The sequence below is a fragment of the Orbus sasakiae genome (assembly GCF_039542345.1).
Lineage (GTDB): Bacteria > Pseudomonadota > Gammaproteobacteria > Enterobacterales > Orbaceae > Orbus > Orbus sasakiae.
Genome location: NZ_BAABHY010000001.1, coordinates 1211104 through 1441789, shown reverse-complemented (window position 1 = coordinate 1441789; position 230686 = coordinate 1211104). Strand labels below are relative to the sequence as shown.

Below are 230686 nucleotides of genomic sequence, written 5' to 3'. Positions count from 1 at the left end.
ATGATATCAAGAATGATACTTATCTAGAAACCGAGTTTGGCGCCAGATATGGTATTTTAGATCTGTATGGATATGTTGATATTTTTGACATTTTTGATCGCAAACAGGATGATAGACATGATGGTGATAATTTCTTTGCGAAAATTTCACCAAGAATTTCACTTGATGGTTTATTTCAATCTGATTTTTCATTTGGACCAGTCAAAGAACTCTATATAGCTAATGTAAATAATATTGGAGATCGAGAGCTGTTTGAACAATATTTAGGGATTGGTGCTGATATAGATATGCCCTGGTTTGGTTTAGTGGGTATGAATCTATATGCACGTTATGTCCGTGAAAATTATAATGAGCCCAATGAGGGTAAATGGGATGGCTATATGTTTTCAACGAGTTGGTCAACACCTGTTTACCAGTTTACAAATACTAGCACACTTAACTACCAAGGCTATTTTGATTACCAATTTGGTGCGAACAAACTAACCAATAATCCACTTTATAGTAACAATGCGATTGAATGGTATAACGGATTCTATTGGCATACTGATCATATGGCGATTGGTTATGGTTTAAAATATTTCCGTAATATGGCGTTGGTTAAAAATAATTCAGGTGCAGGAAAAACCAGCGGTTTTGGGCATTATTTTAGTGTTAGCTATAAGTTTTAATTGAAATAGTGGTATGATGATCATATTCGTTTTTTTAAACGATTAAACGCTAAAATGTACGGTGGTGGCTAGAAATATATGCAATTGAAGTCTTTAAATAAAGGTCGTTTCAGTACATACTGGCAAAGTCATGATAATCTTATTGAATCAATTATTGAGCAATGCATTGTTGAAAAAAAAATTGTTGATGAAAAAACAATACTATTTCGACAAGGCTGTAAAGTTCATGATTTAATTCTCGTTTATAATGGGACAATTTCAATTCGTTACGAAGCTGCTAATGGTCGTCGTTTTCATCTTGGTACTGTTGATTGTGATGAACATGTCTTTGGTGAAATGGAGTTTTTTACTAGTTATCAATGCCAATTTGATATTATAGCTGAAGAGGCGTTAACGATCTCAGTTGTTAGCGCCGATAAATTATATCATGCGTTAATTGAACATCCTAAATTAGCGCTATTTTTTGCCAGTGCTATCGCGATTGATTATCAAGATACATTGGATATTTTTTTAAAAAGAACACTATATTCGATTTGTTATAATATTGCTTTTGATCTTTATCAGCACCATCTAAATATTCAGCCAGTAAATAATTTTCAAAAAAACTACTTAGAGGCCGAACGTTTTGGTACCACGGATCGTGTTTATCGTCGAGCAGTAAATGAATTAATTAAATTGGATATTGTGCTAAAAAATGAAGGAAAACTAGAAATTAAAAACATTGATAAGCTCAAAGAATTTATTCAATGTAAGGGTGAAATTTCTGATTTGATAATATAGAATCTTGCGCTAGTAGTGAGATTGATAAAGCCATTTATATTTAAGGTAGGTTATGAAAAGAATTTTTGTTATGTTGTTAGACTCTTTTGGGATTGGTGCAAGCCATGATGCCCACAAGTACGGAGATGAAGGTAGTGATACTTTTGGTCATATCGCAAAATGGTGTGCGCAAGGTAAAGCCGAACAAGGTGGACGTCATGGTCCATTGCATATACCGAACTTAAATAAATTAGGTTTAGGTTTAGCTGCCGAATTATCGACAGGGCTGTATCCACAAGGTATAAGTAAACCTGAACATGTTATCGGTGCTTATGGTTATGCTCAAGAAATATCAACCGGTAAAGATACGCCTTCTGGGCATTGGGAAATTGCCGGTGTACCTGTGTTATTTGATTGGGGCTACTTTACTGAACATACGAATAGTTTTCCAACTGAACTACTTGAAAAAATCTACCAAAAATCAGATATTAAGGGATGTTTAGGAAATTGTCATTCTTCAGGAACCACTATTATTGAAGCTTTGGGTGAAGAGCATGTTAAAACAGGCTTACCAATTTTTTATACGTCAGCTGATTCTGTATTTCAAATTGCAGCCCATGAAGAGGCTTTTGGCTTAGAAAAACTCTATCAATTGTGTGAATTAGTACGTGAAATATTAACTGAAGAGGGATATAACATAGGTCGAGTGATAGCAAGACCATTTGTTGGTAATGATAAAACTGATTTTATGCGAACGGGTAATCGTCATGACTATGCTGTTGAGCCACCATCAAAAACGGTATTACAAAAACTGGTTGATGAAAAACAGGGGCATGTTGTGTCCGTCGGTAAAATTGCAGATATTTATGCTAATACCGGTATTACCAAAAAAGTTAAAGCAACTGGAATTAATGCATTATTTGATGCAAGCCTTGAAGAAATAAAACTTGCACAAGATAATACTATTGTATTTACCAATTTTGTGGATTTTGACTCTTCTTATGGTCACCGTCGTGATGTTGCTGGTTATGCAAGTGCACTTGAATTATTTGACCGACGTTTACCTGAAATGTTGTCATTATTACAAGAGGAAGATGTATTAATCCTAACTGCTGATCATGGTTGTGATCCAACATGGGTTGGCAGTGAACATACTCGAGAACATATCCCTGTATTGATTTACGGTCATAAAATTAAACCAATTGCATTAACTAAAAGTGAAACATTTGCTGATATTGGACAAACAATTGCTGATTATTTTTCGCTATCACCAATGCAATATGGGCAAAGTCTATTACCTTTAATACGTAAATAGATTTTAGTCTATTAGTCAATTACAGCAAGATTTTAACTTGAATTTTAGTGAAGTCTTGCTGATTTTTATCATGTTTTTATCTTGATCAAAAATGATACAATAACGCTGCTTAAAAAACCACCAAAATAATCTCAAAGTCATGCTTTATATGATCATTATTGAATAATTTCGATTGAAGTCGTTAACTTTATTTGTACAACGCTAAATGATTAAGTATATTAAACTTATCATAGTATTCAAAAAGGCGTACTTATGTATTTGACTCAGGTTGATATTCATGGATTTAAAGGGATAAAGCAATTAACACTCGATCTTAATAAAGATAGCAATGTATTAATTGGTGAAAATCGCTGGGGTCGTTCAAGTCTAATCAGTGCATTGATGTTATTGTCATTGGATAACCCGTTTTATCAATTTATTGATAGTGATTTTTTTTACGATGACAAATATCAAGCAGATGTGGCGAGTATTCAATTCAAATTCACTGAGAGTAGTGAAAATGAGCTAAAACAAATACATTATTCATCTTTAGCAAAACTTGCATACCATGATACTCAATTACTAAAAAAAGTAATACGCTATCAAATTAAGGCTGATAAACGAGCAGATAAAATTGTAACTCATCACTATTTCATTGATATTTATGGCAATAAGATTAATCTCACAGATCAGGATACATTGATTAAACAATTAGTTTTACTTAATCCCGTCATGCGTCTCAAAAATCCTGTTAATGAAGAGCATTTACCTATCACTAATCAACCATTATCACATTATTATATCGATCAACTATCAGCACAATTAACAGAACATTCGAAGCAATTTTCTCAACATGATTTAGCACGCGGGTTAGTCGCCGCCAAAGCATTGCTTGAATATTATTTAGTCGATAGAAAACGTCGTTACCATTATAAAAATATAGCAAAACAGCCAACTCCAACTACAGAAGAGTGGAATTCGTTAGAACGTATCAATGACTTACTCGATGATTTAGACGATAACTATGTCCGAGCAATGTTAATGGGCGTATTTAGTGCAATAATTATGGCTAAAGGCAATAATCAATTACTGCCCGAGTCAGTGCCAATTTTAATATTAGAAGAGCCAGAAAGTCAGCTACATCCTATTATTTTATCTGTTGGTTTTCGTTTACTCAAAAACTTCCCAACTCAAAAATTTATTACCACAAATTCAAGTGATTTAGTGTCATTATTTTCATTAGAACATATTTATCATCTTATCCGTAAACCTTCAGGCATCGTTGCAATGCATACAGGCGAAAATGGCTTAAGTGTTGGCGATAGTCGCCGAATACTATTTCATATTTTGTATCGACGTGCTTCTTCAATTTTTGCACGTTGCTGGTTATTAGTTGAAGGAGAAACTGAAGTTTGGTTATTACGAGAATTAGCTGAACAAAGCGGATACCATTTAGGATCTGAAGGCGTTCAACTTATTGAGTTTGCACAATGTGGCTTACGTCCATTAATTAAATATGCTAATAAAATGGGAATTAGCTGGCATGTACTTACCGATGGTGATACAGCGGGTAAAAAATATGCGGATACTGTTACATCATTATGTCCACAAGAAGGCGATATTAATCATTATTTGACCATTTTACCCGCTAGAGATATCGAGAATTTTCTTTTTAAACATGGGTTTAGTCATGTTTATAAAATGGCAGGTTATGCAACCACAGATCATATTGATTTACCGATTAACCGAATCATTCAAAAAGCGATCCATAAAAGTTCCAAACCAGACCTTGCGATTGCCGTGTGTGATGATGCTAAAAAACGCGGCGTTGAATCGATTCCTACTTTATTGCGCCATACTTTTAATAAAGTGGTCAAATTAGCGAAAAGCTTAAATTAATCGATAAAGCGATTTATTAACGATAAATATTTTAATAGTAATATTAAGTAAATATTTTATACTTAAATAGATTATCTCTAAAGATTATCTTTATGCTTAATTATATGATTTTTAACATTCTTTTAAATTAATCAATGGTAAAAATATCATTGATATATTATTTAAATATGATAAATTTGAGACGCTTAGCATTATGAATTTGGCTTTTCGTGCTCTATCGATAAGTATGGTTTCATGTAAAGATTTATAATCGTTAATGGGTTTAGTTGATCAAGGAAACACTATCAATGGAAGTGCGGCTTTGTCAGCAACAACCGTAAACACGATTATTGGTCATGGACCTCAATATACAGGTACTGCTGATACGCTTGGTTTTTCAGTTAGTGATACTCAATATAGCGAAGCGACGGGTAATATTAGTTCTGACACAACAAAAACATTTCAAGCGGGGCTAACATTTAACGATTTTGTCGTTAATACTAGTTTGATCTTCACTGCTACAACTGATTATACCTATAGTGATGGAGACTCAGCTGATCCGGATAATCCTGTTAGTTTAGATGGCATTACTTATTCATGGGTTGATGCTGCTGGAACTGCGGTTGCCACCTCTAGTTATAGTACAATGATTGGTTGTGATGGTAGCTACACTTATCCATTAACGCTTCAAATTACAGCAACAAATATTAAAACATTTTCACAGTACGGTGATCCTCGAGAAAGCTCAAGTGTCACTTTAACTAAATCTTATAAGATTTCGCCAGTTGGCATTTGTTATGCTAAACCTTATGCGATTGAAACGTTGTCATCAACCCAGTGGTATGGTTTTGATTCAAGTGGTTCATACAAAGGTATTAACGTAACTAACTACACAACACCTAATGTGACAGTAGGTGGTGGATACACTTCTGACAATATACCTGATAAAGGTTTTAAAGCTAATCCGACAGTTTCTTCAAATAATTTCCCAACTACAGGTTTTCCTGGTGCAAAATTTCAGTTGGTGATGGCCGGCAACCAAAATGATTATAATTTTTCAGTTAATTCGGGAAATGGTGTGACGACTGCAGATGGTTCTGGGTATGTTCGTTTTACTAGCAAACCAAGCGGTAGTGTGACTATTCGGGCAACTTTAAATTCAGATTCATCTATTTATTATGACTACACATTTAATCCAACTGGCAATTGGGTTGTTTCTCAGTCTAAAACGGTAACGTCAAAAAGTTATACGGATGCGAGTAAAATATGTACAAATTTAGGTACATCCTTACCGACAAGAGAAAATTTGACTAACTCGCCACAGATATCAGTTTCTACAATGACGACTTATATAACAAATAGTTGGACTCGTGCGATTGGAGGCGGAATTACAGGAGAGTGGGGACCTTTAAATACAACAAGTTACCCTAATTCAGATTGGCCAAGTACGACCGATTTTGTCTATTATTGGACAAGTGAATCGTCTAGTTCTGTTGCACAGTTTGTAGTAAGTAATACGTGGGGCGATGTTAACTATTCAGGTCTTTCCGGTTCAGGTAATTATCGATATGTTGCATGTAAAGGCTAATTAATTTTTTTTCCTAAAAACGTGGGTCATATTGACCCATTTTTTGATCTTATGCGTGTCAGCTAAGTCGGTTAATCACAAATTATTTCGTTGTGGCATAAAGCAGATTCTGCTAAACTACTATCCCGTCTGATTAACTGTAATATTGTGTTTATTTTAGTCAGTTTTGTCTAATTTGAAGATGATATTCATCAATGAAAATGGTTGTAATTTAATGGTCACAAATTATATTTTTGTTACAGGCGGCGTTGTTTCTTCTCTTGGTAAAGGGATTGCAGCAGCCTCATTAGCCGCTATTCTTGAAGCTCGTGGTTTAAAAGTGACCATGTTGAAACTTGATCCTTATATCAATGTCGATCCTGGAACAATGAGTCCAATTCAACATGGTGAAGTATTTGTTACTGAAGATGGAGCAGAGACCGATCTTGACTTAGGTCATTATGAGCGATTTATTCGTACTAAAATGACTCGTCGTAATAACTTCACAACAGGTCGTATTTATTCTGATGTTTTACGTAAAGAGCGTCGTGGCGATTATTTAGGGGCGACAGTTCAAGTTATCCCTCATATTACTAATGCTATTAAAGATCGCGTGATCGAAGGTGCTAAAGGCTTTGATGTTGCTATCGTTGAAGTCGGAGGTACGGTTGGTGATATCGAATCATTACCTTTCTTAGAAGCAATTAGACAGCTTGCCGTCAATGTTGGCCGTGAACACACATTATTCATGCATTTAACGTTAGTACCTTATTTACCGTCAGCTGGTGAGGTAAAAACGAAACCAACTCAGCATTCTGTTAAAGAATTACTTTCAATCGGTATTCAACCCGATATTTTAATTTGTCGTTCGGATCGTATGGTACCGGCTAACGAGCGTGCTAAAATCGCACTATTTTGTAATGTGCCAGAAAAAGCCGTTATTTCATTAAAAGATGTCGATTCAATTTATAAAATCCCTGCCTTATTAAAGTCACAAGGATTAGATAGTTACGTGTGCAATCGCTTCCACTTAGATTGCCCTGAGGCTAATTTATCTGAATGGGAACAAGTGATTTATGAAGAAGCCAATCCTGTTGGCGAAGTGACAATTGGTATGGTTGGTAAGTATATTGAATTACCAGACGCTTATAAATCAGTTAATGAAGCTTTAAAACATGGTGGTTTAAAAAATCGTTTAACAGTGCATATTCGCTATATTGATTCTGAAGATTTAGAATCAAAAGGTACCGAGATGCTTAAAGATTTAGATGGTATCTTGATTCCAGGTGGTTTTGGATACCGTGGTGTTGAGGGTAAAATTTTAGCTGCACGTTACGCACGTGAAAATAAAATTCCTTATTTAGGAATTTGTCTTGGTTTACAAGTGGCTTTAATTGAGTTTGCACGTAATGTTGCAGGTATCAAAGATGCTAACTCAACTGAATTTGTTAAAGATTGTGCAAGTCCGGTTGTCGCTTTAATCACGGAGTGGAGCGATGAGTCAGGTGAAATCGTTCAACGTAGCGAAAATAGTGATTTAGGCGGTACAATGAGACTCGGTGCTCAAGTTTGTCATCTTGAACCTAACTCATTAGTTCATGATATGTATAAGAAAGATTCGATTGTCGAACGTCATCGCCACCGTTATGAAGTTAATAATAATTTACTTCCTTCAATTGTTAAATCAGGCTTAAAAATAACAGGATTATCAACAGATCGTAAGTTAGTTGAAATTATTGAAAACCCAGATCATCCATGGTTTGTTGCATGTCAATTCCACCCGGAATTTACATCAACCCCAAGAGATGGTCATCCATTATTTAGTAGTTTTATTCGTGCGGCTAATGAATATCAGCGGCGCTAATATTGCATTTTAATTTTTATTTTGTTTTTTAATATGTCATATAGAGGAAAAGAAAATGGCAAAGATCGTCAAAGTTCATGGTCGTGAAGTAATCGATTCACGTGGTAACCCAACTGTTGAAGCAGAAGTTCATTTAGAAGGTGGTTTTGTTGGTTTAGCAATCGTTCCATCTGGAGCATCAACTGGTTCTCGTGAAGCATTAGAACTTCGCGATGGTGACAAATCACGTTTCTTAGGTAAAGGTGTGTTAAAAGCTGTTGCAAACGTAAACGGTCCAATTGCCAATGCACTAATTGGTAAAGATGCGTTAGATCAAGCTGCTATTGACCAAGTCATGTTAGATTTAGATGGTACTGATTTTAAATCAAATTTAGGTGCAAACGCACTTTTATCAGTATCTCTTGCAAATGCTAAAGCAGCCGCTGCTGCGAAAGGTGTTCCACTATTCGCTCATATTGCAGATTTAAATGGTACGCCAGGTAAATACTCTATGCCACTTCCAATGATGAACATCATCAATGGTGGTGAACATGCTGATAACAACATCGACTTACAAGAATTTATGATTCAACCAGTTGGTGCTAAAAATATCCGTGAAGCAATCCGTATGGGGTCTGAAGTGTTCCATAACTTAGCTAAAGTTCTTCATGCTAAAGGCATGAACACGGCAGTTGGCGATGAAGGTGGTTTTGCACCTAACCTAGCTTCAAATGCTGATGCATTAGCATGTATCAAAGAAGCTGTTGAAAAAGCTGGTTATGTTTTAGGTAAAGATATTACATTAGCAATGGACTGTGCTGCTTCTGAGTTCTATAACAAAGAAACAGGTAAATATGTATTAAAAGGTGAAGGCGGTAAAGAGTTCACTGCTCAAGAATTTACTCACTATTTAGAAGGATTAACTAACGACTACCCAATCGTCTCTATTGAAGATGGTTTAGATGAAAGTGATTGGGAAGGTTGGGCATACCAAACTAAAGCTTTAGGTAATAAAATCCAGCTAGTCGGCGACGATTTATTTGTTACTAATACTAAAATCTTTAAAGAAGGTATTGATAAAGGTATCGCTAACTCAATCCTTGTTAAAGTAAATCAAATTGGTACATTAACTGAATCAATCGCTGCGGTGAAAATGGCAAAAGATGCAGGCTATACTGCGGTAATTTCACACCGTAGTGGTGAGTCAGAAGATTCTACAATTGCTGATTTAGCGGTTGGTTTAGCAGCGGGTCAAATCAAAACTGGTTCAATGAGCCGTTCAGACCGTATTGCTAAATATAACCAATTAATCCGTATCGAAGAAGCTTTAGGTGATAAAGCACCATTCCACGGCTTAAAAGAAGTTAAAGGTCAATAATCTTTCATCACAATTGGTGATCATTGATTAAGCAAATTAACCCCACTGTTCACAGTGGGGTTTTTTATTATCTAAAAAAATAGACTAAAATTGAGATCTAAAAATTATACTAAACTTAATTATGTTTTTGATTTTTAATCGTTTATCATGGGTTCATCTTGACCTAAACGACAATAGTTAGCAAATAAACTAAAAGAATTTGTATTTTTTTCACAAATTTGATTCTCAATTTGGTAAAATGTACTCACTTAGTATAATTATTTATCTATCAATTTGGAGTTATCATGGCAGTTGCTGTTAATAAACGTTCTGTAATGACTTTGTTTTGTGACACAACAGATATATATGGTCATCAGATTCGCTTTGTTTTAGCGGAAAAAGGTGTAACGGCCGAGATTGAATTCGTTGAAGCAAATAATTTGCCTCAAGAATTACTAGATCTTAATCCTTATGGTTCAATCCCAACACTTATCGATCGTGATCTAACCTTATATGAACCACATATCGCGTTAGAATATCTTGATGAGCGTTTTCCTCACCCACCTTTAATGCCAGTTTATCCAATTGTTAGGGCTAATTCTCGTTTAACGATGTACCGCATGCGTAAAGAGTGGTATAGCGCTTATCACACAATTATGGATGCCCCTAAATCGGAAGCAGCAAAAGAAGCGAGAAAATCATTACAAGATGATTTAACGGCAATTTCAATTATGTTTAAAGAAAAACCGTTTTTTATGAGTGATGATTTTACATTGAGTGATTGTTATTTTGCACCATTGTTGTGGCGTTTACCTTTACTCGATATTACCTTACCTAAAACGGCAGAAAAGCATTATCTTAGTTATATGACACGTGTATTTGAACGTCCAGCATTTATTGAGTCTTTAACTGAAGATGAAAAGAAAATAAGAGCCTAATTTATGGTTGATATTGCGAATATGTCACCTCGTCGTCCTTATCTATTTAGGGCGATGTATGATTGGATTCTAGATAATGAACTTACACCCTATATTGTTGTTAATACAACAGTATATGGTGTGTTGGTGCCTGATGAATTTATCCAAAATAATCAAATTGTTTTAAATATTGCACCACAATCTGTTGGTCAGTATTCAATCAATAACCAACAGTTAGAGTTTAATGCTAGATTTGGCGGTAACCCACATCATATTGTTGTTCCAATGGCTGCAATTGAAGCGATTTATGCTCGTGAAAACGGAGCTGGGCTTGCTTTTGAAGTTGAGCCACAGTATCAAAAACGTCAAGAAGAGCCTAAAAAAACAACCAGTCCATTTAAAGTTGTAAAATAATAAAATGTTACGACTATCATATCAATATCTTATGTTTTGCTAATACCCTTTTATATTAAAGGGTATTAGCACTGTATTTATCAATATCTATTCCATCATATTAGGCATTTTTAACAATAATTGTTGAAGTATCCGTTTTGATTTCATTTAATATCACAGTAACCTTATCAAGCAGTCGGTAAGTAACTTGTTCTTTAATTTTAATTAATCCTTCTTCAGGGAGCATTCCAACTTCATTACGAATCGGATGAATCAAAGAAGAAGGCATAAAAGCAACTGCACCGATAGCAGTCAGGCGCACTTTTGCTCCACCGCGATTAAGGTCAATGATTTGTGCATCAAATGGTTGCCCAATTTTATCAGCTAAAAATTGTTGATATAATTTTTCATTGACTTCACGCTCTGCAAATCTAACCGTTTTACGGCGTTCGTTCATTAATGGCAAGATCTGTTGATTCGGTTTATCATGAATATGTTTTTCTAGTATAGATTTTAATAATCGATGGTTGAGTAAATCACCATATTTTCTAATTGGCGATGTCCAAGTCGCATAACTATCAAAACCAAGTCCAAAATGGGCATTCGGTTCAATTGAAAAGTCAGCGGATGCTTGATATCGTCTTAATCGATATTCCAGTAATTCATTTTGTTGGATTAATCGACGTAAATCTCGATAGCCATCGAAAGTCGCGATGCGTTCTTTATTAAATTCTTCAATTTGATTTTCAGACAACAGTTTTACCACAGAATCCAAATATTTGGGTTCAAATCCTTGGTGGGTATTAAAAATCCCAAAGCCTAATTCTGCTTTAAGTGTATGAGTGAATACCTGATTGGCTATAACCATCGCTTCTTCAACCATTTTATGAGCAGTCAGTTTCGATTCTTTAACAATATCGATTAGTTGTCTTTGTTGATCAAAAATAAAACGGTATTCATGATTATCTTTAAAGAGTAATGCGTTTTTTTGTCGCCACAGATTCCTGATTTGTGCCAATTCTTGTAAAGAAATTAACTGATCAGAAAGTGTTGGTATGTCAGTGTCGATATCTATTTGATGATCAATAAATTCAGAGACGTTTTTATAATTTAATTTCGCTTTAGATGTTACCCATGCCAAGTTAAATTCAGATGATTGGTAATCAATATCACCATCAGGTGTTATGATTGTTTTACAAACCAATGCGGGGCGTTTTTGATGCTCTTTAAGTGAACATAGTTCGTTTGACAATGATTTTGGGAGCATCGGAACGGTAAAGCCAGGTAAATACGTTGAAAAACAGCGTTGATAAGCTGTGTTATCCGTTTCGCTATTTTCTGCAATATAGGCACTGGGATCAGCAATTGCTATCTGAAGGCAATAATTACCTTGCTTATCTCTAGTAATTGACAAGGCATCATCCATATCTTGTGTCTCTTTACTATCAATAGTGAAGAAATCTAGATCGGTTAGATCAATGCGTTCAATCTTTTCATGATCAATAAGTTGCCAATTATAATCTATCGGTAATGATGCGTCTAAATTTTGCCTAGCTAGGGCAATTAACCAAAGTTGATCAGGTGTATTATCTTGAGTAATAAACTGAGTAATTTCAGCCGAAAAACCATTCTTATCCTGTAATGGGTGAGAGATAAGTTTTGCTTTTACCCAGTCACCGGCTTTAAGTTGATGTGTCACATTTGTGCTGACTTTAGCTCGTATGCTAAATTTAGCATGCTTTTCAGGAATAATATCTAGCACTTTATTATCAAAACTGACTTGACCCAAAAAGATATTTAAGGCAGGTTCTAAAAGTGTTTCTGGTTCAAACGCAGTTTTATCACCATTTTGTACTAAAATACCAGATACTTTATCGCCATTGAGTACATTTTTCATGTTTTGGCTTGAAACAAAATAGCTTTTTTTATTATCTGTTTCTAAAAAACCATACCCTTTTTCATGAGCCTTAATGGTACCTTCGGCGCGAGGAGTTTGTGAATGAAGCTGTTGTTTAAGTTGAGCTAATAATGGATTATCTTGTAACATAATATTCTAGTAGGTAGATAAAAATTTTAACAATTTTATCAGAATTTCATCCAGTCAGCCCCTCATTTTTACATGTTAATGAATAATATATTATTATTAAGAGTAAATTCGTTGATATGAGCCTGACTTAGCGTAATGAATTAGCTAAAAGCTTAAACTATACATTGTGAGGTAAGCGTATATAATTACAGTTACCTAACAAATTAAGTTCACTTAATATGAAACTGAATTACAAAATACAAGGTAAAGGGCAACCTATTATTCTACTCCATGGTTTATTCGGTAATCTTGATAATTTAAGTATTTTAGCCAGAGCATTTATGGATGATTATCAAATTATTCAAGTCGATCTCCGTAATCATGGTTTATCACCATGGTCTGATGAGATGAATTACTCACTTATGGCTGATGATATTTTGCAGTTAGTTGACGCTTTAGCGCTTAACGATATTATCTTAGTGGGGCACTCAATGGGTGGGAAAGTTGCAATGCGGCTAACCGAATGTATTTCTTCATCAATTGCTAACCTTATTGTACTCGATATTGCCCCAGTAAGTTATGCCTCTGATTCCCATACTAATGTATTTAAGGCTCTTAATACATGTATAGCAAGTGGAATAACTGATCGTAATGCCATACAAAATATGATGAATCAATACTTGTCAGTACCCACTACACAGTTTTTATTAAAATCTTATAAAAATGAAGGGTGGTTATTTAATTTTAAAGCTATCGAACAACATTATGAAGAAATTCGTGGTTGGCAAGAAATCCCCCCTTATCGTCAACCTGTGTTATTTATTCGCGGCAGCAAGTCAAACTATATGAGAGATGAATATCAAACAGATATTTTAGCACAATTTCCGTATGCAACCGTTGAAACGGTTGAGGGAGCAAATCATAATGTCCATTATGAAAAGCCGCAACACGTGATTAACTTAATTCGTGATTGGATTACATCTTAATAAGATGCCTAATTATAGACATCTTATTTTCTCGAGTGGTCGTTGAATTTATGACTATTGATTTAATTTTGTAAACTCAGCTTTTGCTTTATTTAATTGTTCAATAAAAGTCGGTTCACTATGTAAGCGGGCAACAATTGCTGAACCAACGATTCTGCCGGCATGGATATCACTTTGCCAATGGTAACCACAAATTACGCGACTTTGTCCCATTTCATAACCGCGTTTTAAGATTTCATTTTGTCTATCAGGATTAATCTCAGCAAGAACAAGCGCTGTCGCCCAGCCAATCGTGGTATGCCCAGAAGGATAGGAGCCATTTGTTGAAAGTTTCGTTTCGTCTTGTTGTGCACAAGTAGCTTCATGATAGAAAGCAAAAGGTCTAATTCGCATATAATGTTGTTTTGCACTGCGAGTGGCCAAATCACCTGCATCTTCGCGCATGTTCAATAATAGCTTAAATATTTCTGGCGTATCTTTCAAATTAATTGGCATACCAAATGATGCTGAAAATGAAATCGCCACTCCATCTCCTTCTACATGGGCATCTGCCGCTGCTTGTTTTCCTCTAGGTGTATTTCTTAACATTTTTCCTGCATCATACATCGTTTTATCAAGCAGAAACTCTACACTATCTGGTGCTGGAGGGGGCGGTAACAGTGCAAGACTATCTATTGATTGTGATGCTTGTAAAAAATAAAATTCTGGCATATTTGTGACATCAGCATCTTTCCCAATTTTAGCTGCCATTGCCGATGTTGAACATAGTACACTAATCATCATGACGCATAAAAATCTTTTCATACTTAGATACCTCATATTTAGATACAACTTGAAATGGATGAATAAGATTAGGTTGGTGATTATTGTAAGTAACAATCGTTACGAATCGGAGTCATATTGTTACCAAATATTGTGCTATTGATTGGGCTTTATTGTGAGATAGTCAGCATTTTGCTGATATAAAAACAGAGAATGGTAAATAAGGCGCCATTTTTAATAATCATGACTAAATATGCCAACCAAATTTTTTTAAGTCAATTTTATCTTTTGAATTAAATTGTATACCTTCTTCAATCAGTTTTAACTTATAACGTGTATAAGTTTCATTTTTAACTGATAAACGACCTTGCCCATTAATAATACGATGGCATGGTAGTTTGCTTCCTTTGGGAAGATGGCGAAGAATAAAACAAACTTGGCGTACATAACTTGGCATACCCGCCATTTTCGCTATTTGTCCATAAGTGACCACTTTACCCACTGGAATGGTAGCAATAATAGCATAAACTTGATGAGAAAACGTTTGATGGTCATTTGAATCAATCATATCAATAGCCTTGTGTATTGCTAATCGATAGCTTTTACGCACATCATGTGATGTGCGTAAAAGGGCATATATTAAGGTTGGCGTTTAATCGCTGATAACGCACGACGGATAAAGGTGATACAGATGATAACAAAAACAGCCAATCCTAATAATTGTTGTGCTACGCCTAAATCACTTCCAAATACCTGGCCAAGCCATGGTGTTAAAGACAGTGGTGCATCACTGCCACCGCTTGAAACGCTGATAACGATAATGACAGCCATAATCACACCGACAAGACTTTCACCAACAATAAGACCGGATGCAATTAAGGCTGCTTTTCGATCAACGTTACGGTAGTTTTCCTGATCATTCGGGTGCACTTTTGATCGTTGTACTCGACGGCGAATAAACCATGAAATTAATGCTCCAATAAAGATCGGTGTGGTAATAACAGGTGGTAAATAGATTCCCATACCAACAGCAAGTGCTGGTAAACGAAATTTGCTGTTATTTTTAGCAAGTAATAAATCAATAATGATGATTATAGCGCCCAACGCTAAACCAATCAAAATCATAGTCCATTCTAACTGATGTGAGAAAATACCTTTTGCAATGGTTGTCATTAACGTTGCTTGTGGGGCGGCTAAAACCTGCGACGGATCCATATCAACCCGTGGCATAGCACCGGTAAAGCCATAGGCGTTATATAAAATATCAAGCACTGGTGCTATAACGATTGCACCTACTACGCAGCCTACTAATAGGGCGACTTGTTGGCGCCAGGGTGTTGCTTTAACTAAATAGCCTGTTTTTAGATCTTGTAAATTATCATTTGAAATTGTTGCAATAGCCAATACTGCACTTGTTGTGAAAAGTGCTAAGGCAGTTGCAAAATTAGACCCCTCAATGGTATCTAACATTCCATTTGCTTCACCCAATCCGAGTAAAAGCAATGAGATCACTGTAACTGCAACAATTCCAATCCCGGAAATCGGACTGGCTGATGAACCAACTAAACCTGCCATATAACCACATGCCGCAGCGACTAAAAAGCCCATAATAAAAGCAAATAACACTGCACAAAACACTAAGGACCAAGCAATACCTGCAGATAAACCACTATCAGCAACAAACACATAAAAAGTGGCGAACAATATTAATAACATTGCAGCCATAATGATTAAAATCGTTTTCGGTGATAGATCCTGTTCTGTTTGTTCAACTTTTTGACGGCCATTTTCATTTTTCAATGAACTAAATGAACTTTTTAAACCTTCAATGACAGGTTTAATTAATGTTAGTAATGTCCACATCGCTGCAATTGCAAGCGTACCGGCTCCAATGAAACGCACATCGCTTGCCCATAATCCCATTGCAATTTGGGGTAAAGACGCATTAGGATCATAATCTGCGATAGTACTTAAAATTGGGATTGCAAATCCCCATGCAATAATGTTACCAATTAAAATTGAGATACCCGAAATAATACCAACTAAATAACCTGCACTGAGGAGTGCTAATGAAAAACCTAACGGTATTTGAAAAATTGATTTTCCTTGAGTAAACCAATACGCTGTACCATCTGCTAATACACGAAAACCGTTTGTAAACAAGCTTACACATGATGCAATGACTCCACCAAAAATAATATCTTTTAGACCATCATGATTATTTTTAGTTTCTTCTGCATTATCTGTATCACAGCCTGCTTTTAGTATCTCAGCAGCGGCAACGCCTTCTGGATAAGGGAGTGAGCTTTTTACAACCATAACTTGACGAAGCGGAATCGAAAAAAGTACGCCTAGCATACCACCCGAGGCACAAACAGTTAATGTTAACCAGAAAGGAAAACTCTGCCAGTAGCCTATCATTAATAAACCGGGTAAAACAAAGATTATGGACGAAAGTGTACCCGCTGCGGATGCTTGTGTTTGCACCATGTTATTTTCAAGAATGGTTGAACCTGAAAAAAAGCGCAAAATAGCCATTGAAATAACGGCAGCTGGAATTGCTGATGAAAAAGTTAATCCAACTTTTAAACCTAAATAGACATTCGATGCGGTGAAAATAACCGTAATAAATGCACCTAAAATCATACCTCTTAGGGTGAGTTCGCGTAAGTTTTGCATAAGTATTATCAATATCAATAAGTTAGATAATTAGTATACTATAAAAATTTCAAGCATAAAAATATTGTACACAGATCTTTTTATCAAGTGCCCAAAATCGCTATTAATGAGTATAATAACAGGGCGTATAAATTAATAGAGAGCCAATTTTGCAATCGTTAGAACAACTACTGACAATCATGAAACAATTGCGCGATCCCGTTAACGGCTGTGAATGGGATCGGGTGCAAACATTTGATTCGATAAAAAACCACACACTTGAAGAAACTTATGAAGTATTGCACGCAATTGATCAAAAAGATTTTAATGAACTAAAAAATGAATTGGGTGATTTATTATTTCAGATTGTTTTTTATTCGGAAATGGCTAATGAGCAACAACATTTTAATTTTGATGATGTCTGCCAGACATTAGCAAACAAACTAACTCGTCGTCATCCCCATATATTTGGCAATGGTGAATCTAAAGTTGATTGGGAAATCCTCAAACAACAAGAACGCAATCAAAAACATCAATATTCAATTTTAGATGATATACCATCGTCACAGCCCGCGTTGATGCGTGCTGAGAAAATTCAAAAACGTTGCGCTTCTGTTGGATTTGATTGGGATGAACTTTCTCCTGTGATTGAAAAAGTCAAAGAGGAAATTAATGAAGTATTCGTTGAAATTAACCAACCCATACCTATCCAAGATAAAATAGAAGAAGAAATGGGTGATCTTTTATTCGCTGTAGTAAATTTAGTTCGTCATTTAGGTTTAAAATCTGAACAAACCTTAAATAAGGCAAATCAGAAATTTGAGCGACGCTTTCGTCAAGTAGAAAGCCATTTTAAACATAAAGGGCAACAACTTTATGACATTACACTTGATGAGATGGAACAAGCCTGGCAAGAAATTAAACTATCAGAACAACGGAACCGTAAATCTTAGGAATATCAGCATGACAACAAATAAAAATGAACTCTACCAAGAAATAGAAGCATGGTCACAAAATGCCATTTTTAATAGTCCATCCTGGAGCATTAATCAACTTGATTACAGTGAAAAAAGTGTCAGTGTGATTGAAATTATTCTGAGTGAAATGGCAGAAAAAAGTTTAATGTTATCAGAAGAGCAAACTGCCATGATATCACAAGAGTATGGTTGCTATTTATTATTAACCGCATATAAATTGTACGGTGGGGAATTTTATTGGAATAGTGATTACGAACAACCGATGTTAATTGTGGGTGAACCGCATGCGACAATTGCATTATTAACATGGAATAAAATAAAAGGGCGTTTGCTAGGCGATAAAACTGATCATGTTGCTTATTTTTTTGAACAATTTGCTCATGATGCTGTAAGTCCAGAGACAGGTAAAAACGTGCTTTATATCTAACCATGAATATTTGGGCAATAACTGCTAGCGTAAGATTATTTGATTAAATATGACGGTTATTGCCTATGGTATTTTATGTCAATTTGAAATGAGTTTTTTTTGCAAAAAAAACTAATCTGATTATAATAAAAGCCCTTAATCTTTGAGTACTATTTATTGACTTTTTAGTTATATTTTTGGTGCTTTACTGATTATTTTGCATAAATGTATTGGGTATCAGTTATTATGCTGAATTGATGAAAAAAGAGAAATAAAACAACAAAATAATTTTAAAAAGGAGAGGTAAATGTGTTATAATAGTATTAGGAGCACAGCACAGCACAGCACAGCACAGCACAGCACAGCACAGCACAGCACAGCACAGCACAGCACAGCACAGCACAGCACAGCACAGCACAGCACAGCATTATTTAATCATTGTCATTATAAGTCTTAGTGTATTTGGATTATTCAATATCTCTCATGTTATTGCATCTTTAAGCGCGACAACGGCAAACGCAATTTATGGTAATCAACCAAAAATAATCAAATCAGAATTAATCGCTTCCAACTTAAGTTTTACCTACAGCAATAAAGTATATAAATCTAGCGATGATAGTTACACCAACACATTATTATTTCCAATAACCAGTAAATTAAGTGATTTTAGTGTTAATGCTTTATCTGATGATGATTTTTCGGTGGTGAATAATTTTTATGATGATGATGGTGATTATATTTTAGATACCAGTAAATTTAGTCATGATACCCCCACTTATCGATGGTTAGATCGTAATGGTACGGTTATTCCTGCTAGTTCATATAGTCAAACAATTGGGGGGTGTTCAACATCACTCAATGCCCCATTAACATTAGAAATATCAAGTACGGTTTCTGTTAGTTCACAATATGGTCTTCCAAATACAAGCGAACCGGTGTCTATTTTAAAACGCTATCAGATCTATGCTCCTGCACAAATTTGTTATTTAAGACCAAATAGCTTGGAATGGGTTGGGAGTGATACGGGGTGGGAGAGTGGTAGTAGCGTTCCTGATCTGACAAGTCGTGGCGGAGGTTTTAATAGTAAAACATTCAGTAAAAGTAATGGTTTTTATTTAAGCTCTCAATTTCCAACGACAGGCTTTGTTGGTGCACAGTTTAAGTTGACGATGGATCGAAATGTACAAACGGATTATACTTATAGTATTATAAGTGGTTCAGGGATTAGCATTGACAGCAATGGATTAGTGTCCTTCACCAGTAAACCGACAAGTGCTGTAACATTAATGGCAACGGATAAAAATGTTAGTACACGAACAATATCATATACTTTTACGATCAAAAATTGGGTTGTTCCAAAAGCCAGTCGTGGTACCTATGCGCAGCAATTAAAACTGTGTGGTAATAATAGTGCAAATATACCTGCTGTTACCCTATTAACGAATTCTCCGCAAAATAAATTACCGGCCAGTATTGTCACGAATTATTATTACCGTGATGTTGGAACAGTATTTTCAGAGTGGGGACAAACAATCAAACAAAAATACAGTAAATCTGATTGGCAAGCCGAATGGTCAAATGTACCCTATTATTTACCCAAAACGACAAGTAAATATCGGTATGCTGTGTCATCTTTAAGTGGTGCAGTGATGTTTACTGATCTTAATAATACGACCGGTTATATTGTGTGCAAAGGATAATTTTATAGTAATGAAAATCGAAGAGCGATTACAATTTACTGCGCATTACAGTGCTCAGCAAGTTTGTTTATTTAATGAAGGTATTTTTGTTCGTGCATATAATCAGTCCGCTTATATTTTGACTGTTTTAATGGGAATGCCCTTCAAAGTGAGTTATCGCTCTGTACAAAAGTTACAAGGAAAGCCGGTTGTTTACTGCCGTTTTCCAATTTCAAAATTAACAGACTATTTTGATGACCATATAAAAACACATTGGGGATATATTGTTAAGATACCCTCGGTATTAAATGGATATGATCATTGGTTCAATTTGATCACTCAGGAGACAACGAGCGATCAAATGCAGCTAAATATTTGTACAACACAATTGCCATCCGTTGCAACAACGAACGTTGCGGCAACGAATGGCCGCTCAAAAGTCGAATTAACCTTGGCGCAAGAGTATTTTTTGAAAAATTGGCAACCGAATGTTTGGCCATTAAAATATGAACAAAATTTCATTGCCAGTTTAAAAAAACAATTAAAATAATTTAGTCAACGGATAAAATTTTTAGTTTTTGCATAAGCTGCTTGAGTGCTTGTCCACGATGTGATATATCACTTTTTTGTTGGCGCGTTAATTCAGCTGCCGTACAACCTAATTCAGGAATATAAAAAAGAGGATCATAGCCAAACCCACCATCACCTTGTGCTTGAGTTTGTATCACTCCATCCCACTTCCCTAAGCAGATAATTGGCGTTGGGTCATTCGCATGGCGCATAAAAACCAAAGCACAATAAAAATAAGCTGTTCGTTTATGTTGTTCTACGTCTTTTAGCGCAAGTAATAACTTTTGATTATTATGCTGATCTGTTGCATTATCACCAGCATAACGTGCTGAATAAATACCAGGTGCGCCATTGAGTGCATCAACGGCCAGACCTGAATCATCAGCAATAGCGGGTAATCCTGTTAGTTGCGCAGTATGACGCGCTTTGATGATTGCATTTTCAACAAATGTTAAACCTGTCTCATCGGCATCAGGAACTTGGTATTCGCTTTGTGCGACAACATTAAATCCTGCATCAGCTAACAAACTATGTAATTCTTTGACTTTACCTTGGTTATTTGTCGCTAGAACAATCTTTTTCATGATGAAATTCCTGATTTACTGTTTATCAAAATTAGGTTAAAACTCTGGCTCGCATGTAAATGTCATGCATTCCCCTGTTTTAGGATGATTTATCATTAACATTTGAGCATGTAGTAAAAGTCTTTTTGACATGGCAAATGCTTCGGGATTTGCATAAAACTTATCGCCTAATATCGGATGTCCAATCGCTTGCATATGAACTCTTAACTGATGTGAACGACCTGTATATGGAAGGAGTTCGACACGAGTTGTATTGTCTTCGTTACGAGAAAGCACATTGTAATGGGTCAAAGCTTGCTTACCGTTTTCATAATCAACCATTTGACGAGGACGATTAGGCCAATCACAGATTAAAGGAATATCAACATCCCCATGGTCATGTTCAATATGTCCCCATACAGTTGCGATATAACGTTTTTTAGGAATACGTTCACGAAACTGTTTTTTTATTTCACGGTCGGCTAATTTAGATAAGGCGGCAACCATAATACCACTGGTTGCCATATCAAGACGATGTACTGATTCAACATAACTATACTTTTGTTGTAAACGATGAATGATACTATCTTGAAATTCAGGTTTACTGCCTGATACAGATAAAATACCGGGTTGTTTATTGACAACCACGATATGATCATCCTGATATAAAACTGTGAGCCATGGGTCTAGCGGCGGATGGTATTCCAAAAGCATTTGTGATTAATATCTCAGGTAAAAATTTTGACGAATTTTAACAAAAAAATAATCAAAAAGCGTGATTATTTGTCCCAAATTGAACGCTTTATTGGTGAAAAAAACTGTGATAACAACACGAGAACACCCATGACAAAGTAACAACAAAAGATAATAATCATCCACTGTGACATTTCGATGGTCAAAAAAGACCATAATTTATCTGCGCAATAACCATAAGCACCAAATAGGTTAGGTAACCATTGGTCTAATGGCAACCAGCTTGGAAACTCAGGATTAATTGCACACGTATCGGTTAAGTTTGGTGCAAATTGCAAACGGGCTTGAAAATACGCTAAGTTGAAACCTTCAAAAGCACTATAAAGCCAAACGAAAATAGCAATAATTCTGAAAATAAAATGTTTAGGTGAACATAATGCGATCAGACTGGCGAGTAAAATGCCTAATATTGCGATACGCTGATAAATACACAATGTGCAGGGAGCAAGTCCTAGTCCGTGTTGGAAAAAAAGCGCAGTTGCTTCAAATACGAGAGTTGAAAGTAGTAGCAAAAACCAAGCGATACGACCCCGTGAATACTGACTAAGTAAATTAAGCATACTGTATTATTCCTTCATTTTCCTATATAATCCCAGAGTATTATCACAAAGATTAGGCACTTCTTTGTAAGGTAGTGTAGTAGATTTTTTGGCAAAGTAAATTCTTTTATAATGGATTAGCAAAAATATATGACATCTCAAGAGCCCCAGACGCAGCTTAAAGTTCAGTTAATCACAATTACTATCGATAACGAGGGGCAGCGTATCGATAACTTTTTAATTACTCAACTAAAAGGCGTACCTAAGAGCATGATTTATCGTATTTTGCGCAAGGGTGAAGTAAGGGTAAATAAAAAACGCATTAAGCCAGAATATAAACTCAATATCGATGATGAAGTGCGGGTTCCTCCAATTCGAGTGACAGAAAAAGCAGAACAGCATTTATCGCCTAAGCTTGAGAAAATTGCAGTATTAGAAAAAATGATTGTCTATGAAGACGATGTTATTTTAGCAATTAATAAACCATCTGGTATTGCAGTCCATGGTGGAAGTGGACTCAGTTTTGGTGTCATAGAAGGATTACGAGCACTGCGGCCGGATGCAAGATTTTTAGAGCTTGTACACCGAATTGATCGTGAGACGTCAGGCATTTTGTTAGTTGCTAAAAAACGTTCGGCACTGGTTGCGCTACATGAACAATTACGTTTAAAAACAATGACCAAAAATTATCTTGCATTAGTTAAAGGTGATTGGCCATCGAGTTGTAAAGTAGTGCAAGCACCATTATTAAAAAATATGCTAAAGAGTGGTGAACGTATTGTGCGTGTTAATCAAGAAGGTAAACCTTCTGAAACTCGCTTCAAAGTTGAAGAGCGTTTTGGTTTTGCAACCTTAGTTAAGGCAAGTCCTGTTACGGGGCGAACCCACCAAATCCGCGTTCATACTCAATATACCGGTCACCCGATTGCATTTGACGATCGATATGGTGATAAAAATTTTGATGATGAGCTAGCAAATACTAAACTCAATCGCTTATTTTTGCATGCTGCAAATGTACAATTTATACACCCTAAAACTGAACAAATCATGCAATTGCAAGCACCATTAGATAAGACCTTACAACAATGTTTGACGGTTTTACGACAAAACAACCCAAAGCGTTATATTTAAAGGATAAGTAATGAAAGATCTTAATTTATATTTAATTAGACATGGGCAAACTGAGTGGAATTTAAAAGATCAAATGCAAGGATCAAAAAATTCAGCTTTAACAGAAGATGGCGTTTTAGGTGCAAAGATCACGGGTCAATATCTGAAAGATACCCCTTTTATTGCTGCCTATTCAAGTCCCCAACAACGCGCAGTTGAAACGCGTGATTATATTTTAGCTCAGCGTCAAGATTCGTTACCAACACATACACTTGATGGTTTACGTGAAATGGATTTTGGTATATGGGAAGGTCAGCACGTTCCAGAATTACGTAAATTACCTGAGTTTAATTTATACATGAATGAACCCGCAAAATTTGATGCATCGACAAACCAAGGTGAAAACTATCTTGAAGTGTTAGCACGAATGAAAAATAGCCTTGAGCATATTGTACAAAATGCCCCACAAGATAATGGCAACATTCTCATTGTTTCACATGGTACTGCAATTCGTTTATTACTTTGTGTATTAAATGGTGGAGATTGGCATTTGCACCGTGATGAAAGCTATTTTCCTCGTATTTTAAATACCAGCATTAGCCAAATTCATTATCAGGGTGATGCTAAACAAGGTCATTTTCGTGTTAAGAATTTTAACAACGTGGATCACCTGAATAAAGCTTAGTTTTACACTATAATTATAGCTTATGATAATATTTTAACGAAAATAATGCGCTATTAGCGACGTTTTCGTTAAAATAGTCTTACGTTAAACGACATCACATCGTTTCCCTATCCTAAATTTTTCAGACTACCAGATTCTATAGTGTTTAATTAGATCAAATGTAACCATAGTGCAGAAATTGGCATAACTAATATTAAGCCAAATAGCATATTTGCAACAGGAAAGGATTTGATATGGCATATTCGCAATCCAGTCGCTAACATGATCATCCCGCCGCAAGCAGAAAAATCAGCAATCATTGCGGGAGTAATCAGCGGTTGAATAAATGAAGCCATCAATAATAACCCACCTTGAATCACGAGTTGTGGAATAGCGATGAGAGCGACTGAATAACGCAGGGTAATGGCAAATATTGTTGCCGCAAAAAGGTCTAAAAAAGCTTTGGTAATCAATAATGAAGCATCGCCCGTAATCCCTTCGTTGAGCGCACCAAAAATCCCCATGCCACCCGTACACATCATCACAACAAGCGCAACATAGCGTTCAATAAATTGATCATGAGAATCATATAAAACAGTATTGTGATTAGGTTTATCAACAAAATTGCGTAATTTGCTCGATAGCTTTTCAATGTAGTATTCTAATTTAACCAGTTCACCAATTAGCGAGCCGAGCAAAAGGGCTAATACTACAGTCGGTATAGTATTAACTTTCATTATTAAAGCGATACCAATACCCATGGAAGCGAGTCCAAACGTGAGGGGTAAAGCTTCACTGACACGTGAAGGGATTTTTTTGCCAAAGGCCGCGCCAATAATTCCACCAACTGCAACAGCACCGGCATTAATAAGGGGTCCAATCATAATGATTTACTCGATAAAATGGTAATAAAAAGTATTAAAACTATTACAGTAGTGCAATAGTCAGGGTAATTATCATAAATAAGTTACGATGTTAAAGACAGCTCAGCCTGTGCTAAACATAATACAATGATCTTGTTACCGCTAAAAAAAATTCAACCAAGCTGCTGAGATTGGCATGACGAGCACTAAACCAAATAACATATTCGCGACAGGGAATGATTTTATACCACAAATTCTAAAGCCAGTGGCGAGCATAATCATACCGCCACATGCTGAAAAATCGGCAAACATGCTTGCAGAAATCAACGGTTGAATAAAACTGGCCAGTAATAACAATGCTAATTGAATAATACATTGAGGAATAGCAATCAAGGATACCGCATAACCAAGGGTTATAGCAAAAATAGTGGCAGTGAATAAATCTAAAAATGCTTTAGCAATTAACAAAGAAGGATCGCCAGAAATTCCTTCTGTTAGCGCACCAAAAATGCCCATACCACTGGCGCAAAAAAGTACCACCAATGCAACATATTTTTCAATAAAGTCTTCATGTGATGTGATTAGAGCCGCATTAGGTTTAGGCCGATCAACAAATCTGCGTAATTTCAAAGACAGTTTTTCAATACCACGCTCTAACTGTAATATTTCACCCATCAATGAACCAAGCAGTAAAGCAAGTACTGCTGCTGGAATAGAGTTCACTTTCATAATCAGTGCAACGCCAATTCCCATTGATGCACAGCCAAATGTCATCGGTAATGCTTCTCGTACTCGTGCTGGAATCTTATTGCCTAATCCTGCGCCAACTACACCGCCGATAATAATTGCGGCACCATTAATAATCGGTCCTACTATCATGTCATCCTCTATATTTTTTTAGCGCCGAAAAGCTGCATAGCGTGTTTGTAATTGTTCTAACTCAGCAATACGAGCATCAATCCTTGCTAACATTAAGGCATTACCTTTTGCTTGTGTTTTAGCATTTTGTAATAATGTGATGGCTTGTGGAAATTGACCTTGTAATGCTAGCAACTCTGCACGGGCTGTCATTTCTTGTGCTCGTTGCCTTAAACCTTGATAAGCCTGAATTAATAAATCCCAACCGTTACTATCATCACTGTATTGATGAGTATAACGATGTAGTAAGCCTGTCGCCTTTTGATAATCTTTATTTTCAATATAACAATTTGCTAAATTTAGTTGTAGTGCAAGACTATTAGGATTGGCTTTAATCGCCACTAATAATCGATTAATGGCTTCGGTCTTTTTGTTTAAACCTAAATCAATGTCAGTCATTAAATCAACAAACCATACATTATTTGGATCGTTATCCAATATCGGTTGTAGTTTTGCTTTTGCTGCAGCGTAATCTTGGCCGCGATAATCAACTAAGGCTGCGGCATAAACGATAGCGACTTTTGTTTGTGCATTATTAATTTTTTGATAATCTTGCAGTAACAGTTGGACTGTATTTTTATTGTTACCCAGTAAAATGACTAATCTGGCTTTTGCTAAATAATAGCTGAGTGAAGATGGAATTTGTTTTTTTTGATATTGCCCAGCACGGTTACGTACATCCGCTAATCGACTATCTGGTAATGGGTGAGTCAGTAATATTTCTGGCGGTTTAGACATAAATCGCATTTCATCAGATAATTTTTGTAAAAAATCAGCTGAGGCATGTGGATCAAATCCTGCCTTAGCAAGCGTCCTTAATCCGACACGATCTGCTTCTTGCTCATTACTTTGTGTAAAGCTAATTTGACTTTGTGCTGAACCAGCTAGCGTCCCCGAAATCGCTGCAATTCCGGCTTCTGGATTCGCAAGGGCTAATAATAATGATCCTAATGTTGCTCCCCAAAAATAAGGGCTGTTTTTATTACGTGATTCCATTGCTCGGGCAAGATGGCGCTGAGTGACATGACCAATCTCGTGAGCCATCACCGATGCTAGTTCACTTTCCGTATCGGTATTGATAATTAAACGGGAATGAATCACAACATTTCCACCAAAATAGGCAAATGCATTAAGTACATTGCTTTGCATAATATAAAAATGAAAAGGTGTCTGTACGGAATCGGCATTTCCAACTAATTTATTACCAAGTGAATTAATATAATCATTTAGCATTGGATCATTAATGATAGGAGCACTGCCACGTAACATACGTGTATAATAATCACCCATTTCAATTTCTTGACCAATGCTTAACGTTGTTACTGCCGCCGTACCAATATCAGGTAAATTGATATTATTTGCATTTGCAGGTATTAATGTAGGATGTATTAATATTAAAATTGACAAAAGATATGTTGTAAATTTTTTCATGGCACCATTATCTCTTTAACAAATTACCCATAATTCTATCTCAAAACTGACTAAATAGCGACGAGCTCTGAGTTTTAACTATTCAAGATCGCACCTTTGAACAAAGTTGGTAATTTGAACCGTAATAATAGAATTAAGCAAGATAGAGACGATTGCTAATGTTTTCTATATCTTTGAAAAATAAATAGTTAATTATGGATAATGATGGTGGGATTTTTATCTTGATATTTTCAGGTATGTAGAATGTTTTTGCGGTTTATTTACATAAAAACAATTTTTTTATTTTAATTCCGTGATATAGTTAATAAATCGACTTAATTAGATCAAATTTTATACATGGCAAGTCTGGGACGGTCAAGTCTTTAAAGTACAAAAGAAAATATTAAATATATCAATAACTGACACGTTCTCATTAGTAATAAAGAAAATTGATTAACCATACTTTACTATTCATTTTATAGTTGAAAATTATAACGATTTACCAAAACTCGAATAACAACAAGGCAACATGATGAAAAGGTATAAAAAAGTAGAACAAATCAATGACTTTTTGTGATGAATTGATTGTGTAGTTAAAAAATAACTTTATATATACCAGCCACTTACTCACATTATTTTAGTAATAAAATAATGTGAGTTTTTTATTTTAGTCTGCAGATTGTATCGGCGCCTGATATTCCAATATATCACCTGGTTGACAATCTAAGTATGCACAGATTGCTTCAAGTGTTGCCAGCCTAAAGCCTTTTATTTTACCTTGTTTTAATAATGAAAGGTTTTGTTCTGTAATGCCAATACTGGCAGCTAAATCTTTTGATTTAACTTTCCGTTTTGCCAGCATAACATCTAAGTTAATAATGATTGGCATACTATATTCCTCATACAAATTGGTTATTTTCTTCGGCTAGTTCAGCGGCTTTTTTTAATATTTGGCCGATGATCATAATACAAAGTGCTGGGAATAGGGTAATGATATCTTCACTGCTTAAAGAGACTGAAATATATCTACCTTGAGGTTGTATGTAGGTCAATATCAAAGATAATAAGGGTTCAAAAAGCAAACCTAATATTACCCACATCACAAGGCCAATACCAAAATAGTAGCAATGTTTAGCTGATTTTACCGCAAAATAATGTGATTGACTGTAACTGATAAATAACAATCGTAACTGATAAAATGCAAAGACTAGCATCAAAATAGGTAGTGTATCTAATATTGTTGCCAATATTGATTGTAAGATATTTAAATTTGTTGGATCAACATCAACAATCGTGGTAACAAACAATGAATAATTCCCTGACTCAAGTCCAATATTATGCGTATTAAAAAAATAGAATAATACTGGTGAAAAGCAAGCAACAATAGCGCATAAAAGTGGGATCCATGTCAACCATGCCATAAATAAACAATATCGATTTAACCGTGAATAATTTTTCATGTAAGCTCCTGTGTAATAAATAGCGATATTTTCATATAGAATACATTTAAATTAGTATTTATCAATAAAAAATTAAAATAAAACGATGATATTTTAATGTTTAATATGTTAAAATCGTGTCAAAAGCTTTTAATTACTAAGAAAATAGCATAATCAACACATCATTTGAAAGATAAGTCGGAAGGTAAAAATAAAGCGGAACTATGTTCCGCTTAAGATTTTAGGATAAAGACGCTTTAAAAAAACAATCGAAATTACTTAACTTCTTTGCCTTGAGCTTGTAAATCTGCATGATAGGAAGAGCGAACGAAAGGACCACAAGCTGCATGTGTAAAGCCCATATCTAACGCAATATGTTTTAATTCATCAAACTCTTTTGGTGAAACATAACGTTCAACTGGTAAATGGTATTTACTTGGCTGTAAATATTGACCTAACGTTAACATTGTGACGCCGTGTGCTCGTAAATCTTTTAATACTTGAATCAATTCTTGGTTGGTTTCACCTAATCCAACCATTAATCCCGATTTAGTTGGAATATCAGGATGTATCTGTTTAAATTTAGCTAACAAATCCAACGAACCTTGGTAGCTGGCTCCAGGTCGAATTTTCTTATATAAACGTGGAATATTTTCGAGATTGTGATTAAACACATCAGGGGGATTATCTTTTAGAATGTCCACTGCATAATCGATACAACCACGAAAATCGGGCGTCAGTGTTTCAACCTTAATATTTGGGCTTAATGCACGAATTTCACGGGTACAGTTGGCAAAGTGACTCGCTCCACCATCTTTTAAATCATCCCGATCAACTGATGTGATAACGACATAACGTAAACGCATTTCTTGAATTGTTTTTGCTAATTTAATTGGTTCTTGATGATCGGGGGGTAAGGGTCTGCCATGGGCAACATCACAAAATGGGCAACGCCGCGTACAAATATCACCTAAAATCATAAATGTTGCGGTGCCGTGGTTAAAACACTCAGATAAATTAGGGCATGATGCCTCCTCACAAACTGAATGTAAACCATGCTTACGCATTGTATTTTTAATATGTTGGATATTGGCAGATTGTGTCGGAAGTTTTATTTTCATCCAATCAGGTTTTTTTAAAAGTTCTATTTCCTCAATCGTTACAGAGGGGATTAACCGTGTCTTATCAGCATCACGATACTTTGAACTTCTAACCGTATTGGTATCAATAGTCATGTTTGTCATAGTTATATGTACAGTCTCTATTTAAGAATTCAGAGGAAGTTGCCCAACGAAGGACTCGGTCAAAATTTGACGCACTTCATCTCGATTTATGGTTGTGACATAATTTTTTAATTGCGTCATCTGCAATCCTGCATATCCACAAGGGTTAATATCATTAAATGGCGTTAAGTCCATATCGACATTTAAGGCTAGTCCATGTAACGTACAACCACGGTGAATATGTAAACCTAAGGAGCAAATTTTTTGATTGTTAACATACACACCTGGTGCATCAGCTTTAGTTTTTGCGGCGATACCATAGTGCTCTAGAGTCGTTATGACGCTATATTCTAAAAAACTGACAGTATCTCGAATACCAATTTTTAGACGTTTTAAGTCTAATAAAATATACATAATTTGTTGACCTGGCGCATGATAGGTAATCTGTCCACCTCGGTCAGTTTGCACAACAGGAATCGGTGTTTGATGTAACAAATGTTCAGGTTTACCGACTTTGCCTTGGGTAAATACAGCAGGGTGCTCAACAAGCCATATTTCATCAAGCGTATCCGCATTACGTGTAAGCGTAAAGTGGTGCATATTATCATATATGGGTAAATAAGGCTGTAAACCAAGATTTTTGATTATGGGTTTATCCATCAATATGTGACCTGTTATCCTATTTTAGTCGTGTATTATAGGCTCAAAATTAAAAAAATTATTGTGTAAAATCATCAAAAAAGAGACATATTTTTGGATAAATACACAATTTTTTGATCTACAAAAAATTAGGATATTTTTTTCTATTTGTTTTATATAGATAAGTAAAAGTTATGCCGAATATAACAAAAACGAATAGTAGTTGACAATACACACCTATTAGCGATATAAAATATATAGCTTAAAACTCATATTTAAATTCTTAAAAAATCCAATAGTATCATAACAATAAAAACACTGAATTCACATATATTGGAATAGTTGATTAATTTGATAGGAATTAACATTCCTTTCAATCGCCTGTCTGCCTTTACCTTTACTAAGGTAAGTGGCAGACTTGTATCCAAAATTTATGTTTATAGCAAACGTAATGCAGAATAATAATAAAAATCTGCATTTTTTATAACAAAAAAAGAGGTTTAAATATGTCGGACATGCAAATGAATGATATCGATCCCATCGAAACTCAGGATTGGCTGAAAAGTATTGAATCAGTCATTCGTGAAGAAGGAACTGAACGAGCTCAATATATTATTGAACAAATTGTGAAGCAAGCTCGTCAAGGTGGGGTTCCGTTATTGTTTGGTTCATCAACAAGTAATTATGTGAATACAATTCCTGTTGAGGATGAGCCTGAATATCCTGGCGATTGGGAGCTTGAAAGACGTATTCGTTCTATTGTTCGTTGGAATGCGATGATGATTGTGTTACGTGCATCTAAAAAAGATTTAGATTTAGGTGGTCACATGGCATCATTCCAGTCTGCCGCGACATTCTATGAAGTCTGTTTTAACCACTTTTTCCGTGCTCGTAACGAAAAAGATGGTGGGGATCTTGTTTATTTCCAAGGCCATATTTCGCCGGGTGTGTATGCTCGAGCATTTATCGAAGGTCGTTTAACTGAAGACCAACTTGATAATTTCCGTCAAGAAGTTCATGGTAATGGTTTGCCATCTTATCCGCATCCTAAATTAATGCCTGAATTTTGGCAGTTCCCAACTGTATCAATGGGGCTAGGTCCAATCAGTGCAATTTACCAAGCAAGATTCCTAAAATATTTACACAACCGTGGCTTAAAAGATACGTCAGAACAGACTGTATATGCGTTCTTAGGTGATGGTGAGATGGATGAGCCTGAATCTAAAGGGGCGATTACGGTAGCAACACGTGAAAAACTTGATAACTTAACTTTTGTTATTAACTGTAATTTACAACGTCTTGATGGACCGGTTACAGGTAATGGTAAAATCGTTAACGAATTAGAAGGTGTATTTGCTGGAGCGGGTTGGCAGGTAATTAAAGTCCTTTGGGGTGACCGCTGGGATAAATTATTACAAAAAGATAAATCAGGTAAATTAATTCGTTTAATGAATGAAACGCTTGATGGAGACTATCAAACGTTTAAATCGAAAGATGGTGCCTACGTTCGCGAACATTTCTTTGGCAAATATCCTGAAACAGCTGAACTTGTTAAAGACATGTCTGATGATGAGATTTTCCGTTTAAATCGTGGTGGTCAAGATCCGGCTAAAATGTTTGCTGCATTCCAAAAAGCAAAAGATACCAAAGGGCAACCAACTGTTATTTTAGCGCATACTATTAAAGGTTATGGTATGGGTGATGCAGCAGAAGGTAAAAATATTGCTCACCAAGTTAAGAAAATGAATATGGATGGTGTACGTCATGTTCGTGATTTCTTTAATATTCCTGTGACTGATGACGCAATTGATAAACTGCCGTACATTAAATTTGAAGAACATACACCAGAATATAAATATATTCATGAACGTCGCCAGGCGCTTAAAGGTTATGTGCCTTCTCGTTTACCTAACTTTACAGGTAGTGTTTCTATTCCACCACTTAGTGAATTTAGTTCTTTACTTGAAGCTCAAAATAAAGAGATCTCAACAACGATCGCGTTTGTTCGTGTACTCAATATTATGCTAAAAGATAAAGATTTAGCACCACGATTAGTGCCAATCTTAGCTGATGAAGCCCGTACATTTGGTATGGAAGGTTTGTTCCGTCAAATCGGAATTTACAACCCTCACGGTCAACAATATACACCACAAGATAGAGAACAAGTGGCGTATTACCGTGAAGATGAAAAAGGTCAAATTCTTCAAGAAGGGATTAATGAAATGGGTGCGGGAGCATCATGGCTTGCTGCTGCAACATCATACAGCACAAATGATTGTCCAATGATTCCATTTTATATTTACTATTCAATGTTTGGTTTCCAACGTATTGGCGATTTATTATGGGCAGCAGGTGACCAACAAGCTCGTGGTTTCTTAATTGGTGGTACCTCTGGACGCACAACATTAAATGGTGAAGGTTTACAACATGAAGATGGTCACAGTCATATCCAGTCATTAACAATTCCTAACTGTATCTCATATGATCCAGCTTATGTTTATGAAGTGGCTGTTATCATGCAAGACGGACTACGTCGCATGTATGGTGATCAAGAAAATGTTTACTATTACATTACAACACTTAACGAAAACTACGAACAACCAGCTATGCCACAAGGTGCTGAAGAAGGTATTCGTCGTGGTATTTATAAACTAGATACCATCAATGCTGAAAATGGGAAACCTACTGTACAGCTATTAGGATCTGGCGCAATTTTACGCCATGTTCGTGACGCTGCAGATATTTTAGCAAAAGAATATGGTATTGGTAGTGATGTATACAGCGTAACTTCATTCACTGAAGTCGCTCGTGAAGGTCAAGATTGTGAACGTTGGAATATGTTACATCCAACATCAGAAGCTAAAGTACCATACATTACACAAATTATGAATGAAAACCCAGCTATTGTATCGACAGATTACATGAAACTATTTGCTGAACAAGTTCGTGCATTTGTTCCAGCTACTTCATACAAAGTATTAGGTACTGATGGGTTTGGTCGTAGTGATAGCCGTGCTAACTTACGTCATCACTTTGAAGTGGATGCCAACTATGTTGTTGTTGCTGCTTTAAGTGAACTCGCAAAACGAGGGGATATCGATAACTCAGTTGTTGAACAAGCAATTAAGAAATTTGATATTGATGCAGAAAAAGTTAACCCACGTATTGCTTAAGAGGTGATGAGAATGAGTATTGAAATTAAATTACCTGATATTGGTAGCGATGAAGTCGAAGTGACAGAAATTCTGGTCAATGTTGGTGACAAAGTTGAAGCTGACCAATCGATTATGACGGTTGAAGGTGATAAAGCTTCGATGGAAATTCCTGCGCCACAAGCAGGTATTGTTAAATCAATTAGTGTCAAAGTTGGTGATAAAGTATCAACAGGCGTTGATATTATGGTATTTGATGCGCAAGGCAGTGTTGCTGCTGCTCCAGCATCACAAGATGCACCAAAAACAGAATCTGCACCCGTGGCGGCAGCTGCAAGTCAAGTTGCAGATGTCAATGTCCCTGATATTGGTGGCGACGAAGTTGAAGTCACTGAAATCTTAGTTAAAGTTGGCGACACAATTGCTGTTGATGATTCATTGATCACTGTTGAAGGTGATAAAGCCTCAATGGAAGTACCTTCTTCAATTGCTGGTAATGTTAAGGCAATTTTAGTTAATGTTGGCGATAAAGTAAAAACAGGCTCTAAAATTATGGAGTTTACAACCGCTGCCACTACGGCATCAAAAGTAGCAGCACCTGCCGCTGCGCCTGCTGAAAAAGTGGCTCCAGCTCCAGCTCCAGCTCCAACAACAACCCCATCAAAACCAGCAGCTAAAGCGGGTAATGAGTTTGTTGAAAATGATGCTTATGCTCATGCCACGCCATCAGTTCGCCGTCTTGCCCGCGAATTTGGTGTAAACTTAGCTAAAGTTAGTGCTACTGGCCCTAAAAAACGTATTTTGCGTGAAGATATTCAATCTTACGTTAAAAATGCCGTTAAACAAGTTGAAACAGGTAGTACTGGCGGAGCATTACCCGGTTTATTACCATGGCCAAAAGTAGACTTCAGTAAATTTGGTGAAGTTGAAGAGCTGCCATTAACTAAAATTCAAAAAGTATCTGGTGCTAACCTGCATCGTAACTGGGTTATGATTCCTCATGTTACTGAATTTGATGAAACAGATATAACCGATCTTGAAGCATTCCGCAAACAACAAAATGCAGAAGCAGAGAAGAAAAAAAGCGATCTTAAAATTACGCCACTTGTCTTTATTATGAAAGCGGTCGCAAGTGCACTTGAAGCGTATCCTCGTTTCAACAGTTCACTTTCTGAAGATGCACAAACACTTATCGTTAAAAAATACATCAACATTGGTGTGGCTGTTGATACACCTAATGGGCTTGTTGTACCCGTGTTTAAAGATGTTAACAAAAAAGGTATTGTTGAATTATCAAAAGAGTTAGCGGCTATTTCTAAAAAAGCACGTGATGGTAAACTTACGGGTAGTGATATGCAGGGTGGTTGTTTTACCATTTCAAGTCTTGGTGGTATTGGCACAACCTCATTTACACCAATTGTTAATGCGCCAGAAGTAGGTATTTTAGGTGTGTCTCGCTCAAGCATGAAACCGGTTTGGAATGATAAAGAGTTTACCCCACGCTTAATGTTACCTTTATCACTATCATTTGATCACCGAGTGATTGATGGTGCTGATGGTGCAAGATTCTTAAGTCATATTGTCACTGTACTAGCTGACTTACGTCGCTTAGTGATGTAATAGGGGGATGACAAAATGAGTAAAGAGATAAAAACACAAGTTGTTGTTTTAGGTGCAGGGCCTGCTGGTTATTCAGCAGCCTTTCGTGCTGCGGATTTAGGTTTAGATGTTACTTTAGTTGAACGCTATTCAACACTCGGTGGTGTCTGTTTAAATGTTGGCTGTATTCCTTCAAAAGCATTGTTACATGTTGCTAAAGTTATGGATGAAGCTAAATCATTGACTGCGCATGGTATCGAATTTGGAACACCTAAACTTGACTTAGATAAAGTTCGTGGTTGGAAAGAGAAGGTGATTAATCAATTAACTGGCGGACTGGCTGGTATGGCAAAAATGCGTAAAGTAAATGTCGTACAAGGCCAAGCTAAATTTACTGGTAGTCATAGCATGGCTGTAGAAACAGCTGACGGTACGACAACCATTAATTTTGATAACGCAATTATTGCTGCAGGCTCACGCCCGATTCAGTTGCCTTTTATTCCGCATGAAGATTCTCGTATTTGGGATTCTACAGATGCATTAGCATTAACAACGATTCCTAAACGTCTACTATTGATGGGTGGTGGTATAATCGGTCTTGAAATGGGGACAGTTTATCATGCTCTGGGTTCTAAAGTAGATGTCGTTGAAATGCTTGATCAAGTTATTCCTGCTGCAGATAAAGATATTGTTAAAGTCTTTACGAAACAGATTGAGAAAAAATTCACGTTGATGCTTGAAACCAAAGTGACTAAAGTTGAAGCGAAAGATGATGCCATCTATGTCTCGATGGAGAAAAAAGATGGTTCAGTTGAAACGCATTCATATGATGCGGTTTTAGTTGCGATCGGACGTACACCGAATGGTAAATTGATTGATGCAGAAAAAGCAGGCATTACTGTGACAGATCGCGGTTTTATTGAAGTTGATAAACAAATGCGTACAAATGTTCCGCACATTTATGCAATTGGTGACATTGTTGGTCAACCAATGTTAGCACATAAAGGGGTTCATGAAGGGCACGTTGCGGCTGAAGTGATTGCAGGTAAAAACCACTTCTTTGATCCAAAAACAATTCCATCAATTGCTTATACTGAGCCAGAAGTAGCTTGGGTTGGTTTAACCGAAAAAGAAGCCAAAGCAAAAGGGATTAATTATGAAGTTGCTATTTTCCCTTGGGCAGCTTCGGGTCGCGCGATTGCATCTGATTGTTCTGAAGGAATGACTAAACTTATTTTTGATAAAACGGATAATCGTTTATTAGGTGGTGCAGTTGTTGGTGTTAACGGTGGTGAATTACTTGGTGAAATCGGTCTTGCAGTGGAAATGAACTGTGACGCAGAAGACATTGGACTTACTATTCACGCTCACCCAACTTTATACGAATCAATAGGTTTAGCGGCTGAAGTGTTTGAGGGATCAATTACAGATTTACCGAACGCAAAAGCTAAAAAGAAATAATCGATAGGATTGTTGATAAGCCGACACATGTGTCGGCTTTTTTATTTACAAATGATGACTAATACTAAATTAGAATCGTGGTTTTAAGCTATGACAGAGTCCGCATTTTTAATCAATATGAGTTTGTTAATCTAAAAATATGATAAAACGACAGAATATGATGCGACATATACATTATTTGAATATTTTCATTGGCTATATCATGATCTAGACTCATATTATTTATGAATAAAGCCATCATAACCCTTGGTTATGAGTAAAATGGATTTTTAGCTATACCAATAATAAATACGGTTTATTCAAAATTATAATGTAGATAATCTTCTACTCCCTATCATTGCTTAGGCAAACAAACATATTCATCAATGGTGATAAATTGATCTTTAGGTGATGAAATTATGCAGGGTCATTCACACACATAAAACGGGACTATATTGCGTAGCTATACTATCGTTAATGTCATCATTGATGGTATTTTTTGCCTGTTTCCCGATATCAAACTGACTATTGTGCTTTATGAATAATGTCATATGCATAATAGCTAATCATATCATTCCTCCGCGATATTTTACTATACTAATGGAGCATTAGAATATAAAACCTACTTTGATGTCGCTTTTTTTCATAGTATGATATCAAATTCGAATTTAATTGGAGAAGCAAGATGTTTGGTCTATTTAAAAAGAAGAAAAAGCAAGTTGAATTATTTTCAGTATGTAATGGTACTTTCAAACCTATTGAGAAAGTCAATGATACCGTATTTGCTGATAAAATCATGGGTGATGGATTCGCAGTGACGCCCGTTGATGGTAAAGTTCAGGTTAATTCACCTATCAAAGGTAAAGTCATGAGTATTTTCCCAACAAAACATGCGATTACTTTTGTAACTGATGAAGGTATTGAAGGCTTAGTACATATGGGGATTGATACTGTAGCATTAAAAGGCGATGGTTTCACTATTCATGTTGAAGAAGGTCAACGTGTTGATGAGCATACGTTACTTGCTGATATGGATGTCGATTTTATTACGGAAAATGGTAAAGATCGCGATATTATTATTGTTTTCACTAATCTTGCTGATAATCAAAAAATTGCTGCGACTCAATCTGGTGATGTCAAAAAAGCGCAATTAATTGGTAATATTGATCTGTAACTCACCATTTCTGTATATTGATAGTTTGGCGACATTTTGATCGCCGCTATCAAATTGTCCTATCAATGATAAAAATCATTTTCAAATAAATTTTTTTAATCAATTTTTATTGCATTATCCAATTGACAATATTATTAGTAAAGATAATCTATAGTTGTATTTATCGGTATAAATGGTAATATCTTATATTGCATATTTAAACAATAATTATGCATAAATATACATATCGTTTTATCATACAGGCAGTAAACAAATTAACACAAATAATAAATATCATCATGAAATAGCATAAAACATAATGAGCAATGAGGATTTATCATGATTTTTGATCTTGAATTAATTAAACATGTTTATACACATTATCAAGAAAAAGTTAACCATATTCGGCAAGTGATTGGTCGACCTTTAACGTTAACCGAAAAAATCCTTTATGCGCATTTAGCCCAAGGCGAAGAGCTTAAAGATTATCAACGTGGTGTCGATTATGTTAATTTCGCACCCGATCGTGTTGCTATGCAAGATGCTACTGCACAAATGGCATTGCTACAATTAATGAATTCCGGTCGTGACCGTGTTGCGGTGCCTTCTACAGTACATTGTGATCATCTTATTCAAGCGTATAAAAATGCTTATGACGACCTGATTATTGCTGAGAATAATAACCAAGAGGTTTACCAATTCTTACGCGATGTTTCAAATAAATATGGTATCGGTTTTTGGAAACCCGATGCAGGAATTATTCACCAAGTTGTTCTCGAAAATTATGCATTCCCTGGTGGAATGATGATTGGCACTGATTCGCATACCCCTAACGCTGGTGGTTTATCTATGATTGCTATTGGTGTTGGAGGTGCTGATGCAGTTGATGTGATGGCTGGCATGTCTTGGGAACTTAAGATGCCGCGTCTTATCGGTGTAAAATTGACGGGGAAATTATCCGGATGGTCAGCGCCAAAAGATGTCATTTTGAAATTAGCAGGTATTTTAACTGTAAAAGGTGGCACCAATTCAATTATTGAATACTTTGGTGAAGGGACACAGTCATTATCGGCTACAGGGAAAGCAACCATTTGTAATATGGGAGCAGAAGTCGGTGCAACCACATCTATTTTCCCATATGATAAAAAATCAGCAGATTATCTAGCTATCACTGGTCGACAAGAAATTGTTGATTTAGCTCATATGATTACCGACTGTTTTAATCCCGATTCGCAAATACTTGATGATCCTGCTAAATATTATGATCAAATCATTGAAATTAATCTTTCTGAGTTAGAACCTTATGTAAATGGACCATTTACGCCTGATTTAGCTTATCCTATTTCTAAATTAGCTGAAGCGGTTAAAGAGCATCATTATCCTAATAATATGGAGGTGGGTTTAATTGGATCTTGTACAAATTCATCTTATGAAGATATGAGTCGAGCAGCATCAGTTATTGATAACGCTAATAAATTGGGATTATCAGTAAAAGCGAAGTTGATTATTAATCCTGGTTCAGAACAAGTTAAATTTACCGCTGAACGCGATGGTATTTTAGATAAATTTGAACAAGCGGGTGCGGTGATTATGGCTAACGCTTGTGGCCCCTGTATTGGTCAGTGGCGCCGTGATGAAGTTGCAGATGAACATAAAAACTCAATTGTGACATCTTTTAACCGAAATTTTGCAAAGCGCAATGACGGTAATCCTAATACCAATGCATTTGTATGCTCGCCCGAAATTGTCGCTGCATTATCGATAGCGGGTTCATTAACGTTTAATCCATTGACAGATACCTTAACCAATGCAAAAGGTCAACCTGTGAAACTCCCTGAGCCTATTGGAGATGAATTGCCCAAAGATGGTTTTGATGTTGATGATGCTGGTTATGTTGAACCAATAAAAGATGGTAGTAAGGTTATAGTTAATATTGCAGCTCATTCTGATCGGTTACAGCAATTAGCACCTTTTGCACCTTGGGATGGAAAAGATATTGTTGAACAACCATTATTAATTAAAGTTGCGGGTAAGTGTACTACAGACCATATTTCAATGGCGGGTAAATGGTTAAAATACCGCGGTCATCTTGATAATATTTCAAACAATATGCTTATCGGTGCCGTTAATGCTTTTAACGAAAAAACCAATTCCGTTATTGATCCTGAAAGTAAACATTATTTAGAAGTTCCTGCATTAGCGAGGAAATTTAAAGCGCAGGGATTAGGTTCAGTTGTAGTCGCAGAAGAAAACTATGGCGAAGGGTCTTCACGTGAGCATGCTGCAATGGAACCTCGTTTTTTAAATGTGAAAGCGATTGTTGTTAAATCATTTGCACGAATTCATGAAACTAACTTGAAAAAACAAGGGATGTTAGCTTTAACATTTATCAATAAAGAAGATTACGATAAGGTTCAAGAAGACGACAAAATCAGTATCCTTGGTTTAACAGAGTTTACACCAGGTAAAAATTTAACCATGGTTTTACATCATCGTGATGGCAATATTGAAGCATTTCCTGTTGCTCATACTTATAACGATGCTCAAATTTCATGGTTCAAAGCAGGTAGTGCACTAAATAAATTAAAATCAGAGTTTAAAAAGAGCTAAAAGGATTTGATATGAGTAATAAAGTGACAATTACCAATGGTAAACTTACTGTTCCGAATAATCCGATTATTCCGTTTATTGAAGGTGATGGGGTTGGTGCAGAAATTTGGCAGTCAGCAAAAGCCATTTTTGATAGTGCTGTGGCCAAAGCTTATCAAGGGCAGCGTAATGTGGTTTGGCAAGAAGTATTAGCTGGTGAAAAATCATTTAATCATAATGGTTCTTGGTTACCTGATGAGACAATGAATGCATTTAAAGAGTACTTGATCGGTATTAAAGGCCCACTTACCACACCCGTTGGTGGTGGGATTCGTTCTTTAAATGTTGCGCTTAGACAAGAGTTAGATCTTTATGTTTGTTTACGCCCAGTCAGATGGTTTAAAGGTGTTGAATCACCGATTAAAGCACCAGATAAAGTCAATATGACAATTTTTCGTGAAAATACAGAAGATATTTATGCTGGGATTGAGTGGCAGCAGGGTTCAGCTGAAGCTGAAAAATTTTATCAGTTTATTTCAGAACAGATGGGCGTCAAAAAAGTGCGTTTTCCAAAAACCTCCGCATTTGGTGTTAAGCCAGTTTCTACTGAGGGATCTGAACGTTTAATTCGGGCTGCGATTCGATATGCACTAGATCATAAATTACCATCAGTGACCTTAGTACATAAGGGTAACATTATGAAATTCACTGAAGGTGGTTTTAAGCAGTGGGGCTATGAACTGGCTGAGCGTGAATTTACCTCACAAGTCTTTACGATGCAAGCATTTGAACGACTGAAAAAACAGCAAGGTCTTGATGCAGCAAAAGAGGCCCTTAAAGCGGCTAAATTGTCAGGAAAACTAATCGTTAAAGATGTTATTTGTGATGCTTTTTTACAGAATACATTGCTAAAGCCAGAAGACTACTCGGTTATCGCGACTTTAAATCTTAATGGTGATTATGTTTCAGATCAGTTAGCCGCAATGGTTGGCGGTATTGGTATAGCACCTGGAGCCAATATTAACTACCTCAGTGGTCATGCTATTTTTGAAGCAACTCATGGCACTGCACCAGATATTGCTGGCGAAGACATGGCAAATCCATCATCGTTGATTTTGTCGGGTGTCATGATGTTTGATTATCTTGGTTGGTTTGAAGTCGGACAATTGATCACTGCCGCCATGGAAAAACTTTTCCAACAGGGGCAAGCGACAGTTGATCTTGCAAGATTTATGCCTAATGGGAACATTCTAACTACCAGTCAATTTACTCAGGCTGTTATTAGCCATTTATAATTCTTATTTCAAATGATGAGGATAAAGCAAATTCGCTTTATCCTCTTTTTATCTCGTTGGTAATATGATGAGATACAGCTTATTAAGAGAGGTATTAATGAAAGATCAATTTATGATTTATAAATTATCGGAAACAATTAAATCAACGAGCAAGATTGATACCGAATTATTTGAAAAATTCAATGTTAAGCGTGGACTACGGAATTCAGATCATACAGGTGTGTTAGTTGGATTAACGAATATTGGTGATGTTGTTGGCTATGAGCGGTTAGATGATGGTACATTAAAACCGATACCAGGAAAATTACTTTATCGTGGTATTGATATTGATGATCTTGTTCATAGTGCTCAAAATGAAAAACGAACTGGTTTTGAAGAGGTTATCTATCTACTGTTATCAGGTAATTTGCCCGACCAAGACGAACTATCTCATTTCTCTCGTATGTTATGTGAATCAATGGCACTTGAAAAACAGACAAAAATAGCCATTATTGAGCTCGAAGGACAAGATATTATGAATATTTTGGCCCGAACCGTATTAGAAATGTATACTTATGATCCTGCTCCAGATGATACATCTCGAGATAATCTAATGCGACAATCCATTGATTTAGTAGCAAAATTTCCGGCTATTATCGCCTATGCTTATAATATTTTACGTCATAGTGCTAAAGAGCAATCATTGCATATTCGCCATCCAAATGCGGATGTCTCAATTGCCGAAAACTTCTTATATATGATTAAAGGCTCAAAAGGTTATACGGATCTTGATGTAAGAGTACTTGATCTCGCGATGATTATTCACGCTGAACATGGTGGCGGGAACAATTCAACGTTTACAGTTCGTGTAACCAGTTCAACAGGGACTGATACGTATTCCTCAATAGCCGCTGGAATTGGTTCATTAAAGGGGCCATTACATGGTGGGGCAAATTTACAAGTCGGTAAAATGATTCATCATCTTAAAGAAGTGATTAGTGATTGGACCGATGTAAAAGAGATTGATGCCTATTTAGCGAGAATTCTTAATAAAGAAGTATATGATGAGAAAGGCTTAATATACGGTATCGGCCATGCGGTTTATACCATATCAGATCCTCGAGCTGTATTGCTTAAGGAAATGGCTAAAGAACTCGCTAAAGAGAAAGGGCGTGAACAAGAGTTTACATTCATGACATTACTTGAAGAGCGGGCAATTCATGCCATTACACATCGTAAAAATGCTAAAACTAAAAAGCAAGTATGTGCCAATGTCGACTTTTATTCTGGCTTTGTATATGACATGATTGGGTTGCCTAAAGAAGTGTATACGCCACTATTTGCCATGTCACGTATTGTTGGTTGGTGTGCTCACCGTATTGAAGAATTAAACTTTGATGATCGACGAATTATACGGCCTGCGTATAAAAACATTAGTGAGCCCGTTCCTTTCATATCATTAAATGAGCGTTAATCTGTTTTTTTAAAACAAAAAGGAGCATTAGCTCCTTTTTGTTTATTTAAATAATTTTAATAAATTAAACTAAAAAATTAAGTTTTTTTTACATAACTAAATTTCTTCTTAAACGTTAAACGCCATATATCGCATTTCAATTAATTTATTGTTTTTATTAAATTAATAATTATTTTTTAACTGGTACAGGTAACATACTGCGTTAAATGTAAACAGTTATCTTGTTAGATAATCGGCCATAATGATCAATTGGTTATTAATTGATCGTAAATATCTATTGGATAACTTATACAAAACCATGTATATTTAAAGGGCAATATTTAGTATAAATAATTGTAAATGTTTAAATTTTCAATTAGCGCTTATTATATATTGTCTTTATTAGTTATAGTTAAGATTCCAAGCCCGGTGAATAACCGGGCTTTTTATTGGGATAAAGGCATCAATTGTAAAAAAAAAGTCAGGTTTTAGTATAAAAAACGTTTAGATATTTTATCCGTCGATTACCAGCTAACCACTTATAAAATGTAAAAGCGGTAACTATTTTAATTAATATGACATTAAGCTATTTTCATGTATAATTAGCACGTTTTACAAAAAGATCATTGTTTCATGTTTCGTACGGCTAATGAGAGCTTTATTTATAGTGACTGCCTTTTTTGTTGTTTCTCGCCGCTATTCAAGTGTACAAATAGGATGTGAGTTAATAAATCTGTCATTAGTCGTAACAATGAAGATGATCTCTCCATTTATTTCTATTTAAAAAGGAAATCACATTGTTTAATCCAACAATTCAAAAATTTCAATATGGTCGTCATACAGTTACATTAGAAACTGGCGTGATGGCTCGTCAAGCAACAGCTGCAGTAATGGCTAATATGGATGATACAGCCGTATTTGTTACTGTTGTTGCTAATCCAAAAGTAAAAGAAGGGCAAGACTTTTTCCCTTTAACCGTGAATTACCAAGAAAGAACTTATGCTGCAGGCCGTATCCCTGGTGGTTTTTTTAAACGTGAAGGACGTCCTAGTGAAGGCGAAACATTAATTGCACGTTTAATTGACCGTCCATTACGTCCATTATTTCCAGAAGGGTTTGTTAATGAGATTCAAATTATCGCAACGGTTGTATCTGTTAACCCTAAAGTAAGCCCAGATCTTGTCGCTATGATTGGTGCTTCTGCCGCATTGTCTTTATCCGGTGTTCCATTCCATGGTCCAATTGGTGCTGCGCGTGTTGGTTTTATTGATGGTGAGTTTGTGTTAAACCCATTAGTTGATGAATTACCACAAAGCCGTTTAGACTTAGTCGTAGCGGGAACTAACAGTGCGGTATTAATGGTTGAATCTGAAGCCGACATTTTAACTGAAGAGCAAATGCTTGCTGCCGTTGTATTTGGTCATGACGCGCAACAAGTTGTGATTAATAATATTAACGAATTTGTCGCTAAAGCCGGTCGTGCTAAATGGGATTGGGTTGCGCCTACCAAAAATATTGAACTCTATGATGCTATTGCAGCAATTGCTAAAGACCGCATTGGTGAAGCGTACCGTATTACTGAAAAACAAGCCCGCTATGCTCAAATTGATCTTATCAAAGAAGATGTATTAGCGGCATTGAAAGAACAAAATGATGAAGTCAATGTGACGGAAATCATGAATATCTTTACCGATATTGAAAGCCAAACAGTTCGTCAGCGTGTTATTGCTGGTGAACCACGTATTGATGGTCGTGAAAAAGACATGATTCGAGCTTTAGATATCCGTACTAATGTTTTACCAAGAGCGCACGGTAGTGCTTTATTTACACGTGGTGAGACACAAGCATTAGTTGTTACTACGTTAGGTACTGAACGTGATGCACAAATCATTGATGAAATAACGGGTGAAAAAACGGATAAATTCTTATTCCATTACAACTTCCCTCCGTATTCAGTTGGTGAAACCGGAATGGTTGGTTCACCTAAACGTCGTGAAATTGGTCATGGTAGACTTGCAAAACGTGGTGTTGCAGCTGTTATGCCAAAAGGCGGTGAGTTCCCTTATACTGTTCGTGTGGTATCAGAAATCACCGAGTCAAATGGTTCGTCTTCGATGGCTTCTGTTTGTGGTGCATCACTTGCATTAATGGATGCTGGGGTGCCGATTAAATCATCTGTTGCAGGTATTGCAATGGGACTTGTAAAAGAAGGCGACGATTTTGTTGTTTTATCTGATATTTTAGGTGACGAAGATCATCTTGGTGATATGGACTTTAAAGTGGCAGGAACTCGTGAAGGTGTAAGTGCTCTGCAGATGGATATCAAAATTGAAGGTATCACTAAAGAAATCATGCAAGTTGCTTTAAATCAAGCTAAAGGTGCTCGTTTACATATTTTAGGTGTTATGGAGCAAGCCATTAATCGCCCACGTAATGAGATTTCTGAATTTGCGCCACGTATCTATACCATGAAAATTAATCCGGAAAAAATTCGTGATATCATTGGTAAAGGTGGTGCGACAATTCGTGCTCTTACAGAAGAAACGGGTACAACGATCGAAATTGAAGACGATGGGACAGTGAAAATTGCAGCATCAGATGGTGATAAAGCACAAGCAGCAATTAAACGTATTAATGATTTAACTGCTGAAGTTGAAGTTGGTCAAATCTATACTGGTAAAGTCGTGCGTATTGTTGATTTTGGTGCATTTGTTTCAATTATCGGTGGTAAAGAAGGTCTTGTTCATGTTTCGCAAATTGCTAATCATCGTGTAGAAAAAGTCACTGATGTATTAACGATGGGTCAAGAAGTCCAAGTAAAAGTACTTGAAATCGATCGTCAAGGGCGTATTCGTCTAAGTATGAAAGATGCAACAACTACCGATGCTTTGTCTGAACAAAGTACTGATACTGCAGCTGAGTAAAGTAGGTAATGTGTTAACTTATAAAGTTAACACATTCTGATAAAAGCATTAGGAGCTTTTTAATGAAACATTTTGGCTTGAAAACATTATGGTTATTATTTTTTACCATGTTTTTATCAAGTTATATTTCAGGATGTACCATTAAAGAGCCTTTACTTGCTGTACCTGAGCAAGTATCGTATGAAGATGAAGTCAAACTCGCACAAATAAGTCAGCAGTTATACAGTAAAGATATTGATGATGAAGCTAGAATGCAACTGTTTTATCAACGTGGTGTGCTGTATGATGCTTTGGGATTCAAAGCCTTTGCGCAAAGTGACTTTACACAATTATTAAATTTTAATATTGCAATTCCGGATGTCTATAACTACCTCGGTATTTATGCTATGCAAGAAGGCGATTATAACGCTGCATTTATGGCATTTAATACCACATTAGAGTTAGAGCCAGATTACGAATTTACTTATATAAACCGAGCGATAGCGCTCTATCGTAACGAAAGATATGAGGCCGCACAAGCGGATGCAATACAGTTTTATAATTATGCGCCTAATGAGCCGATTAGGTTATTGTGGGTTTATTTGATAGAAGAGAAACTGGACAAACATAAAGCACACACTGCTTTACACGAACGGTATAATCAACTTGAAGATAAAACTGTATGGGGAAGTGATATAATCGCATTTTACCTTGGTAAAATAAGTGAAGATCGCTTGATGATTAATTTACAACAGGGTGTTGAAACTAATAAAGAATTAGCTCAACGTCTTTGTGAAACCTACTTTTACTTAGGTAAATATTATCAAAGTAAAAGTAACAACAAACGTGCCGATATGTTATTTAAATATGCATTAGCCAATAATGTCTATAACTATTTAGAACATCAGCAGGCACTTTTTGAAATAAATCAACTTAATAAAAAATAAGTTGTATTGGGTCATGCCAGTTTAGATGTGAATATAAGTAGTTATAGCAGCGTTCTTTATTTAACCATCTGATCGACATACTTGAATGTAGTTATCAATAGTTTGCTTGATTAAGCCTTAACTATTCATTTATCGGTTTACCGATAAGACTATTAACTAAGTAAGATCAATTAGATGTTTTGTTATTTTTGGGTGGGTTATAATATTCATTACGTGAGCTGGCATTATAGATGTTTTTAACAACTGTCTTAAAACAGTTATAAGCGAGTTTACATGACAAAAGAAATTTCTTTTATTGACCTTGGTTTATCCGAGGAAATCCTTAGTGCTTTAAATGATCTTGGTTTTACTAAACCATCTCCAATCCAATCAGAATGCATTCCTTTATTATTAGAAGGTAGTGATGTGTTGGGTATGGCGCAAACCGGTAGCGGTAAAACAGCTGCATTTTCAATTCCATTTTTAATGAAAATTGATGCCGATTTAAAAGCACCACAACTATTAGTTTTAGCTCCAACCCGTGAGTTGGCGATTCAAGTCGCTGAAGCATGTAGCGAATATGCTAAATATATTAAAGGTGTTAAAGTATTAGCACTTTATGGCGGTCAACGTTATGACGTACAATTACGCGCCTTAAAACAAGGCCCACAAATTGTTGTTGGCACACCAGGTCGTTTACTTGATCACTTAAATCGTAAAACATTAGATTTATCGAATCTAAAAGGTTTAGTTTTAGATGAAGCTGATGAGATGCTTCGTATGGGCTTCATTGATGATGTTGAAAGCATTATGGATGCTATTCCAGAGCAACATCAAACAGCATTATTCTCAGCAACGATGCCAGCACCAATTCGTCGTATTACTAAACGATTCATGAAGAATCCACAAGAAGTACAAATTAAGTCAACCAATCAAACTGCACCGGACATTGATCAAAGTTATTGGCTAGTTCGTGGACTACGTAAAAATGAAGCGTTAGTTCGTTTCTTAGAAGCAGAAGATTTTGATGCGGCCATTATTTTTGTTCGTACTAAATCGGCCACGCTTGATGTTGCGGATGTGCTTGAACAACATGGTTACAATGCTGCAGCATTAAATGGTGACATGACACAGCAATTGCGTGAGCAAACACTTGATCGCTTACGTAACGGTCGTTTAGATATTTTGATTGCAACGGACGTTGCTGCTCGTGGTTTAGACGTTGAACGCATCAGTTTAGTTATTAACTATGATATTACTTTAGACTCAGAGTCTTACGTACACCGTATAGGGCGTACTGGACGAGCAGGACGCGCCGGACGTGCTATTTTATTTGTTGATAGTCGTGAACGTCGTTTATTGAAAAATATCGAACAAGTGATCAAAAAGCCGGTTCCTGAAGTGCAATTGCCAAATAAAGATTTGCTTGAAGAGCGTCGTTTAACTAAGTTCTCACAGAAAGTGGCAGAACAAATTGAAGCAAAAGATTTGGATAATTATCGTCAATTGTTACCAAAATTATTGCAAAATGACGAAACAGATATGGAAACACTTGCGGCAGCATTACTTAAACTTGCACAAGGTGAACGTCCATTAATTCTACCACCGGATCCAGTGTTTAAACCTGCTCGCACCGAACGTGAAAGACCTGAACGTGGTGAACGTCGTTTAAAAGGTGATAGTCGTGAAGCACCAAAACGCCGCGAACGTCGTGATGTTGGTGATATGGATTTATATCGTATTGAAGTGGGTAAAGAAAATGGCGTTGATGTACGCAATATCGTTGGTGCAATTGCTAACGAAGGCGATATCAGTAGTCGCTATATTGGTAATATTAAAATGTACGAGAAATACTCGACCGTTGAATTACCAAAAGATATGCCAACAGACTTATTGAAGCACTTTGAAAAAGTACGAGTTATGAATGTGCCTATGAACATGCGTTTAGTCGTTGATGGCGACAAATCAAGTTCGAGTCCACGACGCGGTTCACGTAAACAAGATGATTCATTTGCGGATAAACCAAAACGTCGTAGTAGCTCAAGTTCTTCATCGCGTGGAGATAATAAAGATGGAGCACCTAAACGTCGATCATCACGCAAACCCGCAGCATTTTAAATCTCACTTTATTGAGGTCTAACGCAAAAAACCGAATCAATTGATTCGGTTTTTTTATACTTTGATGATCGGTTATACTAATTTTTTAATGAACAATAACCTCAGTTTAGTTAATCTGCGATATGTAATTTAAAGGCTTGATTTGATAATAGGATTCTTGATTCAGTATCTAGGCGTGTATCAGTAATGATGTCAGTAAATTTACTGAGAGAAATTGAAGTAAAAAGTGAATATGAATCATATTTACTACTATCGGCAACTAAAACAACTTTATTCGCTTTTTCAGCAAAACTTGCTTTAATTAAGGCTTTTTCTTCAGTTGGTGTCGTCACGCCTTTATTAAAACTCCAAGAATTGCAGCTAATAAAAGAGATATCTGGATTAATTTGCCTTAAGAGTGAACGGCCATGTTCACCAATACACGATTGACTGCTGTCATCAACTTTACCGCCAATAATGGTGACTTCAATTTGTTTAAATTCACATAAAAACAAAGCAATATGTAAATCTGATGTGATGACCCTTACCGGAATTTGTGTAATACGTTTCGCTATTTCTAAGGTTGTTGTTCCTGCATCAAGTGCGATAGAATCACCTGCTTTAATCATTTGCGCTGCATAATCTGCAATAAGCTGTTTTTCGGTCAAATTTTTATAAATTTTCTCATTTGTGGTTGGCTGAGTGGGAATGAAGCGGTTCAGTGTCACTCCGCCATGTGACCGACTAATTACACCTTGCTCATCTAGCTTGATCAAATCTCGTCTAACCGTTGCAGGTGAAGATTCTGTTACATTGACCAGTTCTTCAACAGTCACCAAATTATGACCTTTTAAATAATCCATAATTTGATCTAATCGACTTAGTTTCCCCACATTACACCTTCTTTTCTTATTTAAAGCTAATCAATGCAGATTTTATTATGAACGAAAAGGGCGGTTATAACACGCCCGATCAGTACTTATTTCGTCAGCTCTGCCGCTAATCGAATTGATTCTATCATACTATCTGGTTTTGCAATACCTTTCCACGCGATATCAAAGGCTGTTCCGTGGTCAGCAGAAGTCCGAATAAACGGTAGACCTGCTGCAATGTTAACGCCATCATAAAAGCCTAATAATTTTAAGGGAATATGTCCTTGATCATGATACATCGCAACAACCATATCAAATTTACCTTGGTGAGCTTGTAAAAAAACCGTATCAGGTGCATGTGGACCCGTAACATTCATTCCTTTTGCTTGCATATGATTAATCGCTGGTGTGACAAATTTAATTTCTTCGTCACCGAACAAGCCGTGTTCGCCAGCATGAGGATTAACACCTGCTACAGCAATTCGAGGATTACGATAGCCAACTTTTAACAAAAAATCATGTGCAATTTGAATTACCGTTTCAATACGTTTACTGTTTAGATTATCCAAAAAATGACGTAGTGACACATGCGTTGTGACATGAATGACTTTTAATTTATCCGTATAAAGTACCATTGCAACATCTTTGCTATTGGTCAATTTTGCGAGTAATTCAGTATGACCGGGATACATGTGTCCTGCAGAATGTAAAGCCTCTTTATTTAATGGTGCTGTCGCTATACTGCCAACTTCATTATTGAGTGCTAGTTCTGTCGCTTTTTTTACGCAGCGATAAGCTAAATCACCCGCTTGAGCTTGGACTTGACCAGGTATTAAGCTATCTATATCGGTTAACGGAATATCGATGATATTAATTATACTCGGTGAAAAATTTGCTTCTTTCACATTCTCAATAATATTGATTTTCACATTATCAAATAATTTCATGCTTAATTGTTTATTTAATAGTTCAGCTGAACCAATAACGATAGCATGTACATCTTTAATTATATCAGATTGTAATGCGTGGACGATAATTTCAGGGCCAATTCCTGCTGGATCTCCCATAGTGATAGCAACAATTTTTGACACAATCTGTCTCCTTTATATCAATTCTAATGATCTAGTGAAAATATCAATTTCACCAAAGCCACCCGCTTTGGTGAATATTCGGTAATTTTTTTGTGTTTTTCCTAATAAACAACCATAAGGTATGCCTGACATGACTTCACCTTCGATATGAAATCCTATTGCACCAAGTGATTTTGCAATGGCAATGGCCACATCACCGCCCGTTAAAAATAAATTTTTTGCATTAATATTTTGTACAATTCGACCTAAACATTGACAAATATACTCACCAAGTTCTTTTCGGGTTAGTTGATATTTCTGACAGTAATAGGTAATGTGATGTCGTTCCTCGGTATTCTTTGACGTTCGAATAATGGCGTTCTTGTGTTTTGAAAAAATATCTGTAATACGTTGGCAATATTGACTAATTTTATCGTTATTGAAATGAGGGAAAATATCTTCAAGCAGTAAATCAATGACTTGCCATTGTTCATTGTGTTCAATGGCATGAGCAATCTGCTGTTGCGTAACGTGACTCATAGAGCCTGCAATAACAAGCATGTGTTGATCCTTATCGGGTAAACAATACGGCACATGATTTTTAAGATAATGAGCGGGTAAATAATTAATTAAGCCTGCTGAACCAACCAATAATGAACGAAAGTTGAGGTGTCTGATTTGTTGCATAATAAGACTTAAATCCTCATTGGTTTGTGCATCAATAATAAAAAACTTAACGCCGTTGTTGGCTGCTTGAGTAATTTGATTGACAAGTGTATGTGCTCTAATCGATTGCAAGCCAATCTCAAGTACAGTACAAGTCGTTTGTGTAATGAGGCATTCTTTAACGCTTGAAGAACAGATTGGTGTTTTGGGATCTGTGGCAAATTCAGTCTGTAATAATTCTGTGTTGTTAACATAACAGATTCCATTTATTACTGTTCGATTCATATCAGGGAAAGCGGGTATAATTAATGCTATTTGATATTCAGTTAACATTAACAATGTTTCTATTTCACTACCAATATTACCTCGTAGAGTGGAATCAATTTTTTTATATATAGGACGCGGCTGACTATTAGCTTTAATTAATTGTGTAATACGAATTTTTGCGTCTTCAGGTGTTAGCGCCCGAGTATCTGTATTGACGACAATTACGTCTGAACAACTGGTACTATAATCAGTTTGCCAATCAAAATATACATCAACATACGCCCCTTTTTTGGTGAGTTGTACACCACTGTCATTTGCTCCTGTAAAGTCATCCGCAATGATTAATAGCTTACTGTAGTCATTATTCAACACAATCCTATCGCTCCTATGATTGAAAATAATCAATATAAATCGATCACATCAGTTATTATAAATGGTTTAATAAAAAAATCTATAATTAATGATTAATATCAATCAATTTATTCTTTTTGTGATCTTAATCATGTTTTTTTAACTTGGTTATAGTGATTATTTAAAAAATGAAATACCATTATTGAGTAATTTAAATCAAATTGATTTTTTTTATTCAAAATAATCATAACATTTAATAAGGCAAAATATTATGCATATCAATAGTACGATCTTGAGTGGTAAAGGAATATTAAATGAAATCAACTTCTTATTTTCAGATAAATCCCATGTTCTTATTCTGACTGATAAAAATATTATCAATTTGCCTGAAGTGAAGTTTTTGATTAAAAAAGTCCAAACATCAGTGCCTGTTTGTACTTTGATTGATGATATTCCACCTGAACCAAGTCATCTTGATGTCACTTCACTTTTAAATCGTATGAAAGTATCTAATGCTGATTTGGTGATAGGGATTGGTGGTGGAAGCGTATTAGACGTTGCAAAGTTAGTGTCAGTTTTGTGTACCAAAGATGCTAATTTGACATTAGCGCAATTACTTGATGGAGATAAACCAACTAAAAGATGTGCATCAATACTAATTCCAACTACAGCTGGTACCGGTTCAGAAGCAACACCAAATGCAATACTGGCAATTCCTGAAAAGGAGACTAAGCAGGGCATCATTTTAGCCATCATGCTTCCTGATTATGTATGCTTAGCACCCGAACTTATTACATCAATGCCTAAACACATTGCTGCATCAACAGGTATTGACGCCCTATGTCATTTAATTGAATGCTTTACAGCAACGATCTCAAATCCAGTCGGTGATAACTATGCATTAATTGGTATGCAAAAACTGTTTAATTCACTGGAAAAATCGACAAAAAATAAAAATGATACACAAGCCAAACTGAATATGCTTTGGGCATCTTATTATGGTGGTGCAGCTATTGCTCATGCTGGCACTCACTTAGTTCATGCAATGTCTTATCCCTTAGGCGGTAAATACCATATACCCCATGGCGTTGCCAATGCCATTTTATTAGTGCCTTGTATGGCTTTTGTTCGTGATGCTGTTGTTGACAAATTTGCACAAGCTTATGATTTATTACCCGATGCAATTTTGACCTTAACGGCTGAAGAAAAATCATACGCACTCGTCGATTATTTTGATGCTTTGGTTAAACGTCTCGAATTACCAACCAAACTACAACAACTCAATATCCAACCAGATGATTTACCCTTTTTAGTTAAAGGGGCTCTTGATGTTAAACGTTTAATGAACAATGTCCCTAAAAAAGTTAGCGAAGCAGATGTGTTAGCGATTTATCAAGCACTTATATAATTGCGAATTTTAAAATAATAGAGGATTTCAATGATGACAAAGAGAATAGAAGGGGTTTTAACTGCAATTGTTACAACATTCGATGATTATGGTGATTTTTGTCCCAAAAGAATGCGTAAACAAGTTCAACGTCAGCTAAATAACGGCAACAGTATTTTTTGTAATGGCACTAATGGTGAATTTTTTGTTTTAACAAGTAAAGAAAAAATGGCTGTGACTGAAACATGTGTCGATGAGGTTGCGGGGAAAGCCCCGATTATGGCCCATATTGGTGAAATTTCAACGCGTGAAACCATTAAGCTGGGAAAAGAGATTCAAAAACTTGGTGTTGATGCAGTTTCTGTGATTGCTCCTTATTTTATTCCATTAAAACAGGATGAACTTATCTATCACTACACAAAAATTGCTGATAGCTTAACTGTCCCCGTGTTTCTATACAATATCCCAGCCCGTACTGGTAATACGATTATGCCAGAAACCGCAGCTAAGTTAGGTGAGCACCCCAATATTTTAGGTATCAAAGATAGTGCAGGAAGCTATGAAAGCCTGAAAGGTTTTTTAGACGTGGCGAACAATATGGATGGATTTGATGTATTAACAGGTCCAGATTCATTAATTTATCAAGGTTTTGTAGATGGCTGTGTTGGATCAATTTCGGGACTTGCTAATGTTGCTCCAGATAAAATTAATGCAATTTGGAAACACTATAAAGCCGGTAACCTTGAACAATCTAAAGCGGCGCAAGATGCCGTTGGTGAATTAAGGAAAAATCTGTATGCCACTGTTTTTTCACCAGCGGCAGTCAAAAAAGCATTAAGCATTATGGGGCAAGAGGTCGGAGTAAGCCGCTATCCAATCGAATTTTCAACTAAAGATCTTGCTGATATCAAAAATATTGTTAGCAAGCTGTGATCCAATATGGCGAAGAGCAGTGAATTACTGCTCTTTCTATTCGATAAAAATAAACATGACAAAAGGTTATCAAATATGAAAGTTATTTGTACGTCACCTTCATTCGCAAAATATGACAAAACGCCTATTGAAGATTTGCAAAAACATGGTTTTGAGTATCTTTCATTTCCAGCTGATGTTTCATTAGATGAGTTAAAACCACACCTATCAGATACAGTTGCTATCATTGTGGCTTTTACCCAAATTAATGAATTATTTTTATCATTAGCACCTAATTTAAATATTGTGTGTAAACATGGGGTCGGTGTAGACAACATTGACCTAGCTGCTACTCAAAAACATCAAATTTGGGTAACAAATGTCCCTAATGCGAATAAACATGCTGTTGCAGACTTTGCTTTAACGCTGTTATTAGGTGCAGCTCGACAATTACCACAAGCATGTGCCAAAACCAAAAAAGGTGAATGGCCACGTATTTTTGCCACCGATGCTTATGGTAAGACGATTGGTATTTTAGGCTTAGGCAATATTGGCAAGCAAGTGGCACTAAGGGCAAAAGGATTTAATATGCAAATTTTAGCTTATGATCCTTATCCTGATCTGGATTTTGCTAAGCAACATGCTATTCAGTTTGTATCACTAGATCAACTCACAGAACAAAGTGACTTTATTTCTATTCATATGCCTTTAATTGAATCCACTCACCATTTATTTGATTTAGCACGAATCAAAACCATGAAAAAAAGTGCATTTCTACTCAATTTATCACGTGGCGGAATTGTTGATGAACGAGATCTTTATCATGCATTATCGCAAAACATGATTGCTGGTGCGGCATCAGATGTTTTTGTGGAAGAACCATTAACATCACATCCCCTTTTTACTTTAGACAATTTTATTGGTACGCCACATATTGCCGGCTATACCGATGGCGCTGTTAGTGCCATCGGGACAATGTGTGTTCAAAATATCATTAACACGATCCTAAATGGTAAGCGACCAGAGAACGTGGTTAATGGTCTGTAGTGTATTGATTAAATTAAAATAAATGACTGAGGTTAATATGAGTTCAATTCCACAAAAGAAATCGAATGTACGTTGGATTATCGCTGGATTGATGTGGGCAGCGATAGCCGTCAATTATTTAGATCGGGCCATTATTGCTGCAGCAAGCCCACACCTAATAAGTGAATTTAGTTTAACACCAAGCGAAATGGGCTGGATTATGTCTGCATTTTTTTGGACATATGCATTATTACAAATACCAGCAGGTTGGCTGGCTGACAAAATAGGACAAAAGAAAACACTCGGTTGGGCTGTTGGTTGGTGGTCTATTGCGACCGCTTGTATGGGCGTTGCAACTGGATTTAAATCGTTATTATTGATGCGTTTTATACTGGGTGCCGGTGAAGCTGCTGCTTATCCAAGCAATGCAGGTATTGCATCACGATGGTTCCCTGATAAAGAACGCTCTTTTGTTTCAGCATTATTTGATAGTGCATCAAAATTTGGTGGTGCTGTGGCTATGCCATTGATTGTATGGTTGATGTATCTCTTTGATTGGCGTATCACATTTATCATTTTTGGTTCTATCGGCATTGTATGGGTTGTATTTTGGATTGCTTTTTATGCTGACTCACCAGAAAAACATCGGATGACCAATCAGGCGGAAGTGAATTATATTCGAGAGGGACAAGTCCAAAAACATGGTATGGAACATGGTGCAGCCATGAAATGGTATCAGTTATTGCGCTATAAACCTATTTGGGCAATGTGCTTAGGTTTTTTTACGATTAATTATACCTCTTACTTTTTTATTACTTGGTTACCCACTTATTTAGTTCAAGAGAAAGGGATGGGACTCATTAAAATGGGATTTGTCGCAACATTACCTTTATTGTGTGGCATGGTGGCTGAGATGCTTGCTGGTTGGCTATCTGATCGGATGCATAGTAGCCAACGTTTTTCATTAACATTTACCCGTAAATTAATCTTATTAGTGGGGATGAGCATGGCATTATGCGTTGGTTTTGCTCCTTTAACGGATTCAGTAGTACTGACGGTCTTCTTACTGTGTGTCGCCCGTTCAGGTACAGCCGTTGCGGCCTCTCAAGTGTGGTCTTTACCAGGTGATGTATCTCCTAAAAATATGGTATCGACGGTTGCCGGATTACAAAATACAGTTTCAAATTTTGGTGGCGCATTTGGTCCCATTATTACAGGTGCACTCGTTGCCGCAACTGGCTCGTTTACTTGGGCATTAATTTTTTCTGCAGGTTTATTGGTGTTAGGAATGCTCAATTACGTGTTCTTATTAGGAAAAGTGCAACCAATAGATCGCTAGTGCAGGATATTTGCATGGTCAAACTACAACTTTCATTTAAAGCGAGAATCTCATATGCATTATTTTGGAACAGTTGATACGATAATTATTATTAGCATTGTAGTGATATATATTCTTTTAACATCATGGATGACCTATTTTTTAAGAAGCAAAAATAATAGTGATTTTATGGAAGGTTCAAGAACTGTTCCTGCTATTGTGGTGGGTATTTTGTTAATGACAGAATATATTGGTGCAAAGTCTACTATTGGTACAGCTCAATCGGCTTTCGATAATGGTATTGCGGCATCGTGGTCTGTTATTGGTGCTGCAATTGGTTTTCCATTGTTTGGGTTATTGTTGGTTAAAAAAATTTATAATACGGGAGAAATTACTATTTCCGCAGCAATTGCTCAAAAATATGGTAATTCGACTAAAAATTTAATTTCACTGATTATGATTTACGCATTAGTACTCGTTAATGTTGGTAACTATATTAGTGGGGCCGCTGCTATTTCAACGGTGTTACAGATTTCTTTACCCGTTGCCGCTTTTGTTACAGCGGTCGTTAGTACTTTCTATTTTGCTTTTGGTGGTTTAAAAGGCGTGGCCTACGTTACAATCATTCATAGTGCGGTTAAATATTTTGGTGTGTTATTTATTTTAGGCACAGCATTATATTTAACGGGGGGGGGCTCGCCGATGATTGAGCAAATGCCTCCTCACTATTGGACATGGGATGGTTCTATTGGTGCGAGTACTATTTTTGCTTGGTTAATTGGGACCATTGGTTCAATTTTTTGTACTCAATTTGTGATTCAGGCAATCTCTTCAACGAAAGATGCAAAGTCTGCAAAACGCGCATGTTGGTATGCTTTCTTATTCTGTCTGCCAATTGCTTTAGCAATCGCTGTTATTGGGGTCTGTGCTAAGTTTTTACATCCTGATATTCCTAGTCTGTATGCGTTACCTGTCTTTATTCAAGATATGAATCCATTTATGGCCGGTATTATTACAACGTCTTTAGTTGCCTCGATTTTTATTAGTGTTAGTACCGTAGCATTAGCGATTGCTTCATTAATAGTGAAAGATTTTTATGTCCCTTACTGTAAACCTTCACAAGAGAAAGAGTTTAAAGCCACAAAGATTATTTCAGTTATTGTCGGTTTTGCACCATTATTGTTAGTACTGGCATTCCCAGAAGTGCTGAAATTATCCTTTTTTACTCGAGCAATTCGGTTATCCATTACGATTGTTGCAATGATTGCATTTTATTTACCATTTTTAAATAGTACACGAGCCGCCAACATGGCATTGGTTGGTGCCGCGATAATGACATCTGTGTGGTTTTACTTCGGTGATCCACTTGGTATTAATAATATGTATGTTGCATTGATCTCACCAGCATTAATTATGCTACTTGATAAATTGTTTATTGGTCCTTTTATCAAAACTAAGCCGCAAGTTAGATCTTAATAAGGAGCGAATAATGGTAGTTAAATTAGATTGTAGTGGTCAATTATTGCGTAATCAAACAGACTCATCCCGTATTGATGCGTATTTACCTACAAATTGCGTACAAAATCATGCCGCAAATCTACTGGTATTGCCAAATGGTGATGTGTTATGTACTTGGTTTGGTGGTACACAAGAGGGGATTGCTGATATTTCCGCTTATTATTCTAGATTAGAAAAAGGCAGCAATTGTTGGTCACCTGCAATAAAATTATCTGATGATGCCACGCGTTCGGAACAAAATCCCGTCTTTTTTTTAGATCCTGACAATGTATTATGGCTTTTATATACCGCGCAAATTGCAGGAAATCAAGACACAGCAATAGTACGTTACCGTCAATCTTTTGATTTAGGAAAAAGTTGGGGCCCCATAGAAACGTTGTTATCTGATCCTCAAAAAGGGATATTTATTCGTCAGCCTATTACGGTTATGCCCAATGGTGACTGGCTATTACCTGTATTTTATTGTGTGGCAAAATCAGGTGAAAAATGGATCGGGAGTTATGATACAAGTGGCGTAATGATTTCAAAAGATAAAGGTAAAAACTGGCAAATTATTGATGTGCCTAATTCATTAGGGTGTGTTCACATGAATATTTTACTGCTTAAAAATGGTCATTTATTAGCGTTATTTCGTAGTCGTTGGGCTGATTATATTTACCAAAGTCAATCAATTGATGGCGGATATAGCTGGTCTGCACCACAGCAAACATCTTTACCTAATAACAATTCATCAATTCAGGCAACGATACTCAATAATGGTCACATTGCTTTGGTATTCAATAATGTGAGCGCTAAAGATGCTAAAGAACGCCGCGTTTCACTATACGACGAGATTGAAGATGATAGCAGCCTTGGGAAAAAAGAGGCTCAAATTATTTCTGGGCAAAAAAATGCTTTTTGGGGAGCTCCTCGAGCACCAATGTCATTAGTCATTTCAACAGACAATGGACAATCCTGGTCTGATATTCGTAATTTAGACGAGGGGGATGGTTATTGCATGTCGAATAATTCAAAAGACCAGCTAAATCGGGAATTTTCTTATCCAACGATTAAGCAAGGATTAGACGGAAAATTACATATTGCATACACTTATTTTAGGATGGCCATTAAATATGTTTGTATTGATGAGAATTGGGTAAGCAAGGCTTAAAGATTTTATGCCATCATTATGGTGGCTTTTAAGCGAATTAATTGACAAATTTGAGGGTATAAACATGATTGCAGGTAATATCAATATGTTGAAATCGGCAACCTTACCACCATCGCTTTACCATATTTTATCTCGCCCTGAGATGAGTTTAAATCATTTGCAACAGTTAGCTGATGGCCATTACCAACCTGATGGGGAAAAGTGGTTTTATCATATTAGTCATTCAAACACATCGCCTGCAGAGGAAAGGCATACTGAATTTCATCGGCAATTTTTAGATATTCAACTGGTGTTACAAGGGCAAGAAATTATTCATTATAGTTTGTTGAATGTTAGTGAACAGTCCGCTTTTGAAAAAAAAACAGATCTATTTATTCTATCGCATGTGACTTTAACTAATCATATATATTTATCTATGGGGGATTTTGTTACTTTTTACCCTGGTGAACCCCATCAAGCATTATGTATGGTTGATAGACCCGATATTGTTCGTAAAGCAGTTTTCAAAGTACCGATTTCATTACTTTAAATAATAATAACTGAGATTTTTTTGGTTTAAATGTCAATTAAATCCAGTGTAATGATTAAAAACATGCTTTGTATTTTAATGAAGTAGCGTCATTGATTCTTTATTTTAGCATTTTGTGCTGTTTTAGCGATGGGTTTCCGAATAATACAGCTAACCAATATTGGTTGTTATTTTTTTAAAATAGGTGTCTCAACAGTAATGATTACAAGATTGTCATAATTATTACTGCTGTTTTTTTAGACTTTAATCTCATTTTTTCACTTAAACTCATTTTATTCTGCATTTAATTGTATATATTCATTTTTTTATTGAATTTTTTATATTTTTTCATAATTTCATTTAAAATTGACATATGTCAAAAAGTAAATATAATTGCCCTCGCGTTTTTAAATGATATTCGGTTTTATATACTTTTTTTTATGCAGCTTTCGATCATAAATATAAATAATTTATCTTATAAAAATATAAAAACGCAATCCGCTTTAGTCATTAAAGCAATGGTTGATTATTAAAATTGAGATTTTATAAATGAGAAATAAATTTTTATCTTTAGTTGTTCTTGCTTCTATTTCATCTACCGCGCTAGCAGCAAGTGATAACGTCATTACCTTCCAAGGTGAAGTTACTGATGAAACGTGTGCATTAACGGTGAATGGCGAAAATGCATCACCAATCGTTTTATTACCTACTGTAACTGCTTCAGACTTAGACGCTAGTGGTAAAGTTGCTGGTGAAACATCATTTGAAATTGGTGTAAGTGGCTGTACAGGTAACGCAGCAGGTGTAACTATTTCAACCGTATTTGTTGGTAATCAAGTTACAACGGAAGGTAATCTTGGTAATACTGGCACTGCAGGTAACGTTGATATTCAAGTGTTAGATAAAGATAGTACTGTTATTAATTTTGCAAATGGTTTCAAAGGTACGGGTGACCTTAAATTAGGTGCAAATGAAACGTCTGCAACAGCAACTTATAAAGCGCAATACTATGCAACAGGTAAAGCGACTGTTGGTACAGTTCAAGCAACACTACAATATGCTGTGTCTTACCAATAATAATTTGTAAGCATTTAATAATAAAAGCTGAAGTAGGTATTCTACTTCGGCTTTTTAATTGTTAGCAAAAGAGGTTTCAATGGTAGCCTTTAACTTAAAAAATTTTTTCTGGGTATTGATGGGGTGTTTTATGTTATCGATACTTGCATCAGATGTTCACGCCAGTGTGATTATGAACGGCACTCGAATCATTTACCATGCTAAAGATAAATCAGTCGATGTTAATCTAAAAAATAAATCTGAACACCCATATGTGGTTCAACTTTGGTTTGATGAAGGTGATATGTCTGTAACACCAAGTACGCAAACCAATATTCCTTTTTTTGCCACACCTACAATCTTTAAGATACAACCTAATGCAACGCAAATTGTTAGAATCGCATATACCAAAGCGCAACAACTTCCACAAGATAGAGAGTCTGTATTTTATTTCAATTTTCTTGAGATTCCACCATCAAACATTGCTGATAATACAAATTCTAAGCAAAATAAAATGTTAGTTATGTTTAGAAATCGGCTCAAAATGTTTTACCGTCCAGATAATTTACGTGGATCACCTAACGATTTGTTACAAAATTTAGAAATCAAACGACAATCTACGGATAAAAAACTATCCATTGAAGTTCATAACCCATCCCCTTTTTTTGCATCATTAAGCCAAGTAGTGTTTGCCAGTAAAAATAAAACTTATCAGGCGCAAGCAGAGATGATTCCTCCATTTAGTAGCAAGGTATTTACGTTTGATGGGGCGGCAGTTAATGAACAAGGCGGTATCACTTTGACCGTCATTAATGATCAAGGAGCTCGAATAAGTGAAAGCTATCTACTTGAAATGTAGTAGATATGGCGCCAAATTATTGAATTATAAATTATTAAATTTATATTTTATAACTGGATTTGCATTATGTCCTACAGTGGCTATCGCCGATGATTACTTTTTTGATCCGACTTTGTTTCAAGGCAGTGCCTTTGGACAAGATTTAGATCGCTTCAATACCCAAAATGATCAGCTGCTTGCCGGCGATCACTTATTAGATATTTTTGTTAATGATCGCGTTATTGTAAATCAAGAAAATGTGCATTTTGAAACATTGAGCGAAGATCAATTAATGCCTTGTCTTACTTTAGATGTGATTAAATCTGCACAAATACGATTCAAAATAGAAGATGAAAAAAGACAATGCATTTTGCTTGATGAATTGAGCAAAAATGCATATTGGGATGTAAACAGTTCTCAATTAAAATTGAATCTTTATATTCCCCAAAAAGATTTGTACTCAATTCCACGCGGATATATTCCTGTTTCTGAATGGGATGAAGGTAATACTGCATTATTTTTAAGACACAATACCAACTATAATCATACCAAAAGTTGGAGTAAAGATTATGACTATCTTTGGAGCAATGTCTACACTGGCATTAACTTAGGTTTATGGCAACTGCGCCATCAAGGGAATTTACGTTATTCTAACAGTAATAGTCAGGCAAACGCCTTTGATTATAATTCTGTAAGAACATGGGTGCAAAGACCAATTCCTGCTCTAGAGAGTACTTTAATTTTGGGCGATAGTTATACTAATAGTAATCTACTTGGCGGCCTCTCATTTAGAGGACTTAAGCTGAGTACTGACCAAAAAATGTGGCCACAAGGACGAAGAGGTTATGCTCCAGAAGTGAGGGGGATTGCGGGTAGCGCTGCTCGGGTGGTGATAAAACAAGGTGGTAAAACGATTTATGAAACATCAGTCCCTCCCGGTGAGTTTGTTATTAATGATCTTTATAATACACCAATGCAAGGTGATCTTAATGTTGAAGTCATTGAATCAAATGGCCAGATTTCAACATTTACCGTGCCATATTCTTCAACCCCTGACTCTGTGCGTACTGGTAATTGGAATTATGAATTAGTTATGGGGGCAGTGAGTCAATTTAATGATGTTAATAATCGTTTTATTGAAGGTACCCTACAATATGGGTTAAATAATCATATTACGACCAATTTTGGCACTCGATTCACTCAAGATTATCAAGCAGCCTTAATTGGTGGGGTATTTTCATCATCAGCAGGTGCATTTGGCCTGAATACGACATGGTCACGTGCTGATCTTGGCCATAAAGGTGTAGAAACGGGTTGGCGAGTAGAGGGGAGTTACAGTAATTCATTTTCAACAGGCACCAACATAGTATTTAGTGCTTATCGCTATTCAACAATTGGATTTCGTGATTTACAAGATGTACTTGGTGTTCTTCGACAACAAAAAAGCGGTATTGTTTATGATTCAGACACGCTTAAACAGCGTAATCGCTTATCAATGACAATTAGTCAACCTATGGCAGATTGGGGATCATTTTATCTTACAGGTAGTACTGCTGACTACTATGGTGATAAGTCACGTATTAATCAGCTACAATTAGGGTATAGCAATACTTATAATAACGTAAGTTATAATTTTAGTGTGGCTCGACAGCAAGTCGTGATGAGTAATAAAACCATCAGTACTCAACAAAAACGGACAGAAAACACAATTTCATTAAGTGTTTCAATTCCTCTCGATTTTGGTTCTAATCGCTCTTCAGTCTCTTTTGATGCAAATAAGACCACTGATTCTAAAAATGGCAGTGTCAAACTTGTTGGTTCAGCGGGTAAAAAAGGTGACTTTACTTATGCATTATATTCAGGGATTGAAAATAGTGCTGGTCAGGGATACTCATCGACATGGGGGGCTAATGTCCAACAAAATACCGCTATTGGATCATTTAGAGGTGCCTTTTCTAGCGGAAAACATTATCAACAATTAAGCGTTGGTTCATCAGGATCATTAGTATTACATGATGATGGTCTAACTTTTGGTCCTTACATTAGTGATACTTTCGCTTTAGTTTATGCGCCTGGAGCAAAAGGGGCGTTAATTAAAAATGGTCAAGGTGCAAGTATTGATCGTTTTGGTTACGCCATTATGCCATCACTGACTGCATATCGTTATAATAATATTACACTTGATACAAGTGAAATGGTTGGTAATGCTGAGTTAAAAGGTGGGGGTGAACGAATTGTACCTTACTTTGGTTCAATGACAAAAGTCAGTTTTGAAACAATAACAGGCCGTGCTGTATTAATTAACTTAACGTCACTAACTCATCATATTAGTATCCCGATGGGAGCAGATGTTTTAGACCAAAATAATGAGTCGATTGGAATGGTGGGTCAAGGTGGGCAAATTTATGCCAGACTCAATGATGTCTCCGGTATTTTAAATGTTAACTGGGGTACAGAATTATCACAACGGTGCCAAATTCATTATCAACTACCAGAAAAATCAGAGGACTTCCTCACTATGCTAAACCTTCCTTGTGTTCAGGAGTCAATGTAATGAAATTAATGAGTGTAATAGTGTTTATTTTTACTCTTTTGGCTTCTCGTGAATCCATTGCCGCTTGTATTCGGGTTGATAGCACAGGATATTTGTCTCAACAAGCAATTGCAGCAGGTTACACTGCAAGCTATTGGACTGGTGCACATGATACAGCAAATAGTAAGAATTTAGGTTTACCTGCTGTAATTTCATTAAGTAATGGGACATTTCAACCTTCAGGTACATTACTGGCAAGTACTGCACTAAGTTTTTTAAGTCAAGGTGACCAAGTCCCTTATTCGGCAAAACAAGTTTTGTTTCGATGTGATGTGGCAGACAAAAGTAATATTTTCGAAATGTACGCAACAAATGGTGACAATGCTTATACCGGTATGTTTGCGGCTAGTGAAATAGAAGGCGCTTATTACAGTTTTGTAAAAAATGTTGCGGTTAGACTGACGAATACAAAAACGGGGGAATACTATTCGCGATATTGGAAATCAAGACAGTTTGATGATAGTGACTTATATTCAGACGGTACCTATATCTATATTCCTGCCGGAGCATTTAGCGATGTCTTAATGGAGCTTTATCGTATCGATAGTACATCTTATTATGCTGATGCAAGTAATGTTTATTCATATGCATACTCACAGCCACATGGTTATATTGCATTTAAAGGTCCGGGAATGAGTAATAATGTCACGCCTGGTGCCGACTCTGCAACGAATTATGATGGGTTTTATGGATATTGGCCAGCGTCTTGGAGCTTATACAATACGGGGACCAAATTTGTGCGTGGTGCGACATGTAAAGTAAATGATTATACTAATTTGGTCTTTTTACCCATGATAACAGTATCCGAATTAAATAGTGGTGGGGCAAGTCAGGCTGATTTCTCTGTGAGTATTGAGTGTGAATCAGGAGCGATATCGGGTACGGCAAGTTCAACAACAACCTCTGCTAATGTCTCAATGGGGTTTGTTGTTAACCAATCAACAGCTGTAAATGCTGCAACATCTTTAGGTTTAACGACTGCTAGTGGAGGATTGACTTGGTTATTAGATAATAATTATGGGACAAAAAGTAATATTGCTTCTGGTGTAGGAATTCGTATCTATGATCGTACTGGTCGAGCCATTAATTTATTACCAAATTTATCATCATTTGGAACCGGGAATACACGTGGTTGGTATGCATTTAAAGAACTAACCACATTGGTATCAAGTGGTACAACTGATATTTATAATGGTAACTTTACTGCTTCATTAGAGGCCATTAGTGGGCAAACGGTAACCGTGGGGACAGTCAATGCGCAATTGCAAGTTGTGGTCGGTTTTCAATAAATTACACGTATTAGCCATCTTGATAGTATTTTGTTCGTTACAGGCTAATGCGGTCGTGAATACAGAAAAAACTCGGCTCATTTTTAATGCGGACGATAATATTGTTGATCTATATTTATCAAATTCTGAAAAACAGCCAACTCTTGTCCAAGCATGGATTGATGATGGTGATATGCTTGCTTCACCAGAGTCGATCCAAACGCCAATTATTATTACCCCACCAGTATTTACAATGAAGCCAAATGAGATTCGTAGTATTCGTTTAATTTTAGCGTCTCGCACCGCTTTAGCTAAGGATCGAGAAACCATATATTGGTTAAATATTTATCAGATTCCGCCCTCGAACGAGACGGTAAATCGAGTGACACAAAAAATGGTTTTACCCTTAAGAATCCGTATGAAAGTTTTTGTCAGACCGAGTGGTATTGGTGAGTTGCAAGAGCAATCAGTAAAACAAGTGGATTTTAAATTACAAAACGTTGCTGGTAAAACAACACTCTTGATCACTAATCCGACTCCATGGCATATAAACCTTAACCAAATAGTCATTTCTGGGGAGAAGATTGATAATATGATGTTAATACCAAAATCATCACAAACAATTACGTTGCAAGATAGTACTAAATCTTACGATCGATTAGATTATAGTGTAATTAATGATTTGGGAACAAATTGGCAGTATCACATTAAACTGTAGATAAATGATATGCAGTAACCCTGAACAACAGGTTACTGCGAAGTTAGATATAACTAATTATTTAACTAATAATTTATTCATTCTTTGAATAAATTGGCTAGGATCATTTAAAGAGCCTTTCTCAGCAAGTAAGGCTTGATCAAGAAGTAACTCAGCCCATTCTTTAAACTCGCTATCATCTTGCGTATTTGCTGCTTTTTGAGTTAATGGGTGATCAGGATTAATTTCAAATGTATATTTAACATCTGGAACTTTTTGACCTGCCGCAGCAAAAAGCTTCGCCATCTGTGTTGTCATTTCATCGGCAGATGTTGTCACAATAGCTGGTGTATCAGTTAAGCGGTGAGTTAGCTTAACTTCTTTAACCTTGTCACCTAAGACGGTTTTAACTCGTTCAATAAATGGTTCTAGTTCTTTCTCTGCCTGTTTTTGTTCTTCAGATTCTTGGTCTGCAAGTTTCTCAATCGATTCGTCAGATTTGCTTACAGATTGGAAAGATTTACCTTCAAACTCAGTTAAGTTACTCATCATCCACTCATCGATGCGGTCGGATAAGAGCAATACTTCAATCCCTTTTTTACGGAATAATTCAAGGTGAGGGCTATGATTTGCTGCATTATAACTGTCAGCAGTAATGTAATAGATCTTTTCTTGACCTTCTTGCATACGATTGATGTAGCTTTCTAAAGAGACTGTTTGTGTATCGCTATCGTTGTGAGTTGATGCAAAACGTAACAATTTAGCGATCGTTTCACGGTTAGTAGAATCCTCACCCGTCCCTTCTTTAAGAACTAAACCGAACTCCTGCCAGAATTGTTGATATTGCTCATTGTCATCTTTCGCAAGCTTTTCAAGTAGCTGTAAAACACGTTTTGTACAAGCATTACGTAAGTTTTGTGTAACTTTACTATCTTGTAAAATTTCACGAGAAACGTTTAATGGCAGATCGTTCGAATCAATTAAGCCTTTTACAAAACGTAAATAGTTTGGCATAAATTGTTCAGCATCATCCATAATAAAAACACGTTGAACATAAAGTTTTAAGCCATGCTTATGATCGCGATTCCACATATCCCATGGTGCTTTGGATGGAATATAAAGCAGGCTTGTGTATTCTTGTTTGCCTTCTACGCGGTTGTGACCCCAAATGAGTGGATCAGCAAAGTCATGTGATAGGTGTTTGTAAAATTCTTTATACTCATCATCACTGATTTCACTACGGCTACGCGTCCATAATGCTTGCGCTTTGTTAACTTTTTCCCATTTAACATCTTTACTTTCATCATCGATGGTTTGTACTTCAACTGGCAGTGAGATATGGTCTGAGTATTTACTAATAATTGAGCGTAAACGCCAGTCATCTAAAAACTCTTTTTCATCATCTTTTAGATGCAAGGTAATTTCGGTACCGCGTGTGGCTTTATCACAGTCAGATAGCGTATATTCACCTTCACCTGCAGATTCCCACATGACGGCTTCATTTTCTTTTGCTGTTGCAGCTCGTGTTTTTACTGTGACGTTGTCTGCAACAATAAAAGAGGAATAAAAACCAACACCAAACTGACCAATTAACTGACTATCTTTTGCTTGATCACTACCAATGGATTCTAAAAAGGCTTTAGTTCCAGATTTAGCAATAGTACCTAAGTTTTCGATGACTTCATCTCGCGTCATCCCAATACCGTTATCAGCGATAGTTAATGTTCCTGCATCTTTGTCAACCCAAATACGGACGCCAAGTTCACCATCACCCGCATAAAGATCGGGGTTTTCAAGTGCTTTGAAGCGTAATTTATCGGCAGCATCCGATGCGTTAGAAATTAATTCTCGTAAAAATATTTCTTTATTTGAATAAAGTGAGTGAATCATTAAATGGAGAAGTTGTTTGACTTCTGATTGAAATCCACGAGTTTCAGTTCCTTGTTTACTCATTGATTAGTACCTCAAAATTAACTATTAATTAGATTAAAGACCTTACATATATAGGTGTCAAAATTGATTTTTCAAGCAAAAAAGTGAATAAAATATTAAAAGAGGAAAAATAGTCGGTAAGATAATGCCATAATTTAATCTGAAATCATAATGAGGATAAATTGCATTCTGTGAGGTTATTGATAATAAAATAGCTAAAAAAAACGGCCCATAGGGCCGTTTTTTTAAAATAATAATGAATTATTTTTTAGATACACAAGCGATTAAATCAAGAACTTTGTTTGAATAACCAACTTCGTTATCATACCAAGCTACTAATTTAACGAAAGTATCGCTTAATTGGATACCAGCTTTAGCATCAAATACTGAGGTGCAAATTTCACCTAAGAAATCAGTTGATACAACGTCATCTTCAGTATAACCAAGAACACCTTTCATTGGGCCTTCAGCAGCAGCTTTGATAACTTTACAGATTTCTTCATATTTAGCCGGTTTTGCTAAACGAGCAGTTAAGTCAACAACAGAAACGTCTGGAGTAGGAACACGGAAAGACATCCCCGTTAGTTTACCATTTAATTCAGGAATAACTTTACCTACAGCTTTAGCAGCACCAGTTGAAGATGGGATGATGTTTTGAGCAGCACCACGACCACCACGCCAATCTTTGTGAGATGGACCATCAACTGTTTTTTGCGTTGCTGTTGTGGCGTGAACTGTCGTCATTAGACCTTCAACAATACCAAAGTTATCATTGATGACTTTAGCTAAAGGCGCTAAACAGTTAGTTGTACATGATGCGTTAGAAACGATATCTTGACCAGCATAAGATTTATCATTAACACCCATAACAAACATTGGCGTGTTGTCTTTTGAAGGACCAGTTAATACAACTTTTTTAGCGCCAGCTTGGATATGTTTACGAGCTGTTGCATCATCAAGGAATAAGCCAGTTGCTTCAGCAACAACTTCAACACCAACTTCGTCCCATTTTAAGTTAGCAGGATCTCTTTCAGCAGTAACGCGGATTGTTTTACCGTTAACGATTAATTTTCCATCTTTAACTTCAACTGTACCATCAAAACGACCATGAGTTGAATCATATTTAAGCATATAAGCCATATAATCAACGTCTAATAAGTCATTAATTGCAACGATTTCGATGTCAGAACGTTTTTGAGCAGCACGGAAAACAATACGACCAATACGACCAAAACCATTAATACCTACTTTGATTGTCATAACAATTACCTTCTTTTTTTGTGTTAAATGTGAAAAATTACTGGCAATAAGCTACCAAATTTCAGTGATTTATTCAAGATCATTATCAGTGTTAGGCACGAAATGTCTTAGGATAGTTATGGAGATAACAACTTGCCTTTTCAAGGTTTTTTAACAAAAAGCCTTATTATTTATTAAATAAATTTAATATCACGCGTCAACTTATTGGTTTTACTAATCAAAAGCTTAATGAGTTTTATTTTCATTAAATTTAATAATGATAACGTTATGATAATTCTCAGCAAACATAATATGTTAGCGAATAAAATGATGGGTAAAAATTAGGTAAATTAAAATCTTCGTAAACAAGATTTTAGCCATGTGTGCTTGATTATCAGACAATTGAACAATAGGTTTTTAAAGCTGAGTTTAGTATACTAGGCGCAATTATTGTTTAGATGGTTATTTGATGTGCGTTTAAATTCAAGTCAACAGCAAGCTGTCGAGTATGTCTCTGGTCCGTGTCTAGTTTTAGCGGGGGCAGGATCAGGAAAAACTCGAGTCATTATTAATAAAATTGCTTACCTTATTCAAGTTAAAGAATATCTTGCAAAACATATTTTTGCGGTAACATTTACTAATAAAGCAGCAAGAGAGATGAAAGAGCGTATTGCGCAAACGCTAGGACGACAAGAAACGCGAGGCTTAAAAATTTCTACCTTTCATACGTTAGGTCTGGATATTATTCGTAAAGAATATAAACAAATTGGTATTAAGAGTAACTTTTCGCTTTTTGATGATCAAGATCAGTTTTCATTATTAAAAGAGTTAACACAACAATGGTTTGATGGCGATAAAGATCTCATTAATCAGCTTCGCAGTACGATTTCAAACTGGAAAAATGATTTGGTTGATGCGACCATAGCAATGGCTCGCGCTCAAACTAAGAAAGAAAAATTATTTGCACATTGTTACCAACTTTATGAGCAGCAACAAAAATCTTGTGGCATTTTAGATTTTGATGATCTGATTTTATTGCCAACATTACTTTTGCAAAAAAATGAAGACGTTCGTGAAAAGTGGCAAAATCGAGTTCGCTATTTATTGGTTGATGAGTATCAAGATACCAATACAAGCCAATATGAATTAATTAAATTATTAGTCGGCTGTAAGGCAAAGTTTACTGTGGTGGGGGATGATGACCAATCGATTTATTCATGGCGAGGAGCAAGACCACAAAATTTGGTGTTATTAAGTCAAGATTTTCCAAATTTGAAGGTGATAAAATTGGAGCAAAATTATCGATCTTCAGGCCGAATTTTAAAAGCAGCCAATATTCTGATTGAAAATAACCCTCATATGTTTACTAAAACACTCCATTCTGAATTAGGTTATGGCGAACATATCAATGTTATAACAGCGAATAACGAAGACGATGAAGCAGAAAAAGTTGTTAATGATTTAATTGGTCACCGATTTGCCAACAATACCCGATATGGGGATTATGCAATATTATATCGTGGTAATCATCAATCTAGATTAATTGAAAAAATGTTAATGCAACATCGCGTACCTTATAAAATCTCGGGTGGGACTTCATTTTTTTCACGGGTTGAAGTCAAAGATATGATGGCTTATTTGCGTCTGCTGGTTAATCTTGATGATGATAATGCATTTATTCGTATTATCAATACCCCAAAACGTGAAATTGGTCCCGCGACATTACAGAAGTTGGGGGACCTTGCTGGTAAAAAATCATTAAGCCTATTCAAAGCTGCGTTCGATATCGAATTGACAGAAATTTTACCGCCTAAACGTTTTGAGTCGTTAAGTCATTTTGTTAACTGGTTTAAGCAGTTATCGGATAATGCACAACAAGATCCGATGTCTGCTGTTTACGAACTCTTACATGGTATTGATTATGAGAGTTGGTTATATGAAACTTCGCCATCTCCAACAGCCGCACAGATGAGATTGCGTAACGTTGAACAGCTTATTAGCTGGTTAGATGAGATGATGAAAGGGGATGATATTGATGAGCCTGTTACACTGGAGCAAGCTGTTATCCGTTTTACCTTACGTGATATGTTAGAACGTAATGAAAGTGAAGATGAACAAGATGAAGTACAATTGATGACTTTACATGCATCTAAAGGCCTCGAATTTCCTTTTGTTTACCTAATTGGTATGGCAGAAGGTTTATTACCACATCAAGTCAGTATTGATGAAGATAATATTGAAGAGGAAAGGCGGCTTGCTTATGTCGGCATTACTCGTGCGCAACAAGTATTAACGTTTTCTTATAGTACTCAGCGCAAGCAATACGGCGATATTAGCTACTTAGAACCCAGTCGTTTTTTATTTGAGTTACCGCAAGATGATCTTAACTGGAGCAGTAAAAAGCAAACGACATCTGAACAACGCATGGAACAAGGTAAAAGCCGGCTTGCTATGCTCAAAGCACAACTAGCGAAAGCCAAGTCACAATCATAGCAATAACATGGTAACGATTTATTAAATCTGAATCTTTTGAATATAAAAAAAGCGCCATTTGGCGCTTTTTAGTTATTAATCAAGTTTACTGTTTCGTTTTTGCTGAGCAAGGTAACACGGTTTTATTTTTGTGTTTAGTAAACCCTTTGGTGACGAACACAAAGAATAACGGTACATAGAAAATAGCCAAGAACGTTGCTGTTAACATCCCACCAATAACCCCTGTACCTACTGCATTTTGGCTTGCAGAACCAGCACCACTACTAATTGCGAGTGGTAATACCCCTAGAATAAAGGCAAATGAAGTCATTAAAATCGGTCTTAAACGTAAACGACACGCTTCTAACGTTGCATCAATTAATGATTTACCTTCTTTTTCAAGTGCATCTTTTGCAAATTCTACGATCAATATTGCATTCTTCGCCGCAAGTCCCATTGTCGTTAAGAGACCCACGATAAAGTAAATGTCGTTATCTAAACTGCGGAACATTGTTGCAAAAACAGTACCAACAATACCTAACGGGATAACAAACAAGACTGAGATTGGAACAGTCCAACTTTCATATAATGCCGCAAGTGATAAGAACACGACGATCAATGAAATTAAATATAATGTCGTTGTCTGTGATCCTGTTTGGCGTTCTTGATAAGAAATATCGGTCCAATCATAGGTAAAGCCAGTCGGTAATCGTTGTGATAGTTCTTCCATAATCGCCATCGCTTGACCCGAACTTTGACCAGGTATCGCCGTACCACTAATACCAATTGCTGACACACCGTTATAACGAACTAATGAAGGTGAACCAAATGTTTTGGTTGTTTGGGCAAACGACTCATAAGGTACCATTTCACCACTACCATTTTTGACATGCCAGAAATTAAAATCTTGTGGCAACATACGGTAAGGTGCATCACTTTGCACGTAAACTTTTTTAACGCGGTTTTGGTAAACAAAGTCATCAATATACGATGAACCTAATGCCGTTGATAGAACGCTATTAACAGAACTCACCGATAAACCTAAAGCTTGAGCTGTTTCAAAATCAACATTAATTTTATATTGTGGAACATCAAGCATACCGGCTGGACGGACTTGAGTCAGATTTTGGTTTTGCATTGCCATACCTAACAATTGGTAGAATGCTTGCATTAACGCATCATGACCTAAACCGCCACTATCTTTTAGCATGTAAGAGAAACCATTTGCCATACCTAATGATGGAACAGCAGGAAGGTTTAACGCATAACTACGCGCTTCAGTTAATGTAAATAAGAAACGGTTCGCGCGACCAACAATTGCATCTACTTTCTGATCTGCATCTTGACGTACGCTCCAGTCTTTAAGTTTAATGAAACCTAAGCCCATATTCTGACCACGACCGGCTAAGCTAAATCCTGCGACGGTAAATACCGCATCAACAGATTTTTCTTCTGTACGGAAGTAATTAGAGGCCTTACTTAATACTTCATTCGTCTGAGTCAGTGTAGAACCAGGTGGTAATTCCACCATCATAATTACCACACCCTGATCTTCATTAGGTAAAAAGCCGGTTGGTAATTTATTAAAGCCAAACATCAGCGCCACAACAATCAGAATGTAACTAACAAAACTAATTAATGGGTATTTAATGACTTTAATAACACCGCGTTCATAAAGATGAAGACTTTTTGAAAACGTTGCGTTGAAACCTTTAAAGAATTTTTTCAATAACCAGCTAATCCAGGTAAATGGAGGTACTTTTGCCAATCTTTCAGAAATAGATAGCTTTTTATTTTTATATTTTGAAGGTGGTTTTAAAATTTGCGCACATAATGCTGGCGTTAATACGACAGCCATCAATACAGATAATGCCATTGACGTTACGATCGTAATAGAGAATTGCCGATAAATACCACCAGCCGCGCCACCATAAAATGCCATCGGTACAAATACTGCTGATAATACAACGGCAATACCAACTAATGCAGAGGTAATTTGTTCCATCGATTTGACTGTTGCATCATAAGGCGATAAACCTTCTTCCTCCATGATACGTTCAACGTTCTCGATGACGACAATGGCATCATCAACTAATAAACCAATCGCAAGCACCATTGCAAACATGGATAACGTATTGATGGTAAAACCAAAGATATAAAGTACAGCAAATGTACCTAACAATACGACCGGTACTGTAATAGTTGGAATTAATGTTGCTCTTACATTTTGTAAGAATACAAACATAACGATAACCACTAAAACAATTGCTTCGATTAACGTATCTACCACGTTATTAATGGATAATTTGACGAATGGTGTTGTGTCATAAGGGAAGGTATAACGAATATCTTCTGGGAAGATTTTTGATAACTCTTCCATTTTAGCATCTACTGCATTCGATGTATCAAGCTGATTAGCGCCAGTTGCTAAGTAAATTGCAAGACCTGCAGCTAATTTACCATTGTAAGTTGAAATAAAATTATAATCAGCCGCACCCAGTTCAACACGCGCAACATCTTTTAATAATACTTTCGACCCATCAGTATTCACACGGACCAAAATATTTTCAAATTGTTCAGGGGTATTAAGCCTTGATTGTGCAGTAATTGTTGCATTTAATTCTTGACCATCTGTTGTTGGTCTAGAACCCAATTGACCCGCCGTTACCTGCGCATTTTGTGCTTGAATCGCAGTAGTTACTTCGGTTGTTGATAACTTAAAGTAAGTCATTTTATTTGGATCTAGCCAAATACGCATTGCATATTCTGAACCAAATAATGTGGTGTCCCCAACGCCTTGTACACGTTTAATAGGATCTTGAACGGTTGAATACACAAAGTCTGCAATATCAGCTTGCGTTTTTAATGGGTTTTCAGAATAGAAACCAATAACTTTTAAGAAGTTAGTATTGTTTTTTGCAACAGAAACCCCATTTTTTTGTACACTTTCAGGTAAACGAGATTTAACACTTTCTACTTTATTTAATACCTGAACCTGTGCAAAATCGGGATCTGTACCCGGTGAAAATGTTAATGTTGTTTGTACAATACCTTGCGCACTACTGGTTGATTTCATATAAATTAAGTTATCAATACCAGTCAAGTTCTGTTCAATTAATTGCGTTACGGTGTTTTCAATTGTCTGCGCATCGGCACCTGGGTAGGCCGCAGTTACGGTGACGGCTGGAGGTGCGATATCAGGATATTGTTCAACTGCAAGTAATTTGATGGCAAGCAATCCGCCTAACATCATCATTATTGCAATTACCCAAGCAAAGACTGGGCGATCTATAAAAAACTTAGCCATTATTTAAGAACTCCGATTCTTACTTAACGTTATTTTCAATCATTTTATCTAGGTCTGCTTGTGACAGAGAAGTCGGCTCTGCAACAATATTAGCAAATAATTTTCGGTCAGTGGCTTGTGTTGTCACACTGGTTAAATTAAGTAAGCCTGTTACAACCACTTTTTCACCTAAGTTAATTCCATTGGTGACAACCCAATAACCAGAAATCCCTGCGTAGACTTGGATGTTATTGCGTTTTTCAAAGTAATAAAAGTTCTTATCAGCTTGCTGACTTTTTTGTTGTTCAGCAATAAGACTTTCTGCTTGAGCTTTTGCTTTTTGTTCAGCATTTGCCACCGATTCTTGATTATCTTTGTCAAATGGAATTAAACCATTAGCAAGAATCGCTTTGCTGATCACTTCGACTTCTTTATCTTTTGGCACAGGTACTGCAATAATGGCTGTATAGCTTCCGCTTTCATCACTGGTAATGCCTTTTTGTGGCACTAAGACCGCCTTATTAATATGACCAAGTGTCAAAATCGGTTTTAAGAACATACCCGGTAAGAGTTCAGAATTTGGATTAGAAAATTCAGCACGTAATACGACAGTACCCGTTGTTTCACTCACATTTTTATCAGAGAAAATAATTTTACCGTCATTTTGGTATTTACTTCCGTCATTAAAAAATACTTCTACTTTTTGATCTGGTGTATAGATTTTATTTCGATCTTTTTCATTACGTTCAAAGGTCGAAGCAGCCTGTGTCATGTCAATATAAATTGGGTCAATTTTTTGCACTATAGCCATCGCAGTGGTTTGACTTGCTGCAACTAACGCACCTTCAGTCACGTTTGATTTACCAATATAACCATCAATGGGTGAGTAAACTTTAGTATAATCTAAACTCACTTTAGCTGAGTTTAAGTTGGCTTTTGCAACTAATACTGCAGCATCAGCTTGCTGTGCATCCGCGACCGCTTTGTCATAATCTTGTTGGCTGATTGATTTTGTTTTAAGCAATCCTTCATAACGTTTTAACGTTAAATGTGCAATGTTGGCACTTGCTTCAGCACTTGCAACGCTAGCTAGTGCACTGTCATAATTGGCTTGGTAAAGTGAGGGATCAATTTGATACAATGATTGACCTTCTGTCACATTACTGCTTTCATCAAACTCTCTTTTTAAGATAATGCCACTGACCTGTGGGCGAATTTCAGCAATTTGTGAAGCAATAACGCGTGCTGGTAGTGCAACTTTCACAGTATAATCTAAAGGTTCTGTTTCAAAAACGGTGACATTTACCGATGGGAGTTTAAATTCTTGGGCATTAGATGTGTGATTATCGCAACCAGTCAAAAATAAGCTGCCACCTAAAGCTAACGCGAGAGTAACGGGGAATAGAGCTCTTTTAAATTTCATATAAAAATAACCTCGGTAAAATCAATCATGCGTATGCATATTTATTTGCTTATTAATTATAAAATAAATACTTAAATAGGACTGAATTTTACAGAAATTAACCTTTTAATGTAAGTGCCAATTGCAACGATAGCACAGAGTACTAAAAATAAAACGTCATGTGACTTCAATATAAAATCTAACAAAATAGCGGGTTTTATGATTTATCTCATGTGTTTGACTAACTTTTAAGTGAATAACATTATTGATTTGTATAAAATAGTCAGTACAACTTTAAGTTACTTGAGTATTGATATTTAAATACAGTAATATAGTGACATTAAATTAATACAGAGATAGGTATTATGGATAATTTACGCATTGTGCTGATTATTATTGCTTCTTTAGTAATCATCGCCTTATTGATTCACGGATTTTGGATTAATAAAAAAGAGCGCTCTTCTATTTTTGAAACACCAAAAAGTAAAAAAAGTAACAAGGATAGTTTATCTTGGCAAAACAATGAGAAAAATGATGGTTTTCAAGATGGTGTAGGGGAAGTGAGAGTCGTGTCAACCAAACGCGATGTGCCGAGCCAACCACATATAGCACAAGAGCACACTCAAGATGATTTATTTACGGTGCAACCCGTTGAAATTAAACCTATGCAGCGCGATTTATTTGTTGAAGATGAGCCTGATGTAAAAATTGAAGATACTGTCAGTCAGTCGCTTGATACCGTAAGTCACACCGAAAAATCTCAATCTGATGATAATCTGAAAATTGATGAGCATTCTCCTGCGGTAAAACCTAATCCAACTACGCAGCCTGCAACTAAAGTTGCACCTAAAACTGATGTACTGGTGTTACATGTGACGGGACTCAATGAAGAGCTTATTCGAGGTGATTTACTCCTCAGTAGTATTATTCAATCTGGATTCCAATTTGGTGAAATGCAAATTTTCCATCGTCATTTAGATCCAGCAGGCAATGGTCCTGTGTTATTTAGTTTAGCAAACATGGTAAAACCTGGTACGCTCGATCCTGAAACCATGCATGAATTTACGACAGCAGGTGTATCAATTTTTATGATGATTCCTTCTTATGGTCATACTGCTCAAAACTTTAAACTCATGCTGCAATCTGCACAACGCATTGCTGATGATGTTAATGGTGTTGTGCTTGATGATGAACACCATATGTTAACCCCTCAAAAAATAGATAGTTATAAAAATCGCATCAAAGCTGTTACCCAAGAATAATCTGGCCATATAAGCCAGATTTTCACACAATCAATTAATGATTAAACGAGCTATTAATGAATACTAAGCAAGCACCTATGAATATCGAAAATCAAATAGAAAAATTACGTACCATAATAAGGCAACATGAATATCAATATTATGTGTTAGATGATCCTTCTATTCCAGATGCTGAATATGATAAGTTAATGGCAGAATTAAGGCGCTTAGAACAACAAAATCCCGCATTAATCACACCACAATCGCCAACACAACGGGTTGGGGGAATCGCGTTAAGCCAGTTTAATTCGGTGAAGCATGAAATTCCCATGTTATCGTTAGATAATGTTTTTGATAAAGAGAGCTTTATCGCTTTTGATAAACGTGTTCGAGAACGCGCCAATATCGATGGTCATGACATCGAATATTGTTGTGAATTAAAACTTGATGGATTAGCTGTCAGTTTACTTTATGAAAATGGCCAGTTTGTAAGAGCCGCAACACGAGGTGATGGTTCCGTTGGTGAGGATATTACTGAAAATGTAAAAACCATCCGAGCCATTCCATTAACGTTAACAGGTAGTAATATTCCCACTCGTTTAGAAGTACGAGGGGAAGTATTCATGACACATCAAGGATTTGAAAAGTTAAACCAAGATGCAGAAAAGCGCCATGAAAAAATGTTTGCCAATCCGCGTAATGCAGCAGCAGGTTCATTGCGTCAACTCGATCCCAAAATTACTGCCAAACGACCCTTAACATTTTATTGTTATGGTATGGGAGTTTTTGAGGGTGAACAATTAGCCGATACTCATTACGGGCGCTTAATGCAATTTAAAGCATGGGGACTTCCTGTCAGTGATAAAGTCAAAATTAAAATGGGATGTGAACAGGCAATTGCTTATTTTAATGATATAGAACAACAGCGTATGTCATTAGATTTCGACATCGATGGTGTTGTTATCAAAGTTAATCAAATTAATCTACAAGAACAATTAGGTTTTGTTGCAAGGGCACCACGCTGGGCGACGGCATTCAAGTTTCCAGCACAAGAGCAAGTGACACAATTGAAAAAGGTTGATTTCCAAGTTGGACGAACAGGAGCAATTACGCCGGTTGCTCGACTTGAACCTGTACAAGTGGCAGGTGTGATTGTTAGTAATGCGACGCTACATAATAGTGATGAAATCGAACGATTAGGTATTCGTGAAGGTGATTTTGTTACCATCAGACGAGCTGGCGATGTGATTCCTAAAGTGGTCGCGGTCATTTTAGAAAAACGACCAGAAGAAACACAAGCTATTCATTTTCCAACACATTGCCCAGTTTGTGGATCGGTGATTGTGCGTGATGAAGGTGAAGCTATTTCTCGTTGTTCAGGTGGATTATTTTGCGCCGCTCAGCGTAAGGAAGCGTTAAAGCATTTTGTTTCAAGGCGAGCACTGGATGTAACGGGGTTAGGTGATCGTATTATTGAACAGCTAGTTGATAAAGATTATGTTAAAAACCCTGTCGATTTGTACTATTTGACTTTGCCAAAACTTTGTTCACTTGATAAAGTGGGCGAAAAATTAGCCACAAATTTACTTAATTCATTACAAGCGACCAAACAAACGACTCTTGGCCGTTTTATTTATGCCCTCGGCATTCCGCATGTAGGTGAAGTGACGGCTGAAAATTTAGCTAATGAATTAGGTTCGCTTGATGCCATTCGTAATAGTAATGTTGAACAGCTACAAAATGTCAGTGATATTGGTGAAGTGATTGCGTTAAGTATTGTTAACTTTTTTAAAGAAGAACATAACCAACATATTATTGACGAATTGATTAGCGACAAAATTGGTATTCATTGGCCACAAAATGTTCAACCCGTGGTAATTGAAGGAAGTATTTTTAAGGATAAAGTGATCGTTTTAACGGGCACATTATCCTCTATGAGCCGAGATGATGCTAAAGCAAAGCTGAAACAACTTGGTGCGAAAATTACGGGCAGTGTGTCTAAAAATACGGATATTGTTATCGCCGGTGAAGCAGCGGGTTCTAAACTGACTAAAGCGCAAGAATTAAATATCCAAATTATGGACGAGCAAACTATGCTAGCGCATTTTGCTTAGTTAAACACTTAATAAGGAAGATATTATGCCATTACTTGATAGTTTTAAAGTTGATCATACGAAAATGCATGCGCCTTTTGTACGCGTTGCTAAAATTATGCAAACGCCAAAAGGTGACACGATTACTGTATTTGATTTACGTTTTACTGTACCAAATAAAGCCCAACTACCAGAAAAAGGTATTCACACGTTAGAACACTTATTTGCTGGGTTTATGCGCGATCATTTAAACGCTAACGATGTTGAAATTATCGATATTTCGCCAATGGGGTGTCGAACCGGATTTTATATGAGCTTAATTGGTGAACCAGCAGAAACTCGAGTTGCGGATAGCTGGTTAGCGGCGATGCATGATATTTTACATGTTCAATCACAACGAGATATTCCTGAACTTAATGAATATCAATGTGGTTCATATCAGATGCATTCATTGGATGAAGCGAAAGCGATTGCTAAAGCTGTGATTGACGCTAAAATTGGTGTCTGTCACAACAGTGATATTGTATTATCTGATGACGATATTGCTAAAATTAACCGTTGATTGGAGAATAAAATGCCAAACGTTGTAATCGATTTTTTAGAAGGTAGAAGTGTAGAACAAAAAAGAGAAATGGCAAAACGCGTGACTCAAGCGATTGTTGAAACCTTAAATTGTAAGCCAGAAGCGGTGCAAATTATTATGCATGAAATCGCAAAAGATCAGCTTGCTAATGGTGGTGTACTTCGGTGCGATAAAGATTGATGGTTTAAAAATATGAGAAACATTCTTTGGAATGTTTCTCTATTGATTCATGCTAATTAGAAGTCTAATTCATCCCACCAGATATCGATAAGCTGACCAACTTTAACATTGTTAAGTCCATGGCTTGATAACCAATCTGTCACAATTTTACGATGTTCTTCAGTACAATTACCTAACTGTTGTGTACAAACAATACCTTGCCAATTTAAGTAACCACTTCCTTCGTAAGCTAAACCATTTGGTACAATTGCTTCACGAATAAATTGATCAACCACCTCATCTAATTTTACTTCATCAGTGCCTTCAGCAAATGACCAGCTTACGGTAAAACCTAACTCTTTAAATTCTTCAATATGTAATTTTTTTCTTAAACGACGACTACGATTAGCCATAATAGTATCCTTTTCAATTTATATCGTTAATACGGGGTTATTTTAGCACTTTTTTCTTCGGACGTTGTGCTATTTTTTTAGCAGGGGTTGCTTTTATACTTGGATTGACGGTAAAACCGGCTGTTGTCATTTCAGGAATCGGTGCTTTTAGTAATTTTTCGATTGCTTTAAGTTGTGGTAATTCATCAACACATACCAATGAGATTGCTTGACCTTTATTTTGGGCTCGTCCTGTACGACCAATACGGTGGACATAATCTTCAGCCACATGCGGTAAATCATAATTCACCACATAGGGGAGTTGTTCAATATCTAATCCACGCGCTGCAATATCCGTCGCAACTAATGCCGTTATTTGACCTGATTTAAAATCGGCAAGGGCTTTTGTCCGTGCTCCCTGACTTTTATTACCATGAATTGCTGAGGCTTTTATGCCATCTTTAGTCAGTTGCTCAGCTAAATGGTTGGCACCATATTTTGTTCGCGTAAAAATCAAGACTTGTTGCCAACGATCTTTACCGATCAAATAAGATAACAGTTCACGTTTACGACTTTTATCGACGCGATGCACATATTGTGTAATTTGCTCTGAGGCACTATTCACTTTTGCAACTGCTATTGATTGTGGTGAATGCAGAATAGATTTTGCTAATTGCGTAATTTCATCAGAGAATGTTGCAGAAAACATTAAGTTCTGGCGCTTTTTAGGGAGCTTTGCAATAACACGACGAATATCATGAATAAAGCCCATATCCAACATACGGTCAGCTTCATCAAGAACAAGCACTTTTACGGTGGTTAAGTCCAAGGCATTTTTTTGCACTAAATCCAGCAAACGACCAGGCGTGGCAACCAGAATATCAACGCCTCCTCGTAATTTCATCATTTGCGGGTTAATACTAACGCCGCCAAACACGACCAATGATCGTATAGGTAAATAGCGACTATAGTCACGAATATTGTCACCAATTTGTGCCGCAAGTTCACGAGTCGGGGCTAAAATTAACGCGTATAACGGTCGTTTACCTTTATGCGCTGATGAATAACTAGCTGTTTTGGTTTGTAATTCTGTTAACTGCTGTAAAATAGGCAAGACAAAGCCAGCGGTTTTTCCCGTACCGGTTTGCGCACTGGCCATTAAATCTTTACCAGATAGAACCACCGGAATAGCTTGCTGTTGAATAGGCGTTGGTTCAGTAAAGTTTTGTTCTTGAACTGCTTTTAAGATCTCGGCGTTTAGACCAAGAAGATCGAATGACATGAAATTATCCCTGATATAACAAAAAAATAAATATTTCACAGGCATTATAGAGCAATTACGTATTATTTACTTAAGTATTTAAACACAATTCGCATTATTGTTCTGTTTATCGCTAAAATACTTGGTTCCTACGCCACGTTATTGGTCGGTTTTATTATAAAAAAGCCTCTTAAACGAAGAGGCTTTTATTCTATGGTAGTTGCTTAATGTAGTTTTTGACAATATGAATGGAATGAGTAAATAATTGCTGTTCTTTATCATTAAAATCAAGCTCAATAATTTTTTTTATACCGTGCTGATCAAGTATCGCTGGTACACCAATTGCCACATTTTGATAGCCATACTCACCATCTAATATACAAGATAATGCTAATGCTCGATGACTATTGGTTAAAATTTGTTGGCAAATTTCAGCGATAGTGCTACTAATTCCATATTCTGTACAGTGTTTACGGCTAGCAATTTCAAAGCCCATTTTCCGAGCTTTATCACCCAATTGGTCAAAATCAATTTGACGTTTTTCGAGATGATTAAGATTAATACCATATACTGAAGAGTGTGACCAAACAGGAAATTGAGAATCACCATGCTCACCGACAATAAATGCATCAATACTTTGAGGACCGATATCCATCGTTTCGCCTAATATTCGACGTAAACGCATGGTATCTAGCCAAACGCCAGTACCAATCACGCGATGTCGAGGCAATCCGGAGAGTTTCCAGACTTGGTAGGTGATGGCATCACAGGGATTAGTTGCTATTAAGAAAATCCCCTTAAAGCCATTTTTCATCATACCTGGAATAATCGAAGAAACAATTTTTGATGTACCTGCAAGCTCTTCTTCTCTGGATTTTTGTGCGATACCTGCGGTAACACAAATAATTGCGATATCAATATCAGCACAGTCTGTTGCTTCACGCAAACTAACTTTGATCATATTTTGTCGATAGGCCGCAGCATCAAGTAAATCCTGTTGATGGCCGTAGACGAGCTCTTTATTTAAATCAACCAATGCAATTTCTTCACAAAACCCACGATTAATTAAGGTATAAGCAGTTGTAGAACCAACATTTCCTACACCAATAATCATAATTTTACGTAGTTTCATCTGGACACCTCAAGCTAATTGGATTGCTATGTGCTATAGCATAAACGCATTAAATTAACTTTGTTACCTAATTTGTGCTGCATTTTCAACATTCAAACGGAGTGAGTATTTAACTATTTTTACACTATAATCATAGGTTATGATAAAAAAATAACGAAAAATGCACTGTCTGATACATCGCATTTCGCTAAATTATTGGGTATGATATTGTCCCCGAAACGTTATCGAATTGAATTATGTTATGAGTTTGACTTTTAAAAATGGTGTCATTGATTGTGTGCCAACATTACTTGGTTACATTGGCATCGGGATAGCCGCAGGAGTTATTGGGCGAGCATCTAATCTAAGTATTTTAGAAGTGACATTATTAGCAATCATCGTTTATGCTGGCGCAGCGCAGTTTATCATTGCTGGATTGATGTTAATTGCAACGCCGGTGTCAGCAATTATTTTTACAGTATTCTTAGTGAATTCACGTCATTTTTTGATGGGCATGGCCACTGCCCCTTATTTTAAAAAATTTTCAATGCTAAACAATCTTGGCATTGGTAGCTTACTGACTGATGAAACCTTTGCTGTTACCATGACAGCTGTTGCAAAGAAAGTGCCGGTGAATGCACAATGGATGCATGGCTTGAATTTAACAGCCTATCTTGCATGGATTTTATCGTGTTTACTTGGCGCGGTGATGGGTAATTGGTTTCCAGACCCACGGCAATTTGGTTTAGATTATGCATTAGTCGCCATGTTTATTGGTTTACTCTACTTACAGTTAATCGGCGATACAAGTAAAACAAAACGTCACATGTTGCTGGTTATGTTAACTGTATCAGTATTATTAATCTTTTTAATGAAGTTTGTATCAGCAGAACTGGCATTGTTAATTGCAACGCTATTAGGATGTTTATTGGGTGTGGTGATTGAAAAATGGAAATAACAGTATACAGTTTGCTAATTATCTTAGGGTGCGGATTGGTCACTTGGTTGCCGCGAGTTATTCCTTTTGTCTTAGTGCGTAAAATTCGCATTCCTGATATTGTACTACGGTTTTTAACCTATGTACCCTTATGTATTTTGACAGCACTGTTTGTGCAAAGTTTATTGATTGCACGAGAAGGGCAATTACCACAAATTAATTATGAGTACCTGTATGCTTCAATACCAACTATTTTAGTTGCTGTTATCACTAAAAATTTGATGTGGATTGTGATTGCAGGAATCATTTCAATGTCAGCCATTCGTTATTTTTTATACTAAATTGCAACATCGTGTATAGCGCTGCTTGATTGGCTATACACGGCGATTATTGAGTAGCAATATTCATCATGATAATTTTTATGATGACCTTATTCTTTGTGAATACAATTAGTGCTATATTTGTATAAATTCACTTCAAATCATATCACAATGCGATTAAGGATAAATTATGCGTCAATATTCATCTGTTGATCAATTCGTTACGATCTTAAAAAAGCGTGATCCACAGCAACCCGAGTTTTTACAAGCTGTCCATGAAGTTTTAACATCACTCTGGCCATTCTTAGAAAAAAATCCAAAGTATACTCAGGACGGTCTGCTAGAACGCTTGACTGAACCGGAAAGAGTGATTCAATTTCGCGTTACCTGGGTTGATGATAAAGGTCAAGTCCAAGTAAATCGCGCGTGGCGAGTACAATTTAATTCAGCGATTGGTCCATTTAAAGGGGGGATGCGTTTCCACCCTTCGGTCAATCTTTCAATACTCAAGTTCCTAGGATTTGAGCAGACCTTTAAAAATGCGTTAACCACTTTACCGATGGGTGGCGGAAAAGGTGGGAGTGATTTTGATCCGAAAGGTAAAAGCCATAGTGAAGTGATGCGTTTTTGTCAGGCATTAGTCACAGAATTGTATCGCCATATTGGCGCTGATACTGATGTACCAGCAGGCGATATTGGTGTTGGAGGGCGTGAAGTCGGTTTTATGGCGGGAATGATGAAAAAACTGACCAACACGTCGTCGTGTGTTTTTACGGGGAAAGGTTTGGCCTTTGGTGGTAGTTTAATTCGTCCGGAAGCAACGGGATATGGGCTTGTTTATTTTGTTGAAGCAATGCTAAAACAACACGGTAAATCGATAGAAGGGCTTATTGTTGGTGTGTCGGGTTCAGGAAACGTTGCACAATATACTATTGAAAAATGTCTACAACTAGGTGCAAAAGTGGTAACTGTATCTGATTCACAAGGTACGGTGTATGATAAAGATGGTTTTACTACTGAAAAGTTGGATCGTTTAAAACAGATCAAAAATATTGAGTACGGCCGCATTGAATCGTATGCAAAAGCCTTTAACTTACCTTTTGAGCCGGCAAAAAAACCATGGCATATCAAAATGGATGTTGCCTTACCGTGCGCAACTCAAAATGAATTAACACTTGATGACGCTAAAAATCTTATCAAAAATGGTGTTATTGCCGTGGGGGAAGGTGCAAATATGCCAACAACACTTGAAGCAACCGCCGCGTTTATCGCAGCGAACGTTTTATTTGCCCCAGGCAAGGCAGCCAATGCTGGTGGTGTCGCAACATCTGGTTTAGAAATGGCTCAAAATGCGATGCGTTTGGCTTGGACTGCTGATGAAGTTGATAGTAAACTAAATCATATCATGCTTGCCATCCATGCTGCATGCGTACAATACGGTCAGCAGAAACAAAACAAAAATATTAATTATATTAATGGTGCAAATATTGCAGGTTTTGTTAAAGTTGCTGATGCCATGTTAGGGCAAGGAATTTTGTAGCTGTAACACACATTGAAAAGAAAAAACCACCTTATAGGTGGTTTTTTTAATACTTATGTCTATTTTGATAATAAATTATCATGATAAACTTCAACTGTACCCTGATATATCGGATTTTTACGGATGACTTTTGGTTGTTCTTTCCACCATGCTATCATTTTATCAATGCCTTGGTGGTCAGCCAGTTGTTTGATTCTACCAACATATGCAACATCTTTAAATCGATCCAATTGAGCTTCATCAAATGCTTGTGATTTATACATCGCAGGTAGAATATCAATGATGGCTTGAAAATCTTTTGTTTCATAATACAGCTGATCGGCTAAACGTAACACTTCAGGATTGCGAGGTTTTTCTTCTAATAACTTTTCAACATTACTTCTTGCAAGATCATACTGTTGGCTTTTAATTTGTAAACGCAATTGAACCAATTTAAATGCAAAAATCTCTTTGTCTTTACACAGTTTAGCAGCTTCATCGAGATGTTCTCTCGCGGCATCAAATTGGTTATGGTTGATTTCAGCTTGAGCCGCTTGTAAAAAAGTGAGTGCACTATTATTGGCATTTTTAGCACTTTTCGATAGTAACTTGCTTGCTTTTTTATAATCACCTTCAAGTAAAAACCATTGTGCTTGTTCAATACGTTTTGCTGACTTTATTGGTGATAATGAACGTAACCAACTTCCAAAAGCTGTTTTAGAATAAAAAATATGTTTAACAATCCAATAGATCAGACACAATAAGAGGATTAGTACAAACTCAACTAAGATAAAAGTAGTTAAACTCATGGTGATTCGATAACCAGATACTTGAAAAAGTACGATGCCCTGATGATTAGCAAGTATTGGCCCGATAATCATACCACCAACTAGCACTAAGAAAATAATCAAAATTCGTAACATGATTGCTCCTAATTAGCTAGCATTGCGCGAACGCGGGTTTGCATTAGTTTATCAAGTTCATCACGGCTACTAAGCTGTTGTGGTACATTTTGATTACTAATTGATTGTTGTTGCAAATTATTCAATTCATCTAAAAAAGCTTTAACGCTTGATGCATGACTATCAAAATAAGCATTTGCCCAAACCGATACATCATTAAGTGCACGTTGGTAAATGAGTTCTTGGTGTCTTGGTACAGCTTGCGCAGCAATAAGCAGTCTTAGTTTAATGTTTTCTCTTAAATAGAGGGCTTGCTCTGGCATAATGACCGCAGTATGAGCCTGACATTTTTCTAACAACGCTGCATCTTGTCCAGCATTGGCAATACATTCACCAAAGCTGTCATATTTTTCCACTTGGATAAATTTTGCAAAAAACGAAGCAGATGATTTGGTTAAATTTTCGTACCAATCTGAAATTGATGAAGATGGCGCTTGTGTATCAACGGGTTGTGATGATTTAGCACTATCCGTGACGAGGTTATTGTCATCACCTTCAGTCGGATGCTCGGTTATGCTATCATCGTGTTCAATGAGGGCAAGGTCAATTTCTTTATAGTGATCAACGAGCGGTAATTCTGTGACTGAATCAACTAAATTCATTAATGTCATGATAATGCCATCAAAATCGGTAAAGCTGATTGCAGCAAGTGCAGATATGTCTTTATTGATGGCATGTCTTGCTGGTAAGAGACTTGGATCATTGGCTTGTGCCAAGCTCGTATCTGCATTTTTTAATAATAATCTTGCTGTCGTATAATCTTGGTCATTCCAGATTTTACGCCCAGCTAAGTTGACTAAATAATTTGCCTGTGAAATTAGCCAAATATTATTATCTGTTGTCGACATAGCCGATAATCGCTCATTAAAATTCACAATATTTTGTTCTGATACTTTGATGCTGTCGTCAACTTTATTGATAAATTGCTCTTGCGCTTTAGCTTGATTGGTTAACTGGCTACTGACTTGTTGTTGAAGACTATTTAACTGTTTATTTTGTGTATCAACTGCTTGAGCTACATGCACCTTGATATCATCGGTGATAGTTTGTTGTAACGTGTCTTTTAATGTATTAATTTCAGATTGTAACTGTTCAATGGTTGCTTTTTGCGTAATTGCTTGTTGATGGCCATGGAAATAAGTAAAACCACCTAAACAAAGCGTTAAGCCAATTGCGACAATCGACAATTTCGAAATAGGTGTTTTCGTGAGTGGTGTAGTTGGCCTTTTAGCATTATCATTTTTATCTTTTTGTGTTGCTTTAGGCTGCACTGGGGTTTCTTTATTTTCTTTCATATCCTGTTTCACTTTTTCAGATTGTGGGTAATGACCAATAGGTGAAGAATTAGATGGTATACTTTTTTGTTCAGTTAAGTGTTGATGGGAATCCGATTCAGTAAATACAGTAACGCAAATATTTGATAACGTCGCATTGGCGCTAAGATATCGAAGCGATGATGGCACTGTATTTTTGGTCGACATGATTAATCGGTTACCTAACTCGTTGTTATATTATTGTTGCATTATGACATAGAGTCGCAATTGTTTTAAACAAATTTTGATTATTTGCGTTAGTTACTAAGTGAATACGTTGCCAGTTGAGTGATTTAGCCTGATCGTAGATGCGTGAGCTACTAACAATCATGTCACAACCGCGCTTTTGCTTATCGGTACAGTATTTATCTAATTGTAATAGATGTTCTACACTTGTGATAACAAATAGATAATGAGTGTGTTCTTCAAAAACTGACACAGGATAATCAATGAGCTGACGTTGATAACAATGAATGTTTTTAACCAAAGCCCCTTGTGCGGTTAATGTATCAGTGAGCTTTGTTCGCCCAATATCGCCACATAAAATTAACACTTGGCGCTGAGCAAACTGCATATTAAAATGAGCAAAGTGCTCGAGCAAACCTTCGCTATTTTCACTTTGAGGTGGATAACCAACCGGTTGCTGGCAAATTTGCGCAAACTGCTGTGCTGTTTTTTGGCCCACTGCAAAATAGTCTACATTATCAGGGAAAATCATCTGTTGAGCGTGTGACTGAATCATAAGACCCACTTGCGGAGATACCACAATGACAACATCACCGTGATTTAGCCGTTGAAGATGATGTTGTAGCTGATTCAAATCAGCCCCTTTTAGGATATTAAAAAAGGGCAGGTGGCGGGCGGGTAGGTTTGCTTGTTGACATAATTGTGTGAGTTGTTCTCCGTAGGGGGAAGGACGTGTCACAATAATCATAATGTTAACCTATCTAATTTGATTGAGTATTTTTTCTGCACCTTGTTCAAGCAGCTGCTGGGCAAGCTTAATCCCTAATTCAGATGCTTGTTGTTGATCGCCTGTGACATTGGCAGTAATTATTGTTTTGCCATCTAAACTCCCCACTAAGCCCTGCAAGTTAAGTCTAGTGTTTTCCAACTTCGAATAACAAGCAATAGGAACTTGACAACCGCCTTGTAAATGATGATTCATTGCACGTTCAGCAGTAATACAGTAACGCGTGTGTTGATCATCTAACGGTTTTAATAATTGATTAATTATATGATCATTTTCACGGCTTTCTATACCAACTGCGCCCTGACCAACAGCAGGTAACATGATTTCAATGGGGATAGCTTGTTTAATACGTTCTTGTAGCTCAAGGCGTTTTAAACCTACTGCGGCTAAAATAATCGCATCATACTCACCATTATCTAATTTAGCCAAACGTGAACCTACGTTACCACGTAAATCTTTAACCACTAGATGTGGGTAGTGAGCTTTGAGTTGGCACTGACGGCGTAAGCTCGATGTACCGACCACCGCATTAGCAGGTAGTTGTGCTAAGTCAGTGTATCGATTTGATACAAATGCATCGCGCACATCGTCTCGTTTACAAATTGTGGTTAATGCTAATCCCTGTGGAAATTCTGCAGGGATATCTTTAATCGAATGGACAGCAATATCGGCCTCATGATTCAGTAATGCAAGTTCCAATTGTTTAACAAACAATCCTTTGCCACCTATTTTCGATAAAGGACTATCGAGTAAAACATCACCTTGTGTCACCATCGGAACGAGTTCAACGGCGAGTTGCGGGTGATGTAACATTAATTGCGCTTTAACATAGTTTGCCTGCCAAAGGGCTAAAGGGCTTTTACGGGTAGCAATTTTTAAAGTCTGAACTTGCACAACTTATCCTTATTATATTTTTTTAACAAATTCGACAGCATAACCAATATAATTTGCTGGCGTTAGTTGTTTTAAACGGGTTTTTTCATGTTCAGGTAATGCTAAACTATCAATAAATTGCTGCATGCCTTTACCATCAACACGTTTACCACGAGTTAATTCTTTTAATTTTTCATAAGGTTTTTCAATGCCATAACGACGCATTACCGTTTGAATTGGCTCGGCTAGTACTTCCCAATTGTGATCCAATTCATCACGCAAATGTTGTTCATTGACCTCTAACTTACTGATACCTTTTAATGTCGCTTGATAAGCAATAAGGGCGTAGCCAATACCCACACCTAAGTTACGTAAAACGGTAGAATCGGTTAGATCGCGTTGCCATCTTGAAACCGGTAATTTGCTGGCTAAATGTTGCATCACTGCATTTGCTAAGCCCAAATTTCCTTCTGAGTTTTCAAAGTCAATTGGGTTGACTTTGTGTGGCATTGTTGATGAACCAATTTCACCTGCAATGGTTTTCTGTTTAAAATGATTCAACGCAATATAACCCCAGATATCACGATCTAAATCGATAATAATCGTGTTAAATCGTGCAACGCAATCAAAAAATTCTGCAATGTAGTCATGCGGTTCAATTTGAGTTGTATAAGGATTCCAGATTAAACCTAATGAAGTGACAAACTCTTGGCTAAATTGATACCAATCAACATCCGGATAAGCAACAATGTGTGCATTATAGTTGCCTGTTGCGCCATTAATTTTACCTAAAATCTCAATCGATTGGAGTTGTTTTAATTGACGTTCCAATCGATAAACCACATTCGCAAACTCTTTACCAATCGTTGACGGTGTTGCTGGTTGACCATGGGTACGCGATAAGAGAGGGATATCTTGGTATTGTTTGGCTTTTGCCTTTAATTCATTAATTAATTTTGTCCAGTAAGGCAAAATAATGGTTTCACGCGCATCTTTTAGCATTAATGAATATGACAAATTATTAATATCTTCTGATGTACAAGCAAAATGAATAAATTCTGATACGGATTCTAAAACGCTATTACCTGCAATTTTTTCTTTAAGAAAATATTCGACTGCTTTTACATCATGATTAGTTGTTTTTTCAATGGTTTTAATACGCAGTGCATCTTCTTCACTAAAGTGACGCATAATATTATCAAGAAGTTGGTGAGTTTGTTCATCAAACTGAGGCACTTCTGCAATATGGTGACAATTTGATAATTTTTGCAACCATTTTATCTCAACTTGAACGCGATATTTCAATAATCCAAATTCACTAAAGATAGGTCTTAGTTCTTTTGTTTTATCACCATAACGACCATCAATAGGGGATAGGGCGGTAAGTGCAGATAATTCCATCATTTTGCTCCGTGTGTTTAGTGAAACGTCTATAAGATAGTTAAATAATTAATCATGATTTATTTGTTGCAAAATCTCGTTTGCCGCATTAATAATGCTTTTACGCGAAAATAAGAACTGCATACGGCTTCCCCCAACTTGATACCAAAGGGTTGCTGCTCTTACGCTCCCAAAAAGTGCTGAGCGAACTTTTGCTTGAACTAATGTATTTTGCAAGTATTCAATTTTACCCGTGACTTTAATTTTTGTTGTCAATGGGCTAATAATATCCGAATAGATACCGGCTAACGAATAGGAGAGTTCATCGCGGTGATTTTCAAATGTTTGAGCATTAATATCGGTATACAGTGATTGTATGCGATCGAGACGGTGTGATATTTTACCTAATGCATCATTATTTTTAATAAGCTTATGTGTCACGCCGAGTGATCCAAACACATAACGCATAATTTCAACTTTTTCAGGTTGATTATTGCTAAAGAGTTGCGTTAAAAATTGTAATCCAATTTTAATATTTTCTGCACCATCAAATACATCAGCTGTCGAGTTGGGAGCAGTATTAAAAATACTTTTTAATGATGTATCATATAAAGCGGTACTACATTGTCCAGAATTAGCCAGTTGTGGAACTAACATGGCACTTTGACAAACACCACCTAAGGCTATCGCGATATGATAATATTTATTACTCATACTAACTCTCTTTGTTTGTTGACAACATCGGTTCACATTGACGCAAAATTCGTTCTTCAATAATGCCGCCACCAAGACACACTTCACCTTGATAAAAGACAGCCGATTGTCCAGGGGTTACTGCGGCTACGGGCTCATCAAAAATCACACTGATTTGATCAGCATTGATTGGCTCAATAATACAATGGATGTCATGTTGGCGGTATCGTGTTTTGACCGTACATTTTAATGGTTCAGTCAGCGTGTGACGTGAGACCCAATGTAATTGGCCTGCAATTAGCCCACCAGAAAAGAGCGCAGGATGGTCATGACCTTGAGCGACAATTAATTCATTTTTTTCAGTATCTTTGTCAACAACATACCAAGGCGTTTCGTCAGCATTTTTTAACCCACCAATTCCTAATCCTTTTCGTTGACCCAGTGTGTGGTACATTAGCCCTTGGTGTTCACCAATTATTTCACCATCGACAGTACGAATTAAACCTGCTTGAGCGGGTAAATAACGAGCTAAAAAATCTCGAAATTTACGTTCACCAATAAAGCAGATTCCTGTTGAGTCTTTTTTTGCTGCCGTAATTAAGTATAATTTTTGTGCGATTTCCCGTACTTGCGGTTTTTCAAGTTCACCAACAGGGAATAAGCTTTTACTGATTTGCTGTTCACTTAATGTATAAAGGAAATAACTTTGATCTTTATTGTTGTCAACACCACGAAGCAATTCAAATTTACCCTGGTTTTCTCGTCGACGAACGTAATGACCTGTTGCAATATAATCGGCACCAAGATCTTCAGCGGCATACTCTAAAAATGCTTTAAACTTGATCTCTTTATTACATAAAATATCTGGGTTTGGTGTTCTTCCTGCTTTATATTCGGCAAGAAAGTGTTCAAATACATTGTCCCAATATTCGGCTGCAAAATTGATGGTTAGGAGTTTTATACCCAGTTTATCACATACTGCTTTTGCATCAGCCAGATCGGTCGCTGCTGAACAATATTCTTCGTCATCGTCTTCTTCCCAGTTTTTCATAAATAAACCAACAACATCATAACCTTGTTGTTGTAATAAATAGGCTGAGACTGAAGAGTCCACTCCACCAGACATGCCAACAATGACTTTAATGGTTGAATTTTTTGAATGCGTATTTTTATTTAGTGACATAATTATATCGAACTGTAAAACGTATATTTGGGGGCGATTTTATCACAAATGAGGAGAGAGCAATAATCTTTTACGGCAAAAAATATGATAACCATTTACAAATCAGCTCTGTAAATGGTTATTGCAGGGAAACTAGGAAAGATCTTTCAATATACAAATAACGCGCCCAATAATTTTAAAGTCATTTTCAGAACAGGCTTTATCAATTTGAATAGAAGGGTATTTTTCATTATCAGACAATAATAAGAAATATTTACCATGATTTTGTATTCGTTTGACGCTAAGTGAGTCACCATATTGAATAATATAAATGTAACCATCAAATGGTGTCACATTTGCAGTGTTTAATACTAACGTGTCATTATCTGAAATAGTTGGCGACATTGAATCACCTTTTGCCCAATACACATAAAGATCTTCTATCTTAAATTCGTGATACTTTAAGCAACTTAAATCAAATGGCAATGAATCGATAACCGAGTTTTTTACCCCTTTATTATCATCGATTTGTGATTTGGCAGAATGACGTTGATAGGCTGGAATATAAATAATTTTTTGCAGATCATTGTTCGAGGAGAGTCTACATTCTCCTTTTCCAGTTGCTAACCATTCTATCGGCACATCACATTTTTTAGCTATTAGTGCTAAACGATTTAATGAAGGGTACGTTTTCCCTGATAGATAGTCTCTAATGACAGCTTCGGACATACCTACTTTCTTCGCAAAAGCGTTCCCAGACATTCCTTCTTGTGCGAGTGCTAGCCTGTCCTTAAATTCAATAATTCCAGTGTCTGTCAGCAGTTTTTGATTTTCAATATCCTTCATTGTCACCTTCTTATTTTCACTTATTTTAAACTTATATAAGTATATTTATATATTTTTTTCAAAAAAATATGTACTTTTTTGTTTAAATTCGTTTTTTTATGTGTTATTCTTTCAACCTAAATTAATGCATAAGTGCATTATACAGGTTTTACACCGATAATCTTAACTATATCTATAAGAGGATCTCATAATGAGAGTACAAGATCAAGACTGGTTACCTTCAAGAGTTGTGGGGGAAATCAAAATTCGTGGCGGAAGTTTACGTGAGTTATCACGTTCTAATGGCTTACAAGCTGATACTTTAAGGAATGCGTTATATCGTCATTGCCCGAAATATGAAAAAATTATTTCAGAGTATTTGAATGTACCAGTAGAAAAAATTTGGCCTACTCGCTATAAAAAATAGTCGTTCGACTATTTCTTAAAACACACTTTTCCCCAATTAAAATAGATTACTCAACTGACTTTAGTCTTTGAAATAATCTATTTTTTTAAATGACTTACTTTGTTATTCAACACTAAAGTAAGTCATTTTATTTTATACTCACTTATTTTTTAGCTTTCGCTGCTGCTTTAACAATAACGGCAAATGCATCCGCTTTTAATGACGCACCACCAACTAATGCTCCATCAATATCCGGTTGAGTAAATAACTCTGCTGCATTTTTATCGTTAACTGAACCACCATATTGAATGATGACTTGTTTAGCAACATCGGCATCAAGTTTTGCAAGATGATCACGAATAAATTTATGAACGGCTTGTGCTTGAGCTGGCGTCGCAGATTTCCCTGTACCAATTGCCCATACTGGTTCATAAGCAATCACGGTATTATTGAATGCTTTAATTCCTAATAGCTCAATGACAGCATCAATTTGTTTTGCGCATACGGCTTGCGTTTGACCTGCTTCATTTTCTGCTTCAGTTTCACCAATACATAATACCGGTGTTAGGCCACGTTCTTTTAGGATCGCGAATTTTTGGGCAATAAATTTATCACACTCTTTATGATAAGTACGACGCTCTGAGTGGCCGATAATAATATGGGTAGCACCCACTTCTTTTAACATATCTGCTGAAATATCACCCGTATAAGCACCAGATAAATGTGTATCGACATTTTGTGCGCCTAAAATAATATTAGAGTCAGCTAATAACTTTTGTACATAATCAAGATAAACAACAGGAGGGGCAATTGCAACATCACAGCCTTCAACACCAGCAAGTTCTTTGTTTAAGCCAGTTACTAAATCTAAAGCCATTGCTTTACTACCATTAAGTTTCCAGTTTCCCATAACGAGAGGTTTACGCATAATTTTCTCCAATAATTACGTTTAATTGAGTGTAGATTTAAAATGAATTCGCTATAATATAGAACATTATACACAAATAATTGTTATTGAGGATCAATATGTCTTTAGAAATACTAAATCAATTAGAAACAAAAATTCAACAAACTGTTAATACTATTCAACTATTACAGCAAGAAATCGCGTCATTACAACAGAAAAACCAAGAGTTAGAACTTTTAATCAGTGAAGAATCTGATGAAGTTGAACTTGTTCGTAAAGAAAATGAAGCCTTAAAACAAGAGCAAGCTGTTTGGCAAGACCGTATTTCAATGTTATTGAATAAAATTGGTGAAATATCTCAATAAACAATAATTTATTGATGTGATGATAAAAAAGGGCATATTAGCCCTTTTTTTAGTTTATCTGATGAAAAAATAAGATTATGATTATCCTTATTTTAATCGTTCAAATAGGCGATTTTATTGCGTTATTAAGAAAAGAGAATAAATGAATCAATACTTAAAATCATTATGGCTAACCGAAACCGTTCGGCTAATTGAAAAAGAGAGTGGCCGTTTTAGTGATGAAGATGCTAATCGCCAAGCAAGTTCAATTGATGGCGATTTATCTGACCGTATCATTCAACGCGCTATGGTAATCAGTGATCGTAATGGTTTGAAAGAGGCACAATCGGACTGGTTAAACTCAGTAAAAGTGTCGATGATTATTTTATGTATCATCTCATTATTTACTGGTGCAGGGCTGGCTTTCAGTGCGCTTGCTCAAAATCCCGTTAATTTGTACTGGGCATTGTTATGCCTACTAGGTGTCCATTTTGTGACATTATGTTTATGGGGTATTTCTTGTCTTTTTTTACCCAATGAAAGTGGAAGCATTTTCATTCATGCATGGCTTTGGCTTGCTAAAAAATTATCACGCAAAACAACAATAAGCCAATTATTACCCGCTTTTATTACGTTATTTGGTAAACAAATTCGTTGGTTAATCGGATTAATTGTTAATCTATTTTGGTCCGTGATATTGTTTTCTGCATTAGTGGTCTTAGTGATACTATTATCGTCTAAACATTATAGTTTTGAGTGGCAAACAACATTATTAAGTGCTGATGCGATTATTTCAATTACGCGTTTATTAGGTGAAATACCGTCTTTACTTGGTTTTTCATTACCCAATGCTGATATGATTCGTTCGAGTGAACAGGCTTTGTCCAATGGCGAGATTCGTTCAGCTTGGGCGGTTTGGTTATTAGGCATCTTTATTGTCTATGGTATTGCTGTCCGTGTGATGCTTCTGATTTTTTGTTGGTTAAAGTGGGTCGTGGCTTGTCAACGCATTTCACTAAATACACAACACCCTGAATATCAGCGGTTAATTCATGATCTCGAACCAATACCGTTAAAATCAATCACGGATAAAGAACGCGATGATCGACATTTCGGTACTGCTTTTGAACCGTTTTCACATGTTATCGGCCATAAAAAATGGTTAGTTGCAATCGATGTTGAAAATAGTTGGTTAGCACCTGCACAAATCGCGTTTTTAGGTTTATTAAATAATAGTGAACAACGCAGCAATACACTTGATTTTTTACAGCAAAATCCTGCGGAAAAGTTATTAATCGCAATAGATACAAATCGTTCGCCTGATCGGGGGATGATTAACTTAATCAATGGCTTAATGAAAAAATCAACGCAAACTAAAGTGTGGTTTATTAATCAAGGTCGTCAGTATAATAATTGGCTAGAGAGTTTACAAAAACTGAATATTGAACAAGCCGATAGCACATGGTTATTGGAATAGGTGATAAGTATGCTTAATCAACTTAATTTAGCGATTGTAGGACATGCCAATGTGGGCAAAACATCACTATTACGAACCTTAACACACGATAGTCAGTTTGGCGCAATATCGAATAAACCTGGTACCACAAGGCACGTAGAAGCCATTACTTTTGCATTAGAGCAACATCATAAAATTGTGTTTTATGATACACCGGGATTGGAAGATAGCATTACATTATATGATTATATCGAACGCTTAAACCGTGAATACCCTAAACGTGACGGCATTGATAAGCTTAATGCTTTTTTAGCTAGCCCGGAAGCTGAACATCAATTTGAGCAAGAGGCAAAAGTCATTCGACAGTTACTCAAAAGTGATGCAGCAATCTATGTTGTTGATGTAAGAGAACCTATTTTAGATAAATATCATGATGAACTGGCCGTATTAGCGCAAGCCGATAAACCGATTTTAGCGATATTTAATTATACTTCGTCGTCTTCACCTTATGAGGATGATTGGAAAAAACTATTATCACGCGTTGGCATTCACAGCATTATTCGTTTTGATGCGGTATTCCCATCTATTGAAGGTGAGGTTCGTCTTTATCAAAGTTTATCATTACTGATTGAACCCGCTAAAGCGATCTTAAATCAATGGCAAACGAAAATTGAACAGCAGCGCATAAATCGAAACTATTCCGCGAAGTTGTTAATTGCAGAAGCCTTAGTTGATGTGACTGCCTATAATGAAATTGTTAAAGATAATCTAGATGATAGTGTGCTTTTGATGCAAGATCAGGTTAGAAAACGAGAACAAAAAGCCATTAATGATCTCATTTCACTTTATCAATTTAGCGTTTCACAAGAAACGAGTGAAAATATGCCGATTTTGCAAGGTCGATTTGACAGCGATCTGTTTAATAAAGAAGCATTAAAATTAATGGGCATCCATTTAGGTACAGGCGTTGTATCAGGCGCAGCAATTGGTGCAGGAATTGATTTAGCGGTGGGGGGAATCACACTCGGGTCAGCAGCATTGATTGGTGCAACCATTGGTGGGTTAGCTCAAACCGCTAAACATTATGGTAAAAGAATCAAAAATAAATTGTCTGGTCACACAAAAATGACCATTGATGATGCGGTAATCTGCTTTTTATCACTCCGCTTAATTCAATTAAAAGAGAGTTTAAATTTAAGGGGACATGCGAATAATACCCCGATAATTTTGTCAAAATTAGATGAAAGTGCTTGGAAAAAAGGTAAACTACCTAAATCATTACAAATTGCCAGAGCACACCCTAACTGGTCTACACTCAATCATCATAAAATAAAAAAACATGATGAACAACGTCAAGAGGTATTGGTAAATGTGGCAAATGAATTGGAATAGAGTGCTAAATATTTTTAGCATTATGCTATGTTCATTATTATTGTTAACGGGCTGTAGTTCTGAAGCATCATTACAGTATGCGGATAACCGTTCAGATCATCTCATGATCAAAAAAATTGAACAACAATATCAAATTTGGCAAAAAACGCCGTACCGATATGGTGGTAATACACTTAAGGGAATTGATTGCTCAGGCCTTGCTAGAAATTTTTATAATGAAAAAGTAAATATCGTCATTCCACGCGTTACAACCGAACAATCAAAGTTGGGTGAACCTGTCACCAAGCTTAAAGCGGGTGATTTAGTATTCTTCAAAACGGGGCGTGGTGATACAGGATTACATGTCGGAATATATTACAAAGATGGGCGTTTTTTACATGTATCAACGTCGAAAGGCGTCCAGTTTGCGAGTTTAGATAGCAGTTACTGGAAGAAACGTTATTGGCTGGCAAAACGAGTTGTGAGTTAACTTATATTCGTGTGATTGCTAATAAAGCCCCAATTATGGGGCTTTATGATGTTTAGTGGTGTAACATTTCGTCAACAATACCATCTTTATTTAATGATAGAGGGTAATAAGTCGGCCAGTTATCCATCTCTTCTAATAGTTTTTCATGAGAGTCGTTGCCCATATAAATATGGAAGTGAATCGACTTGGTTGGTTCAATAATGTGATCACTAAATTGTACATATTTAGGTGCTGTGGCGTTTTTATCTTGGCAAGTAAATAGGTAACGAACCCCTTTTTTGCCTGACACATAGGTCAGAATTTTATAACCCGCATAGCTATATTCACAAGATGCAGCTGAATCTTTTTTATGGAAGTCCATACGATTGTTTTCAATAGCAATCCATTGAATATCTGTTTTATAGCCATTTGAATAATAAGTTTGATAATCAGCAAAAGTTTTACCCGGATTTTTAGCCACTTTCGCCTCAATAACCGGGTCTAAATCACCCGCAAGAAGATAACCATAAACGGATTGCCATGTGCCTTCCCAATCTGCTAATGTTCGGTCTTTTACATCACTGTTATCAAATACACCTTGGCTTGCTTGCAGTGCTTTTTCAGACATTTGGTGACCATGGTCATGATTATGTGCATAAACAGCGCCCGCTAATAATAGCGCTAAACTCCCTGCTGTTAATTTAAAATAAGCTTTTTTTAACAATTTTATTCTCCTTATGAGTGTTATGTTATAATATAACATTCTATGTAGAGTTCATCAATAAAGCAACAAGATTTATTCATAAAATTCTGGCAACATCAAATTTGGATTGATACTAATCAAATCGTATTGTGATAGACGGCCATGATCACTTTTTTATAACACGGCTGTTTTGAAATACATATTGATTCAGTTATGAGATTAAATAAATGGGTAGCTCAAATCTTTCATTGCTAACATTTTTTATAATCAATTGATTAATTAGCGTTTAAAAAGGATGATTTCCCCATCAATACCTGCCTAAATTTATGTTATAATGCTCGGCAATTCAATCTCTCTAAAGTATGGTGATAGATAAATTATGAGTTATCAAGTTTTAGCAAGAAAGTGGCGTCCTAAAGCCTTTACTGATGTTGTCGGTCAAGAGCACGTTTTAACGGTACTCGCTAATGCACTATCATTAGGTCGTGTTCACCATGCTTATCTTTTTTCGGGAACACGAGGGGTTGGTAAAACATCTATTGCGCGGCTTTTAGCTAAAGGTTTAAATTGTGAAAAAGGTATCACCGCAACCCCTTGTGGTGAATGTGATAACTGTCAGGATATTGAACAAGGTCGATTTATCGATTTGCTCGAAATTGATGCCGCATCAAGGACCAAAGTTGAAGATACGCGGGAGATTCTTGATAATATTCAGTATTTACCAACAAAAGGTCGCTTTAAAGTTTACCTTATCGATGAAGTACATATGTTATCACGTAGCAGTTTTAATGCGTTACTGAAAACATTAGAAGAACCGCCAGAACATGTCAAATTCCTGTTAGCGACAACTGATCCTCAAAAATTACCTATAACAATTTTATCGCGTTGTCTGCATCTACACTTGAGTGTACTCGAAAGTGATTTGATCAAGCAGCAATTAGTTAAAATCTTAAATACAGAACAGATTAAAACGGAAGAAAAAGCCATCCAGCTATTGGCTAAGGCGGCTAATGGTAGTATGCGTGATGCCTTAAGTTTAACCGATCAAGCGATTGCGTTAGGTAATGGGCAGGTTGATGTCAAATCGGTATCAACGATGTTAGGAACCTTGGATAGAGCAATCCCATTTGAACTAGTTGAATCATTATATCAAAATGATGGTAATCGTTTGATGCAACACATCGACTTTGCCGCAAAGCAAGGCGTTGATTGGGATCATGTATTGACTGAAACATTAACGCTTTTACATCAAATTTCATTATTACAAATTGTCCCTAGTGCGCTAGGGGATTACAGTGATTATGAAGAGCGTATTCGTTACCTTGCTCAGCATATTTCCCCTAATGATATTCAACTCTTTTATCAAATTTTATTAGCAGGGCGAAAAGAGCTACCTTTTGCTCCCGATAAAAAAATGGGTGTTGAGATGAGTTTTTTACGAGCACTCGCATTTATTCCAAAAGTGCTCACTGACTCACCAATAAGTGTTAATGAAACAGCTAGTCCGAACAATAAACGTGTAAGTGATTCAGGTGAAAAAAAGCGCCAAGAACATGCTAATCCTAACAGCGTGGTTGAGCCGCCGAAAATCCAAAAATCTGAGCCTGCAAAAAAGCCTAGCGAAGCGGTACCTCAGATTGATAGCCAAGTCTCCGATGTAACGAAAAGTATTCTTGCGGCAAGGCAACAAGTTATCGATAGCGAAAAAACAATAAAAAAGTCTGAACAGGTTGAACGGAATCAACCTGAAATTGTTGAGAAAGTTCTAGGGCAAAAATTAGCCAAAACTGCTGTTCAATTGACGTCATCAACACAAGATAATGACATGGTCAAAGAGGTCGCTGATGACAGTTTATGCGCAGATGAGCACACTGCAGAAACCTATCAATGGCAATTTAGCGATCATTTTACGCCCAATACGGACTCAATGTTAAATGCTAAAGCAGCGAAGTTAGCATTTGAACATGAAAAAACCCCCGAGTTGAATCGTAAATTAATTGAAGAGGCAACCAAAGTTGATCCATGGAGCGCTGAAATTGAAGCGATTGCGATGCCGCCATTGATTAAACAAATTGCGATCAATGCGTTTATTGAGTCAGTTGATGAGACAAAACAGGTGCTCCATTTGCGTTCATCTTTGGCTCATTTAGTCCGTAGTGACAATAATATCAAGCGATTAGCTGAATTGTTGGCTTCACATCGAAATAAAGTCTGCGATTTGTCGGTTATCATCGATGATGATACAAGTTATTTTACACCACTTGAAGTGCGTGAAAAAATCTATCAAACAAAATTAGCCGAAGCAAGGCAGCTTATTTTACAAGACAATAAAGTTGGTATGATCTGTCAATTTTTTGAAGCTCGAATTGATGAAGAGAGTATTCGTCCTGTATAATACAACACATTAAAAAATGTATTGAGAATTGAGGCATCGTAACGGTTAACGCTATCGTTTATTGCCATGATACGTTATCGCCTCAATATTCATCTGCATACATGATGATCACAACGCTGCGATCATTAATGATTTAACTGATAACAGTCACTAAATACAATTTAAGAGGAATAAGTTATGTTTTCTGGTGGGAAAGGTGGTTTAGGTAATTTAATGAAACAAGCACAGCAAATGCAATCGCGTATGCAAAAAGTGCAAGAAGAAATCGCCCAAATGGAAGTGGTAGGGGAATCAGGTGCTGGCATGGTAAAAGTTACGGTTAATGGTGCTCACAGTTGCCGCCGTGTTGAAATCGATCCTTCATTGATGACGGATGAGGATAAAGAGATGTTAGAAGATCTTATTGCTGCGGCATTTAACGATGCGAGTCGTCGTTTAGATGAGGCTCAAAAAGAAAAAATGGCACAAGTCACTGGCGGTATGCAATTGCCACCCGGTTTTAAAATGCCATTCTAAGGATCGTTATGTTGTATCGTTTGCCGCTTTTATTCTCAGTCAGTTTTTATCTTACTGTACTTTTGATAAGTGCCGTGATGGTGCTTGTCGGAGTATCAACCATTGGGGATAGTGCGAGTCTATTGAACTTTGTTAGTCGATTAGCTATTGATAAACTAACGGTATTTTTCTTTATTTATTTATTAAGTTGCGTCTATTTTTTTCAAAATAAACTTTATTTTTATACCCCTCAAAATAAACAGCGTATTCTTTTATTCGGGGGGATTTTTGCAATAATTTATTTGATTATCGAGTACACACTAATTCAATTGACGTTCAGTTTATTTTTTAAAAATATGCTCAACGCATTTTCCCAATCGAGTCATCAATTTGATGTGATCACGATGACTTACCAAATGGTGATAATTAGTGCAAATATATGGGTATTTATTGCCATAGCGATTGTGTTTTATTTTATGGCTAAATCAACTAAACGGTTCTTTCAAATTCCTTTAATTGATCATATGACAAGTTCTCATCAAAGCCCATTGATTGATACGGATAACCAACTGAATAGTCGCACCACGGCTAACGAATATCGCAGTTTTTATGCAGTCATTTTTGCATCTTTATTTTGCTGTGTCGCCAATCTCTTTGTCTGGAATATTTATTTTTCTATTTTAAGTCTTGCTGATGAAATCAGCATGATGGTAGAGGAATACTATCGTTTTATTTTTTGTTTTGCTTTTGTTTCGTCGATGATTAACTATACTTTTTTGGTTAAAGTCAGTCGTAAAATGATTACAAGAACTTATCACTGGTTACCTTTATCAAGTTTGTTAACCGCAAGTGCAATAACGCTTATCTTGTTTGCAATTTGTGTGATTGTAATGAGTATATTTGTGTTACCATTTGTTTTTGCATTTAAATCTTTCATTCTATTTGTGATCTGGTTTGTCACTTGTTATGTGTTTCTTTATTTTCTGGCACGCTTTTCATTAAGACGCCATTTTGCATAATCTTTTGTACAACTGTTTAAAAAAGCAGTATCATAGTTAGGCGGCGTAACCGTCTTAAATTAAGATGTTGTTACGCTGTTTTCTTTATAACATTTATTAATACTGACACATTGGTAGTGAGATGCAAATTAGTCCTTTATTACAATCTTTAATGGATACCCTACGATGTTTACCGGGTGTTGGTCCAAAAGCTGCTCAGCGTATGGCTTATCATTTGTTACAGCGCAATCGCAAAGGCGGTATTGAGCTTGCCCATATTTTACATGAAGCGATGATCAATATTGGTCACTGTGAAGATTGTCGTACATTCACTGAACAAGCGAAATGCGCGATTTGTGCCAACGTGCGTCGCCAACAAAGCGGTCAGTTATGTATCGTTGAAACGCCTTCAGATATTGTCGCAATTGAACAAACAGGGCAGTACAGTGGCCGATATTTTGTATTATTGGGGCATTTGTCTCCTCTTGATGGAATTGGTCCAAATGATATCGGCTTAGATAAGCTTAAAGTACGGTTACAAAATGAAACAATTAATGAAGTGATTCTTGCGACTAATCCAACAATAGAAGGTGAAGCGACTGCAAATTATATTGCTCAAATGTGCAGTGAATTTGATATTGTAGCCACACGTATTGCGCACGGTGTACCGGTTGGTGGTGAACTAGAAACTGTTGATGGTACGACGTTATCACATTCATTTTTAGGCCGACAAAAAATTGATATTTACCCTTAATGAGCATTAACCCTGACAGTTTTTATAATTAACGAAAAGAGGATATTATGACTTATAAAGCCGTTGCTTTTGATATGGATGGAACATTATTAAACAACCAACGAGAAATTTTACCTGAAACCGTTGCTGTAATTGAAAAAGTGAAACAAAAAGGGATTAAAGTAATTTTAGTAACCGGTCGTCATCACTCAGTAATTTATCCGTATTACCATCAGCTACAACTAGATACTCCTGCAATTTGTTGCAATGGGACTTATCTTTATGATTTTACCAAACAGGTATATTTTGATGCCCGCCCGCTCTCTAAAACACAAGCCAAAGTGTTACTTGGATTAGTCAATCAATATAAGATTCATACGCTTCTTTATACCGATCAATTTATGACCTATGAACTCCTCGATGATCATCTTGAAGGATTATTTAAATGGGTTGACTCATTACCTAAATCACTACAACCTGAGATCAAAAAAGTCGACAGTTTCATCGATGTGATTGATCAAAGTAAAGAAGTCTTTAAATTTGCAACCAGTTCACATGATATTCCCGCACTAAAAGCATTTTCACAGGCTGTTGAAGCGCAAGGCGAATTTGAATGTGAATGGTCATGGATTAACCGTGCCGATGTTGCTTTAAAAGGAAATAGTAAAGGGAATGGATTGGCGAATTGGGCTAAACATGAAGGTATTCCTTTAGCGCAAATTGTTGCATTCGGCGATAGTTATAATGATTTAAGCATGTTGAAAGAAGCGGGTCTAGGTGTTGCGATGGGCAATGCTGATGACGCGATTAAAGCACAAGCAGATCGTGTCATTGGTGATAATAACCGACCGAGTATTGCTGAAGAACTTACGCGTTTATTCTTATAACAAACATGTTTGATATTTTATACCAAGATCAATATCTGGTTGCGATGAATAAACCATCGGGTTGGCTTGTTCATCGCAGCTGGCTTGATCGGCATGAAAAAGTGGTCGTGATGCAAACGCTGCGTGATCAAATTGGTCAACATGTCTTTCCAGTACATCGTTTAGATAGGCCGACATCTGGCGTTTTATTATTTGCGTTATCAAGTGAAGTGGCAAACTTAGTTGCCAATCAGTTTGCTACGCGTCAACCACAAAAAATTTATCATGCTGTGGTTCGTGGCTTAGTGAATCAGCCTGGTAAAATTGATTATCCACTGCTTGAGGAGTTCGATAAAATTGCGGATAAGTTTGCAAATAAAGATAAACCAGCACAAGATGCGGTTACCGATTATTTGCCGATAAGCACGATTGAAATTCCTGTTGCAGTAGGTAAGCATCCAACCGCTCGTTATAGTTTTATTGAGCTTCATCCGCATACAGGTCGAAAGCATCAATTACGGCGTCATATGAAACATATCTTTCATCCGATTCTTGGTGATAGTAAACATGGTGATTTGCATCAAAATCGCGCTTTTGCGGGGTATTTTAATATCAAACGATTAATGTTACATGCCAGTCGATTGACATTTATTCATCCGATAACCCAGCAAGATATCGTCATTGAGGCCAAGCTAGATAATCAATGGTTAACACTATTATCACAATTTTCTCGTTTAAGTTAAAACACAATTTTTTAGACTATTTATCCGTGGTGACAACAATATTTTAACGAAATAAGGGTTTAACTTGTCGATTTCCATTTGTTGGATTAAAATCGGTGGATTATTCATCACTTCATGTTATCGATATGATTCCGCAACTGAATGTTTCACCTAAAATTGATGAAGTCACTTTACAGTATCTCGAATCTTTAAAGCACAGTGGCTATATTGGCGACATTGCAACTGACTATGCCTCACGATTAAGCTTAGCAACGGATAATAGTATTTATCAGCTGCTACCACAAGCAATCCTCTTTCCTCGTCATATTCATGATATTGTTCTGCTGACGACCTTATCTCAGCAAGATAAATATCGACAAATCTATTTTACACCACGAGGTGGTGGAACGGGGACTAATGGTCAATCACTTAATAACGGCATTATTGTTGATTTATCACGTTATATGAATCATATTCTCGAATTGAACCTTGAACAGGGCTGGGTTCGGGTTGAAGCGGGAGTGGTTAAAGATCAGCTTAATCAGTATTTAGCGCCACATGGTTACTTTTTTTCACCAGAACTCTCCACGAGTAATCGCGCGACGATTGGTGGCATGATTAATACTGATGCCTCTGGTCAAGGCTCAATGGTTTATGGTAAAACATCCGATCATATATTGGCAGTCAAAGCGGTATTATTAAATGGTGACGTTCTGGAAACAGGTAAAAAATCCATTGCAGAGGTTGAGCAGATAGTGCAACAAAAAAGTACTATTGCAAATATTTATCGAACCGTGTACCACTATTGTAAAGAGCAACGCCCATTAATTATTAATCGTTTTCCTAAATTAAATCGTTTTTTAACTGGCTATGATCTCAAGCATGTGTTTAATGATGAGTTAACTGAATTTGATTTAACTCGGATTATAACCGGCTCAGAGGGCACATTAGCCTTTACTGCTGAGGCAAAACTTAATATCATTCCTTTGCCCAAAGTTCGCTATTTGATTAATATTAAATATGATTCTTTTCAATCAGCGCTTAAGCATGCTCCTTTTTTAGTTAATGCACAAGCGCTGTCGGTTGAAACAATTGACTCTAAAGTCCTTGATTTAGCGCGTGAAGATATTATTTGGCAATCAGTGAAGGATTTGATTACTGATGTTGAAGGGAAAGAATTAAATGGTATCAATATTGTTGAATTTGCCGGACAAGATGCACTGGATATTCAACAAAAATTCATCTTACTTTGTCAAAAAATGGATCAATTATTAATTGATCATCAATCAGGTGTTATTGGCTATCAAACCTGTGATCAACTTAGTGAAATCAATAAAATTTATGCGATGCGTAAAAAAGCAGTGGGTCTATTAGGTAATGCAAAGGGGGCACAAAAACCGATCCCGTTTGTTGAAGATACCTGTGTACCACCTGAACATTTGGCGGATTACATTGCCGAATTTAGGGCATTGCTTGATAGCTATCATTTAACTTATGGTATGTTCGGTCATGTTGATTCGGGAGTCTTGCATGTTCGTCCAGCTTTAGATATTTGCGATGCTTCCCAGCTTAAATTAGTCTCGATTATTTCAGATCAGGTTGTTGCGTTAACCGCGAAATATGGTGGATTGCTTTGGGGAGAACATGGTAAAGGATTACGTAGTGCTTATAGTCCCGCTTTTTTTGGTGAGGCACTCTATAATGGTTTGCGCCGTATTAAATCTGCTTTTGATCCTGATAATCGTCTTAACCCAGGCAAAATTTGTGTGCCATTAGCAATTGAAAATATGCTATATCCGATTGACTCAACCAGTCGTGGTCAATATGACAAACACATTCCAATCAGTATTAAGCACACCTTTCATGGCGTGACCGAGTGTAATGGTAATGGGTTATGCTTTAATTTTGATGTCAATAGTCCTATGTGCCCCTCCATGAAAATATCGGCCAATCGCGTGTATTCACCAAAGGGGCGGGCGACTTTAGTGCGTGAATGGCTTCGCTTATTAGTTGAACAGGGTGTGAACGAGCAAGATATTAATCACATTTTCCCAAATAAGAAAGGTTCATTAGTACAACTCGCAAAACGCATGTCAAACAGTCTTCGAGCCAAACGCGGTGAATATGATTTTTCTCATGAGGTCAAACAGTCAATGAATCACTGTTTATCGTGTAAAGCGTGTTCGACTCAGTGTCCTATTAAAATCGATGTCCCCCATTTTAAAGCACGGTTTTTGCAACTTTATCATAGCCGATATTTACGGCCTTTACGGGATCATGCGGTAGGTCATATTGAATCTTATTTACCTTTAATGGCTAAAGCGCCTCGATTTTTTAATTTTTTTATGAAATTGTCTGTGACAGATTATGTATCAAAAAAAATGGTGGGTATGACGAGTCTGCCACTATTATCTTACCCTACATTAAAAAAACAGTTAGTTGGTCATCAATCGGCTAACATAAAACTTGACGCGCTTGAAGGTTTAACCTTAATGCAACGTCAGCAATATGTCTTGATTGTCCAAGATCCATTTACTAGCTTTTATGATGCCAAAGTGGTGTATGATTTCGTATTACTGATTGAAAAATTAGGCTTTAAACCTGTCGTATTACCATTTATACCAAATGGTAAAGCCCAGCATGTAAAAGGATTTTTAACCCAATTTGCAAAAACAGCAAAAAATGCAGCAGAGGTCTTATCACGGATCGCTAAACTGAATATTCCAATGGTGGGCGTCGATCCGGCATTAGTCCTTTGTTATCGTGATGAGTATCAACAAATCTTGCAAAATCAATGTCGCCCATTTAAGGTATTGTTGTCTCATGAATGGTTAATGCAAGTCTTTCAAACTCGGCCTGCGATAAAGTCCAATCAGTTATCTGAATGGTACTTATTGGGACATTGTAGCGAAACAACACAATTACCAGCAAGTAGTGCTGAGTGGCAGAAAATTTTTGCACATTTTGGTACCCATTTAAACACGATTAATGTGGGCTGTTGTGGCATGGCAGGTACGTATGGCCATGAATTAGCTAATCTAGAAAACTCTAAGCATTTGTATCATTTATCATGGCAAAAAGCGTTAGCTAGCCATCCAAAAGATCGTTGTTTAACGACAGGGTATTCTTGTCGCAGTCAGGTTAAACGTTTTGACAAACTGACTTTAAATCATCCGGTGCAAGCATTGTTAATATTAATAAAATAATAAGATAGTTAAAATCTTATTATTTTGTATTTATACACCTTTATTAAGTGTGAGTAAGTTGTCAGTTGCTATACACTTTACAAAATAATTGATACTATTATGTAATATTTACTTGAATTAGATTAACTATGCTACTTGCAATTGACGTTTATTATATTGATAGTTCAGCAAAAATTGTCGGTTTCTTGTTTTCAAATTGGGAGGATGATAAGCCTGCGCATATTTTTATAGCCTATAAAAATGAAATTATGCCTTACAAATCAGGGGTATTTTATCAACGTGAGCTACCGTGTATTTTAGCCTTGCTTGAGCAAATTGATATCACTACTCTTGATGCTATCATTGTTGATGGTTATGTGCATTTAGATAAGGGTAAGATGGGGCTAGGTGGCTACTTGTATCAATCATTACCGCAACGAATTCCCATTATTGGCGTGGCAAAAAAGCCTTTCTTTAATAATACGACTTATGTTGCAGAAGTATTACGTGGAAAAAGTAAACATCCACTCTACGTTACCGCTATTGATATACCACTTTGCAACGCTGCATGCCATATTCAATCAATGCATGGTAAAAACAGAATGCCTACGCTATTAAGTCTACTTGACCAAGAAACAAAAAAATTCTCAATTAAGGGTATTATATGAATAACCCAACGGTATATTTTCTTCAGCTTTTAGCCAAGTATCCTGATTATAGAATATTACGGTATAATACATTTAATATAGGTTATAAAGATTCAGACAGTATAAGATATAACACAATATGTAACGATTTTCCAACTCCTGATACGAAAGCATTTCGCTTTTGTGATATGGGAGAGGTTGAATATGTGATTTTTTGTGCCTTTCTTAACTCTTTATTTGCTCAGACGATAGAAACTCTCTCTATTGGTTGGACTAGTAATTTTCATGATTGCAAAAAACCAACAGCAACAGAGGAGTGGTGTTTTGATATTACACGAGCTGTTGAAAGATTAGGACAAACAAAGTTACCAAATTTAAAATCGCTCGCATTGGGTGAATATTACTTACTTTGCAATGCTCATGAAGTTTACGGCAGACTTGGTGATGTCACTCAAGTTTTACAACAAAATAGCCATATTGAAGTGTTAGAATTAAGTGGTGTTTTTGAGCTGCAACACCCGATATCATTCAAACAGCTTAAAAATTTTACTTTATGTTTTGAAGATCCCATTATACAAATGAGCTTTGGTGGGATTAGCAATCAGACATGGCAAAATATAATGAACAGCGACATGCCGTCGTTAATTGAAGCTGATATTAGTTTAGTTTTTGAAAATGCCCCCGATTTTACATTCAACGAGCGATTTTTAAATAAAGAAACATTTCCTAAATTAGAAAGATTATATTTTTCTTCTTCTTTAACTGATGATGAATGGAAAAAAATAGAACAAAGTAAACTGGCTCAAACAACAGAATTATTTATTGAAAAAATTAGGTAATTAATATAATAGCAACAACAATATAGGTGAGTATTATATTGTTAATATTTTCAATAGATTAAGTCGGAACTAATACATCTAATGCCTGTTGATTGCACTTATCTAATTAATTTACCGTAATTAGACCTGAAGCTAAAATGGTTTCAATAATGGTCATTTATCCTGAACAAATTAGAATTTTCCACGAGCTCCGCCACCGCCAGATCCGCCACCACCACGAAACTCATTTGATGAAAAACTGCTACTAGTACCATAACTGTTATAGTTGTTATCTGTATCAGATGATAATTTATCATATACCTCTGTTCTTCTTGGGAAGTTGGCATTAATAGTAAAAGGCACTTGCATAGTTTTATTGCATTTAATACATTTGTAGATTTTAATTCCATTACCACTTGTAAATTGTGTTGCTGCTCTGACAATAGTCGTTCTTTGCAGCCGCATCGCGATTAGTTTACAACTAGAGCAATGCTCCCAATAACTTTTTTTAATACCTTGATATCGGATATATTGACATTTGCGATTTTTACATTTATACCAAGAATAAGTGACTGACTTGATATCATATTGATAGCGTTCTTTACTATTTAACATATCAGGAAAATTTGTATCCGATTCAATTTCAGTGAGTTTCAAGCATTTTTCACAAATATTGGGGCGATTAGGGCTATTTAGTATTTTTAATACAATAAAGGCCAATATACAAACAATGAAAAAAAGTAATATGCTTGTATTAACCACGGTTACACCTGTTGAATAGTCAACAAAGAATACACAAAGCAATGAAAGAGGTAATATGGCTAAACTTACATAGCACACTTTTAATAGCCGTTCCAAAGGGGATTCATAAGGTTTTTTAGAGCTATTTTTCTTTTTAAATATTCTATCACCAATAAAACAATATGTAGCAATGGAGAATAAAACAAAAATAATAACCCCAGTTTTTATCCAAAAAGGTTGAATATTATATCCTATACCATAAAGTGTACCATCTGCGTATTGTTGTTCTAAATATTGAGCAATGCCATCAGCACCGGCACGTAGTCCATCACTAAATTGATTTAACCTAAATTTAGGTAACATATATTGTTGCATCAATCGATAGCTTTTGGCATCGGTAAGATTACCTTCAAGACCATAACCAACTTCAAAAACCACTTCACGTTGGTCAAGTACAAATAAGATCAGTAAACCATTATTTTGTTCTTTTTTCCCAATTTTCCAATGATTAAACAGTTTATTGGCAAATTCACGTGTGTCAACATTACCGATAGATGGAAGTATAACCACTGCAGTTTCAATCTTCGTCAATGTTTCTAGCTGTTTTAGTCTTTGATTAATAATATCAGTGTCTTGTGAGGTCAATATATTTTCAGGATCAACAATATAAATCACATCTGTTTGATGATAAGGATTGGGTATTGATTTAATAGTATAATATATAGCACTGACCATATGACTATAAATGGTGGCGAAAAGAATAACAAAAGAAATGGTGTATTTTAGGATCTTCATCTACTAAGTTTAGCTATTATTTTTTTAATGTAATTATTCTACATAAAAAAACATATTAAACTATCAATTTATCATCATGTTATTCTGAAATTTAAAAAATTGGTTGATGTATCCCCATTTGATATATTTAGTTAAGAAGTGATAGGAAACCAAAAATTTGGTTTCTTAGCTCGTGGTTTTGCTAATATAGGCATTGCTGTGAAATATAGCGGTGTCGATAGTTTATCTTCATATAATACGGTTTGAAGCACTGCCTAAAGTATAGTTTGAAATATATAATTATTTACTTGAAAGTAGTTACCTAGGTATAGTAAATCAATCATTAGGGTATTTGATTATTACTCGACATATTTTTAATTTATGCATATTTTACCCTTTGATGGTTTTAAGCAAGTTTTTAACCTTATAAAGCGCATGGGGGCTAATTGTAGTAATAAACTGTTTAAGTACATCTTCTTTATAACATGCTTTGATAAAATAGCAGCCATCACCCGTAATTTTATCCTTGGCAAATACTTCAGAGTATTCAGAAACTAATTTTTCAAACGTATTAAATTGGTTATTATTCATGTGGATAGTGATAAATTGTATATACGAATGATAGCATTGGGTTGTAAATTTTTCAATCATAGTATCATCTTTCAATTGCGAAACTCTACTCCCAACTGCTTGACAAGAAAGGTCATTGACTGCGTCGATGTATTTGACGCAGTCCAATCGTGATGATGGCTTACAAATCGTTTATATAAGCCAATAATAACTGCACACATGCTTCTAAATCATCTAAATGTACCGTTCCGACAGCGGTGTGCATGTAGCGTTGGGGAATAGAAATGCCACCGGTTAAAACACCAGTATGACTGACTGAAATTGCCCAGGCATCTGTTCCACCATAAAGTAAGACTTCACGTTGGTAAGGAATATGGTTTTTCTCAGCTAATTCAATTAATTTGCTGGTCATTTTACGTGGAACTGAACTGCCTACCATACTGGTGGGATCCCAATCGTAAAATTTTACAGCAGCCCCTTGACCGAGTTCAATTGGAATGTCTTTTGGATCCAGTCCTGCGGCCCCACATGCCAATGTCACATCAACTGAAATGGCCACATCAGGATTAATTTTAGTTGCCGCAGTCCCTGCGCCTCGTATACCCACTTCCTCTTGCACAGAGCCAACTGCATAGATGGTCGGTTTGACTTTTTTATTTTTTAAACGACGCATAACTTCAACCATCACAGCACATCCAGCACGGTTGTCGACAGCTTTCCCAGAATATATTTTACCGTTATTAATCAAGTCACCTTCACGTCGGTAATTCACATAATCACCGACTTGTACGCCAAGAGCAAGAGTTTCTTCACGTGTTAGTGTACCAACATCAATCCCAATTTCTGTTAACGGTATACTTTTTGCTTTATCTTCGGCTGACAGAATATGGGCTGGTTTTGAACCAGTTACGCCATGAATAACGCCAGTTAATGTATGAATATTGACATCTTGATTGATAAACATACGATCATCATGGTAACCAACTGGTAAGACGTAAACAAGCCCACGCTCATCAATATATTTTACAATAAATCCAATCTCATCAAGATGCGCTGAAATCATCATTTTAAGTGTTTTATCGGTGCCGTTTTTCACATAAAAATGGTTACCTAATGCATCTTCTTCGAAATGATCATAAAGATCTGCCATCTCATGTTTAAGTACAGCTGAAACCTCGGTTTCATCGCCTGATACCCCATACGCATTATCCAAATTGTACAGTGATTGATAGAGACTATTGGATGTTTTTGTCGATTTAACTTTTTTCATATTGATTCCTTATCAACCAACAATAATAAATAATACACAAGCGATAACGCCGCCCAGTAAACAGTAAGGTAAAGAGGTCATGCTATGCTCAACGGGCGAGATTTCACATGCCCTTGAGTTTAAGATGACACCATCACCATATAAACAAAGTTGACTCCCTAATGCGGATGCGCTAAAGATTGCGGCTGCAATAATATAAGGATCTGCATTAATATTTATCGCAAGGGGGATCAGAATTGGCATCATTACTGCCGCCATGTCCCAAAATGCCCCCGTTACATATGCGTATATACTACAAAAAATAAACACGCCAACCGGTAAATAACTTGCGTTAATATAGGGCTGAGCGATGGTAATAATATAATCTGGTAACCCTAATCTAAGGTTAATATCTTTAAGGATAAACGTCATTAACACCATTGCAATCACATACATCATACTTTGCATACCCGTAAAAAATGTTTCCATAAATTGAGCAAATGTCATAATTTTCTGTGCTAAATACAATACAAACATTGATGATAAAGCCGCGATGATGCCGTAGATAATATTCACATCACAAATTATCGTGACGGTGATAAGCAAAAACATTGGAATCAAAAAGTTATATATGGGTGTTGGTCGATGCTCTTTTTCAATGTGTGTTGCAACAGCATCATCAGTTTTAATCGCCTGAGCAACTTCATCTTTTACACCTTGTTTAGCAACATGTTGTTCGGCCTTTTTCATCGCCCACACATTCGGTAGAATTTCGTTGGCAACTAAGAAAGAGATGATTAAAGCAATAAAGCCGTAAAATAAGTAAGGCAGTACTTTCAAATAACTCTCAAAAGGCGTTTCACCCTCGGTCAAATTAAAGTCAGCAAGCAATCCTGAATAAAAGACAGCCCAAGTTGATAGGGGAACAATGATGCATAAAGGGGCTGCGGTTGAGTTAGACAAATAGGCTAATTTGGCTCTTGATACGTTGTATTTATCAGTCACTTTTTTCATGGTTGGACCAATGGCCATATTATGCAAATAATCATCAGTAAACATACAAATTGCGATAAACCAAGTAAATAATAAGCTCTTACGGCGTGAATTAGCAAATTTACTAATAAAAATTGAGAATCCCGCTAATGCACCTGAACGTTCAAATAAAGCAATTAATGCACCAAATAACACGACAAATAAACCTAGCCATGACACGGTGTCATCTTTAAATACAGTATAAAAAGAGTCTAACCATGCAGGGATAAAATTTTGTTTTTCAACAATTAAAAATCCCACAATCGTACCGAGCAATAATGACTCAAATGAACGTTTAGTGATGACGGCACAAATAATAACAACAAGAACCGGAATAAGAGAGATAACGCCATAATTGATGACTGCTTCTTCCATAAAAAAGTCTCATAGTAAATTGATGATTAAAGCATTTGATTTTGTCTTGTCTGATGATAAAAACCAATGCATTTATTATTCTTATTTGAATAACTTTGAAAATATACAATGAATTTCAAAAAAGAAAAATGGTTTTTTAGGATTATTGATTTGTGTTATGAAATGATTTTAAACATTGGTATTTTTTATGAAGTAAAATTGACCGTATTCATTCAAAAAGCAGTATGTTTGTGACACACTGCTTTGGGTTTTTTATCGGACTTTCGGTAAAAAACTGAGATCAACATAATAGCGATTTGGATTATCTTGATCAATATAGACCGCAATCGTATCACCATGAATAAAATCGCTAGGATTAAACCAAATATTATCGCTTTTATATCGATATAACGGATCTTTCATTACTGGGTCAGTCCATTGGCAGTGAATGACAAAAGGACACCGACCATTAACAGAGAGGGATGTATTATAATCAACGGACGTTATTTTCGCTTGAATTAATCGGCCATTTTGTAATAATTTCTTTTTTATCCCATTCTTGCGAAGCATCATTAAAAAAGGAATAAAGCCAATAGCAAAAAAGATCAATCCCATCAAAAACAGTATTAAAATACCATGACGATCTGTGGATGAAGATGTGACGAAATACGCATAAATTGCCGCCAGTGACATCAGCAAACCAATTAAGCCAAATGTTGCTAGAATAAAAATTAATGTTTTATTTTTCATATTGTTATTATTAATATAGGTAATCGAATGCGTATTTTATCGTAAGTACGTGACTTTACCAACGACTGCCTGTAGATCTCTACAAACAATCTTTGCTAAAGTCGCCATATATACACTCGTCATTCAGTTAGCTAAATATGATGCAATTGAATTACTCGCCTCATCCATGAGGCAGTTGTTGTTTAATCACCAAAATCAACATCTTATCGTTGTAATTTGATTGTTCAAGATAAGTGCGCGTTATTGATGTCTTGCTTTTAAAATTCCAATTACATCACTTAAATTGAGGTTTTGATCTTGCAGTAAGACTAACAGATGATAAATTAAGTCAGCAGATTCATTTTTGAGCTCATGACGATCATTAACGGTCGCAGCAAGGGCCGTTTCAACGCCTTCTTCCCCCACTTTTTGAGCAATGCGCTTTGTCCCATCATGATACAGTTTTGCTGTGTAAGATGAGGCTGGATCTGCACTTTTTCGTGATGCTAAAATTTGCTCTAACTCATATAGAAATCCCCAGTCCGATTGAGCGGGGTCAAAGCAACTATTGGTGCCTGTATGGCATGTTGCACCGATTGGGTTAACTAAAATGAGTAAACTATCGTTGTCACAGTCGGTATGTATCTTGACAACTTGTAAAAAATTACCTGATGTTTCACCTTTAGTCCATAATCGTTGTTTAGTCCGTGAATAAAACGTTACGTTATTCGACTGCAGTGTTTGCTTTAATGCCTCTTTGTTCATATAACCGAGCATCAAAACATCTCCCGAAATCGCATGTTGAATAATGGCAGGCATTAAATTATCCACTTTTTGCCAGTCAAGTTGGTTGATTTGTTGTGTAGTTAACATAAGCGTATTTCGACTCCATTATCAAATAAAAATTGTTTTAGCTCACCAATATTAATAATCTGTTTATGAAACACTGATGCCGCGAGTGCGCCATCGACATCGGCATCTTGAAAAGCATCTAAAAAGTGAATTTTTTCACCTGCGCCGCCTGAAGCAATCAAAGGGACATGACAAACTTGACGAACGGCTTTAAGTTGGGTCAGATCATAGCCTTTTTTTACCCCATCTTGGTTCATCATGTTTAAAACGATTTCACCAGCACCGCGTTGTTGGACTTCTTGTACCCAATCGATCGTATTCCAAGTTGTTGCTATCGTACGTCGCTCATCTCCGGTAAATTGGTAGACATGATAATCATCCGTTTTTTCATTATGCCAAGTATCGATCCCTACCACAATGCACTGTACGCCAAAACGATCTGCCAGCCGACTAATTAGTGTAGGATCAGCTAAAGCAGGCGAGTTAATTGAGATTTTATCAGCACCAAACGAAAGAATTTGTGATGCATCATGTAGCGTCTTGATACCACCAGCAACACAAAAAGGAATATCAATCACTTCAGCAACTTTAGCAATCCAACTTTTATCCACCACACGTCCATCTGAAGATGCGGTAATATCATAAAACACTAATTCATCAGCGCCTTCTTGTGCGTAACGTTTTGCTAGTGGGACTATATCACCAATGATCTCATGATTTCGAAACTGAACACCTTTTACAACCTGGCCTTCTCGAACATCAAGGCAGGGAATTATGCGTTTTGCCAACATGCGATTGCCTCTTTAACTGTAAATTTACCTTCGAGCAGTGCCCGACCCACAATAATACCGCTTACACCACTATTTTCGAGTGCCTTAATATCCTGCAAATTACCGATACCACCTGATGCTTGTAAGGCAATGTCAGGGTAGTGTTGGCTGATTTCTTGATAAAGATGGACATTCGAGCCAGTAAGTGTGCCATCTTTTGAGATATCAGTACATAAAACATGTTTAAGTCCATAGGGTAGAAAATCATCAATAACCTGTTCAATGGTCATCTTAGAATCTTCTTGCCAGCCATGAATTGCTACATATTTTTGCCCGTTTGAGTGAATGCGCACATCCAGCGCTAACACCAGATGTTCTGCGCCATATTGTGTCAACCAGTTTTTTACTAATTGTGGTGACTTGATGGCCGTTGAACCAATGACCACACGGGTAGCCCCCGTTGATAATAAAGCGTTAACATCTGCTTCGTGACGAATCCCACCTCCAATTTGTATGGGGATATTAATACCTTCAATTATCTGTTTGATTAATGTGATTTGCCTTGCATTGGGATCTTTCGCCCCCGTCAAATCAACCAGATGCAAAATTTGTGCACCTTGCGCCTGATAAGTTTGAAACAAACTCAGTGGATCACTGCTGTACTCTCTTTTTTGATGATAATCACCTTGATGTAAGCGAACTACCTGCCCATCAATAAGATCCAGCGCTGGAATAATAATTGGTTTTTGCATGGTGACTACATCTCCAGAAAGTTTTTCAGTAATTTAGCACCCATAGCACCAGAACGCTCAGGGTGAAACTGTACACCAAAATAATTGTCTTTTTGTACTGCCGCTGTAAAGGTTTCACCGTAACTGGTTTCTGCTATCGTCGCGTCACATAAAGGTAAGGCGTAACTATGGACAAAATAAAAATAAGCACCATCGGGAATATCTCTAAATAGGTGCTCTCCGGCTTTAGGATAAACATTATTCCAGCCCATATGAGGTAACGGTAAGCCATGATCAGGAATTTTAATGATACTGTGATCAATAAAACCCAGCGTTTGCACATCACCTTCTTCACTCTGTTTGGCTAATAATTGCATACCAAGGCAAATACCTAAAACCGGTTGAGTACACACTTTGATTAATTCAATCAAATGACGTTGTTCAAGTTGTTGCATTGCTGCACTTGCGCTCCCTACACCGGGTAAAAGCAGTTTGTCTGATTGTAAGACTTGCTCGGGATCTGCCGTGACAGTCGGGCTATATCCCAAGCGTTCAATTGCATACTTAACAGAAGATAAATTTGCACAACCGGTATCAAGAATGACAACATTCATATTAGAGGACTCCTTTTGAACTAGGTAATGCATTTCCTTCCAGTTTAATCGCTTGTCGCAGGGTTCTTGCAAAAGCTTTAAATAAACTTTCTATTTTATGATGATCATTATCACCGTCTGTTTCAATATGCACAGTGACGGCCATTGCATAGCTTAATGAATAAAAAAAGTGCTCGACCATTTGGGTACTCATATCACCGACTTTTTGGTGAGTGAATGATGCCGAAAATTGTAGGTAAGGTCTACCTGAAATATCAATGGCACACTTCGCTAAACACTCATCCATTGGAATAACGGAGGCATATCGAGTAATCCCGCGTTTATCACCTAACCCCTGTTTTAGTGCTTCACCTAATGCAAGTCCGGTATCTTCAATCGTGTGGTGATCATCTACTTGTAAATCACCCTCAACGTTTATATTCAGTCTTATTCCACCGTGAATGGCAATTTGATCTAACATATGGTCAAAAAAACCAATACCAGTATCAATATGGTTATGCCCTTGGCGATCGAGCCAGACTTCAACTAAAATTTTGGTCTCTTTCGTATTTCGTTCGACTTTAGCATAGCGATCTGGTGAGGTTAATCGCTGGGTAATTTCATCCCAATTCAGGTCTTTAGGGTGATATAGTAAGCCTGTTATCCCCATATTCTGAGCCAACTGAATATCAGTTTGACGGTCACCAATGACGTAACTGTGCTGTTTATCCAATTTTCCATCGAGTAAATAGGGTAAGACTAAAGTAATTTTGGGTTTACGACAGTCACAATGATCACTTGAAAAGTGGGGACAAATTAGGACATCTTCAAATTTTATGCCTTGAGATGAAAAAATTTGCATCATTAAGTTATGTGGCCCAGCAAAATCAGCCTGTGGGTAGCTGTCGGTACCTAAACCATCTTGGTTTGTTACCATGACGAGTTTAAAGCCAGCCGCCTGTAATTTGAGCAAAGACGGTATCACATTCGCTTCAAAATTGAGCTTTTCAAAGCTATCTACTTGATAGTCTAAGGGGGGCTCAGTAATCAATGTACCATCACGATCAATAAAAAGGTATTTTTGCGCCATTCGTTAACACTCCTTAATAGCAAAATGTTTGATTGCTTCAATTACGGCATGACATTCAGCGGGTGTCCCGATTGAAATGCGTACACAGCCGGCCAAGCTCGGTTGTTTACTCTGGTCTCTTAAAATAATACCGTGATTCCACATGTACTCAAATAGCATTTTGCAATTTTTAAATTTCACTAAAATATAATTCGCAAAGCTAGGGTAAATCGACTCGACTTGTTCAAGGCGATTGAGTTCATCAATAAAATGGGCTTTTTGTTGATTTAAATTTAATACCTGTAATTGCATCGTTTTTATATTTTCAGGGCTAAGCGCTTGCGATGCAATGTCAGCAACCGGTACGGCAAGTGGATAAGGGGCAATCACTTTTTGCAGTGCCTCAATAACTGGCGTATTGGCAATCGTAAAGCCACAGCGTAACCCAGCTAAACCAAAGGCTTTTGATAAAGTTCTTAAAATGACTAAGTGTGGATATTGTTCAAGCCAACTTACCACAGAATTATCAATCGAAAACTCGATATAAGCTTCATCGACAATGACTAATGCTTTACCTGCCGCCATATCCAATAATGTTCTAATGTCGTTTTGATTTAAAAGATTACCAGTTGGATTGTTAGGTGAGCAGATATAAATAAGTTTAACCGTCTCGAGATTTCGTTCAATCGCAGTTAAGTCTAATTGCCAATCATCAGTTTGTGCAATGGCTTTATAATCAATCCCTAATGTTTGAGCACTGACCAGATACATACCGTAAGTTGGAGGACAATATAAAATGCTATCTTGTCCAGGTTCACAAAATGCACGCATTAATAATTCGATACCTTCATCAGCGCCGCGACTAACGATCAGCTGCGATGATTGAACACCAGCGTAAGCAGCATAGCGATTAATGACCTGTTCCGGTTGCGGTTCTGGATAACGATTAAGGGTTTGCTGCGTTAATTCAAAATGTGGGGCGGTTGGGTATTCATTAGCATTAAGCCACACATTTCCTTTACCACCAATGCGACGGGCTGACTGGTAGGGGGTTAATTCACGAACATTTTTTCGTACTAGTTGGTTAATATTGATTGATGAACTCATCTCTTATTGCCCCTTATTGAGTGCAGCTAAACGCAAACTAACCGCTTTTTTATGTGCAGTAAGTAATTCTGCTTCTGCCATTATTTCGACGGCTTGACCAATTGCCAGTAAACCTTGTGGTGATAAATGTTGAATTGTCATGCGTTTTTGAAAATCAGCTAAGCCTAAGCTTGAGCAGGTTTTGCTATAACCATAAGTAGGTAAAACATGATTGGTACCTGATGCGTAATCGCCAGCTGACTCAGGTGACCAATCCCCCAAAAATACAGAGCCTGCATGAGTAATTTTATCGACAATTTCCTTTGCATCGCGAGTTTGAATGATCAAATGTTCTGGTCCATACTGATTACTAATAGCAATACATTGCTCAATGTCCTTCGTGATAATTAACCGACTTGATGCTAACGCCTGCTGTGCAATTTGTTGGCGTGAAAGTTGTTTTAACTGTTGATCGACTTCATTGGAAACCGCTTGAGCTAAAATGGGGTCTGGGGTTAATAAAATAACTTGCGAATCTGGACCATGTTCAGCTTGAGATAATAAATCAGCTGCAATAAAAGCAGGGTTTGCATCACTATCGGCAATGACTAAGACTTCAGAAGGGCCTGCTGGCATATCAATGGCAGCGCCATCAATAGATTGGCTTACCTGTCGTTTAGCTTCTGTGACAAATGCATTGCCTGGTCCAAAAATTTTATCAACAGGCATGATGGTTTCTGTACCAAATGCCATGGCAGCAATCGCTTGCGCACCACCTACTTGGTAAATTTCGCTAACACCGCAAAGGTCTGCTGCATAAAGAATTTCATCTGCAATGGGTGGAGGGGAACACAAAATCACTTTACGACAACCTGCAATTTGGGCTGGAATGGCTAACATTAATACCGTTGAGAGTAACGGGGCTGAGCCACCAGGGATATAAAGTCCAACCGAGTCTATCGGTCTAGTCACTTGTTGACATGTAATCCCCGGCATTGTTTCAACACAAATATCGTCACGGCATTGTGCTTGGTGAAATTTTTTGATATTACTTGCCGCAAGTTGCATCGCTTGTTTGAGGGATGGTTTAACCCGATTAGTTGCTTGTGTCATTTCTTCAGTGGTTAATTTGAGGGTACTTATTGACACTTTATCAAACTGCTCACTCAATGTTTTTAATGCGGTATCACCTTGTGAACGAACTTGCGCTATGATTGCACTAACCGATTGACTAATCGATTTGGAATCATTGATTGCAGGTCTTGTTAGTAACAATTGTTGTTCGCGAAGATTACAGTTTTGCCAATACGTCAATTTCATCAGCTTACTCCATCATTTTTTCAATTGGTAGGACAAGGATCGAGCTTGCGCCAAGCGCTTTGAGTTTTTCCATGGTTTCCCAAAACAGCGATTCACTGCTGACCATGTGTAGTGCAACGCGATTTTTCTCATTTGCTAATGGTAAAATTGTCGGGTCTTCAGCACCAGGTAGTAGGGCAACAATTTGTTCAAGTACATTTGTAGGCGCGTGCAGCATAATATATTTTGATTCACGTGCTTGGATAACGCCTTGAATTCGTGTCATGAGTTTGTCAATTAACGCTTGTTTTTCCGTTGGCAATTTGCCTTCACGCTGAATTAAACACGCTTTTGAACGATAGATGACTTCAATCTCTTTTAAGCCATTTGCTTCAAGTGTGGCACCGCTGGAGACTAAGTCACAAATGACATCTGCAAGTCCTGCTCGTGGCGCAACTTCGACAGAGCCGTTTAATAAGCATGTTTTGAATGTAACATCATATTGTGCTAAATAACGTTTTAATAGGTGAGGGTAGGTTGTTGCAACACGTAAATCTTGTAAGCACTCAGGGCCTTGATAATCAAAGTCACGTGGCGCGGCAATGGATAAGCGACAGCCACCAAAATCTAAACGTCGTAACATTTTAAATTGCGGGTTTTGCCCTTCAGCTTGACGATCAAGCACTTCTTCTTCAAGCACGTTTTCACCAATGATGCCAATATCAACGACGCCATCAATGACCAAACCTGGAATATCGTCATCACGAACACGTAAAATATCAATGGGCATGTTTTCGGCAAATGCAATTAACCGTTGTTCTTGTAAATTGATTTTTATACCGCATTGCGCCAAGAGTTTTTTAGACTCATCGCTTAAGCGACCAGATTTTTGCATAGCGATACGTAAACGTGAATTATCTAGCATTATTTTCCCCTTTGGTAAGATAGTCAGTAATACAAAGAAGTCTGTGAATTAAGCAATAAAAAAACCCTCGGAAGTTGATCTTCCGAGGGCTCTCTTTTAACTTTCTTTGCGCTCATCTGGAAGATCATATGTCTTCCAGCACCAAACGCCCGAAGACTAATCAGGGATATGGTGGTGATGATGGTTATTGTTGTTTAAAACAAAGACGCAAAGTAAATTCATAAAATAATAAACTCCAAATAAAGTGTTATTAACATATAACACTTTATTTTTGTTAGCAAGTTATTTTTGACAGACAGTTTGTAAAAATTTTTCAAAACGATCAATATCGTGTTGTTGAGTTGACCATGAGGTACAAAAACGTAAGCAGCTATGCTGACTATCAGGTTTTCCACATGGTAAGAGATCATAATGTTGTGTAATCGAATTGACCAAAGTGTCTGGAACATTAACGAATAATTGATTAGTTTGCGGTGCAATCGTGAAAGTAAATCCATATCGAGATAAAATATCGTTTAATTGTTTGGCCATCACATTACTGTGTTTACCTAGCTCAAGATAAAGATTATTTTCAAGCAGCGCTAAAAACTGCACACCTAAAATCCAGCTTTTGGCTAAGATTGCGCCTTTTTGTTTCATCGTGAAACGAAAATCGGCTTGCAAGTTATTATTGTTAATAATTAAGGCTTCCCCCGCAAAAGCTCCTACTTTTGTCCCACCGATATAAAATGCATCCGTCAGTTTTGCAATATCACTGAAGCTTAAATCATTTTCAGCAGCAGATAATGCCATTGCCAATCTTGCACCATCCATGTAGAGATACAAATGGTGTTTTTGACAAAATGCGTGGAGTTCTTGAAGCTCTTTTTTACTATAAATTGTCCCTAATTCAGTGGTATTTGAAATATAGACTAATTTTGGTTGTACCATATGTTCATCACAATGTTCTTCAAGTACGGGCTTAATCACTTCGGGTGTCAGCTTACCTTGTTCACATTTTACCGTAATCACTTTGTGGCCAGTTGCTTCAATTGCACCGGTTTCATGAACAGCAATGTGACCAGTTTGAGCCGCAATCACCGCTTGATAAGGACGTAATATATGGCTAATAAAGGCTAAATTTGTAATGGTCCCACCGGGTAAAAAGTGTACTGCTGATTGCGACGATTGGATCAGTGATTTAATTTTTTCAGCGGCTTTTTCACAATATGTGTCTAAACCATAACCACTGTTTTTTTGTGTTGAAGCCGTCAATAAAGACTCTAATAATTTAGGATGAGCAGTTTCATTATAATCATTGGTAAAGCTATACATAGTTGGGTCCTGTTTCAAATTTATTCGAGATGAATTATACACTAAATGAGGCAATATTTGTTCGTTAAATTATTGTTGTGGCATGTGATTATAGTGTAAGATAGCGCCATTTCAATTAATGGTCAGCGGAATTAATATGTATCATCATTTTGTACCTGTCAAACTCCATGGCAAAGCAAATGCCTTAATTACCGATCTTAAAGCATTAACCGAAGCACCGACGGCTTGTCCTTATTGTCAGCATCATGACTTATATGTTATTCATTCTTCATCGGGTTATTATCGTTGTAAAGCCTGTAAACGCAGTTTCAACCGTAGCCTTAATACGCCATTTTATCGATTAGCTCGACTTGAATGGTTACCGGTGATTGCCGAACGTCGGCTATGTGGTCAAAGCTACGCAACAATTCGTCATGAATTGACCGATAGCACTGCGTGGCTGATCAAGCGTCGTGGTCAAGTAATTGAGCAATATATGCAAAGTCATTACCCCGATCTTTATCAATGGTATCAAACCCAGCAAGCATCATCAGAGACTGATGTCCCTAAAGCTGTCAAGGAACAAGTGGAACAGCTTAAATCATGGGTAAATAATATTTTGCAAACAACACAAGCTACGTGTCCACATTGTGAATCACACAAAACACAGAAAGTCGCTGATGGACGCGCTCAATTTCGATGTAAAAGTTGTTGGCGTTATTTCAGTCAATTAAAAGGGACAGGACTTGAACATTTAGCCCATAGTGAAAATTGGCTTAAGATGATTGACATGTTTGTTGCGGGTAAATCCTATCAACAAATGGAACACATCTTAACTATGAGCCCTGCGACCATCAGTAAAGCAAAGCGCAATTGGCTGAGCATAGTACAACAGCAAAACTTGTTAGTGCTTAAAGAATGGCTAACTAGCCGTTAAATGTTTAATCTATCACTGATGTGCTTTATGGTTGTTATTAACAAAGCACATCCCGCTTAATGTATCCGACAATTAACCCAGTTTCTTTTTAAACAGATAATACGCAATTGCCCCAACAACGAGTGTAATCACCATTAACGGCCAAAGATTTTGCCATATAATCGCAAAATTAACATCTTTTAAATAAATCTCTTTTGTCAGCTCGGTAAAATGTCTAACGGGATTTACCCATGTCATATATTGTAAAAACTCAGGCATATTTTCAACTGGTGCAATATAGCCAGAAAGTAAAATAGCAGGGACCATAAACACAATAATGCCGATAAAAGCCTGTTGTTGGGTGGAGCATAAGGCTGAAATAAATAACCCAAACCCGACCAATGACAAGCCATAAAAAACAATACAAATATAGTAATAGATAAACGAACCTTGAAATGGAATTTGGTATAGCAAAATTCCGGCCAATAATACAATCGAACCTTGTAATGTCGCAACAATGATCGCAGGAACAGCTTTACCGACAAAAATTTGCCAAGTGGTTAAGGGAGAAACCCGCAATTGATCAAGGGTTCCTTGTTCGCGTTCTCTTGCAACCGATAATGAGGTGACAATCAGGACACCAATGGTGGTAATCAATGCCACTAAAGAGGGTAATACAAACCATTTATAATCAAGTGTTGGATTAAACCAATGACGAATAACTAAGTTATTTTGATCGCATTGTTGCGTGGATTGGCAAAGCTTATCTTGCTGATATTGTAAAATAATTTGCTGCACATAATTGGCTGCAATTTGTGCACTATTCGAATGGCGTCCATCTAAAATTAATTGAATTTGCGGATTCGCGCCTGATAACAGTTGATTCGCAAAATCATCGGGAAAACGAATCACCAATAACGCTTTTTGTTCATCAATTGTTGATTGAATCTGTTGACTAGATTGCAAGAAAAGGGTTTTACTAAAACTGTCGGCATGCGCAATGTGGTCAATAATTTCAGTTGATGGCTGATCAACAGTGGTACGATAAACGGCTACCGTGGCATTGGTAACATTTAACGTCGCAGCAAAAGGAAAAACAAGAATCTGTATCAGAACGGGCATAATTAAAATAATGCGGGTTTGCTTATCTTGTAATAGTAGAATCAGCTCTTTTTTGATCAGCGTTATCGTGCGATATAGTGTGGTAAATTTTGCGAATAAACGTACCATGAGTTACTCCAGATTTAATTTGGTTTTTTTGATTGTCATGGTTAACAACACAATCATAAAGGCCAGTAAGAATCCGGCATTAATGGCTAAAATAGGGAGAATATCACCGGCAAGAAATAGGGTTTGCATCGATGTGACATAATATCTTGCGGGGATAATGTACGTGACGAGCTGGACAATAGCCGGCATACTGTCAATTTCAAACACAAAGCCAGATAACATCACAGCAGGTAAAAAGGCCATATTGATTGCAAACATCGCTGCATTAAATTGATTGCGTGTTAGGGTTGAAATCAATAATCCCATACTCAAAATCGTCAATAAAAAGAGTGAACTGATGATAAACAATAAGGCGAGTGATCCTCTAAAGGGCACTTGCATAATAAAGACAGTAACCACTAAACAAATTCCTAAAGCCACAATCCCTAATAAATAATAGGGCAATAATTTTGAGATTAAGAGTTCAAGCTTTGTCATTGGTGTTGATAAAAGGGCTTCCATTGTTCCGCGCTCCCATTCACGTGCAATCACCAGTGAAGTGAGAATAGACCCTATAACCGTCATAATAATGGTAATTGCACCAGGTAAAATGTAATGTTGGCTAATTGCGGCTGCGTTATACCAATAGCGAGTTTCTATATCAATCCCCGCTAAAGCTGGCGATGCGTTATCTTGGCTTTGCTGCTCGCGCCAAATCTGCCAAGCACCGAGCAAATAACCTTGTACAAAATTGGCAATATTGGGTTCACTGCCATCGGTAATCAGTTGGATGGTGGCTTGGTTATCCTGCATTTTTTGTGCAAAGTTAATCGGAATGATTAAGATACCGCGAATTTCACCGCGATTAATTTTATCTTCAAGTTCGGCACGATGTGTTGCGATAATAGGAATAATGTAGGGTGAGCCATTTAATACTTGAACAAAATCATTAGCGGATTGACTTTGTTGCTCAACCAATACGCCGACACGAATCTTATTTGAATCAAGATTAATACCATAACCGAAAATAAATAATAACATTAAAGGAATGATGACGGCGATAAGTAGGCTACTTGGATCGCGAATAATTTGTAGCGTTTCTTTTTTACATAGCGTGAAAGTACGATGAAATGAAAATGCCATATTAGACTCCATCACTGTGCTGAGTTGATTTTAAGACTAACTCAATAAAGGCTTGTTCCATGGTCGGTTCTGGTAACGCTTGACTTGCCACCGATTGCTTAAGCTCATCAGGCGAACCCAATGCAATTAATTTACCACGATTGACCAAGCCAATCCGATCACAGTATTCAGCTTCATCCATAAAATGTGTGGTAACCATAACGGTTACACCTTTTTCAACCAAGCTGTTAATGTGAATCCAAAATTCGCGGCGAGTAATCGGATCAACACCTGAAGTCGGTTCATCTAAAAAGATAATTTCGGGTTTATGCATTAATGCGCAAGCAAGCGCTAAACGCTGTTTATAGCCCAGTGGTAAATCCTCTGGTGTTCTGTTTAAAATGGGTTGAAAGTTAAATGCGGTTATCATTTCATCAACACGTGTTTGTTGTAGTTCACCAAATAGCCCATAAATGCCAGAGAAAAACGCTAAATTTTGTTTAACGGTCAATTTATCATAAAGTGAAAAACGTTGTGCCATATAGCCTAAATGTTGACGTGCTTTGATGGAACTTTTTTTCAAATCCATTTCAAGCACTAGTGCTTTACCGCTTGATATGGATAATAGGCCGCACATCATTTTGAATGTGGTTGATTTACCCGCACCATTGGGGCCAAGTAAACCAAAGATTTCACCCCGTGTCACTCGAAAGTTGACATGATCCGTGGCCGTAAAATCACCAAACGTTTTGGTTAAATCTTGTGCTTCAATGACAATATCGTGTTTGCTACAGTCAATCGGTTGCATAATTTTGGTTAAAATTGACTCTTTGGTCTCAACCCCCCCGAGCAAATCAATGAAAGCATCTTCAAAACGACCAACAGCGGGTTTAACGATTAAAGAGGGATCGCCTAACAATGTCGCAATATTTTGGGGTTCAATATGCTGTTTAAAAATGAGTCGAATACTGTCACCTTCAATCACGCCATCGCTGACGTCAGGGTGTTTTAATACCTTTTGTAATAAGGTTCGATGTGGTTGATTGGCTGAAATTAAAAATACACGATCCTTTACGCTTTGCGTTAATTCGTCTGGCACACCTCTAAAAATTAATTGGCCTTCATTAAGCAATAAAATATCCTGACATTGTTGGGCCTCATCGAGGTAGGATGTGCTCCAAATAATCAACATACCGTCTTTGGCCAACTCGTGCACCATTTTCCACAATTCTTGTCTTGAAATCGGGTCAACACCGACGCCAGGTTCATCGAGTAGTAAGACTTTAGGGTCACCAAGTAATGTGCATGCTAACCCCAATTTTTGTTTCATTCCGCCCGAAAGCTTACCAGCATAGCGGTGGGTGAATCTTGCTAAATCGGTAAATTCGAGTAACTTTGCAAATGTGTGTTGGCGTTCTTCGCCATGAATATTGCGTAGATCCGCAAATAAATTTAAGTTTTCTTGTACAGTAAGATCTTCATAAAGCCCAAATTTTTGTGGCATGTAACCAAGCTGAGCCCGTAACGCAGAGCCATCTATTGCAGGATTAAGCCCCGCCACTGAAATCGTGCCTTGCGTTGGATTGAGTAGCCCAGCTAACATACGCAACAAGGTTGTTTTACCTGCACCATCAGGCCCAACTAACCCAGTTACACCGTTTGCTTTGATGGTTAATGTTAAGGATTGCAAGGCAACAAGTTGGTTATTTTGTGCGCCAAAACATTTTTGGACATCCTGTAAAATAATTTGATTATCAGCAGAGTGATTAACCATTAAAATAGGCTCCCATTAAGACGGCATGACTATTGAAATTTGATGGTAACGGGCATACCTTGTCGCAACAGTTCATCCGCTTTACCCTCACCATTTTGATTAACTTGGATACGTAAACGATAGACAAGGTCAGTACGTAATACCTCAGTTTGTACAGTTTTAGGGGTAAATTCAGCAGTTGATGACACGAAGCCAATTTGACCGATATAGGGTTCATTTGGTCTTGCGTCAGTATAGATATACACTTTTCGCCCAGGTATGGCTTGTGCTAAATTGATTTCATCAATATAAGCCTTAATCCAAATGGGTTTTGCAATCGAGATTGCGTAAACGGTTGTGGCTGAATTGAGCATAGTACCGACTTCAATGGCTCGAGTTAAAATCGTCCCTTCTGTTGGTGAATAAAGTTGACTATCGGTGATATTAAGTTTCGCTTGTTCAACATTTGCCAGGGCTAGCGCTAAGTTAGCCTGAGCCTGATCTCGTGCTGTTTTGCTGTTATCAAGTTGATCTTTTGATACCGCGTTGGTTTTCATTAATTCAGATTGTCTTTGGAAATTACGTTCCGCATAATCATAAGTGGCTTGGGCTTGTAAAACTTGTGCCTGTGCTTGTTGCAAACCGATTTGATACGGTTCGTCGTCAATCGTTGCCAATAAATCGCCAACCTTAACATAATCACCTTCTTCTTTCGATAATTCTGTTAATCGTCCTGCAACACGGAAATTGCTATTGACCGTACGAATGTCAACGTTACCATATAATGTTATTGTGGTATCTTTGCTGTTATTTTGCCAAATGAAATAGCCAGTGACAGCTGCAATAATGGCAATGACCGCAATAATTAAAAACTTTTTCATACATTACTCCAACGGTTGATCGTTTGTAATTTGGTTATTTAATTTCGTGAGAATATTCAGTAATACGTTTTTTTCATCTTGGCTAATACAACTCAGTACTTTTATCAAATGTTGTTGAAGCGGGGTTGCGACTTGCTTTAAAAATTGCTGTCCCTTTCGCGTTAAAAAAAGCTGTTGCGAACGACGATCCTTTGGATCCATTTTGCGCTCAATCCAACCATTTTTGGTCATTGCATCGAGCTGACGAGTGATATTGACACGTGAAATATGGAAGAGCTGGCTTAGTTCAGATGGTCTAATACCGTGTTCATGTTTACTTTGGATAGCAAGTAACATAAGTAAACGCATATCATTGAGTTGATATTTAGCAAAATTAGACTCGAAATGCCCAGCCAATGCATTTGTTGTTGTTTGTAGTAATCGAATAAGGTAAATATCTTGATAGGGGTAATCAAAATCAAGATTTTGATGATCGTTAATCAGCTTTTGTACAGTGGACATTGAATAATGCATAATCACAGTCTCAAAAATTAATTTCAAATGAAATTATATCAAATGAAATTATTTTAGCAATATGATGCATTGATCTAAGATATTTATTTTTTTAATCTTATTGCGCTGATGAGTGGATATTGTCAATATGCTAAAACCGATTCGGTATTCGATAACATCATATTGCTTATCGGTTTTTGATTGTTATAATTGAGTTTTATTATTAGGGTGTCAATACACGATGCACAATTCAACGGATGTTCATGATTCTGTCGATTCATCGCAATCTCTATTTAAATTGCCGGCAATTTTTGTTCTTATGATGTTATGTGGTCTCAGTATTTCTTGGGCATATTTTATCTTAACAACCAATAATAAAGACTATATCGGCTCGATTTATTTTTATAACGCGCTATTTAGCCAGTACTTAAATAATGCCATTATGGCGTTTATTATTACCACGATTTTTTTTATTCAACAAAAAATTCATAAGATTACGTTTAATCATCTGATAGGTTTGCTGATCATTTGTATTGTTTATATGGTGATAATTCGCTTGATAAGTGTAGCGCTATCACCTATTTATAAAATGATGAGTGAAAGGTTTGATTACCATGTATTGACCATTTATTATCATCTCATTAGTTTTATTTTGATGTCTGTCAGACCCATAATATTAATGGGTTTAATTATATTACTAGGTCTTGTTAATAAACAACAACGGCAACCTTTTACCATGCCATTAGGTAATCATCGCGCAGTGTTTGCGTTTTTATTTACCCTCATATTTCTTTCTCCTTATCTGCTTTTTTTATTATCGTTCAGTAATACCATCCTGTTGAATTTTATCAGTCACTTTTTTGATGTTTACCCAAGCTTTTCTGCAGATTTACCATTATTTCAACGCTTGGTGGTGTCTATTTTACCAAGCATCATCAGCGTATTGATTGTCATGCTATATTTTGTAATTATCTTTTTTACGGTAAAAAACTGTTTTACCCGACAATTTACCACGGTTCCGCTCAAATTAATTTTTAAAGCCGTTGGCTGGTCGTACCTTTACTTTATCTTATTTGGTATTGTGATAGGCATAATTTATGGTATGTTAGCTTTCATCTTCTCGATGAGCATAAGACATGATTATGTCAGTGACGTCATGATTGTGCTATTGAGCTTATTGAATATTGCTCATTTTGTGATTGGTTTTATCTTGATGTTAGTATTACCACGTAGGGCGGTTAAAAAATACTTTGCAAATGAAATCGGGCAAGCTCATTACGTTTCCAAGCCAAATTAGCATTATTGGCGTGAAAATCAGTTCATTTTATGGTGAGTCTATCGTGCATGCATTACTACATGCACGATAGACTCAAAGATTACTCTTGTTCAATCATCGTTTTATCGGTTTGCTTTAACACATGGCTTGTTACAATACCCGCTGTCATTGAACCACTGACATTTAATGCAGTACGTCCCATGTCAATAATTGGTTCGATTGATATTAACAGTGCGACAATTTCAATCGGTAAACCAACCATCGGTAGAACGATTAATGCTGCATACGTTGCTCCACCTCCGACACCCGCGACACCAATTGAACTAATGGTGACCACGAAGACTAACATAATCATAAAATGTAAATTTAATTCAATACCGACTGTTGGTGCTATCATCATAGCTAGCATCGCAGGGTAGATACCGGCACACCCATTTTGACCAATTGTTGCACCAAATGATGCTGAAAAACTGGCGATACTGCTTGGTACGCCAAAACGTTTTTCTTGTGTTTGGATATTCATCGGGATTGAGGCTGCACTTGAACGACTCGTAAAGGCAAAGGCCATTGTCGGGATGATTTTTTTGAAATATCCGATAAATGATTCACCGGCTAAGCGAACCAAAATACCATGCACCACAAACATAATGGCTAATGCAACATAAGATGCAATAATAAATAATCCTAACGACAAGATACTCTTAGCGTCAGACGTCGCTGACATTTTTATCATTAATGCAAACACACCATATGGCGTTAGCTGAATAACAATTCGCACTAACTTCATTACCCATTGTTGAATCGTGTCAATGCCTGATAATAATTTATGACCTTGTTCTGGATTGTCTTTGACGAGTTTGATGGCTGCAATACCAAGAAACACTGAAAAGATAACCACGCCGATGATTGAGGTTGAACGCAATCCAGCAAGATCTTGGAAAGGATTGCTGGGTAAAAACGCTAAAATCATATCGGGAGCACTCAGATTACCCAAAGTACCGGTTTGAATCTCTTGTAATTTTACCGCACGAGCTTGTTCTTGTACGCCGGATGCAAGTCCTTCAGCGGAGAGACCAAAAAACAGCGATACTAAAATGGCAACAATAGCTGCAATCATCGTGGTAAATAATAAAATCGAGATAACTGAAACGCTTGTTTTACCTAATGAAGATGCATTATGTAATTTTGATACTGCACTTAAAATTGACATTAAAATTAATGGCATCACAACCATTTGGAGTAATTTGACATAACCATTACCGACAATGTTAAACCATTGAACCGATTGTTGAATAATGTCGGACTGATTACCACCATAGCCAACTTGTAATGTCACACCAAATAGCACACCGGCAATTAAAGCGATAAACACTTTGCGTGATAAACTCCAACTTTTAAAATGAACATGGATATAAATTAATCCAACGAGAAAAGCCAAAAAAGCAATAAGATTTAGATAAACAAACATAGTTATTCCTAATTAATCAATCATTCATGTTGCCATAGTAGCAAAGATTCGGATGACATGATTATGTTCAAAAAGCATATCTTTATATGAAAAAAGAATAACTAAAAAATAAGGATACCTTCATATGCCTTACTGTAAAAGACTTTGAACGATGAAATGGTCGCTAGCTTAAAACGTATTATCTTAAATAACAATCAAAGTAATAGCTAATATGTTATGAATGATTATCACAGAGACTGTTTTAATCGGTATGAAATCCTAAAATAGCGTTTATTTAGATAACAATATCAGGATGAAAAAAATCATATACCGTTACAAAACGATCACAAAGCGTATACAAAATGGGGTCTTACTGTCAGACAAAATGTTTTACAATTTATGTTAAGATTATCAAAAAGTTATTTATGAGAAGACGAATGAAAAAAAAATTATGGGTGTTATTAACTGGTTTGTTGTTGAGTACAAATGGTGTTTATGCTAATCAAGCCGAATATTTAACGCCATCTGAACAAGCAGATCTGGTCAGTCAAGCCAATAATCATGATCCGGTTGCGCAATTTAGCTTGGGGGTGATGTACTTTGAAGGATTAGATACCCTTCAAGACTACCCAACTGCTTTAAAATGGTATCAATTATCTGCCGAGCAGGGCTATGCACCCGCGCAAAATAATTTAGGTTTGATGTATCGTAATGGGTTAGCGGTTGCAAAAGACTATCAAGAAGCCTTTAAGTGGTTCGAGCTAGCAGCAGACCAGGACTACGATTTAGCCCAATATAATCTCGGCGTCATGTATGGTTATGGGCTCGGTGTAGTCGAAGACCATGACCAAGAGTATAAATGGACAAAGTTAGCCGCCGAGCAAGGATATTTGGTTGCTCAATATAATTTAGCCATAATGTATTTCGAAGGAATCGGTACCCCAAAAAATACTGAAGAAGCAATCAAGTGGTTTGAGCTATCGGCTAATCAAGGTTTCGATTCAGCGCAATTTAATTTAGGTAAAATTTATCAATTGGGGATTGGCGTTCCCAAAAATTCAGCAATGGCTGTAAATTGGTATGAACAGGCCGCTAATCAAAATAACGTTCACGCCCAATTTGAATTAGCCAATTTATATATTAATGGCGATGGCGTTACACAAGATATTCAATCCGCGATGAATTTATACTTGCTTGCCGCTAATGACGGTTATGCACTAGCTCAAAATAATTTAGGGACGATGTATCGTGATGGTATTGGTGTTGAAAAAGATTATCATACCGCATTAAAATGGTACCAGCTCGCGGCTGATCAACATTACGATATTGCTCAATACCATTTAGGTTTAATGTACGCATATGGTTTGGGTGTTGAATTAAATCATCGTACGGCGTTTTCTTGGTATCAACAGTCTGCTGAACAAGGCTACCCGTTAGCGCAGTATAATTTAGCAGTTATGTATTTTGATGGTATTGATATGCCTAAAGATTATCAATTAGCGCTCAAATGGTATCAATTAGCCGCAGAACAAGGTTATGATTTAGCCCAATATAACTTAGGCCAAATCTATAGTTCGGGAGAGGGGGTTAATCAAGATAAAACCCTCGCGGCGAGTTGGTTTCAGCTCGCAGCAGATCAAAATAATCCCTATGCACAATGTGAATTAGCTAATTTATATGTGACGGGTGACGGTGTTGAGCAAAATTATCAAAAGGCGCTGGATTTGTATGTGTTGGCAGCAGATCAAGGTTATGACATTGCTCAAAATAATTTAGGCATGATGTATCTTAATGGTTGGGCTGTTAAGCAAGATTATCAAACAGCGATTAACTGGTATATGCTTGCGGCTGAGCAAGGCTATGAGTTAGCGCAATACAATATGGGTAACATGTATTTCTATGGATTAGGCGTTGAAAAAGATACCGAGAAAGCGATAAAATGGTATCAACTTGCTGCAAAACAAAATTATCAACTGGCGATACAAAGTTTAGCGGATCTCAGTGAGACTAACCTAATCGAAAGATAAGGCTAATAGGATAATGGCCTTAACCATTTTCATAAATGGTGCCGCACTTGTTGGCACCAATATGCGACTGTTTACCCATCCATTTTCGTTAAATTATTGTCATAATGGCTAAATCTAGTGTAAAAAACAGTCTGTATTCATAAAATAGCGTTAAATAATCGTTATAATTAAAAGTTATAAAGATGTGATTTTTTGTTATTTAGCCATTATCATGAATATTGCTACACTGACCCCATCATCATAAAAAGGGGACAGAATATGAAATCAATTTTAAAAAAATCAGTAACAGCCTTAACGTTACTTGGTGCAATGGCCATCGTAAATAATGCCTATGCAGATCGTTTAGACGATATTGAAAAACGTGGTGAAATTAAAATTGCCGTATTTGATAGTAATCCACCTTTTGGATATGTTGACCAAAAGACTAAACAGATCGTGGGCCTTGATGCAGATTATGCTAATGCAATTGGTCGTGCATTAAATGTTGATGTTAAACTTGTTGCCACCAATCCTGCTAACCGTATTCCCTTATTAACCTCTCAAAAAGCAGATTTAATTGTGGCTAACTTTACCGTAACGCAAGAGCGCGCAAAAGCCGTCGATTTTAGTGTGCCATATTTTGCGACGGGGCAAAAATTTATTGCGCGTAAAGGATTGCTTACCTCGCCAGATGACCTTAAAAAGTTACGAATTGGTGCGGATAAAGGCACGGTAATGGAAATAACGTTACGTGAACAATACCCGACAGCAAAAGTGATTTCTTATGATGACACACCATTTGCGTTTGCCGCACTGCGTAATGGCGTTGTGCAAGCGATCACGCAAGATGATGCGAAACTTATTGGTTTGTTAGCGAATGTCCCTGCAGATCAACGCGAAGCCTTTGAAATCTCGCCATTTAGTATTACTAAAGAGTACCAAGCTGTTGGTATACCAAAAGGCGAAACACGTTTAAAAGATAAAGTAAACGAGATACTTTTTCAACTTGAACAAGATGGTGACGCACTCACCATTTATAACCGTTGGTTTGGTCCACAAACAACATCAGCGATGCCAAGGGGCGATTTTAAAACAGGTGATGGCGCATTAATTGACTAAACCATTGACTATCCAACTGGAACTGGATGACATTGTGATTATGCCGCTATATGCGGCAATTTTTTTAAATTTGTGGACGCTTACGTTATGCATCAAATATTTGAACAGTTATTAGCTCCCCGTTATTTATGGTGGTTATGGGATGGTTTCATTGTCACAATGATGATCTCAATTGTGACCATTATCTTGGCGACACTATTAGGTTTTTTACTGGCGATGATAGGTCAAAGTCAACTTCGACTTCTGCGCGGTTTTACAAATAGCTACAATGCGATTTTTCGGTATTCTCCTTTGCTGCCTCAACTCTTTTTTTGGTACTTTGGTATCGGGAATATTTTACCATTAGAATTTAAATTGTGGCTTTTTGATGAACCTCAAATTCAGTTAGGCTTTATGATTTTTAAAATGCCTTCATTTGAGTTTATCATGGGGGTTATTGGTTTAACCTTTTATTCATCAGCCTTTATTGCTGAGGAGTTTAGAGCGGGGATTTTGGGCGTCAAACAGGGGCAGTTAAACGCTGCTTTAGCATTAGGTCTCAATCGTCGACAAGGATTACGTCTAATTATTATACCTCAGGCATTGCGGATTGCTTTTCCACCATTAGTTGGCCAATATATGAATGTTATTAAAAACTCCTCTCTGACAATGGCAATTGGCGTATTGGAATTATCGTATGTATCTCGTCAGGTTGAAACCGAAACATTAAAGACGTTTCAGGATTTTGCCATTGCGACATTACTGTATATTTTGGCGGTAGTGATCGTTGGTACATTGGGTAATATTTATCAGCAACGCATCCTGATAAAAGGAGTTCGTTAATGGATTTTAGCAGTTTAGCCAATGGATTTGGTATTGTTTGGCAAAATTTAGATTATTTAATATGGGGCAACTATCCTGACGGGCCGATAGGTGGCATTGTATTAACGTTATTTATGAGCTTGATAGCCATTATTCTTTCGACGATACTGGGGATTTTTGCAGGAGTAGGGCTGGCTGTTTTAACCGGTTGGAAACGTACGTTATTGGTGATGCTATTAGGTTTTTTAAGAGCAATCCCCATTTTAATGTTGATTTTTTGGACTTACTTTTTACTGCCGGTACTATTAAATATTGATGTACCCGCAATTGCATCGGTCATTATGGCGCTTGCTTTAATTGGGGCGGCTTATATTGCTCATGCGGTTTATGCTGGCATGATTGCTATTACCCATGATCAATGGCAGGCAGCGTATTCACTCGGGTTAAAACCAAAGCAGGTCATTATTTATATTATTTTACCACAAGCCATTAAGATGATGATGCCATCGTTTGTAAATCAGTGGATATCATTAATTAAAGATAGCTCATTGGCTTACGTGGTTGGCGTTGCTGAATTTACCTTTTTAGCAACACAAGTGAATAATCGTAGTATGGTCTATCCCACAGAGATATTTTTATTTGTGATTGGCGTCTATTTTGTGATGTGTTGGTCGTTAGATTTTGTTGTAACTTGGCTGACTAAGACAATGATGGCAAAAAATGGTTAAGTCAATTGTCTACTGCTTTTGATAAACCAGTGTGTGATAAATGCGTTCTACCAATTTACCTGTTTTGCTGATGCTTTTATCTTGTTTTTGAGTTTATTTAATCAGTTGAAAAGGGTGGTTGGCAAACAGCTTTTCGATGTCAGTAAGATCGTATAAATGGAAGCCAAATTTGACAAAGGGTAAGTGCTGCATAAATGACTTATCACAAAATGTCAAAACCAATAAACCACCGGCTTTGATGACATGTGCAATCGAGCCAAGTAATTGATCGGGAGCATCCCAAAAATAAAGGGTATTGACTGATAAGATTTTATCAAAAGAATTGGGTCTCATTGCAATATGCTTACCATCATACAATTCAAATGATGCTAAACCGGCGTCACAAAACGCGTGGTTAAAATTAACCGCTTCATTAAACATGGTGCGTGATATTTCAAGCCCCGTATAACGAATATCATCGGCTAATGAGAAGAGATAAGCAAGATGGCCTGCATTGCCATGTCCCAGTTCTAAAATGGCATCGTGCGGTTGAATATTTAAGTGATGAATGCCACTCAAAATCAGTGAAAGATTTGACATATTCATGGTATGACCTAATTTTACACCATCAATATCTTCAGGGCACCGAAGTTGATTGGCTAGCTGCTGTAGCGTTTCATCACTCATGGTTAGTTCACCAAGCCATTTGCATCATCACAATTGATTTTATGATCACGATAAATCACTTTGTTGTAGCTATATTCTAAATCGCGTTGCTCGACAACTTTGCCGTTACGAATAAAAAACCAATATTTTTTAAAGGGTTTGTAATAACCTTCTGATTTTACGCCACCAATATTGGCGCAGATCGAGTAACCAAATATCGCTTGTTGTTTTTCAGAATCTTTCACGATGTATTCTTCACGAGGTGAACTCATGGATAAATAGCTGATCGTAGCTGAATCATCAAAATGATCGTCACCCCATGCCTTAATGAGTTGTGGGTAATGAGTTGGGTATTTACCAAAATCCGCATTATGCATGTCAGGGCGCCAATTTGGATCGCTAGGGGTTGATGAACACGCACTGATGATGAATGCCAAACTCACTATACCTAAAACTTTTTTCATTGATGATTCCTTTTTATTCAATCCACTTTTGGGGTCATGGTATCAATATTTTATAACATTTCCAGTGGTTTTTTACGCGAAGGGGGTAAAAAGGTGCTATCCAAACAGGCTAAATCATCGTCACTTAAATTAATTGCTAACGCTTGAAAATTTGCTCGCAAATGGTCTGGTGATGAGGTTTTCGGGATCGCAATCATATCTGGGGTACGCAAAACCCATGCTAATGCAATCTGCGCCGGCTCGACGTTGTGCTGCTTGGCGACATGAATTAAGGCTGGATGAGTTAAAATTCGGCCTTGCTCGATCGGTGAATAAGCCATTGTGGGTAAATGGTGTTGGCGACTCCAAGGCAATAAATCAAACTCAATGCCACGTCGACTCAGGTTATACAATACTTGGTTGGTCATCAGTTGTTTGTCATCGATTGCTTGTATTAAGGGCAGTAAACCATCAACATCGAAATTACTCACTCCCCAACGTTTTATTTTGCCTTGCATAATTAAGGTTTGCATCGCATCTACGGTTTGATTTAATGGCACAGTGCCAGGCCAATGCAATAAATAGAGGTCTAAATAGTCGGTTTGTAAACGTTTTAAACTGCGCTGACAAGCATCAATTGTACCTTGGTATGTGGCATGATAAGGAAGGACTTTGCTCACGATAAATAACGGATCGCGGATGCCTTTAATGGCCTTACCAACCACCATTTCAGCGCCGCCATCGGCATACATTTCAGCCGTATCAATGAGTGATAACCCCATTTCAATACCCATTTTTAATGTAGTAATTTCTTGCTCAGCATGCGATTGAGACTCCCCCATGAACCAAGTGCCTTGGCCTAATGCAGGTACTTTAGTGCCATCAGGTAAAGTGACATAACGTTGTTGCATCATTTACTCCTTTTTGAACAGTAACCTAATCAGTCTATTCACAGCTTACCTGCTAACCGTAATATTGCAACTTGAAACGACAATAAATAAGTTTTATTGATGAGATAGTGAGATGAAGTGTAGACATTCATCTAAAAAAGGATGATTTGGATGAGAATAATATGTTACAATCACGTTTAAAGGTAAGCGTTTAAATCGATTTTGACCGAGTAACCACGAGGATAAAATATGGCTAGACCAACGGATAAATTAAGTTTGCAACAGCTTTCAGAACAACAATTTCAAAAGTTACAAACCATGATAGCATCGCTCAGCGATCCTCAACAAGAAGGCACTTTTCCTTTTGATGATCGCGATAAAAATATCCGAGATGTTTTGATTCACTTATACGAATGGCATCAATTATTCATTCATTGGCTGACTCATAATTTAAACGGTAACCTCGTTGCATTCTTGCCTGAACCCTATAATTGGAAAACTTACCCGCAAATGAATATTGCGTTTTGGCAAAAACACCAAATGACACCTCTTGCACTCGCTAAATCTCAATTAATTGATAGCCATCATACGGTTATGCAATTAATTTTGCCGTTGGATGATAAACACCTGTTTACTAAAAAATATTATCCTTTCACTGGCACAACGCATTTAGCAAGCTATGTGATTTCAGCAACGAGCTCTCATTATGATTGGGCAAATAAAAAAATAACGAAATACATTAAATCATTATCAGCAAAATAAGGATGGGTTCACGCCTCAAGTTAGTTAGCATCATGACTTGAGGAGGGTGAGATAAAACCTCATTCTACTCGCGTTAATTGTGGCGAATTAAATATTGCAGCGGGTGAAATGACATTCTCATTGTAAGGAATTTTATTACCATATCGTTGTTTCAATTTTGTTTGAACCACTTTCGATGACAGGTCAAATTCTTTAAGTTTTTGTCGTTGTCCGATTTGAATGCCTAAAGCACGATCATAAATCTTCCAGACCAATTCAGAACAATAAATGGCATCATCATCCCAGCCAAATAAACTGTCATAAGGCTTATTAATAAATTGGCTAGCTGTTTGACGCAGTTGTGCTAATTGGCTATCAGTTAAGGTTGTATTGTTTAAGCGTTTAACCACATAGGTTTGATTGACACCACGGTTTATCCACGTTTGTAATGGCGTATACTTGACCGTAGAGGCTGCTTCGAGCACATATGGCTGACCGTTTTGCAAAAAAATAATGCCCATATGGCTATAGGGTGAATGTGTGGCTTGTTCAATCGCTTTACTTTGTGCAGATTGAGAAGAATGGAAGATGATATCACCATCCTTTGGTGTATACGCTGCAGCAAATAAGGTATAAAACGTTAATAATAATGCAATGAAGTATTTCATTTAAATTCCTTATCATCTTAAAAGGATAGCACAAATCATCTTTATTCATACCATGAGCTAGAGATGTGATATCTCGTTTATGTTAAGTTGTCACATACTGTTTGGATTTTGGGATCCATATTATCAAAAATAGCGTTCGCCCTAAACTAAATAAAATATAAGCTAGCCACAAACCATTATTGCCATAAAGAGGAACAAAAATGTACTGAGCAATAAACCATAATAGGAGGGCAAGAATCATCGAGTCACGGATCGAAGACGTATAACTAATACCTGAAAATACACCGTAATAGATAAGTCCACCAGCCACCACAATAGGGAAAACGATTAGCCACTGTTGGTAAGATAAGCATAATTCTATAATCACTGCTTGATTCGTTAGGAGCTGTATGATCGCTTTATCAAGGCTAATCCAAAGTAGGATTAACACGATTGGGCATATAAGACATGCTAGCAATGACCAACGTAACGTTTGGTTGTATAACGTCAGATCTTTGGCACCTTTTGCTTTACCACTAAATACGCTTGATGCGTTGGCGAATCCATCAAATAAATAAGCCATCAAATAATGAATTTGAAAGAGTACCGCATTGGTGGCTAATGTTTCAGTATTAAAACTCGAACCAATTGAAATAAAATGGTTGGTGACGATTAATAGACAGATTGTTCTGATCATTAAATTGGTATTTACTAAAATAACGCTTTTTAACGATTGCCAAGATAAGATTTGCCATAAATGTGTTTTTTGTGGGGCTTTAGGCAAATAACGATAAATAAACCAAATCCCTAATAGTGTACAAATAACTTGTGCATTAAGGGTTGCAAATGCTACGCCTTTAACATCCCAGCTAAATCCCCAAACAAAAATCACTGCCGTGATGATGTTAAGTAAGTTAATTAATACTTGTAAAAACAGCACTGCTTTAATTTTTGCCAAGCCCATTAACCAACCCACAAACACATAATTAATCAATACAAAAGGGGCTCCCCAGATTAAAATACTAAAGTAGCTTTTGGCATAATATTGCACGTCATGATTTGGTTTTATTAATTGCATTGCCGTTATAAAAATGGGTTTTTGTAAAATAATAAAGAGTAACCCTAACACCACGGCGATAAAAATAGGGCGAATCAATGAAGAGCGTAACAAAGTAGGATCATCAAGCGCTTGGGCTGCAAAGCCTGTGGTACTTACGCGTAAAAAACCAAATAACCAGTAAATCGTATTAAATATGACAGCACCGACTGCGATCCCTGCGATAAAAGCAGGATTAGGTAAATGACCAACTAATGCAGTATCCACAATACCTAACAAGGGGGTGGTGATGGTTGAAATGATAAATGGAAAAACTAAGGCTAAATAATGTTTAAAGTGATAGGATTTTGTTGTATTTAAAGTCGCATTTGTCATTGTTTAAAAACCTAAGACTGATTGAAGGAGTTGTTGTGAATAGGGGTGTTTTACCTGACCTAACTGACTCATTGGATTCACTTCTTCGATGATTTTCCCTTGATAAAAAAAGGCAACACGATGACATAAATACGTGACAGTCGTTAAATCATGAGTAATAAAAATGGTTGTTAAGCCTAATTGATGATGTAGCTTAGCAAGTAATTCAAGTATTTGGGTTTGTACCGAAATATCTAATGAACTCACCGCTTCATCAAAGAGAATAAATTTAGGTCGACAAGCAATGGCTCGGGCAATACACACCCGTTGCAGTTGTCCGCCACTCATTTGATGAGAATAACGGCAGAAGAATGAATGATCCAAACCAACTTGTAACAGCAATTCTTCAATACGTTTATTGCGATCACTTTGTGACAATGACTCATGAATATCCAGGGGTTCACCAATAATTTGCGCCACCGTAAAATAAGGATTGACTGATGCGGTATAATCTTGGAATACCGCGCTGATGTGTTTACGAATCATTGATGATTTGTTGTGACGCTGATGAATATTGATGTTATCAAATAAAATTGTTCCGCTATCGGGTTTTTCAAGGCCTAATATCAATTTACCCAGCGTACTTTTTCCACTACCACTTTCGCCTACAATGCCTAAACATTCACCGGCATAAAGATTCAACGAGACATCATTAATAATGCTATTTCGTTTGCGGCCAAACAATTGTTGATTCGGTTGTAAAAAAGATTTTTTAACATGCTGTAAAGTTAATAGTGGCTGCATATTATGACTTCTCATGTCTTGATGTAAAATTGAGTGTTGTATTAAATTTATCTAAAATTTGTTGTCTCGTTTCAATCAAATAACGGGTATATGCACATTGAGGCGAATTAAATATTGCATTTTTATTACCTTGTTCAACAATCTTACCGTGTTGCATCACAACAATATGATCGGCAATATGGTGGATAACACCTAAATCATGAGAAATAAAAATGAGTGCAGTACTTGATTGTTGTTTGATTTTTTCAAATGCACTCAGAATATGAAACTGCGTAATCGAATCGAGAGCTGTTGTGGGCTCATCGGCGATAATCAGTGCCGGTTTGAGCATTAAGGCAATACCAATCATAATCCGCTGTAACATACCTCCACTAAGCTGATGGGGATATTTATTAAAAAGTGTTTTTGGATGATCAAGTCCCATCTCGTCCATCATCACCAATGTGTGTTCCGTTGCTAATTGTTTGTTGATGGATTGATGTGCTTGCAACGTTTCAATAACCTGAGTGCCAATTCGGTAAAGTGGATCGAAAGCATTCATTGGATGCTGTAAAATCATTGCAATTTGTTTACCACGTATTTGACGTATTGTTTTATCGGTTAATGAGAGTAAATCTTGAGTTACATTGTGATTTGATTGTTCACGTATATCGTTAAATAAAATTTTACCGCTGGCTTTGAAATGTGGTTCTAATAAGCCCATAATGGCTTTGCAAGTCAGACTTTTACCGCTACCACTTTCACCCACAATGCCTAAACATTGATTATGTTTTAAATAAAACGATATATCGTTTAACAGCGCTTTACCGTTATCGAGAGCGACCGTTAAGTGCTGTACATCAAGTAATCGCACATTCATGTCATTTGCTCTTTAGGATCTAAAATGTCACGTAAGGCATCACCTAGCATATTGAAGGCAGCGACAATCATTAAAATAGCAAGTCCGGGGTAGATCATCTGCATTGGGTGCTGGCTCATAACATTTTTTGCTTCACTTAGCATGACGCCCCATTCGGCAGTAGGCGGTTGAATGCCTAAACCAATAAAAGAGAGCGCCGAAATATTTAATATCACCCAACCCGTGTCTAAGGTTGCTAAGACAATAATTTCGGATAAGACATTGGGTAATAGATGGCGACGAATAATAAAGGTATTTGGTGCACCAATCGTGCGAGAATATAAAATATAATTTTTACGACTATACTTTATCACTGAACTGCGGATCATTCGTGTATACCATGCCCATTTAACAACAATATTGGCAATAATAATGTTCTCAATACCCACACCAAGTACACCAACAATTGCTAAAATCATGACCTGACTTGGGAAAGAGAGCATCACATCACAGATACGCATAATCACTTCATCAATTTTCCCGCGTTTGTAACCCGAAACCAGACCAATAAAACTCCCAATCAATATTGTGACGAACATTGTAAATAGTGAAAGAAAAAGTGTCGTTCGAATACCATAAAGTAAGCGAGAAAAAATATCACGGCCTAAGTGATCGCAACCAAGCCAGTGCTCAGCAGACATTGATGCATATTTACGAACTAAACGTACTTTATTTGGATCACATGGCGCGATATAGGGCGCTAATAGGCCTAATAGTATAAAGGTGATAATGACGATTAAGCAAAACAGTGCAATTTTATTTTTAACGAGTTTATTCAGCCTATTCATGAGATACCGCCATTTTCACGTAGCCGCGGATCGAGGTGTTGATGAATCACGTCGACAATAAAATTACACATGACGAATAAAATAGCCATGATCAATATATAGGCTTGAATCACCGGGTAATCACGATTCATAATCGCAAAAATACATAAACGTCCTAACCCAGGCCATGAAAAAATATATTCAATCACAAAAGAGCCCGCAATCAGTTGTGGAATTGTCATACCAAGCGCTGTAATGGTTGTATGTAATGAATTAACTAAGACGTGCTTAATGATAATCGTCCGTTTTTTAAGGCCACGACTACGTGCATAAAAAACCGCATAAGTCTGCATATTTTCAAGCATGTTATTACGGATAAAGCGTATATAGGTCGCGATATAAACAAACGACAATGCAATGGTCGGTAGGATTAAATCCTGCCACGTACCATAACCACTCGTTGGTAAGAGGTCAAGATAATTTGCAAAAAACCAAACGAGCAATAAACTCAGCCAATAACTTGGCATTGCGGTTCCTAAAAAGACAATAATACGCACGAGATAATCAAACAATGAATTCGCAAAGATTGCACATAGTACGCCCAGTATTAAGCTGATGACGAGTATAAATAGAAAGGCGCTGAGCGCTAAAACTAAAGTAGGGCCAAGACTACGCATAATCTCATCCCAAACGTATCGGTCTCGGTGAATAAATGATTTGCCAAAATCGAGTTGAAAAGCATTGTACAACCAAGTGAAATAACGACGTATAAAAGGTTGGTCTAGTCCAAGTTCTTGACGCATACTCTCAATGGCTTCAGGTGTTGGAATAATTTCATTAACGCGCAGCGCGACTTCAGCAGGATCTGACGGGGCTAAATTAATCAAAATAAAGGCAATAAATGAGATACCGAGTAAAATCGGTATCATCATCAGTAAGCGCTTAATAATATAGTTAAGCATGACTTAGTTAGTCAAAATACATTTTTTCAAATGGGATATCAAATTGCGACGGTGCAAATTCAATCCCTTTTAATGATTTTATTGCAATCGCGCGATTACGTTCGTAAGTCAGTGGAATATACACCGCTTGGTTATGTAACGTTTCAAGTACATAACGATAAAGCGCTTGCCGTTCGTTTTCATCGGTTGAAATTAAGGCTTTAGTGATACTTGCATCGATTTTCGCTTTTTCAGATAAGCCTTGTTGTGCTAAATAGTCACCGTATACTGGTAACTTCATCCCTGATAAAAAGGATTGTGGATCATAGGGCATACCCCATGAAATATCGAATACCATATCAAAATCACCTGCTTTTTGTCGATCTCGATAGCCTTGCTCTTCTTCACCATGAATATTGAGCTTTAATCCAACTTGAGCAAACTCATCTTGCATATACTGTGCAATCGTTTTTTGTGAGGCGGTATTGCTGTCATAATAAAGCGTAATTTCAAACGGTTTGCCTGCTTTTTGACGATAAGCTTGACCTTTTACGGTTAACCAACCCGCTTTATCCAGCAGACTTTCCGCTGCTTTAAAATCATAGTGATAAGGTTTTAAACCGATATTAGCATAGGGGATGTTACTTGCCATTAGTGTGTCAGCAGGCGCTTCACTACCATTAAAAATACCCATAGAAATATCATCTTTACTGATAATATGTTCGATTGCTTGGCGTACATTAACATCATTGAGCATTGGGCGGGTTGTATTCATTAAAACAATCCGGCTAGATACCGGTTTTGACATCAATGTTTGGTATTTTTTGAGTTGTGAAAAACGTTCAAACGAGTCCGCATCAACCATGTTTTTACCATAGATCAACTCAATTTCGCCTTTTTCAAGTGCCATTAAACGACTTTGATTGTCGGCAATCACTTTCATGGTAATTGTTGTCAATTGTGGTTTAGGTCCCCAATAATTCGGATTAGCATTAAAAACAGCATATTGATCTTTTTTGTGATCACCTAAAATGTATGGACCAGTGCCAATATACGATTTAACCCCATTTTTCGTTTCACCATCTATCATCGCATTCGGTGAAATGAAACGCATTGGTCTGGTTACGGCAATTTCAATTAAAAAAGGATAGTAGGGTTCAGCAAGATCAACTTGCAACGTATAATCATCAACGACTTTAATATCCGTAATTAAACGCACCATTTCAAGCCATGTATGGCGAACTTTATTAGATAATACAGCATCCCAATTGAGTTTAGCACTGTGCGCATCGAATTTAGCGCCATCACTAAATTGTACATCTTGACGTAAATGGAACGTATAGGTTTTACCATCGTTTGTGATTTGCCAACTTTCTGCAAGCCATGGCGAAAAGCTACCATCTTCATTATAGCGAACTAAGGACTCATACAGCATATTTTGTGCCCACATTTCACCAGAATAAAGGTGTGGGTTAAGGTCTCGGATGTCGCGAAAATTGGCAAATGTAACGTCATTTTTAGCCATACTGTGGCCAGTAAGTAATATTAAACTAAAGAAAACCACAAGTCGTTTAAGATTAACAAGTAGGAAATTCATGTATTATCCAATAGGTTATCTAAATAGGGGTGCTAATGCTATCATGAATACAAATGATAATGAATATTATTATCAATATTTATGCCGCTGTCTGCAAAAAATGAACGTGAGATCAACATATCATCATGCAAACCGATAGCATACAAAACGTATCGGTTTGCGGACGTTTACATTAATTAAATAAACAAAAATCACTGGCTTGACTAGCCTTTTTTAAATGATCAATCGCTTTAATAATATTATCGTGCCATGAATCATCTTTCGCCCACATTTCGATGACCAATGGTGCGCAGTAATGCATTTTTTTTAACGTTGCAAATATTGCGTTAAAATCGACTTGACCTTGACCGATGACTAAATCACGAAATTGCCCTTGATAACCGTCTTTAACACGATAGGTATCTTTAAGATGGATTTGTACTATATGATGTTGACTAAGGTTAAGTTCAGTGCAGGTATCATAGTTCCAACCATTAATATTACCAACATCAGGATACGCCATAAAAAAGGGCGAGGGCACCGATCTTTTAAGAATTTCAAATTTGCTTAGTGAATTTAAATAGGGGGTGTCCATGATTTCTACTGCGAGCATAATCCCGACTCTTTCGGCTTGCTGAGCACACCATTGCATTCCCGCTATGAATCGTTGATGAGTTTGCAAATTAGCTTGCTCATAATAGACATCATAACCGGCTAATTGAATAACTCTAATGCCAAGTTTTTCGGCTAAAACGAGTGCTTTAAGCATGATGTCTTTTGCACGTTGGCGAACAGTAGGATCATTTGATCCAAACGGAGATTTACGGTGAGCACTTAGGCACATTGAATGTAACGAAATCTGATGTGTTTCACACAATCGCCGTAGTGAATAAATGTCATGATCTGACCAATCTAATCGAGCTTGCCGCTCATCTGATTCATCAATTGAGATTTCAATAAAGTCAAAACCAAGTGATTTTGCGGAGCGTAGCTTGTCTTGCCATGAATAATCGTTAGGTAATGCTTTTTCGTATATCCCAATGAGTGGCGTATTTTTCATTTCGAACATAGGCTTATTCCAAATAGTAGCATGTTTATCAATGGCATTAACGTATTAATGCCATCATGGCATGACGTAATTACCAAAATTGACTAATTTGCGTATTTAACGCTGCCGCAATCTGTTTACCTTGTTCTCCAGCTAGTGCTCGGCCCGCGATAAAGGTTTTGGTTTTTATGCCAGCAAATAAGTGGATATCCTCAGGGACAATGCCGCCTGTAATAGACAATTCAAAACCCAAATCAGATAATTGCTGCATTTTTTCTAAATCGAGCTTAGTCCAGCCGATACCCGCTAATTCAGCATCACGAGAACGATGATAAATCGCTTGTTTAATACCCAATTCGTACCATGACTTCGCATCATCAAACGTCCAATTACCATACAATTCAATTTGAATTTCGCCAGCGAATTGATCAGCGACTTTTTTACAGGCGGCAATCGTTGCAATGTGTGCAGCTGCTGATACCGTGAGCCAATTAGTGCCAGCGTCAAATGCCATTTTTGCTAAAATAGCGCCACCATCCGTGATTTTCATATCACAGACAATGATATGATTGGGATGATTTTGCTTTAATTGTTTAACGGCATTAACTCCCTCAGCAAAAGCAAGAATGGTGCCAACTTCAATAATATCGACATAACTTTCTACACGATGAGCAATATTCAGTGCACTTGCAAGGTCGGTTTGATCAAGGGCAATTTGTAGCATGGGTTTAGTCATTGAATACTCCTTTTATTTTTGACCATAGTAAGCATTAGCACCGTGTTTACGAAAATAGTGCTTGTCAGACAAGGTTTGTTGAATTTTGATTGATTGATTTAGTTGCCGAGTTTGTAACGCCATCATTGCAATTTCCTCTAATACAACGGCATTATGAACGGCATCGAAGGCGTCTTTTCCCCAACAAAATGGTCCATGCCCGGCGACAATCATGCCCGGCATGGCATTGGGATCAATTTGCCTGTGTTTAAACTCATCAATGATCATTAAGCCAGTATTTTTTTCGTATTCAGTTTGAATTTCTTGATCCGTTAAACGGCGCGAACACGGTATATCACCATAAAAATAATCAGCATGAGTCGTGCCCAAAGCGGGGATATCCATTTCGGCTTGAGCCCAAATTGTCGCGTAACGGGAATGGGTATGGACAATACTGCCAATGCTGTTAAAGGCTTTATATAATTCAATATGGGTGGCGGTATCACTTGAGGGATTAAGTTTTCCTTCAAGAACCTTACCATTTAAATCAATGATGACAATGTCATCGGTTTTCATCTGGTCATATTCGACACCTGAGGGTTTAATTGCAATCACTTGACGCCTGCGATCGATTTGCGAAACATTACCCCAAGTAAAGGTCACTAAACCATGTTGGGGCAGCAATAAATTGGCCGCTAATACGGTTTCTTTGAGTGCAGTGTACATCGTTAGCCCTCCATTAAAACATGATCAATTGCGTTATAAACATCGTGTTTTGTTTGACACAGGCGTAAACGATCGAGATTTATTCCATCTTCATGACTTTGATCATCAAGTATCTGCATCACTTCCATTAAACCCGCAATGTGCTCGTCAGAGGTGCTACCTGCTAAAGTAATTAAGATATCGACAGGTTCACTTTCACCATCAAAAAATACGGGGTTTTGCAATGTCACTAATGCAAATGCGGTTCGATTAACGCCATCTTCTGGCCTTGCATGCGGCATCGCAAAATGTGGCGCGATAATGATGTAAGGCCCCATTGTTTTTACGCAATGAATGATTGCGTCATAATAAGCAGGAGATATGGCCTGTGTTTTAACTAACATATCCGTCCCCAATTTGATTGCCTCTTGCCAATTATTTGCATTGGCTTGTAATAAAATTGAATCGTTTTCCATTAATGATTGCTTAAAAGCCATAGGATGTTCCTTTTATTATCAGCTGAAATTAACGCGTTATAACCTGATTAATTAACATGATTAACTCATCGCCAAAAGTGTGTGGATTTAACATATTTTGAACACCCAAGGCATGCTGACCTTCACCCACTTCGATTTCATGTATTAGGTGTTTTGAGGCAACAATAATATCGACATTAGCTAAACGTGATTTATAGTCAGTCACTGCACAGGAGTCCATCACGTTATTGATGCCTTTTTGATCAAGATAATTCGCAATTTTCATTTTCATGATCATTGATGAACCCTGACCACTGCCGCAGACAGCTAAAATACGAACGGGTTTGCCTTCTTCAATCGCCACCTGTTCCATTTTGGCAACAACGTGTGGATTAATATCTTGATTTACATCATTGCTATCGTGTCCATGATTTGCAGAATGCTCATCTTGCCTTAACTGCTTCGCTGCAAAAAACATATAAATACACGCTAAAGCAATCAGTAAATAGATACACAAATGAGATAAGGATAAGCCTTGTAAGATGGGTGGGAATAAAATTGCCCAGTCAGCCATTCCCATCCACGCATCAATTGGCGTGCCATTTTGACTGAAAATATTAATAACCCATGCCGAACCAAGTACTTCAATAATCCCCATCACAAAACAGATTTTCATGACCGCTTTCCAACCACCGTAATGATTAGCAAATACACCGATTGTGGCATTAGAAAAGAACATCGGAATGAATCCAGGAATAATCATAATCGGGGATTTAAAGAGGAGTAATAAGGCGATTGCCACAAATTGGCCGAGTGCCCCCCAGATAAATCCAAACACCATCGCATTGGGTGAAAAAGCATAAATGGCCGCACAATCGATAGCCAAGACTGCATTAGGAATTAACTTTTCAGAAATCCCTTTAAACGCTTCAGAGAGTTCAGCAACAAACATTCTTACTCCGCCAACAATGACCTGAATGGCGACGGCAAATTTGAGACCTGTTTCAAAAATATAGATTGTCCAATGTGTATTTCCAGCCATACTTTGTAAATTATCTAACCCAAATGATAATAAAATAATGCCAAAGAAAAACGTCATCACAATGGTTGTTGCAGCAATACTGTCGTGGAATATGTGTAACCATTTTGGTAGTTTTAGATGATCAACCGAATCATTTTTATCGCCAAGTTTAGGCGCAACTTTAACGGCAATCCATGATGCAAATTGTTGCTGGTGGCCAATCGAAAAACCGGCTCCCCCTGTCACAGCCTCTGTGGGTTTAAACATCATATTAGAGAATATTCCCCAATATAAGGCAGTGATAATGGCTGAGTAAATGATGGTTTCCCACATGCTGTAACCAAATAAGAAATAAAATAATGCAATTAAACCGACCTGTTGAAACATGATATGACCGGTTAGCATTATGGTTCGGATGCCCGTAATTCGTCTAAAAATCACCAGAACAATATTGATTGCTAATGCCAATAATACGGCATAACCTACCCAAGAATAATATTCGCCCATGCCATTTTCAACGGCAACCATAGATGCGTAGGTATCGATAATTGAACCTGTTATTCCGTGATATTCAGACAGTTTGGCTATGATGGGTTTAAAGGTCGAGACTAAAACACCCGCCCCAACTTGCAACAACATAAAACCGACGATCGTCTTAATTGTGCCTTTTAGTATGGTTGTGATATCTTTACGTAGTAGGCAATAACCTAAAAACGTCACAAGCCCAAGTAACAGTGGGGCCTTGGTCATGACTTGACTATAAAAAATATAAAAAACGTTATAAATTACTTCCATATGTACCTCTCATTGGTCATGGTTATAATTACAGCTCCATATTGAATTAATTACTTTCCTCATATCCCATTTATTCATCTCGTTTTAACTTATGCTTGGTGATGTAATATTGCGATCACGGGCTCATATTACATAATCAAAATAAATCACTTAATGATTATTTATGATTTTTTTGATTGCGATCACTATTCATTAAATTTAACAGAGATAACTGTGATAAATGTCTCAATTTTTTGTTTTAATCCATTCTAATTTTGCTTTTTTTGTATTTTAATTGTTATTAATTAGAGTATTGAAAATTGCTATTTTTTGATTAAACAAAAATAAATTGACATAAATCACAATGAAAATTAATATCAAAAATAATCTTTTTATGATTTTTTATGATTAATTTTTAAAGGTGGCTACCATGAATGAAATAACACGACATAATGAAATCGTTGCTTTGGTTAACCAAAAGGGCATGGTGAAAGTGGCTGAACTTGTCGAATATTTTATGATTTCACCAGCAACAGCTCGGCGTGATATAACAAAACTTGATAACGAAGGACGAATTAAAAAAGTCCGTAATGGTGTAATGAAAATCGAGGAGAAAAAACCAATTTGGGCGCCACTTGATTTAGGTAATACTGACAATTACCACGAGAAAGCGCGCATTGCGATTAGGGCTGCTAAACTCTGTAATGAAGGCGATAATATTGTGATTAACTGTGGTTCAACGGCCTTTTTATTAGGTAGAGAACTGTGCGGTAAACATGTTTCAATTATTACTAACTATTTCCCGCTTGCGTGCTACTTAATTGATAATGACCATGAAAACGTCATTATTATGGGCGGACAATATAATAAAACTCAAAATCTTATTCTTAATCCCATCGCAGATATTGCAAATAGCTATGCGGGTAAATGGATGTTTACCAGTGGGAAAAAACTCACTTCAACTGGGCTTTATAAAACGGAAATTTTAACTGCTGTTGCAGAGCAACAGATTTTAACCAAAGCCGAAAAGTTGGTTGTGGTCGTCGATAGTTCAAAAGTCGATACAAAAGTCGATTCCGGCATGCTTTTTTGTCCTGTAAATAAAATTGATATTTTGATTACAGGTAAACAAGCCAATAAAGAGGTCATAGACAGTATTAAACAGCAGGGCGTAGACGTTATTTTAGTCTAATTTTTATTCAATTAAGAAGGATATAACATGAGCAAAATAAATGAAATTACCCGTGAATCTTGGATACTTAATACGTTTCCTGAATGGGGAACATGGCTTAATGAAGAAATTGAACATACCAAAGTCGCACCCAACACCTTTACCATGTGGTGGCTTGCATGTACCGGAATTTGGTTAAAATCAGAAGGGAATACCAATATTTGTGTCGATTTTTGGTGTGGAACGGGTAAACGAACTCATGCTAATCCTTTAATGAACAAACAACATCAAATGATGCGGATGGGCGGTGTACGTGAATTGCAACCAAATTTAAGAACCAGTCCATTTGTATTAGATCCTTTTGCGATTAAAGAGATTGATGCTGTCATGGCAACCCATGACCATGCGGATCATATTGATATCAATGTGGCCTCTGCTGTCATTAAAAATTGTGCACCAAGTGTCAAATTTATCGGTCCTAAAGCATGTGTTGAATTATGGCAAAGTTGGGGCGTCCCCGCTGAACGCTGTATTATTGCTAAAGTGGGGGATACGATTAATGTCGGCGATATTAGCATTAAAGTGTTAGACTCATTTGATCGCACATCATTAGTGACCTTACCAAAAGGGGTATCTTCGACAGATAAAGCAATTTTAGATGGAATGGACGATCGCGCGGTAAACTATCTGTTTGAGACCAGTGGCGGTTCACTATATCACTCTGGTGACTCTCATTATTCAAACTACTATGCTAAACATGGCAATGATTATAAGATTGATGTTGCATTGCTTTCCTATGGTGAGAATCCTCGCGGTGTGACAGATAAAATGACCTCATCAGATATTTTACGAGCAGCTGAATCACTTAATACTGATGTTGTTATTCCTTTCCACCATGATATTTGGGCAAACTTCCAAAGCGATCCACGTGAAATTGAAATTTTATGGCAAATGAAAAAAGATCGTTTAGCGTATGGGTTTAGACCATTCTTTTGGCAAGTGGGTGGTAAATATACTTACCCAACAGATAAACATAAAATGCATTATCAACATTATCGTGGTTTTAGGGATATTTTTGTTGATGAACCTGAATTACCTTATCGTTCATTCCTATAAATGAATTATTAAATACCACTCGCAGTGTGAATATGTTAGCTAACATATTCACACTGCGAGCCTTTCATAAAATAACAATTCGCCGTTCAAACCTGATTTTAATGTGACCTCTTTAGGCAGGAATCAGTAAAATTAAGGTAATTCTATCGACTCCATTTGACTTTAGTAATGGGCTCTGCTATTTGTAAGATAACATTTCTTGAAAAAATAGAAGGGACTATGTCAAACAAAAATATCCGCGATAAATTAGTCATGAAACCCGTTACGCTTGAACATTTAGACCAATTTGATGAGCTTTTACGTTATGTGTTTCAAGTAACCAGTCGAGATATTGAAAAATCAGGTTATGAAGAAGACGGTGAGCTATTAAGGGATAAGCGTCCTGTCATTCAAAATACGGATGTCATTGGTTGGTTTAATAAAGATAAATTAGTGTCACAGCTGTGTATTTACCCATGCCAAGTTAATATTCATAACAAAATCTTTGAAATGGCAGGATTAACTGGCGTTGGGACTTATCCTGAGTATGCTAACTTAGGATTAATGAATGACTTGATTAAGCAAGCCTTAACCAAAATGCGTGATAATCAACAATGGATTTCTTATCTGTATCCCTATTCCGTCCCATTTTATCGTAAAAAAGGCTGGGAATTATTTAGTGAACGCGTCACATTCGATATTCGTGATTTTCAACTGCCGCACTATGACAATCAGCCAGGGTTTGTTGAACGACTTGATATTGATGAAGACGATGTTATTGATGTCTATAATCGTTTTTCTTACACCAATCATGGTGCATTGATTCGTAGCAAATTATCATGGAGTGAATACTGGCGTTGGGAAAATGAAAATGAACGTACCGCAGCGGTTTACTATGATGAAAATAGTCATGCGATGGGTGTCATGTTTTATTGGATTATCAATGATGTGTTTTATGTTAAGGACATGTTCTATCTAAGCCAAGAAGCACGTAAAGGCTTGTGGAACTTTATTTACGCTCACTATTCCATGGTAGATAAAGTTAAAGGACGAATATACCGTCATGATCCGATTGCTTTCCAGTTAATTGATAGCAAAATTGCTGAAACTATTGAGCCCTATTATATGGCGCGTATTGTCGATGTGGCTGAATTTTTAAAAGCGTATCCGTTTGCAACCTTACCTAAAGAGCCATTTCATTTCGTAATTAACGATCCCGTTGCTGAATGGAATAATGGCATTTTTAGTCTTTATGTTGATCACAATAATCAATTGTGTGTCGATAATCAAGCTCGTGGACAAAGCATTACACTGTCTATTCAAACATTATCATCAATGCTAATGAATTTTAGGCGACCGAGCTATTTTTATGAATATGAACGCTTAAAAACAGATAAAGTCATGATTGAAGTATTAGATGATATGATTCCAGCCAAACAACCGTATTTTTCGGATTATTTTTAATGTTATCAGTTAATAGCATGACTGTTTGATAAGCGTGGATAGGGTAATCAATAGAAAAGCTAACTCAATAAAGTGGGGCAGAAATCGCATGCCTTATCTAAGTGTAAAACGGGGGATGTAAGATCATATGTTTGACATTATAGGTGATATTCATGGACAAGCAAAAAAATTACAACAATTATTAATAAAACTAGGCTACCAAAAATCGGATCAAGGCTTTCATCACCCTGACTTTAAAGTGATTTTTGTTGGTGATTTTATTGATAGAGGTCCTTATCAACTTGAGACATTGCAAATCGTCAAAGAGATGGTTGATAATGGTAACGCTTATGCTGTAATGGGGAACCATGAATTTAATGCAATTGGTTGGATGACAGAAAATCAACAAAAGCCCGATACCTTTTTACGTCAACATAATCATGTTCATCACAAACAGCATAAGGTGTTTTTATCGCAAGTGGGTGACAGCAGCCCGCTTCATCAGCAATGGTTAAGCTGGTTTAAATCGTTACCCCTTTTTTTAGATTTAAGCGCTATTCGTGTGATACATGCTTGTTGGGATAATCAGGTGATAGATAAAATTATGCCCTATCTTGATCACCGTCATTGCCTCAAAGAGAGTGCTATTCAAGCTGCTTTTACGCCAAAAACAGCGCTATTTGATTATTGTGAAGTGTTATTAAAAGGCAAAGAAATTACCTTACCACAAGGGGTATATTATCAAGACAAAGAGGGGACAACACGCCATAAATCGAGAATTAAATGGTGGTTAAATCAAGCCGATACATTAAATCAATTGTGCCTGATTCCTGATGATGAGCAAATTGATGCATTACAACGTAAAGTAGACTTTCCATTAGACAGTTATCAAGATTGTAAACCGGTTTTTTTTGGTCATTACTGGTTAACTGGTACGCCTATTATCCAAACACCTTATATTGCCTGTGTGGATTATTCAGCCGCATTGGCATCAGGTAAACTTGTTGCTTACCGTTGGCAAGGTGAGTTGCAATTGGTTAACCAACATTTCATTTATTAATTTATTTTAAAAATAGTTTAATCATTATTTAATTTTTACGCGTAATGCTATTTACGTTAATAATTGTTTTTTATTTCATTGAGTTAGTTTATTACTTTGTATGATAACCCTACTGAAATTATTGTCTAAGCAATAACGATTGCGTATACTCGATAAACATAGTTACTGATGTTATCTCTTTGTGGGCGATAAACGCCTGACATCAATAAGGTAAATAAATAATTAATAAGAGGTCATATGAAAGAAATTCGTAGTATTTTGGTTGCCAACCGCAGTGAAATTGCGATTCGAATTTTTCGTGCTGCTTATGAACTAGGAATTCGCACTGTTGGTATTTTTTCAATTGAAGACCGCTTAGCGTTACACCGCTTAAAAGCCGACGAATCCTATTTAGTCGGTAAAGGGAAAAAACCTATCGAAGCTTATCTTGATATTGACGATATTATTCGTATTGCTAAAGAAGCCAATGTCGATGCTATCCATCCTGGATATGGTTTTTTATCTGAAAATCCTGATTTTGCAGATGCTTGTGCTAAAGCTGGGATTGCCTTCATCGGTCCTAACGGCGATGTCATGCGTAATTTAGGTAATAAAATTGCTGCACGGCATATGGCTGAAGTGGCGAATGTACCGGTCGTTCCTGCGACAGAAGCACTACCGCGTGACATTGAAGAAGTGAAAAAAATGGCCAATGCTATTGGCTACCCATTTATGCTAAAAGCAAGCTGGGGTGGTGGTGGACGCGGTATGCGTACGGTTGAAAATGAAACTGAACTTGAACCTGCTATTAACGTTGCAAGACGTGAAGCAAAAGCGGCTTTTGGCAATGACGAAGTGTTTCTTGAAAAGTTAATTCGCCGTGCACGTCATGTTGAAGTCCAAATATTAGCTGACCAACATGGTAACTTTGTTCACTTATTTGAACGTGATTGTACGGTGCAACGTCGTAATCAAAAAGTGGTTGAACGCGCTCCTGCGCCATACTTTAATGCAGAGCAGCGTGAAGAACTTTGCCAAGCTGCGTTGCGATTAGTTAAGACGGCCAACTATACTCATGCTGGTACCGTTGAATTTTTATATGATGTAGATTCAGGTAAATTCTATTTTATTGAAGTCAATCCTCGTATTCAAGTTGAACATACCGTAACCGAAGAAATCACGGGTATTGATATTGTTAAAGCTCAAATTCGTATCACTGAAGGTTATCAAATCGGTGATGAAAAAAGCTATGTTCCCAGTCAGCAAAATATTCATTTACAAGGTCATGCATTACAATGTCGTGTTACCACCGAAAATCCTGAAAATCACTTTACACCTGATTATGGTCGTATTTCAGTATACCGCAGTGCTTCGGGGAGTGGCATTCGATTAGACGCAGGAACCGCGTATACTGGCGCGGTCATTTCTCCGTATTATGATTCATTATTAGTTAAAGTAACGGCCCGTGGACGCAGCGTCGAAGAAGCGACGTCAACGATGACCCGAGCTTTACATGAGTTTAGAATTCGCGGTTTATCCAGTAATTTACTCTTTCTACAAAATGTTATTACTCATCCGTGTTTTAATCAGGGCAACTATACAACGCGCTTTATCGATACGACACCTGAATTGTTTGTGTTTGATAAACCTCAAGATCGGGCAACCAAATTGCTTGAATTTTTTGGTGAGGTTGCTGTAAATGGTAACCCAGAGATGAAAGGGCGTGAGATACCAAAATTACCTTTAAGCATACCAACCCTACCTGATTGTAAACTTAATACAGCCATTCCGGAAGGTTCTCGTGACCGCTTGCAAAAGCTTGGTGTGCAAGGTTTTATTGAGTGGATGAAAAGTACACCGCAGACGTTAATTACGGATACATCAATGCGTGATGCGCATCAATCATTATTTGCAACCCGCATGCGTAGTTATGATATGCTTGCTATCGCGCCTTACTACGCGCGTATGTTACCCGAACTCTTTTCATTGGAGTGTTGGGGGGGAGCAACATTTGATACGGCGATGCGCTTTTTAAAAGAAGATCCTTGGGAACGTTTGATTCAGTTACGCAAAGCCGTACCGAATATTTTGTTACAAATGTTACTGCGTTCATCAAATGCAGTCGGCTATACAAACTATGCTGATAATGTGGTGAGGTTCTTTGTTAAGCAAGCTGCTGAAAATGGTATCGACTTATTCCGTGTATTTGATTCATTAAACTGGGTTGATAACATGCGCGTTGCCATTGATGCGGTGCTTGATTCAGGTAAATTATGTGAAGGGGCAATTTGTTATACAGGCGATATTTTTGATCCAAAACGTGCCAAATATAGCCTAAACTATTATGTTAAACTGGCTAAACAGCTAGAAAAATCAGGTGTACATATTTTAGGTATTAAAGATATGTCGGGTGTTTGTCGCCCTGAAGCCGCAAAAACATTAGTCAAAGCACTCAAAGAAGAAGTGGGGATGCCAATTCATTTCCACACACATGATACAAGTGGTATTTCAGCCGCATCGGTTCTCGCTGCACTTGATGCTGGCTGTGATGCGGTAGATGGTGCGATGGATGCATTAAGTGGAATGACATCTCAACCAAACTTAGGATCGATTGTCGCTGCACTTGAGCATACATCACGTGATACTGGTTTAAACCGTGAGTCATTATTACAAATTTCAAATTATTGGGAAGGCGTTCGCGCATTATATAAACCATTTGATGTAAATATTGCAGGAACATCCGATGTTTATAATCACGAAATGCCGGGTGGTCAATATACCAACTTGCGAGAACAAGCTCGAGCAATGGGGCTTGCTGAACGCTGGCCTGAAGTATCAAAAGCCTACCGAGATGTTAACACTTTATTTGGTGATATTGTAAAAGTTACGCCAACGTCAAAAGTGGTTGGAGATTTAGCCATTTATATGGTGGTCAATAATCTGACGATCGAGGATGTGGCAAATCCTGATTATGAAATTGATTTTCCTGCTTCAGTGGTATCAATGATGAAAGGTGAGCTTGGTTTTCCACCTGATGGTTTCCCTGCGGCTATTCAAGCACGTATTTTAAAAGGTGAACAGCCTATTAAAGGTCGGGTCGGTGCGTTTTTACCCGCAGTTGATCTTGAACAGACCCGAGCAGAATTGGCTAAATTATTGAATAAAGACATTGCGACAGTTGATGATAAAGAACTCGCTGCTTATCTTATGTATCCAAAAGTGTATTTAGACTATCAAGGCTACGTTGAAAAATATAGCGATGTATCGAAGATACCGACAGCTAATTTCTTTTATGGCTTGCAAAACCAAGAAGAAGTCAACATTGAGATTGAAAAAGGCAAAGTGATTGTGATAAGTCGTACCGGCCGTGCTGAAAATGACGACAGTGGTTTAGCGAAAGTCTTTTTTGAAATGAATGGTCAACCGAGAACCATTGATGTGCCTGAAGCGGGTAAAGAGCAAAAAGCCAATTCAACACGCAAAGCTGAAGTTGGTAATCCTTATCATGTTGCGGCCCCTATGCCTGGCATGATTGCTTTACTGTCGGTGAAAGCGGGTCAAAAAGTGAAAAAAGGTGAAGCCTTATTATCGATTGAAGCGATGAAAATGGAAACAACCATTACTGCTGAGTGTGATGGGGTCGTAAAACAGGTTTATATAAAACCAGGTAGCGTTATTGAAACTCATGATCTCTTGATTGAATTAGCATAACCCTTACTTCTACACATATTAATGCCGATCAATGATCGGCATTTTTTTTGACAGTCATAAATAATGTATTTATTTGTACATCATTAGTACTTATTCATCACTTCTTTCGTCATACCTATTTTTATCTCGATTAAAATCAGCTAATTAAGAAAATGATATTTACGATATCTCCGTGAAGTGAGTTAATCATTTATAGATAATCATTATTTATGTGCTTAAAACCATAAAACCACATATACTATAATTTATTGTTCATGAACATAAATTAATCCATAAAATTAATAACAATAAAACAATAAAACAATAAAACAATAAAACAATAAAACAATAAAACAATATAAAAAGGAAATGACACATGACAACTATCATTATTATCTTAGTGATTATGGCTATCGTTTGGTTTAAATTTGGTCGCACTATCTTACTTTTAATTAATGTTTTCCGACATAAAGCATTTAGTTGTAATCCAAATAAAACAGCTAATTTATCCTATGAACGACAACTCGCGTTATCCGCTGCGTTGATTATTGCCGAGCAAAATATGTTTTATACTGATACGCTCGAAACAACCAAAGTAGGTGCAATCAAAGCCGAACAAAAACAACGTTTACGTAGTGCATGGGGAATTTATTCAACTGACAGTGCATTAGCAAGGCTTAAAACATTTGGTCTAATCCATCAAGAATATAATGCCGCTATCCAAACCTTTTTAGCGGTGGATAAATCACAATGGCAAAGTTATATCGAACTACACTTTCCAGAGATGGATCAAAATGATATTTATAATTACACCGATTCACTTCAAGCCGTGTCTGCAACACTCATTGAGTATAAAATCGCAGCGGATTCTAATGAAGTGCAGGATATTTTTAAACGCGGAGCTCTAGCTTGGGATTTAGGACGCTTAGTCTATATTGCTAGGGCAAGTTATACATGTGGTTATATTACCGCTGAGCAGGCTTGGCAAAGTATTGATAGTATCATGCCGCAGTTGAGTATGGCTTTTACTAGCTGGAATGCATTTGGACAGAGTTATATGTTAGGTCGTTCAATTTGGAGCCATGATGATGGGGCAATTTCGGGTTTATTTGATATTTATTTTCAAGCAATCAGTGATCCTAAAAGTCCTTGGTTAAAATACCCATTACCACATTAATTTATCTTTATGCCAAATGAATGTCGATCTACGATCGGCATTTTTTATTAATCTATTCAATGATTCAATAGATTGCAGTGATCAATAAGATCTTATGAATAGTTATTGGTTATTAAAAATGTGAATATTGATCGTTATTACCAGTTATATACTTTTGATTTTGGCTGTTATACTTTCGTTTATTTTTAAAAAAAATTTATCAAAATTAGTCATAATTAACTTATAGCCAATGACATTATTGTAGGTTTAAGTTTTTTATCATGATTTTTGATCATAAACGAGTGTTAAAAATGTTACTTTTAGCCGTGCGGACTTCGTGGTTATCGTTTTTTTTATTATGTGTATTTTATTCGAATCTTGGTTATTGTGCACTAACGGTGTCGACCAGTCAGACGATAAAAGGGACAGTACCTCGTTTTTCCACCCAAATTGAAACCGATATACAAAATGGTGCAGAGCTTGGTTTATTTGGCATTATTTACGATGGCAGCAAATATTTTTCAAGTGATGAGTTTTCGAATAAAATTAATTCAGTCTATACTGCTGGGAATGTGTCGCCGGCTACAATTTTAGCAGATTTAGACATCGCTTTTCTTCCATTAATTAGTGGGGATAATGTTGTTGATGATGATGGTGACAGTGGGTTTAGCTTATCTGGTGCTGGCATTAACTGGTATTATGCGGATAGTGCCACTGAATATGAGTTAAGCTCAGATCAACAATTAGTAACCTTTTGTGAATTATCTGCACAGGGGATTACACCTTATCTGAAAATTACTGGACCCATTTCACTATCGACAGAATATGGTGATCCAGCAATACAGGCTTATCCAAATCAAACAATAACCGTTATCCCTTACCGTAATTTTGCACTTAATTTTACGCCAAGCATCTGTTTTGCTTCACCTAATTTGCAATATGGTACTGCGCAAAATGACCCGAATAATGGCATATGGAATAGTGCATATGGGTATGCTAATCAATCAGTAAGTGCTAATAATTTTCCGACTACTGGTGCAAATCAATTATATTTTTATTTGATTATCAATGGATTAAATGCAAATGATTTGAACTGGCAAGTCACCTCTAATGGTAATGTTTCAGCGACAATAGATCATTCTAAAGCATCGGATGTTTATGGTTTTGTTAATTTTTATAATAGCAGTATGGTACGAGTGACATTAAATGGCCCCGATGTTTTGCTTAGTGATAAAAATACACAAACGATACCGAGCGTAAAGCCAGATGTATTTAGTGGCAGTCAAAGTGCGCCTGTTAAAATTACGATTATTGCAACCGATGAATCTGTTACTCCTAATGTGAGTATCAGTTATACCTTTGAATTAAAAAGATGGTTTATTTTTAGAGGTAATAAAAGTCAATATAACACGGCATCATCAAATGATAATTCCCCTTTAGTTGGGGTAGGTAATGGCGTAGCAACCGATACAGATGGTAAATATGGTGATGTATGGTGCAGCAATTTAAATGCAAACCATTATACCGTGCCATCAATTTCTGATTTAACCAATACGTCAGGTTACGGATGGGTGGGGACCTCATCGAGTTCGGTATATCAACGCGTCGTTGGAGATGGTTTTTTTGCTGAATGGAGTTATATGAGTGATTATGATTCAGCCCTTTTCCCAAATCAGCCCGTTTGGGTAAGAGAAGTTTACCAAACAACGCGTCGCTATATTGTTTTCAGTAATAACGGAATGGTTGGGTGGACAAGCATGAATAACAACATGGCGACAATTTGTGTCAATCAGGAGTAACGTATATTTGAAACTGAAGCAGCAAAGTCTATCTAATTCTTATACGATTAATGATGTACTAAGTGCTAAGTTTAAATATTTATGATCGATTTTATCTGTATCTATAGCATATTAATGCCGATCTATGCGCACATTTTTGTGCATAAGCTAAATAATTTAATAACTTAGATCGATCAATAAATGCATATAAATAGATATTAACTATTAAAAGTATGAATATTGATCGTTATTAACAGTTATATACTTTTCATGTAGGCTGATATAATCCTGCTCACCTTAGAATAATTTTATCAAAATCTTTACAATTAAATAATAATATATTTGATAATTCGATTTTTTGTCGTGATTTTGAGCCATTAGCCAGTGAGTATCAAAATGCTATTTTTCACTTCTCAACCGCTGTTATTATCGTCTTTATTTCCAACAAAAAAAATTTTATTTTTACAATTAACTCTAATTGTGTTTGCCAGTTTTAGCTATCATCCCTATGCCATGACAGCACTTACTGCAATGACTGCTAAAACAATACAAGGTTCAAAGCCAATATTGAATAGTGATAATGCGGGTGATGTCATGTTATCCCTAGATTATAAAACAAAAAATATCACGGATACTTCAGTTTTTGCTTCATTAAGTGATAAATTTAGTGATTACTTAGCGAAAGGCTCAATGGATTCAGCCAGTCAATTTTATGCTGATAATGATGGTGATATTGCTGCTACACAACCGATTACCTTCGTCAATGATAGTCTCAAAATAACCTGGAAAAAAGTTGATGGGACAACGGTTACAACAACCTCGACCACAACACTATCCGACGCCGGTTTAGCGATTGGTGACACCGTGCAGGCAATCATTAGCGCAGTAGTAAATATTACGTCTGCTTATGGAGATCCTTTTGTTAACCAAGCAACAATACAAAAAACAGTCAATCTAGTTATTCCTAATCAATTATCTGGTATAAAAACCTTATCGCAGTCGCCACCGGTAACCTTCGATACTGATAGTGGCTTTCCCACTGTCGGGTTTTATAATGCGAAATTCGATCTGGTAATGCAAGATACAGCAAGTGCAACAAATTATACTTGGTCGAGTAGTCATAGCTCGATAGCCGCAATTGATTCATCCTCTGGGCGTGTTACGTTAGTTAATCGAGGGGATGGAACGGATGTCACACTGACTGCAACGGGTAAAACGGGGACGCCATTTGCTAATCATAAACTTACTTATACAATAAAAACACCCATAAAATGGTTTGTGAATAGCACAAGTCCATCATCAGGAACTTGGGGAAGTAGTGTTTCGGCTGTGTGCAATAATTTAACGTCGACATCTGGAGAACCCAATGCTTCTTTCTCAAAGGGAACATATAGTTATTCTAGTGCTAGCTATTTGACTTCAGCACAGTACTCTAACCTAAATAATGTTGCAGGGACAAGAAAGATAGGATCATTATTTGGTGAGTGGGGTAATCTCATTCAATATACAAATGCGGGTTGGAATAATGGTTGGTATTATGCAAAAGAGTTTCAAGGGTCTTACCCACAAGTGTTTAATTCTACTACTGGGGCACTAACTCGGGACACGGGATTAGCAAATAGATTTATTGTGTGCATACGTAATGAGTCTTGATTGAATCTTTATTTTTATTTAGCTATCCATTTTTCAAAATACCTTGATAAAAAAGAACCCCGAATTAATCGGGGTTTTTGTTGACACAAAGTATTACACGTCAGGTGGCGTTTCCGCCTCACTATACGTTGATAAAAGCTGTAAGAACTTATATTTTGCATTCACTGCTTTATTGGCTTGCAGATGCAGCTTATCAGCGGTAAGTGGTTCTAACGTTTCAAGCCGTTTAAAACGCTGCTCTTTTAGCAAGGTATCCGTTAACATTTCTGTGCTAGGTGGTCTTGAGTCTAGTGTCAAGGCTGATTTACCCTCTAAAACACGACGTGGATCATAGCGGAACAGTGGCCAGAATCCTGATTTAACAAGATCCTTCATCTGTTCATGTGATTTGGCCAAGTCATAGCCATGTTCTTCACAAGGACTGTAGGCAATGATAATTGATGGTCCGTCATAAGCTTCAGCTTCTTGAATCGCTTTAATGGTCTGATTCAATTGCGAGCCTAATGCAATTTGAGCAACATAAACATGACCATACATCATCATGCTAACGCCAAGATCTTTGCGCGCTTTTTGTTTACCTAAGTCTGCAAATTTAGAGACAGCACCCATTGGGGTCGCCTTAGACTGTTGACCACCGGTGTTTGAGTAGCACTGAGTATCAAGCACAAGGATGTTAACATTTTCAGTTAAACTCATGACATGATCTAAACCACCAAAGCCAATATCATATGCCCAACCGTCGCCACCGATAGCCCATACGGACTTATCAATGAGGTAGTCAGCATGTGCAATTAATTCTTTAGCAGCGGTCGATTGCACCGTCTCTAATTGTCGGCGTAATTGTTCAATTAACTGACGTTTTTCAACCAATGGCGTTTCGACGGCTTTAATTCCGACAACTAAATCTGGCGGTACCTCAGCAGCAACTTCATCCAGTAAGCGCATTGCACGAATTTTATGATGGTTATATGTTAAGCGATAACCCAGTGCAAATTCAGCATTGTCTTCAAATAAAGAGTTAGCCCAAGCGGGGCCTCGACCATTACGGTCGGTTGTATAAGGTGATGAAGGTAAGTTACCACCATAAATCGATGAACAACCTGTGGCATTTGCGATTGCCAGATGATCACCGTAAAGCTGGGTGAGTAATTTAATATAAGGTGTTTCACCACAACCGGCACAAGCACCGGAGTATTCAAAGAGAGGCGTTAATAGTTGTGAGGTACGGATATCAATTCGTTCGATGGTATTAGGATCACGATCGGGTAAATTAATAAAGTAATCGTAGTTTTCTTTTTGTACTTCAAGATTATCAATACGCGATGCCATATTGATTGATTTAACATCAAAATCGTTACGATCACGTGAAGGACAAACTTCGACGCATAAATTACAACCCGTACAATCTTCAGGCGCAACTTGTAAAACATAACGTTGGCCTTTCATATCACGTGCTTTAACTTCCAGTGAACTGAGGGTTGATGGCGCATCTTCCATCTCTTCTGGTGTCACGACTTTTGCTCGTATTGCTGCATGTGGACATGCCACCACACAATGGTTACATTGTGTACAAAGATCCGGTCTCCAAATTGGCACCTCTTCGGCGATATTACGTTTTTCCCATTTCGTTGTACCGGTAGGCCATGTTCCATCTGGTGGGAATGCTGATACTGGTAAGGTATCGCCAATACCCGCTAACATCGCTGCTGTCACGGTTTTAACAAAATCAGGTGCATTATCAGGAACAATCGGTGGCATAGAACGGCTGGTTTGATCAACGCAGGTCAATGGAATATTTTCCAATGAATTCACCGCCATATCTATCGCTTTCCAGTTGCGTTCAACCAATTCTTGTCCTTTACTACTGTATGCTTTTGCGACCACATCTTTTAGTTTTTCAGTCGTAAAATCCTTTTTGAAAATTTCAGCTAAATAAAAGAATACCGCTTGCATCACGGTATTAATACGCGCACCTAATTCACATTCACGGGCAATTTTGGCTGCATTGATAATATAAAAGTGAGCGCGTTTTTTAATTAATTCAGCTTGGACTTCTTTTGGAAGACGGTGCCAAACGTCTTCTTTGCTGTATGGCGTATTAAGTAAAAAGACACCATCTTCTTTTAAATGTTCGACAATATGGTATTTATCAATAAATTGATCTTGATGGCAGCCAATAAAATGAGCGCTATTGATTAAATATGATGACTCAATAGGATCCATGCTAACCCGTAAATGGGAAACAGTGAGTCCCCCAGCTTTTTTAGAGTCGTAGACAAAATAGCCTTGTACATGGAAAGGTGTGCTATCACCAATAATTTTAATATTATTTTTTGTTGCTGATACGGTACCATCACTACCAAGACCGTAGAATAATGCCTCTAAGGCTGATTTTTGCGGAATGGATTGATTTGGTAATGGAAGCGATAAGCCCGTAATATCATCGAAAATCCCAACGGTAAAACGTGGGCGTGGTTGTTCTAGAGACAATTCATTAAAAATTGCCAGAACACAACGTGGATCAAACTCTTTAGAAGATAACCCATAGCGACCACCAATAATGAGTGGTAATGACTGGCGTTGGCCTCGTGATACGGCTTCGGCAAAAGCTGTCATAACATCAAGATAAAGCGGTTCGGCCAGTGCGCCTGGTTCTTTCGTCCTATCAAGGACGGCGATTTTTTTCACTGATTGTGGAATCACATCAAGTAAATGTTTAGCTGAAAATGGGCGATATAATCTCACTACCACCACACCCACTTTTTCATTTTGCGCTAACAAATGCTCAATCACTTCTTTTGTCGTTCCAATTGCAGAACCCATTAAAATGATAATACGCTCTGCATCTGGTGCACCATAATATTCAAATGGTTGGTAGCTGCGCCCTGTGTCTTGTTCAAATGCGCGCATTGCGTCATAGACATATTGATACGTGTTATCATAGTACGTATTAATTGCTTCACGGCATTGGAAAAATGTATCTGGGTTAGCTGATGTCCCACGAATAACCGGCGCATCAGGTGTGAGGGCCCGGGCTCGATGAGCAGCTATAGCCTGATGGGGTAACAGATTTTTAATGGTTTCATCACTAATAGGGGTGATTTTATTAATTTCATGCGAGGTTCTAAAACCATCAAAAAAATGAATAAAAGGGACACGGCTATTAAAGGTTGCTATTTGAGAAATTAATGCAAAATCTTGTGCCTCTTGTACAGAACTTGCACATAACATCGCACAACCAGTTTGACGAACAGCCATGACATCGGAGTGATCACCAAAAATAGATAATGCGTGTGTTGCTACCGTTCGGGCTGCGACATGGAGCACAAATGGCGTGAGTTCCCCTGCAATTTTATACAGCGAGGGAATCATTAACAATAAGCCCTGTGATGACGTAAATGAAGTGGAGAGCGCACCAGTCATTAAAGCACCGTGCACAGTAGAAATTGCGCCCGCTTCAGATTGCATTTCGATTACTTTGGGAATATCACCAAAAACATTCTTTTTATTAAATTCTGACCAGGTATTTGCTTGTTCGGCCATTGTTGAACTTGGTGTAATAGGGTATATCGCAATGACTTCGTTAGCGCGATAAGCGACCGAAGATACGGCGCTATTTGCATCTGTTGTAATCATTAAAAAACCTTTTATTTTATGTGGCTATGACATTACTTTTTGCTTTATAACAGACTATTGTAACAGAAACTCAAAAACTTTGAGCGATTATTGCATTAAAACTTTTATCGATAATAACCTTGTGGCTTGTACTGACAAATACCGTGATTCGCTTATCATAATATGCCATCACGACCTTGTATAAAAGGTCATCAATTGGTGTATTTATTAAGCAAATTGGTTAAGGTAATACTTCTATCAATTATTTTGTTCCAATTATTAATTTATTTTATGGCAAAATGTCAAATAGTTACTGGATAAATGCCAAGACATACGATAGCATTATCCCACCAGTTTTAATATCAACGACGATCTTTTATTTTGAGGGTTTTATGCGTAAACATTTCTATTTATGGATTATGGCATTTTGTGCAGTCATTTTTTTAAATGCATGTGATAATCAAAAAAAACAAGATGAAGTAAAACAAGATTCAACAGAACAAGTACAAACGATTGTCATTGGCTTAGATGATGATTTCCCTCCAATGGGGTTTCGTGATCAAAATAATGAGCTAGTCGGTTTTGATATCGATCTTGCTCGTGAAGCGGCTAAAAGAGCAAATTTAAATATTGAATTTAAACCCATTGACTGGTCAGCCAAAGAAGCTGAACTTAATAGTGGTCGTGTTGATGCGTTATGGAATGGTTTAACAATTACCGATTACCGTAAAGAAAACATTTTATTTTCAAAACCTTACATGATCAATCATCAAATTATTGTGGTCAGTCCTGATAGTGGCATTAAAACTAAAGCAGATTTAGCTGGCAAAATTATTGGGTTACAAAATGGTAGTAGTGCACTCGATGCTGTCAATGCCGATCCTATTCATCAATCGTTTACTTCGCTTAATCAATATGCTGATAATGTGACGGCATTACTTGATTTAGCCAATCAACGCTTGGATGCGGTTGTGGTAGATGGCGTAGTTGGTCACTATTATGTCGCTAAAAAACCAAATGATTATGTCGTATTACAAGACAACTTTGGTCAAGAAGAGTATGGTGTCGGTTTTAGAAAAGATAATGTAGAATTGCAACAAAAAATTCAACAAGCTTTAGATAGCATGATTGCTGATGGTACCGCTGCTAAAATTTCTGAAAAATGGTTTGGTACAGATGTAACAAAATAAAGTCTAATACGCTTGTTTTGCTTAAACGCGGCCCAATTTTGGACTGCGTTGTTGTTTTTATAGGATTATAAATGGATTACTTACTGCAAATTATCCAACAAATATGGGTCAGTATACAACTTTCAGTCAACTATTGTATTGATATTTCACCGCAATTATGGGTTGGTGCAAAGCTAACATTAGGTTTATTTATCATTACCTTGTTGTTATCGATACCTTTTGGATTATTACTTGCGCTAATGCGCCTATCTAAATTTAAAATTTTAAGTTATTTGGTCAATGCTTATATCTGGTTAATGCGCGGAACGCCATTAATGTTACAGATATTTTTTATCTATTTTGCACTCCCCATGCTTGGAATTCGGTTTGATAGTTTTTCAACAGCAGTCATCGCCTTTAGTTTAAACTACGCAGCTTATTTTGCTGAAATTTTCAGAGCAGGTATCCAAGGTGTAAATAAAGGACAATATGAAGCGGCTAAAACGTTAGGAATGAGCTATAGCCAGACGATGTGGCGAGTCGTATTGCCACAGATGGTTAAAAAGATTCTTCCACCATTGAGCAATGAAACCATTACACTCGTTAAAGATACATCATTAGTTTATGTTCTGGCATTACAAGATCTAATGCGAATTGCTTATCAATTAGTGAAACGTGATTTTGATTTATCACCGTTTTTTATTGCTGGGATTTTTTATCTGTTTATGACACTTATTTTAACGTTGCTTTATCAAAAACTGGAGAAATATTATGCCCGCTACGATGACTAATATTATGATTAATGCAAAGCAAATATATAAATCATTTGGCAACTTAGCGGTATTAAAAGGGGTTGATTTAACGGTAGCAAGGTCTGAAGTTGTTGTCATCATTGGTTCATCTGGTTCAGGTAAATCAACGCTATTACGTTGTTTAAACCACCTTGAAAAAATTGACTCAGGTGATATTGCGATCGAAAATGAATGGATGGTTCAAAATAATGCGGATAACCAAGCTATTTACCAACCTGATCGTGATATTAAACGGATATGTTCCAAAATGGGGATGGTGTTTCAACACTTTAATTTGTTTCCCCATATGACGGTATTACAAAATATTATTGAAGCGCCGATAACCGTGAAAAAAATGAAACGGGAAGAGATTATTCCTATCGCGCGTGAACTGCTACAAAAAGTCGGTTTATCGAATAAAGAAAATGATTATCCATCACAGTTATCCGGCGGTCAAAAACAACGTGTTGCGATTGCCAGAGCGCTTGCGATGCAGCCAGATATTATGCTGTTTGATGAACCAACCTCAGCACTCGATCCAGAATTGACTGGCGAAGTTTTAAAGACCATGCAAAAACTGGCTGAAGATAAAATAACCATGGTGATTGTCACTCATGAAATGGGCTTTGCGCGTGAAGTGGCTGATAAAGTCGTCTTTATGGATGGCGGTGTTGTTGTTGAACAAGGTAATGCTGAAGACGTATTAGTTAACCCTGAGCACCCTAGAACGCGTGAGTTTTTATCGCGTTTTATTAGCTAGTTAATTTATTGGATTAATACTGTTTAATCATTTTTTGCATGTAAAGGACCGAATTATTTTTTATTAAAGCAATAAATAGAGCAGTTTATATAGTGTTTGTTGAACTGTATTGTGCTGTGCTTTAATAATGAAATTGACGATTATCAATACGATGAAAATAGGATTTATTGGTGCCGGCAAGGTCGGTAGTACATTAGCAAAATATTTTATTTCACAGGGAATCTCTGTTGCTGGTTTCTATAGTCAATCTTTCGCTAATGCCGAGCAAGTTTGCCAGTTTACTGGATGTAAACCTTACACAAGTATCGCTGCATTGCTAGATGATAGTGACGTTATCTTGATAACGGTACCCGATAGTCAAATTGCAAACGTTTGGTCTGAACTGTGTTTATTACCACTCAACAATAAACTTGTTGGTCACTGTAGTGGTTTACTCTCATCAGATATCTTTATGTTCAATCAATCTGTGTATCCGTTTGGTTTTTCTCTGCACCCTCTATACGCGATTTATGATCGATTCACTTGCTATCAATCAATGCATCATGCTTATTTCACTCTCCAATCGGATAGTGAAACAGTACTTAATCAGCTGCAACACATTTTTACTGCATTACCTAATCACATCAGCGTGATAGATGGGGCTCAAAAATCACTTTATCATGCAGCCTGTGTATTGTTAAGCAATCATGTCATTGCTTTAGCTCAAATCGGTAGTGATATGTTGAAGCAATGTGGTTTAGATGAGCAATTTAGTGAACAAGCTTGGCACCCATTATTTTTGGGTAATGCACAGTCATTGTGTCAATACGGCACGCTTGCTGCATTAACTGGACCGATTGAACGGGCCGATGTTGAGACCATAAAACAGCACCTTACTGCATTATCACCGGACATTAAACCCTTATATCAACAATTATCCTTAGTTTTATTAAAAATTAGTCAGCAAAAACATCCTCAACGGGACTACCAACCATTACAATTGGAGTTGCTACCTTGAAAAAAACGGTTCTTACTTTACAAAAACGTAAGCAAAGTAAACAGAAAATTACGATGCTTACTGCATACGATTACACCACTGCAAAATTAATGGATGACAGCGGTGTAGATTGCTTATTAGTGGGTGATTCATTAGGCATGGTCATGCTTGGGTATGACACAACCGTTTCGGTCACTATGGACGATATGATTCACCATTCTAAAGCGGTCGCTAGGGCTGCAAAATCGGCCTTGGTTGTGACGGATTTACCCTTTATGTCGTATCACGCATCGGTTTATGATGCCGTTTATAATGCGGGGCGTCTTATCAAAGAAGGTCATGCGCATGTGGTTAAATTGGAAGGTGGCCGTGCTTTTAGTGAACATATTAAAATGATTACTCAAGCATCTATTCCGGTTATTGCGCACATTGGCTTGATGCCACAATCTGTTTTAGCATTAGGTGGTTTCAAAGTGCAGGGTAAAGATTACCAAAATGCTAAAAATATCATTCTTGATGCATTAGCGGTGGAGCAAGCTGGTGCAATTGCCATTTTACTCGAATGCGTGCCCGCGCCACTTGCGACTTTGATTTCAGAACTGGTTAGTGTTCCCACTATCGGTATTGGTGCTGGCGTTGGTTGTGATGGTCAGGTGCTGGTTTATCAAGACATGCTTGCGATGTATGACGGCGTTTCCTCTAAATTTACTAAAGCATTCGCCCCAGTAGGTGAACAGATGAAAACCGCATTTAAAGCCTATTGTGATGACGTCATCAACCATCAATTTCCTGCGCCGATACATGAATTTACGATTGATGAACACATTATGCAAAACCTTAGACAAGCGTTTTTGGCTTCAGACAGGAGAGATGATTAATGATCGTTGTCACAACCATTGCACAAGTTCGTGAAACTGTGAAAGCTTGGCGCCAAGCTGGCGAAACGATTGGCTTAGTGCCTACGATGGGATTTTTGCATGAAGGTCACCAAAGTTTGATGGCAGAAGCGAAAAAAAACAATCATAAAGTGATCGTCTCCATTTTTGTTAATCCTATGCAATTTGGGCCATCAGAAGATTTAGCCAGTTACCCTCGCGATCTTGATAGCGATACGGTAGCGTGTCAACAGATGGGCGTTGATATGATTTTTTGTCCAACCGTAGACCAGATGTATGATAGCTATTTTAACAGTATGGTTGATGTTGACGGTATCACACAAGCGCTATGTGGTCAAAAGCGTCCGGGCCACTTTAAAGGGGTCTGTACTGTTGTCAGTAAATTATTTAATATTACCGCGCCAGACCGTGCTTATTTTGGTCAAAAAGATGCTCAGCAACTTGCTGTCATTAAACGAATGGTGAATGACTTGAATTTCGATATAGAAATTATCGGTTGTCCTATTATTCGTGAAGCAGATGGTTTGGCTAAAAGCTCTCGTAATAGCTATTTATCACCGCAAGAGCGTATTGCGGCACGTTGTCTGTTTGAGGCGATTCAATCAGCCCAAAAGTTAATTCAACAAGGTGAAAAATCAGTAGACGTGATCAATACTGAAATGCAATCAATCATCAACCAACAACCGTTGGCTAAAATAGATTATATTGAGTTTGTCGATTTACAAACATTTAAACCTGTCACCAGGCTGACTCAAGATAGTTTGTGCGCATTGGCTGTGTTTATTGGTAAAACACGTTTAATTGATAATTTCATTTACCAACAAGGACGTTAATTATGCAACTGACTTTATTAAAAAGTAAAATCCATCGTGCTACGGTTATGCAAGCAGAGCTTGATTATGTCGGTAGTATTACTATTGATCAAAACTTATTGGATGCCGCTGGCATGCTTGAGTATGAAAAAGTGCAAATCGTTAATATCAACAATGGTGAACGGTTTGAAACGTATATCATTGCTGGTCAAGCAGGCAGTGGACTCATTTGTTTAAATGGTGCGGCAGCTCGCCTAGTACAAAAGGGTGATAAGATCATTATTATGACATATGCTCAGTTATCTGATTTAGATGCCAAAACACATCAGCCTAACGTCGTTTTTGTTGATGATAATAATCAGATTACGCGCACGTCACGCTATGAAAAACATGGTAAATTAGCCGATATGTAACATGTTGAAATGTATTTCATACCTACTCGAGGATAAACAATGAATAAAAAACGGTTCGCTGTCCTTTATTGCATCATTGTTACTCCTCTTATGCTATGTTTACTCTTTTTGGCAATGGAAGTACTCATTAGTATTGGCGTGTATTTACGCTACCAAAGATTTGATTTTGACGGCGGCTTATTGAAAATAGCATTTAAGCTAGTGCCTTTATTTTGTTTGTTAGGTGCGGTTTTTTGGTATTTAGAGTGTCGGCGATTAAAGGTGAGGTTACCATTTATTAATGATAATCGTGAGACGCGTTGGGTTGAAGCGGCAAATAGTATAGCAGAAGATATTCACGCAAAAGTTCACTGCCCTGAATGTCAACAGGCTTTTTTAGAGATAAATATTTCATTGAATGAACACAAACAAGAACGGCGTCATATGTCGTGTCCGAATTGCGCTGTTGAACACATAATCAGAATGCTGTAAAACATAACAACTTTTTTCCAATATTAAAAAGGCGCATTATGCGCCTTTTTAATGATTTGATTATTCAATACATAACTCAACTGGTTGATACTTTCTGACATCAAATAATCCCGTAGAGGTTAATTTGAGTTCAGGAATAACCGGTAAAGTCATAAAGACTAAGGTCATTAATGGATGAGCCTTCGGGTTAATACCAAATGATTCTTTTGCAACGCGAATCATATGATGCAGTTCATCAGCAACCTCTTGTGCCGATTTATCTGACATGAGTCCCGCTACGGGTAAAGCAAGGTGAGCTAAAATTTTACCGTTTTGACAAAGCGAAAAACCACCACCCATAGACTCAACATCTTTAACCGCTGCAAGCATATCGGCATCATTATCACCGACAACAACAAGGTTATGTGAATCGTGAGCAACAGTCACCGCAATGGCACCATTTTTAAGGCCATAGTTTGCAAGAATACCCAAACCAATATTACCTGTTGCATGGTGACGTTCAATAACAGCCAATTTATTTAAACCAGGATTATTTTTGACATCAAAGTTGCCATGGGCATCTTTTTTTACATCAATTTGCAGATGTGCAGTTAATACACTACCAGGCTTAACGCCGATTGCGTTCACTTTTTCTGTTTTAAGTGGCAAAGTAAAACTGTGTTCTGACAATGCTGGTAAACGCACTGTATTAAGGACAGTATCAGCAACATAATCAGGCCATTCAACGAGTAATTTACCATCACGAGCGACTTCTTGACCGGCAACGAATACGTGTTTTGCTTCAAAAGATTTAAGATCTTTAACGATTAATAAATCTGCATCAAAGTTAGGGGCAATTGCGCCTTTGCCTTTTAAACGGAAACATTCAGCCGCATTCAGGGTTGCAAGGGTGATGGCAATAAGTGGATCTAAACCATGTTCCACTGCTAAACGTAGACTTTTATTAATATGGCCTGTTTCTAAAATATCAGAGGGTTCACGGTCATCAGTACAAAGCACACAACGACGAGCATTAGCTGGGGTAATGGCAGGTAATAAATTGAGTAAGTCTTTACAGGTTGAACCTTCACGTAACAGAACATATTGACCTAAACGAATACGATCAAGCATCTCTTGAGTCGTACTGCACTCATGATCAGTCATAATGCCGCCCATCACGTAAGCAGTCAGATCTTTTCCTGTCACACCGGGGCTATGACCATCAATAACACGATCGTGATCTTTAGCCATCCACAATTTATTCATCATTTTTTCGTCGTGATGAATAACACTTGGGTAATCCATGACTTCACCCAGTCCTTTCACACCCGGTTCGTTAATTAATTTGACCAAGTCTTCGGCTTCTAACACACAGCCTGCTTGTTCAAAAGGTGTTGCTGGAACACATGACGGTAACATTATTTGGACATTTAAAGGGGTTTTACGTGATGCTTCAAGCATATAACGGATACCATCAAGCCCACAAACATTACCAATTTCATGTGGATCGGCAATAATCGTTGTCGTCCCAAAAGGTAAAATGCAACGAGCAAACTGAGGCGGTGTTAATGATGATGATTCGATATGAACATGACCGTCAATAAGACCCGGCATTACATAACCACCACCCGCATCAAGTGTTTTTTTGGCTTTATAATCGGCGCCATAACCGACAATTTTACCATGCCCAATGGCCAGTGGACCGTCAACGATCAGTTGGTTATACACATCAATAACTTTACAATTGGTAATTAACAGATCAGCGTCTTTTCTGCCTGCTGCCATATCAATTAAATCATTTAGTTGTTCTCTTTTTGTCATGAGGAACCTCAGCTATTTGCAAATTATTTTTGCATGATAAAGAAGATAGGCGGCATTTGCCACCTATTATTTTTATTACTATTTTTATGCATTATCCATACGATTAATGATGGCATTTTGGATGCAGTTTACCGTGTGTACAACCACATTTAAATACTGGGTCCATGACGGCTTGATCATGGAAATCAATCACGCCTAGATCGGTAATCGCAAAATCAGGGATTGCAGTAATTTGTAAACAACACATATAGAATAATGGATCAGGTAAGTCACAACCTAATTCACGGGCAAGTTTTAATAATTTTTCTTCTTCTTGCGCCATCGTGTGTGGATCAAGGTCAGAGACTATGCCGCAAATAGGTAATGGTAAGAAACCAACGACTTTACCGTGATTGACAATAACTTGCCCGCCACCGTTTTGTGCTAAATGATTAATCGCAATAGCCATGTCTTCTGAGTTCGTACCGATACAGACCACATTATTGTCATCTGGTGCACAAGAACTTGCCATCGCGCCTGATTTTAATTTCCAACCAGAACAGAATCCTACTTTTGGTTTACAATCTGTTTTACCAAAACGCTCAATAACGGTAGCGTAGATAGCATCATTTTCGACATCGGGTAGTACAACACCATCTTTAACTTGTAATTCCACTTGGCGACCACGACGAACAAAAGGGATATTAAAATCAACATCTAATGATAAAGCATGCACTTTGGCTTCTTTAACATCTGTTCTGACTTTCATATCATCTGCGGTTACTGGTTTTAATTTCATGCTTTGTAGTAATACATCGCTGCGTTTTGGTGGTACAAACTCGTATACAGTTTGATTATTCTCAACGACTAATTGACCTTTTGCAATTACAGTATCAATTTCAAATTTCACTAAATCTTCAACTAATAAAATGTCGGCAAAGCGACCCGGTGATACAGAACCCACTAAGTGGTCAATGCGGTAGGCTTCAGCAGAGTTAATGGATCCCATTTGGATAGCAGTTAATGGATCAACACCATTTGCAATTGACATACGAATAAGTTTGTCCATGTGACCATTCGCCACGATATCAGAAGCAATAACGTCATCAGTACAAAAACTAACACGACGTGATAAACGAGGATTTAAATGTGTAATGACTTTTACGTTTTCTTCTAAGAAGTGTGAAATAGACGATTCGCGAATGATAACATTCATTCCTTTACGGATTTTTTCCATCATTTCAGTGTGATCATAACTTTCATGGTCAAGTCTGACGCCCGCACATAAGATTGAGTTTAGCTTATGACCGCGAGTCATTGGTGCACAACCAAAAATAGGTAAACGATTAATGCGAGCATATTCAATCGCTTTCATTACGTCACTGTGTTGATTTTCAATAAATTCACTAACGGTTTCCCAAACACCAAATACTTCAGGCCATTTTTGTACTTCAGCATGGGTTTTAGCAGTCACATTAAAACCGACATTACTTTGTGGTAACGTATAAGGTGTTAAAAATGGTAGACCCCAGAATACTTTAAGTGGGGTACCATCAATCTCAGTTAAGATTTCTTTAATCCCATCAAGTCCTGCTGTGACAATATATTGATCAAGTCCTGAAATAATACTGGTTGTACCATGTGGTAACACCGCTTTTGCAAAACTGGTCATTGATAATTTACTACATTCAATATGTAAGTGACCATCAATTAAACCTGGGACGATGTATTTTCCTTTTGCATCGATGGTTTTAGTTTTTTCACCAACATAACCCGATACATCACCTGTTGCAACAATGCGTGATTTATAGATAGCCACGTCTGCAGGGTAAATTTCAGCTGAGTTAACGTTGACCAATTGACCATTGGTAATCACAAGATCTGCAGGAATCTTAGCTGCTCCCGCATCAATCATTTCACAGATATCTTCTTTATACATTGAAGTCATAATCATATTCCTATTTTTTGCAATAAAATTAAATGTCGTTGTCTGCAATCGGCAGACGTGCCACCCAGTCTGTGGCTTTAACAATCAATAAGGTTTTTTCAGTCCTTATCGACCCAAATTTTGAGATTCGTTTTCGCTTTTCACTCTTAAAGGAAAATATAACGGACTAAAAAGAGTGCTGCCATCACAACCGAACATACGGTTAAATCTTTAAAGCGACCACAACACACTTTCATAAACACAAAAGTGATAAAGCCTGTCGCGATGCCTTCTGTAATCGTGAAACTAAATGGCATCATAATCATTGCTACAAATGCCGGCACGGCTTCAGTTAAATCATCCCATTTTACGCGAGCTAAATCAGATGCCATTAAAACACCAATGTAAATGAGTGCACCGGTTGTAGCATAAAGCGGTACCATTTTTTCAAGTGGTGATAAAAATACCGCAAAAAGAAATAAGATACCTACACCGAGCGCCATCATGCCGGTTCGCCCACCAACGGCAACGCCTGATGCGCTTTCAACATAAGCGGTTACGGCAGATGTGCCCATGGCTGAACCTAAAGCGGAACTGGCACTATCAATATAAAGTGAACGTTGCTGATTTGGGTAACGTCCGTTTTCATCGGCAAGACCAGCTTTATCGGTTACAGCGATAAATGTCCCTGAAGATTCAAATAAGTTAATAAGCATGACGGATAAAATGATACCAACGAGCGAGATTTCAAAAATATTTTGGAAATCAAGTTGACCGACTACGCCACTAATATCGGGTGGTAAACTGACAACGCCATGATAGACGACATCAGGATCAATTGCCCAACCAATTAACGTGACCGCAACAAATGAAAGTAAAATTGAAGAGTTCCAACCACGTTGTGCAAGCACTGCAACAATTAAAAAGCTTAAGCAACCAAGCACAAAAGGGATTGAGGTTGGGTCGCCTAATCGAACCATCGTGTCAGGATCAGCAACAATGATATTGGCATTGTGTAAACCAATTAACGTGATTAGCAATCCACAGCCACTACTTACACCAATACGAATCGAAAAAGGAATATTTGAAATCATCCAATAACGTAAGCGAAATAATGACAATAAAAACAGTCCAGCGGCACCCATAAATACTAAGGTCATACCTGTTTGCCAGGTGAGCCCCATTGACCCAACTAAAACATAAGCAAAATAGGCATTGATTCCCATACCTGGTGCTAATGCAATCGGTAGCTTAGCCACGATGCCCATAGCCATACAAGCAATACCTGTAATCAAAGCTGTGGTGACAAAGACCGCTTGAGAATTCATCCCTGCGTCACCTAAAATTTTAGGGTTGACAAAAACAATATAAACCATGGTGATAAAAGTGGTGAAACTTGCAATTAGCTCAGTTTTGAGCGTAGTCTTATTTTCCTGAAATTGGAAATAGCGATCCAAAAACGATCGTTTAGTCGTTGAGTCAGTAGTAGCCACGGGAAAACTCCAAAAGATGGATTAGAAAAGAGAACAGAAATGTTTTACGAATGTTGTTAATCATGCGAAAAATTATGTCTAACATCAGTTACTTTGGCGCGGGGTACGCTAATACTAGTCACTGTTGTTTGAGGTGCGCATTATAGCAATGTTGATCAAAGTGAGCTATTTAAATTATCAAATTTTTTTATTTTTATTGCGTTAATGTGCTTTTTTATAAATTATTTTATTGATTTAAATCATATTTTCTTTTATCCATTTGATGAACGCTTTGACTTTAGGATTACGTTGATTCGTCGCTGTTACGATGTAATAGCGTTGTTTACATGTCGTTGCCATGTGTTTAAATGGGGTGATCAGTTCACCTGATGCGATAAATTTTTCGATAATGTGTTTTCGTCCCATTGCTATTCCAACGTGGTTAATTGCTGCGGTTACGGCTAAATCTGAACGGTCAAACAGCATCATGGGTAATTCAAAAAAATCATAATTCAAGTTAAATTGTGTCTGCCATGTTTGCCATTCATCAAAATTAGAATCATAACCCCAAGCCTGATTATCATGTAATAAAGTACAATTTTTTAAATTATCGATTTGTTCATTTAAATGATATTTCTGGGCATACTGTGGACTACATACCGGGATAATGGTTTCTTGCATTAAATGATAAATATTTAATTCGTCATAATTCAAATCATCATAATAAATCGCTAAATCAATGCGGTGGCGATTGAAATTGACAATTTCGTTACCCGTCAAAATATTGAGCGTAATGTAAGGGTGCTTTTGTGTAAATTCAGATAAGCGTGGCACAAGCCAACCTTGAGCAAACGAGGGCCTCGAATATACAGTTAATGTGCCGGTGAGTTCCTGACTTTTAATTTCCAATATTTCTTGGTTAAGAATGGCCAATGATTTTTTGAGTACATTAAAAAGATTCTCACCATCTTGAGTCAGTTCAATACGGCGGTGAAAACGATGGAATAATTTAAAATTTAGTTCTTCTTCGAGCTTATTTATTTGATGACTGACCGCGCTTGGACTAATACATAACTCATCAGCCGCTTGGGCAAATGAACGATGGCGCGCAGCAGCTTCAAATGTGTGTAATTTAGCTAATTGGTAGCGTGAAACCAGTCGATTGTTTGTAATAAAGCGATCATCATCAAACATAGCTTTCTCCTTTTAGATGTATTTAACGCGATATAATGAATTAAATATAACTAAATGAACATTAATTGTCATTTTTATGATGTTAATCACATTTTTGATTCAATTTAGCTCATGTGAAAGCGATATTTTATCGTTTGTCAGTGGTGCACGAATCACATGTAATATTCAACATACTTTTTAGCTTATAGGAGAACAAGATGGATTCACAACTTTGGATTCTTGGTGTGTTGATAACCAGTATTTTGTTAATTGTTATTACGATTGTTAAATTTAAACTGCATCCTTTTTTAGCCTTATTACTATCGAGCTTTTATGTGGGGGCGCTGATGGGGATGAAGCCATTGACGATGATTAGCGCCATCGAAGACGGAATTGGCGGCACCCTTGGCTTTTTAGCCGCAGTTATTGGTTTAGGGACCATTCTCGGTAAGATGATGGAAATATCGGGTGCGGCTGAACGCATTGGTATCACTTTACAAAAATGCCGTTGGTTATCGCCTGATGTCATAATGGTATTAGTGGGATTAATTTGTGGTATTACGTTATTTGTGGAAGTAGGGGTTGTGCTATTGATTCCATTAGCCTTTTCCATTGCCAAAAAGACAAAAACGTCGTTATTAATGCTAGCCATTCCATTATGTACGGCATTAATGGCCGTACATTGTATTGTACCACCCCACCCAGCAGCACTGTATGTGACCAATGCATTAGGCGCAGATATTGGTAGTGTGATTTTATATGGTTTAATTATTGGATTGGCGGCTTCATTAGTCGGTGGGCCTATTTTCTTACGTATTATTAAAAATAAAATGCCATTTAAAGCGGTACCAGAACAGTTTTCAGATCTTAAAGTACGAACGGAAGATGAGCTGCCTTCATTGGGTGCAACATTATTTACCGTATTGCTACCGATTGTGCTTATGCTTATTAAAACAACCGCAGAACTCAATATGGATAAACAAAATCCATTTTATGCAATATTAGAATTTATTGGTAATCCAATTACTGCGATGTTTATTGCTGCCTTTGTTGCTTATTATATATTAGGCATCAGACGCCATATGGCGATGAGCACTTTACTTACGAATACGGAAGATTGCTTTTCGTCAATTGCAAATATTCTGTTAATCATAGGCGCAGGCGGTGCATTTAACGGCATTTTAAAAGCCAGTGGATTAAGTGATGGTTTGGCTCAAATATTATCACAGTTAGATATGCATCCTATTTTATTAGCTTGGCTAGTCGCGATTATTTTGCACGCTGCCGTGGGATCGGCAACCGTTGCAATGATGGGAGCAACGGCAATTGTCTCGCCGATGCTTGCTATGTATCCGGATGTGAGCCCCGAAATTATCACCTTAGCGATTGGCTCTGGGGCGATAGGTTGTACAATTGTTACCGATTCTTTGTTTTGGCTTGTTAAACAGTATTGTGGGGCAACAATGACCGAAATTTTTAAATATTATACAACTGCAACGTTTATTGCATCTTTAGTTGCATTAATGGGCACATTCCTTTTATCTTATATTGTTTAGTGATTCAACACTAAGGGGCAAAAATGACTCAACTTGATATACAAAACCTTGTCGCTAATTATCCATTAGTGGACAGACTTATCAAACTTGAACCAACTTGTTGGTTTAATTTCAATATCACCAGCTTGGCGGAAGGGTTGCCGTATGTAGGGCTTGATCAAACCAATATTGCAGATGCCAGTGAACGTTTAACCCGCTTTGCGCCATATTTGGCGTTAGCGTTTCCTGAAACAGCAGCAACAAATGGCATTATTGAATCCGCAGTGGTTGAGATTCCTGCAATGAAAAAAGCGTTACAACAACGTTATGATGTTACGATTGCAGGGCAGCTATTATTAAAAAAAGACAGTCATTTGCCTATTTCAGGTTCGATTAAAGCTCGCGGCGGCATTTATGAAGTATTAACACATGCAGAAAAGCTGGCTATCGAGCAGGGTTTACTGTCAAAAGAAGAGGATTATAGCAAACTGTTTAGCGATCAGTTTAAACAGTTTTTTAGTCAATACAGTATCGCTGTCGGTTCAACCGGTAATCTTGGATTATCGATCGGTATCATGAGTGCAAAATTAGGCTTTAACGTGAGCGTTCACATGTCGGCGGATGCACGTGAATGGAAAAAACAAAAACTGCGTGCTAATGGTGTTAATGTTGTTGAATATGAACAAGATTATGGTGTCGCCGTTGAACAGGGACGTAAAGCGGCAGAATCCGATCCTAAATGTTTCTTTATTGATGATGAAAATTCTAAAACTTTATTTTTAGGCTATTCCGTTGCTGGCCAACGCTTAAAACATCAATTTAATGAGATGGGCATAAAGGTCGATCGCGAGCATCCGTTATTTGTTTATCTTCCTTGTGGCGTTGGTGGTGGGCCAGGCGGGGTTGCTTTTGGATTGAAAATGGCATTTGGTGATCATGTGCATTGTATTTTTGCCGAGCCAACACATTCCCCTTGTATGTTATTAGGGGTCTATACTGGGCTGCATGACAACATTGCCGTGCAAGATTTGGGCATCGATAATCTCACCGCAGCAGATGGCTTGGCGGTTGGTCGTGCATCCGGTTTTGTTGGTCGCGCGATGGAGCGTTTGTTAGATGGTTTTTATACGTTATCGGATCAAGAAATGTATCATCTGTTAGCATTACTTGATAAAACTGAAGACATTCAGTTAGAACCTTCGGCTCTAGCCGGTATGATGGGGCCTATTGTGGTTAGTCAACATTCAGACTATTTAAACCGTATGCATTTTACTGATCAACAGTTACAAAAGGCGACTCATCTTGTTTGGGCAACCGGGGGGGGTATGGTACCTCAAGCTGAAATGGCGAAGTATTTAAGTGCTACTGTAGATTAAGATGGGATTACCGACAAATATCATTCATTGATCTTTGTCGGTGTCATAATATAAAATCATTATTTTTACACTATAATTATACCTTATGACAATAATTTAACGAAAATGGGCCAGCTTTCGTTTACTATTAATTGACTAAATATACCGAATAGCATTTACTGAACAACCGTTACAAAAAGTGACTCACCTTGTTTGGGCAACCGGTGGTAGTATGGTACCTCAAGCCGAAATGGCGAAGTATTTAAGTACTGCTGTAGATTAAGATGGGATTACCGACAAATATCATTCATTGATCTTTGTCTATGTAATAGCATAAATTCACTATTTTTACACTATAATCATACCTTATGACAATAATTTAACGAAAATAGGACGTTTACGTTTGTCCATCAATTGACTAAATACTGACAATAGTGATAAAGGTCTTTTAATAATGCCAATTTATTGGGTTGATGCTGATGAACTAAGGCTAACTGTTCTAGTTCAACTAAATAGTGGTTAACGACTTCATGACTCAACTTATCACGGCACACATCTCGCCATTGAATTTTTTCTCTATCATTAAGAGTTTCAGGATAGTTACGTGCTTTATAACGGAAAAAAAGCGTTTTTAACCGGCTATCATGCGGATCAATGGACAATGTCGCAAGATGTTCTGGCGCGGTTTGGCGTATTAGGTCACAAATCGATTTATCATTTTGATCAAAAAAGCCTTGATAAATTTGGCCATCCACATCATGACTTGCTTGATATGCAATTTGTTCACTAAATATGGTCTGAATTTTTTCTTGAATCGAAATTTGATTCTCTTTGATTAACACTAGATTCTGATGGCAATTTTCCAGATCAAGCGATAAACGTTTTGCATTATCTGCTGATAACGTTTTGGCTGGAGCAATGATCGGGCACTTATTCATGTGAATGAGTTTGAGTGGAATACGAGATTCGTCATCCGCAAGATTTTCACTTTTTGTATACAGTTTTTGTTTAATTTGCTCAGCAGTTAAGGATAATAATACATTGATATCGCCAGCTAAATCACAGACAACCACCACATTTGATTGTGTGGGATGCCATGCAATCGGTACAATTAACGTGATATTCCCCCGATGAGAACCTAGCATACCGGAAATATGAACAAGTGGCGTCATTTTCACAATATCAATCAAGTCAGCAACATTTTTTTTATTGCGTAGCATAAAAAAATAGTCAAACAATTTTGGCTGTTGTTGTTTTATTAATTTAGCCATTTCAATGGTTGCATAAACATCTGACATCGCATCGTGAGCGTTTTGATGGCTAATGTGATTTGCTTGTGTTAAATGCTCTAAACGGAAACTGGCATAACCTTGTTCATTCAGTGGCCAATGAATTCCGTCAGGTCTCAGTGCATAACATGCCCTTACAATATCGAGCAAATCCCAACGTGAATTGCCATTTTTCCAGCTATAGGCATAGGGATCATAAAAGTTTCGATATAAAATATTACGCGTCACTTCATCATCAAAACGGATATTGTTATAACCTAAAATGCAGGTGTTGGGTCGACTAAATTCAGCATGAATTTTTTGTGTAAATTCAGCCTCACAAACCCCTTTAAGTTGGGTTTCTTGAGGTGTAATGCCCGTAATTAACACGGCGTGTGGATTAGGAAGATAGTCTGCAGATTGTTTACAATAAATGATTAATGGTTCTTCAATGATATTGAGATTAATATCCGTACGAATACCTGCAAACTGAGCAGGGCGATCAAAGGCAGGATCGGTGCCAAATGTTTCATAATCGTGAAAGTAAAAACTGGGTTGTTCAATATCATTCATATTTGTATCTAATTCTACATTTTTATTCATTATATTAATGTGTTGTAAGTTTATATTGTTTGATTTTTTGTGTATTGATATTTTGAAACTTTTTACATCGTAAACTTACTTTTTTTAAAGAGTGAGTAAATGATTTGGTTTTAAATTGTGTTCATCATGCCATTATAACTATCAGCAACACATAGGAAAGAACTATATTAAAACAACGACTCACCAGAAATAAACTCTTTATTAGGATAACACAAAAGGTCTTGATTGCATTAAATGATTATTTAGATTATGGGTAATGAGGTACTAATTAACGATAAAAGAAAATCGTAGCGCATAAATATTTGTAAAATTCATTTAATCAGATATTCGTGCAAGATAGTTTACGAATCAGAAAAATTAAATCTAAAAAAGTCAGATTAATCTATATTTTATTTAAATTATTCATAAATCGCTGTATTGACAGGAAAAGTCTAAGCTCATTAATCAGATTTGCCTTGAACATTAAGAAATATTCTTATCGTTTGTATTATATGTGATTCTATATCCTTATCATATATTGCAAAATTTTAACAATTCGATACACTGGTTATATTTACAGTGTGTTGGTGTGGAGATTATGATGCTTAGGGTTGATGTTTTATTATCAAAAGATGATAAGGTGCCTAAACAATTAAGTGAGGCACTACAAAATGAATTAGATAAAAGGATTTCTGCTTTATATAATTCTGCTATTGTTCGGGTTCGTATTAGTTCGAGTAAAAGCGTAGATGTTTCGGGTTGTAATAAAGATGATAAAGAGAAAGTATTAAAAATTATTGAGAACGTTTTTAATAGTGATGAGTGGTTACCTGAATAGTTATTAAGTTATTATCTTAATGAAGCAACAATACACAGCTAATCGTGAGGTTTTTTACTAAAATTTGAGTAGGCTAAACCATGAATTATGCTGTGGTGTATTCTCTGTCTATATCTGTCTTATAGGAGTTGATTTGAAATTAAAAATTTCATACCATTAATCTAATTTATATAAGAGGGTTAAAAATTTGAAAAAGTTAATATTGGTGTTCGTATCCGGTCTGTTTACGTTTTTCCTTTCAGCATGTACTTCTGTAAGAGTGAATCATATTGATGAAAGCCATAAAATAGATAAAATATGTATTGAAGAAAATAATGCAGTGATATTTAATGAGTTTATTGATTCAATTACGAACAGAATTGAGTATCATGGAATAAAAACAATTCTATTTGCTAAAGAACATAAACCACTAGGATGTGATTATACATTATGGTATACCGCTTTAAGAAGCTGGGACTTTTCTCCATATTTATCACACGCAGAACTAAAACTCTATAAAAATAATCAATTAATTGGCGAAGCTACTTACCATTTAAACGGCGGTGGAGGCCTATCTTTGTCTAAATGGGCATCGGTGTCTACTAAAATGAATCCTGTGGTTGATGAGCTATTAAATAAAAAAATGCGATAGTAATTTTTATTATCACACAAGCCTTCCAAATGAAGGCTTTTTTATTACCTAAAATCAGAGCAACACATGGATTATTTTATTAGCATTTTTCACCAAACGTTCGAGTAAAAGTAAAAACGATTAAATTTGGTGATGGTTATCATTCTGGTGTTACTGCTACAATTGTGGGAATGAATGCAGTCTAATAAGCCAAAATATTCGGCTTTAATCCTCAATACGAAGCTCAATTAGCTAATGATATTGCTAATCTTTGCTCAAAACTGAATAAGGGAAAGGATCATATTTGGTCATCGATGTATGATGATAGAATGCTCTGTTTTATTTCTCTTGTTTCTACAGAAGATTATAAAAATATCGCAGAAATAAGGTGGTTGATTGTTTATGCATCAGCTTGCAATAAGGGAATACGGCTTGAAATTTTGACTGAAGCTTTACATTATGCGGTTTAGTTGGGCTTTTAACTATTCACTTTTTCCTTGATAATTTTGAGCCTCGATTGAATTACTTACATGCTGATGCTAGTTTTCAAGAGGTTAACGGGGATTCGCTTAAAATCCCCAACAAAAAGCAATATGAACGTTTATTTATTAAAACCTTAGATTTAAAGTAAAACTAAAACATTTTCGTTATAATTCAATAGGGTTATTATTAAAAAATATAAAAGAATAGTTGCTGATCACTTTATTTATATATTACGTATTAATGTTTTATCAGATAAACTCTTTTGTATGTAAAAAAATTGTATCTATCTCTATGATATATTAGTAAAAAATAATGATATAAAATATATGTCAAGTATTGATGTTTAATTAATATAAAAGATTTAAAATAAGTATAACTTAAGTATCCGTGATTAAATCATGTCGATTTATTTAGCCTTAAAATCGCAAAATTGACATAATAAACCAATTTAATAATTGCTTAATATTTTTTTGATTAAATAACATTTATCAAAACGAGATGAATATTTAATACAAGGAAATCATTATGAAAAAACTTATCCCTTTATTTTTAATTACAACCTTAGGTTTTACTGGCAGTGCGTTAGCAGAAGGTTTTAATAATGGTATTAACCAACCTGTAAATGTTGGTTTTACCGGTGGAGTTCAAAGTATTACATCAGCAGCACAAGCTAAACAAATGCATAAAGACTCATGGGTGACGTTACAAGGTAATATCGTTCAACACCTCGGTGATAAAATGTATCTGTTCAGAGATAGTAGCGGTGATATCAATGTTAAAATCAAAGGTAAATTATGGCAGGGGCGTACAGTAACGCCTAATGATACCGTCCAAATAACCGGAGAAGTTGATACGCATCGATATAAGTCAACAGACGTAGAAGTGAAAAGCCTTCAAGTGATTTCGGTTGCAAAATAATTTACCGCAATCATCAAGTATAAAACAGCCTGACATATAGTCGGGCTTTTTTTATAATCAAAGTCTCGAAATACAGATAAAATTAATAATTTGAATAAACTGTTTGTTAATGTGTGACCTATCTTTGGCTGTGGCAATAAACCATAAATACCGTGAACGATATATTCATATCAAGCTATGTTGGGTGATTGTTTATTTTATAAAAATTGATCATCGTCATTCATCTAAAAAACGTATCGGTAAATTATTTTTATTATTAATATTTGCTTAATCTTTATTTGGTTAAATAAAGGCGTCAAAGCAAGATATTAATTTAATAAAAGGAAATAATCATGAAAAAACTTATCCCACTATTTTTAATCACTGCACTGAGTTTTACGGGGAGTGCAATGGCTGATGGATTTAACAATAATACTCAGTTACAAACTGGTGGTGGATTTAATAATCCATTGACGATTTCAACGGTGGAACAAGCAAAACAGATGAATAAAGATGCGTGGGTAACATTGCAAGGCAAAATTGTTAAGCAAATTGGTGAGGAAGATTACTTATTTAGAGACAATACCGGTGATATTAATATCGAGATTGATCATAAATATTGGCAGGGACGCACTGTCACACCTGACGATATTATTCAAATTACGGGTGAAGTGGATACGCATCGTTTCAAACCAATTGATATTGATGTAAAGAATCTTCAAATTATTTCATCTGCAAAATAGTCAATACTAAAAAGCCTGATTTTGTATCAGGCTTTTTTATGCCGTAACTTAAGCTAGTGTCAAACTCATAGGGGGCGGAACATCTTTGTAAATGATTTAAATCATACGTTCATCTTTTTGTCTTTAACCTATTCATTATTTAGATGTTGCAGTTTCAGATTCTTGTGTGGTTGGTGAAATATTATTATAGGTTTCCTGATGATCGCCTTCGCATTCATAAACCGTTATACAGCCGGATAATAATGACAAAAGCATTAACATAATAAGGTGTTTCATTGTCTGCTTACCGATAATAAAGTGCACAGCTGGCAATAAAGTGACATGCTGTCATAACTAACAGTAAATAGGTATATTTTTTCATAACGAATCTCCAAATACTCAATATGTAGGTCAATAAATTAAATTTACCAAATGGTAATATTTTTGTAAATACCAAAAGGTAATATTAGGATTTAAATTGTTGACAAGAAAGAACGAGAATTGAGACTCGTGATTCGTCTTAAAGACCATAAAACATAATAATTGCCTTAGTTAAGAAAATAATATTGCAATGTGAATATCTATATTAACGGTAGTAGTTCTGTTCTGAATTAACATTATACAAATTGTATTGAGCAAAATTAATTTTATAAAAAACGAGGTTTATTTTGCATTACAGCACCGCTGAAAAATAAAACACTCGACCAAGAATTTGTACATTTTTACGGTCATCAATTTCATCCGGATTATTCATCGAGTTGTATGAGTTTATGCGTATTTTATTATGAGGCATACGATAAAGTCGCTTTATGCGGCAAAGTTCACCTTGGCAAATAGCATAGATGTCACCATCAATAATTGCTTTGTTAGCCGTATCGATAGCCACTGTGGCGCCATTTGGGATGCGTGGCTCCATACTATCACCATAAACAGAAAAGCAGAGAATATTTGCATGTTGAATTGATTTTGTTCTTAGAAAAGACCTAGAAAATCGAATGAACGAATGAGGGTCAGCCTTATGATGAGCCGTATCTTTTTTAACTGCCGATTCAATTGATTTATAGAAAGGGACTGCAACTTCATCTTTACCTAATGGCATTTCATTTTGTAGCTGTTCAGTTGTGTTAGCTTGCTGATCTGATAATGATTTTGCGATTAACTGATCATTACTCGATAAGCCATCTAACCATCCCCTTGGCAAATCGAAAGCGTGTTCAATATCGGTGGTTGCTCTATCGGCAATATTTTTTTTATATTTTTTTCCATCTTCATACAGGAGTCTTGACACGTAAGAATGGTCTTTTCCTAACTGGTTAGCAAGATTTTTTATTGAGTTATTACAATAGGTCTGCATCAGTTTTAACAAATTAAGCCTTCGTATTTCATACTTATCCATAGATCCCCCCTTATTTTTTCTAATTTTAATAAATATTTACCTTTGGGTAAATTACCAAAAGAGATCGATTTCAGTTTGAATAAGCGAATAACAGGGTTTTATTGTGACTAAATGGTCATATTGATGGTGCTAATCAATTTATACAATAATAGGAGATTGGGATAACAAGCTGCTTTTTGATTGAATTCTCAACCGTAAAAATTTGTATGACGTTACTATCTTCCATGGTAAATGACAGTGGGTTGTCTGAATAATGATACATCAGTTGCAGTAAGACACTAAAATCATGATTGAAAGGTGTTGAATCGCGAATGACTCTTAGAGTTATCAATTATATCATCTAGGATAATGACTAATGAATAGTTATCGTCTTCATTAGTCATGTCACTTGTTTATTTATTTGCTGAACGATAGAGTTGCCATTCTTCAATCACTTTACCATCCGGTAAATGACATAAACCATACCAGCCTTTTTCATCTTTTACCATTTCAGATGTACCGCCTTGTGCAATACAATATTCGGTTGCTGGATTTGGCATGCCAATGGTTTTAGGTTCAGTTTTATTTGTTGAACATGCTGTTGCTACAATTGAACATAGACCGACAATAATCATTTTATTCATATTCATATTACTCCACCAATGTTATCAGAATCGTAAACTTTACGATTGAATTAATGATACCAAGATACCATAAAAAAGTCTCCATCATGGTGAGCGCTTTCATTTAATCATATTTTTTCCCATAGAAATGAATGGCACGCGATGTCTGCTATCCCGCGGACATTCAGTAACCACTAAAATAAATATAAGCATTTTATTAAGTTAGTGAAGTTATTAACAGGTTTGTCCAAAGAATATGTTGATAAAGTCAATATCACTGTTATGTGTATTGATGGTTTTATGTGCATGGCGAATAATCATTTTTAACTACTTAATTATTCATTTGAAAATTAATAATTGGTTAATCTTTGTCTGCTTAAATACATCATGTCATAACGCAATATTAATTTACACTAAGGAAAAAGCATGAAAAAGTTAATCCCATTGGTTTTAATCGCAACGTTAGGTATGACGGGGGTCACAATGGCAAATACGATGCCAGTAAGTGGTGGATTTAATGGCGGAACAACACAAGCCGTTAATGGCAGTGGCTTTGTCGCTGGTACTGCAAATGTGATCAGCGTTGAGCAAGCTAAGCAATTACAAGATGATGCGTGGGTAACCTTACGAGGTCATATTATTCAACAAGTCGGCGAGAAAGATTATATTTTTAAAGACAGTTCGGGCAATATTACGGTTGAAATTGATCATAAAAGGTGGCGAGGTGTCAGCGTATCACCGATCGATCTTGTTGAAATTACAGGTGAAGTCGATAAAGATTGGAGTACGGTTGAAATTGATGTAAAACAAATTCAAATCGTGACAGTTGCTAAATAATGTTATTGAATAACGATATCAAATAAACCGCTTAACAGAGCGGTTTTTTATTGACAAAAAACATAATATACTGTATATTTAAACAGTACATTCAAGTGTTTGAATGTATATCCAACAACAATAATAATAACAAGGAAAAATGATGATTACAGTAAAACCAGAATACATTATTCCCACTTTTGGTCTTTTTATTTTTGATACCAATGTCCATGACTTTCGAACGGTTCAAGTCGGTGGTACTCTACCAGCATCCGATTTAGAAACATGCCAGACGGCTTTGTATGTGAAATATCAAGATGTCGATCAGAATCAAAATGATGTTAGCAATTTTATCAAAATTAATATTCCAAATGATCAAAAAGTATTTATTCATACCTCTGGTATTCGGTCTATTGCCGATGGTCAAAGTAATGGTGGGATCACATCGGTCTTTATGGTGCCGGCTGATGCCATCTATAGTCGTGAGGTTTTATATGGTTCAGATGCTTTACTCTTTCAAACCACATCTTATTTATCTAAAGACGCGGTCATTAGCAGTTTAGATGCTGCTAATATTGCTTATACTATTGAATCTTCAGTACAAGCTAATCCGACACCTTACGATTTTATCGCGTAATTAACGTCACATTGTTTTAACTGTTTAATAAGGAGGTAGAGACCTCCTTATTATATCAACAATAAGACAATGATGATATTCAATGGGGATGATTGACCGATAACGAACAGGGAATGAACAGCAAAAAAAAATGATGTAAATTAGTAAATTAACAGGGTTATAAACAGGTTTGTCCAATGATTATGTTAATAATAAAGGATAAGTTTATACGTAAAATTCAGATAAATAAGCGTAAAATAGGTTCTTAACACGCTTACATATAAAAATGTATGAGAACACATTAGTTTATTTAATAAAAATGCATAATAGGCAAATATTTGCTAAACATACATCGTTTTGTTAAGCTTAGCATCGTTTTTTATTATGACGAATTATAAGAATGATTTTATTCAATAAAAATATCGTTTTTTTATAATAGTCATATTTATATACTGATACATTAAACCCATTAAGTTATCTTATACAACCTTTGGTCAAATCATGCTAATCAATGCCAATTACATTTTAGAAAACCTTAATCCACATAATAAGATTAATTATGATGCCATCTTGCAAAAGATGATTGAGTCATGGCAATCACAGTCTGCTAGACCAAAACTGCTTATACATAGCTGTTGCGCGCCATGCAGTACATATGTTCTCGAATATCTAGCACACTATTCTGATATTACCATTTATTTTGCTAATTCAAATATCCATCCACGTATTGAATACGAACGTCGAAGTTTAGTACAACAAAAATTTATCGCTGATTTTAATCAAAAAACGGGCCACAACGTGCAATTTTTAGAAGCGCCGTATCAGCCAGCAGAATTTATGAAACAAGTTGGGCATTTACGTGATGAACCTGAAGGCGGTGCTCGTTGTCATTTATGTTATAAGATGAGATTAGATTTAGCTGCTATTAAAGCTCATGAACTTGGATTTGATTATTTTGCTAGTGCATTGACGTTAAGTCCCAAAAAGAACAGTAAAAAAATTAATGAATTGGGTTTTGAAATTCAAGAAGTGTTTGCTGTGAAATATCTACCATCTGATTTCAAAAAAAATAATGGTTACAAACGCTCCATAGAGATTTGTAAAGAATATGATGTATACAGACAGTGCTATTGTGGCTGTATTTTTGCTGCGAAAGAACAAGGTATTGATTTTAAAATTGTCATCCAAAATGCAAAAGAAGCCTTAGATACTAAATTTTAACCAGTTTTTGATCAAAAAATAAATCTTAAAAATTGTTTAAATGTAAATTTAAATAATTATTTATTTACATTTAACTTAATAAGTTATCCTTTCTTTATTTATCTTTACTTTGTCTTTAAATAAGTTTATTTAACTATAAACTTACTTGTCATAAACTAAATCATACAATAGTGATTAATAATTATTTTGGTACTACAATAGTAAGTGTTGATATAAAAATATATCAAAAAAGAGTAAATACATATAAATAAAACAAATATAAATATAAAAATTAAACTTGATGATAAGTGGGTAAAAAAATGAACAAAATATATAAAGTGGTGAAAAACAACACCACTGGCAGTTTTGTGGCCGTTTCAGAATTAGCCAGGGGTGTCAAAAAAGGCAATAAATTAAAATTAGCATCATTGGTCTTACTCGGTGCTTTATCCAGTCAAGCTTTTGCAGCAGACTCCATTCCTCAGGATTATAATCCGACGAATAATAACCAACAAGCGGGTAAAATTACCGTTACTGGCAGCGGGCAATCGATCGATTTAGGCCTCAATAATGGTTTTAATAGTACTGACCATGGTAAAGAAGTAACAAAGCACACCGTGAGTACAGAAGTGCAATTTGATGCATTGTACAAAACAAAATATACCGATGTAACAAATGCTACAAATAATTTCAATAGTGTCCAGCAGCAATTCAATAAAGGTAACGCTACACAAGAACAGCTTGACGCAGCACAAAGCCAACTTGATGCTGCAAAAGCTGCTTCTGCAGCCATTTCGGATGATAAATTAAAAGTTTCAGGTAATACAAATCTTATTGGTAGTGAAAAAGATGTTGTGACGATTAGTCATAAAGACGTGAAATATAAAGATCCCGTCACGGATAAAAGCTTTGTCATTACCGTTGTTGATAAATTAACGTCACCATCCAATAATAACGAAGCTGATGGCAATTTATCGGTCATTTTTTATGAAAAGCAATCAGATGATAGTCAATACAATGACATGCAAATGGTGCAAGTTCAGGGTTCAGGCACTGATGCGACAATCGTCAACACTGGTGACAGTGCGAATGGTGTATTAAATGCGATTTCAAAAAATGGCACCGGGGTAATTAGTGTTGAAGATGGAGCTAATTTAACGATTGATACCAATATTTCTTATTACCTTGGTAGTGAAGGGCAATCGAGATCGACAGAATTTGTTGATAAAGATGTCTATACGGTGACGCAAAGTTTTAGTACGATTTCTTATAATGGGACAGTTGAAACAGCAATTGGTACGAGAACCATTAATAATGAAGACGATTTTAAAGCATTTAATAAAGAGCTTATCAAGTATATTCAAACCAATGAAAAACTCCGCCTTAATTATTCAACGGTAGAAGAGATGCAAGAGTTTTATGACTCACAAATTCGTAACGTTTACACCGCAGGCGGGGCTGATTCATCTTATAGCATTACTTATAGTATTGATCGTTCTGAACTCGAAGAGATTATTAATCAAGATCCTGAGCTCAAAGCGGCGTATGAAAATAGAGTGACGTCAGACGATTCTGATGATATTGGTCTAAAAACAACAAATAATAACCATTTAATCGGTGTAAAAGGAAGTGGTTCAGAAATTACACTGACCGAAGGTAATACGATTAAAAACTATGATAATCAGAATAACAGTTCTGGATCAATCATTCGTGCAGATTTTGATGAATCAGGTTCAACGGCTAATAATATATTTAATATTAATGGCAAACTTGATGCGAATGGCGGAAGTGCAATTAAGGCAAAAAATGCTGAAATTATTATTTCTGAAACGGGTAATATTAATGGTTCTATTTCGTTATTAGGTACAGGTAATGCCACTGGAAACCTTATTGATAATAAAGGTCAAATTACGGGATCAATTACAACTGAAAATGTCACACTGAATAATTCAGGTCGAATTGATGGTAGTATTTCAGCGGGGCAAAATGCCAAAATCACCAATAAAGAAAATGCGATTATTAATGGTGGTATTACCGCTCAAAACAACTCAACAATTGTCAATGAAAACGGTGCATTGATTGGTGGTGTTGTTGTTGTCAGGGGCGAAGGCGCTAGCTTTGACAATAAAGGAACGGTTGGCGGCGCATTTGCTTTTGATGGTGCAACCGTTAGTAATAATAATTTATTTCTAGGTAGTAGTAATATTGTTAGTTTGGGGAATGGTTCTGCGCTGAACAATAATGGTGATATTTATATTGGTTATAGCTCAGTCGATTTAGAAAATGAGACTGCGGTGGTTGGCTCAGCCAATACGACTAAATATACTGCAATGCAAGTGTCTGGCGCAGGCACCGTCTTTAACAATAACCATAATGTGTTTTTATCAAGTTCACAGAGCAATGTGACCGTCATCTCGGTTGCAAATTCGGGTAAATATATTGATGATAAAGACTCAAAAATTGTTTTAAATAAAGAAAATCAAACAATTACGGGTGTTGATAAAGATACAGGTAATAATAATACTGCGATTTATGTCACGGGTACAGGAACAGACGCAACCATTAATGGTACGATCACACTAAATGACGTGGGGAGTACTGGAGTATGGATTCAAAATGGTGGTAGTTCAACCTTAAGTGGCATCGTTAATCTTAATGGCCAAAATGGCGTAGGTGAAACTCAAGTCAGAAGCTTTGGAGCATGGGTTCAAGGTGACGGTACGACATTTACCATGAATGGTAATGCACAAATTAATATGAATTCTGAACGGGCAATTGGTGTGCATATCCGAGATGGTGCAAAAGCTGAAATCAATGACCACGCAAGTATCACGTTTAGCGATAAGAAAAATCAAATTGGCTTTTTAATTTCAGGTATCTCAAAAGCTGCCGCTATTGAATATAACAGTGATGAATTGTTAAAATTACAAGGTGATGGATCTGTTTTATTCCGTGTTGAACGTGGTTCAATATTCAACTCGAGTACAATTAGTTCAACCAATCCATCATTATCTGTTTTAGATTCAAATAATACCAAAGACTCAACACTTATTGTTATCACAAATGGGCCAACTGCAACAGGTGCGAGTAATCAAACTAACGCTGATCTCAGTGGATTTACATTAAAAGTCAATGGTGAAAATGCTAAAGGAATCAGTGTTGAAGGCGGTGCAAATGTAAAAATTACAGGTGATACCCAGATCCAGTTAACTGGTGATAATTCAATTTTAGCCAAAATTGATGGCAATTATTATGATTTGAATGGTGTCAATGCGCCGGCCAACAATGGTAAATCGTATTTAGAAAGTTCGGCTCAATTAACAACGGATATAACAGGTGGCAGTGATCAAATTGTCACGGGGCAAGATTCGGTAGGTTACTATATTACCAATGGTGGTACCCTTGATCACAAAGGCAGTATTGATTTCAAAGAACCAAGTAAAAATAACATTGGTGTTAAAATTGATAGCGGTGGTACATTAATTAGTGAATTAGGATCATATGTTAAAGTACGGGGTACGGCAATTGAAATAAGTGGTAGTTCATCTGTTGCAACCGTAAACAACATTGGTAATGGTGATAATCCGGTTGTGTGGGCTATTGGTGCTGACGGGAATCAAAGTGATTCAGCGTATCATGTCAAAGATCAAGCAACATTGAAATTGACAGGTACAGGTATTACCCGAGCACAGGGTACTGCGCATGGTATTTTGGTTAATGGTGCAAGCCAAATTGTACTCGATAGTGCAACTCTTGATTTGTTTGGTGACGGTACCACCACATTTAGTACTGGTAACGGGATTGAAAACCGTTCAGCATTAAGCAATATTCAATTTATCAATGGTGCTAAAATTGATGTTAAAGATGGCTATGGTATTCACTCAAGTGTCGGTTTCTCACAATCAGTCGGTTCTTTAACGGCGGGAACGATTAATGTCTTTGGTCAAGGTACTGGGATCCGTTTTGAAAATATTGATCCACTGAGCGGAGATGTGCTGGGTACGACAAATAATAGCATCAATAACACCGGTTATGAAAAAGTTGTCATTAACGTCTATGAAAATACGGGGCATGGTATTTATGTCGACTCAAGTAAAAATGTCAATACCTCTGCTAGTGTCAACATTATTAGTAATACAGGCCATTCTGCACTTGAGATAAAAGGTTCGACAAGTACAGCTTCACAATCCGGTAACTTACATAGTGCCAATAAAAATGATGTTATCGTTGATTTAAATAATGGTTCGATGACTAAATTTACCAACAATGGTGAATTACTTTTTGGTGATTTTACTAAAAATAGTACAGACGGCTATGATTTTACCGCTCAAGATAAAAACAGTGCTAAAGATAGTTATGCAATCAAAACGGATGCGACTGAAAATGGTTTAGATTTTACCAATGATACCAAAGGTAATATCAATGGTACCGTTGAGTTATTAGGTTATGGTAATAGCACTGATCCAGAGGACAAAACTAAAGGTAATAAAGTTACATTACGTGGTGAGGGTAATATTTTTATCACGGGTGACGGTAATGATAAATTTGTTGTCGATAAAGTTGTGGGTGATGATTTAGGTGGTGAGAATCAAGTTAAACAATTCACACAACTTGATGGTGGTGAAGGGGATGATGAGATTACGTTCAATAATAACTCTGACTTCACGATTAATAAAGATGATACCATTAAAAATATCGAGTATTTTGCACTTAATAACGCGAGTAAAGTCACACTGAACAACTTAGCGACTGTTGATGGTTTAAATAGTGCGGTAACGACTTATGACATTATTGATAGTGCGAGTGTATTAACGTACAGATGGAATCAATCAAACACTGATTTTAATCGTTTATTAAAGGGCAATGGTACTTTCAAAGTTGATTTACAAAATCTTGATAGTCAAGGTAAACCAAGCAATTCATTTGCATTTGATAGTACGACCAATAGTGGTGATTTCACGGGGACGTTAGAGTTAACAAATACGCAATATACCTTAGCTGACAGTAGTGAAAATAATAATACAAGCGCCTTAACCCAGGCAACATTGAAAGCATCTGACAACAGTTATATTGAGGTCGGCAGTGGCGACCAAAATATAAAAGGATTATATGTGAGTGGGGGGACGGTTGATTTTGGGCGTATTAACATTGGTGATGATAAATCGGCTAACCATGTGGTAGTTGATAATTTAGTTTTAGACAAAGGTAATATTCAAATCGATATCAGCGGTTCTATCTATAACCCGGGGATTCCCTCTTCACTTCCGTTATTAGAACAAGATAATGGTGTGATTTTTACTAAACTTGTTTCTGCTAACAATGTATCTGGTGGTGCTGTTAATATCGACATCGATCGTACCCAGATTAAATTGGTCGATGAAAATGGTACTGAAATTGTTGATCCAGCACAAAGTAATCTCGTTCAAAATGGTGAAATTGTTGCTCGTGCCACCTATGATACGCGTTTAACAAAAGGGCAAGATAGTGATGGGCTTTATGTCGGTTATGGATTGACGCAAGTCGAATTAAAAGCACAAAACAATGCTGATGGTATTGGAAATGCCTTAATTCTTGATTCATCTGATAGTGATCCATCTAAAGCAGGCAGTAGTGATTTTGATGTGCTGATTACCGATTATGACAATGGTGATGGTACCTATACTTATGGTGATTTACAAATACGAGGAACTAAAGCGGTCACATTGAGTGGTTCAAATACTTACCATGGCTCAACATTTGTAAAAGATACCAGTTCACTTATTGCTGGCGCCAATAATGCACTAGGTGCAACACGCTTACTCAAATTAGATGAAAATACCCAATTTAGTCTCAATGGTTGGACTCAGGAGTTAGGCAGTTTATACACCAGTAATCAATCAAATGTGAATTTAGATGGCGGTACATTAACCATTAGTGGTAAAGATGTCCCTAACCAATTAGGTAATTTAAGTTCTTATATTGCTGCAGGGAGTTTAAGTGGTAGTGGTAAATTTGTTGTCGGTGATACGAGTCTGACGCGAACTTTAACGGGTAATCCTACGGTAACCATTACCGGTGACAATAATGATTTAACAGCGGACATTATTAATGCAACCAATGGTCAAATCAACATGGATTCACAAGGTGGATTAGGGACCGGTAAATTGACAAACAATGGAATCCTTAACTTATATTTTAGTGAAGATAGTGTTCTTACCAATAGTACTTTAGATGGATATGGTAGTCTAAATAAATACAACTCAGGTACTTTGACGTTAAGTTTATCGCAAGCCAAAGATTTTAATGGTGAAACGAACATTAATGGTGGGGCAATTATTTTCAAAGGCGACAGTAATGCCACTTCTGAAAGTTATGCAACAAGTCGCGTAAATATTGCAAGTAATGGCGCATTGATTGGGTTGGATAATGTTATATTCCAAGGCGATATTAATAATAGTGGTCGGTTCTATATTGGTGATTTACCTAACTCGACGACAGTTAATGAAAGCACAGTAACCGTGAATAACTATACAGGTAACGCTGATAGCTACTTAATCTTTAACGGTAAATTGTCTGATGATAGTTCTCCAATGAGTAAATTGATTATCAATGGAGATGCAACGGGAATCAGTTATGTGTCCGTGAATAATATTGGCGGCTTGGGTGCTAAGACTATCAATGGAATCAGTATCATTGATGTTAATGGTCAATCTGATGCTGAATTTGTGCAGTCAGGACGGATTATCGCGGGTGCGTATGATTACAAATTACAACGTAGCCAATCCAATACCAATAATTGGGTGTTAATCAGTGATCTTACCGCAAGGCCTGAAGTTGGGAGTTATTTAGGCAATATTTATTCAGCTAACACGATGTTTAATTTACGACTTCACGACCGATTGGGTGAAACACAATATACTGATCTGTTAACCGGTGAACAAAAAACTACCAGCATGTGGTTGCGTTATCAATATGGATATAACAAATTCGATGCGGCAAATGGGGACCTGACTGTTAAAGATAACTGGAATATCACACAACTCGGTGGGGATATTGCAGGTTGGAGTTCAAATGGCCTAAATCGTTTGCACATCGGTTTAATGGTTGGTCAAGGACATAGTTCAACTAAATCACATTCGAATATTGATAGTGCTAAGTCGGAAGGCAAATTAAACGGTTATAGCTATGGTCTTTATGCAACATGGTATGACAATAATGAAGATAAAACAGGTTTATATGTTGATAGCTGGGCATTATGGAATAATTTTAGTGCTTCAGTGAGTGGCGATAGTTTTTCAGAAAAATATCGCTTAAAAGGCTTAACGGCTTCTGTTGAATCGGGTTATTCGTTTGTAACGGGGACACTCGGTAATTACGATGTTTGGTTACAACCAAAAGCTCAGCTACTATGGTCGGGTGTGAAAAGTAAAGATATTACAGAAAGTAATGGTACTCACGTTAGCTTTAATAAGGGGAATTTACAAACGCGCTTGGGCTTTAGAGCTTCACTGTTAAGTAATCATAATATGCAGTTGCAAACAAATCAGTCTGCTCAATTATTTGTTGAGGCAAATTGGTTACATAATACTAAATTGTATGAAGTCACGCTAAATAATGAAATGACAGTCGGTCAAGATGGTGCTCGTAATATCGGTGAAGTTAAAGTCGGTATAGAAGGGAATATAAGTACCAATACCAACATTTGGTTTAATGTGGCAGGGCAACGAGGCGATCATAGTTATCAAAATGCATCAGCGATGTTAGGGCTTAAATACAGTTTCTAATTCAATTTATGTCATAAACTGAAAACCAGCTTTATGCTGGTTTTTTATCGCCTAAATCAAATGATACTTGTAAAATTAATCATCAAATTCAGGTAATAGGTGAAATATTATCAATTTCGTATTATAGTATAAAGGTCAGTTTAACTGATAATTCTCAGGGCGGGGTGTAAGTCCCCACCGGTGGTCATAGCCCACGAGCGCTTAGTGCTGATATTTTCAGTGTTAAGGTCTAGCAGATTTGGTGAAATTCCAAGGCCGACAGTGATAGTCTGGATAAAAGAGAGTTGCTTATTTCCCTTACATATAATTATCATTATTATGTAATGATATTCTTAATGGTCAAGCACTTGCCCTGGTTCTGGTATTGTCATTGATAATAAGGAATATTTTTACCATGAATCAGAAATCAATCACTTCTCAAAATGTTGTTCATAATACATTTAGTCTTGCCGAATTTGGTGCACCGATTGAACGTGTTGAAAAAGCCATTACGGCATTACAAGCTGGCAATGGCGTATTAGTTTTAGATGATGAAGACCGTGAAAACGAAGGCGACATTATTTGGGCGGCTCAAAATATTACAACGGAACAGATGGCTCTGACAATCCGTTATGGTAGTGGTATTGTGTGCTTATGTATGCCAAAGGCTTATTGTGACAAACTTGAACTGCCTATGATGGTTTCACATAACACCAGCAAAAATCACACCGCATTTACCATTACCATAGAAGCAGCACAAGGGGTATCGACAGGGGTTTCTGCAGCTGATCGCGTGACAACAGTGAAAGCTGCCGTTGCTGATGATGCTAAACCTTCAGACCTTAGTCATCCAGGGCATGTTTTTCCACTGGTTGCAAAAGACAATGGGGTACTTGAACGTCGTGGTCATACCGAAGCATCAGTTGATTTAGTTAAACTAGCAGGGTTTAAACCTGCTGCGGTCATTTGTGAATTAACGAATGATGATGGTTCAATGTCAAGAGCACCGGATGTTGTTGCATTTGCCAAAAAGTTTAATATTCCAGTAGTGACTATTGAAGATATCGTTGAATTCCGTTTGAAATAGACACTAAAGATTATCAATAATAGGGTAAAGCCTTATTGGAGATTGATAATGACAACCAAGCATGAAGAGAAAGATTATCCATCAAATGCCGCATTAGTCTATGATAAAATTAAAGCAAGCGGTGATAAAGAGATGAGCCGTGATACGTGGGCGCTAATTTTATCTGCCATTGCAGCGGGTTTATCGATGGGGACGTCCATGTTGTTAAAAGGCATTCTTCATGCTTATTTACCCAATTCGTCTTACAGCTTTTTAATTGAAAGCCTCGGCTATTCAATGGGGTTTGTCATTGTGATTATGGCTAAACAACAGCTATTTACCGAAAATACCGTCACTGCAGTTATACCCGCGATGAACCAACCTTCTGCGCGAAATTTTTATCGTTTATTTCGCCTATGGGGGCTAGTCTTATTCGGTAACTTGATTGGCACATTCGTCATTGCATTTGCCTTTTTACATTTACCAGCATTTACACCTGACTTAGAGTCAGCATTTTTGGCCTCTGGTGCGGCAATCATGCAACATACGTCTTTTGAAATTTTTAGTCGCAGTATTTTTGCAGGTTGGCTTGTTGCGACAATGGTATGGATTTTACCTAATGCTAAATACAGCAAAATATTTATTATCATATTAATGACATCAGTCATTCAGATGGGTGAGTTTACTCATATAATTGTTGGATCAGCAGAAATTTTTTACTATATGTTAGCGGGGAAAATCACGCTGTGGCAATATCTTTATCCTTTTGCCATTCCAACCATATTAGGCAATATTGTTGGCGGCACGTTTATTTTTACTTTATTGAGTCATGCCCAAGTTAGGAGTGACATGAACAGTGATTAAAGATTTTAGACGAGGTTGTCAAACCAACTCTCTAGGATGACAACCGCCGAGCTGGCATCTACCTTTCCTTTCTTTAATGCACGATAGCCGCCGATTTCAAATAGGTTTGCTTTTGCTTCAACGGTAGAAAGGCGTTCATCATGTAATTGAATTTGATAACCAAAACGACCATGTAATCGATTGGCAAATTTTTTGGCGCGTTGTGTTAATTCCTGTTCAGTACCGTCCATATTTAAAGGTAGACCGATCACCAAATAATCAGGTTGCCATTCTTTCAGCATTTTTTCGATATCTTGCCAATTAGGCTGACCATCACGGGCTTTGAAAGCACATAGTGGCCGTGCCGTTTTAGTAATATCTTGACCAATTGCTGCGCCGATGCTACTCGTACCAAAATCGAATGCAATGATGGTTGCCATAATATTACGCTTTACCCATCAAGGTCGATATTGTTTCAATATTGATACCAATTGATTGCGCAGCAAGATGCCAACGATCTTCAATCGGTTGTTCAAAGATAATATCAGATTTCACATCAGCCACGAGCCAATCATTTTGTGCAATTTCATATTCAAGTTGCATATTCCCCCAACTTGCATAGCCTAATGAAAGTAATAAATCTTTAGGCTGTTCTGGTGAACCGATCGATTTTAATACATCGAGTGAAGTCGTAATCATGACTTCATCTGAAATTGAAATGCTAGAAGAAAAGCCCGCTTGTGGTGTATGTAAAATAAAACCTTGTTCTTCTGACAGTGGACCACCAATAAAAACAGGTTGTTCAAGTTCAGCACACGATTTAAAGGGCGTAATATCTAATTTGGATAGCACCGTTTGTACAGTCAAATCAACAATTGGCTTGTTAATGATAATTCCCATCGCGCCATCGCGATTATGTTCACAAATATAAACGACGGAACGACTAAACAGCTCATCATTTAATGCTGGCATTGCGATTATAAAACGGTTTTTTAAATTCATAGTGGTTTCTTATTATGGTTATGTTATGTGCGTTAACAATTACAACGCACATTTACCAATTTTAACGTTGTGTTCAACTCGGCAACACATCAAATATTCTGCTTCATGCGTATCTTCATTTATCGATTCAGAGACGATTTCAAATCCTTGTGATAAATAGAATGATTGCGCAGAATGATTTTTTTTGTAGACATGGACATACAGTTCATTATGCAGCTGTTTTGCTTTAACAACTAAAGCTTGCCCACTACCTTGACGTTGGTGGTCTTTAGCCACAAATAAGCCAGCGATATAATTGTCTGTTAAGCCAATAAATCCTTGTACGCCATCAATATCTTGCACAAAAATAGTCGACATCGGTAAGATCGATTTAACCAGATCATAATTGTTGATGAAATAACTTTCATCGATAAAATTATGGGCTTGTTTATTGCCGTCTAGCCAAATCGACATAATGTTATCGAGATCGCGGGCTTGGTATTCCCTAATCATTTTATATCCTTCATTATTTATTTGATACGTTGTTCAATCGCATCCATTAGCATACTGGTAATCGATAGATCAGTTATTTCTGATTCAATTTCACGTACACAAGTCGGACTGGTGACATTAATTTCAGTTAACTTATCACCGATAATATCAAGTCCAACAAACAGTAATCCTTTTTCTTTTAATTTGGGACCTAATGTATTTGCAATGTGCCAATCTGATTCAGACAATGCCCTGACTTCACCATGACCACCGGCGGCTAAGTTACCGCGAGTTTCCCCTTTTTGAGGGATACGTGCTAAACAATAGGGTACGGGTTTACCATCAACGACTAATACCCGTTTATCACCCTCAGTGATGGCAGGTAAATAGGTCTGAGCCATGCAGTATTGAGTATTATGATGAGTTAATGTTTCAATAATTACGGACACATTAGGATCATTTTGCTTGATTCTAAAAATTGAAGCGCCACCCATACCATCAAGTGGTTTTAAAATAATATCGTGGTGTTCTTGGTAAAAATCTTTCAATAGCTTAGTTTGACGAGTAACCATTGTTTCAGGTGTAAATTCAGCAAACCAAGCAGTATACAGTTTTTCATTACAATCACGTAAACTTTGTGGTTTATTAACAATGAGTACACCTGCATTTTCGGCACGTTCTAAAATATAGGTTGCATAAATGAATTCGGTATCAAATGGTGGATCTTTACGCATTAAAATGACATCAAGATCACTCAGTGGGATGGTTTGTTCATCGCCAAAATCATACCAATGATTTTTGTCTTGATAGACTTTTACAGTACGAGTTGTCGCGTAAGCTTCACCAGCAGTTAAAAAAAGATCGTTCATCTCCATATAATAAAGCTGATAACCTCTTTTTTGTGCTTCTTGTAACATGGCAAAACTGGTATCTTTTTTTATATTGATCTGACTAATCGGATCCATAACAATGCCAAGCTTAATCATGACAACTCCTTAATGATTGGTTTTAATAGTTTTGTAATCGTCGAATTAGTATATACCCAAACGACGTATCCCGCTGTGTTTTTTATAGCCAATGAAACAAATAGGAAACGCTTATTCAATATCACCAAATTTAACTTGTAAGGCGGTGATTGCAGTTAACGCGACAGTTTCGGTTCGCAGTACGCGTGGCCCTAATAAAATTTCAGTAAATTGATGTTGTACCGTCATGTGAATTTCATTGTCACTTAAACCACCTTCAGGACCAATCAGTAATGCAATATTATTGTTGGGTAAGCGTAATTGGTTAATCCCTTGTTGTGCTCGTGGATGCAACGTCAATTTTGTATAATCAGCCAACGTTTGACACCAATTTTCCAGTTTAATGACGGGATTAATAATAGGGACAATATTTCGACCGCATTGCTCACAGGCAGACTGTGCTATTTTTTGCCATTGGCTTCGTTTTTTATCCAGTCTATCAGTATCGAGTTTAACACCACAGCGTTCAGACAATAATGGGGTAATAATATTGACACCCAGTTCAACTGATTTTTGTATAGTGAACTCCATTTTTTCCCCACGTGATAGAACTTGACCTAAATGGATATTGAGGGGAGACTCTCGATTATCAATAATACTGTTTGCCGTCTTAACTAAAAGACGTTTTTTATTAATTTGTACTATGGTGGCTGGTGTCACGGTATTGTGACCATCAAATAATACTATAGATTCACCTTCTTTCATTCTTAACGCTTTAACAATATGAGCAAAAGCATTTTCATCGAGTTCAATAACACTGTTTTCAATAATTGAGGTGGGCTGAAAAATCCGTACCATAACGCGCTACTTTTAAATTTATTATAAAAATTAAAATAAATTATAGCGTAAATTATTCAGATTGGGTAATCTCTTGTGTAGGGATAATTGAGGATATAAACCGTAAATGAAAGATTGTGTTTTAATTGAAGGATTAACTATTATTACGACGATTGGCGTTTATGAATGGGAAAAAACCATTAAACAAAAGTTGATACTTGATATTGAAATGGATTGGAATAATCAACCTGCCGCAACCAGTGATAATGTCGATTTTTGTTTAGATTATGCCAAAGTGACGGCTGCTATAGAATCCTATGTCCAAAATCATCGTTTTGAATTAATTGAACGTGTTGCTGAAGAGGTAGCACAATTAATTATTCATCAATTTTTTGTACCGCGTGTGAAAATCAAGGTGAGTAAACCCGGCGCGATTCCTGCTGCAAAAAATGTTGCCGTAATGATCGAACGCTACAAATAAGCCATTATCACGATGAAGATGAAAAATCATTATTATGATCAACGCAAAGCACATCATAATGCACAAGGCTTTCAAAATATTGAGCCTTTTAGTGTTAGTATTAGTGATGTTAAAAAATGGAAACGTGAACGCCGCGTTAATCCACCTCGAGAAGGGTATACTCACTTTGAACAAACATGGTGGCAACCTGCTAATTTTAACTGTTTAGATGATGCAATATGGTGGTTAGGTCATGCCAGTACACTTATCCAGATTAACCAGCGTACAATTTTAACCGATCCTATTTTTTCAAAACGTGCTTCGCCAGTTGCTTTCGCTGGACCAAAACGTTATACGCCTAGTGCCTGTCAGATTGAAGATTTACCGCATATAGATGTGATTGCTATTTCACATAATCATTACGATCATTTAGACCATGCAAGTATCAAAAAATTAATTAAACGCTTTCCACACGTCACTGTTGTTGTCCCACTAGGACTGAAAAATAAACTGCAACGTTGGGGGGCTAATGAAGTTATTGAGCTCGATTGGTGGCAAAGCGTTGATATTAATGGCATGCTATTGACTTCTATGCCTGCGCGTCACTGGAGTCGTCGTGGATTATTTGATACCAATCGCACATTATGGTGTGGATGGATGATCGAGTTTGCAAAGCGTTGTGTTTACTTTGTTGGTGATACTAGCTACACCACACAATTTAAACTGATCCCACAACATTTTGCTCATATTGATGTCGCGTTGATTCCCATCGGAAGCTATGCACCAAGGTGGTTTATGCATAATCAGCATGTTGATCCAGCACAAGCCTTACAACTGTTTAACGATATTGGTTGCAAGCGTGCAATGGCTATTCACTGGGGCACATTCGAACTTGCTGATGAACCGTTAGATGAACCGCCACAATTACTACAACATCTCTTTGCACAATACCATGTTTCACCACAAGATTTTTCAGTTCTAAAAATAGGTCAGTCAATATTACTGGATTAAAGAATATAACAGGCACAATGCTAATTTTTTTGATAATATAACGGTAACTGACCGTATCACAATGTGTTTAACAAATGGAGGAAATCATGAAATACATGACTTTATTGCTAAGCTTTTCGTCCATGTTGTTAGTGCTTGTTGCATGTGGTGGTAAACAAGAACAAAGTAACGATCCGCAATGGTCAAAACCACAACGCGTATTGGAAGGTTGTGACGGTGTCATCAGTAATTCAAAACAGTGCCAGCAAAACCCCAATACACAACAAATGATGATTGAAATAGACAGACATTAATATTATGAGCGCATGGTTAATTTATGCTTTACTATCGGCGGTTGCCGCTGCGGCAGTCGCCATTTTAGGTAAAATTGGTTTACAGCATTTAGATGCTAACATGGCAACGGCAATTCGTTCCGTGGTGATGGCTATTTTTTTAGTCGGTGTTGTTATTGTGCAAGGTAAATTGCAGCTAATACAAAGCTTTATTGCTGATAAAAAAGCGATCTTAGTGATTGTCCTCAGTGGAATTGCGGGTGCCTTGTCGTGGCTGTTTTACTTTATGGCGATTAAAGTCGGAAAAGTTTCTCAAGTTGCACCGATTGATAAGCTTAGCGTTGTCTTTGCTGTTGTGTTTGCGGCGATTTTATTTGGTGAAAAAATCTCCTTATGGGGTGGGGTCGGGGTAGCTATGATTGCCATTGGTGCCATCCTCGTCGCGCTGAACTAAGTATACGTGACGGTTAAACTGAGAGGCGAATCAAAGCTACCTCAATGTTTAAATGAATAGATTCTCACTGGACGCCCAACCGATAAGTGGGTTAAATAGCTTTCTAACTCACCAATATCTTCTAAGTAATCAATGTATTTTTTTAATGAAATTCGCGATAGGTTACTAGACGCCACTAAATCACTCATTGCGAAATCAGTTTGGTAATCGTGCAACATGTCTCGAACTTGTTGCAAGGTATCAGGTTCAATGCCTTTGGGTAAGGTATTCGATTTTTCAACCGTTTTCGCAAAAATACGGTGATCAAGCTGTTTTTGATCTAATGATTCGGTTGAGTTGAGTAACCTAATCCGTTCTTGATAAGTAATCAAGGCCGTTCTAAATCGTTTGAATGTAAATGGTTTAACAATATAATCAATCACCCCAAGTCGTAACGCGGATTGAATATTCTCACTATCACAGGCCGCGGTTACCATAATAATATCAATGGTTGGGTAACTGATGCGGATATGTTGTAATAGTTCTAATCCATTCAATTTTGGCATGAAAACATCTAATAATAAAAGGGATACCGGATTGTCATGAATAAAGTGGAGTGCGGCTTCACCATCTTTTACTTGACCGACTAACTTAAAGCCTGGAATCATCTGTAAATATTTTTTGTTTAGTTCAGCAACCATTGGGTCATCTTCAACAATTAAAACATTAAGCATCGTTATACTCCTGATAAATAGAATACAATGGGATTAAAACTGTAAAACATGCTCCCTGTGTATCAGATTCTCGTAACTCAATATGTCCGTTTAGTTCATCAACGCTAGCCAAAACAAGATATAAGCCAAACCCTCGATTATCCCCTTTAGTTGAATAACCTTTCGTAAAAATTTGCTGAGAATGCTCTTTGGCAATGCCTTGTCCATTATCTTTGACTTCAATAATAAAATTATGGTCATCAATTTCTAATTTAATTGTGATGTGCTTGTGGTCTAAAAATTGCACCGCATCTAAACCATTATCGATTAAATTCCCTAGAATTGTCACTAATTTATGGGCGGTAGAGCTATCACCAATGCTGTGTAGTTGTCCCTGTGTATAAAAATCTAATGTGACCCCCAGTTCACGTGCACGACTGAATTTACTGTTTAAAAAGCCGGCAATAATCGGATCTTGGATAGATTGCGAAATTTGTTCACTTTCTTGGGCTTGTGTGCCCATTAACTTTTCTAGATAATCGATGAGTTCATGATTATTATCATTAAATGCCAGACCATAAATAACATGTAATTTGTTATTAAACTCATGGGATTGGGAACGCAACGCATCTGCATAGCGGTTAACTCCCGTTAAGTTTTCGGCTAATTGACGTATCTCAGTCATGTCCCGAAATGATGCAATCGCCCCAATGAGTTCACCATTTACAAAAAGGGGAGTTCGACTTGTTAAAATAACGATACCATTAATATTTTGTTCACGATCGTATTCAGATTCACCACTTAGCATGACGTCTTGTAAACGTGTATTAGGAATAATTTGTCTTACATCTCTGTCAATAATGGTTTCTTTACGTTGTTTGATACGTAAAATACGGATAGCCTCATCATTGATTTGGGTAATTTGGCTATCACGATTAATCACAATGATACCTTCTTTTACCGTTCGAATAATCGCATCTCGTTCTTCAAATAGTTTGACCATTTCAAAAGGCTCAAGCCCTAATAAAATGGTTTTAATGCTTTTGGAAAACCATAATGCTAAGGCAACCGCAACAATTAGCGATATCACTAACGTGAATAAAATGGGTTGACTCGTACGTGAGGCTAAATGCTCAATTTTATTCACGGTTTGCCCAACCATTAATGCACCAATTTGTGTATTATCACTGGCATAAATGGGTCTAAATGCGCGGATCGAAACACCGAGAGTCCCTTTTGCTGTTGAAATATAGGATTGACCTTTTAAGGCTTGTTCACCATCACCACCCACAATCATCTTACCGATTTTATCTTTATCAGGGTGCGAAAAGCGCATCCCATTCATATCAAAAATCGTGATAAATTCGACTTGTGATAAACGTCTAGCTTGTTCAGTATAAGTTTGAATTCGCGCTAAGTTCTGTGGAGTAGGATGCTCAATGCTGTCAATAATTTCAGGTGATGTTGCAATCAAATCTGCAACATTTGCAACATGTTGGCTCGCATTATTGTAATATTGATTATTCACAATTCGAATGATGTAGATATTTTCAGCAATTACCGCGAGTGCAAACACAAAACAGATCAAAATAATCAATTTTGTTTTTAATTTTAGATGATGAAACAGTTTTCTCATTTATTTCCTTATCATAACGATAGTCGTCTAAAAGAAAATTGCCTGACCTACAAATAAACCCTGCTTTTTAATTTAAAAAGCAGGGTTTATTATAACGTTAAATTTAATTAAAACGTTATTTTCTTGCCGCTTGACGAACACTTTCTGCTACAACTTTAGCGACATTCGGTTCAAATGCATTGGGTAAGATGTGATCTGGACCTAATTTATCATCAGTAACAATGCTGGCTAACCCCTTTGCTGCGGCAAGTTGCATTTCAAGGGTGATATCTTTTGCTCTTGCATCTAACGCACCGCGGAAAATGCCGGGAAAGGCCAATACATTATTAATTTGATTTGGGTAATCACTTCGCCCTGTACCAATCACATAAGCGCCAGCCTCTTTGGCTTCTTCTGGAAAAATTTCAGGTGTTGGATTGGCCATTGCAAACACGATTGATTTTTCTGCCATTGTACTGACCCACTCTTTTTTCAATACGCCAGGTGCTGAAACACCTATAAAGACATCGGCTCCTCTTACCGCATCTTGTAATGTCCCAACTTGCTTTTCACGGTTAGTTTTTTTTGCCATTTCCATATGGTGTGGGGGTAATGAATTATCGTTTTCACATAAAATACCAATTTTATCAACCACTTTGATATTCTTGACGCCAGCGGAAAGTAACATATTTGCAATAGATAAACCGGCAGCACCACCACCATTAATGACCACTTTAATGGCGTCAATTTTTTTACTGACCACTTTTATCGCATTATATAAAGCAGCTAATACAACAATGGCAGTGCCATGTTGGTCATCATGAAATACGGGGATATCAAGCATCGCTTTTAACCGACGTTCAACTTCAAAACATCTTGGTGCACTAATATCTTCAAGATTGATACCTCCAAAGGAAGGGGCAAAAGCAGCAATATGGCTCACGATTTCATCTACATTTTGGGTATTAACAGAGAGTGGAATCGCATCGACATCAGCAAAACGTTTGAATAATATCGCTTTGCCTTCCATCACGGGAATGGCAGCTTCAGGGCCAATATTACCGAGCCCAAGCACAGCTGAACCATCGGTAATAACGGCGACCAAATTACGTTTTGTCGTATATTCATAAACATCTTGTTTGTTATTTGCAATTGCAGTACAGACAGCTGCAACACCGGGTGTATAAGCAACGCTAAGATCTGCCATAGAATTAATCGCAACTTTAGGACAGATTTCTAATTTTCCATGTTTCTCTTTACTGATTGCAAGTGCTTGTTCTTGAACGGTTGTCATAATATTCACCTGTATAATGTTTTAACATAAAAGTTTATCGTGTTATCACGGTTTTTTCACTAACTATGAAGGTAACGTAATAGGGCTGTTGCACCAATCACCATTAACGCTCCGCCTAGACGTGTTGCCACTTGAGCAAATGGCATCAAGTTCATGCGATTTGCCGTTGATAAAATGGCAACATCACCAGTGCCGCCCATACCACTTTGGCAAGATGAAATAATCGAAGCTTCAACTGGGTACATTTTGAAAAAGTAACTACAAACAAACCCTGTCATTGATACTGTAAAGACGACAGAAATAATGGTTAAAAAATAAGGAATAGTTAACACATTTACCACACTACCAAGGTCAATATAAAGGAGCCCCAATCCAGCCATCAGTGGGTAAGTAAAGTGACCAGAAATAAATTTATACCACTGTTGGCTGCCTTTTTCGACGCTTTCAGGCAAAATACGTAAATATTTAACTAATGCCGTGGCGATGATCATTAGTACAGGACCTGGAAAATGGGTTAATTTTTCGAGAATAAGACCAAGTAAAAACATGGTAGCAAGGGTCATTACTGCGCCACTCATCGCTCTTGCATCAAGCGGGCTTTTATCCTCTTTTAAGGCTTCTTCCATGCCATCAAATTGAATTTTGACTAATTGACCTTTGCCGCTCAGATGCGGCTTAAGTTCACCCACTCGATTGATAATTGCCGTATAAGTAATGGCAAAAAAGTTACCCACTACGGTTGCAGGAATTAACGCACTCACAAAGGCATCATAATCTTGGTTGAGAATATTGCTATAGGCATTTGACAGCTGTAAAACACCTTCGCCAACTCCTCCAGCCATAACAGGAGCTACCGTGTAGAAGAAAGCATGTTCCCAAGTGTCACCAAAGGCCATCGCAACTCCAACACCCACAAATGCAGCAAGAATCATACCTAATAACATGGGTATCATCATACGCACAAAACCATTAACCAAAATTACCCTATGCATTCCTAGAATGCTACCGCAGACTAAACTGGCAATATAAAATAATAAAAAGTTTGAGTCTTTCATTAACATTTTCGCGGCGGTTAATGTATTTGCATCAAAGACATCGTTATAAACCAAAACAGAAGGCACAATTAATGACAAAATTGCAGGTGCGCCAAATTTTTTAAAAAACGGTAAATTTTGCCCGATTGTACCTAAAAGCCACCCTAATGGTAAAATAACGGCAAAGCCACCAATAAGACTTTTGGGTAAAATATCTAACCAAGCTGAAATCATAACAATAATCGAACACCCTATAAAAATGGGTAATGGCAATGAGCCAACATAAAATTTGTTCTCTTTTATCTGTTGAAAAATACTCATAAATTAAACCTCGTTGTCGGGTTGATTTGTATGCGCTAATATTTTTATGACATTGTTGTGAACTTGGTCATCATCTGCCTTACGTAAGGTGAGAATAAAAGCTCACTTGAGCAAGGTACTGATGATAAGTTTGTTGACGTCGTTAACAGTGTAAAGAGAGTTAAAAAATTATATAGAATAGGAAACTAATCTAACTCATTATGTAATTAATGTAAGTGCCCTTAATTAACAAAGGCGACGATAAAAAAGATGATCATGGCGTGTCATATCGGAATAATCCTATCAGGATTGATAGTGTCATACACCCGATAGGGGGGAAACGCGTCGGGTGTGTTAGTTAGGCTTGATGAAACTAAATCAACTATAGTAAGCAGCTATCAAACGGCTCAACAGTTACATATTCACCAGCTTTGACATTATCACGATCTTTTTCCAGAATAATAAAGCAGTTAGCATGATTAAATGAGGATGTAATGTGTGAACCCTGATCGCCTGTCGAACTAACAACTAATTGGCCATCATGATCACGATGTAGGTAGCCACGTTGGAAATCGATGCGTCCAATCGACTTTTTAAGGTGACTTATCGTTTTCAGCGTAAACTGCTGTGAGGGAGTGTGTTGTTGGTATAACGCAAGAATCAAAGGGCGAACTAATTGGTAGAAAGTAATTAAACTTGAAACCGGGTTGCCTGGTAAACCACAAAAGAAGGCATGACCAATTTTCCCAAATGCAAAAGGTTTACCCGGCTTCATTGCAATTTTCCAAAAATTAATTTCGCCGATCTGCTCTAAGGCTTTTTTTGTATAGTCAGCATCACCAACTGAAACCCCACCACTGGTGATAACAATATCTGCTAAATCAGCGGCTTGTTTTAACGTCTGTGTAATTGATAATAAATCATCTTTAATAATACCTAAATCAATGACCTCACACCCCAACGCGTTAAGCATTAAATTAATGGTATAACGATTACTATCATAAATACTATTCGCTGATAACAACGGTTCACCAATGGGCGTTAACTCATCGCCCGTTGAAAAAATAGCAACTTTAAGGGCCTTAAATACACAAACCTCATTTAAACCAAGCGCAGCTAACGTTGACAGTTTAGGGATAGTTAGTTTTTCACCGGTAGAAAAGATTTCAGTATTAATGGTGATGTTTTCACCGATTCGACGGATATTTTGACCAGCTTTGACATTGTGACCATCAAAACTCATTTGTTGATCTGCAATTTTGACATCTTCTTGCATAATAACCGCGTAAGCATCATTAGGTACGGGGGCGCCTGTCATAATCCTTAGACATGTGTTTTTAGGCCATTGGATATCGCCATTATGACCTGCAAAAATACTGCCAGCTATCGGTAAGGTTGTATTTTCTTTTACATCCTTTTCTCTTATGACATAGCCATCCATTGCAGAATTATCAAACGAGGGGACATTGATCGGTGACATGATTGGTTTGGCAACAATACGATTTAGTGCTAAATGTAAATTCACTGATTCACTGTTTGGTATGGTATGGTGTTTAGCATGTTGTAGAATTTGATCTCGTGCTGCACTAAATTCTAAAAGAGGGGCTTTAGCCATGGTGCAATCCTTATAACTTAGAGTAGATATAAAATGTAGGTCAATCCTATGTTTAGTGATTAATGGCTGACCATGATATGAGTATTATATTCTATTTATGACGATCGTCATGATTTTTGTACTCATATTGTTAACTCATTATACAACAAAGCCCAATATAGATTGGGCTTTGAATGTGCTTATAATTATGGTGATTAAACGTTAAACAAGAAGTTCATAATATCGCCGTCTTGGACAATATAGTCTTTCCCTTCAGAACGCATTTTACCGGCTTCTTTAGCACCTTGTTCACCTTTATATTGAATGAAATCATTAAAAGCAATGGTTTGTGCACGAATAAAGCCTTTTTCAAAATCGGTATGAATTTTACCTGCCGCTTGCGGCGCTGTTGCACCAACAGGAATCGTCCAAGCGCGAACTTCTTTAACACCAGCGGTAAAGTAGGTTTGTAAATTAAGTAATTTATAACCTGCACGAATCACACGATTTAAACCCGGTTCTTCAAGACCAAGATCCTGCATAAACTCTTCACGTTCTTCGTCATCAAGTTCAGCAATTTCGGCTTCGATAGCGGCACAAACGGGTACAACAACAGCATTTTCTTGTGCAGCAATTTGATTAACGCGATCAAGATAAGGGTTATTTTCAAAACCATCTTCGTTAACGTTAGCAATATACATCGTTGGTTTAAGGGTTAAAAAGCTCAAATATTTGATCACTTCAACCTCTTCTTTACTCAGTTTCAGTGTTAATAATTTGTGACCTTGCTCTAAATGAGGTAAACATTTTTCAAGGACTTCTTGTTCAAATTTGGCATCTTTATCGCCACCTTTGGCTTTCTTTTGCACTCTCAAAATAGCACGTTCGCAAGTATCTAAATCGGCTAAAGCCAGTTCAGTATTGATGATTTCAATATCTTCAGCGGGATCAATTTTGCCTGCCACATGAATAATGTTTTCATTTTCAAAACAACGTACTACATGGCCAATCGCTTCAGTTTCACGAATATTCGATAAAAATTGGTTACCCAGTCCTTCACCTTTTGAAGCGCCCTTAACTAAACCCGCAATATCAACAAATTCCATGGTAGTCGGTAGAATACGTTGTGGTTTGACAATTTCAGCTAACTGGTCTAAACGTGAGTCAGGCATTGGCACAACACCTGTATTGGGTTCAATTGTACAAAACGGAAAGTTTGCAGCTTCAATACCTGCTTTAGTTAATGCATTAAAAAGCGTTGATTTTCCTACATTTGGCAAACCAACAATACCACATTTAAATCCCATGAGAATACCTTATATAAACATCAAAAAATGGTTGCGATTATATACTAATTTCATTTTTTACGATATAGCTATTTATCTGAATCGATAAACCGGATAAATAGTAATGATACTATGCATGATTTGAAACTTAATCTAGATCAATAAAATAAAATTAACACCTGAAATGTCATATTTTTACACTAGAATGATAGGTTATGATAAAAAAATAACGAAAATAAAAGCTAATTTATTGATAATCAATATGAAATTGCTTGGTTTTCTTATGCTGTGACAGCGTGTATGATAGTAAGCTCAATGCTAAGGAGTCAATAATATGAACGTAAAAACCTCTGCTCATAAACGCACCGTTATTAATGGATTATTAACAGTTAAAGAATCACTAAAATTATCGGCTAATTTGATTCGTATCGTCTTTACTTGTGATAAAACACTCAATGTTGATCCTCAATGGATTGGCCCACATCTTAAATTACTCTTTCCCTTATCTGGCAGCAAAGAGATTCATTTTCCACAAATGAATGAAGAGAGTAAAATCATTTGGCAAGAAGGTGTTCGCGAACGCGTCAGAACATACAGCGTCCGTAACTACAATTCAGTCGATAACACAATGGCAATTGATTTTGTCGTTCACCAACACGGAATAGCCACAACGTGGGCACAACAGGCTAAAGCCGGTGATACCATTGGCTTAGTGGCGATGGGGTCTAAAAATCGTTTTGATGAAAATATTCAGTTAATTTTACTTGGTGATATTTCGGCATTACCTGCTATTAGTTATACATTAGAACATCTCCCCGCATATCAAAAAGCGATCGCGATTATCGAAGTGCGTGATGAACAAGACAAAATTACCATTAAGGTAGCCAAACATGCAATGCTCAAATGGGCTGTAACCCCACAAGGCGAGCAAAGTAAACTTATCGATATGGTTAATCAACTTAATCTCGCACAAGATGACGATAGCTTGGTATTCTGGGGGGGAATGGAATCATCTGTATCACAAGCATTGCGTCATCATTTAAAAGTGCACTTTAGCCAAGTGCCAGCCGATTCGATCCGCTTAATTAGTTATTGGCGTGAAGGCTTTGCTGAAGGGCAATTTAAACATCATGATTAATGTATAATTGATAAATTAGCGATGAATGTATTAGCACATCTTCATTTAGCAACACTTGCTAATAGTTCGATTATTGGGAATGTTGCTGCTGATTTTATTAAAGGCGATCCTTATCAGCAATTTAGTCAAGATATTGCCGATGGTATTATGATGCATCGACGCGTTGATCGGTTAACAGATCAACTCGCTGAGGTCAAACAGGCTAAAGCGCTTTTCCGGCAGCAAACGTCACGCGTTGCTCCCATCGCACTTGATATTATTTGGGACCATTTTTTATCAAAACATTGGCAAAACTATGTTGTTAATACTGATGTTGCTGAATTTGATCAGCAAATGAAAACCATCATTTTACCCGATATTTCACTTTTTCCTTCGCCATTTTTTGATTTTATGTCGGCGCTATGGCGGGGGCAATGGCTGGTCAACTATGCTGATCGTGATTTCATTAGCCAAGTTTTAAATGGGATGGCAAACCGTCGACCTAAGTTACAGACTTTACGTGATACATTCATCGATTTTCAACGTAATTATCATCAGCTCGAACGCATATTTTTGAGCTTTTACCCACAATTAATGTTGTCGGCTCGAACTCAACAATTTTGCCTTTAATCTTTCATTGAAATCATGCTCGAAATAAATTTGTCGATCAAATACCTGCCATTCACTGATTTTAAGTATATAATTTATACCTAACTAAAAATAATAATTAACGAATGAATGTAAGATATGGCCAAACAAATTAAAGCAATTAAGTGCCCACATTGTGGTAGTGTAAATAAAACAAATTTAGATAAAGACCTGTATCATTGTGAAAATTGTAATACAGATTATTACTTAGATAATGATGATATCAATATAAACATTCATAATAAAACCACAGTCGAAAACCGATATGATGTGCATTCGTTATTAAAAAATCGTATTTTGCTGATTGGTATAGCCTGTTTGGTTGGTTTTATTCTGGTTCTGGCGATCCTAACGTCACTTTTAAATCGGCCACAACCTCCAAAATATGGTACCTATGCCAGTTCAACATCATCATCCCCTCAGACGGTGACTGCACCGATTACGGCAAATAAGCCCGTTGAACCAATAAAAGTAGAACCCAAAGCGATCCATTATTTACCACAAAATAAAGTCTATTACACCTATTTAGCTAATGATGGTCAGTTTTATTCGTTTAGTCTTGATTATCGCGCATTTGATAGTCATCAAAATGCGCTTAATGACATTTATTATGAAATTCGCGATGCCCTGACGGGAAAATTGGTTAAAAGTGATAAATTAGCGATAAAAAATAATAACGATAATTGGTATTTTCGTCGCTTTGATAATGGTGTGACCTATATTGTTTATGATGACAGTAAAGTTTATGCTTATGATGAAAACCGTTTTGAATTGACTGATGTTAGCAAAAGTTTATTTAACGATTACCCCGAATTCGTATCGGGTATTGCAACGGTTAACCTTACACCTTGGGGGTATGAGGATAGTTTTTACATTTTAACGAATAATGGTCAAGAGTATTTCTTTTATCCGTTATTAAATAAAATTTATAACTATAAATCAGATTATGATGAACTGCGAAAATATGCATCAGAATTGAATAATAAGCGAGAAAAAGTTGCAGAACCATACATTAGAACGTCCTATTGTTTTGAAAAACTCAATGATAATGTGGTATTAGTAAAAGTAGTTCATAAAACGACCAATATTTCGAGGTTTGACCGTTTTGGTTTTTCGTCAATAAATAATAGTGATAAACCCTATAAAATTAATTTACAATATGGTGAAGGGCCGATTATTGAAGATAAAATCTTAGCTAAAGATAGACTGTTTTTTAGTCCTAGTGTTGTGTATAGCACTGAAGATAAATTGATCATTAGAGTAAAAAATAATGCATCACCGAAATCTTACTATAATTTACAAAGCCTCGATGTTAATACTGGTGAAGTAGATTGGACGATAGAAGGTAATCAAGAATGGGATTTTTGGTCTGCTTCAAGTTCAGATGGAACACTTAGTGTATGGAATAAATATAATTTAGATTTACGAAAATTATTTATTCCCTATGCCGATGGATATTTGGTACAGTTAGATTATGGTCACTATGTGGTAATTTCCAAACAAGGTGAAATCCGCAAAGAGGTTAAATATCAACTCGAACCAATTTTTGCTAAGGCGGCAAGCTAAGTTGTAATTGAGATAACAAAATGAGGTCATGACGTAATGAGCGATAGTGAGTTAAATCCAGATACAACACCAATGATGGTGAAGCAAGCTAAAGTTTTACCCATCCAAAATTCGTTACTTGTTGGTTCAGAGCCAATTTACAGTTGTCAACTTGATGGTAATGGTAAGGCTGTCACCATTGATGCTCAAGGTGAAGCAACGGTTAAAAAACCTTGCTGGTTACATCTGGATTTTGCCAATCCAGCAACAATTGAATGGATTAATACGACTAACGTCTTACCTGAACTTGTCAAAGAAGAGTTGATAAAACCTATCCAAATACCAAAAGAAACCCGATTTGATACAGGGATCTTAGTGGTATTAAAAGGTGTTAATTTTACGCCTAATTCACTGCCAGATCCGATTGTAACATTTCGTTTTTTCATTACTGATAACTTAATTATTTCAACCCGACACCAGCAGATTGATGCTATCGCATCCTTAAAAGAAAATCTTGATAAAGGCATCGGTCCTGTTGATGTGGCGGATTGGTTAATCCAAGTCTCAGAACTCATTAGTGATCAAGTTAATCTGTCATTTGACAGTGTTCATAACAAAATCGTCAAATTGGAAGATGATGTGCTTAATCAGCGACTCTTTTCACATAAAGAGATCGGGCGAGTACGTAAACAACTGTATCTTTTAAGGCGACTGCTATCGCCACAACGTGATATTTTTGTTCGTATTTCGACAGAGCGAATATCCTGGATTGACGATAACGATAGGCAGCATTTACATGATATTTCGACGCAACAAAATCATTATATTAGTGATATTGATAGCTGTTTATTACGATTATCCTCGTTAATGGAACAAATTAATGGTTTCTTGGCAGAATCAACGAATAAACGCATTTATCTGATGACACTTTTTACCATGATATTTATGCCAATAACCTTTTTAACAAGCTTACTTGGGGTAAATTTAGCTGGCATACCGTTTAATGAAGCACATTGGTCATTTGGTGTATTTGTGGTGATTATTGTCTTAGTTTGTATTGGCTCCATTATTTGGCTAAAGTCTAAAAAATGGATGTGATGAGACGCGGGTATTGATAACGAGGATCTTTATATGGAAATTACGCAACTATTCAATATTCAGTATCCTATTTTACAAGGCGCTATGGCGCAAGTTTCACGTCATCAACTTGCCGCTGCAGTATCTAATGCTGGTGGTCTAGGCATTATTGCCTCAGGTGGTATGACAGCACAAACACTACGTGAGGAAATTAGAGCCTGTAAGCGACTGACAGATAAACCCTTCGCGGTGAACTTAATGTTAATGATGCATAATATTGAGGCACTTATTGACGTCTTAATCGATGAAGGTGTCAAGATTGTTGCAACAGGGGCGGGAACGCCCAAAAATTATATGCCGCGTCTTAAAGCTGCTGGTATCAAAGTGATTGCCGTGGTTCCCAATGTTTTAATTGCGCAGAAAATGGAACAACTGGGTGTTGATGCCATTGTGTGTGAAGGAACCGAAGCTGGAGGGCATATTGGTGAAACAACAACACTGGTTTTAGTGCCACAAGTGACACAAGCCGTCTCTATTCCTGTTATTGCAGCGGGAGGGATTGGCGATGGTCGAGGGATGGCGGCCGCATTTGCCTTAGGTGCAAAAGGCGTACAATGTGGTACGCTTTTTATGCTAGCAAAAGAATGTCCAATAGCAGATAACGTAAAACAGTTTATTATTCAAGCAAACGATACTGCTACAGTCGTAACAGGTCGAAAAATGGGTGCACCTGTTAGGACGATTCGTAATAAAATGATTGAAACATATTTACGTTTAGAAAATGACAATATTAGCCGAGATCAATTGGAACAATTAACGATGGGTTCAGCCAAAAAAGCGGCTGAAGGGGATATTGAAAACGGATCGGTAATGGCTGGGCAGATATGTGGTCTATTAACTGAAATTAAATCAGCGAAACGAATCATTGATGATATGGTGACCCAAGCAAAATACGTCATGCAACAAAATGCGTTACACTACGCTAATTTTTAGCTATCACTAGACATTATTTAAAATAGTAATCACAAATGATAAACATAACCCATTTTAATCTTATCTTGTCACACCGCTTAGCAAATATCGATTGTTTGTTTCACAAAAACGGTCATTACATGCTTGGGCTAAACCTATTATGCGATGGTTTTTAATATGAATCACCAGCATTCATATCGATTATTTATTGCTGAAAAACCCAGTTTAGCAAGAGCGGTTGTTGATGTTTTGCCAAAACCACATCAAAAAGGGGATGGGTTTATTCGTGCTGGTAATGGGGATGTGGTGAGTTGGTGTATTGGTCATTTACTTGAGCAAGCCCCACCAGATAGTTATGACGAACGTTATAAAAAATGGCAGATTAGTGATTTACCGATTATCCCCCAGCAATGGATACTCTTGCCCAAAAACAGTACACAAAAACAATTTAATATTTTAGTTGGTCTCATTCGACAGGCTAATGACATTGTCCATGTTGGAGACCCGGATCGAGAAGGGCAGCTGTTAATTGACGAAGTACTTAATTATTGCAAAATTCCAGCTGAACAGCTTCGTGCGGTAAAGCGCTGCTTAATTAGTGACCTTAATGCCTCTGCCGTTGAAAAATCACTCAATAATTTACGTAGCAATCATGACTTTATTCCTTTATCAACATCAGCTTTAGCCCGCGCAAGAGCAGATTGGTTATATGGGATTAATATGAGTCGACTTTGTACGATAAAAGGACAAAGTCGCGGTTATAAAGGGGTATTATCCATTGGTCGCGTTCAAACACCCATTTTAGGATTAGTTGTCAGACGTGATTTAGAGATTGAAAACTTTGTGAGTAAACCCTTTTATGAAGTGTTTGCTGTGATTGAGACAAAACATCATGAAACCTTCAAAGCTAAGTGGTTACCGAGTGAGGCTTGTGCGCCTTATCAAGATGAAGATGGCCGAGTATTACTAAAAACATTAGCTGAAAATGTGTGTGAACGCATTAAAAATCAACCTGCATTAATTGAAAACGTCAGTAATAAGAAAAAAGAACTCGCACCGCCTTTACCTTTTAACCTATCTGCGTTACAAATTGAGATGGCACGTAAAAATGGTTTAAGTGCACAAGATGTATTGGATATCTGCCAATCGCTATATGAAAAACATAAACTGATTACTTATCCACGTTCAGATTGCCGTTATTTACCAGAGGAACACCTTCATCAAATTAATGGTGTTATCGCAGCAATTAATCATAACTGCCCAGGATTACAAGATGCAATTAGCCACGCGGACTTATCCATTCGAACCAAAACATGGAACGATAAAAAAGTCGATGCACATCATGCGATTATTCCTACATTAAGAAAAGCCGATACGCATAAATTATCAACAAATGAATTTGCTGTTTATATGATGATTGCAACGCAATATCTTGCGCAATTTTATCCTAATTACCGCTATGCTGAGCTCCAGATTGATGTGGATATTGCGAAGGGTAAATTTGTTGCTAAAGCGAATCAAATGCTCGATGAAGGTTGGAAACAACTTTTTAAAGTTAATAGTAATAATCAGGCTGAAGAGTCTGAGCCATTGCTGACCAAATTGGTAAAAAAAGGTGAACAAGCACACTGTATTGATGCTGAGCTTGTCAGTAAAGAAACGTCTCCACCAAAGCCATTTACTGATGCGACATTATTATCAGCAATGACTGGAATTGCAAGGTTTGTGAATGATCCTGAAATTAAAAAAATCTTGCGTGAAACGGATGGATTAGGAACCGAAGCCACTCGTGCAGGGATCATTGAACTGTTATTTAAACGTGAGTTTTTGGTACGACAGGGGAAAACGATTCGTTCAACTGACATTGGTAGAAGGCTTATCGGCATGTTACCAACGGTAATGACAGTGCCCGATATGACAGCACATTGGGAGTCTCAGCTTGAAGCAATAAGCCATAAATCGATGAGTTATCAGCAATTTATGGCAGAACTGGTGCAATCTATTTTCCAGCTGATTGAGCGTCTCAATTCCGTTCGTTTTAATCATTAATGATTATTTTGCGCTGAATCAACATGACCATGACGTTTTTTGACAGATTTAAAGTAGCAGTGTAGTGCTAAATACGCTAAGGCACTAGCGAGTAGGTCTGAAATTGGCGCAGAAAACCAGACGCCATTGAGCCCACAAAATAGTGGCAATATGTAAAGTGTTGGTAACAAGATCAACACTTGCCTTGAAAGACTTAATATAATTGATACTTTTGCCATACCAATACATTGGAAGAAACCCGTAGTAACAATTTGGAAACCAATCAGCACAAATGAAATGGTAATAAAACGAAGTGCTGTTGATGATAAATCAATAATATCTTTCTCTGAGGTGAAGGCGCTGACTAAGAGATCGGGAATAAACATTCCAAACAAAAAGCCCAGACCCGTAATCACTGTCGCGACTTTTACAGCATAGAAAAAAGTTTCTTTCACACGTTGGTAATTTTTAGCACCATAGTTATAACCGATGATCGGTTGCATCCCCTGATTAACCCCAATAACAACCATAATGATGAGTGTAATTAATCGGTTAGCATTTGAATAGGCGGCAATGGCATCATCACCGCTAATGTGGCTAGTAGGTGCGTAGGCATTAAGTTGCCAGTTAATAAATACCACCACAATTGACGTTGCCACTTGCATCGCAAAGGGTGATACACCAATTGATAAGATATTAATCACAGACTCTTTTTTCAGACGCATATTCTTTAAACGCAATCTCACGGGGCTTTTTTTGCTGGTAAAATGTAGCATAACCAAAATAAAACTCAGCATCATTGATAAGGTTGTTGCAAGTGCGGCGCCACGCATGCCCCAATCAAATACTTTGATAAAAATAGGTGCTAAGATAATATTTGCAATGACTGTTGATAGCATAATGAGCATTGCTTTAAGGGGATAACCACATGCCCTCATCATATTAACGTAGTTAAACGACAAGGTTAAAAATAGGCTACCGGGTAGAAAAATTTGTAAAAATTGCTTCGCATAAGCATGGGTTGTTTCGCTGGCACCAACAAAGTATAACAACGGATCGATGAATATCATCAATAATGCCAAAGCTGTGCCGCTAAGCAGTAATGTTAACACAAAAGATGAACCGATGATCTGTTCCGCTTTATCAAATGATTTTTGACCTAAAAAAATCGAAATACGGCTTGCCGAACCGACACCCACCAATAAGCCAATTGCGGCTGCAATGGTCATGACCGGTAAAATTAATCCCGCAGCGCTCAGTGCATCGCGACCGATCCAGTGCCCAATAAAGATACCATCAATAATATTATAAAGGGTGTTAACTGTTGTACCAATAATAGCCGGTAAAGCGTATTGCCAAAAAAGTGAGCTAATTTTTTTATTGGTAAAATCATTGTAATTTGTAGCCATAAACCATCTTTTTCTTTGTTATTGTGTGATTGGATAATGATAAATTGCGCAAAAGAATGAAGCACTAAGCGGTTATATTAAATTTATTATCCTTACTTTTATCGCAACTATTCTAACAGACAAATAAATTGTTTATACGCATTTTTTAGATAAATTCTGTTAAAATAGTCTTAATTCGATAATGGAAAAATAGGTTAAGGTATGAGTTTACAAATTGAACACATTATTCTTCATCAATTAATTCGTAAAAGTGAAACGGACATTGATGTGGTGCTACGGGAGTCTGTACTTGAAAATCATCAAGTCGTTACAGATTTAATTGCTGATATTAATCGCGTTTATAATAATAAAGCAAAAGCATATGGTCTGTTTCATGAAAACAGTTTATTTGAAACATCGGTAAAAGAGATGAAAGCCGGTAATCAAGATTTTCTTAACTTCACACAGCAATCTGTTAAGCAATTGCGTAATGAACTGGCTAAATACCCTTTTGCAGAAGGTGGTACGGTCATATTTTGTCTATATCGGTATCTGGCTGTCGAATATTTATTGATAGCGGTTTTAAATACTTGCCACAGTACATTGGTTAATGAATCACTTGAAATTAGTCAAACTCAATATCTCGATGTCGATCATGCGGATATTATTGCACGTATTGATATCACTGAGTGGCAGACCGATCCGAATTCAAAACGTTATTTAACGTTTTTGAAAGGGCGCGTTGGTCGTAAAGTGTCCGACTTTTTTATGGATTATCTTGGCGCAAGTGAAGGTTTAAATGCAAAAAATCAAAATAAAAACTTAGTGAAAGCCGTTGATGATTATTGCCAAGTGATTGAGCTTGATAAGCAAGAAAAGAAAGCCGTACGTGAACAAGTCTATGGTTATTGCAAAGGACAACTTGAAGCGGGAGAAGAGATAAAACTGTCTAATCTAGCAAAAGAGTTACCTACTGTTGATGATAATGATTTTAGTTCATTTATTGCCAATCAAGAGTATGATCTGGATGAAGAGTTTCCCGTTGATCGTTCTACATTACGTCAACTCAAAAAATTCTCTGGTAGTGGCGGGGGCTTAACAATTAATTTCGATTCAGACTTACTTGGTGAACGTATTAAATGGGATCCGAATAGTGATACGCTAGTGATTAAAGGTTTACCACCAAACTTGCGCGACCAATTGCAACGTAATAATGACTAAGTATAAAATAAATCTTATGGCTAGATCTGGCCTTAACTAGGTTTTAATCCGCTGTAAAATGGATATGACTTATTATTTAGGCGGCTTGATGAGGTAAACGACCCCCGCAGCCGCCTGTGTTACTAAAGCGCATTGTGAAAGGGCAAAATTGCAAATCAGTGTCACATTAAACAAAAATGTCACAGGCTGCAAAGTTGGCGCATTGCATACACAAATAATCTGTATATCGATAACTTGATTTGAACTTTTATCGGGCCAGAACATCAGATTACTGACCACAAAAGAATGATTATTTTTACATTATCGTGATAGATTACAACACGATGATAACGAAAAATAGTCAAACAAAAGTGCTAATAACTCGATTTGCCTGTTTCTCCAGTTACAATTGCTATACCAGCACTACAACCTAAGCGCGTTGCTCCGGCATCAATCATTGCTAATGCTGTTGCTTTATCTCTAATTCCACCAGAAGCTTTAACACCGATTTTAGTGCCGACGGTTACTCGCATTAATGTCACATCCTTAATGGTTGCACCACCTGAGCTAAAACCTGTTGATGTTTTAACAAAATCAACATTCAAATCGCGACAAATTAAACAAACGTGTTCAATTTGTTCAGATGTAAGTAAACAGGTTTCTAAAATAACTTTTAATATTTTAGAGCCGCATGCAAGTTTAACTTGGCGAATATCATCAATAAAAGCGGCGATATTATCACTTTTGAGTAGTCCGATATTGATAACCATATCAATTTCATCAGCTCCAGCTTCAATTGCTGCTTTGGTTTCAAACACTTTGACTGATGTTAAACTTGCGCCAAGCGGAAACCCAATCACTGAACAGACTTTTACCGAACTATTAGCTAGCTGTGTTTTGACAAATGGTACATAGGCAGAATTTACACAAACCGCACAGAAATGATATTTTATGGCTTCTTGACACAAAGTTTGTATTTCATTTTGAGTGGCGTCCATTTTCAATAAGGTATGATCGATATAAGATGCTAATTGAACAACTGGCTTTGACATATTGACCTCAATAGTGTGGGAATAAGTGAAAAGGTTGTATAGCCAACATAGCAAGATGTGATAATTAGTGCAATAGCTTTATCGTTACAGCTAAATTAGCTATGATATCGATTAAAAATCAGATGATGATTAAAACAATGGAGAATGCAGTATGAAATATATTGGCGCTCATGTCAGCGCGTCAGGTGGTGTCGATAATGCGCCAATTAATGCCTATCAAATTAAGGCGACCGCATTTGCACTTTTTACCAAGAACCAACGTCAATGGCATGCCAAACCATTAGAAAATCAGACTATAGATAAGTTCAAACACAATTGTGAAAAATATGGTTATAGTAGTAAACAAATTTTACCACACGATAGTTATTTAATTAATCTCGGTCATCCTGATTCTGAACAACTAGAAAAATCACGTGCTGCCTTTTTAGATGAAATGCAGCGTTGTGAGCAATTGGGTTTAACACTTTTAAATTTCCATCCTGGTAGCGATTTGCGTCAAATTTCAGTGGATGAATGCTTAGCGCGAATTGCACAGTCCATTAATATGACCTTAGATAAAACAAAAGATGTTGTCGCGGTTATTGAAAATACGGCAGGGCAAGGTTCTAATTTAGGC

The 230686-nt window shown here is 36.9% G+C and carries 199 protein-coding genes, 1 pseudogene, 1 riboswitch and 1 other annotated feature (2 of these 202 running past the window's edge); of the genes and pseudogenes, 109 read left to right on the top strand and 91 right to left on the bottom strand.

Going from position 1 to position 230686, the window contains the following annotated elements; translation table 11 throughout:
* From ABEA36_RS06265 to ABEA36_RS06225, 9 genes are all read left to right on the top strand, one after another.
* A protein-coding gene (locus tag ABEA36_RS06265) for a nucleoside-specific channel-forming Tsx family protein (RefSeq protein ID WP_345489942.1) crosses the window boundary here: on the top strand, positions 1–668 show its 3' portion. The gene continues 163 nt to the left of window position 1, outside the view; 668 of the gene's 831 nt are visible here — the last part of the coding sequence; its start codon lies off the left edge, out of view; its stop codon occupies positions 666–668.
* A gap of 78 nt (positions 669–746) precedes the next feature.
* On the top strand, positions 747–1448 hold the full coding sequence (locus tag ABEA36_RS06260; protein ID WP_345489940.1) for a Crp/Fnr family transcriptional regulator: 702 nt from the start codon (positions 747–749) through the stop codon (positions 1446–1448).
* 52 nt (positions 1449–1500) lie between these two features.
* A complete protein-coding gene (locus tag ABEA36_RS06255; RefSeq protein WP_345489938.1) occupies positions 1501–2742 on the top strand; it encodes a phosphopentomutase in 1242 nt (413 codons plus the stop codon).
* A gap of 252 nt (positions 2743–2994) precedes the next feature.
* Positions 2995–4620 carry a DUF2813 domain-containing protein gene (locus ABEA36_RS06250; protein ID WP_345489936.1) on the top strand — a complete coding sequence of 542 codons (1626 nt, stop codon included), beginning with the start codon at positions 2995–2997 and terminating at the stop codon, positions 4618–4620.
* Between the two features lie 256 nt (positions 4621–4876).
* Complete coding sequence (locus ABEA36_RS06245) at positions 4877–6187, top strand: hypothetical protein (protein ID WP_345489934.1); 1311 nt, start codon at positions 4877–4879, stop codon at positions 6185–6187.
* Positions 6188–6401: 214 nt separating this feature from the next.
* The gene (gene pyrG, locus ABEA36_RS06240) at positions 6402–8030 is read left to right on the top strand and encodes a glutamine hydrolyzing CTP synthase (RefSeq protein WP_345489932.1); all 1629 of its coding nucleotides are present in this window, start codon (positions 6402–6404) and stop codon (positions 8028–8030) included.
* A 55-nt stretch (positions 8031–8085) separates the two neighbouring features.
* Positions 8086–9387: a phosphopyruvate hydratase gene (gene eno / locus ABEA36_RS06235; RefSeq protein WP_345489929.1), complete on the top strand. Its 1302-nt coding sequence runs from the start codon at positions 8086–8088 to the stop codon at positions 9385–9387.
* Positions 9388–9671: 284 nt separating this feature from the next.
* Positions 9672–10304 (top strand): glutathione S-transferase N-terminal domain-containing protein, encoded by a 633-nt coding sequence (locus tag ABEA36_RS06230; protein WP_345489927.1) that lies wholly within the window; start codon positions 9672–9674, stop codon positions 10302–10304.
* Between the two features lie 3 nt (positions 10305–10307).
* Complete coding sequence (locus ABEA36_RS06225; RefSeq protein ID WP_345489925.1) at positions 10308–10697, top strand: ClpXP protease specificity-enhancing factor; 390 nt, start codon at positions 10308–10310, stop codon at positions 10695–10697.
* Positions 10698–10797: 100 nt separating this feature from the next.
* Here the strand turns inward: ABEA36_RS06225 and ABEA36_RS06220 are convergent, their stop codons facing one another.
* Positions 10798–12723: an exoribonuclease II gene (locus ABEA36_RS06220; protein WP_345489923.1), complete on the bottom strand. Its 1926-nt coding sequence runs from the start codon at positions 12721–12723 to the stop codon at positions 10798–10800.
* Between the two features lie 218 nt (positions 12724–12941).
* Between ABEA36_RS06220 and ABEA36_RS06215 the strand changes: the two genes are divergently transcribed.
* Positions 12942–13688 (top strand): alpha/beta fold hydrolase, encoded by a 747-nt coding sequence (locus tag ABEA36_RS06215; protein ID WP_345489921.1) that lies wholly within the window; start codon positions 12942–12944, stop codon positions 13686–13688.
* Between the two features lie 54 nt (positions 13689–13742).
* Here ABEA36_RS06215 and ABEA36_RS06210 read toward each other — a convergent pair whose 3' ends face one another.
* From ABEA36_RS06210 to ABEA36_RS06200, 3 genes are all read right to left on the bottom strand, one after another.
* Positions 13743–14492 (bottom strand): acid phosphatase, encoded by a 750-nt coding sequence (locus ABEA36_RS06210; RefSeq protein WP_345489919.1) that lies wholly within the window; start codon positions 14490–14492, stop codon positions 13743–13745.
* A gap of 205 nt (positions 14493–14697) precedes the next feature.
* The gene (locus ABEA36_RS06205; protein ID WP_345489917.1) at positions 14698–15018 is read right to left on the bottom strand and encodes an MGMT family protein; all 321 of its coding nucleotides are present in this window, start codon (positions 15016–15018) and stop codon (positions 14698–14700) included.
* Positions 15019–15089: 71 nt separating this feature from the next.
* Positions 15090–17129, bottom strand: coding sequence for an OPT family oligopeptide transporter (locus tag ABEA36_RS06200; RefSeq protein ID WP_345489915.1), 2040 nt, complete (start codon positions 17127–17129; stop codon positions 15090–15092).
* Positions 17130–17278: 149 nt separating this feature from the next.
* Here ABEA36_RS06200 and mazG point away from each other — a divergent pair, with 149 nt between their 5' ends.
* The 5 genes from mazG to ABEA36_RS06175 all read left to right on the top strand — a co-directional run bounded on the left by mazG (position 17279) and on the right by ABEA36_RS06175 (position 20720).
* On the top strand, positions 17279–18061 hold the full coding sequence (gene mazG / locus ABEA36_RS06195; protein WP_345489912.1) for a nucleoside triphosphate pyrophosphohydrolase: 783 nt from the start codon (positions 17279–17281) through the stop codon (positions 18059–18061).
* Positions 18062–18071: 10 nt separating this feature from the next.
* Complete coding sequence (locus ABEA36_RS06190; protein ID WP_345489910.1) at positions 18072–18512, top strand: hypothetical protein; 441 nt, start codon at positions 18072–18074, stop codon at positions 18510–18512.
* A gap of 286 nt (positions 18513–18798) precedes the next feature.
* Positions 18799–18948: a hypothetical protein gene (locus tag ABEA36_RS06185; protein ID WP_345489908.1), complete on the top strand. Its 150-nt coding sequence runs from the start codon at positions 18799–18801 to the stop codon at positions 18946–18948.
* Positions 18949–19192: 244 nt separating this feature from the next.
* On the top strand, positions 19193–20191 hold the full coding sequence (locus tag ABEA36_RS06180) for a hypothetical protein (protein ID WP_345489906.1): 999 nt from the start codon (positions 19193–19195) through the stop codon (positions 20189–20191).
* Between the two features lie 10 nt (positions 20192–20201).
* Entirely contained in the window at positions 20202–20720 is a 519-nt protein-coding gene (locus tag ABEA36_RS06175) for a hypothetical protein (RefSeq protein ID WP_345489904.1), read from the top strand.
* A gap of 1 nt (position 20721) precedes the next feature.
* Here ABEA36_RS06175 and ABEA36_RS06170 read toward each other — a convergent pair whose 3' ends face one another.
* From ABEA36_RS06170 to dsbB, 3 genes are all read right to left on the bottom strand, one after another.
* On the bottom strand, positions 20722–21324 hold the full coding sequence (locus ABEA36_RS06170; RefSeq protein WP_345489902.1) for an XTP/dITP diphosphatase: 603 nt from the start codon (positions 21322–21324) through the stop codon (positions 20722–20724).
* Between the two features lie 36 nt (positions 21325–21360).
* Positions 21361–22017 (bottom strand): bifunctional tRNA pseudouridine(32) synthase/23S rRNA pseudouridine(746) synthase RluA, encoded by a 657-nt coding sequence (rluA, locus tag ABEA36_RS06165; protein WP_345489900.1) that lies wholly within the window; start codon positions 22015–22017, stop codon positions 21361–21363.
* 65 nt (positions 22018–22082) lie between these two features.
* Positions 22083–22616, bottom strand: a complete 534-nt coding sequence (gene dsbB / locus ABEA36_RS06160) for a disulfide bond formation protein DsbB (protein ID WP_345489898.1) — start codon at positions 22614–22616, stop codon at positions 22083–22085.
* Between the two features lie 129 nt (positions 22617–22745).
* On the opposite strand from dsbB, the gene rluC reads away from it, so the two are divergent.
* Together rluC and ABEA36_RS06150 are read left to right on the top strand one after the other, a co-directional pair.
* A complete protein-coding gene (gene rluC / locus ABEA36_RS06155; protein ID WP_345489896.1) occupies positions 22746–23726 on the top strand; it encodes a 23S rRNA pseudouridine(955/2504/2580) synthase RluC in 981 nt (326 codons plus the stop codon).
* Between the two features lie 10 nt (positions 23727–23736).
* Positions 23737–24390, top strand: a complete 654-nt coding sequence (locus ABEA36_RS06150) for a histidine phosphatase family protein (protein WP_345489894.1) — start codon at positions 23737–23739, stop codon at positions 24388–24390.
* Between the two features lie 149 nt (positions 24391–24539).
* Here ABEA36_RS06150 and ABEA36_RS06145 read toward each other — a convergent pair whose 3' ends face one another.
* The 7 genes from ABEA36_RS06145 to lipB all read right to left on the bottom strand — a co-directional run bounded on the left by ABEA36_RS06145 (position 24540) and on the right by lipB (position 30882).
* Positions 24540–25256: a DUF554 domain-containing protein gene (locus tag ABEA36_RS06145; RefSeq protein ID WP_345490888.1), complete on the bottom strand. Its 717-nt coding sequence runs from the start codon at positions 25254–25256 to the stop codon at positions 24540–24542.
* A 138-nt stretch (positions 25257–25394) separates the two neighbouring features.
* Positions 25395–26111, bottom strand: coding sequence for a DUF554 domain-containing protein (locus ABEA36_RS06140; RefSeq protein WP_345489892.1), 717 nt, complete (start codon positions 26109–26111; stop codon positions 25395–25397).
* Between the two features lie 18 nt (positions 26112–26129).
* Positions 26130–27581: a beta-barrel assembly-enhancing protease gene (bepA, locus tag ABEA36_RS06135; RefSeq protein WP_345489890.1), complete on the bottom strand. Its 1452-nt coding sequence runs from the start codon at positions 27579–27581 to the stop codon at positions 26130–26132.
* A 646-nt stretch (positions 27582–28227) separates the two neighbouring features.
* A complete protein-coding gene (locus ABEA36_RS06130) occupies positions 28228–28449 on the bottom strand; it encodes a helix-turn-helix domain-containing protein (RefSeq protein WP_345489888.1) in 222 nt (73 codons plus the stop codon).
* 10 nt (positions 28450–28459) lie between these two features.
* Positions 28460–29020, bottom strand: a complete 561-nt coding sequence (locus tag ABEA36_RS06125; protein WP_345489886.1) for a DUF2975 domain-containing protein — start codon at positions 29018–29020, stop codon at positions 28460–28462.
* Between the two features lie 254 nt (positions 29021–29274).
* The gene (lipA, locus tag ABEA36_RS06120; RefSeq protein ID WP_345490886.1) at positions 29275–30234 is read right to left on the bottom strand and encodes a lipoyl synthase; all 960 of its coding nucleotides are present in this window, start codon (positions 30232–30234) and stop codon (positions 29275–29277) included.
* A 30-nt stretch (positions 30235–30264) separates the two neighbouring features.
* Complete coding sequence (lipB, locus tag ABEA36_RS06115; RefSeq protein ID WP_425571860.1) at positions 30265–30882, bottom strand: lipoyl(octanoyl) transferase LipB; 618 nt, start codon at positions 30880–30882, stop codon at positions 30265–30267.
* A 485-nt stretch (positions 30883–31367) separates the two neighbouring features.
* Between lipB and aceE the strand changes: the two genes are divergently transcribed.
* The 10 genes from aceE (at position 31368) to ABEA36_RS06065 (ending at position 49468) form a co-directional block, all read left to right on the top strand.
* Positions 31368–34034 carry a pyruvate dehydrogenase (acetyl-transferring), homodimeric type gene (gene aceE, locus ABEA36_RS06110; RefSeq protein ID WP_345489884.1) on the top strand — a complete coding sequence of 889 codons (2667 nt, stop codon included), beginning with the start codon at positions 31368–31370 and terminating at the stop codon, positions 34032–34034.
* 12 nt (positions 34035–34046) lie between these two features.
* Positions 34047–35633: a pyruvate dehydrogenase complex dihydrolipoyllysine-residue acetyltransferase gene (aceF, locus tag ABEA36_RS06105; protein WP_345489882.1), complete on the top strand. Its 1587-nt coding sequence runs from the start codon at positions 34047–34049 to the stop codon at positions 35631–35633.
* Between the two features lie 15 nt (positions 35634–35648).
* On the top strand, positions 35649–37073 hold the full coding sequence (gene lpdA, locus ABEA36_RS06100) for a dihydrolipoyl dehydrogenase (RefSeq protein ID WP_345489879.1): 1425 nt from the start codon (positions 35649–35651) through the stop codon (positions 37071–37073).
* 664 nt (positions 37074–37737) lie between these two features.
* A complete protein-coding gene (locus ABEA36_RS06095; RefSeq protein ID WP_345489877.1) occupies positions 37738–38226 on the top strand; it encodes a PTS sugar transporter subunit IIA in 489 nt (162 codons plus the stop codon).
* A 318-nt stretch (positions 38227–38544) separates the two neighbouring features.
* On the top strand, positions 38545–40815 hold the full coding sequence (locus tag ABEA36_RS06090) for an aconitate hydratase (RefSeq protein WP_345489875.1): 2271 nt from the start codon (positions 38545–38547) through the stop codon (positions 40813–40815).
* Between the two features lie 11 nt (positions 40816–40826).
* Entirely contained in the window at positions 40827–42089 is a 1263-nt protein-coding gene (gene icd / locus ABEA36_RS06085; RefSeq protein ID WP_345489873.1) for an NADP-dependent isocitrate dehydrogenase, read from the top strand.
* Positions 42090–42186: 97 nt separating this feature from the next.
* Positions 42187–43542, top strand: coding sequence for a citrate/2-methylcitrate synthase (locus ABEA36_RS06080; RefSeq protein WP_345489871.1), 1356 nt, complete (start codon positions 42187–42189; stop codon positions 43540–43542).
* 776 nt (positions 43543–44318) lie between these two features.
* Positions 44319–46445, top strand: coding sequence for a polyribonucleotide nucleotidyltransferase (gene pnp, locus ABEA36_RS06075; protein WP_345489869.1), 2127 nt, complete (start codon positions 44319–44321; stop codon positions 46443–46445).
* A 62-nt stretch (positions 46446–46507) separates the two neighbouring features.
* A complete protein-coding gene (nlpI, locus tag ABEA36_RS06070; protein ID WP_345489866.1) occupies positions 46508–47371 on the top strand; it encodes a lipoprotein NlpI in 864 nt (287 codons plus the stop codon).
* A 273-nt stretch (positions 47372–47644) separates the two neighbouring features.
* Positions 47645–49468 carry a DEAD/DEAH family ATP-dependent RNA helicase gene (locus ABEA36_RS06065; protein ID WP_345489864.1) on the top strand — a complete coding sequence of 608 codons (1824 nt, stop codon included), beginning with the start codon at positions 47645–47647 and terminating at the stop codon, positions 49466–49468.
* 110 nt (positions 49469–49578) lie between these two features.
* Here the strand turns inward: ABEA36_RS06065 and ABEA36_RS06060 are convergent, their stop codons facing one another.
* The 3 genes from ABEA36_RS06060 to ABEA36_RS06050 all read right to left on the bottom strand — a co-directional run bounded on the left by ABEA36_RS06060 (position 49579) and on the right by ABEA36_RS06050 (position 52694).
* On the bottom strand, positions 49579–50340 hold the full coding sequence (locus ABEA36_RS06060) for a DeoR/GlpR family DNA-binding transcription regulator (RefSeq protein ID WP_345489862.1): 762 nt from the start codon (positions 50338–50340) through the stop codon (positions 49579–49581).
* Between the two features lie 86 nt (positions 50341–50426).
* Positions 50427–51410, bottom strand: coding sequence for a 4-hydroxythreonine-4-phosphate dehydrogenase PdxA (gene pdxA, locus ABEA36_RS06055; protein ID WP_345489860.1), 984 nt, complete (start codon positions 51408–51410; stop codon positions 50427–50429).
* 12 nt (positions 51411–51422) lie between these two features.
* Complete coding sequence (locus tag ABEA36_RS06050; protein ID WP_345489858.1) at positions 51423–52694, bottom strand: four-carbon acid sugar kinase family protein; 1272 nt, start codon at positions 52692–52694, stop codon at positions 51423–51425.
* Between the two features lie 250 nt (positions 52695–52944).
* Between ABEA36_RS06050 and ABEA36_RS06045 the strand changes: the two genes are divergently transcribed.
* From ABEA36_RS06045 to ABEA36_RS05990, 12 genes are all read left to right on the top strand, one after another.
* A complete protein-coding gene (locus ABEA36_RS06045; protein WP_345489856.1) occupies positions 52945–54081 on the top strand; it encodes an iron-containing alcohol dehydrogenase in 1137 nt (378 codons plus the stop codon).
* Between the two features lie 33 nt (positions 54082–54114).
* Positions 54115–54993 (top strand): dihydrodipicolinate synthase family protein, encoded by an 879-nt coding sequence (locus ABEA36_RS06040; protein WP_345489854.1) that lies wholly within the window; start codon positions 54115–54117, stop codon positions 54991–54993.
* 75 nt (positions 54994–55068) lie between these two features.
* A complete protein-coding gene (locus ABEA36_RS06035) occupies positions 55069–56019 on the top strand; it encodes a phosphoglycerate dehydrogenase (protein WP_345489852.1) in 951 nt (316 codons plus the stop codon).
* Between the two features lie 37 nt (positions 56020–56056).
* A complete protein-coding gene (locus tag ABEA36_RS06030; RefSeq protein WP_345489850.1) occupies positions 56057–57337 on the top strand; it encodes an MFS transporter in 1281 nt (426 codons plus the stop codon).
* Positions 57338–57391: 54 nt separating this feature from the next.
* Positions 57392–58792: a sodium:solute symporter family protein gene (locus ABEA36_RS06025; RefSeq protein ID WP_345489848.1), complete on the top strand. Its 1401-nt coding sequence runs from the start codon at positions 57392–57394 to the stop codon at positions 58790–58792.
* A 13-nt stretch (positions 58793–58805) separates the two neighbouring features.
* On the top strand, positions 58806–59984 hold the full coding sequence (locus ABEA36_RS06020; protein WP_345489846.1) for a sialidase family protein: 1179 nt from the start codon (positions 58806–58808) through the stop codon (positions 59982–59984).
* 64 nt (positions 59985–60048) lie between these two features.
* On the top strand, positions 60049–60513 hold the full coding sequence (locus ABEA36_RS06015; protein ID WP_345489844.1) for a NanQ anomerase/TabA/YiaL family protein: 465 nt from the start codon (positions 60049–60051) through the stop codon (positions 60511–60513).
* A 528-nt stretch (positions 60514–61041) separates the two neighbouring features.
* Positions 61042–61569, top strand: coding sequence for a fimbrial protein (locus ABEA36_RS06010; RefSeq protein WP_345489842.1), 528 nt, complete (start codon positions 61042–61044; stop codon positions 61567–61569).
* A 130-nt stretch (positions 61570–61699) separates the two neighbouring features.
* A complete protein-coding gene (locus tag ABEA36_RS06005; protein ID WP_345489840.1) occupies positions 61700–62407 on the top strand; it encodes a fimbria/pilus periplasmic chaperone in 708 nt (235 codons plus the stop codon).
* A gap of 19 nt (positions 62408–62426) precedes the next feature.
* The gene (locus ABEA36_RS06000) at positions 62427–64940 is read left to right on the top strand and encodes a fimbrial outer membrane usher protein (protein WP_345489838.1); all 2514 of its coding nucleotides are present in this window, start codon (positions 62427–62429) and stop codon (positions 64938–64940) included.
* Complete coding sequence (gene stbD / locus ABEA36_RS05995; RefSeq protein ID WP_345489836.1) at positions 64940–66268, top strand: fimbrial usher protein StbD; 1329 nt, start codon at positions 64940–64942, stop codon at positions 66266–66268. Before ABEA36_RS06000 ends, stbD begins: the two co-directional genes overlap by 1 nt.
* On the top strand, positions 66234–66965 hold the full coding sequence (locus ABEA36_RS05990) for a fimbria/pilus periplasmic chaperone (RefSeq protein ID WP_345489834.1): 732 nt from the start codon (positions 66234–66236) through the stop codon (positions 66963–66965). Before stbD ends, ABEA36_RS05990 begins: the two co-directional genes overlap by 35 nt.
* Positions 66966–67022: 57 nt before the next feature.
* Here the strand turns inward: ABEA36_RS05990 and htpG are convergent, their stop codons facing one another.
* Positions 67023–68897, bottom strand: a complete 1875-nt coding sequence (gene htpG / locus ABEA36_RS05985; RefSeq protein ID WP_345489832.1) for a molecular chaperone HtpG — start codon at positions 68895–68897, stop codon at positions 67023–67025.
* A 240-nt stretch (positions 68898–69137) separates the two neighbouring features.
* Positions 69138–70136, bottom strand: coding sequence for a glyceraldehyde-3-phosphate dehydrogenase (gene gapA / locus ABEA36_RS05980; RefSeq protein WP_345489830.1), 999 nt, complete (start codon positions 70134–70136; stop codon positions 69138–69140).
* Positions 70137–70586: 450 nt separating this feature from the next.
* Between gapA and rep the strand changes: the two genes are divergently transcribed.
* Positions 70587–72608: a DNA helicase Rep gene (gene rep / locus ABEA36_RS05975; RefSeq protein ID WP_345490882.1), complete on the top strand. Its 2022-nt coding sequence runs from the start codon at positions 70587–70589 to the stop codon at positions 72606–72608.
* A gap of 85 nt (positions 72609–72693) precedes the next feature.
* Here rep and ABEA36_RS05970 read toward each other — a convergent pair whose 3' ends face one another.
* A complete protein-coding gene (locus ABEA36_RS05970; RefSeq protein ID WP_345489828.1) occupies positions 72694–75894 on the bottom strand; it encodes an efflux RND transporter permease subunit in 3201 nt (1066 codons plus the stop codon).
* Between the two features lie 19 nt (positions 75895–75913).
* Positions 75914–77296 carry an efflux RND transporter periplasmic adaptor subunit gene (locus ABEA36_RS05965; protein WP_345489827.1) on the bottom strand — a complete coding sequence of 461 codons (1383 nt, stop codon included), beginning with the start codon at positions 77294–77296 and terminating at the stop codon, positions 75914–75916.
* Between the two features lie 344 nt (positions 77297–77640).
* Between ABEA36_RS05965 and zipA the strand changes: the two genes are divergently transcribed.
* The 4 genes from zipA to ABEA36_RS05945 all read left to right on the top strand — a co-directional run bounded on the left by zipA (position 77641) and on the right by ABEA36_RS05945 (position 81372).
* Positions 77641–78537, top strand: coding sequence for a cell division protein ZipA (gene zipA / locus ABEA36_RS05960; protein ID WP_345489826.1), 897 nt, complete (start codon positions 77641–77643; stop codon positions 78535–78537).
* 77 nt (positions 78538–78614) lie between these two features.
* Positions 78615–80630, top strand: coding sequence for an NAD-dependent DNA ligase LigA (ligA, locus tag ABEA36_RS05955; protein WP_345490880.1), 2016 nt, complete (start codon positions 78615–78617; stop codon positions 80628–80630).
* Between the two features lie 25 nt (positions 80631–80655).
* The gene (gene luxS, locus ABEA36_RS05950; protein WP_345489825.1) at positions 80656–81171 is read left to right on the top strand and encodes an S-ribosylhomocysteine lyase; all 516 of its coding nucleotides are present in this window, start codon (positions 80656–80658) and stop codon (positions 81169–81171) included.
* Positions 81172–81183: 12 nt separating this feature from the next.
* Positions 81184–81372 carry a 2-hydroxymuconate tautomerase gene (locus ABEA36_RS05945; RefSeq protein ID WP_345489824.1) on the top strand — a complete coding sequence of 63 codons (189 nt, stop codon included), beginning with the start codon at positions 81184–81186 and terminating at the stop codon, positions 81370–81372.
* 56 nt (positions 81373–81428) lie between these two features.
* Here the strand turns inward: ABEA36_RS05945 and ABEA36_RS05940 are convergent, their stop codons facing one another.
* The 3 genes from ABEA36_RS05940 to ABEA36_RS05930 all read right to left on the bottom strand — a co-directional run bounded on the left by ABEA36_RS05940 (position 81429) and on the right by ABEA36_RS05930 (position 84136).
* A complete protein-coding gene (locus ABEA36_RS05940; RefSeq protein ID WP_425571857.1) occupies positions 81429–81764 on the bottom strand; it encodes a YggL family protein in 336 nt (111 codons plus the stop codon).
* A gap of 37 nt (positions 81765–81801) precedes the next feature.
* Positions 81802–83025, bottom strand: coding sequence for a DEAD/DEAH box helicase (locus ABEA36_RS05935; protein ID WP_345489822.1), 1224 nt, complete (start codon positions 83023–83025; stop codon positions 81802–81804).
* A gap of 190 nt (positions 83026–83215) precedes the next feature.
* Positions 83216–84136, bottom strand: a complete 921-nt coding sequence (locus ABEA36_RS05930) for an L-lactate dehydrogenase (protein WP_345489819.1) — start codon at positions 84134–84136, stop codon at positions 83216–83218.
* Positions 84137–84377: 241 nt separating this feature from the next.
* On the opposite strand from ABEA36_RS05930, the gene ABEA36_RS05925 reads away from it, so the two are divergent.
* The 3 genes from ABEA36_RS05925 to gdhA all read left to right on the top strand — a co-directional run bounded on the left by ABEA36_RS05925 (position 84378) and on the right by gdhA (position 86912).
* Entirely contained in the window at positions 84378–85073 is a 696-nt protein-coding gene (locus tag ABEA36_RS05925) for an AzlC family ABC transporter permease (protein ID WP_345489817.1), read from the top strand.
* Positions 85064–85393: an AzlD domain-containing protein gene (locus ABEA36_RS05920; protein WP_345489815.1), complete on the top strand. Its 330-nt coding sequence runs from the start codon at positions 85064–85066 to the stop codon at positions 85391–85393. The genes ABEA36_RS05925 and ABEA36_RS05920 overlap by 10 nt, the downstream gene beginning before the upstream one ends.
* Positions 85394–85562: 169 nt before the next feature.
* The gene (gdhA, locus tag ABEA36_RS05915) at positions 85563–86912 is read left to right on the top strand and encodes an NADP-specific glutamate dehydrogenase (RefSeq protein WP_345489813.1); all 1350 of its coding nucleotides are present in this window, start codon (positions 85563–85565) and stop codon (positions 86910–86912) included.
* Positions 86913–86971: 59 nt separating this feature from the next.
* On the opposite strand, the gene ABEA36_RS05910 is transcribed toward gdhA, so the two are convergent.
* From ABEA36_RS05910 to ABEA36_RS05875, 8 genes are all read right to left on the bottom strand, one after another.
* Positions 86972–87814 (bottom strand): heme biosynthesis HemY N-terminal domain-containing protein, encoded by an 843-nt coding sequence (locus ABEA36_RS05910; RefSeq protein WP_345489811.1) that lies wholly within the window; start codon positions 87812–87814, stop codon positions 86972–86974.
* Positions 87815–87822: 8 nt separating this feature from the next.
* On the bottom strand, positions 87823–89334 hold the full coding sequence (locus ABEA36_RS05905) for a uroporphyrinogen-III C-methyltransferase (protein ID WP_345489809.1): 1512 nt from the start codon (positions 89332–89334) through the stop codon (positions 87823–87825).
* Positions 89335–89359: 25 nt separating this feature from the next.
* Complete coding sequence (locus ABEA36_RS05900) at positions 89360–90100, bottom strand: uroporphyrinogen-III synthase (RefSeq protein WP_345489807.1); 741 nt, start codon at positions 90098–90100, stop codon at positions 89360–89362.
* Positions 90101–90109: 9 nt separating this feature from the next.
* Positions 90110–91033 (bottom strand): hydroxymethylbilane synthase, encoded by a 924-nt coding sequence (gene hemC, locus ABEA36_RS05895; RefSeq protein ID WP_345489804.1) that lies wholly within the window; start codon positions 91031–91033, stop codon positions 90110–90112.
* Positions 91034–91045: 12 nt separating this feature from the next.
* On the bottom strand, positions 91046–92413 hold the full coding sequence (gene purB, locus ABEA36_RS05890) for an adenylosuccinate lyase (RefSeq protein WP_345489802.1): 1368 nt from the start codon (positions 92411–92413) through the stop codon (positions 91046–91048).
* Between the two features lie 48 nt (positions 92414–92461).
* Positions 92462–93106: a high frequency lysogenization protein HflD gene (gene hflD, locus ABEA36_RS05885; protein ID WP_345489800.1), complete on the bottom strand. Its 645-nt coding sequence runs from the start codon at positions 93104–93106 to the stop codon at positions 92462–92464.
* Between the two features lies 1 nt (position 93107).
* Positions 93108–94268: a tRNA 2-thiouridine(34) synthase MnmA gene (gene mnmA / locus ABEA36_RS05880; RefSeq protein WP_345489798.1), complete on the bottom strand. Its 1161-nt coding sequence runs from the start codon at positions 94266–94268 to the stop codon at positions 93108–93110.
* A 132-nt stretch (positions 94269–94400) separates the two neighbouring features.
* Complete coding sequence (locus tag ABEA36_RS05875; protein WP_345489796.1) at positions 94401–95093, bottom strand: LexA family transcriptional regulator; 693 nt, start codon at positions 95091–95093, stop codon at positions 94401–94403.
* A 190-nt stretch (positions 95094–95283) separates the two neighbouring features.
* Here ABEA36_RS05875 and ABEA36_RS05870 point away from each other — a divergent pair, with 190 nt between their 5' ends.
* Positions 95284–95499 (top strand): helix-turn-helix domain-containing protein, encoded by a 216-nt coding sequence (locus ABEA36_RS05870; RefSeq protein WP_345489793.1) that lies wholly within the window; start codon positions 95284–95286, stop codon positions 95497–95499.
* Positions 95500–95641: 142 nt separating this feature from the next.
* On the opposite strand, the gene tpiA is transcribed toward ABEA36_RS05870, so the two are convergent.
* A complete protein-coding gene (gene tpiA / locus ABEA36_RS05865; RefSeq protein WP_345489790.1) occupies positions 95642–96406 on the bottom strand; it encodes a triose-phosphate isomerase in 765 nt (254 codons plus the stop codon).
* 98 nt (positions 96407–96504) lie between these two features.
* Between tpiA and zapB the strand changes: the two genes are divergently transcribed.
* The 4 genes from zapB to ABEA36_RS05845 all read left to right on the top strand — a co-directional run bounded on the left by zapB (position 96505) and on the right by ABEA36_RS05845 (position 100046).
* Positions 96505–96750 carry a cell division protein ZapB gene (gene zapB / locus ABEA36_RS05860; protein ID WP_345489788.1) on the top strand — a complete coding sequence of 82 codons (246 nt, stop codon included), beginning with the start codon at positions 96505–96507 and terminating at the stop codon, positions 96748–96750.
* Between the two features lie 142 nt (positions 96751–96892).
* Positions 96893–98206, top strand: coding sequence for a DUF2868 domain-containing protein (locus ABEA36_RS05855; protein WP_345489786.1), 1314 nt, complete (start codon positions 96893–96895; stop codon positions 98204–98206).
* Between the two features lie 9 nt (positions 98207–98215).
* Positions 98216–99577 carry a GTPase/DUF3482 domain-containing protein gene (locus ABEA36_RS05850; RefSeq protein ID WP_345489783.1) on the top strand — a complete coding sequence of 454 codons (1362 nt, stop codon included), beginning with the start codon at positions 98216–98218 and terminating at the stop codon, positions 99575–99577.
* A complete protein-coding gene (locus tag ABEA36_RS05845; protein ID WP_345489781.1) occupies positions 99564–100046 on the top strand; it encodes a C40 family peptidase in 483 nt (160 codons plus the stop codon). Before ABEA36_RS05850 ends, ABEA36_RS05845 begins: the two co-directional genes overlap by 14 nt.
* A 52-nt stretch (positions 100047–100098) precedes the next feature.
* On the opposite strand, the gene zinT is transcribed toward ABEA36_RS05845, so the two are convergent.
* On the bottom strand, positions 100099–100788 hold the full coding sequence (zinT, locus tag ABEA36_RS05840; protein ID WP_345489779.1) for a metal-binding protein ZinT: 690 nt from the start codon (positions 100786–100788) through the stop codon (positions 100099–100101).
* 319 nt (positions 100789–101107) lie between these two features.
* Here zinT and dnaX point away from each other — a divergent pair, with 319 nt between their 5' ends.
* The 9 genes from dnaX (at position 101108) to ABEA36_RS05795 (ending at position 111608) form a co-directional block, all read left to right on the top strand.
* The gene (gene dnaX / locus ABEA36_RS05835) at positions 101108–103123 is read left to right on the top strand and encodes a DNA polymerase III subunit gamma/tau (protein ID WP_345489777.1); all 2016 of its coding nucleotides are present in this window, start codon (positions 101108–101110) and stop codon (positions 103121–103123) included.
* Between the two features lie 177 nt (positions 103124–103300).
* Positions 103301–103639: a YbaB/EbfC family nucleoid-associated protein gene (locus ABEA36_RS05830; protein ID WP_345489774.1), complete on the top strand. Its 339-nt coding sequence runs from the start codon at positions 103301–103303 to the stop codon at positions 103637–103639.
* Between the two features lie 8 nt (positions 103640–103647).
* Positions 103648–104637, top strand: a complete 990-nt coding sequence (locus tag ABEA36_RS05825; RefSeq protein WP_345489772.1) for a hypothetical protein — start codon at positions 103648–103650, stop codon at positions 104635–104637.
* Between the two features lie 121 nt (positions 104638–104758).
* The gene (recR, locus tag ABEA36_RS05820; RefSeq protein WP_345489769.1) at positions 104759–105370 is read left to right on the top strand and encodes a recombination mediator RecR; all 612 of its coding nucleotides are present in this window, start codon (positions 104759–104761) and stop codon (positions 105368–105370) included.
* Between the two features lie 47 nt (positions 105371–105417).
* Entirely contained in the window at positions 105418–106236 is an 819-nt protein-coding gene (locus ABEA36_RS05815; protein WP_345489766.1) for a pyridoxal phosphatase, read from the top strand.
* Positions 106237–106241: 5 nt separating this feature from the next.
* Positions 106242–106958, top strand: coding sequence for a tRNA pseudouridine(65) synthase TruC (gene truC, locus ABEA36_RS05810; RefSeq protein ID WP_345489763.1), 717 nt, complete (start codon positions 106242–106244; stop codon positions 106956–106958).
* A gap of 125 nt (positions 106959–107083) precedes the next feature.
* Entirely contained in the window at positions 107084–110143 is a 3060-nt protein-coding gene (ydiJ, locus tag ABEA36_RS05805) for a D-2-hydroxyglutarate dehydrogenase YdiJ (RefSeq protein WP_345490876.1), read from the top strand.
* A gap of 128 nt (positions 110144–110271) precedes the next feature.
* The gene (locus tag ABEA36_RS05800; protein WP_345489761.1) at positions 110272–110790 is read left to right on the top strand and encodes an endonuclease V; all 519 of its coding nucleotides are present in this window, start codon (positions 110272–110274) and stop codon (positions 110788–110790) included.
* The gene (locus ABEA36_RS05795) at positions 110787–111608 is read left to right on the top strand and encodes a hypothetical protein (protein WP_345489758.1); all 822 of its coding nucleotides are present in this window, start codon (positions 110787–110789) and stop codon (positions 111606–111608) included. The genes ABEA36_RS05800 and ABEA36_RS05795 overlap by 4 nt, the downstream gene beginning before the upstream one ends.
* Positions 111609–111779: 171 nt before the next feature.
* On the opposite strand, the gene ABEA36_RS05790 is transcribed toward ABEA36_RS05795, so the two are convergent.
* The 14 genes from ABEA36_RS05790 to ABEA36_RS05725 form a co-directional block, all read right to left on the bottom strand.
* Positions 111780–113123 (bottom strand): TPM domain-containing protein, encoded by a 1344-nt coding sequence (locus tag ABEA36_RS05790; RefSeq protein WP_345489756.1) that lies wholly within the window; start codon positions 113121–113123, stop codon positions 111780–111782.
* Positions 113124–113492: 369 nt separating this feature from the next.
* The gene (locus ABEA36_RS05785; RefSeq protein ID WP_345489754.1) at positions 113493–113753 is read right to left on the bottom strand and encodes a hypothetical protein; all 261 of its coding nucleotides are present in this window, start codon (positions 113751–113753) and stop codon (positions 113493–113495) included.
* Positions 113754–113853: 100 nt separating this feature from the next.
* Positions 113854–114942, bottom strand: a complete 1089-nt coding sequence (locus tag ABEA36_RS05780; protein WP_345489752.1) for a M42 family metallopeptidase — start codon at positions 114940–114942, stop codon at positions 113854–113856.
* A gap of 12 nt (positions 114943–114954) precedes the next feature.
* Positions 114955–116328 (bottom strand): Na+/H+ antiporter NhaC family protein, encoded by a 1374-nt coding sequence (locus ABEA36_RS05775; RefSeq protein ID WP_345489750.1) that lies wholly within the window; start codon positions 116326–116328, stop codon positions 114955–114957.
* A gap of 252 nt (positions 116329–116580) precedes the next feature.
* A complete protein-coding gene (locus tag ABEA36_RS05770) occupies positions 116581–117057 on the bottom strand; it encodes a hypothetical protein (protein ID WP_345489747.1) in 477 nt (158 codons plus the stop codon).
* Positions 117058–117297: 240 nt separating this feature from the next.
* Entirely contained in the window at positions 117298–117909 is a 612-nt protein-coding gene (gene hisIE, locus ABEA36_RS05765; RefSeq protein ID WP_345489745.1) for a bifunctional phosphoribosyl-AMP cyclohydrolase/phosphoribosyl-ATP diphosphatase HisIE, read from the bottom strand.
* The gene (gene hisF / locus ABEA36_RS05760) at positions 117903–118679 is read right to left on the bottom strand and encodes an imidazole glycerol phosphate synthase subunit HisF (protein ID WP_345489742.1); all 777 of its coding nucleotides are present in this window, start codon (positions 118677–118679) and stop codon (positions 117903–117905) included. The genes hisIE and hisF overlap by 7 nt, the downstream gene beginning before the upstream one ends.
* Positions 118661–119398 (bottom strand): 1-(5-phosphoribosyl)-5-[(5-phosphoribosylamino)methylideneamino]imidazole-4-carboxamide isomerase, encoded by a 738-nt coding sequence (gene hisA / locus ABEA36_RS05755; protein WP_345490874.1) that lies wholly within the window; start codon positions 119396–119398, stop codon positions 118661–118663. Before hisA ends, hisF begins: the two co-directional genes overlap by 19 nt.
* A gap of 17 nt (positions 119399–119415) precedes the next feature.
* Complete coding sequence (hisH, locus tag ABEA36_RS05750; RefSeq protein ID WP_345489740.1) at positions 119416–120003, bottom strand: imidazole glycerol phosphate synthase subunit HisH; 588 nt, start codon at positions 120001–120003, stop codon at positions 119416–119418.
* Between the two features lies 1 nt (position 120004).
* Entirely contained in the window at positions 120005–121072 is a 1068-nt protein-coding gene (gene hisB, locus ABEA36_RS05745) for a bifunctional histidinol-phosphatase/imidazoleglycerol-phosphate dehydratase HisB (protein ID WP_345489738.1), read from the bottom strand.
* A 3-nt stretch (positions 121073–121075) separates the two neighbouring features.
* On the bottom strand, positions 121076–122158 hold the full coding sequence (gene hisC, locus ABEA36_RS05740; RefSeq protein WP_345489736.1) for a histidinol-phosphate transaminase: 1083 nt from the start codon (positions 122156–122158) through the stop codon (positions 121076–121078).
* A gap of 3 nt (positions 122159–122161) precedes the next feature.
* A complete protein-coding gene (gene hisD / locus ABEA36_RS05735; RefSeq protein WP_345489734.1) occupies positions 122162–123457 on the bottom strand; it encodes a histidinol dehydrogenase in 1296 nt (431 codons plus the stop codon).
* Positions 123458–123461: 4 nt separating this feature from the next.
* Positions 123462–124361 (bottom strand): ATP phosphoribosyltransferase, encoded by a 900-nt coding sequence (hisG, locus tag ABEA36_RS05730; protein WP_345489732.1) that lies wholly within the window; start codon positions 124359–124361, stop codon positions 123462–123464.
* A gap of 55 nt (positions 124362–124416) precedes the next feature.
* Positions 124417–124542 (bottom strand) — a sequence feature (His leader region).
* Positions 124543–124643: 101 nt separating this feature from the next.
* Positions 124644–125675: a threonine aldolase family protein gene (locus ABEA36_RS05725; protein ID WP_345489729.1), complete on the bottom strand. Its 1032-nt coding sequence runs from the start codon at positions 125673–125675 to the stop codon at positions 124644–124646.
* A gap of 136 nt (positions 125676–125811) precedes the next feature.
* Here ABEA36_RS05725 and ABEA36_RS05720 point away from each other — a divergent pair, with 136 nt between their 5' ends.
* Positions 125812–126591: a hypothetical protein gene (locus tag ABEA36_RS05720; protein WP_345489727.1), complete on the top strand. Its 780-nt coding sequence runs from the start codon at positions 125812–125814 to the stop codon at positions 126589–126591.
* Between the two features lie 72 nt (positions 126592–126663).
* On the opposite strand, the gene ABEA36_RS05715 is transcribed toward ABEA36_RS05720, so the two are convergent.
* The 5 genes from ABEA36_RS05715 to ABEA36_RS05695 are packed head-to-tail and all read right to left on the bottom strand — an operon-like array spanning position 126664 to position 132036.
* Entirely contained in the window at positions 126664–127800 is a 1137-nt protein-coding gene (locus ABEA36_RS05715) for an ABC transporter permease (RefSeq protein WP_345489724.1), read from the bottom strand.
* A 3-nt stretch (positions 127801–127803) separates the two neighbouring features.
* Positions 127804–128922, bottom strand: coding sequence for an ABC transporter permease (locus ABEA36_RS05710; RefSeq protein WP_345489722.1), 1119 nt, complete (start codon positions 128920–128922; stop codon positions 127804–127806).
* 1 nt (position 128923) lies between these two features.
* Positions 128924–130675 carry an ATP-binding cassette domain-containing protein gene (locus ABEA36_RS05705; protein WP_345489720.1) on the bottom strand — a complete coding sequence of 584 codons (1752 nt, stop codon included), beginning with the start codon at positions 130673–130675 and terminating at the stop codon, positions 128924–128926.
* A 29-nt stretch (positions 130676–130704) separates the two neighbouring features.
* Complete coding sequence (locus tag ABEA36_RS05700) at positions 130705–131535, bottom strand: efflux RND transporter periplasmic adaptor subunit (RefSeq protein WP_345489717.1); 831 nt, start codon at positions 131533–131535, stop codon at positions 130705–130707.
* A gap of 3 nt (positions 131536–131538) precedes the next feature.
* Positions 131539–132036, bottom strand: a complete 498-nt coding sequence (locus tag ABEA36_RS05695; protein ID WP_345489715.1) for a MarR family winged helix-turn-helix transcriptional regulator — start codon at positions 132034–132036, stop codon at positions 131539–131541.
* Positions 132037–132268: 232 nt separating this feature from the next.
* Here ABEA36_RS05695 and ABEA36_RS05690 point away from each other — a divergent pair, with 232 nt between their 5' ends.
* Positions 132269–133324 (top strand): hypothetical protein, encoded by a 1056-nt coding sequence (locus ABEA36_RS05690; protein ID WP_345489713.1) that lies wholly within the window; start codon positions 132269–132271, stop codon positions 133322–133324.
* A gap of 79 nt (positions 133325–133403) precedes the next feature.
* Here ABEA36_RS05690 and ABEA36_RS05685 read toward each other — a convergent pair whose 3' ends face one another.
* Positions 133404–134771: an L-cystine transporter gene (locus ABEA36_RS05685; RefSeq protein WP_345489711.1), complete on the bottom strand. Its 1368-nt coding sequence runs from the start codon at positions 134769–134771 to the stop codon at positions 133404–133406.
* A 416-nt stretch (positions 134772–135187) separates the two neighbouring features.
* On the opposite strand from ABEA36_RS05685, the gene ABEA36_RS05680 reads away from it, so the two are divergent.
* The 4 genes from ABEA36_RS05680 (at position 135188) to ABEA36_RS05665 (ending at position 139404) form a co-directional block, all read left to right on the top strand.
* On the top strand, positions 135188–136777 hold the full coding sequence (locus ABEA36_RS05680) for an SEL1-like repeat protein (protein ID WP_345489709.1): 1590 nt from the start codon (positions 135188–135190) through the stop codon (positions 136775–136777).
* A gap of 258 nt (positions 136778–137035) precedes the next feature.
* Positions 137036–137875, top strand: coding sequence for an ABC transporter substrate-binding protein (locus tag ABEA36_RS05675; protein WP_345489707.1), 840 nt, complete (start codon positions 137036–137038; stop codon positions 137873–137875).
* 87 nt (positions 137876–137962) lie between these two features.
* Positions 137963–138697, top strand: a complete 735-nt coding sequence (locus tag ABEA36_RS05670) for an amino acid ABC transporter permease (protein ID WP_345489704.1) — start codon at positions 137963–137965, stop codon at positions 138695–138697.
* Positions 138697–139404 (top strand): amino acid ABC transporter permease, encoded by a 708-nt coding sequence (locus ABEA36_RS05665; protein WP_345489702.1) that lies wholly within the window; start codon positions 138697–138699, stop codon positions 139402–139404. Before ABEA36_RS05670 ends, ABEA36_RS05665 begins: the two co-directional genes overlap by 1 nt.
* A gap of 93 nt (positions 139405–139497) precedes the next feature.
* Here ABEA36_RS05665 and ABEA36_RS05660 read toward each other — a convergent pair whose 3' ends face one another.
* Genes ABEA36_RS05660 through ABEA36_RS05650 form a run of 3 tightly spaced genes read right to left on the bottom strand, consistent with a single transcriptional unit; the run spans position 139498 to position 141406 of the window.
* A complete protein-coding gene (locus ABEA36_RS05660; RefSeq protein WP_345489700.1) occupies positions 139498–140070 on the bottom strand; it encodes a class I SAM-dependent methyltransferase in 573 nt (190 codons plus the stop codon).
* Positions 140071–140072: 2 nt separating this feature from the next.
* Entirely contained in the window at positions 140073–140513 is a 441-nt protein-coding gene (locus ABEA36_RS05655; protein ID WP_345489698.1) for a hypothetical protein, read from the bottom strand.
* 50 nt (positions 140514–140563) lie between these two features.
* Complete coding sequence (locus ABEA36_RS05650) at positions 140564–141406, bottom strand: aldo/keto reductase (protein ID WP_425571856.1); 843 nt, start codon at positions 141404–141406, stop codon at positions 140564–140566.
* Between the two features lie 225 nt (positions 141407–141631).
* On the opposite strand from ABEA36_RS05650, the gene ABEA36_RS05645 reads away from it, so the two are divergent.
* The gene (locus ABEA36_RS05645; RefSeq protein ID WP_345489694.1) at positions 141632–142144 is read left to right on the top strand and encodes a ClbS/DfsB family four-helix bundle protein; all 513 of its coding nucleotides are present in this window, start codon (positions 141632–141634) and stop codon (positions 142142–142144) included.
* Between the two features lie 59 nt (positions 142145–142203).
* Here ABEA36_RS05645 and ABEA36_RS05640 read toward each other — a convergent pair whose 3' ends face one another.
* The 12 genes from ABEA36_RS05640 to ABEA36_RS05585 form a co-directional block, all read right to left on the bottom strand.
* Entirely contained in the window at positions 142204–142791 is a 588-nt protein-coding gene (locus ABEA36_RS05640; RefSeq protein WP_345489692.1) for a YiiX family permuted papain-like enzyme, read from the bottom strand.
* Between the two features lie 82 nt (positions 142792–142873).
* Positions 142874–144202, bottom strand: a complete 1329-nt coding sequence (locus ABEA36_RS05635) for an MATE family efflux transporter (protein WP_345489690.1) — start codon at positions 144200–144202, stop codon at positions 142874–142876.
* Between the two features lie 3 nt (positions 144203–144205).
* The gene (locus tag ABEA36_RS05630) at positions 144206–144985 is read right to left on the bottom strand and encodes an ABC transporter ATP-binding protein (RefSeq protein WP_345489688.1); all 780 of its coding nucleotides are present in this window, start codon (positions 144983–144985) and stop codon (positions 144206–144208) included.
* Position 144986: 1 nt separating this feature from the next.
* The gene (locus ABEA36_RS05625; protein ID WP_345489685.1) at positions 144987–145844 is read right to left on the bottom strand and encodes an ABC transporter ATP-binding protein; all 858 of its coding nucleotides are present in this window, start codon (positions 145842–145844) and stop codon (positions 144987–144989) included.
* Complete coding sequence (gene opp1C / locus ABEA36_RS05620) at positions 145841–146671, bottom strand: nickel/cobalt ABC transporter permease (protein WP_345489683.1); 831 nt, start codon at positions 146669–146671, stop codon at positions 145841–145843. The genes ABEA36_RS05625 and opp1C overlap by 4 nt, the downstream gene beginning before the upstream one ends.
* The gene (gene opp1B / locus ABEA36_RS05615; RefSeq protein WP_345489681.1) at positions 146668–147612 is read right to left on the bottom strand and encodes a nickel/cobalt ABC transporter permease; all 945 of its coding nucleotides are present in this window, start codon (positions 147610–147612) and stop codon (positions 146668–146670) included. The genes opp1C and opp1B overlap by 4 nt, the downstream gene beginning before the upstream one ends.
* Before the next feature lie 7 nt (positions 147613–147619).
* Positions 147620–149188 (bottom strand): nickel ABC transporter substrate-binding protein, encoded by a 1569-nt coding sequence (gene nikA, locus ABEA36_RS05610; protein ID WP_345489679.1) that lies wholly within the window; start codon positions 149186–149188, stop codon positions 147620–147622.
* A gap of 172 nt (positions 149189–149360) precedes the next feature.
* On the bottom strand, positions 149361–150236 hold the full coding sequence (locus tag ABEA36_RS05605; RefSeq protein ID WP_345489677.1) for an L-ribulose-5-phosphate 3-epimerase: 876 nt from the start codon (positions 150234–150236) through the stop codon (positions 149361–149363).
* A 70-nt stretch (positions 150237–150306) separates the two neighbouring features.
* On the bottom strand, positions 150307–150951 hold the full coding sequence (locus ABEA36_RS05600; protein ID WP_345489675.1) for a 3-keto-L-gulonate-6-phosphate decarboxylase UlaD: 645 nt from the start codon (positions 150949–150951) through the stop codon (positions 150307–150309).
* A gap of 12 nt (positions 150952–150963) precedes the next feature.
* Positions 150964–151656, bottom strand: coding sequence for an L-ribulose-5-phosphate 4-epimerase (locus ABEA36_RS05595; RefSeq protein WP_345489673.1), 693 nt, complete (start codon positions 151654–151656; stop codon positions 150964–150966).
* Positions 151657–151658: 2 nt separating this feature from the next.
* Entirely contained in the window at positions 151659–152132 is a 474-nt protein-coding gene (locus tag ABEA36_RS05590; RefSeq protein ID WP_345489671.1) for a PTS sugar transporter subunit IIA, read from the bottom strand.
* Between the two features lie 28 nt (positions 152133–152160).
* On the bottom strand, positions 152161–153882 hold the full coding sequence (locus ABEA36_RS05585; RefSeq protein ID WP_425571895.1) for a PTS ascorbate-specific subunit IIBC: 1722 nt from the start codon (positions 153880–153882) through the stop codon (positions 152161–152163).
* A gap of 454 nt (positions 153883–154336) precedes the next feature.
* Between ABEA36_RS05585 and ulaR the strand changes: the two genes are divergently transcribed.
* From ulaR to ABEA36_RS05545, 8 genes are all read left to right on the top strand, one after another.
* Positions 154337–155098: an HTH-type transcriptional regulator UlaR gene (gene ulaR, locus ABEA36_RS05580; RefSeq protein WP_345489667.1), complete on the top strand. Its 762-nt coding sequence runs from the start codon at positions 154337–154339 to the stop codon at positions 155096–155098.
* Between the two features lie 27 nt (positions 155099–155125).
* Complete coding sequence (gene ulaG, locus ABEA36_RS05575) at positions 155126–156193, top strand: L-ascorbate 6-phosphate lactonase (RefSeq protein ID WP_345489666.1); 1068 nt, start codon at positions 155126–155128, stop codon at positions 156191–156193.
* 219 nt (positions 156194–156412) lie between these two features.
* A complete protein-coding gene (locus ABEA36_RS05570; RefSeq protein ID WP_345489665.1) occupies positions 156413–157636 on the top strand; it encodes a GNAT family N-acetyltransferase in 1224 nt (407 codons plus the stop codon).
* Positions 157637–157763: 127 nt separating this feature from the next.
* Positions 157764–158675, top strand: coding sequence for a metallophosphoesterase (locus ABEA36_RS05565; RefSeq protein WP_345489664.1), 912 nt, complete (start codon positions 157764–157766; stop codon positions 158673–158675).
* 237 nt (positions 158676–158912) lie between these two features.
* Complete coding sequence (locus ABEA36_RS05560; RefSeq protein ID WP_345489662.1) at positions 158913–162365, top strand: pyruvate carboxylase; 3453 nt, start codon at positions 158913–158915, stop codon at positions 162363–162365.
* A 355-nt stretch (positions 162366–162720) separates the two neighbouring features.
* Positions 162721–163521 carry a DUF1266 domain-containing protein gene (locus ABEA36_RS05555; RefSeq protein WP_345489660.1) on the top strand — a complete coding sequence of 267 codons (801 nt, stop codon included), beginning with the start codon at positions 162721–162723 and terminating at the stop codon, positions 163519–163521.
* A gap of 290 nt (positions 163522–163811) precedes the next feature.
* Positions 163812–165299: a hypothetical protein gene (locus ABEA36_RS05550; protein ID WP_345489658.1), complete on the top strand. Its 1488-nt coding sequence runs from the start codon at positions 163812–163814 to the stop codon at positions 165297–165299.
* Positions 165300–165674: 375 nt separating this feature from the next.
* Positions 165675–166931, top strand: coding sequence for a hypothetical protein (locus tag ABEA36_RS05545; protein WP_345489656.1), 1257 nt, complete (start codon positions 165675–165677; stop codon positions 166929–166931).
* 93 nt (positions 166932–167024) lie between these two features.
* Here ABEA36_RS05545 and nifJ read toward each other — a convergent pair whose 3' ends face one another.
* Positions 167025–170567: a pyruvate:ferredoxin (flavodoxin) oxidoreductase gene (gene nifJ / locus ABEA36_RS05540; protein ID WP_345489654.1), complete on the bottom strand. Its 3543-nt coding sequence runs from the start codon at positions 170565–170567 to the stop codon at positions 167025–167027.
* Between the two features lie 371 nt (positions 170568–170938).
* Here nifJ and ABEA36_RS05535 point away from each other — a divergent pair, with 371 nt between their 5' ends.
* From ABEA36_RS05535 to ABEA36_RS05500, 8 genes are all read left to right on the top strand, one after another.
* Entirely contained in the window at positions 170939–171736 is a 798-nt protein-coding gene (locus ABEA36_RS05535; RefSeq protein ID WP_345489650.1) for an amino acid ABC transporter substrate-binding protein, read from the top strand.
* 71 nt (positions 171737–171807) lie between these two features.
* Positions 171808–172506 (top strand): amino acid ABC transporter permease, encoded by a 699-nt coding sequence (locus tag ABEA36_RS05530; RefSeq protein ID WP_345489648.1) that lies wholly within the window; start codon positions 171808–171810, stop codon positions 172504–172506.
* A 4-nt stretch (positions 172507–172510) separates the two neighbouring features.
* Positions 172511–173266, top strand: a complete 756-nt coding sequence (locus ABEA36_RS05525) for an amino acid ABC transporter ATP-binding protein (RefSeq protein ID WP_345489646.1) — start codon at positions 172511–172513, stop codon at positions 173264–173266.
* Positions 173267–173393: 127 nt separating this feature from the next.
* Positions 173394–174263, top strand: a complete 870-nt coding sequence (locus ABEA36_RS05520) for a Rossmann-like and DUF2520 domain-containing protein (protein ID WP_345489644.1) — start codon at positions 173394–173396, stop codon at positions 174261–174263.
* Positions 174260–175120 (top strand): 3-methyl-2-oxobutanoate hydroxymethyltransferase, encoded by an 861-nt coding sequence (gene panB / locus ABEA36_RS05515; protein WP_345489642.1) that lies wholly within the window; start codon positions 174260–174262, stop codon positions 175118–175120. The genes ABEA36_RS05520 and panB overlap by 4 nt, the downstream gene beginning before the upstream one ends.
* On the top strand, positions 175120–175971 hold the full coding sequence (panC, locus tag ABEA36_RS05510) for a pantoate--beta-alanine ligase (protein WP_345489640.1): 852 nt from the start codon (positions 175120–175122) through the stop codon (positions 175969–175971). The genes panB and panC overlap by 1 nt, the downstream gene beginning before the upstream one ends.
* 2 nt (positions 175972–175973) lie before the next feature.
* Positions 175974–176363 carry an aspartate 1-decarboxylase gene (gene panD, locus ABEA36_RS05505; RefSeq protein ID WP_345489638.1) on the top strand — a complete coding sequence of 130 codons (390 nt, stop codon included), beginning with the start codon at positions 175974–175976 and terminating at the stop codon, positions 176361–176363.
* Positions 176364–176402: 39 nt separating this feature from the next.
* Entirely contained in the window at positions 176403–176834 is a 432-nt protein-coding gene (locus ABEA36_RS05500) for a hypothetical protein (protein ID WP_345489636.1), read from the top strand.
* Positions 176835–176894: 60 nt separating this feature from the next.
* Here the strand turns inward: ABEA36_RS05500 and ade are convergent, their stop codons facing one another.
* From ade to dsdC, 4 genes are all read right to left on the bottom strand, one after another.
* Positions 176895–178634 carry an adenine deaminase gene (gene ade, locus ABEA36_RS05495; RefSeq protein WP_345489634.1) on the bottom strand — a complete coding sequence of 580 codons (1740 nt, stop codon included), beginning with the start codon at positions 178632–178634 and terminating at the stop codon, positions 176895–176897.
* 103 nt (positions 178635–178737) lie between these two features.
* On the bottom strand, positions 178738–180552 hold the full coding sequence (locus ABEA36_RS05490) for an adenine deaminase (RefSeq protein WP_345490872.1): 1815 nt from the start codon (positions 180550–180552) through the stop codon (positions 178738–178740).
* A gap of 155 nt (positions 180553–180707) precedes the next feature.
* A complete protein-coding gene (locus ABEA36_RS05485) occupies positions 180708–182033 on the bottom strand; it encodes an NCS2 family permease (protein WP_345489632.1) in 1326 nt (441 codons plus the stop codon).
* Positions 182034–182267: 234 nt separating this feature from the next.
* A complete protein-coding gene (dsdC, locus tag ABEA36_RS05480) occupies positions 182268–183206 on the bottom strand; it encodes a DNA-binding transcriptional regulator DsdC (protein ID WP_345489630.1) in 939 nt (312 codons plus the stop codon).
* 197 nt (positions 183207–183403) lie between these two features.
* On the opposite strand from dsdC, the gene dsdX reads away from it, so the two are divergent.
* From dsdX to ABEA36_RS13260, 3 genes and pseudogenes are all read left to right on the top strand, one after another.
* The gene (gene dsdX, locus ABEA36_RS05475; RefSeq protein WP_345489628.1) at positions 183404–184741 is read left to right on the top strand and encodes a D-serine transporter DsdX; all 1338 of its coding nucleotides are present in this window, start codon (positions 183404–183406) and stop codon (positions 184739–184741) included.
* A 23-nt stretch (positions 184742–184764) separates the two neighbouring features.
* Positions 184765–186096, top strand: a complete 1332-nt coding sequence (gene dsdA, locus ABEA36_RS05470; RefSeq protein WP_345489626.1) for a D-serine ammonia-lyase — start codon at positions 184765–184767, stop codon at positions 186094–186096.
* 157 nt (positions 186097–186253) lie between these two features.
* Positions 186254–186358, top strand: a pseudogene (locus ABEA36_RS13260) (hypothetical protein); the annotation flags it as partial.
* Between the two features lie 127 nt (positions 186359–186485).
* On the opposite strand, the gene sbcB reads toward ABEA36_RS13260, so the two are convergent.
* Complete coding sequence (sbcB, locus tag ABEA36_RS05465; RefSeq protein WP_345489624.1) at positions 186486–187916, bottom strand: exodeoxyribonuclease I; 1431 nt, start codon at positions 187914–187916, stop codon at positions 186486–186488.
* A gap of 610 nt (positions 187917–188526) precedes the next feature.
* Between sbcB and ABEA36_RS05460 the strand changes: the two genes are divergently transcribed.
* The 4 genes from ABEA36_RS05460 (at position 188527) to ABEA36_RS05445 (ending at position 191496) form a co-directional block, all read left to right on the top strand.
* Positions 188527–188763: a DinI-like family protein gene (locus ABEA36_RS05460; RefSeq protein WP_345489622.1), complete on the top strand. Its 237-nt coding sequence runs from the start codon at positions 188527–188529 to the stop codon at positions 188761–188763.
* Between the two features lie 187 nt (positions 188764–188950).
* Entirely contained in the window at positions 188951–189394 is a 444-nt protein-coding gene (locus ABEA36_RS05455; RefSeq protein ID WP_345489620.1) for an Sbal_3080 family lipoprotein, read from the top strand.
* A gap of 987 nt (positions 189395–190381) precedes the next feature.
* Positions 190382–190774: a YgiW/YdeI family stress tolerance OB fold protein gene (locus ABEA36_RS05450; protein WP_345489618.1), complete on the top strand. Its 393-nt coding sequence runs from the start codon at positions 190382–190384 to the stop codon at positions 190772–190774.
* Positions 190775–191106: 332 nt separating this feature from the next.
* Complete coding sequence (locus ABEA36_RS05445; RefSeq protein ID WP_345489616.1) at positions 191107–191496, top strand: YgiW/YdeI family stress tolerance OB fold protein; 390 nt, start codon at positions 191107–191109, stop codon at positions 191494–191496.
* A gap of 135 nt (positions 191497–191631) precedes the next feature.
* On the opposite strand, the gene ABEA36_RS05440 is transcribed toward ABEA36_RS05445, so the two are convergent.
* The 3 genes from ABEA36_RS05440 to ABEA36_RS05430 form a co-directional block, all read right to left on the bottom strand.
* Positions 191632–191772 (bottom strand): hypothetical protein, encoded by a 141-nt coding sequence (locus ABEA36_RS05440; RefSeq protein ID WP_345489614.1) that lies wholly within the window; start codon positions 191770–191772, stop codon positions 191632–191634.
* Between the two features lie 376 nt (positions 191773–192148).
* Positions 192149–192871: a S24 family peptidase gene (locus ABEA36_RS05435; RefSeq protein ID WP_345489612.1), complete on the bottom strand. Its 723-nt coding sequence runs from the start codon at positions 192869–192871 to the stop codon at positions 192149–192151.
* A 392-nt stretch (positions 192872–193263) separates the two neighbouring features.
* The gene (locus ABEA36_RS05430) at positions 193264–193494 is read right to left on the bottom strand and encodes a putative hemolysin (RefSeq protein ID WP_345489610.1); all 231 of its coding nucleotides are present in this window, start codon (positions 193492–193494) and stop codon (positions 193264–193266) included.
* Positions 193495–193899: 405 nt separating this feature from the next.
* On the opposite strand from ABEA36_RS05430, the gene ABEA36_RS05425 reads away from it, so the two are divergent.
* The 6 genes from ABEA36_RS05425 (at position 193900) to ABEA36_RS05400 (ending at position 205777) form a co-directional block, all read left to right on the top strand.
* Positions 193900–194310, top strand: coding sequence for a YgiW/YdeI family stress tolerance OB fold protein (locus tag ABEA36_RS05425; RefSeq protein ID WP_345489608.1), 411 nt, complete (start codon positions 193900–193902; stop codon positions 194308–194310).
* 142 nt (positions 194311–194452) lie between these two features.
* Positions 194453–194926 carry a hypothetical protein gene (locus ABEA36_RS05420; protein WP_345489606.1) on the top strand — a complete coding sequence of 158 codons (474 nt, stop codon included), beginning with the start codon at positions 194453–194455 and terminating at the stop codon, positions 194924–194926.
* 480 nt (positions 194927–195406) lie between these two features.
* Positions 195407–196126, top strand: coding sequence for an epoxyqueuosine reductase QueH (locus ABEA36_RS05415; protein WP_345489604.1), 720 nt, complete (start codon positions 195407–195409; stop codon positions 196124–196126).
* Between the two features lie 299 nt (positions 196127–196425).
* A complete protein-coding gene (locus ABEA36_RS05410) occupies positions 196426–203868 on the top strand; it encodes an autotransporter outer membrane beta-barrel domain-containing protein (protein WP_345489602.1) in 7443 nt (2480 codons plus the stop codon).
* Between the two features lie 146 nt (positions 203869–204014).
* A riboswitch (FMN riboswitch) is annotated at positions 204015–204157 on the top strand.
* Between the two features lie 105 nt (positions 204158–204262).
* Positions 204263–204934: a 3,4-dihydroxy-2-butanone-4-phosphate synthase gene (ribB, locus tag ABEA36_RS05405; RefSeq protein ID WP_345489600.1), complete on the top strand. Its 672-nt coding sequence runs from the start codon at positions 204263–204265 to the stop codon at positions 204932–204934.
* Positions 204935–204982: 48 nt separating this feature from the next.
* Positions 204983–205777 carry a formate/nitrite transporter family protein gene (locus tag ABEA36_RS05400; RefSeq protein WP_345489598.1) on the top strand — a complete coding sequence of 265 codons (795 nt, stop codon included), beginning with the start codon at positions 204983–204985 and terminating at the stop codon, positions 205775–205777.
* 5 nt (positions 205778–205782) lie between these two features.
* Here the strand turns inward: ABEA36_RS05400 and ruvX are convergent, their stop codons facing one another.
* The 5 genes from ruvX to rsmE form a co-directional block, all read right to left on the bottom strand.
* The gene (ruvX, locus tag ABEA36_RS05395) at positions 205783–206196 is read right to left on the bottom strand and encodes a Holliday junction resolvase RuvX (RefSeq protein WP_345489596.1); all 414 of its coding nucleotides are present in this window, start codon (positions 206194–206196) and stop codon (positions 205783–205785) included.
* 4 nt (positions 206197–206200) lie between these two features.
* Positions 206201–206758 carry a YqgE/AlgH family protein gene (locus ABEA36_RS05390; RefSeq protein ID WP_345489594.1) on the bottom strand — a complete coding sequence of 186 codons (558 nt, stop codon included), beginning with the start codon at positions 206756–206758 and terminating at the stop codon, positions 206201–206203.
* 39 nt (positions 206759–206797) lie between these two features.
* A complete protein-coding gene (locus ABEA36_RS05385; protein ID WP_345489592.1) occupies positions 206798–207250 on the bottom strand; it encodes a GNAT family N-acetyltransferase in 453 nt (150 codons plus the stop codon).
* Positions 207251–207267: 17 nt separating this feature from the next.
* Positions 207268–208215 (bottom strand): glutathione synthase, encoded by a 948-nt coding sequence (gene gshB / locus ABEA36_RS05380; protein WP_345489590.1) that lies wholly within the window; start codon positions 208213–208215, stop codon positions 207268–207270.
* A gap of 111 nt (positions 208216–208326) precedes the next feature.
* On the bottom strand, positions 208327–209052 hold the full coding sequence (rsmE, locus tag ABEA36_RS05375; RefSeq protein WP_345489588.1) for a 16S rRNA (uracil(1498)-N(3))-methyltransferase: 726 nt from the start codon (positions 209050–209052) through the stop codon (positions 208327–208329).
* A gap of 106 nt (positions 209053–209158) precedes the next feature.
* On the opposite strand from rsmE, the gene folB reads away from it, so the two are divergent.
* The 4 genes from folB (at position 209159) to ABEA36_RS05355 (ending at position 211228) form a co-directional block, all read left to right on the top strand.
* Positions 209159–209512 (top strand): dihydroneopterin aldolase, encoded by a 354-nt coding sequence (gene folB, locus ABEA36_RS05370; RefSeq protein WP_345489586.1) that lies wholly within the window; start codon positions 209159–209161, stop codon positions 209510–209512.
* Between the two features lie 18 nt (positions 209513–209530).
* Positions 209531–210502, top strand: a complete 972-nt coding sequence (locus ABEA36_RS05365) for an MBL fold metallo-hydrolase (protein ID WP_345489584.1) — start codon at positions 209531–209533, stop codon at positions 210500–210502.
* A gap of 86 nt (positions 210503–210588) precedes the next feature.
* Complete coding sequence (locus ABEA36_RS05360; protein WP_345489582.1) at positions 210589–210795, top strand: hypothetical protein; 207 nt, start codon at positions 210589–210591, stop codon at positions 210793–210795.
* A gap of 4 nt (positions 210796–210799) precedes the next feature.
* On the top strand, positions 210800–211228 hold the full coding sequence (locus tag ABEA36_RS05355; RefSeq protein WP_345489580.1) for an EamA family transporter: 429 nt from the start codon (positions 210800–210802) through the stop codon (positions 211226–211228).
* A 41-nt stretch (positions 211229–211269) separates the two neighbouring features.
* Here the strand turns inward: ABEA36_RS05355 and ABEA36_RS05350 are convergent, their stop codons facing one another.
* The 6 genes from ABEA36_RS05350 to ychF all read right to left on the bottom strand — a co-directional run bounded on the left by ABEA36_RS05350 (position 211270) and on the right by ychF (position 219064).
* Positions 211270–211941 (bottom strand): response regulator, encoded by a 672-nt coding sequence (locus tag ABEA36_RS05350; RefSeq protein WP_345489578.1) that lies wholly within the window; start codon positions 211939–211941, stop codon positions 211270–211272.
* On the bottom strand, positions 211934–213556 hold the full coding sequence (gene dcuS, locus ABEA36_RS05345) for a DcuS/MalK family sensor histidine kinase (RefSeq protein WP_345489576.1): 1623 nt from the start codon (positions 213554–213556) through the stop codon (positions 211934–211936). The genes ABEA36_RS05350 and dcuS overlap by 8 nt, the downstream gene beginning before the upstream one ends.
* Before the next feature lie 115 nt (positions 213557–213671).
* Positions 213672–214829: an NAD(P)-dependent malic enzyme gene (locus ABEA36_RS05340; RefSeq protein WP_345489574.1), complete on the bottom strand. Its 1158-nt coding sequence runs from the start codon at positions 214827–214829 to the stop codon at positions 213672–213674.
* A 59-nt stretch (positions 214830–214888) separates the two neighbouring features.
* A complete protein-coding gene (locus ABEA36_RS05335) occupies positions 214889–216184 on the bottom strand; it encodes a 2-hydroxycarboxylate transporter family protein (RefSeq protein ID WP_345489572.1) in 1296 nt (431 codons plus the stop codon).
* 361 nt (positions 216185–216545) lie between these two features.
* The gene (gene moeA, locus ABEA36_RS05330) at positions 216546–217778 is read right to left on the bottom strand and encodes a molybdopterin molybdotransferase MoeA (protein WP_345489570.1); all 1233 of its coding nucleotides are present in this window, start codon (positions 217776–217778) and stop codon (positions 216546–216548) included.
* Between the two features lie 194 nt (positions 217779–217972).
* On the bottom strand, positions 217973–219064 hold the full coding sequence (gene ychF, locus ABEA36_RS05325) for a redox-regulated ATPase YchF (protein ID WP_345489568.1): 1092 nt from the start codon (positions 219062–219064) through the stop codon (positions 217973–217975).
* Positions 219065–219377: 313 nt separating this feature from the next.
* On the opposite strand from ychF, the gene ABEA36_RS05320 reads away from it, so the two are divergent.
* The 6 genes from ABEA36_RS05320 to ABEA36_RS05295 all read left to right on the top strand — a co-directional run bounded on the left by ABEA36_RS05320 (position 219378) and on the right by ABEA36_RS05295 (position 226451).
* Positions 219378–220181, top strand: a complete 804-nt coding sequence (locus ABEA36_RS05320; protein WP_345489565.1) for a siderophore-interacting protein — start codon at positions 219378–219380, stop codon at positions 220179–220181.
* A gap of 21 nt (positions 220182–220202) precedes the next feature.
* Complete coding sequence (locus ABEA36_RS05315) at positions 220203–220790, top strand: acyl carrier protein phosphodiesterase (protein ID WP_345489563.1); 588 nt, start codon at positions 220203–220205, stop codon at positions 220788–220790.
* Positions 220791–220907: 117 nt separating this feature from the next.
* Positions 220908–222374, top strand: coding sequence for a hypothetical protein (locus ABEA36_RS05310; protein WP_345489561.1), 1467 nt, complete (start codon positions 220908–220910; stop codon positions 222372–222374).
* 36 nt (positions 222375–222410) lie between these two features.
* Entirely contained in the window at positions 222411–223451 is a 1041-nt protein-coding gene (zntB, locus tag ABEA36_RS05305; RefSeq protein ID WP_345489559.1) for a zinc transporter ZntB, read from the top strand.
* 33 nt (positions 223452–223484) lie between these two features.
* On the top strand, positions 223485–224423 hold the full coding sequence (locus ABEA36_RS05300) for a nitronate monooxygenase (RefSeq protein ID WP_345489557.1): 939 nt from the start codon (positions 223485–223487) through the stop codon (positions 224421–224423).
* Between the two features lie 156 nt (positions 224424–224579).
* Positions 224580–226451 (top strand): DNA topoisomerase III, encoded by a 1872-nt coding sequence (locus tag ABEA36_RS05295; protein WP_345489554.1) that lies wholly within the window; start codon positions 224580–224582, stop codon positions 226449–226451.
* Here the strand turns inward: ABEA36_RS05295 and ABEA36_RS05290 are convergent.
* Positions 226448–227839 (bottom strand): MATE family efflux transporter, encoded by a 1392-nt coding sequence (locus tag ABEA36_RS05290; protein WP_345489552.1) that lies wholly within the window; start codon positions 227837–227839, stop codon positions 226448–226450. The two genes, ABEA36_RS05295 and ABEA36_RS05290, sit on opposite strands and share 4 nt — an antisense overlap.
* Before the next feature lie 201 nt (positions 227840–228040).
* Between ABEA36_RS05290 and yejK the strand changes: the two genes are divergently transcribed.
* Complete coding sequence (gene yejK, locus ABEA36_RS05285; RefSeq protein ID WP_345489550.1) at positions 228041–229039, top strand: nucleoid-associated protein YejK; 999 nt, start codon at positions 228041–228043, stop codon at positions 229037–229039.
* Between the two features lie 353 nt (positions 229040–229392).
* Here yejK and deoC read toward each other — a convergent pair whose 3' ends face one another.
* Entirely contained in the window at positions 229393–230070 is a 678-nt protein-coding gene (gene deoC, locus ABEA36_RS05280) for a deoxyribose-phosphate aldolase (RefSeq protein ID WP_345489549.1), read from the bottom strand.
* Between the two features lie 151 nt (positions 230071–230221).
* On the opposite strand from deoC, the gene nfo reads away from it, so the two are divergent.
* A protein-coding gene (nfo, locus tag ABEA36_RS05275) for a deoxyribonuclease IV (protein ID WP_345489547.1) crosses the window boundary here: on the top strand, positions 230222–230686 show its 5' portion. 384 nt of this gene lie beyond the right edge of the window; only the first 465 of its 849 coding nucleotides appear in the window; it begins with the start codon at positions 230222–230224; its stop codon lies off the right edge, out of view.

What these genes read in the sequence shown, in the direction of transcription:
- ABEA36_RS06260 (WP_345489940.1), top strand. Translation starts at nt 747, where the DNA reads ATGCAATTGAAGTCTTTAAATAAAGGTCGTTTCAGTACATACTGGCAA.
- ABEA36_RS06255 (WP_345489938.1), top strand. Translation starts at nt 1,501, where the DNA reads ATGAAAAGAATTTTTGTTATGTTGTTAGACTCTTTTGGGATTGGTGCA.
- ABEA36_RS06250 (WP_345489936.1), top strand. Translation starts at nt 2,995, where the DNA reads ATGTATTTGACTCAGGTTGATATTCATGGATTTAAAGGGATAAAGCAA.
- ABEA36_RS06245 (WP_345489934.1), top strand. Translation starts at nt 4,877, where the DNA reads ATGGGTTTAGTTGATCAAGGAAACACTATCAATGGAAGTGCGGCTTTG.
- pyrG (WP_345489932.1), top strand. Translation starts at nt 6,402, where the DNA reads ATGGTCACAAATTATATTTTTGTTACAGGCGGCGTTGTTTCTTCTCTT.
- eno (WP_345489929.1), top strand. Translation starts at nt 8,086, where the DNA reads ATGGCAAAGATCGTCAAAGTTCATGGTCGTGAAGTAATCGATTCACGT.
- ABEA36_RS06230 (WP_345489927.1), top strand. Translation starts at nt 9,672, where the DNA reads ATGGCAGTTGCTGTTAATAAACGTTCTGTAATGACTTTGTTTTGTGAC.
- ABEA36_RS06225 (WP_345489925.1), top strand. Translation starts at nt 10,308, where the DNA reads ATGGTTGATATTGCGAATATGTCACCTCGTCGTCCTTATCTATTTAGG.
- ABEA36_RS06220 (WP_345489923.1), bottom strand. Translation starts at nt 12,723, where the DNA reads ATGTTACAAGATAATCCATTATTAGCTCAACTTAAACAACAGCTTCAT.
- ABEA36_RS06215 (WP_345489921.1), top strand. Translation starts at nt 12,942, where the DNA reads ATGAAACTGAATTACAAAATACAAGGTAAAGGGCAACCTATTATTCTA.
- ABEA36_RS06210 (WP_345489919.1), bottom strand. Translation starts at nt 14,492, where the DNA reads ATGAAAAGATTTTTATGCGTCATGATGATTAGTGTACTATGTTCAACA.
- ABEA36_RS06205 (WP_345489917.1), bottom strand. Translation starts at nt 15,018, where the DNA reads ATGATTGATTCAAATGACCATCAAACGTTTTCTCATCAAGTTTATGCT.
- ABEA36_RS06200 (WP_345489915.1), bottom strand. Translation starts at nt 17,129, where the DNA reads ATGCAAAACTTACGCGAACTCACCCTAAGAGGTATGATTTTAGGTGCA.
- ABEA36_RS06190 (WP_345489910.1), top strand. Translation starts at nt 18,072, where the DNA reads ATGACAACAAATAAAAATGAACTCTACCAAGAAATAGAAGCATGGTCA.
- ABEA36_RS06185 (WP_345489908.1), top strand. Translation starts at nt 18,799, where the DNA reads ATGTGTTATAATAGTATTAGGAGCACAGCACAGCACAGCACAGCACAG.
- ABEA36_RS06175 (WP_345489904.1), top strand. Translation starts at nt 20,202, where the DNA reads ATGAAAATCGAAGAGCGATTACAATTTACTGCGCATTACAGTGCTCAG.
- ABEA36_RS06170 (WP_345489902.1), bottom strand. Translation starts at nt 21,324, where the DNA reads ATGAAAAAGATTGTTCTAGCGACAAATAACCAAGGTAAAGTCAAAGAA.
- rluA (WP_345489900.1), bottom strand. Translation starts at nt 22,017, where the DNA reads ATGCTTTTGGAATACCATCCGCCGCTAGACCCATGGCTCACAGTTTTA.
- dsbB (WP_345489898.1), bottom strand. Translation starts at nt 22,616, where the DNA reads ATGCTTAATTTACTTAGTCAGTATTCACGGGGTCGTATCGCTTGGTTT.
- rluC (WP_345489896.1), top strand. Translation starts at nt 22,746, where the DNA reads ATGACATCTCAAGAGCCCCAGACGCAGCTTAAAGTTCAGTTAATCACA.
- ABEA36_RS06150 (WP_345489894.1), top strand. Translation starts at nt 23,737, where the DNA reads ATGAAAGATCTTAATTTATATTTAATTAGACATGGGCAAACTGAGTGG.
- ABEA36_RS06140 (WP_345489892.1), bottom strand. Translation starts at nt 26,111, where the DNA reads ATGATAGTAGGACCGATTATTAATGGTGCCGCAATTATTATCGGCGGT.
- bepA (WP_345489890.1), bottom strand. Translation starts at nt 27,581, where the DNA reads ATGAAAAAATTTACAACATATCTTTTGTCAATTTTAATATTAATACAT.
- ABEA36_RS06130 (WP_345489888.1), bottom strand. Translation starts at nt 28,449, where the DNA reads ATGCCAATCATTATTAACTTAGATGTTATGCTGGCAAAACGGAAAGTT.
- ABEA36_RS06125 (WP_345489886.1), bottom strand. Translation starts at nt 29,020, where the DNA reads ATGAAAAATTATTCACGGTTAAATCGATATTGTTTATTTATGGCATGG.
- lipA (WP_345490886.1), bottom strand. Translation starts at nt 30,234, where the DNA reads ATGACTATTGATACCAATACGGTTAGAAGTTCAAAGTATCGTGATGCT.
- lipB (WP_425571860.1), bottom strand. Translation starts at nt 30,882, where the DNA reads ATGGATAAACCCATAATCAAAAATCTTGGTTTACAGCCTTATTTACCC.
- aceE (WP_345489884.1), top strand. Translation starts at nt 31,368, where the DNA reads ATGTCGGACATGCAAATGAATGATATCGATCCCATCGAAACTCAGGAT.
- aceF (WP_345489882.1), top strand. Translation starts at nt 34,047, where the DNA reads ATGAGTATTGAAATTAAATTACCTGATATTGGTAGCGATGAAGTCGAA.
- lpdA (WP_345489879.1), top strand. Translation starts at nt 35,649, where the DNA reads ATGAGTAAAGAGATAAAAACACAAGTTGTTGTTTTAGGTGCAGGGCCT.
- ABEA36_RS06095 (WP_345489877.1), top strand. Translation starts at nt 37,738, where the DNA reads ATGTTTGGTCTATTTAAAAAGAAGAAAAAGCAAGTTGAATTATTTTCA.
- ABEA36_RS06090 (WP_345489875.1), top strand. Translation starts at nt 38,545, where the DNA reads ATGATTTTTGATCTTGAATTAATTAAACATGTTTATACACATTATCAA.
- icd (WP_345489873.1), top strand. Translation starts at nt 40,827, where the DNA reads ATGAGTAATAAAGTGACAATTACCAATGGTAAACTTACTGTTCCGAAT.
- ABEA36_RS06080 (WP_345489871.1), top strand. Translation starts at nt 42,187, where the DNA reads ATGAAAGATCAATTTATGATTTATAAATTATCGGAAACAATTAAATCA.
- nlpI (WP_345489866.1), top strand. Translation starts at nt 46,508, where the DNA reads ATGAAACATTTTGGCTTGAAAACATTATGGTTATTATTTTTTACCATG.
- ABEA36_RS06065 (WP_345489864.1), top strand. Translation starts at nt 47,645, where the DNA reads ATGACAAAAGAAATTTCTTTTATTGACCTTGGTTTATCCGAGGAAATC.
- ABEA36_RS06045 (WP_345489856.1), top strand. Translation starts at nt 52,945, where the DNA reads ATGCATATCAATAGTACGATCTTGAGTGGTAAAGGAATATTAAATGAA.
- ABEA36_RS06040 (WP_345489854.1), top strand. Translation starts at nt 54,115, where the DNA reads ATGACAAAGAGAATAGAAGGGGTTTTAACTGCAATTGTTACAACATTC.
- ABEA36_RS06035 (WP_345489852.1), top strand. Translation starts at nt 55,069, where the DNA reads ATGAAAGTTATTTGTACGTCACCTTCATTCGCAAAATATGACAAAACG.
- ABEA36_RS06030 (WP_345489850.1), top strand. Translation starts at nt 56,057, where the DNA reads ATGAGTTCAATTCCACAAAAGAAATCGAATGTACGTTGGATTATCGCT.
- ABEA36_RS06025 (WP_345489848.1), top strand. Translation starts at nt 57,392, where the DNA reads ATGCATTATTTTGGAACAGTTGATACGATAATTATTATTAGCATTGTA.
- ABEA36_RS06020 (WP_345489846.1), top strand. Translation starts at nt 58,806, where the DNA reads ATGGTAGTTAAATTAGATTGTAGTGGTCAATTATTGCGTAATCAAACA.
- ABEA36_RS06015 (WP_345489844.1), top strand. Translation starts at nt 60,049, where the DNA reads ATGATTGCAGGTAATATCAATATGTTGAAATCGGCAACCTTACCACCA.
- ABEA36_RS06010 (WP_345489842.1), top strand. Translation starts at nt 61,042, where the DNA reads ATGAGAAATAAATTTTTATCTTTAGTTGTTCTTGCTTCTATTTCATCT.
- ABEA36_RS06005 (WP_345489840.1), top strand. Translation starts at nt 61,700, where the DNA reads ATGTTATCGATACTTGCATCAGATGTTCACGCCAGTGTGATTATGAAC.
- stbD (WP_345489836.1), top strand. Translation starts at nt 64,940, where the DNA reads ATGAAATTAATGAGTGTAATAGTGTTTATTTTTACTCTTTTGGCTTCT.
- ABEA36_RS05990 (WP_345489834.1), top strand. Translation starts at nt 66,234, where the DNA reads ATGCGCAATTGCAAGTTGTGGTCGGTTTTCAATAAATTACACGTATTA.
- htpG (WP_345489832.1), bottom strand. Translation starts at nt 68,897, where the DNA reads ATGAGTAAACAAGGAACTGAAACTCGTGGATTTCAATCAGAAGTCAAA.
- gapA (WP_345489830.1), bottom strand. Translation starts at nt 70,136, where the DNA reads ATGACAATCAAAGTAGGTATTAATGGTTTTGGTCGTATTGGTCGTATT.
- ABEA36_RS05970 (WP_345489828.1), bottom strand. Translation starts at nt 75,894, where the DNA reads ATGGCTAAGTTTTTTATAGATCGCCCAGTCTTTGCTTGGGTAATTGCA.
- ABEA36_RS05965 (WP_345489827.1), bottom strand. Translation starts at nt 77,296, where the DNA reads ATGAAATTTAAAAGAGCTCTATTCCCCGTTACTCTCGCGTTAGCTTTA.
- zipA (WP_345489826.1), top strand. Translation starts at nt 77,641, where the DNA reads ATGGATAATTTACGCATTGTGCTGATTATTATTGCTTCTTTAGTAATC.
- ligA (WP_345490880.1), top strand. Translation starts at nt 78,615, where the DNA reads ATGAATATCGAAAATCAAATAGAAAAATTACGTACCATAATAAGGCAA.
- luxS (WP_345489825.1), top strand. Translation starts at nt 80,656, where the DNA reads ATGCCATTACTTGATAGTTTTAAAGTTGATCATACGAAAATGCATGCG.
- ABEA36_RS05945 (WP_345489824.1), top strand. Translation starts at nt 81,184, where the DNA reads ATGCCAAACGTTGTAATCGATTTTTTAGAAGGTAGAAGTGTAGAACAA.
- ABEA36_RS05940 (WP_425571857.1), bottom strand. Translation starts at nt 81,764, where the DNA reads ATGGCTAATCGTAGTCGTCGTTTAAGAAAAAAATTACATATTGAAGAA.
- ABEA36_RS05935 (WP_345489822.1), bottom strand. Translation starts at nt 83,025, where the DNA reads ATGTCATTCGATCTTCTTGGTCTAAACGCCGAGATCTTAAAAGCAGTT.
- ABEA36_RS05930 (WP_345489819.1), bottom strand. Translation starts at nt 84,136, where the DNA reads ATGAAACTACGTAAAATTATGATTATTGGTGTAGGAAATGTTGGTTCT.
- ABEA36_RS05925 (WP_345489817.1), top strand. Translation starts at nt 84,378, where the DNA reads ATGAGTTTGACTTTTAAAAATGGTGTCATTGATTGTGTGCCAACATTA.
- ABEA36_RS05920 (WP_345489815.1), top strand. Translation starts at nt 85,064, where the DNA reads ATGGAAATAACAGTATACAGTTTGCTAATTATCTTAGGGTGCGGATTG.
- gdhA (WP_345489813.1), top strand. Translation starts at nt 85,563, where the DNA reads ATGCGTCAATATTCATCTGTTGATCAATTCGTTACGATCTTAAAAAAG.
- ABEA36_RS05910 (WP_345489811.1), bottom strand. Translation starts at nt 87,814, where the DNA reads ATGTTACGAATTTTGATTATTTTCTTAGTGCTAGTTGGTGGTATGATT.
- ABEA36_RS05905 (WP_345489809.1), bottom strand. Translation starts at nt 89,334, where the DNA reads ATGTCGACCAAAAATACAGTGCCATCATCGCTTCGATATCTTAGCGCC.
- ABEA36_RS05900 (WP_345489807.1), bottom strand. Translation starts at nt 90,100, where the DNA reads ATGATTATTGTGACACGTCCTTCCCCCTACGGAGAACAACTCACACAA.
- purB (WP_345489802.1), bottom strand. Translation starts at nt 92,413, where the DNA reads ATGGAATTATCTGCACTTACCGCCCTATCCCCTATTGATGGTCGTTAT.
- hflD (WP_345489800.1), bottom strand. Translation starts at nt 93,106, where the DNA reads ATGAGTAATAAATATTATCATATCGCGATAGCCTTAGGTGGTGTTTGT.
- mnmA (WP_345489798.1), bottom strand. Translation starts at nt 94,268, where the DNA reads ATGTCACTAAATAAAAATACGCATTCAAAAAATTCAACCATTAAAGTC.
- ABEA36_RS05875 (WP_345489796.1), bottom strand. Translation starts at nt 95,093, where the DNA reads ATGAAGGATATTGAAAATCAAAAACTGCTGACAGACACTGGAATTATT.
- ABEA36_RS05870 (WP_345489793.1), top strand. Translation starts at nt 95,284, where the DNA reads ATGAGAGTACAAGATCAAGACTGGTTACCTTCAAGAGTTGTGGGGGAA.
- tpiA (WP_345489790.1), bottom strand. Translation starts at nt 96,406, where the DNA reads ATGCGTAAACCTCTCGTTATGGGAAACTGGAAACTTAATGGTAGTAAA.
- zapB (WP_345489788.1), top strand. Translation starts at nt 96,505, where the DNA reads ATGTCTTTAGAAATACTAAATCAATTAGAAACAAAAATTCAACAAACT.
- ABEA36_RS05855 (WP_345489786.1), top strand. Translation starts at nt 96,893, where the DNA reads ATGAATCAATACTTAAAATCATTATGGCTAACCGAAACCGTTCGGCTA.
- ABEA36_RS05850 (WP_345489783.1), top strand. Translation starts at nt 98,216, where the DNA reads ATGCTTAATCAACTTAATTTAGCGATTGTAGGACATGCCAATGTGGGC.
- ABEA36_RS05845 (WP_345489781.1), top strand. Translation starts at nt 99,564, where the DNA reads ATGAATTGGAATAGAGTGCTAAATATTTTTAGCATTATGCTATGTTCA.
- zinT (WP_345489779.1), bottom strand. Translation starts at nt 100,788, where the DNA reads ATGTTATATTATAACATAACACTCATAAGGAGAATAAAATTGTTAAAA.
- dnaX (WP_345489777.1), top strand. Translation starts at nt 101,108, where the DNA reads ATGAGTTATCAAGTTTTAGCAAGAAAGTGGCGTCCTAAAGCCTTTACT.
- ABEA36_RS05830 (WP_345489774.1), top strand. Translation starts at nt 103,301, where the DNA reads ATGTTTTCTGGTGGGAAAGGTGGTTTAGGTAATTTAATGAAACAAGCA.
- ABEA36_RS05825 (WP_345489772.1), top strand. Translation starts at nt 103,648, where the DNA reads ATGTTGTATCGTTTGCCGCTTTTATTCTCAGTCAGTTTTTATCTTACT.
- recR (WP_345489769.1), top strand. Translation starts at nt 104,759, where the DNA reads ATGCAAATTAGTCCTTTATTACAATCTTTAATGGATACCCTACGATGT.
- ABEA36_RS05815 (WP_345489766.1), top strand. Translation starts at nt 105,418, where the DNA reads ATGACTTATAAAGCCGTTGCTTTTGATATGGATGGAACATTATTAAAC.
- truC (WP_345489763.1), top strand. Translation starts at nt 106,242, where the DNA reads ATGTTTGATATTTTATACCAAGATCAATATCTGGTTGCGATGAATAAA.
- ydiJ (WP_345490876.1), top strand. Translation starts at nt 107,084, where the DNA reads ATGATTCCGCAACTGAATGTTTCACCTAAAATTGATGAAGTCACTTTA.
- ABEA36_RS05800 (WP_345489761.1), top strand. Translation starts at nt 110,272, where the DNA reads ATGCTACTTGCAATTGACGTTTATTATATTGATAGTTCAGCAAAAATT.
- ABEA36_RS05795 (WP_345489758.1), top strand. Translation starts at nt 110,787, where the DNA reads ATGAATAACCCAACGGTATATTTTCTTCAGCTTTTAGCCAAGTATCCT.
- ABEA36_RS05790 (WP_345489756.1), bottom strand. Translation starts at nt 113,123, where the DNA reads ATGAAGATCCTAAAATACACCATTTCTTTTGTTATTCTTTTCGCCACC.
- ABEA36_RS05785 (WP_345489754.1), bottom strand. Translation starts at nt 113,753, where the DNA reads ATGATTGAAAAATTTACAACCCAATGCTATCATTCGTATATACAATTT.
- ABEA36_RS05780 (WP_345489752.1), bottom strand. Translation starts at nt 114,942, where the DNA reads ATGAAAAAAGTTAAATCGACAAAAACATCCAATAGTCTCTATCAATCA.
- ABEA36_RS05775 (WP_345489750.1), bottom strand. Translation starts at nt 116,328, where the DNA reads ATGGAAGAAGCAGTCATCAATTATGGCGTTATCTCTCTTATTCCGGTT.
- ABEA36_RS05770 (WP_345489747.1), bottom strand. Translation starts at nt 117,057, where the DNA reads ATGAAAAATAAAACATTAATTTTTATTCTAGCAACATTTGGCTTAATT.
- hisIE (WP_345489745.1), bottom strand. Translation starts at nt 117,909, where the DNA reads ATGTTAACTACACAACAAATCAACCAACTTGACTGGCAAAAAGTGGAT.
- hisF (WP_345489742.1), bottom strand. Translation starts at nt 118,679, where the DNA reads ATGTTGGCAAAACGCATAATTCCCTGCCTTGATGTTCGAGAAGGCCAG.
- hisH (WP_345489740.1), bottom strand. Translation starts at nt 120,003, where the DNA reads ATGAATGTTGTCATTCTTGATACCGGTTGTGCAAATTTATCTTCTGTT.
- hisB (WP_345489738.1), bottom strand. Translation starts at nt 121,072, where the DNA reads ATGGCGCAAAAATACCTTTTTATTGATCGTGATGGTACATTGATTACT.
- hisC (WP_345489736.1), bottom strand. Translation starts at nt 122,158, where the DNA reads ATGAGTTCATCAATCAATATTAACCAACTAGTACGAAAAAATGTTCGT.
- hisD (WP_345489734.1), bottom strand. Translation starts at nt 123,457, where the DNA reads ATGAAATTGACGTATTGGCAAAACTGTAATCTTCGCGAACAACAATTG.
- hisG (WP_345489732.1), bottom strand. Translation starts at nt 124,361, where the DNA reads ATGCTAGATAATTCACGTTTACGTATCGCTATGCAAAAATCTGGTCGC.
- ABEA36_RS05725 (WP_345489729.1), bottom strand. Translation starts at nt 125,675, where the DNA reads ATGTATAGCTTTACCAATGATTATAATGAAACTGCTCATCCTAAATTA.
- ABEA36_RS05720 (WP_345489727.1), top strand. Translation starts at nt 125,812, where the DNA reads ATGTATCATCATTTTGTACCTGTCAAACTCCATGGCAAAGCAAATGCC.
- ABEA36_RS05715 (WP_345489724.1), bottom strand. Translation starts at nt 127,800, where the DNA reads ATGGTACGTTTATTCGCAAAATTTACCACACTATATCGCACGATAACG.
- ABEA36_RS05710 (WP_345489722.1), bottom strand. Translation starts at nt 128,922, where the DNA reads ATGGCATTTTCATTTCATCGTACTTTCACGCTATGTAAAAAAGAAACG.
- ABEA36_RS05705 (WP_345489720.1), bottom strand. Translation starts at nt 130,675, where the DNA reads ATGGTTAATCACTCTGCTGATAATCAAATTATTTTACAGGATGTCCAA.
- ABEA36_RS05700 (WP_345489717.1), bottom strand. Translation starts at nt 131,535, where the DNA reads ATGAAAAAGTTTTTAATTATTGCGGTCATTGCCATTATTGCAGCTGTC.
- ABEA36_RS05695 (WP_345489715.1), bottom strand. Translation starts at nt 132,036, where the DNA reads ATGTCCACTGTACAAAAGCTGATTAACGATCATCAAAATCTTGATTTT.
- ABEA36_RS05690 (WP_345489713.1), top strand. Translation starts at nt 132,269, where the DNA reads ATGCACAATTCAACGGATGTTCATGATTCTGTCGATTCATCGCAATCT.
- ABEA36_RS05685 (WP_345489711.1), bottom strand. Translation starts at nt 134,771, where the DNA reads ATGTTTGTTTATCTAAATCTTATTGCTTTTTTGGCTTTTCTCGTTGGA.
- ABEA36_RS05680 (WP_345489709.1), top strand. Translation starts at nt 135,188, where the DNA reads ATGAAAAAAAAATTATGGGTGTTATTAACTGGTTTGTTGTTGAGTACA.
- ABEA36_RS05675 (WP_345489707.1), top strand. Translation starts at nt 137,036, where the DNA reads ATGAAATCAATTTTAAAAAAATCAGTAACAGCCTTAACGTTACTTGGT.
- ABEA36_RS05670 (WP_345489704.1), top strand. Translation starts at nt 137,963, where the DNA reads ATGCATCAAATATTTGAACAGTTATTAGCTCCCCGTTATTTATGGTGG.
- ABEA36_RS05665 (WP_345489702.1), top strand. Translation starts at nt 138,697, where the DNA reads ATGGATTTTAGCAGTTTAGCCAATGGATTTGGTATTGTTTGGCAAAAT.
- ABEA36_RS05660 (WP_345489700.1), bottom strand. Translation starts at nt 140,070, where the DNA reads ATGAGTGATGAAACGCTACAGCAGCTAGCCAATCAACTTCGGTGCCCT.
- ABEA36_RS05655 (WP_345489698.1), bottom strand. Translation starts at nt 140,513, where the DNA reads ATGAAAAAAGTTTTAGGTATAGTGAGTTTGGCATTCATCATCAGTGCG.
- ABEA36_RS05650 (WP_425571856.1), bottom strand. Translation starts at nt 141,406, where the DNA reads ATGATGCAACAACGTTATGTCACTTTACCTGATGGCACTAAAGTACCT.
- ABEA36_RS05645 (WP_345489694.1), top strand. Translation starts at nt 141,632, where the DNA reads ATGGCTAGACCAACGGATAAATTAAGTTTGCAACAGCTTTCAGAACAA.
- ABEA36_RS05640 (WP_345489692.1), bottom strand. Translation starts at nt 142,791, where the DNA reads ATGAAATACTTCATTGCATTATTATTAACGTTTTATACCTTATTTGCT.
- ABEA36_RS05635 (WP_345489690.1), bottom strand. Translation starts at nt 144,202, where the DNA reads ATGACAAATGCGACTTTAAATACAACAAAATCCTATCACTTTAAACAT.
- ABEA36_RS05630 (WP_345489688.1), bottom strand. Translation starts at nt 144,985, where the DNA reads ATGCAGCCACTATTAACTTTACAGCATGTTAAAAAATCTTTTTTACAA.
- ABEA36_RS05625 (WP_345489685.1), bottom strand. Translation starts at nt 145,844, where the DNA reads ATGAATGTGCGATTACTTGATGTACAGCACTTAACGGTCGCTCTCGAT.
- opp1C (WP_345489683.1), bottom strand. Translation starts at nt 146,671, where the DNA reads ATGAATAGGCTGAATAAACTCGTTAAAAATAAAATTGCACTGTTTTGC.
- opp1B (WP_345489681.1), bottom strand. Translation starts at nt 147,612, where the DNA reads ATGCTTAACTATATTATTAAGCGCTTACTGATGATGATACCGATTTTA.
- nikA (WP_345489679.1), bottom strand. Translation starts at nt 149,188, where the DNA reads ATGAATTTCCTACTTGTTAATCTTAAACGACTTGTGGTTTTCTTTAGT.
- ABEA36_RS05605 (WP_345489677.1), bottom strand. Translation starts at nt 150,236, where the DNA reads ATGTTCGAAATGAAAAATACGCCACTCATTGGGATATACGAAAAAGCA.
- ABEA36_RS05600 (WP_345489675.1), bottom strand. Translation starts at nt 150,951, where the DNA reads ATGACTAAACCCATGCTACAAATTGCCCTTGATCAAACCGACCTTGCA.
- ABEA36_RS05595 (WP_345489673.1), bottom strand. Translation starts at nt 151,656, where the DNA reads ATGTACACTGCACTCAAAGAAACCGTATTAGCGGCCAATTTATTGCTG.
- ABEA36_RS05590 (WP_345489671.1), bottom strand. Translation starts at nt 152,132, where the DNA reads ATGGCTTTTAAGCAATCATTAATGGAAAACGATTCAATTTTATTACAA.
- ABEA36_RS05585 (WP_425571895.1), bottom strand. Translation starts at nt 153,882, where the DNA reads ATGACCAAGGCCCCACTGTTACTTGGGCTTGTGACGTTTTTAGGTTAT.
- ulaR (WP_345489667.1), top strand. Translation starts at nt 154,337, where the DNA reads ATGAATGAAATAACACGACATAATGAAATCGTTGCTTTGGTTAACCAA.
- ulaG (WP_345489666.1), top strand. Translation starts at nt 155,126, where the DNA reads ATGAGCAAAATAAATGAAATTACCCGTGAATCTTGGATACTTAATACG.
- ABEA36_RS05570 (WP_345489665.1), top strand. Translation starts at nt 156,413, where the DNA reads ATGTCAAACAAAAATATCCGCGATAAATTAGTCATGAAACCCGTTACG.
- ABEA36_RS05565 (WP_345489664.1), top strand. Translation starts at nt 157,764, where the DNA reads ATGTTTGACATTATAGGTGATATTCATGGACAAGCAAAAAAATTACAA.
- ABEA36_RS05560 (WP_345489662.1), top strand. Translation starts at nt 158,913, where the DNA reads ATGAAAGAAATTCGTAGTATTTTGGTTGCCAACCGCAGTGAAATTGCG.
- ABEA36_RS05555 (WP_345489660.1), top strand. Translation starts at nt 162,721, where the DNA reads ATGACAACTATCATTATTATCTTAGTGATTATGGCTATCGTTTGGTTT.
- ABEA36_RS05550 (WP_345489658.1), top strand. Translation starts at nt 163,812, where the DNA reads ATGTTACTTTTAGCCGTGCGGACTTCGTGGTTATCGTTTTTTTTATTA.
- ABEA36_RS05545 (WP_345489656.1), top strand. Translation starts at nt 165,675, where the DNA reads ATGCTATTTTTCACTTCTCAACCGCTGTTATTATCGTCTTTATTTCCA.
- nifJ (WP_345489654.1), bottom strand. Translation starts at nt 170,567, where the DNA reads ATGATTACAACAGATGCAAATAGCGCCGTATCTTCGGTCGCTTATCGC.
- ABEA36_RS05535 (WP_345489650.1), top strand. Translation starts at nt 170,939, where the DNA reads ATGCGTAAACATTTCTATTTATGGATTATGGCATTTTGTGCAGTCATT.
- ABEA36_RS05530 (WP_345489648.1), top strand. Translation starts at nt 171,808, where the DNA reads ATGGATTACTTACTGCAAATTATCCAACAAATATGGGTCAGTATACAA.
- ABEA36_RS05525 (WP_345489646.1), top strand. Translation starts at nt 172,511, where the DNA reads ATGATTAATGCAAAGCAAATATATAAATCATTTGGCAACTTAGCGGTA.
- ABEA36_RS05520 (WP_345489644.1), top strand. Translation starts at nt 173,394, where the DNA reads ATGAAATTGACGATTATCAATACGATGAAAATAGGATTTATTGGTGCC.
- panC (WP_345489640.1), top strand. Translation starts at nt 175,120, where the DNA reads ATGATCGTTGTCACAACCATTGCACAAGTTCGTGAAACTGTGAAAGCT.
- panD (WP_345489638.1), top strand. Translation starts at nt 175,974, where the DNA reads ATGCAACTGACTTTATTAAAAAGTAAAATCCATCGTGCTACGGTTATG.
- ABEA36_RS05500 (WP_345489636.1), top strand. Translation starts at nt 176,403, where the DNA reads ATGAATAAAAAACGGTTCGCTGTCCTTTATTGCATCATTGTTACTCCT.
- ade (WP_345489634.1), bottom strand. Translation starts at nt 178,634, where the DNA reads ATGACAAAAAGAGAACAACTAAATGATTTAATTGATATGGCAGCAGGC.
- ABEA36_RS05490 (WP_345490872.1), bottom strand. Translation starts at nt 180,552, where the DNA reads ATGTATAAAGAAGATATCTGTGAAATGATTGATGCGGGAGCAGCTAAG.
- dsdC (WP_345489630.1), bottom strand. Translation starts at nt 183,206, where the DNA reads ATGTTTGATGATGATCGCTTTATTACAAACAATCGACTGGTTTCACGC.
- dsdX (WP_345489628.1), top strand. Translation starts at nt 183,404, where the DNA reads ATGGATTCACAACTTTGGATTCTTGGTGTGTTGATAACCAGTATTTTG.
- dsdA (WP_345489626.1), top strand. Translation starts at nt 184,765, where the DNA reads ATGACTCAACTTGATATACAAAACCTTGTCGCTAATTATCCATTAGTG.
- sbcB (WP_345489624.1), bottom strand. Translation starts at nt 187,916, where the DNA reads ATGAATGATATTGAACAACCCAGTTTTTACTTTCACGATTATGAAACA.
- ABEA36_RS05460 (WP_345489622.1), top strand. Translation starts at nt 188,527, where the DNA reads ATGCTTAGGGTTGATGTTTTATTATCAAAAGATGATAAGGTGCCTAAA.
- ABEA36_RS05450 (WP_345489618.1), top strand. Translation starts at nt 190,382, where the DNA reads ATGAAAAAACTTATCCCTTTATTTTTAATTACAACCTTAGGTTTTACT.
- ABEA36_RS05445 (WP_345489616.1), top strand. Translation starts at nt 191,107, where the DNA reads ATGAAAAAACTTATCCCACTATTTTTAATCACTGCACTGAGTTTTACG.
- ABEA36_RS05440 (WP_345489614.1), bottom strand. Translation starts at nt 191,772, where the DNA reads ATGAAACACCTTATTATGTTAATGCTTTTGTCATTATTATCCGGCTGT.
- ABEA36_RS05435 (WP_345489612.1), bottom strand. Translation starts at nt 192,871, where the DNA reads ATGGATAAGTATGAAATACGAAGGCTTAATTTGTTAAAACTGATGCAG.
- ABEA36_RS05430 (WP_345489610.1), bottom strand. Translation starts at nt 193,494, where the DNA reads ATGAATAAAATGATTATTGTCGGTCTATGTTCAATTGTAGCAACAGCA.
- ABEA36_RS05425 (WP_345489608.1), top strand. Translation starts at nt 193,900, where the DNA reads ATGAAAAAGTTAATCCCATTGGTTTTAATCGCAACGTTAGGTATGACG.
- ABEA36_RS05420 (WP_345489606.1), top strand. Translation starts at nt 194,453, where the DNA reads ATGATTACAGTAAAACCAGAATACATTATTCCCACTTTTGGTCTTTTT.
- ABEA36_RS05415 (WP_345489604.1), top strand. Translation starts at nt 195,407, where the DNA reads ATGCTAATCAATGCCAATTACATTTTAGAAAACCTTAATCCACATAAT.
- ABEA36_RS05410 (WP_345489602.1), top strand. Translation starts at nt 196,426, where the DNA reads ATGAACAAAATATATAAAGTGGTGAAAAACAACACCACTGGCAGTTTT.
- ribB (WP_345489600.1), top strand. Translation starts at nt 204,263, where the DNA reads ATGAATCAGAAATCAATCACTTCTCAAAATGTTGTTCATAATACATTT.
- ABEA36_RS05400 (WP_345489598.1), top strand. Translation starts at nt 204,983, where the DNA reads ATGACAACCAAGCATGAAGAGAAAGATTATCCATCAAATGCCGCATTA.
- ruvX (WP_345489596.1), bottom strand. Translation starts at nt 206,196, where the DNA reads ATGGCAACCATCATTGCATTCGATTTTGGTACGAGTAGCATCGGCGCA.
- ABEA36_RS05390 (WP_345489594.1), bottom strand. Translation starts at nt 206,758, where the DNA reads ATGAATTTAAAAAACCGTTTTATAATCGCAATGCCAGCATTAAATGAT.
- ABEA36_RS05385 (WP_345489592.1), bottom strand. Translation starts at nt 207,250, where the DNA reads ATGATTAGGGAATACCAAGCCCGCGATCTCGATAACATTATGTCGATT.
- gshB (WP_345489590.1), bottom strand. Translation starts at nt 208,215, where the DNA reads ATGATTAAGCTTGGCATTGTTATGGATCCGATTAGTCAGATCAATATA.
- rsmE (WP_345489588.1), bottom strand. Translation starts at nt 209,052, where the DNA reads ATGGTACGGATTTTTCAGCCCACCTCAATTATTGAAAACAGTGTTATT.
- folB (WP_345489586.1), top strand. Translation starts at nt 209,159, where the DNA reads ATGAAAGATTGTGTTTTAATTGAAGGATTAACTATTATTACGACGATT.
- ABEA36_RS05365 (WP_345489584.1), top strand. Translation starts at nt 209,531, where the DNA reads ATGAAAAATCATTATTATGATCAACGCAAAGCACATCATAATGCACAA.
- ABEA36_RS05360 (WP_345489582.1), top strand. Translation starts at nt 210,589, where the DNA reads ATGAAATACATGACTTTATTGCTAAGCTTTTCGTCCATGTTGTTAGTG.
- ABEA36_RS05355 (WP_345489580.1), top strand. Translation starts at nt 210,800, where the DNA reads ATGAGCGCATGGTTAATTTATGCTTTACTATCGGCGGTTGCCGCTGCG.
- ABEA36_RS05350 (WP_345489578.1), bottom strand. Translation starts at nt 211,941, where the DNA reads ATGCTTAATGTTTTAATTGTTGAAGATGACCCAATGGTTGCTGAACTA.
- dcuS (WP_345489576.1), bottom strand. Translation starts at nt 213,556, where the DNA reads ATGAGAAAACTGTTTCATCATCTAAAATTAAAAACAAAATTGATTATT.
- ABEA36_RS05340 (WP_345489574.1), bottom strand. Translation starts at nt 214,829, where the DNA reads ATGACAACCGTTCAAGAACAAGCACTTGCAATCAGTAAAGAGAAACAT.
- ABEA36_RS05335 (WP_345489572.1), bottom strand. Translation starts at nt 216,184, where the DNA reads ATGAGTATTTTTCAACAGATAAAAGAGAACAAATTTTATGTTGGCTCA.
- moeA (WP_345489570.1), bottom strand. Translation starts at nt 217,778, where the DNA reads ATGGCTAAAGCCCCTCTTTTAGAATTTAGTGCAGCACGAGATCAAATT.
- ychF (WP_345489568.1), bottom strand. Translation starts at nt 219,064, where the DNA reads ATGGGATTTAAATGTGGTATTGTTGGTTTGCCAAATGTAGGAAAATCA.
- ABEA36_RS05320 (WP_345489565.1), top strand. Translation starts at nt 219,378, where the DNA reads ATGAACGTAAAAACCTCTGCTCATAAACGCACCGTTATTAATGGATTA.
- ABEA36_RS05315 (WP_345489563.1), top strand. Translation starts at nt 220,203, where the DNA reads ATGAATGTATTAGCACATCTTCATTTAGCAACACTTGCTAATAGTTCG.
- ABEA36_RS05310 (WP_345489561.1), top strand. Translation starts at nt 220,908, where the DNA reads ATGGCCAAACAAATTAAAGCAATTAAGTGCCCACATTGTGGTAGTGTA.
- zntB (WP_345489559.1), top strand. Translation starts at nt 222,411, where the DNA reads ATGAGCGATAGTGAGTTAAATCCAGATACAACACCAATGATGGTGAAG.
- ABEA36_RS05300 (WP_345489557.1), top strand. Translation starts at nt 223,485, where the DNA reads ATGGAAATTACGCAACTATTCAATATTCAGTATCCTATTTTACAAGGC.
- ABEA36_RS05295 (WP_345489554.1), top strand. Translation starts at nt 224,580, where the DNA reads ATGAATCACCAGCATTCATATCGATTATTTATTGCTGAAAAACCCAGT.
- ABEA36_RS05290 (WP_345489552.1), bottom strand. Translation starts at nt 227,839, where the DNA reads ATGGCTACAAATTACAATGATTTTACCAATAAAAAAATTAGCTCACTT.
- yejK (WP_345489550.1), top strand. Translation starts at nt 228,041, where the DNA reads ATGAGTTTACAAATTGAACACATTATTCTTCATCAATTAATTCGTAAA.
- deoC (WP_345489549.1), bottom strand. Translation starts at nt 230,070, where the DNA reads ATGTCAAAGCCAGTTGTTCAATTAGCATCTTATATCGATCATACCTTA.